Here is a 230,686-nt window from a genome sequence, read left to right as displayed (position 1 = left end):
ATACGGCGTCGCTCGCTCATTTATCCCAATGATTTTACCTGAGCGCGAAGTGCGATTGACTGCTGACCAGACTGTAAATAGCGGGTCAACAGGTGTCACTGTGTCATCAGAGTGATTGGTATATTTAAGTCCCATTCTATCAGCAGTGGCAATCGGGCTTGAAAAGTCGGCACGTTTTTTACCTAAGTTTTTAACGTGTACATCTCCCCAAAAGTAAGTATGGTTGGTAAAGAAGGACGGCAGCATATTGTATTTTTTGAATGCGGCTAGCTGATCAGGTCGGGCAAATTGAGCATGAATGGGCACAGTACGGCGATCTTTATCAGCTGCTTGACCAGTCTTTTTGACGGCATACTCGTGTGCCTTGATGAGCATATCGGTTGCGCCATCACCATTATTATGGATAAAGAGCTGATTGTCACGAGCATAGGCTTTGACAAACATCTCGTTCAGCTCATCTTGGCTGACACTTGGTAGACCGCGGCAGTCTTTTTCACAATCTGGAACTGGTGTGAGATAAGGTTGGCTAAAATAGGCGGTCTTGCCTTGTGGCGAGCCATCTGCAACGATTTTGGTACCCTGTACTTTAAAACCGTTTTGATAGGTTTTCCATACGAAGTTTTTATCAGCCAAATTCTCATCTAGGTCACTCACTCCTGCCAGTGCGACCAAGTCAATTTTGAGCTTACCAGCATCGGCTTGTTTTTGAAAAAACTGAATAGTGTTTCGAGCCGTTGAGCCATTGTGTGCCGTCGTTATGCCATTCTTTGCATAATAATCTTGCGTCTGCTCAAAGAATTTGCCTTGATTCGGCGCTAACACTTCTAGCATATTGCGCACGAACGGATACATCGCCGTTTCTTGTACGAGACCGTTTGGTTCATTAGATCCTTTAATTCGAGCAATATTACCGCCCGCTGGATTTTTACTGTCAGCAGTGATGTTCATCATGGTAAGCGCCTTGCTATTTGCCACGCCCATGTGACCACTTGTGTGTTGTAAATACACTGGGTTGTTTGGCAATACTTTATCAATCTTGCTTTTGGTCGGATGACGCCCCTCGGCGAGCTGAGTTTCATCATAACCCCAACCAAATATCCAGTCGCCATCAGCAATGTTATTGTCCACTTTATAATCTTTTAGCGTTTGCATCATTTTGGGAATACTATCGACTTGACCGATGGGCGGCGGGTTGAGATTGACCTGACCCATGGTGTTCGACACCATGTCAAAATGACTGTGCGGATCGATAAAGCTGGGTAATAAGGTTTTATCTTGTAGATTAATCTGCGCGGCATTTTTATATTTCGATTGCGCCTCTTGTAAATTGCCCACATAAGCAATCTTGCCCGCTTGGGTGACTAAGGCTTCAGCCATTTGTGGCTGATCGCCCTCCATCGTGATGATGTTGCCATTGTAATAGACAGTTGCTGAGTTGCTCATATCCTTGGGCGCGGTCTGCATGGTGGTGCAACCTATGACACTCATTAATCCAATGCTCAGTACAGTTGGTTTTAGTAATGTGCTCATATTCATTACGTTATCCTTAAAAGTGATTTGATGCTTACATCCGTGTGTCATAAGCATTGGTACGTGGTGGGCTTTCTATATTTTAAAAGTATTTATATTTTATCAGTGCATGTTGTTTTAAAAGATATGAATGTTGCAACCAATTTAGCGATAAAGCCTTGTGCGGTCAATGCTATTTAAGAGTTTTGCACTGACAACTGTGGCATTGCCAATTGGATGAGAAGGTCGATCTATAAAGCTGCTGAATATAATATCTTAAAAGCCAAATTGAAAAGTGCTGTATGACATCCTACGAAACGTCATGCTCATTTGGCATAAAAGGTGAAAATCACGCTATTAGTTGTCAATATTGTTTCACAATCAGGTATGATTAATTAGATAAATCGTAAAGTGACAAGGCTGGAAATGAGATGATAATTTTATGAAATAATCATAAAAAGCAATTGCTTGCGTGTGAATTTGTCTTTTTTAACCTTTTATTTTTGCGTCATCCTTTTTGCTTTAGAGGTGCTACTAACGGGGTTTTATACCATTATGAAATCAACTATCGAATTACTCGAGCACACGGATTTCCCAGCGCTCAAACGTCGTGAGTTAACCACGCTACAGGTCAATATGGGTTACTTATGCAATATGTCTTGTGTGCATTGTCATGTGGCTGCCAGTCCTTACCGCACAGAGATGATGTCGCGTGAGCTTGTTGAGTTGATTCTAGAAGTCTTACAAGCAAAAAATATAGAGACGCTCGATTTAACGGGCGGTGCGCCTGAGATGCATGAAGACTTTAAGTATTTGGTCACAGCCGCACGTGCCTTGGGTGTAACAGTAATTGATCGCTGTAATCTGACTATCCTGATGGAAGACGGGTATGAGGACATGGCGCAGTTTTTGGCAGACAATGAGGTCGAAGTGGTGGCTTCAATGCCCTGTTATTCATTAGAAAATGTCGATAAGCAGCGCGGAAAGGGCGCATTTGATGGCAGTATATTGGGATTGCATAAGCTCAACGCCTTAGGTTATGGCAAAGTGGGTTCAAACTTAACGCTCAACCTCGTTTATAACCCGCAAGGTGCCACGCTGCCGCCCAATCAACAGCAGCTTGAAGCGGATTATAAGCGCGAGTTAAAAGCGCATTTTGATATCGAATTTCATCAGTTATTTGCCTTGACCAATATGCCCATTCAGCGTTTTGGTGCGGTGCTATTGGCTAAAAACCAATTCCATCCCTATATGGATTTGCTCAAAGCCAATTATGTGGCCGCCAATTTAACCGAAGTCATGTGCCGATCGACCATCAGCGTTAATTGGTTAGGAGAGTTGTTTGATTGTGACTTTAACCAGCAATTAGAGATTCCAGTGCCCAACAAGTCCCGTCGGCATCTAAGCGATTTATTAACGCAAAATCCTGCTGGCGATGACATTGCCATTGCAGACCATTGCTATGGCTGTACGGCAGGGCAAGGAAGTAGCTGCGGTGGTGCGCTAGAAGAAGAGACAACAGATCGGACGATAGAAGAAATATCCTCGATTTAACCGGAGTCAATCATGTCAGTATTGAATAGCCGAAGACTTAATAGTAAAAGCCTTTTTTTAAGCAGTGGTTTATTAATCAAAGCGGCAGTGACCACTTCTATCCTGTTATCCAGTATGGCAAGTTATGCGGATTTTAATCACAGCACTTGGGATAGCTTACTTAATAAAAACGTCACCATGACCAATGGTGGCAAAGCCTCAGTCGTTAATTACAACGGTATGAAAGCGGATCAAAGCAAACTTGATAGCTACATGGCGGCGACCGGTAAAATCAGCCAGTCGGAATTTAACGCTTGGAGTAAAGATGAGCAATTGGCATTTTTGATCAACGTCTATAATGCTGGAACGGTAGAGCTGGTTTTGACCAAGTATCCTAACATCAAGTCGATTAAAGATATTGGCGGAATATTTGGTTCGCCATGGAAACAGGATTTCGTCACGCTATTAGGCAAAAAGCGCTCGCTTGATGACATCGAGCACAATCTAATCCGTGGCTCTAAACGCTACAACGAACCGCGTATTCACTTTGCAGTGAACTGTGCGAGCATCGGCTGTCCTGCGCTATTAAATGATGCTTTTACAGGGCGTAAATTAGATAAACAATTAGAGCAAGTGACGAGTAAATTCCTCGCGGATAGTAGTCGTAATCGTCTCAAAGGTAATACGTTAGAGATATCGCCAATTTTTAAATGGTATAAAGAAGACTTTGAAACCAACTGGCGTGGTACTAATGATTTAGAAGGGTTTTTGGCTCGTTACAGCTCGTCTTTAGGGCTTAATAAGTCGCAAACGGCTGAGCTAAAAGCAGGAAAAGTGAAGATTGGTTATACCGATTATAATTGGAGCCTTAATAAGAAATAATGGTAACAACAAGTAAGAGTACTGCTAACTATGACGGCTATGGCAACGGTTTCTATCATTATTCCAGTACTCAATGAGGTAGATAATTTGCCTTTATTGTTTGATAATATCAATAGGCTAAATCCAAACCCGCAGCAAGTGATACTGGTCGATGGTGGTTCAAACGATGATTCTATTGGCATAATCCAAAGTTTTATTAATGAGTTAAAGCCTGATAATGATCGTAAAATTGATCGTAAAATTGATTGGCAAATGACTGAGTCTAAAGCAGGGCGCGCGCTGCAAATGAATACAGGCGCAGCGTTAGCAACTAGCGATGTATTACTATTTTTGCATGCCGATACGCAATTGCCAATGAACGCTATAGAGAGTGTTTCTGAAGCGATGAAACGGGCAGAGTGGGGACGTTTTGATGTGCAAATAGCCAGTCGTCAACCGACACTGCGATTGGTCAGTCAAATGATTAATTGGCGCTCACGGTTGAGCGGAATCGCGACAGGCGACCAAGCTATTTTTATTAGCCAGTCTTTATTTAAGCAAATCGGTGGCTATCCTAACCAAGCGTTGATGGAAGATGTTGAGCTTTGCAAACAGTTAAAAGGTATTGCTAAACCTGCTTGTTTAAAAAGTAAAGTCATCACATCAGCAAGACGCTGGCAACAGCATGGCACTTGGCGGACGATTATTTTGATGTGGCATCTACGTTTTGATTATTGGCGCGGCGTATCAGCTGATAATATCAAAGCGCGTTATTATAAATAAAAGAATAAGCTCTTACCATGAATAAGCTCTTACCATGAATCAAAACCAACAAACTTGTATTATCCTCTTTGCCAAATTCCCCGCACAGGGCATGGCAAAAACGCGCTTGCAGCCAGCTCTTGGTATTGAAGGTGCCGTGCAAATGGCGCATAAACTACTATTGCATAGCATTGAACAAGCCGTCGCTACTGGCTTTACGGTTGAGTTATGTGTCAGTCCTGCGCCGACAGATCCATGCTGGCAAGCGCTTAATTTACTTGACTCGCTGCGATGGTCAGCACAAGCAGAGGGTGATTTGGGTTTACGTATGTTAACCGCCAGTCAGCAAGCATTAGCATGTTTCGAGCACGTTATCTTGATAGGTACGGACTGTCCGAGTCTTACAACCATTCGTATTCGACAGGCTGCCCAGCAGTTAGAAACACAAGTTAGCGTGATGATTCCCGCTTTTGATGGTGGTTATGTACTGTTTGGCTTTAAGCAAGTTGATGCTCGCTTATTTAGCACTATCGAATGGAGTACAGCGAGCGTAGCAAAGATTACTCAACAGCGCTTGGCAGAATTGAGCTGGTCTGTAAAGTTGCTAGCGCCTTTGCCTGATATCGATGAGCCTGAAGATTTACCGTATTTACCTGAAGGTTGGCTTGATGATTGCAAGTTTATTGAGAACTAATAACTGAGAACGTCTTATCATTTGAAATTTTTAGGTATTAAAAAGCCATCGAGCTATTTTGTTGACCCTATTAGGTTGATTATAGTTCGATAGCTTTTTGGTAATCATAAACTGATATGGCTAAGGCAATATTGCTGAAAGTCTGGTTTTAGTCTCTTCACTCATCGTCTCTACTGGCGTGACTAACGCTTGAGCTAAAGCTGTATGGGCAATAGAGTCAGGCTGTTCTGCTGCTAGTAGGGTGACCGCCTGCTTAATCACTGCTTGAGCATTTTCAGCATTTTTCATTAGGTTTTTTATGGCATAGTCTGCACTAACGGCTTCTTCGGTAGGGTGCCAACTATCAAAGTCTGTGACCAATGCTAGCGTTGCGTAAGCCATACTTGCTTCACGAGCAAGCTTAGCCTCTGGCATATTGGTCATACCGATGATGTCCGCTTGCATCTGCCGATACCAGTGTGACTCTGCACGAGTGGAAAACTGCGGCCCTTCGATACAGATATACGTGGCTTTTGCATGACATTGACCTTCGGCTATCTGCGCCTGAGTATAAGCACGCGTTAGAATATCCGCGACTTTAGGACATAAAGGATCAGCCATCGCGACGTGTGCCACTGCACCTTCCCCAAAGAAACTGCTGTTTCGATACTTAGTCATATCGATCATTTGATCGGGAATGACCATATCTAAGGGCTTAAGCGCGTCTCTTAGTGATCCCACCGCCGATACCGAAATGACGTAGCGTACCCCCAAGGTTTTTAGCGCATAAATATTAGCTCGATAAGGCACTTCGGAAGGGGTGAGTTTGTGACCTTGACCATGACGAGTTAGAAAAGCGACCTTTACGCCATTCAATTCACCTAAGACAATATCATCAGAGGGTTTGCCGTAAGGCGTCGATATGCTGACACTGCGTTTATTGGTTAAATCTTGCATCTGATAAAGACCACTACCACCAATGATGGCGATATCGGCAGATACTGCCGCTGACTTTTCTACACTAGATATTGTCATAAAGGTTTTCCATATTTTTAGAGTAACAGATAACGTTGCCAAGATATGTGGTGACGAATTTGCAAATTTAGATGGGATCTACTTTAAGTAAGCTGCCTTATGAGACAACTGCTTAGGGTTTATATATAAAATATAATATAATAAATCCTACAGTATGATGAAAATGCATTAAGAACGACCATTTAGTCATTTTATATCAGTATTTTTTGGTCAAATAACCTCGTTTGTATTTAGATGATTATAAAGGTTTACAATAGACACAGACTTTGTTTAAATGAATTGTCTAATGAAACATTGTTCCGCATAGCAAAACTATATTTGGCTATTGATTCATTACAAGAACTGCTGCGCCTTCACTTAAATAGCTTCGCATATAAAGTGTGAGTGTAGAGGGAATCTGGATGGCAGTTTATTTATAGCAAGAATTGCTATATTATTACAGGTCTGTAACGCATCACTATTGATATATTGATATATTGATGTCGTTAAGTGTATTAACTCGATTATTTCAAGGATGAATTCAATGCTCAACTCTCTAAAATCCCCGTTACTTTTATCAGCAATGTTAAGCGCCACTTTAGGTCTAACGGCATGCTCATCACCAAGTTCAGAAAGTACTGACAGTACGGCAACAGATAGCGCTACTACTGACACTGCCGCCGACAAGCTTGACACCAAGTTTCTTACCATCGCCACTGGCGGAGCATCTGGCCCTTATAACATCATCGGCACTTCATTATCAGAGGTCTATGTCAAAACCTTTGGGGTCAACTCAAAAACGCAAACCACTGGCGCTTCAGTCGAAAACGTCAATCTATTGACCCAAGGAAAGGTTGACATGGTGTTGGCGCTTAGTGATGTGGTCACCGATGCGATCGAAGGCAAAAATAACTTTGATAAGCCGATAACCAACATCCAACAGATTGCAGTCTTGTACCCTAATGTGGTGCAAATTGTCACCACCAAAAAATCTGGCATCAAAAATATTGAAGACCTACGTGGTAAGCGCATCGCTGTGGGCGATCAAGGCTCTGGCACAGAAGTAAATGCTCGGACGCTATTAGAAGGGTTTGGTATCACATATGATGATGTGACCGTTGACTATTTAGGCTTTGCGGAAGCAGCGGACGGTATGAAAGCGGGTAAAATTGAAGCGGCTTTCTTTAGTAGTGGTCTGCCAAACTCTTCATTGATGGAGCTAGAGCAGGGTCTAGACTTACAGTTGATCACCATCAATCAAGACAAGCTAAAAGAAATCATTGCGACTAAGCCTTACTTTAAGACTTTTGAGATTCCTGCTGGCACTTATGGCAATGACGCCGCGATTCCAACCGCAGCAATCATGAATGCTCTATTGGTGAGCTCAGAGTTGTCTGAAGCAGATGGTTACAAGCTGACCAAAGCGTTATTTGACAATTTAGACGGTCTAAAAACAGCGCACCAAGCGGCCAATGATATTAGTTTAGCAACCGCGCGTGAAGGTATGGTCGCACCTATCCATCCTGGCGCTAAAAAGTACTATGATGAGCAAGCAGCTAAATAAGCGTTTAGGGTTATTGATTGGCGTGGCAGGCATTGCCGCGCTGGTTTTTTTTACGCTATGGCATCTCTTTGTCCGTCAGCCTGTGGTGGAAGTGCGTGTCGCAGGCGTTGATGGTGCTAATGATAAAGTGTGCTACTTCGTCGAGCCAAATTTTCAACTGCGCTGGATACACTCTGTAGAAAAACAATGGTGGGAAGAGCAATACCAACGTATAGACGGCAGCAGTACAGAAGACGCTGAATTGCTGCTGACCACCACTTATTTTGAAGCTTTTGGGGCGGGCACACCCTCAACCGAAGCGCTTGCTCCGATACAAAAACCTGGCTATCTGGGTTATCAAATCAATGAGAAATTGCCTAAGCTCAATTGGGTGGTCTCACGGCTTACCAAAGGTGAGATTGACTATGGTAACTACCAGATGCTCATTCATCGCTGGGTGCCAGACTATTCTGAAGTAACGATCATGCCGAAAACGTATGGTTTCATTGATAGATTTAACAAGGATTTGTGTCATGAACTCCCAAGTGATGGATCACAATAATGTGACAACGATGTCAGATAACCATATCAATAACGACTTGCCTATACATTCCAACACGGATGCTGATACTCAGGTCGACGCTGAACTCGAGGCGCAAGCCCACAATAAAGCCATATTAGAGAAGTATGATAGAGAATCCATCACAAGGCACATCACTCAAGGACCAGTGAAGTATTTTATCGTTGGACTTTGCATTTTATATTCACTGTTTCATTTATATATCACCTTTAATCCCATGCCAGCGCTGCTACAGCGCTCTGTACACGTGGGCATTGGTTTTGCCTTAATTTTCTTAATTTTCCCCGCAAGTAAAAAAAGCAGCCGTCAGCGCGTTGCATGGTATGACTGGATTTGGTTTGCCCTGTCTTTATCTGGAATGGCTTATCTGATATATGAATATCAAGATATCGTGACCTCACGTGGCGGTATGGCCAATCAGATGGATGTGATATTTTCGCTGATTACGGTGGTCTGCGTATTAGAAGGCAGTCGCCGTATCACAGGTTGGATTTTACCGATATTGGCAGGGATATTTTTGGCGTATCCGTTTGTTAGCCATTTAGACTTTATGCCTGATAGGCTGCTGACGCGTCCTTATGACATGGGTGATATCTTTGGTCAATTATTCCTAAAAACCGAAGGCTTATACTCTGTTGCGATTGGTGCATCGGTCACTTTTATCTTTTTATTCATTCTTTTTGGTGCATTCTTAGCGCGCTCGGGAATGGGGCAGCTGTTTAATGATTTGGCATTGGCAATTGCGGGTCATAAAAAAGGCGGGCCTGCAAAAGTGGCGGTCATCTCTAGTGGTTTTATGGGCAGTATTAATGGCTCTGCTTTGTCAAACGTGGTCAGTACTGGTGCCTTTACCATTCCGCTCATGAAAAAGGTTGGTTACCACAAAGATTTTGCAGGTGCCGTTGAGGCGAGTGCCTCTGTTGGCGGGCAAATATTACCGCCGATTATGGGCGCGAGTGCCTTTATCATGGCGGAGACAACAGGCTTGCCGTATAGCACAATTGCGTTGGCGGCCTTATTGCCAGCGATATTGTATTATCTGGGCGTCATTGCGCAGGTGCATTTTCGCGCTGGTCGTCGTGATCTAAAAGGTATCGCTAAAGAAAGCTTACCAGCTGTCAAAGAAGTGTTAAAAGCCCGCGGTCATATGCTGCTACCGATCGTATTTTTGATTTTCTTATTAATCAGAAATGTGCCCGTCGGATATGCAGCGGCTTATACCATTGGTTTTACTGTCGTAGTTAGTATGCTGCGAAAAGAGACTAGAATGGGTTTCTCTGACATTTTGGGTGCATTAGAAGATGGCGCACGCCAGTCGCTCGCGGTAATGGCTGCTTGTGCAGTCGTCGGTATTATCATCGGAGTCGTGAGTCTAACCAGCTTTGGAACGGTGATGACCTCATCAATTGTCACACTTGGTGCAGGGTCGTTATTTTTCACGCTCATTTTGACCATGCTTGCCTCGATGGTATTGGGCATGGGACTACCGTCTATTCCTGCCTATATTATTACAGCAACGATGGCAGCACCAGCCTTAGCTGGTTTTGATATTCCAATTTTATCAGCGCATATGTTTGTTTTTTACTTTGGTATCTTTGCCAATATTACACCGCCTGTGTGTCTAGCCGCCTTTGCTGGTGCGGGCATATCTGGTGGCGATCCGATGAAGACAGGGTTCTTATCTCTCAAATTGGCACTCGCCGGATTTATCGTGCCGTTTATGTTTATCTATAGTCCAGCGATGTTAATGATTGATCCTACTGGGCTTGCGGTAACTGCTAAGGACTTCCCGCTACCACCTATTATCGATATTATCACGGTAGTATTGACGTCAATTACGGGTGTTATCGCACTTAGTGCAGCATTAGAGGGTTATTTTAAAAGCGATATGAGCCCAGTAACACGCGTTATTTTGGCAATCGGAGCTTTGCTGTTAATCTATCCTGGAGTAATGACTGGTCTAGTGGGTGGCGTGATCGTTATTGCTATCGCCATCCTTAATACTAGAAACAGTGGCGAGCCAACGCCAACTTTAACCATTTAAGACGTTGCGGTTAAAGGTTTTAATAATTCATTAAAGTCATAAAAAAGGGTGAATAACATAAAATGTTATTCACCCTTTTTACATGCTCAACTTAATTTTTAAGTATTAGCTCATTAAACCCCGACACTTAGCAGCCAAGTTTGCCTTCTGCTGCCAATGCTTTTTTACTACGGATTGGCGCTGGGCAGTCTTCGCCGTAGTACTGACGATCGGCAAAATAGCTTGAGCGTACCATTGGGCCTGCCCAAATGTTAAAGAAGCCAATTTTTTTACCATAATCCATATAACGCTGGAACTCGTCTGGATGGACATAACGATCGACAGGCGCGTGGTTTTTACTGGGTTGCAGATACTGACCAACCGTAATCATATCCACATTATGCGCTTTTAGGTCATCAAGCAGCGCATAAATCTCTTCTTCAGTCTCACCAAGACCGACCATAAAGCCGCACTTGGTCGCGATATCAGGGCGACGCTCTTTATAGAGTTTGAGCAAATCTAACGAATGCTGATAGTCAGAACCTGGGCGGAAGGCTTTATATAAACGAGGCACGGTTTCGATGTTATGGTTAAAGACATCTGGCGGTGTTTCAGTTAACAAGTCTAGCGCGATATCCATACGACCACGGAAATCAGGCACCAATATTTCAATGAGGCAATTCGGGCTAAGTGCGCGAGATTCATTGAGCACTTCAACGAAATGCATCGCGCCGCCATCTTTTAGATCGTCACGATCCACAGAGGTGATTACCGCATACTTAAGCTGCAAACCTAAAATAGTCTCGGCAGTGTGACGCGGCTCATCTGCATCTAGCTCATTAGGACGACCATGACCGACGTCACAGAACGGACAGCGACGGGTACAGATATCACCCATAATCATAAAGGTCGCCGTACCATCAGCGAAGCACTGCGGTAGGTTAGGGCAGGCCGCTTCCTCACAGACGGTATAGAGCTTTTGCTCACGCAAGGTGGCTTTGATACGAGCTACTTCAGCGGGCGAGGACATTTTAACCCGAATCCAATCTGGCTTTTTCTTTGCCTCGATGGTCGGAATCACTTTAATTGGGATACGGGCAACTTTATCGTAGCCACGTAGCTTTTCGCCTTGAATGGCTTTTTTAGGTTTGACCTTGGCAGCAGGCACATGTGTTTGTACGGCAGTTGTCATAATAAAGTATCTCTTAACCCTTTATAGTATAAGGGTTTATGGAATTATTAGAATGTGTTGTGAGTGAGGACATTATAGCAGAAACTTAGGGGCTAATTTTCAATGAATAATGTTTAACTGATCATTTTGAGGTGGATCATTAAGGCTACTATGGTTTGTCTCGCAACCATAGTTTTAAATATCTATATCAATATCCAACTCATTCAGGATTTCTATGGCAGCACGAAACGCTTCTTGAGTGGCAGGTGCCCCGCAATAAGGCAAGCTGTGCATTAATACTTCTCGAATCTCAGCGACACTTGCGCCATTATTGATGGCACCTCGAATGTGCCCTTTTAGCTCAGTGGGGCTTTTTTGCGCAATTAAAAAAGCGATGGTGATTAATGAGCGATATTTGCGTGGCAATACTGAGTCATCTTGCCATGTGCTGCCCCAAGCGTGCTCAATAATCCAGTCTTGTAATGGTTGGGTAAATCCAGTCGTGCTGTCAAGCGAGCGTTTGACATGCGCTTCACCCATCACGTCAGTGCGAACTTTGAGACCGTTTTGATAATTAGCGTTGCTCTTTATATGGCTGTTTTCCATATCGCTGTTTTCCCTATTTTTGTTTTCCATTGCACCACTATCCATATCATTATCCTTAATGTTTATTCATTTAATATATGGTTAATAAAAGCTGTTTTTTCAAGCGCTATTTTTCTAAGTGATATTTTCTCTAAGCTATCGTATCAAGATGATATTTTATCAAATAATATCCTACAAAGCGTCTAGCAGTCACAGCGTATTTATTTACTCATAAATCGAGGGGTGCTTGACTAAAATGACAAGCTGTATATCGATTGTGCAAGGCTGCTCAATCATATTGTTGATGGTACTATTTATATAATAAATGTTCAATATGAGCCCTTTATAACCGCTTTATGAGCCTTTTAAAGGCTGAGCCATTAACATTTAGGGCGTTTTAAGCTATGATTGCACCAATAATTATTTCATCTAGTATATAGACGCAGGCGGTCATGCTGACTACCCACGTAATGTACTAATACTCCCAACTGACGAGGACGACTATTGTGTTAGAAGCTTATCGTAAACATGTCGAAGAACGTGCTGAGCTAGGAACGGTTCCGCTACCACTGAATGAAAAACAAGTAGCAGAGTTGGTCGAACTACTAAAGAATCCACCAGCAGGCGAAGACGCGTTCTTGATGAACCTGCTAGAAAACCGTATTCCTGCTGGCGTTGACCAAGCGGCTTACGTTAAAGCGGCGTTTTTAGCAGCGATCCTTAAGGGTGAAACCTCTTCACCACTTATTAGCAAGCAAAAAGCCGTTCAAATCCTAGGCACGATGCAAGGTGGCTATAACGTTCAACCATTGGTTGCGGCACTGGATGACGCGGAAGTGGCACAAGATGCTGCTGAAGCGTTAAAAAAGACGTTGCTGGTGTTTGACGCATTCAATGACGTGACTGAAAAAGCAGAAGCGGGCAATGCTATCGCTAAAGAAGTGGTTCAATCTTGGGCTGACGCTGAATGGTTCTTGAACCGTGATGCTGTACCAGAAAAAACCACTTACACGACGTTTAAAGTGACTGGCGAAACCAACACCGATGACTTGTCGCCTGCGCAAGATGCGTGGAGCCGCCCTGATATCCCATTGCATTCATTGGCTATGCACAAAAACTCTCGCGACGGCATCACTGCTGACGAAGAGGGCGTTGTCGGTCCAATGAAGCAAATCGAAGCGTTAAAAGAAAAAGGCCATCCACTCGCTTATGTTGGTGACGTGGTAGGTACAGGCTCTAGCCGTAAGTCTGCGACCAACTCAGTATTGTGGCTGATGGGCGATGATATCCCTAACGTGCCGAACAAACGTGGTGGCGGTTTAGTACTTGGTAACAATATTGCACCTATCTTCTTTAACACCATGGAAGATTCTGGCGCATTGCCCATCGAAAAAGTAGCCGTTGATAACTTAAACATGGGTGATGTGTTTGACATCTATCCGTATGAAGGCAAAATCACTAAGCATGATTCAGATGAAGTGCTGTCTACGTTCAAATTGAACTCACCAACATTGCTTGATGAAGTTCGTGCTGGCGGTCGTATTCCATTGATCGTTGGTCGTGGTTTGACCAATCGTGCTCGCGCGTACATGGGTCTTGGACATTCAGATATCTTTGCTAAGCCAGAAGAGCCAGTTGATACGGGTAAAGGCTTTACCCTAGCGCAAAAAATGGTCGGTAAAGCTTGTGGTCTAGAGGGCGTACGTCCGGGCATGTACTGTGAGCCTAAAATGACGACTGTAGGATCGCAGGATACGACTGGTCCGATGACTCGTGATGAGCTAAAAGATTTGGCTTGCCTAGGTTTCCAGGCAGATCTAGTAATGCAGTCATTCTGTCACACTGCCGCTTATCCAAAGCCAGTTGACGTTGAAACTCAGCACACACTACCTGACTTTATCATGAACCGTGGCGGCGTAAGCTTACGTCCTGGTGATGGTATCATTCATAGCTGGTTGAACCGTATGCTACTTCCAGATACCGTTGGTACTGGTGGTGACTCGCATACGCGTTTCCCAATGGGTATCTCATTCCCAGCAGGTTCTGGTCTAGTAGCATTCGCAGCAGCAACTGGTGTGATGCCACTTGATATGCCTGAATCTGTCCGTGTACGCTTCGTTGGCGAACGTCAGGCTGGTATCACGCTACGTGACCTAGTACATGCGATTCCTTATCAAGCGATTAAAGAAGGTCTATTGACCGTTGATAAGAAAGGCAAAATCAACGAGTTCAATGGTCGTATCTTAGAGATCGAAGGTCTAGAAGATTTGACCGCTGAGCAAGCGTTTGAATTGTCTGATGCCTCAGCTGAGCGTAGTGCTGCTGGTTGTACTATCACTTTGTCTGAAGCGTCGGTGACTGAGTACTTAAACTCAAACATCACGCTACTTAAGTGGATGATCTCAGAAGGCTATGGCGATGCACGTACTATCAGCCGTCGTATCGAGCAGATGCAAGAATGGCTAGCAAACCCAAGCCTATTGCGTGCTGATGCTGATGCAGAATACGCCATCGATATGACTATCGATATGAGCACTATCAAAGAGCCTATCCTTTGCTGCCCGAACGATCCAGACGATGCAAAAACATTGGCTGATGTCGCTGGCGATACCATTGATGAAGTGTTCATTGGTTCATGTATGACCAACATCGGTCACTTCCGCGCTGCGGGTAAACTGCTACAAGACGTACCAGCAGGTAGTTTGAAAACTCGTCTATGGATTGCGCCGCCGACTAAGATGGATGCGCGTCAGTTGATGGAAGAGGGTTACTACAACATCTACGCTCAAGCCGGCGCTCGTACTGAGATGCCAGGTTGTTCACTATGTATGGGTAACCAAGCACGTATCGCACCGAAATCTACTGCGGTATCGACGTCAACTCGTAACTTCCCGAACCGTTTGGGTCAAGGCGCTAACGTATATCTAGCTTCTGCAGAGCTTGCAGCGGTCGCAGCGGTACTTGGTAAATTGCCAACCAACGAAGAATATCAGCAGTACGCTGGTATGCTTGATAGTATGGGCGAGGAAGTGTATCAGTACATGAACTTCGATCGTATGGATTCTTATACTGAAGAAGCCGACAAAATTAACGTTGCTCAATTGACCTAGTTTTGGTTTGAAAATTTAGATTATTTAAAACGAACCTCGTGTCTTATGATGCGAGGTTTTTTGTTAAGGATAAAAGTTCAAAAATATCAATAAGTCTTTGCAAACTTTTATTGAGTAATTATAATGCAAGCTGCTCATTAATTCTTAATCAGCGACTTTCACCTTTAGAGGCTAAAAATGACAAATCCGATAGAAAGTAGAAGTATGCTTGATAAAGCGACGCCGCCACCTTTGAACAACTCTGTAATGGCTAATAATCATAGCGCTGAAGCAAACTATGGCATCATCGACTGGTTCAAGAAAGGCTTGAGAAATTATACCAATTTCTCTGGGCGCGCTCGCCGTAAAGAGTACTGGTATTTCTTGCTTATACAAACAGGGTTAATGATTATTGCTATGATCCTAGATACGATCATCTTTGATACGGGCGTAGGGTTGTTTTATATACTAGTTGCACTCGGTTTGTTCATACCAAACTTAGCGGTTACTATACGTAGATTGCACGATACCAATCGCTCAGGATGGTGGATTTTAATATCACTTATTCCATTATTAGGTATTTTATTGATTATATTTCTTGCAAGCGACACTAAGCATGAAACAAATCAATGGGGTCAACCAGCAAAATAAGCGATTTCTGATGTCTGATTTTGACATAAGCACTAACTGATTTTCCCGGTTATATTAGGTATAATATAGCAGCAGGCGGAAACCGTGGCTCTGTAATGAATCTATCTTTTCTATCTCGGGACGGACCGATACTTTGATAGGCACTTTTTGTTTACGCTCAAGTGCTTTGGAGTCTTGGTTGATTACTTTATCCCCACTCAAACGTCGTATCGTCTATGTGACTATTTTCGAGCTTATCGCTATCATTTCTTCTACTTTCGTATTGATGAAGCTGAGCGGTAGCGACGCGGCAGAATCATTACCAGTTGCTGTGATGGTGTCATTGGCAGCAGTGATTTGGAACTTCTTATACAATACAGCTTTTGAAGCGTGGGAACGTCGCAAGCATGTGGCAAAGCGTACCTTACTCATTCGCAGTGCGCATGCTTTAGGATTTGAAGGCGGATTGGTATTGATTTGCTTACCACTTTATATGATTTGGTATGACGTTGGCTTAATCAAAGCTTTTATGATGGAAGCGGCGTTACTGCTATTTTTTTTGGTTTATACCTTTATCTTTACCTTGGGTTTTGACAAGATATTTACCTTACCGCATCACTATAAGATAGCCTCTGATTCTTAAGAGTTAAAAGTGTCACTTAAAGATATGTTTAATACGGAATTTTCTTGATATCGTATGACCTAAAAAAAGGCTGCCATTAGGCAGCCTTTTTGATGATAGCGCAAAACAGAGTGTGATCAGGTTATTATTTACCTTGATAAACCGGCTTACGTTTTTCCATAAAGGCGGTAATACCTTCTTTAAAATCATCCGTTTTAGCAAGCATGGTCTGTTGATCCACTTCCATATCGAGCGCTTCATTGAGACCCATATAAGCGTGCGTATTAATCATATGCTTCATTGATGCCAATGCTTTTCCGGGCAGATTGCTCAGGCGCGTTGCCAATGCCAATACGCTAGCATCCAGCTCGTCGCTACTGACCACATCATTAACCAAGTTTAAGCGTGCCATATCTTCCGCTTTGAGTTTATCGCCAAGCATGACCATCTCAGTGGTTTTTGCCACACCGATCAATTGATTCAGTAAATAAATGCCGCCAGCATCTGGTATTAAACCGATATTGACAAAGGCTTGCACGAATTTGGCATTATCAGCGGCTATGCGAAAATCACAAGTCAGTGCCAAGTTCATGCCAGCACCTGCCACTGCACCTTCTAATTTGGCGATAATAGGCTTATGAATATTACGCAGCTTTAAGCTAATCTCAGCGACTTCGCCAACCATAAAGTTTAGCTTATTCGACAGCGCCTCGCTTTCCATGCCGTTTTCTAACATCTCACCGATATGACCGCCACTTGAAAAGTTATTGCCTGCGCCTTGCAGGATGATGACTCTGACGTCTTTGTCTTCGTCTGCATTCGTTAGTGCGTTCATCATGGCATCTTTTAGCACTGTGCTAAAGGCATTCAGTGTTTTGGGATCGTTCATCGTGATGGTTGCGATATGATTTTCTACTTGATATTCGACGAGAGGGTGTGACATGGTTGATATCCTTAATTGAGTTTTCTGTAAAACATTTTTGGTAACAATAGCTATTGGCAGTAAATGTGACAAATAATGCAATGCCAAATACTATAGCAGTTTGAGCTTATTATAAAAGCAGGATCTGTGCGCGCTTAAGACATGATTCAGGTATGGTGTTTTTTGCTGCTATCATATTGCTAAAGCTATTAAACCTACCATTCAAAAATAAGGCTACTATCTGTAGAAAGGTTGAATTATGCTAGGGTATGTCCTCAATTCAATCGAGCATTCTCTACATGGGCTAAAAATGGCTAAATTTTGCCAAACTGCGTCAAATAGCTGATGAATATCACGATATTATTTGTGCTGTTTTCCTTGTTTGGCGGCAATTTTTCTCATTTTCACCATTTTCAAAATGAAGAAACGCCCTAGAAGGCAGGTTTTAAAAGACTGATTTTTTATTTCTTAAACCAACAAGGAAGTGGTTATGCCAATTATTAATGTCAATAATGTTGAACTTTATTATGAAGACAGCGCGCCAAACGATAAGCAAAAACCCGTCATGGTATTTGCCCACGGTCTGCTGTGGAATACGCACCTATTTGACAAGCAAGTTGAGTATTTTAAAGCCGGTTATCGCTGTATTACGTTTGATTTTCGAGGACAAGGTCAGTCTGAAATAACGAAGTCTGGCTATGATATGGAAACCTTAACCGAGGATACATTGGCATTATTAGAGGCACTAGATATTCATAAGTGCCATTTGTTAGGGTTGTCGATGGGTGGGTTTGTCGCCCAGCGTGTCGCACTCAAACGCCCTGAGCTATTGCTTTCGCTTACCCTGTTAGAGACTTCTGCTGATCCTGAAGATCCCAAAAACGTGCCGCAGTATCGTAAGCTGGTCAAAGCCATTCGTTGGCTGGGTCTCAAACGCGTGAGTAACAAGGTCATGCCTATTATGTTTGGCAATACTTTTTTGACAGATAAGTTGCGTAACTCTGATCGTAAGCAGTGGTTAACGATGCTACAAGGCAATCGCAAAGGCGGAGTCATTAAGGCAACGATGGGCGTCATTGAGCGGTCAGGCACCTACGATCAGCTAGGAAGTATTATGCTGCCGACATTAATCGTGGTCGGCGATGAGGATACAGCAACCCCTTATTCAAAGGCTGAACGTATGCATTTTGCGATAGCAGGGTCCAAATTGGCAGTGATCAAGGGCGCTGGTCATACCGCCACCGTAGAAGAGCCTCAGCAGGTAAATCGAGTGATTAACACCTTTTTAGCGGACTGTGTCTAGTTTTGAGTTGGTCTTAAAAAATCCTTAAATAAGGCATTGTTTTAATAGTAATAGAGTGATGGAACCTTTGTGCTAAAAAAGCCGTTATCTTGAATGTGATAACGGCTTTTTTATTGAGCGCATGTAAAAGAGTGCATTTAAAATATTGATTTGAAACTTAGGCGCTTCCGTTCAGATTGAGGACATGCCTTATTAACCTTAAGATTTTTATTTATAACCGTGCCGTATAGTCATTATTACCGTCATCAAGAGTGCCACATGCCTCGGCACGATTGACGATTTCTGTTGCCCAAGCGCGATGGGTAGCAGGCTCTAGCATGGTATTATTATATTTAAACACCGCTTTCGCCTCGCTATGCAAGATTGCTTGCGCTTCATCTAAAATGCTCAATGGTACGCAATAGGCTTGTTGCACCAGCGCAATTTGGCTTGGATGAATGACCGTTTTGCCGACCAATCCTAAGCTAACATCGCGGGTTAGCTCTTGCATAAATAGCGTTGGCTGATCCAAATATTCAAAGACAGGCGCTGTTAAATAAAAGCCATGCGGCACAAAGCAGCCGAGCAGCTGATAGGCAAGGGTGCCGATAGGAGTATCATAAACAATGCTGTTTTTGGGACGGCGCAAACGCAATGCTGCAAACAAATCATTGCCACCGATACGCAAGGCAAATACAGGCTGGCTAAAAGCTTCTTTAAAACCAATGGCCAATTCCTGATTATGATGCGGATTAAATAGCGCTGCGGTTTCAAGCGTCGGCATCAATAGTTGCTCAGTGCTCAGATTTTGACAGGCCATACGCCAATTAGACAGACTATACATATCGACTTTTGGCATGACAAAGCCATCAATCAAATCGATATGGGCAAAACCTGATAGCTGCTCTAACATCGCTGGATGACGCGGGCGTATAAATACCAGCGGGCGTGTTGGTTGCTCAATCTGAATGTCGGCATGTTTTGATGGGTCATTGATGCTATCGACATGCGTCGCCCATGTATGCAGCAACGTTTGCAAGCGCTCAAGTGCCAGCTCAACATCATTATGGCTAACCGCATCTTCTAAACAGATGATAATGCTATTAATCGTTGGTAATTTATCACGCTTAATGACTTGCCAAATATCTTGGCGAGTTGCTGGCATGTATAGGCTAGCCCCCAACTGATACGGGTGATGCGCATGTGGTTTGAGCATCGCATGACGCTCAGTAATAAGGTGAGCGTAAGACTGGGTGTTTTGATAAAGAGTAGACTCGTTGTTTTGCATATCTGACATAATTGGCATCATCAATAGTGATAAGTGAATGGGTATAAAATCTAAGAAGTATCATCAAGTGGTATGGCTTAGCAGCAATGACCGCAAACCCAAAAATACGTTTGGTAATGTCAAATTCGTTTAGCCGACAAGAAGGAGTAGTTTTACCTTTTTCTTTCGCTGCTTTGAGTTTGAGACGGGTCTGGTTTATAAAAACCGCGAGTGTAGCAATGATTAATGGTCTTCGCTACGTTGCTTGATAAGCGTGATGGCTTGATAGGGATGTATTTTATCACCTAATACACTAACAATGATATTTCGCTGGGCACATAAATGTCTTAGCAGTATGGTATCAGGATGATCAGCGCTGGCTAATAGTATGCGTTCAGGGTCACGGCGCAATATCGCCCGTGTTGCCTCTGCAATCGTTGGCTTAATGCGGTTACGATTGGCGATATCGTAGTCTGCTGCCAGCTTGTCGATTAAAGCAGCTGTCTGATAGCGCGGCTGCTGAAACGTCGGCAAACATTGCAAAGATGGGGCTAATGCACGGCGCGCTGCATCGATATGAGCGATGAAAGCTAAGCTATGGTCGACCTCAATTAAGTTATCATAAAACACGCTGCGGTGTAGCCCCAATGCTGGCTCGGTATATAAGCTACGTGATATAAGCCCCGACACCGTACTATTTAATAGCCCTGAAGGAATTAGCCAGTCATCGATACTAGCTGCAAGCCAAGCAACGCCAGCTGGATCAGCCAGCGTTAATAAGGGAATAACATCTGCCCCTTGATGAAAGATATTGGGAAAGTTTGCATGACTAGGATCGCTAAATTTTTCTAAACTATGAGCAAGCTCTTGATAAATCGCGCCTTTGCCTGTCCAGCCGTCAACAAATACGATAGGACTGTCTGGATGAGCATTCAATATCATCTGTAACGCAACTGGATCAAGTCCGCGGTCGCGAATGATGCTGATACCATAATGCATGCTCGGCAAAGCAGAGCTGCTATTAACGTCTGCTAACGCACGCTGCAACAAAACGCCAACTGGCAAACCTGCGCGCACCAAACTGACTAAGACTAGCGGGCGCTCATTACTAACGGTATGTTCATTTCGAGATTTTTGAAAAATATGATGTAGCGTATAAGCCAAATTAGCAATATCAGTGGAAGTCCTCTCAGCTCCTTGCTCTAATGCTTGCGTGTATAGGTGCTCATGCATAGCAGTAGGCGCTTGCTCCAAGGTCAACATATCAGAATAATGACGTTGCCCACTTTGAATAAGTGCTTCTTTTTGACTGACTGGCACATCGGCGACCGCGTTTTTAGCGACTATATCGAGCAGTACGGTCACATCACTGGCAAGATAGCTGCCTGAGCCATATGCTTCTAATTTTTGAACATTAGGGTTCGTTATATGATGGGTCATAAAATAATTTCTACTTCTATAAACGGCGGCGATTATTGTTTTTATTTAGGAGAGATTAAGGGTTTAGAATGATTGAGCGCTAAGTCGTTCATGTAACTGACCATGATTGGGCATACCATACCAGTCAAGCAGCTGTAAAAATGGTAAATCAGCCAGACTGTCACCAAAGCCAAAGCTTGGTCGTTGACTGTCTAAATGATGGTCTAGCAGAAATTGTACCGCATGGCGCTTATGAACTGCGTGCGGCAATATCGCTAGATTATTCGCATTCACGTGCACATAAAAATCCTGCTCAAAGTCTCGTATTAACGTTGGCAGTTTTGCAGCGAGATCTACTAATGCTTGATGGTCTTTTTGCGCATGTTTGATAGCCAGATAAATGGTTAATTCTCTATTATCAGCGCCCTTACTAAAGCTATCGATATGCGGTGTAAAGACCAGCTGGCTACTGTCATTTTTGCTGTGATTCGCGAATAGCTGGCTCAGCTGCTGTAATTTTTCCTGCAATGGCGCAAGCTTATTATACATATACTGTTGCCACTGGGCTTGTAACATACCTTCTTTGTCAAGAATAATCGCGCCATGAGTCAAAATTTGCCAGCTATCAAAAGGCAGTTTAACACGCTGGATTTCACTGCGGTCGCGTGCCGTCACTACGATTAGATCAGTGCTAGCAAGTAGCCAATTAAACAATGTGGCTTGGCGCTGATTCATAAAACTTAATGGCTCGCCTTGTTTGTTAACGGTTGCGCAAATCAAGTTTTCAGCTTCAGTAGTGGGTAATTTCCACGCATCAATTTTACGCTGAGTTTGAAAGAGCGTATCGTCCAAATCCATCAGTGCGTAAGGCTTAACGATATGAGGATTGGCTTGAAAAAATGGGCTGGTCATAAAGGTGTCCATAAAAGTTGAATGTGAAAAGCAGAGCTGGATTTAGAGGATAGTGGTAAGAGCACAGTTCTTATAAAATAATTTACAGCGTCGGACTCACCACCAATACATTCTCCAAACCTTTCCACATAGTATCAACGCTATCAGCGGACGTTTCTACACACAAGACAATCAAATCCCAATCGCTAGGTGTAACGTTATACGCAAAGTTGGTCATACCAAGCCCATAATTATCATTAAAACTTAACATCGAGGTAATTGCGCCACCAAGCGCAATCGGTGAGCGGGTTAACGCACTAAAATTAACCGTATGCTTACTATTCTCTACATGCGTATTTTGCGCAAGCCATTCCGCCAATAAAAACGGTAACCAAACAAACTCATTACTGCCCAATACTAAGATACGCTGTGGCAACTGTTCTTTATCAAACGGCTCTTTCTCAGGTTGAGTTTGCTTGTTAAAAACGTTAAAGGCAGTTTGAAACCTCAAAAGATAATGATCAAACCCATCGGTGCTATCTAGGGTTGGGAAACGTCCCCAATTACCAGTATTACCTAGAGACTGACTGCCTGCTTCAGTTGTATCAACCGATGGCATCGTTATCGGTTCGGGATTGGGCGCATCCGTCCAAGTCCATGCACCAGACAGTAGATGATGGCGTTGAAAGTGGATATTGGGCAGGCGTTTTGCGATTTGGTCATATACAGCTTCATTGGCATCGGCTGCCTTCTGCTTCTGGTTTAAAGACCAATCAACCAAAGTGGTAAGATGTACTTGCTCTAGTTGGTCAAGTCCTGCGTTACGAAGGGCAGTGACGACATTGACGCAAGTATTGCCCGTCGATGCTTCATCATCCACCATAATCAAGGTCTTGCTCGCTAGTAATTGCGCTTGGGTCACTGTATCTGCACTTTGATAAATGAGATGCTGGCTGGCATGACTGTGGTCTTCGCTGAAAGTGGTTAATAAAGAGTCGCTGCTACTGTCCTTATTGTCATCATGTTGCGCATGACGCGTAGAGTTCAATAGTAAGGCATTGGGATAACGCGTTTGCAGCGCTTGGTGCACACCGGCCGATAAGCCAACCGCCGTCTCTGCCATACCGATGACTAAAATCGGCTCAGGCAAATCGCTAGGAACCAAATTCGCCAAGTCAGTAAAAGCATGACGCATGGTACTAGGAGCCACTGGAATATGACGACCTAATACTTTTGAGACAAACAAAAAGGCACGTTTTGGGTTAATGCGTTGTGCAAAGCCAAGTAAGTCTTCTAATTGATAATCGTTACTTGGTTCTGCCCCATTTCTCGTAGTGGCTGAATTGGTTTGATAGGTTAAATCAAGATTGCCGCGTGGTAGGGTAATGGTGCAGACATAGCTTTTGTTCATGGAAATACTGTTTGTAGTCATATAAAGGTTTCAACGTTATTGAGTGCTAAAATCGTAGTGTTTCTTTTGCAAGGTTTAGTTCTTGAGCTTTTTCTTGAAGTACCAGTTTCACAGATTCAGGTAAGTGAGTGTATTTGTCAGGATGAAAGTCTTTGATCTTTAACCTATAAGCTCTACGCATTTCTTCGATAGTAGCTCCTTCTAACAAACCAAGAATCTTTAATGCTTTTAGATTATCAGAAGCTTCTGTAGGTTTGTCTTGGTTTTTAAGGGTTTCAAAACCAGAGTAAACATCCTCTAATATTTCATTGCTAATGCCCATTAATTTGCTCAGATTTTTAATCTCTGCTAGACCTTTTTCTATATGCAACCATTTTCCTGACTCTAGGTTATTGATTATTATCCGAGCGGATGCATAGAAAACAGTATTCTTGTCATTAGTAGTATTTGCTCTATTATTGAAATCCTTAACACATTCTCTCAAATCTATTGAAGTACCTGATAAGATTTTCATTTGATTTTTTAAAAAATCTCGTTCTTCTGGATTGCTTTCTATGTGATTTGAAAAAACATTTTTGATAACTTTAATGTTGTCTTTGGACCAAGATTTTGAATCATTGGAGTCACCTTTTTTTATGGAGTAGTAAGCCAAAATTTTTATTGTAGGAATGAACCATTCCATAAGTAAAAAAGAGCTAGAGCTTATACGAATTTCCTCTTGAGATTTGAGTTTATCGAGAATAACGCCATCCTTTAAAAGCGTAATATTAAAATCTAAGGTGATGTCTTTATTTCTAGGCAAAATTAAAGCATTGATAGGTACACTTATTGAGTAAAGATCATTATTATCGTTATTGCGAGCACCAGTTATAAAGTTGCCTTCTTCATCATTAAAAATATCATAATAACTTTTTACATTTTGACCCTGATAAGCAAGTTCAAGAATAACAACTTCTGTTCCATAAGGAATAGTATCCATACTTAAATGTAGATACTTGCCCTCTAGCTTCGTAGTGTAGGAATAGTTTCTAGTGGCAGTATTATCTGAAACACTTTCATCGTCATTTGACAAAGCACCTATTATGAAAAAAACAGCAACTAAAATTATTATATAAATCATATCTATTTTCTTACTTTAGTTATTAATTTTTATTGGAATTTTTTATTACATTTGTACTAAAATTTTTGCTTTGTATATATAGTTTGAAATAAAAAAAGGTGCAAGTATTATCACATGCTACTAGAATTGATACTCTGTGCTTGCTGGACCTACGCAGATAGAAATTGCTAAAAACTCATTTGAGTAGCAGTGTATGCTTTTAAAAGTTGGGTAACTATAACTTTCTAATTATTTAGGTTAGATTTTATCAAGGTTAAAATCTTAAAAATATAGTGTAGCTCAACACTTGTTATTTCTAAGCCGGGTTATTATGATAGCGCGTATCGAAATAATCAACTACTAAATAAATCAAGTGTTTAGATGTATTTATTTAAGGTTTGTCGACACTATAGTGAATCATTAACCCTGACAACCTACCAACCACAAAGCACCGCGGCTTTGTTTGCTTAATTGCGGCGTAGTCAGCGGCGCAGCTGTCGTGCGTGACATGCCATATGAGCCAGATGAATTATCTAAACTGATTCCGGCGCTCGCGAGTAGGGCGGATAATAACTGAAATTTCACCGCATAGTTCATATTTTGTGCATGCTCATGGACGAGGCTGGACGTTACCATGCCGATAACTTCGCCAGTCGGCAGTAATAAAGGGCTGCCACTAGAGCCTGGCTGAATAGGCGCAGTAAATTGCAGATAGCGAATATCATCGCCAAACCCTGTCAGTCCTGAGATGCAGCCTTGCGTTACTTGTAATTGGCTACTCAATCCTGATAACGGAAATCCCAAGGTGGTGATGGTTTCACCTAAATTATCAGTACAACGCTGTGCTAAGGGTAAATAACTTGGCAGTGGCTCACTTACTCTAATAATGGCTGAATCACTACCAATATCGCTGAGCACCACTTGCGCTTCACGATCAGGCTGCCCTTGCTGACGCACACCAATCATCGCCGCCGATTCAATGACATGATAGCAAGTCAGTAAATGATAGGGATCGATAGCAAACGCTGTCCCTGTCCAAGTTTCACCAGATTGAACTTGTCTGGGCGGACGTGCGTCACTGTTAGGATAACCTTGCTGCTGTGCACGCTGGGCATCTTGGATAAGGGCATGCGTATCTGGCGGACGCACATCAAGGCTAACTTGTACATGATGCTCAAGACTTGCCAGTCCTTGCGTGGAGCTTTCACCAAGGGCACGGCATTTAAATTGTCCATTGCGTCGGTATATCTCTAATATGATCGCCGCTTTAACATGGCGTTCACTTGCGGTAAATTCATAACGAATATCGCCCTCATTGAGTGTTAAGCTTACCTTGCTCAATTCAACGGCAGGTAAGTTTAGGCTTGGCTCATGATAAACATAAGCAATCAGTTGTAAAAAGCTTGCACCTTGTTTATCAAACAATGCAGGCAAATCCAATTGCCATGCATTTGGATCATCTTTGCTATTGAGCTGCGCCCATTCCTTCTGTTCATGAAGATAAGCAGGACTACAAGCGGCTTTTCGATGCTCATCCAAAGGCAGCCATAGTAGCCCAAGCTGCTCGCCAAACTTTGACTGATCTGTCGTTGCAAAGGCGACCGAACAATTCGATGTCGCGATGACCGTATTTGCCCCTAACACTAACGTGGTTTGTGCTGTCATCGTTTGCCTCTTATTGAATATATTCGGTTGTGATTGATTTATTATTGTCGATTCATTGCCGTCAGCTTTTTATATTATTATTTTGACTTATTCAGTGATGTCTTCTTCAACCTTTACACCGACCATAATAGAGCGTACTTGGCAGGGGGTTATTTGTTGCGCGATATCAGCCAGTATCGGTTTATCGGTTAAGCCTAGCCAATAAGCAAATCCAACTTGGGTCAAATCCACACCGCTATGGGTGGTGTAATCAATGCCACCAGAAGGGCGACTATTAATCTCAAGCACACGGTGATAACCGTCATCATCAGCTTTGGTTTGGACACTGACGATGCCATCGCAGCCAAAGGCTTTTATGAGTGGAATGACGACATCCATGACCGCTTGCTCGTAGCCGATATGCTGAATTTTCCCCGTTTTATAACGGGTGACAGCAGCCAGCACTTCGCCATATTCACAGACGACATCGATAGAGTACTCTTGCCCTGACAAGTAAGGCATTAGCAGCATGGGAATTGGGCGCTCACGCACCATGACACTGTTTGCATAGGCATTGATAAATTGCGTGGTATTGATTTTTTTCTCTTCGGTAAAGTATAAATGCTCAAAGCTATCGTATTGTTCACCTACTTCTTTGCCCATCTCTTTAACTTTGCCTAAACGCCAAAACCCTTGTGCAAAAATACCCGTAACCGGTTTGACGCATAATGGTTGGTGACCGTACGTAGCAAGTAATGCTTCAAGCTCTGCGACATTATCAAAGCGCCACGCCTCGGCAACGGGAATATCATGCTCATGACACTGCTGCATAAAGGCAAACTTATCATCTATCACTTCTAATGCTGCCACACTCGCTGCACCCGTCAATAAACGAATACCCGCTGCGACAAACGCCTCACGCTGGGCTTCGTAATCAATACCATTGCGTCCAGTGAGCAATACTTTTACGTTGTTTTTCTGCGCTTGTTCTAACACAAACTGCCAACGCGGCATCAATGGTTCAGCAGATTCGAGCACTGCTTGCTCATCGTTATCTGCGGTGCTTATAGAAGGCTCGCGGTAAACGCTGTCAGCAAATTCAAAAATCTCAGGTCTATTGTGGCGATGTGAAGCGATAATGTTGAACGAAGTATCAGCGTGATTTTTTAGGGTTTGCAGGCTGGCTAACATATCACGCTGGCTTGACTGACCTTCAGCTAACCAAACGGCAGGTGACGCGGCAGTTGATGTTGTATGATCGTTATCGTTAGCAGGGATTTTCATAGTTCTCTCAGCATTATCGTAGGTTTTAGATATAATTGAATAATTCAGTATCGTCATCGCAACACCATCAGGAATATAAGCAAGCCGTAATATTGCTAATAGTAGGGGCTATTATATACAAATGCTAAGCGTTATAAATGCTGCTGACAAAATAGCATGAAGGATTTGTAAAAATATTTTTTAGGGTCATTGGCACGCTATTGAACGGTCGTACGCTTTAAAAGTCAGCGGCCATCCATGCTACTATATGACAATTATTAGCATAACAAACACACGCACATAATAAATAATTCAAAGGATGTATGATGAGCCAAATCCAACCTCAACAACTGATTGCTGGTGCCAATGCGCCACTACCAACAGATAATATTAGCATTCGTATTTTAAGCCAAAACGCCATTGATTGTGCCGCTTATCGCCTGACAGCTGACGGTAAAGTACGCGGCGATGGCGACATGATATTTTATGGGCAGACACGTAGCGATGATGGCAGTGTGAGTTTCCGTGGTCATGATAGCGATGGATTTTTTGATATCAATTTACCTGCGCAGCCTGCAAATATCGAGAAGATAGCATTAGCTTTTTCTAGCGCGCAGACGCTTGCGCAAGTTGGCGATGTCGATATTCAGGTATTGCAAGGCAGCCAAGTGCTGATGACTTGCCAACTAAGTGCAGCCGGACGTAATGAAAAAGCCATTATTTTAGCGGAATGTTATCGCCGCCAAGGTAGCTGGAAGTTTCGTTTTATTGCCCAAGGTTTCGAAGGAGGGCTGAAGCCTTTGTCTGAGCATTTTGGTGTAGAGATTGCTGATGAAGCGCCCGCTCAAAGCCCTGTACAAGACCAGTCACAAGGTCAAGCTCAGCCCATCAATACGCAGCGCCCAATCAATACGCAGAAAGCAGGTAGTGCGCCTCAAACAAGCGCGCCGCCGCCAATTCCTACAGCTTCTCCAAATCCGTCAATTAACCTAAGCAAAATCACTTTAACCAAAAATCAGTCTAGCATCAACCTAAAGAAACGTGATGACTTTGGTAAAATCTCTGTTAACTTAAACTGGAATCAAAATCCGACTGCCAATCAGCAAGCACCCAAAAAAGGCTTGTTAGGCGATCTTTTCAAACAACATAAAGCGGGCGGTATTGACCTTGATGTTGGGGCGATGATTCATCTGAAAAATGGTGAAAAAACCTTGATTCAAGCCTTGGGCAATCGCTTTGGTAGCTTAACATCAGCCCCTTACGTTTGTTTGCGTGCTGATGATAGAACTGGACAAGTCAGCGGCGGTGAGTGGCTAGATATTAATGGTCAGCAGTGGTCGCAGATAGAGGAGGTGTTTATTTTCGCCTTTATCTATGAAGGTGCACCAAATTGGGCGCAAACCGATGGCGTGGTGACCATTCATGTGCCCGATCAGCCACCGATTGAAACCCGTTTAACGGAAGGGACAGGTAATTTGCCAATGTGTGCGATTGCGCGTCTGGTCAATCAACAAGGTAGTATCAACGTTGAACGTATCAATCAATACTTCAAAGGGCATCAAGAGATGGATAAAGCCTTTAATTGGGGCTTTAGTTGGAAGCGTGGTAGTAAGTAAGTGCTTTAAAAATATTCTTTAGCACACGTAAAAAAAACAGCCGATCTAATTATAGATGGGCTGTTTTTTATCAATAACGTTGCTTCAATGGCTCATTTTAACGGATGAACGCTAATCCAATTAAAGCTTTGAATCCTTTACGCATGCGGCGTGATGGCAGGCATCAAATCATGAAAGGTGCGACCAGAAGCCGTTTCACCAATCGCATGCATTTTCCACTCATTATTATGACGATATACTTTTGCCATAATCATCGCGGTATGCCCACCTTGCGCTGATAAATTGTAGCGCGCGACTTCCTGATTGTTATTGGCATTGACGATACGACAAAATGCATTTTCTACCGTTTCAAAGGTTTGACCAGTGAAACTATTGACCGTAAATACTAGAGAGACGACATTGGCAGGGATTTTTGAAAGATCGACATTGATAACTTCGTCATCACCATCGCCGTCGCCAGTGCGGTTATCACCAGTATGGACGATACTGCCATCTTTTGATTTCAGCTGACTGAACCAAATCGCATCGATGGCTTGTTTATTGGTATCAAACATGATGCACGAGGCATCTAAGTCAATTGAGTCGCCGCCGCTACCACCACCGAATAACTTGCCCAAGAACCCACCTTTTTTATCTTGAGGGTTTTGAGCAACGTCCCAGCCTAGACCCAGTTTTACTTGGGTAAGCTCGCCGCCCGCTTCTTTGCTTAGGGAGATTTTCTGACCTTTTTGTAAACTAACTGCCATGTGATATTCCTTATACTACAGTGTTATAGTAATTGTGAGTAGAGGGTTAAATAAAGTCTATGATAACGAGGAGTCGTTGTAACATACAGCTTTAAAAACATAATAATAGCTATAAGATATTGCCAAGCAAACTGTTACTGCCACCTCGACCGCCTGAGCTAGTCCCTAAGACGCTTTGTAGCCAGCCTTGGTAACTATCACGATTACGAGAGCAGATAATGACTTTGCCTGAGCCTGAGAAGTTTAAAACCATACCTTCGCCACTGGTGACCGAATTGATAATATTGCCCATGAAGCCTTTTTTCTTACTGGTGGCGACTGACAGTTTGTATTCCAAACGTGAGTCCCAACAGACCACATGACCGTTATCAATGATGACGTCTTTACCAGGTTCAACATCAATCTCAAACAATGAGCCAAAACCCGATACCACTACCTGACCTTGACCTTGCGTCTGCATCACCATAAAGCCGCCAGTATCACCAAAGACGGCGCCACCTAGATTACGTTGAATCTTAGCCTTTACATCGACACCCGTTTGCGCCGCGACAAATGCGCCATCGCTTAAAGTATATTGCTGTGCACCGCAATCAATGATTTGCATATCACCGTCGAGCGTTGGCGCAAGTAAACAATCGCCTTCACCGTTCACAGCTTCAATCTGTTGCTGAAACAAAGATTCATCATTGGCAAAACGGCGCATAAGTGATTGCATCAGACCGCCTTGCAGCTTACCTTTTAGCTCAAGGTTTGATTCCATCATCACCATTGCATTGGCTTCACAATAGATGGAGTCGCCTTTTTTGAGGTTACAATGAAGAAATGGTTCAATGGTACCGATCAAGCTAAACGTGGCGGTCATAGGGTGCGAATCCTTATATCAGTATTCTATATGTTTGTAAGTCATCTCTGTAAGTCGGCTTAACCATAGATTTTCGCTAGCCTATTACTTTTAAAGCCATCAAATGCGATAGTAGGGCACACTTGATGGCTTTTCGGGCTTATATTATTAGCGCTAAATGTTAGTCAGCTCTTAAACATTAACACCATAAGAAGCCGCTAATGGTCCAAGACCACCGCTGAAGCCTTGACCGACGGCACGGAATTTCCAGTCACCACTATGGCGATATAATTCACCAAAAATCATCGCGGTTTCGGTGCTACCGTCTTCTGATAAGTCATAACGTGCGATTTCAGCATCGCCATTGTCGTTAACGACACGGATGTAAGCGTCACCCACTTGACCAAAGTTTTGATTGCGGCTTTGACCTTCATAAATAATCGCACAGATAGCGACTTTGCTCACGTCAGCTGGAATGCTAGCAAGATTGATTTTGATTTTTTCATCATCGCCGTCGCCTTCACCAGTACGGTTATCGCCAGTGTGCTCAACCGCGCCATTGTCTGACTTTAAGTTGTTAAAAAAGATGAAATCTTGGTCATTACGTACTTTACCTGCTTCATTGACCAAAAAGCCAATCGCATCTAAGTCAAACTCTTGACCGTCAGTAGCACGTGGATCCCAGCCAAGACCGACTGTAATATTGGTTAAACCCGGCGCTTCTTTTGATAAGTTTACGTTGCCGCCTTTTGTTAAGCTAATAGCCATATAAATATCCTTTTGATTAATAATTGAGTGGATTGAATAATAAAAAAAATAAACTAAAATAGTGCAGTGGTCGATATATAAATGCAAACAATGAATAAATTTACTCGTATGCCACGCCCTGCATATCATTACGATTTACTATACTAAGCGATTGCTTACTAAGCAAGGCGTATTTTGTGTGATTACGATATGATTACTAAGGGAAATATCAATGCTGCAAGTCTGATACTTTTTAACCGTCCGAGCAACAGTCGTTAAGGTGTTGTTATCAAAAAGTAAATTAGATCGTCAGGCAGTGCAACATAAAAAAGCACTTATTCAACGGGTGTCAAATAAGTGCTTTAAAGCAAAAACGGGTCATACCAACTGCTTTGGTACAACCCGTCTATTTTTAAACTAACTTTATCTATCCACTTTATACTGTTTGATATTAAAAATTTTTGCTTGGGTTTTTAACATCGAACGAGCATCAAGTAATTGATTTGGCTTCTCGCTTACGATAATTGAGTGAAGCGACAAACGCCCAACCAATAAAGGTAATACCAATCAGACCAGTGATAAGCTCTGGTACATGGAATTTCACTGATAGCAGCATGATGATAGCTAAAGCACCGATAGCATAATGCGCGCCATGCTCAAGATAGACATATTCATCAAGCGTGCCTTTATCGACCAAGAAGATAGTCATCGAACGTACAAACATCGCACCAATAGCCAGACCTAGCATGATGACGATTACGTCATTGGTAATCGCAAATGCGCCAATCACACCGTCGAAACTGAATGAGGCATCAAGGACTTCTAGATATAAGAAACCGATAATACCACCTTTCATAATCGCGCTAGTTGCAGCACCAGTACTATTACCTTGAGCATCTAGTTCTTCTTCAAGATCACCCTCTAACATACCAGAAACCACTTGTACGCCAAGGTAAACTAAGATGCCCCATACGCCAGCGATTAGGACCGCAGCTGATTGCTCAGGCTTGGCAAATGATACGGCAATCATCAAGACGATAAGCGCGACAAACACGCTCATGGCATCGACTTTGCCTAATTTTGCCAGACGGCTCTCAAGCCAATCGAACCAGTGTACTTCTTTTTCATCAAAGATGAAGTTTAAGAAGACGAGCAACAAGAAAATACCACCAAATGCTGAGATTTCGGCATGATGCGCCAATAATCTGGCTGAGTATTCTTTAGGATCGTTCAACGCCAAATCTATAACTTGCATCATACCAAGATCAGCGGTAACCGCGACGATGACAATAGGGAATACCAAACGCATACCAAAGACGGCGATTAAAATACCCACCGTTAAAAATATCTTTTTCCAAAACTCGTCCCAGCCCTTAAGGACTGAGGCGTTGACCACCGCATTATCAAACGATAATGAAATCTCCATGACGGCCAAAATAGCGGTAATAGATAGGGTGGTTATCATACCGCCCATACCGCCATGTGAATATCCCCACCATGCCGCGACCGCTAGGGCGATGGCGGTGAAAATAAAGTCTAAATAAAAATGTCTCATGACACATCCTGTCTGGTTGCATAAAGCTAAGGTCGGCCTACTATAGGCACAAACCACAAAAAAAGCGGTTATCGCTAACCACTTTTTTTGCATAATTCTAAACGAAACATAAAGCATTACTAGTCATTTAGCTATGAATAATTGTGACTATTTTGCAACCATATTTTACAGCCATTATCATTGCTAATGGTGAGTAAAAATAGAGGGCTAATACCTGCGTTATATTTTGAGTTTAATTGTCATATAGTAGTCTAAGCATGAATAAGTTATCAAATTAGATAACAACGCCATACTGTTGACACATGGCTTGCAAGCCGCCTGAATAGCCTTGACCAACGGCACGGAATTTCCATTCACCGTTGTGACGATAGACTTCGCCAAATACCATTGCCGTTTCAACAGAGTAATCTTCTGCCAAATCAAAACGTACCACTTCAGTGCCTGTCTCTTCATTCACGACACGAATAAAGGCATTGGCAACTTGACCAAAGTTTTGACTACGAGCCGCTGCATCATGAATAGTGACAGTGACGACAATTTTATCCACATCAGCTGGGACTTGAGTCAGATTTACTTTGACGACTTCATCATCTCCATCACCTTCGCCAGTGCGGTTATCACCAGTATGCTCAACCGCGCCATTATCAGACTTAAGTTGGTTATAGAAAATGAAGTCATGGTCGCCGCGTACTTTACCTGCCGTATTCAGTAAAAACACACTGGCATCAAGATCAAACTCAGCACCAGAAGTTGCGCGTTCATCCCAACCAAGACCAATCAGTAACTTGGTTAAATTTGGGTCAGTCTTGGTGAGCGATAAGTTACCGCCTTTATTAAGTGATAATGCCATGGGATTGTCCTTATTATTAAAGTAAAAGGTTATTAGAGTAGGGAGAGGGGCAATATTAAAGCAATAGCAATGCAAGCTATCAAACGTAAGCTAAAGTAGCAAAATCGATAGTGGGATTGAACTGGTCGAAAAATTATATAGTCAAGGAATTTTAGAATCGCTACAAGGCTATCGACCGAAGATAGCACACTGAGTACATCTAGGGCGGGTAACACCGTAGCGGTTTAAAAGTGCTCTGACTATAGCTGCAAAACTATTGCTTAATGACGCTCTATCATAACAACAAAAAATGACCCAATCAAAGCCGATTGGGTCATTGTTATGTGTATGACAAGATTGACTATAAAAGATGGCGTCTAAATGCGGTGGTCAACCTTTATATCCATCCATAAACTTAAATTATCAGCCCTGACGATGACGAATCTCAAAACTTTGATGAATGGGCTTTTTAATATCAAAATCAAAACCAATGGTTTTTTGCGTGATATCGACAATATCATAACGCTCGGTTAACTGCTCATCGAGCTCAAAGCGGGTAAAGTTATTTGAAAAATATAAAGTCCCGTCAGAGGTCAAGCGGTTCATCGCACGATTAATGAGGGCAGAGTGGTCGCGCTGCACATCAAAGGTACCTTGGAACTTTTTCGAATTTGAAAAAGTCGGTGGATCGATAAAGATGACATCAAATTGTTCAGTATTGTCTTTAATCCATTCAAAGATATCGGCTGCGACGAATTGATATTTATTGCGGCTAACGTCCAGACCATTTAATACAAAGTTTTGCTTACCCCAGTCTAGATAGTTCTGTGATAAGTCAACGCTAGTGACTTTTTTCGCGCCAGCCAATGCCGCATGGACACTTGCGGTACAGGTATAAGCAAATAAGTTCAGTACGGATTTATTACGACTGTTGTCTTTGATACGGGCACGCATATTACGGTGATCAATGAACAAACCCGTATCCAAATAGTCCGTAAAGTTGACGTAAAAATAAGCACCATCTTCACGTGCAACATGAAATTTACCACGCTTTTCTGTGGTGTTCTGTTTGCTATATTGGTCATTACCAGACTGGCGTGCACGGGTCTTGATAAATATTTGTTCACGGTTAATACCAAAAACTTCACGAATACCCATTAGTGCCAAGTTGAAGCGTTTTTTAGCCGTCTCAGGTGGAATGGTTTTTGGTGGCGCATATTCTTGCACGTGCACATAGTCGCCATATAAATCGACGGCGACTTTGAAGTCGGGCAAGTCAGCATTGTAAACGCGCAAATTACTAACCTTATCTTTTTTAGCCAATTTCTTCAGCTTGGACAGGTTTTTTTGCAAGCGGTTGATAAAGTCTTGTCCCTCTTCCACTTCAATCTCACGTTTTTCGAAGCGACTAACGATATTGCCCGTTTGTCCCGCAATCAACGTGCCATAGCGGAAATAAACGGTGATAGCACCATTATGACAGCGTAAGGTTTTTGGTTCTTTGATAGGTAAGATATCAACTTGCTCAACATTAGATGCCAATATGCCAAGCATTGGATCGATGCCGCTACCAGCAAAGCTGTCTTGCAAAATAAGTCCAATCGCCTGATATAACGGCTTAATCATCTCTTCGTCACCCAAACGCTCACCATAAGGTGGGTTAGTGATGATTAGAGGATTGCTCAATCGACCGTCATCGACCAATGGCTTCAAAATAGTGCTCAGCTGGTCAAGCGCACGCGTCTCAAGATCAAGTAGTGGTAGTAAATCTTGCAAACCTGCGGCAATCAAGTTTTTCTCTGTTGCTAAAATCGCGCCGCTATCGGCATCAAAACCCAAAATCAGCGGTAATGTATCTGGTTGCTCATTAGCAATTGCTAAGGCTTCGCGGAAACGTGTCTGGGCATCATCGATCATCTGTTGCCATAAGGCATCGTCATGATGCTGCCATTGGTAAAAACCAAATTGATTGGCGGCTTTATCGATACCCACAGCATAATCGCAATGCATGAGTAGTGCTTCAATAATAAAGGTGCCAGACCCACACATTGGGTCAATTAGCGCATTATAAAAAGGTGCATTGCCAGCTTCATTTTTCTTGTGCCAGCCTGCACTATAAAGTAGGGCCGCTGCCAAGTTTTCTTTGAGTGGTGCTTCAGTCATTGCCACACGATACCCACGGCGATGCAAACTGGTACCTGATAAATCTAAATACAGCTCAGCTTGCTTATCATTCACGGTTGCAAATATAGAAAAGTCTGGATTTTTACTATCGACGTTAGGACGGCTGTCATAAACTTCATTGAACGTATCTGCAATCGCATCTTTGATACGTAGCATCGCAAACTGTTGACTGACGGCGACACGCTTGTCGACCGACAGACGAATGGCAAAAGTTTGCTCTAAACTAAACTGCTCAATCCAATTGACCGATTTTGCCAAGCCATAAAGTTGCTCAGCCACATCGTATTCAGCATTGATGTTTTTGCGTTTAATGAGCATTAATACCCGCGAGGCGACACGTGACCACAAACAAATGCTATATAAGTCACGCAAAGTACCAGTAACTGCCAGACGGCCTGTACTTTTGATTTCACTTGCAATACCAAAACTTGTCAGCTCAGTTTGGAGTGGTGCCTCAAGCCCATCGGCACAGGTGATAATAAGGTCAAGCGACAATTCTGGTGAAGCTGCTGTTAGAGGTGCGGGCGCGGTTGTTTCGGTCATACGGATACCTGTGGGCTAAATTGATAAGTAATGCACATCATAAAATAAGATGTTTAACCGCCAATTTTACCATAATTCAAGGCAGGATGGTTTAAAGTGGTGGTGTTTATCAAAGAGAGATTCAGCAGCGCTACCTTTCACAAAATCATGCTTATCATACTGAGGATGAAAACCTTGAGCCTAAAAATTGTGGGGTAAATTGTCCAAAGGATAAATAATATAATGAGCTTATTTATCCGCTTTGCTCAGTGGTGGTGTTTCTGACACGACCTGCGTTGTAGTTGCAAAAGGTTTAGTGGCAATAGGATAATCCACATCCTTTGGCATAAGCAGACGCATATGAGGATAAGGAGTAGAAATATTAGCGGCATCAAAGGCACGCTTGATATCTTCTTTTAAACCTTCTTTAATTTTGGGCATGCGCGCGACAGCGGCAGGCTTGACCCAAAAACGCACAATAAAAAACACTCCATACTCACCAATTTCATCCACGGTGGCCGAGGTTTCAGGACGGCTGAGTACCACATCGGTATCAGTAAGCACCTGCAAAATTTCCTTGCGAGCAGTATCAACATCATCTTCAAAGGCGATACGCACACGAATATCGAAACGTATGAAGTTCTTGGAGGTTAAATTGGTCACCTCAGAGGAGGCAACGTTAGAGTTGGGAATAATGACGGTGATGTTGTCTCGCGTCAAAATATGGGTGGTGCGTAACGCAATGAGTACGACGCGACCCTCGTTGTCATTGATATGAATCCAGTCCCCAACCTGAAAAGATTGTTCGAGTAAAATGGTAATACCTGCAATGAAATTAGCAAGCGTTGACTGGGCAGCAAAACCGACTGCCAAGCCCACAATCCCTAAACCTGCGACCAATGAGACGATATCGAAACCAAATTGCGCCATGACGCTGGCAAGTCCGAGTACCAATAGCAGCACTGACAAGATGTTTTGAAGCAGCTGCTCTATAGAAGCATTAAGACCATAATGCTGTAACACCCTATGGATAATCTGTCCAGATGACGCCCAAAGTACATAATAAATACCCGCCCATGTACTGGCTTTTGCAGTAGCTTTGATAGTCTCAGGCTCAAAGTAAATCTGGCTCATAATGGCAATCAGGCTGGCAACTATCCAGATATAACGCAAGACCGAACGGACAATCTTAGTACGGCGCTCATTCAGGCGGATTTTTGTCCTACTTTGCTTAAGGATGTAAATGGCAAGCCAATAAAAAAATCCCAACACTGCCAGCAGTATTAGGATTTTGATGGCAGTACTAGCGAGCTCTACCGCTTGAGACGACCAATCAAGCGACTCTTCATCGACAGAGCCGCCAAGCGCAAGGTAGAGGCTAGTATGCAGGTCACGAACAATCTCTTTAAAAAAATCAGTAATACTAGCGATTGCCATTTTTTGGTCCATGCAGAGTTTTTTAAAGTATCTCAAGTCGTCAGTGCTACCAAACACAACATGAGTGATGATTAATACGAGACATCCTTGTTTTGGAAGTGTAGCTGAGCTGATGCTTAAAAGCTATCTTCCTGTGTGTCTTGGTACTGATAAGGTATTGCCATTTTGTGTTGAACATCGCGTAACGCGGTACGTAAGCCTTCTAATATCGTAGGATGATAAAAAGGCGTATCGAGCATGGCCTTAACACTCAAATCATTGGTAATCGCTGCCGCTAAAATGTGTCCAATATACTCGGCATCAGGACCCACCATACTAGCGCCTAAGATTCTATCAGTTTTTTTACAGCCATAGATATGTAGCAGGCCACAGTTGACGCCCATCACGCGACTACGTCCTTGATTATCGAAGCTGACACTACCGATGACATATTCTAAGCTTGTATCCTGCTGAATGTCTGGTAGAGACATGCCGACGTTAACGATTTGCGGTGAGCAAAACACAATAGAGAAGGGCGTGGCGGGCGGGCGAATATGAGCGGCGTCTTCATTCTCGCAGACCATACTTCCAGCGCTATAGCCTTCATCACTGGCCACATGCAATAGTGGGAGATTGGCGTTGGCATCACCAACGATATAGACATCTAAATCACCAATCTGACCTGTTTTTTTATTCAAGTGCTTTGGACGATCCTTGTCGTCAAGTTCAACGCCTAAGTGTTCGACTCCCAGCGGTTTGATATTATTGCGGCGACCAGTGGCAACCAGTACATACTCACCTTGCCATTGTTGCGACTCTCCAGCACTGTCTTCATAATCAATGAACGCGGCTGAATGGTCATTATCCGTGGCTGTTTGCACGCCGACATCGTTGATTTTGCTGCCCAAATGCATGGTCAATTCGCGGCTTAAGCAATCGATAGCTTTGTTATTGATATCATCGTCTTTGAGACCTGCAACACGTTTGACACGATTAAACAAAGTTACTTCTACGCCTAAGCGGTTAAAGGCTTGCGCTAGCTCTAATCCGATAGCACCTGTACCGACGACGGCCATTGTTTTGGGTAAATTTGTGAGTTCAAAGATCGTATCAGAGGTGAGCATGGCGTCACCAAGCTTATCTGCCCAGCCATCTGGGATAAATGGAGAGCTGCCCGTGGCGATAATGATTTTGTCAGCGGCAATCAGCGCATCATTGACTTCAATGAATCCTTGGTTATTGATATGAGCGCGTCCTGAGATTTTTTTGTGATCAGGCCAGCTATCTACTTGAGCTTTGACGTAGCTAGCAAAATGAGCACGCTCGTCCCGAACGCGTTGCATGACTTGCTTGCCATCTATCTGGACAGTGGCATGGACGCCAAATTCAGCAGAGAGATTGGCTTCATACGCGCGATGAGCGGCGGCAATCAATAGTTTGCTTGGCATACAGCCGACCGCAATACAAGTGGTCGTCCAGAATCCGTCATTAATAATAACAACATCATCATGGGTTTTACTGGCTTGACGAAAAGCATTTTGCCCAGCAGTACCTGCACCGATAACGGCAACAGATACTTGGCGAGTAGCTTTGGATGCTGTGTTATCCGCTGCAGTATCGGATTGTCTATTCATATGATTCTCAAGTTATAAGATGTTTATTATTCAGGGCTGTTTTTTAGATGATTTTTTTAAGAGATTCCTCTGATAAGAGATTGCTCTAAAAAATTATTAAAAAACGACTTTCAGCCTCTGATATCCAGCGTTTATCCTAATGATTATTAGCGTCTATTTTAAAATGCTTTTTTATGATTCTTGGCTTTATTGGTTAAGGTGCTAAGGTTTCAAGCAAACGTTCAGTGTAGCCTTTGGCACGTAAATTTCGCTGAGCATGAGTCAGCTCGCTATCTTTGTTAAAGACAAACGCTGAGCGGACCAGCCCTAAGCTGATTTTTCCATACATATTTTTTTCTTTAATAACGTCAAAGTATTGGCATAGTTTTTCATCAGTATCGCTGATAAGGGCAATGTTTAAATCATATTTGGTGATGAATTTCTCATGAGATTCAACACTATCACGTGAGACGCCGATAATGTCATAGCCTAAATCATCAAACTCATGGAGATGAGCAGTAAATTCGGTGGCTTGAGTGGTACAGCCTGGCGTACTGTCTTTTGGATAAAAGTACAGAATAAGCCCTTTATCAGTATTGGCAATCATCTCTTGGAGATTGATTTCATCATGGATAAAGTTGCCGGCAAGCTTTCGTACTATCGTCACTGGAAAGTCAGGTAAGGTTAGGTTTTCTGTGGTTGGTTTTGCCATTATAAAATCCTTATTCGTTTTTGTTTATGTCAGTACTTATATCAGTGCTTATGTCGATTGATAATCTATGCTGTGTGCTTATTATAAGCAGATTAGCAGCGATTCATAATCAGTTTTACACTTTGCGCCTGTATTGACAACAAAAAAGACTGGCAATAGCCAGTCTTTTGTATATCAAACGAGATGTGTATTATGCTGGTTTTTGTGGCTGTTTTAAATCTAAGCCAACGGTGCATTGCTGCAAATCTTTTTGCATTTTTTTGACGTAAGGCAGTCCAGACGGATCTTTTTTGTCTTGGGCATAGCTCTCAATTTCCCACATCTGACCGATGGTCATGTTGCTACGCACGCCAATAGTGCAATTGCATAGTTTGGTCGCATCGCCTTTGTCAGCGACTTTATATTTGACCGCACCATTAACGCAGGTATTGATGTTATTTTGCTTAATATCGGCAGCGTTTGCTTGTGGCATCACAAAAATGGCAGCTAAAGCTAGGGGTAATAATGGCAACAACTTCATAAATATCCTCTTACGGGTAGCATCAATTTTCTAAATTTTGTACTCAAAGTAAAGCAAAAGTACTCATAGTTCGTTGACTAATGTGGTTACTTATATCTTGTGATAAATGCAATCGCTCATACCATAACAAGTATGTGAGTTAAAATACAACGGCGGCGTGCTGTGTTAATGCAAGCGAATGTTTCGCTAATGTTGATTGCTATCACGCTTTCATGCAAGTGCAATCTCATCATTCATTAAGATTGATAATGGGTTGGGTCAGTGATGCCCGCCTGAGCAAACCCTTGACGGCGTAGGGCACAGCTGTCACATACACCGCAAGCAAGACCTTGTGCATCGGCTTGGTAGCAAGATATGGTTTGCCCATAATCGACGCCCAATGACAATCCAAGCTCAATGGTTTTTGCTTTTGACAGTTGCTGTAAGGGCGTTTGAATGGATAAGTGATGACCGGTAACGCCCGCTTTGGTGGCAAGATTGGCCATATGCTCGAAGGCGGCAATATACTCTGGACGACAGTCAGGGTAGCCTGAGTAATCGACTGAGCTGACGCCAATGACGATATGATTGGCATCGGTCACTTCAGCAACGGCTAGCGCATAAGACAAAAATATCGTATTACGCGCAGGCACATAGGTGTTGGGAATAGCGTCGTTATCGATCTCATCACGCTTTTTATTGGGGAACTTATCCGTATCGCCATCAGGAACAATCATACTGTGATCTGTCAGCGAAGAGCCACCAAGCTGAGCGATATCAATATCAATGATTCTATGATTGACCTCGGCAGTCTCAGCGATGGCTTTTGCCGCGACCAGCTCACTATTGTGGCGTTGACCATAATTAAAACTGACCGCAGTCACCGACGCATAACGTGCCTTGGCCCAATACAAACAAGTCACCGAATCAAGCCCGCCTGACAGCAGCACAACGGCATTTTGGCTTTTATGCAGAGCATTTAAGTCAGTATCGAAGGCTTGATTATTAGAGGTACTTTGCGAAGTAACATTAGTCATAGTGGTATCTATTATTGGTTTGCGAAATGGGTTTGCGAAAAACGCCTATTTTAGCAAAAATACGCTCATTACAGAACCACGAAGCCATTATAAATACGATATGAAACCTTAATCAGCTCAAAAGAGAAATTTGTTTATAAAAGTGTGGAGCTATTAGCAGTGCTATGGTCGCATGTTCAGCATGCCTTAAGCTAAGCCATAAAAAAGACTGAATATTTAATCTGATAGTTTAATCTCATCTTTTCAATCTGTTAGCAAATTTTGTTATAATCGCTGCTTTTAGAGCCACTGTGCTATTATTTTCTTGCTAAAGGCTTTATTCTTCCATTTTTTAGCAAAATTCCCTTGTAAAGATATTGAGTAACTTATGACCGCAGCAACCTTGTTTACGCCACAAATTACGCCTGAAATCGATGATATGTCAGCTGATAAAGGTTTGGATAATCATGCTTGGGACACTGATGGTGATAGTATGGAATATGAGGATGTTGCTGCCGATCATCCAAATGAAGACAGTATCGCTGCTGCACCGTCAACGTCTACTGAATCAGCAGAGTTCCGTAAACTACAAAAGAAGCTGCGTAGACAAGTCTCTTGGGCGATTCGTGATTTTAATATGATCGAAGACGGCGATGTAGTCATGGTCTGTGTTTCAGGTGGTAAAGACAGCTATACCTTGCTGGATATTTTACTATTACTCAAGCGTATCGCCCCGATTAACTTTGATGTCGTCGCGGTCAATCTCGATCAAAAGCAGCCCGGTTACCCTGAAGATATTTTGCCAGCGTATTTGAACGAGCAGGGCATTGCTCACTATATTTTAGAAAAAGACACTTATAGTATCGTTAAGAGCGTGGTGCCAGAAGGCAAAACTTATTGCTCGGCGTGTTCACGTCTGCGCCGCGGCTCGTTATACGGTTTTGCTAAGCAGATTGGCGCAACCAAAATTGCGCTGGGTCATCATCGCGATGATATGTTGGCGACTTTCTTTTTGAATTTATTTCATGGCGGCACTCTTAAATCGATGCCACCGAAATTGCTCAGTGATGACAAGCAAAACCTACTTATTCGCCCATTGGCTTATGTCGAAGAAAAAGACATCATCGAATATGCTCGCTTAAAAGAATTTCCAATTATTCCGTGCAATTTATGTGGCAGCCAAACCAACTTACAAAGAGCCATTATCAACGATATGTTGCGGGAATGGGATAATGCTCATCCGCAGCGTTTGGCCTCTATTTTTAAAGCCATGCAAAACGTCGCACCGTCGCAACTAGCAGACCGTGAGCTATTCGATTTTGAGCAGTTAAGTCTTGATCGTGATGATAATGAGCGTTTGTTTGAAGGGGATAACATCCAAGCTGGGCAGACCGAGAGCTTGGCTGAAATTGGCTTACCTGTATCGCCAAAAACTCAAGCGTTCAATCCGAAGTTCGATAGTAAGCTGCTTTCGACAGAGTCTGATAATTCAGCAGAAAACAAGCATACGAATCAGAAGATTCCAACAATAAATCCTGTTATTTAACGATTCGCTTATTCGATATTGTTAAATGACATTTATAAAAAATAGCATAAACCGTTAGTATAAAAAACCAGCTCATTATTGATAAATGGCTGGTTTTTTTATGTGTTAATAAATCAATTATTAATCATGCTTATAATAGCAAGATTGGTAAAATCAACTTTCTGCAAAAACAGGTAATGGGTCAAAGCTAACTTTTGAACGTGGTAATTTCGCCACATCTTGCATACGCCAGTCATCTTTACCATCACTACTTACTTGTAGATAATATTTTGCTTTTAAAGGATCTATATCTACCTGCGCACTGTATTTATTGCCCTCGACATGTTGCAGTACGACATCGTGATCTTTTTTGATATCGGTTGCATGCGAGATAGACAGATCTAGTTTTTCAGGATAAGCCAGAGGACTACCATTCAGCAGTTTACCTGATTGCAGACTCTGTTCAGGATAATTTAGATAGAATACAACATCACCATTATCTGCAAACTGCATTTCGCCGTGCAAATCTAAGTCATAAGTCAGTTTGTCACGTGACACATCATGATAAAGCGTCTTACCATCCATATACCAGTCGTCACGTACCACGCTATCCCGAATTTGATAAGAGTAATAAACAAAAAAGATACAGGCCACTACGACAAATGCTGGCATGCCAATAACAAAAATAACCACCATGTAATTCTTATACCATGGCTGAGTATCTTGATGCTTAAAATTTGATGCTGGAGTAGACATAAAATACCTATTAATCAGATATCTGTTTATCAGATATCTATAAACTGTATCAATGGATAAGCTGACAGCGAAACAGCTGCCAGTTTAATGATAAATCGTCCACCTGCTAGCCACTGACTCACAGGTGAAATATAGAATTATATACTAGGGCGTGTCTTCAATCTGAAAGAAAGCACCTAAATAGATTAAAAATGGTTAAATTTTGCCAAACAGCTGGTTAATATGCCGATATTATCTGCACTATTGCCCTAGTTTGGCTGCCATTTATTGCATTTCTATTACCACTTTTAAAATGAGGACCCGCCCTCGCTAAGCTATTAATTGCTTATAAAAATCTACTGCCCTTGAGTAGTAAATACGTTTTGTTTACTGACTTTATACTGACCATCTTCACTGGTCACATTTAGGGTCACTGATGTTTGTTCAAAATCGATAACCTTAGGATCGCCATAAATACTCACAGGCATATCAAAGCTTTCACCTGCTTCTAATGGTACATCATTGAATCGCAGCGCCAAGCTCAAACCTTCTTGTGGAGCAAGGGTTATTGTATAGGTATGCGGCTCTTGTGTTTTATTAGTCAGCTTGACGATATAGCTGTTTTCAATCATGCCTTGATTATTCACTGAGGACAACTGGTTACGGTCACGGCGAATATCAATCTCTAAGGGTACACGGTCCGTCAACGCATAAATAACGCCACCACATAAAATAGTAATAACGGCTAAATAAGCAAATAGACGTGGACTGATGACGCGGGTATTTTCTTTTTCTGACAACTGTCGTTCTGTTGTATAACGAATGAGTCCACGTGGATACCCGACTTTATCCATAATTTCATTACAAGCGTCAACACAAGCCGCGCACTGTATGCAAGCGACTTGCAAGCCATCTCGAATATCGATACCAGTCGGACATACCTGCACGCACATGGTGCATTCAATACAGTCGCCTAAATGTTCAGGATGCGTGCCTTTTTTGCGTGCCCCGCGAGGCTCACCGCGCTCATAATCATAAGATACGACCAAGGTATCTTTATCAAACATGACGCTTTGAAAACGACCGTATGGGCAGATTTGGATACACATCTGCTCACGCATATAACCTGCATTGACGTAGGTAGCAAAGGTAAAAATAAACATCGACACCCATACCCATGTTGGCCAATCAGGAATAGGGATAAAACCAATGGTTTGCCAGCTTTGATATAAGTAATCTGTTCCAGCGACATAACTGACAAAGGTTGCCGCGGTAATCACTGAAAATATCAACCAAATAAAATATACCAAAGAACGTTTAAAGGCTTTTTTGGCGCTCATCGGTTCTTTGTCAAACTTGATACGCTTGTTGCGATCGCCAATCACCCATTTTTCAACATATTGATAAAGATGTGTCCAAATCGTCTGAGGGCAGGCATAACCACACCATACACGCCCCGCATACACAGTCACCATGAATAAAGTGAATGCGGCAATAATCGCAAAGGCGGCAATGAAGTAAAAATCTTGGGTCAAAAAAGTCATGCCAAAAATATAGTAATGCTGCGAGGGAACATCAAGCCATATTGCTTGCCTACCATTATAACGTAACCATGGCAACAGCAGAAAAGCGGCTAAAAGCGCATACATCGTGACGACACGAATGTTTTGATAAAAACCGGTGACAAACCTAGGGTGAACTCGATGCTTGGTTGCATCAAGGTCAATTTGCTGTACAGGGATTTTATTGGGTTGTGGTGCTGACATAAACGTGCCTCTTTTAAAAAAGAATCAGTTTGCTGGCATGATGAACAAACATCTTTAATCATCAGATGTATGAGTGTGTGATGTTATCAATGTCAGTAAGTAGCGGATAAAATTTTGAACAGAAAAATATTTTAACCCATCTACCAAATGATCGATTGCAAATAGCTTAATGAGAATGGATGACTATCTTCTAAATTCGCCACTAATCAGTGGTTTTTAGATACTGTCATTTTAGCATTCTCCCTATTATAAATGGGGTAATAATCTTAAAAACCAATCAATATATCAGCATAATGATCGATATATTGATCGTGCTATATGCAGTATTAAACCGTATTTCATTTACCACTCAAATTTTGATAATGCGGCAGCAGTTTATAAACTCTCATCAAAGAATTTATAAAAAAAGGAGAACTGCAATAACAGTTCTCCCTTTGTCAAATCTTATCCACTGATGCTATGACAACCATCTTTAAATATTAGTTAGCCGTCGTTTCTACAGTGGTTGCTACTTGAGTAGCGGTTGGTACTTTAGCAGCAGGTTGAGGGGTTTTATCTGATAATGAGTAAACATAAGCTGCAAGCAGCATAATACGCTCATTACCCAGTTTGGTTTCCCACTCAGGCATCACACCAGCACGACCATAACGTAAGGTTTCGCGGATGGTCTCACGATCACCACCATATAACCAAATGTTATCTGTCAAGTTTGGCGCGCCAGTAGAAGTCATACCTTTGGCATCTGCACCATGACAAAGTACACAGTTAGTCGGCTCATTAAAGATTGCCTCACCTTGAGCGACTTGAGCTTTATCAAGCTCGTAACCAGGTTGGTTGCCAGATATTGACAGCACGTATTCAGATACCGCACGTACCCCATCTTCACCGATTTGATCACGCCATGCAGCCATACCACCAACTCGACCTTTATGTAGCGTGGTCAAAATGTTTGACGCTTCTCCGCCATATAACCAGTCATTGTCAGTTAGATTTGGATAGCCTACCGCGCCTTTGGCGTTAGAGCCATGACAGACCGCACAGTTCTGTAAGAACAAACGACTACCAACTTTTAAAGCATTCGGGTTTTCTGAAAGCTTTTCTACATAAGGGGATAGTTCTGCAGTTTTCTCATCAATTTGAGCTTGCAGATCTGCTGGTGGTGTTTCACTGCGGCGCATCGTTGCCTGTAACTCAGCAAGTGCCGCTAAGGTCTCTGTCGCACCACTAGCATCCGCTTTTGCTAAAATGTTTTTCTCAAAGTTATCCGTAAATACTTTGTTATTACTCTCAAGCTCGCTATATAGCTCGTTCTTAGAGGTCCACGGTACAATTTCGCCATCGACTTCTACAGTGGCAATACCTTCCCATTTTGATGGGAAAATACCTGGGAAAAATACCCAATAGGCAACACCCCAAGCGATAGAGCCAAAAAATATTACGAGCCACCATTTAGGTAATGGCTTGTCGTACTCTTTGATACCATCATAAGCGTGGCCTGTCGTACCGTCATCTTCTAGTTCTGGCTTGTACTTCAATACCATTAGTAAGACACCGAGGATAGCAGCCCAACACATGATACTTAGTATGGTAATCCAAGAACTCCAAAAAAATGTCATCGTTTATCCTTATTGCGCTGCTCTTCAGACAGAGATTTTATATCCTCGTCATCAAGCGCAAGTTGTGCATCTTCTTCGAAGCGTTTTTTGTTTTTTGGCGAATACGCCCACCATGCAACACCTACGAAGGCAACAAAGGCAGAAACGGTCGCAATTGTTTGTAATTCACCAATACCCATTAGCGCTGTCCTTCCATCGCGGTGCCCAGTTGCTGTAGATAAGCAACCAAAGCATCAAGTTCAGTGGCACCAAGTACAGCATCTGGTGCTCCTTCGATATCCTCTTCAGTGTAAGGTACACCAAAGCGATCACGGAATAGACGCATTTTAGTTTGAACGTTTTCACCATTCACTTCGTTGGTAGCAAGCCACGGGAAGCCAGGCATTACTGATTCAGGTACTAGTGAACGTGGCGCAATCAAATGCTGCTTTTGCCAGTCTTCAGAATAACGACCGCCAACACGTGCTAGATCAGGTCCAGTACGTTTTGAACCCCAAAGAAAAGGGTGATCCCACGTAGATTCAGCAGCACGTGAGTAAGGTCCATAACGTTCAACTTCAGCACGTAGTGGACGAATCATCTGAGTATGACATACGTGACAACCTTCACGAATATAGATGTCACGACCCTCAAATTCTAGTGCAGTCCATGGCTCCATAGAGGGCAGGGGAGCATTCACCCCACCTTCTTCAGGACCCTTGTTGTCATATATCAATGGTACGATTTCAACTAGCGTTGCAAAGCTAATAGCAATAACGATACCGATAACCAACAAGCCTGTATTTTTTTCAATAATTTCATGCGGTGTACCAGACATGATCGCTCCTTATACGTTAGCTGCTGAAGGTTTATCAACACTAGGTTCATGATCAGTAGGATCTGCGATATTGACAGGCTTACCTTCTGGCATTTTAAGTGTTTTATAAACGTTATATGCCATCACAAACATACCCGATACATACAATAGGCCACCAAAAGCACGACCAATATATGGGAAATGTGAGAACTCAACTGTATCAACGAAGCTATATACCAATGTACCGTCTGGATTAGTAGCCAGCCACATCATGCCTTGGCCAATACCTGAAATCCACATAGATACGATATAGAAAATAGTACCCGCTGTCGCTAACCAAAAATGAGTGGTGATTAAGCTGATAGAATACATCTTAGGTTTGTTATAGATACGTGGTAACAGTACATATAGCGAACCAATGGTAATCATACCTACCCAACCAAGTGCACCTGAGTGTACGTGACCGACTGTCCAATCCGTGTTATGCGATAACGCATTCACTGTCTTAATTGACATCATTGGACCTTCAAAGGTCGACATCGCATAGAACGACAACGCAACAATCATAAAGCGAATGATCGGATCGGTACGTAACTTATCCCAACTACCTGATAGTGTTAGCACGCCGTTAATCATACCACCCCAAGATGGCGCAAACAGGATGATTGAGAATACCATTGCTAGAGACTGCGTCCAATCTGGAAGCGCTGAATAATGCAAATGGTGACCACCAGCCCACATATATGACGCAATAAGTGCCCAAAAGTGAACGATAGACAAACGGTAAGAATAAATAGGACGACCAATCTGTACTGGAACGAAGTAATACATCATTCCTAAGAAAGCTGCCGTTAGATAAAAACCTACCGCGTTATGTCCGTACCACCACTGCACCATCGCATCAGTCGCACCGCCAAATAACGAGTAAGACTTAAATGCGCTAACAGGAATCGCCATGCTGTTTACGATATGCAGTAATGCAATCGTAATAATAAAGGCTGCAAAGAACCAGTTAGCCACATAAATATGTGAGGTTTTACGTTTGATGAGCGTACCGAAGAAAACAATGGCATAAGAGATCCATACCAAGGCAATCAAAATATCGATTGGCCACTCAAGCTCAGCGTATTCCTTGGTCGATGTTAAACCTAAAGGTAGGGTAATAACCGCTGATACGATAACGGCTTGCCAACCCCAAAAGGTAAACCAAGCTAAATAAGGCGCAAATAACCTTGTCTTACAGGTACGCTGAACAATATAGTAAGACGTTGCGAACAGGGCAGAGCCACCGAACGCAAAAATGACCGCATTGGTATGTAGCGGTCTTAAACGACTAAATGTCAGCCATGGAATGTCAAAGTTAAGTGATGGCCATGCTAACTGTGAAGCAATGAACACACCAATACTCATGCCGACGATGCCCCATACCACGGCCATTATCGTAAAGAATCTTACGATAGTAATTTCGTACTCACGGTCAACTGGGGCGACTGCTGTGTTTTGTAAACTCATTGGATGATTCCTTTACAGCCCGAATTATCAACAGAATTAACTAACTCTCCGCGCTATCTGCATCATAAAAGTAATAGTCAGATAAAAATAGAATCGCGGCACATGCTGTTTTTTGGCTCGCTTATCACCATAATATTATTAATTATCAATCTAAGCTTTCGCTTTATATCAGCTGGTATTGAGGCATAAAGGCGTTTTAAACGCACGACACTCACAGCTGGTCGATAGTAGGATTGTTAATAAATCATTAAGGTGAATAAGAAGGTGCGCCGTTTTTGAGCATCAAACATCTAAAGAGGTGAAGTATTTATCTTAATTATTACCAAAAATGCTGTACTAATGAAGATAGATACCAATATCCATAGGGCCATAAAAAGGTACTGACCATAGACGTATGCTAGCGGCGGCTGACAAAAAAACATGATTGCGTAATGTTTAGTTAAAACTCCCGACTCTGTTTAAGGGTATTGTAACGCAATCCTAATCAAATATCATCAGAACTATGCGGCAAAATACAAACTCTTTGGTAAAAATCTTAGCAAGCAACTTATTATAGCTATGCAATTTGTCTATTTTATACCCAATTTTATCACGATTCTAGGAATACATTTTGGTGATAGATGGACAGTAATTACTGCGCTTAGATATCATGACCAGCAGCATTTTTGTAACAATGGCCGCATGAGCACTCTAAATAAGTTTTACTTATCAGCAAGTCGACCCTTATAATGAGGCTAAATATAAGTGATGATAGCAGTTTTCATACTGCTATTATGAGCAACTATTTTATCACTTGATATCCAGTCAGGCGAGTGAGCCAAACAACGGTAGCCTGAAATAACATCAATTAAGGACAATAATATGGCAGTTTTTTTGACAGATGAGTGGTTTGAGCAAGTTGAGCAAATGGGTAATGAGGCAGGCGAGCTAAATTTGCCGCCAGCACTGGCGAATATGATCGTCAATCTAAAAGTATCTGACACTGAGCAAGACATCGAAGCGAACTTTGCAAACGGTTTATTGCATCGCGGCTTGAACGATGCCGCGACAACTACCTTGTTGCTTGACCGCAGTATCTTGCAATCAATTATCACTGATTTCGATACCAATGAAATTATGGGTGCCTTTATGGGTGGTAAAATTCGCGTTGAAGGCGATATGTCACAACTGATGGCAGTACAAACGGCACGCCCAAGTGCTGAACAAAAAGAGCTATATACTCGTATCAAATCAATGACGACCATGGCTTAATTTCATATTTTCAGGGTTTTATCCCGACGATTGTAAGAAGACAAAAAGCCCCTAATGCTTATTAGGGGCTTTTTATTTGATGATACATTTAATGGTCATTATTAAAAGTAGCGGATGACTCGTAAAGTAGTTAACTGGCTTTTGATTGCTGCGCCGCACTTTGCTGGTTTTCTTTATAGATGGCAGCTTGTAGCCAGACGTTCGCTTGTACGTAGTCATGCACTTTAATAGAAGCCGTCTCTGGCGTGTTGAGCGCACCGATACGAATCACGAAAGGATCGGCATCTTGTTCGCGTAGTATCACGACATCAAACAGAATAATGGATTTATCATTAAATGTTGTTTCTTGCTTGCCGAGCACCTGACCTTGGCACCATGCTTCATCTTCTTGTCCCAAAGTATCACCAAATAGATAGGCACACATATGACCTAAGTTGATCTCAACTGGCGCCATTTGCGCTTTGGTCTCTGGTTTCCATTCTTTGATTTGCTCTTGCAGATCATCGGGTATTTTTCCATCATTGGCGGCAACGATGTCGTTAAATGCACGGTGGTAGCGGATCGCTTCTTGATCTTCAACCATGATGACTTCGTTTTGCTCACTTAGCTTAATCTCATGTGCCCAAGCGCTAAAGTTCACAAAGTAAGACGTGTCTCGCTGATATAAATGGCGATTGGTGGTGTAGAGCTGGTCAAAGGCGTAAATAATACTGCCATCAGCGGTACGCAAGCGTAATACAGCATCGTGTGAATTGTCATTGGCAATGATGCGCTCAATCTTACAATTGAGTCCATACGGGCTATCGACACAAGGATAAGCATTGATAAAGCATTCAGGCTTGCCATTTTTCATGGCTAATACTTGATTGATATGACAAGGCTGATTTTCAGACAGCAATAGGCAGCTGTCTTGAGCGCTGACATTGCTATTGAGGCCTTTAGGCATGGCCGCCTTTTCGATCATTTTTTGTAGCCATTCTGGCACGTCATGACTCATGTCATCGGTCAGAATACTCCAATGATCGGCGTGACCTGCAGATTGCTCATCAGTCATGGTGATTTTGGTGGGAGATTGGACGTTTTTATATTGATAATTAATGGTCATGAAGATACTCAAAATTAGTCAGCGTGAGGTTTGGACCTGAAACGGCTATTGCTGGCTATCATAAGGCTCTATTTAACACGATAGATTTATGATAGTTGGCAACGTTGTCATCAGTAAAGGGTCAACAAACAACAATGAAATGAATGGTTAATGACAATTGTCCTTAGCATACAATATATAGGTATTGACGCAAGTAATAGCAAGCCCCTCATAAAAAATAGTAACAAAAGCCAGTTTTTTATTAAAAAATACGCCCAGTTTTTGCTAATGACTGGCACATATCAGCCAAATTGTGTCAAACTAGCTCCCTTTTGACGGCTGTCTTTGGCTCGTCTGAAACCCTGTTTTTGTGTTCGATTTATATGTGACTATGGCAAGTGCAGGTGTGAGATGCATTTGCTGTTGCTCGTTTTATAGTATATATAAAGTCGCACGTAGATAAGATAAAGAGTTTGAATATGTTTCGTCCTTTAGCGTTGTTTATCGGCTTACGATACACCCGAGCAGAGCGTAGTAATGGTTTTATCTCCTTTATCTCGCTTATCTCGATGATTGGTTTGACTCTTGGGGTTGCCGTATTGATCACGGTGCTATCAGTCATGAATGGTTTTGATCGGGAGTTAAAAACCCGTATTTTGGGTATGGTCCCGCAAGCAACGGTCGTTTCCACCGAAATTATCAGTGATTGGAAGCAATTGGCTGATAAAATTAAAGAAGATCCTGAAGTGGCAGCTGTAGCGCCCTTTATTCAACTGCAAGGGATGTTGACGTCAAACGGTCAGGTTGCAGGGATTATGGTCACTGGTGTCGATCCTGAATACGAAAAAGATGTCTCTATTATCAATGAACATATGGTTCAAGGCAGTATTGATACTTTACAAAGTGGTGAGTTCAATATTGTGCTGGGTGAAGAGATGGTACAGTCTCTAGGTCTGCAACTGGGTGATAAAGTGACGCTAGTGCTGCCAGAGGCATCGCCTTCACCAGCTGGCGTGATACCACGATTTAAGCGCTTTACCTTGACAGGTATTTTTACCATCAGTCCAGAAGTGGATAGCCTCATGGCATTTATCCCGATGGGTGATGCGGCAAAACTGTTGCGTCTGCCAGATGGCGCGCAGGGTGTGCGTATGAAGCTCAATGACATCTTTACCGCTCCGATGGCAGCAGAAAAAGCCGCCGCTATTGCCCCTCAGCAATTGTATCCTAATGATTGGACACAAACGCATGGCAACCTATTTGGTGCGATTCAAATGGAAAAAGCCATGGTCGGCTTGCTGCTATTTTTAATTATCTTAGTAGCAGCTTTTAATATTGTCTCCAGCCTAGTGATGCTCGTTACCGACAAAAAAGCGGATATTGCGATTCTAAAAACTTTTGGTGCATCTCCTCGTTTGATTACCCAAGTGTTTATGGTGCAAGGCGTGGTCATCGGTGTGATTGGTACGATTGCTGGCACGATACTGGGCGTGATATTTGCGCTTACAGTGAGTGATATTTTAGGCTTTATTAATCAAGTCTTTAATTTGAACTTGTTTGATGCGTATTTTGTTAATTATTTACCATCAGAGTTGCGTGTACTAGATGTGGTATTGATTACAGGTGCGTCTTTCGTACTGAGCTTTTTGGCAACTATTTATCCAGCACGCCGAGCGGCTAAGATTCAGCCAGCACAGACGTTGCGTTATGAATAAATGATTTTATATGCCGCTTAAGTTTTTATATACAGTTTAAGTTATTAACAATGCTTGTTAGTTAAAATTAATTTTAATGCAAGTTTAGGCTGATAAATTGTTTGTAGCGCTGAATAAAGCATCAATACCAGTATAAATAGAATAAAGGAAAAGCCATGTCTGCCATTTTAGAGGCGAAAAATATCAACAAGATATATGATGAAGGGGCGGTTAGTACGCAAGTACTGACTGGCTTGGGTTTGACCGTCCATGCTGGCGAGCGCATCGCCATCGTTGGCACCAGTGGTTCAGGCAAGAGCACTTTGCTACACTTGCTTGGTGGTCTTGATACGCCAACCAGCGGCGAGGTCTGGCTACATGGTCAATTGTTAAATAGTATGAATGAAACTGAGCGCGGTGCCATGCGTAACAAGCATTTGGGATTTATTTATCAGTTTCATCATTTGTTAGCCGAATTTACTGCCATTGAAAACGTTGCAATGCCGTTATTGATGCGACCAGAGGTCTCAACGACTTCAGCAAGAGAGCAAGCAATTGCGATACTAGAAAGTGTCGGACTTGAGCATCGTCTGGCGCATAGACCTGGTGAGCTATCGGGGGGCGAGCGCCAGCGTGTGGCTATTGCCCGTGCTTTGGTTACGAAGCCGTCGCTTATTTTGGCAGATGAGCCAACTGGTAATTTGGACTATGACAATGCGCAAAGCGTGTTTGGATTATTATCAGAGCTGCAAAATACCATGCAAACCGCACTATTAATGGTGACACATGATCGCAATCTCGCGGCGTTGGCGGATCGTCAGTTATTGCTACGCAACGGTCATTGGGAGCAGTATTAACTGTTTTTTAACGCTGCATTTTTTAACGCTTTATTTTTAATAGCGTAAATGGTTATTGTTATTAAGTAGTAGGGTGTGTCCTGATTTAAGTCAATTGATATCTACATGGGCTAAAATTTGTCAAACGTTGTTGAACTGAACCGCTGATTAATATCACTATGATCTGTGTTGTTTCTCTTGTTTAACGGCAATTTGTCTTGCTTTTATCATCATTATTAAATGAGGATATATTCTAGAACGACAAGATTATGTTCAACAGACACTAAGTTTTTAATAAAAATAAACGCAAAATGGGGCTGCAAAATGCCGCCAATTTATTGAAGAAGGACTGTTATTATGGATAGAGATGACGACCCAATCGCTGCTTTTGGCAGTGCCGAAGAAGGCAATGAACCTTTAAAACCCTATATGGATGTGACGTTATTCGAGACAATTGATAAACAGGCACAAATAGATCTATTAACACCCGTTTTTGATGCCATTACTTTGGCTGGCGTTGATTATGATCTAAAAGCTCAAGACAGTGCAACGGGCAAACGCTATACATTGCTTAAAGATGAAAAAGTGGTTGAAGTTTTCGTGATGAACACTAGCCTTACGGACAACATCCTTGCGGCCATAGAAAAGAATAAAGAAGCAGAGTGACTGGTATCAACAAAGAAAATGGCTTTTTTTTAAGTCATAGCCAGCTTAAGGTGATATCGAGACATAGCATAGAATAATCGAGGATAGATGGTAATCTAGATTGCTGGCGTTAGCGAATGGTTAGCTAAAAGGTGGTTCGCTACGTTATGGTTACCATGACTTGAGAACAGCAGCATATATTAGATTTTAGGCGGTTTATCAGAAGGTTCTTGCTGACGTTTTTGCCAGCTCACGACAGTTTTGTAGCGCCAGACCGCCTTAAATGCCAGTCCACAAACGATGCTGGTCACAATCGCTAATATCGTCAAGCCTATGCAAAAAGCAGCAATCGATACCGTGCCGCGATAGGTAATGAATGGATTTGCACCATCTGACAGTGCCCATAAGCTAAAATCAGCAATCATCCTGCCGATAAGCCGCAGACTAATCATCGGTACGTCAAGGATTTTGGCACCGATATAATAGCCTGCATAAAAGATGGGCAAGCTCGTGAGTGGATTGGTAATCCAAGTCAAACCGAGTGCCATGGGAACATTGGCACGGAAAATTAATGAGCCAACTAGAGCCAGTAGCATCTGCCCTGGCAATGGGAAAAATGCACTAAGCACACCAATATAGACTGCTTTATTTAAGCTATGTCGATTAAAGTGCCATAATCGTGGATCAGCCAAATGCGGTGCGAACAGTTTTAAGGTGCGACTTTCTAAGATTTTCTCTGGCGTAGGAAGCAGGTCTTTCAGACGTTTTTGGGGCACAGGATCGCCTTTTGTAATCGTTAGCTACAGTCCGCTCAATCGCATTGATGGTCTGCTATAAAGTAATATTATTCATAAAGTGTACGGCTGAGAATATATAGGATAATGATATCAGATTATTATCATCGCAATATGTCAGTCAGTATAGGGTAATAGTTATATAAATGCTATTGCATGACGTATCAGTTGTTGTTGCTGGTTTAAGTATCAATCTGTGTTTTGGTGTTTTGGTGTTTTGGTGTTTTGGTGTTTCGGTACATTTTCGTCATATTAAGTGGCTATTTATCATAACAAATGGCTTTATTTAGGCAAAAACTAATATTCACCTCATCAAGCGAGGAGCGCTGGTGTACTGGTTGATTGGTAGCTTGATTATTATCGCCATGATGGGCGTTTTGGCAGTCGCAGATAGTATGGCGATACCCACTGGTTCATCATTAATGGATATATTGAATACTCCTATCTTATCTTTGTCGCTCATTATTTTTGCTATTATACTGATTGTTATTGCCCAGTTTAATGTACCTTTTGCAAAACCCAGCCATTTATCGCAACATAATGCTGGTCTCTCTTCACGTAATCCTTCATATAATACTTCACATAAATCTAAACTCTTCTTTCGTATTTCGAATCATGTTTTAGTTGCTGTATTGGCAATTGGATTAATCATTGGAAGTGCGCTGCAAGCCCTGATTAGCCATCAACAAACAGAATTAACAGAAATCACTGAGCCAATGCGTGTGCAAGCATTAGTCACCATCGAAGGGATAAGTGACAGCGTTTATGACGTCGCCACGGACAGTGGCTATCGACAAGTTGCTGTCATTAGTGATATATCACCCTTGGTGTCGGCGTTGGCGGTTGAAGATTTAGATGCCATGACCAGTAACTTTCTAATAGATGAAAAAAATAGCCTAAGCAATAACAACCTATATAAAAATAACTCAAATAACAATAACGGCAAAAATGTCACGTACCGTGTATTGCTCAATGGTTATCCAAAAAAACCATCAAAACAATCATCCAAGAAAAATTTGGATAATAATCCGTTTGATCGCTTAAATTACTTACAACCTGGCGATCAGCTGTTTATGAGTTTAGCCCTTGCACCACTGGCGACCTCCGAGCAAGCGTTGAGCAATCCATCTGGTTTTGACAGTTATCGCTGGCTGCGAGGTCGTCATATTGATGGAGTCGCTAATATATTGACCGTTGGCACATCAAATGTCACCAATACTGAGGTATCAAAGCCAGCGTTTGCCTCTTCTTCATATCTGCAGCGTTTTCAGACTTATATCAACCAAGGACGTTGGCAATTACGCCAGCATTTTTATCAAGATTGGTCGACACAGACCACAGCAGCGCAACAGGCAAAAGCGGTCACTTTAAGTTTGCTCACAGGTGATCGCAGTTTAATCAATCGCGAGACCAAAGATCTATATCAGCTGGCTGGTATTTCACATTTGCTGGCTATCTCTGGCACTCATGTATTGTTTTTAGCGATTATGCTGGCGGGTGCGGCGGTGTTGCTTTTTGATCGGTTATGGCCAAGGATTTATCGTTATGTATCGCGTTGGCAAGTGCGCTGGTGGGTGATGATCGCTGCTGCTTTTATTTATGCGTTATTTACTGGTTTTGATGTACCTGCTGCTCGTACCGCATGGATGTTATTCGCGATAGGTTTGGTACGTTTAACATTATTGCCGGTTAGTACGATGCGGGTGTTGTTTGCCTTGGCAGTGTTGATGGCATGGCTTGATCCCTATGTATTATGGCAGGCAGGGTACTGGCTATCTTTTATCGCAGTGGCATTACTCCTTAAATATGATGATACGTCATATACGCAATCAGCTGTCATATCAAAAACGGCATCTGCTCATAGTGCCAGTGTAGTAGAGACTGCGTTCAAGCGTGTTTGGATAATAGTCAAACGTGTATTCAAATTACAATTTTGGCTATTTATTACTTTATTACCTATTACATTGTTATTATTTGGCAAGGCGTCGCTGTGGGGTCTTGTCATCAATCTGTTTGCTATCGGCTTATTTGGTTGGGTGATTGTGCCGCTTAATCTATTGGCAGGGCTTTGCTATCTTTTATCACCTGCTATTGCTGATAGTATTTGGCTGCTCGTTAGCACCATTGTCGCGAAATTGCATGAACTGATAACGTGGTTAACTTCATTACCAGCATTGTCAGAAGCGTGGCTTTATACCCCTGTGAATGTCGCCATATTGCTGATGGTACTACTAAGTATGTTGCCATGGCTACTACCACGAGGATTTATCAGTCGTTGGCTGGCACTGCCGCCGCTAACCTTATTAATGATGACGGTATATGCCAATCAGCAATCACTAACGACGATACCGACCTTGTATATCTTACCAACGGGTGATCCCTATATAAGCGCTGCTTTGTTGCAGTATCCTGTTACCAATAATAAGCAGTCATCCACAACAGATACGCATAAGAAAAACATCAGCTGGCTATTTTTATCTGACCACAGACCCAATGCCGCACGAACGATGCCAAGTAATCTAACGGCGAATAAGCTGTCGATGACATTGGCGCAGCAGCTGGGTAGCTTGTCAGTTGATACACTAGAGGGTATGGTTGTGCAGAGTAGTAGTGCTGGATTGACGGATACGCTTGCTACTGATAAGAAGTATTTAGCTTCTAATGCTAATGCTTCTGAGCTGTTACCTTTGACGGTTTTTCAGCTTAATCAGCGTTTACCTATTAGTCAGTATTGGCAAGCAGGACGCTCTGATCGTTGGTCTGCATTTGAGCAAGCCTATAAAGTCACTAGCCAATCCAAGGACATGACGAATATCAGTGTGCAACGCTGTGAACAAGGCAAAACGTGGCAGTTGGGCAATGGTGATTTGTCCATACAAGCATTGACAGGGTGGAGCAAAATAGACAGTCCCAGTATTTGGGATTGTACGGTGGCTATAGATGCCAGCTTGCCCATAAGGGTATTAAAATATAATGCGGCTGATCCACTCAAATCAACACCTGCCACTGCGCAAACACTCACATCAAGTAGCCAGCCACCGACTCATCAAGCCAATATGCCTCAGGCACGTCTGATATTAAATGCAGGTACTCATCAGCGCATTTGGCAAATGTGGACATTATTATGTCCAGTTGAACCACCTGAGCAACCACGTACTTTTCGTAATGTGACATGGCTAGGACATAGCACATCACAGATAACTGCTGAGGTGATAAGTCGTCAAACAATCACTGAAATGATCACTTATGATGACAAAATGCCAGAAGCAACGTTGTTTCTCAATGCGGCAGTAGATACGACCAATATGACGCCATAAAAATATCGCTTATCTAATCAATGTTACAATATAGTGATATTTCCCAGTTATACTATTGAACCATGATTGAAATACCACCATACTTAGCAGCCTATGAATATAGATGACTGTGATCGTATTTGGAGTGACAAGCAGCTCCTTATTACTGACTGTATTTCTATCTTCTCTTTTTATTGCTTTAGACTGTTTCTGACTTAGGAAGTTATATGCCCAACTGGCCACCAGACCCTAACAAACGTCCTGACAATTCGGCAAATCAGCCAGTACCGATGTCGCCGCCAAGCCAGCCGAGTGGACAAGAATGGCGATTGCTTGAAAACACTTTATTGGCTAGTGTGGTCGAGCAACGCCGCGCCCGTCGCTGGAGTATCTTTTTTAAACTATTGACCTTTGGTTATATTTTACTGATATTTCTGACGCTTGGTCGTAGTTGCAGCAGCAGCGCGCCAACGGGTTTAGATGGTGTTGACACGAGCAAGCCGCATTTAGCTGTGGTTGAGCTACAAGGTGTCATTAGTAGTGGCGATGTGGCCAACGCTTATGGTGTCAATGAGGCATTGACCCGTGCTTTTGAAAATAGCAATTCAAAGGCGGTAGCATTGGATATCAATTCACCTGGTGGCTCACCAGTACAGTCTGATGAAATTTGGCAGACTATGATGGATTTGCGTAAAGAATATCCAGACAAAAAACTCTATGCGGTGATTGGTGATATGGGTGCTTCTGGCGCGTATTATATTGCTTCTGCGGCGGATGAGATTTATGTGAACCCATCAAGTTTGGTTGGCTCTATCGGCGTGATTATGCCAAGCTATAACATCAAAGGTTTGATGGATAAAGTCGGCGTAGAAGATCGTACGATTACTGCTGGTGAATACAAAGACATCTTAAGTTTGTCACGTCCGTTAACGGACTATGAAGAAAAACATGTCGAAAAAGTATTGGACAACACCCACAAGCATTTCATTAATGCAGTGAACGAAGGGCGCGGTGATCGTCTCAAAAATCCTGAACAAAATAAGCTGTTCTCAGGATTATTCTGGACAGGCGAGCAGTCGATTGAGCTTGGCTTAGCCGATAAGAAAGGCAGCATCGCTAGCTTAGAAAAGCAGTTAGAGCTGGATAATGTCATCAATTATAGCCCAACAGATCCGTTCCAATTATTCATGGACCGCTTTGCTGTTAAATTGGGTGCGGGCATTGGCTCTAGTGTCAGCCTTGACGTTTTACCGCAAGAAGAAGGTAATGCGCAGATGCGTTAAGCGTTTTATGTTTGAGATTTACTGTGTATGATTGTTGAGGCTGAGCGTATGATTATGCTCAGCCTTAATTGTATATGAGATTCAATGATTATAAAAAATATCCTAAATAGCGACTTAAATCGAAGAGAGCTTGTCATGAGTGATGAAATTAATTTGCCAACTTTTACTGCTTTACCTGTCTCTACAATAACCAACAAACCTGTCCTGCATTTTGCTCATGCTAATGGGATGCCAAGTGCGGTTTATCAGCCATTTTTTGAGAAGTTAGCAGAATTTTTTACCATTGAATATATTGCTATGCTGGGTGCAACGCCTGATTATCCAGTCGATGATCATTGGCGTAGTCTTACACAGCAGATTATTGATAGTGTCAAAAATACCTGTGAGAAGCATGGTGTGTCGCAAGTAGTGGCAGTGGGCCATTCGCTGGGTGCGATGTGTACCTTGCAGGCATTGTATCGTGCGCCGCAGTACTTTGCCCAAGCGGTACTCATGGATCCACCTTGGATTTATGGCAAAGTGAGCTTGCTATGGCATTTGGCAAAGACGGCGGATAGATTGCCGATGATGAATAACCGCCTGATGGATAAATTGTCACCAGCTGGCGTGTCTAAGCATCGCCGTGATGTCTGGGATAGCCGCGCAGATGCGTATGATAAGATGCGGCACAAAGGCTTTTTCAAAAACTTTGATGAACGTAGTTTTCAAGGCTATATCGAACATGGGCTACACGAACGTGCGGATGGCAAAGTGACATTGGCGATTCCGAAAGCCAGTGAGGTTGCTGTCTTTCGCACCAATCCATCTTGGTATTGGCTGGCACCAAATCATGGACCAAAGCCGCCTGTTACTTTGATTATCGGTCAAGACAGTATCTTTTTAAAACGCCGATTTCCGCAACAAATAAAGTCGCGTTTGGATATTCCTTATGAGACCCATGTCGGTGGTCATATGTTCCCACTTGAGTATCCAGAGTCGGTATCTCAGCAAGTATTATCATTGATTGAGCAGCAATTACCAACATAATCGCTGATGACTATTTATGCTCATTATTGCTTATGCTAGGGCGTGTCCTCATTTTAAAAATGGTCATAAAAATGAGATAAATTGCCGTCAAACAAGGAAAGTAGCGCAAATAATATCGAGATATCGAGATATTGATAAGCTATTTAACGATGTTTGGCAAAATTTAGCCATTTTTAACTCATTTAGAGGATAATCGATTGAATTGAGGACACGCCCTAGATGCGAACTAACAAAATATCCGTTTGAGTAATGACTTTATGCTAAAAAATGCTACTGGTTCGCACAATCTTAATACGCCGCCTAAGCGCACGCCGCTATTTTCAAGGTTGGGTGTCTTTCTACTGACTGTTGGTATGCTGATGGCATTTTTTATCAGTCAGCTGCTAGGCGTGTATATCGCTGGCAAGCTAGTCTTACCGGCTTCTAAAAATTCAACCATGGCTGATATCTTCTTTTTTGGTAGTAACGATGGCACCGTGGTCAGCCTCTCTATTATCATAGGCTGCGTGCTATTAATTGCTATTAGCCTTTTGGTGATCCGTGTAAGAGGCGGCGATAGTCGGCAGTATTTAGCGCTAAAGCCGTTCTCATTTGCGGTGGGTATGGGATTGCTTGGGCTGCTATTGATATTTATGATTGGCAGTCAGGCATTGACTTATTTGCTTGATAAATCGCCACTGCTCTTCGTCGACCCTTTATATCAGTCTGTCAGCTCAGTATGGCTGTTGATATTTGCAATGGTCATTGTCGCGCCAATCTACGAAGAGCTGATATTTCGTGGTCTATTATGGTCAGCGATCGCAGAGCAATTTACCTTGTCAACTTATTCAAGGCATCGAGGGGAAATCGTAGCAAGCGTCGTGACCAGCTTGATATTTGCGGTGATCCATGTGCAGTATGGTATTTATGAAATCAGTACCATTGTGGTACTGGCATTGATATTTTGCTACGCGCGTATCAAGTCAGACTCGCTGTTGCTGCCGATATTATTACATATCGTGAATAATGGGGCGGCGATGTGGCAATATATTGCGCAAACCGCCTAAATAAATAATGGCTATTTCGGCGTTATTATTACACTTTTATAGCTGTCATAATGATGAATTTTCTTAAGCATCAGGATTTAGTAGTAATACCTCATCCGCTGCCCGTTTGATATCGTCGATTGTTAGCTGAGGTTTACCACTTAACGCCTGTCGCCATTTGCGCGCACCCGTCAGTCCTTGAAACAATCCTAAATAATGTCTTGTCATCGTTGGCAGTGCTTCACCTTTAGCAATCTGCGCCTCCATATACGGATACAGCTGCGCTAGAATATCTGAGCGCTTAGGTGCTGGTTCGTTCCATAGGCTATTGGTTTCTGCTAATAGGTAAGGGTTGTGATAAAACGCGCGACCAATCATCACGCCATCCACATGCTGCAAATGTGTTTCGATGTCTTTAACGGTATCGATGCCGCCATTAATCTCGATATCAAGCTGTGGAAAATCTTGTTTGAGACGATAGACATCCTCATAACGTAGCGGTGGTATCTCGCGATTTTGCTTGGGGCTAAGCCCTTGTAGCCATGCAGTACGTGCATGGACAATAAAGCGTGTACAACCCGCTGCTGCCACTTTTTCTACAAAATCTACCATAAACTCATAACTGTCAAAATCATCAATACCAATACGATGCTTGACGGTTACTGGGATATCGACCGCCGCTTGCATGTGCTTAACCAAATCGGCAACCGTGTGCGGCTCTGCCATGAGGCAAGCACCAATCTTATTATGCTGTACGCGATCAGAGGGACAACCAACATTGATATTGACCTCACTATAACCATGCTGCTGCGCAAATTCAGCACATTGCGTCATCTCGCTAATATCTGCGCCGCCCAGCTGTAGTACCAGCGGATGCTCAAGCGTATCAAAGCGCAGATGCCGTGCTCGATTGCCATGTATCAGCGCGCCCGTACTGATCATCTCGGTGTATAAATAAACATGCGGATTAAAAAGCCGAGCAAAATAACGATAATCCGTCGTTGTCCAGTCGATCATGGGTGCAACGGAAAGACGTTTGTTGGTCATATCAACCATAGTGGTTAAGCCTTAATATTTTATAATATTGGTGTCTCAAATAAATGAACAAGGTGCAATGTATGAGACATACGATCGCACCTTAATTTTTAATTTCAATCGTTAAGCAGATAATAGGCAGCTACTAGCTAAATAATGTGGTCGATTTTTTTAAATTCAGGCAAATTATAAAAATAAATACCCATTATTATGCCGATAAAACCGATAAATGCAATGTAGAGCGCTGGTGAGAAACTCACATACAAAGTGGCATAACCCAGTCCAAAAGGCACAAGCACTCCAACAATACCGTAGGCGATATTATAACAAAAAGCCATTCCTGTTAGTCGTACATTGGTCGGAAATAACTGTACAAGGATGGCAGGTATCATCCCAACGATGCCAGCACAAAAGCCTAAAAGCGCATACATAATGAGGATGTAGTCACCGCTGGCTTGCAGATGGTAAAAAAAGGCAAACATCTGAGCGATTAAAAGAATAGAGCCAACCGTCAGAATCTTACCGAAGTTTTGGTGGTTGGATATTATCCCATAAAAAATACAACCAAAAACCATGAACACAATACCCAGACTGTGTGAGAATCCAAATAAATCGCTGTCTAAGGTAAAACGTAATTCAATCAAATCGGGTAGCAATAGCACAACAACGGTCGTGATGCTAGAAACAATAAGCGTGAGAACCATGCCGATAAATAGCGAATGCTTGCAATGCTTAAAGAGTAAATTGAAGGGTTTGGCAATATAATCGCTTGGTTTTGAGTTTTTCATTTCCAGAAAAAAGGGTGACTCATCTATCCATCGCCACGCCAGTAATGGTAATAAACTCAGAATAGCCGCGATGAAAAATGGCAGGCGCCAGCCGTAATTAGCCAATTGCTCAGTCGTCATAGAATTGGTTAACCAAAGAAAAAAGGCATTAGAAAACAGCACGCCTACATAAAAACTGGCGGTGACATAGCTACAAGATACTGACGAATATTGGCGCGGTACATGCTCTGCCACAAAAACCCAAGCGAGTGGCACATAAAGACCAAATGCCATGCCTTGTATCAGCCTCAAGACTATAAATAAGGTTGGTGCAATCAGCCCCCATTGCCCATAGGTCGGTAAGCATGCCATCGCCAACAAGCTGACCGCCGTCACTAATATACTGATCAATAGTATGGGTTTTCGGCCTTTGATATCACCATAACGACCAAAGATGATACCGCCAAGTGGGCGTGCCAAATAGCCAATTGCAAATAGACCAAGCCCTTGCACCTTTGTAATAGCTGGGTCGATATTAGCAGGGAAAAAAGCGGTCGCCATGATATCTGCTAGATATAAATAAATCAAAAAATCAAAAAACGCGACTGCGCTGCTAAAGCAGATAAACAGTACGGTGTTTCTGTCTTTAGAGGACATCATTGCATATTGAGAACGAGAAGGCATAATAGGTCGCGCATCCACATATAATAGTATTCGTTAAGCCGATTATTATCTGGATAACCGGCTATAATAAAAAACGACAAATCAATATGAAAAATAATGATTTGCCGAAAAAATAAAGACGTTTGAGCTAAAAGTTATTGAGCAACAAGCCTCGGAGTTAAAAGCACTTGAATGAATAGTGCTTAAATGAAAAGCACCCAAATTAAAAAGTGCTCAAACTAAAAAAATTGGGTCAAAGAATCACTCAATAGCGCTGTTATTATGTAAATATGACCAAGTTTTAGAGTGTTTTTGATGATGGCAGCTATAGCAACCAATCAATAGGTAGCCATGACATGATAGTCAGCCAGACATGATCGCTGATATCGACGCGTGGCTCTGAATCGTAAACCACTTTTTTATCGTCTTCCATAGTATGCCACTGTAGCTTACCATTATCTGATAGTTTGACTTCATAAGCTTGGTTTAGCAGGTCATCGCTCAGCGCACCATGCAATTGTTTGGCCAGCTCATCATCATTGATGATCACACCCATCTCTGTATTGATATTGGCAGAGCGAGGGTCGACATTATAGGAGCCAATGAATACTTGATAGTCATCAACGGCAAACGTTTTTGCATGTAAACTGGTTGAGGATTGACTACGAGCTTTCCAAAGCTTGTTTTCGCGTTTTTCCTCAGAGGCGGTGGATTTTAGCTCGTATATTTTGACACCAGCGCGCAGCAAGTTAGGTCGCCATTGACTATAGCCAGAATGCACAGCAGTCACGTCGGTCGCATCAAATGAGTTGGTCAAAATCTTAATCTCGATACCAGCTTCAGCCAATTGCACTAAAGTATTGACACCATCTTTGGTGGGTACAAAGTAAGAGGAGATGATGGTTAGCTTTTTGGTTGGGCTGCCTAATAAGGTACGCAATTGATGCACCAAATTGGTATCCGCTGGTACCGTTTTGGTCAGCTTGCCCACATCATCACTCAAAAACTGCATGTCTGTCCAGCGAAAAGGCACGCGTTTATTGACCAAATCACTGTCTATCGTTGACTCTTCTAGCGCTTCTTTATACACCGTCAAATGATTGTCGCTACCTTTTTCATCCTGACCGAGCTTGTCCAGTGCCGCTAGGAAATCAGGCGCTGTATTGTTGTCAGGCTTCACTAGCGTTTCGATGTCAAATGACAAAGGCGACGACCAATAGCTTGAAAAACTGTTGTCAATATCTGCGACGACTTTACCGATGAGTAAAACATCCAAATCCGCAAATTGACTATTTTGGTCATTGCTTAAATATTCATTGCCAATATTACGTCCCCCAATGATGGTAATCTGCTTATCAAAAGTCATGCTTTTATTGTGCATGCGGCGATTGATACGTGGCAGACCTGTGACGTAGTTTAATGTTTGAAACTTACGGTGCATCAGCGGATTGATGATTCGTACTGCAATATTTGGGTGACTGGAAAAACGTAATAAATGCTGATCGAAGGTGGCATCATTATTAAAATCATCTAATAATAAGCGTACAATGATGCCGCGTTCAGCCGCTTCCCACAGATCTTTCAATAGTAGCTGACCAGCTTGGTCATTATGCCAAATATAATACTGCGCATCGATATTACGTGTGGACATGTCCGTTAAGATACTACGAGAAGCAAAAGCATTGGCACCAGTTACAATGGGGTGATAGCCGGATAAATCTGGGTGAATATCATTCTGTTCACTAATCGATGCTACCAGATCAACGTCATTGGTTGCTACTGTGTCACTTTGTCCAGTTTCTTGATTGTCTTCTTGTTGATATAAATCATGTACTCGTGCTGATAATGCTTGGCTCTCAGGTAAGTGTGGCTGTTTTGGCAAAACCTGACATCCACTAAGACCTAAGGTTAGTCCGAGTGTTAGACTCAACGATAAGTTGCTTGGTTCTATACTGAACATCGACATAAATGAATTACCTTAGTGTGCCTTACATAAAGAAGTATTTGTTAAAAAGTAAGCGAGAGAGCACGTCCTTATTTTTAGCCCATTAAAAAGACTATCAATTGAATGAAGGACATGCGCTAGTGCATCGTTTATTTTACCGATGATAGCACTGATTACGAAGCGTATAACAATATCGCCCAAGGCAAAAATTAAATCGCCGCTAAGCTTATCAGCTGTCGTCATCTATGCCTATTATAAATACGTTATTTTTGTTAGATTCAGCGACTTATTCAGTCATTATTTACTTATCGTCTCTCTTTCATCTGTTGTTGAGAAAGAGATAGATGTGTATTCAAAAATAATATTTAGCCATCGCTTGAAACCAGCTGTGTGGAATAAGTTGACATGATATGATAACGCTGATGCATTCGGTCGATAATCAGAAGAATAAGCAGTCATTTTATATCAATGAAAATACCAATCAAAGCAACGGAATATTTATGAGTCAGTCGCAAGCCCATGATGATAAAAATGTAGATAAATTAGATCCAAACTGGCGCAGTGACGCGCTCAATTTAGCTCTCGATTATGGTATGCAAACCATTGCTGTACGGGCAGGGCAACATCGTACCGATGAGGGTGAGCACTCAGAGGCTATTTTTACCACCAGCTCATACGTTTATACCTCAGCGGCAGATGCCGCGGCACATTTTAATGGAGACAAGACGGGCAACGTGTACTCACGCCATACCAATCCGAGTGTGCGTACCTTTGAGCGTCGTTTGGCAGCGCTTGAAAACGGTGAGCGCGCAGTGGCGACAGCCTCTGGCATGGGGGCGATTTTGACTATGTGCTTGGCATATCTGAAAGCGGGCGATCATTTGCTTGCTGCCAATCAATTATTTGGCTCATCGATTGGTCTATTTAATAATTATATGGCAAAGTTCGGTGTGGAAGTCAGCTACGTTGATTGCTTCGATAATGAGGCGTGGGCAAACGCCGTTCAACCAAATACCAAAGTCATTTATTGCGAAAGCCCTAGCAATCCATTGGCACAGATTTGTGATATCGGCTTTTTAAGCCAGCTGTGTAAAGCTAATGATATCCTACTCGTTGTGGATAATTGCTTTGCTACCCCAGCTTTGCAGCGTCCGCTTGATTTGGGTGCCGATGTGGTGATTCATTCTGCAACTAAGTATCTAGACGGTCAGGGTCGAGTACTCGGCGGCGCATTGGTCGGCAGTGATAAGCTCATGCAAGAGGCGTTTACCGTGGTACGCTCGGGCGGTATCAGTATGAGTCCATTTAACGCATGGGTATTTACCAAAGGGTTAGAGACGCTGAAACTGCGTATGCAAGCGCATTGTCAAAATGCCAATCAAGTGGCAGAGTTTTTGGTTAATCATCCCAATGTTAGTGCCGTACATTTCTCAGGTTTGAGTGATCATCCCGCTCATGAGCTTGCGACGCGTCAACATCATATGACAGATGGCTATGGTGCTATCATGGGTTTTGAAGTAAAGGCTTCTGACAGCACTGATTCAAATAGTCGTGATTCGAAATCTGCCGCTTGGCATGTTATTGATTCCACTCAAATGGTTTCTATTACTAATAATTTAGGTGATGCTAAAACCACCATTACCCATCCTGCAACAACGACCCATTTTCGCTTGAGTGCAAAAGAGCGCGCAGAAGCGGGCGTCAAAGATGGTCTTATTCGTTTGTCAGTAGGCTTAGAAGATGTAGAAGATATCATCAAAGATTTGGCGCGTGGTTTAGACAGTTTGTAAAGATAACGGTATAATCGCGGTTAGCACTTTATATTAGGGCGTGTCCTTATTTCAAAAATGGTGATAAAAATGAGATAAATTGCCGTCAAACGAGGAAAATAGCGCAGATAATATCGGGATATTAACCAGCTATTTAACGATGTTTGGCAAAATTTAGCCATTTTTAGCCCGTTTAGATATGATCAATTGAATTGAGGACACGCCCTAGTAAAATATCAATCATTTATGATTAAAAAACAAAAGAGGCAACTATGAATATTCAAGCATTAATGCAACAAGCACAAACGATGCAAAAGAAAGTCGAAGCAAACGTTGAAAACGCTAAAAAAGAGCTTGCGAATAAAGAAGTACAAGCTGAAGCGGGCAGTGGTCTGGTAAAAGTTACCATGACGGGTCGCCATGTGGTTAAGCGTTTAACCATCGATCCAAGCTTGCTTGAAGATGAGCCAGATATGATCGAAGATCTTATCGCTGCTGCTATCAATGACGCTGTTCGTCAAGCAGATGCGCTATACGAAGAAACCATGGCTGGCGCGACCTCAGGTATGGGTCTACCACCTGGTATGCAAGGTATGTTCTAAGCATTAAATACTTCATACTGAAGGCAAAAATGGGGTTGTTATCGACACGATACGACCCCATTTTTATAGCTACGATTTATAAATTAAGTTAAATAAAGGAAGATGCTTTGCTGACAGCCAAATTTGATCAGCTGGTTAAACAGCTGCGTATTTTGCCGGGTGTGGGTCAAAAAAGTGCCCAACGTATGGCGCTGCATTTGCTCACCAAAAAACGTCCACAAGGCATGGCACTTGCCCAAGCGCTTGATGAGGCGATGCGCGATATCGTCGAATGCCAACGCTGCCACAGCTTCAGTGATGATCAAATCTGTCCGCTGTGCCAAGATCCGCGCCGTGATGATGCCTTGCTATGTGTGGTTGAGACCGCAGCAGACGTGATGGCTATCGAACAAACCGCAGGCTACCGTGGCCGCTACTTTGTGTTAGGTGGTCATTTATCACCGATTGATGGCATTAGCGCTGATGATCTGAATATTGAACAACTGGTCTGGCGGGTCAAGCAAGAGCCTGTTGAAGAGTTGATATTGGCGACTGGTACGACTGTCGAAGGGCAGACCACCGCGCACTTTATCAGTGCAGCGGTTAGTCGTCATGTTAATAAGGTCACACGTTTGGCACAAGGTGTGCCAATGGGCGGCGAGCTTGAATATCTTGATAGCATGACCCTTGGACAAGCGATGCAAAATCGTTCATTTTTATAGCATCTTTTTATAAGGACCAAGTCTTTTCCATTTTATTTTATGAAATTGTTATAATTGATTCACTAGGGCGTGTCCTCAATTCAATCGATAGTTATCTAAATGGGTTAAAAATGGCTAAATCTTGCTAAACGGCGTCAAATAGCTGACTAATATCTCGATATTATCTGCGCTATTTTCCTTGTTTAACTGCAATTTATCTCATTTTTATCACCATTTTTAAAATGAGGACACGCCCTAGTATTTTATTATTTACTTTTATTAAGACGCCCTTTAGCGTTTTATTTTCTCCTATTTATGCAGGTATCTGCCCGTGTCCAACCATGCTCCAACAGCTTCAACTGCTGCCATCCAATCAAACCTTGCAGACAACATTACCATTGCTGCTTCTGATGATTTATTAGAATCATCAATTAATTCTACAATAGAGTCAGCAGATCTGCCGTCAGAGCCAGATATTGATGCGCTGCTAGATAGTGCCGACGAAGCTGCTGTCACGTGGGTGCGTGAGCAAAATGGTTTGGCTGAAGTTATCGATGCATTGGCAACTTGTGGTCGGGTGGCGTTAGATACTGAGTTTATCAAACGTGATACTTACTATCCGCGCTTAGCATTGATTCAGCTGAATACTGGCAATCATATTTATTTATTAGATGCCCCTCAGTTGCAACTGACCGAATTGTGGCAGGCACTGGCCAAAGTTGATGTGGCGATTTGGCATGCCTGTGGTGAGGATTTAGGGATTTTTTATCTACTCTCTGGTTGTCCGCCATTGACCAATATATTTGATACGCAAATTGCGTTGTCTTACTTAACCGGTCAATTGCAAATGGGCTATCAGCAAGCGCTTGACGACCAGCTAGACATGCACATTGATAAAGAACAAAGCCAGTCGGACTGGCTGCAACGTCCATTATCAGACGAGCAAGAGCAGTATGCGATTGATGACGTACGCTTTTTGCCAGCACTCTATTTAAGTCTTGAATATGCGTTAAAAAAGCAAGGTTTGTACGATTATGTATGGGCAGATTGCCAGCTTTATGCCAGTGATTTGTATGATGCTCAGCATGTTGAAGACAACGCAATGTACCTAACAATGGCAGATTATCGTTATACTTCACAGCAGATGGCGATACTGCAGGCGGTTGCGACGTGGCGCGAGGAGCTGGCGCGTTCGACCAATCAGCCACGTACGTTTGTGATTAAAAAACAAGCAGTACGTGAGATCATCACTGAAAGACCAAGTAATATGCGAGAGCTTGCGCACAAAACCACGATGCATCGCAGTATGTTACGCTTATACGGCGAAGAGCTGCTAAAAGTGATAAATCAAGCAAAAAACCTGCACCCTGCTGAATTTCCTGATTGCCTATTACCGCCGTATCGCTCAAAAAATAAAGTACTGTCAAAAGCAGTGCAGCAAGCGATTGATGAGCATGCACGTACTATCGGCGTTCCTGCTAGTGTATTGATGCGTAAAAAATGGCTAGGGCAGTTATATGAAGTCATTGCCTTTGATAAGGAATTAAGTGAATTGCCAGAGGGCTTAAAAGGTTGGCGGAATGACTGGGTCATGAACACCCTGATTCCAGTCATCAAAAAACATAAAACTGAGTTGCAGCAGGGTATGGGGATCAATGTTCGATAAGCCATAAGATTCTATCATTGATAAAAGATGATGCTTTTCTCAAGACGTAAGCTTGTTATGCTCGAATTGTCCATGTTGTAAAAAGTACTTGGTTTGCGCGGCCACGGTTTTATCGACCAGCATCCCAGTATGCGACACTGGTAATACGATATGATCCGTGGCTGCTTCTATTTTGGTTTCTGCTACATATACGGTGCCATCATGTAGCAGATGTTCTACTGATGGCATATTATCTGCTCGACGCAATTTTCGATTATGATACTGTAAAAACAGCTGACCCAAACCGTAGGGGCGATTACCCGCAATCACACCTAAGGTAATATGCTCCGGTAAGGGTGCGACCGTTCCATCTAGCGCATCGATGTAGGAGCGCCCCACCACAGCTGGGGTCAAGCGCCAAATGTAGTCAGCACATACACTGCCTACATGCGGTGTTCCAAGCGTTACGCAGCGTCCGATTTGCCACTGCGGATATGCAGTGACAAAATCACGAATAATCAGACCGCCCAAACTATGACCGACCAAATCTATCGGTTGGTCAGGGTGATGATGGTTTTCTAGCCAGCTATTTAGGCGGGCACTATTGGTTTTGATACCGTCACGCATACTACGATAACCGAATTGATGAGTATCAAATCCTTTTGCTTGCAAGCGTTTGGCCAGTGGTCGCATGATCCAAGCGGTTTGGTGCAGACCATGGATGAGAATGACAAGATTGTTTTTCTGCATAGTTAATTCTAACCAAGTAAATAATGTGAATAGATTGATAGTCATTTTATTATAGCGCTAAATATTAGCCGCAAAATAAAAACCTCCAAATCAGCTGCTGACTTGGAGGTTTATTTTTATATTAACTGTACATACTTATTTGAAAACTACATGTAGTTTTCGATACTTGGGCAAGAACACATGAGGTTCTTATCACCATAAGCGTCATCGACACGTGCTACGCTTGGCCAGAACTTATGGGCGCGGATATAAGGCAGTGGGAATGCTGCTGTGTCACGGCTGTATGGGTGCGTCCATTCGCTGTTGGTGACCATCGCAGCGGTATGCGGTGCGTTGACCAGTGGGTTGTCTTCTAACGTCCAACCCTCTTCGCCAGCTTTGGCTTTCATTGCTTCGGCTTTGATAGATTTTAGGGCACTGATGAAACGATCTAATTCTTCTTTAGATTCAGACTCAGTTGGTTCAATCATCAAGGTACCCGCAACTGGGAAGCTCATCGTTGGTGAGTGGAAACCATAATCCATCAAGCGCTTGGCGATATCGCTTTCACTGATGCCAGTCTCTTCTTTTAGCGGACGAATATCGATGATACATTCGTGAGCCACACGGCCGTTTTTGCCCGTATAAAGGACAGGGTAGTGGTCTTTTAATTGAGCAGCGACATAGTTAGCATTTAATAGCGCAAGCTCAGTGGCTTTTAGCAGACCATCACGACCCATCATGGCAATGTACATCCATGAAATTGGTAAAATACTTGCTGAACCATAAGGGGCTGCCGATACGGCCGAGCAGTCTTTTTGCGCATTATGCACAGGGCTCAATGTATGATTGGCCATAAAGGGTGCTAAATGCGACTTCATGCCGATAGGGCCCATGCCTGGACCGCCGCCGCCATGCGGGATGCAGAAGGTTTTATGCAAGTTCATGTGTAGTACATCAGCGCCAACGTCGGCAGGCTGCATCATGCCAACCTGTGCATTCATATTGGCACCATCCATATAAACTTGACCGCCATGTTTATGGATAAGGTCACAGATTTTACGGATGCCTTCTTCAAACACGCCATGCGTCGATGGATAAGTAATCATCAATGCACCTAGATTGGCACTGTTTTCTTCACACTTAGCAGTTAGATCATCGATATCAACGTTACCATTGTCATCAGTTTTAACCACGATTACTTTCATACCCATCATCATAGCTGTCGCAGGGTTGGTACCGTGCGCTGACTGAGGGATTAAACAAACATCACGGTCAGTTTCACCCAATGATTCGTGATAACGGCGAATCGCTAGCAGACCAGCATATTCACCTGAAGCGCCAGAGTTTGGCTGCATAGACACATCATCAAAACCAGTAATGGCTTTCAGCTGGTCTTGCAAGCTATCAATCATGGCAACGTAGCCTGTGACTTGGTCACGTGGTGCAAAAGGATGCACATTAGCAAATTCGGGCCACGTAATCGGTAGCATCTCACTGGTGGCATTCAGTTTCATGGTACAACTACCCAATGAAATCATGCTGCGGTTCATTGCTAAATCTTTGTCTTCAAGCGATTTTAAATAACGCAGCATTTCATGTTCGGTATGATGCGAGTTAAATACTGGATGCGTCAAGATAGCGTCAGTACGCAAGTGCGTACTATCAAGAGAAACGCGAGCGTCTTCTGGTAGGTCATGTGCTTTACTAACAAACAGTTGAGTTAATACGCTAAAGTCTTGTTGATCGCTGGTTTCACTAAACGCGACGCTTAATTTGGTTTCACCAAGACGCCATAAATTATAGCCTACATTGTCGGCGTTTTCGAAAATTTGAGTAGCCAATTTTTCTGAGCCACAATCAACGACGACGCTGTCAAAGAACTGATCATGTACCACGTTTAAATTGCTGTCATTAGCATTTTTGATGACATCAGCAAAGGCAGTCGCAAACGCATGGATACGAGTAGCGATACGCTTCACGCCACCTGGACCATGATAAACGGCATACATACCGGCTAGGTTGGCAAGCAATACTTGTGAGGTACAGATGTTTGAGTTGGCTTTTTCGCGGCGGATATGCTGCTCACGAGTTTGTAGTGCCATACGTAGGGCGGTATTGCCTTGCGAATCTTTAGAGACGCCGATGATACGACCAGGAGCTGAGCGTTTGGCTTTATCAGAGAAGGCAAAGTAAGCAGCATGTGGACCGCCAAAGCCCATTGGAATACCAAAACGCTGCGTGCTACCTAAAGCGACGTCTGCGCCCATATCTGCTGGTGATTTCAATAGCACCAAACTCATGATGTCACTGACGACACTCACATAAGTTTTGTTTTTCTTCACCGCAGCGATGACGTCGGTTAAATCTTTAACATCGCCTTCAACACCGACGTACTGGAAGAGAGCACCGAAATAATCGCCTGATTTAGCCAGTTCAAAATCACCAACCACCACTTCCCAACCAAAGTACTTGGCACGGGTATTAATAACATCTAAGGTTTGTGGATAGATACGGTCATCAACAAAAAACTGCGTCGATTTGCTTTTGCTGACACGCTTTGACATTGCCATGGCTTCTGCGGCTGCGGTTGCTTCATCAAGCAATGACGCGCCAGCGAGCTCAAGACCAGTCAAATCAATACATACTTGTTGGAAGTTAAGCAAGGCTTCTAAGCGACCTTGGGCAATCTCTGCCTGATAAGGTGTGTAAGCTGTGTACCAGCCTGGATTTTCAAGGACATTACGTTGGATGACCGCTGGCATACGTACTGGCGAATAGCCTTGTCCGATATAGCTCTTATTAACAGTGATGTCATCTGCCATGGTACGCAATTTGGCAAGCGCGGCATGTTCACTCATCGCCACTGGCAAATCTAGCTCTTTATGCAAGCGCACTGGCTCAGGCACGGTATCATTGATGAAGCTCGCCATGTCTTGATAGCCAACAGCACTAAGTAGGTCAGCTTGCTTGGTCTCATTAGAGCCTAGATGACGATAGACAAATTCAGCTTCGTTGAATAAACCTTTAAAGGTATCAAACGTTGGGTTTTGAGAGATAGTCATGACAATCCTTGGTTAAGGGAGTAATAAAGGGATGGCTAAAATAAAAAAAGGTTGACGATTTTATACGTAATGGACAAATTGCTTTTGGTCAAAGCGGAACTGGCTGTTGTAAACGCCATTATCAGCGCGTTCGCCAGCACCAATCATCATGATAATGTGCTGATTATCGCTTAAATTTAATAAGCGCTTCATGGCAGGCTCATCAAAGCCGCCCATCGGACAGCTATCAAAGCCATGCGCGCGTAGTGCAAGCATTAGGTTTTCAGCAGCAAGGGCGGTATTGTTGGTCGCCCAGTTTTTGGTGTCTTCAAAAGTATAGTAAGGTGATTTAATCGGACCTTTTACCCGTCTGACCACTTGAGTCGCACCCCATTTAGCCGCTGATACCACGTTGGCAGGTCCTCGTAAGAAGTCCATGGCAACGACTTTGGTATAATAGTCTTTGACTTTTTTTGGTACTGGCTTATCAGGGTATTCGCGCAATATTTGCTTGGCATGGTCATGCCACACATCGGTGCGAGCAACGACTGCGATTAAACGAGCGGCGGTTTTCGCTGCATTTTGATTCATGCAATTTTTCACCGCGCGTTTGCGCTTATCCGCATCATCAATCACATAAAATTCCCACGGCTGTAGATTGCTAGAGTTTGGTGCAAGCATGGCCAAACGCAAACAGTCTGCTAACACATCATCAGGTATCGGTGTGTCGGTAAAGCGGCGCACTGAACGACGTGATTCAACCACTTCGCGAAACGCTTGCAGCTGCGGTGTATTATCAGGCGTGGCAAATTTTTCTTGAGAACTTGCTTGAGCGTTTGCTTGATTATCAGTGTCAGGGGTCATATGAGAATCCATGCTGGAGATTAAGTGATCAACTTGGGGCAGTATTGAGTACGTCTCTTTAATAGCGCCTGACAAGTAATTGATATGAATAAATCAGATAGCGATTGGAAGCAATAAATTGAGCGATAAACATTCTAAGAAAAAGCGTACAGATATCAGCTGACGCCAATATCTGTCATAACAAGTTGTGTTTTTTAAGGTTATAAGTAGCGGCATTTAAATAAAATACCGCTTTTAAGCGAGAGAGTGAAGTTGCTATTACAGCTCGTTTTCGTACTCATCAGCGGTTAGCAATGCTTCGTAGTCAGCGATGTTGTCAGGCTTCATTCTAAAGAACCAACCTTCGCCATATGGGTCAGAGTTGATGATTTCTGGATCGTCTTCTAGGGCTTCGTTGATCGCAACGACTTCACCTGAGATAGGTGCATAAACGTCAGAAGCGGCTTTTACTGATTCAACAACAGAGATTTCGTCATCAACAGCGATGATGTCGCCCACGTCTGGCAATTCAACAAACACCACGTCACCCAATAGGTCTTGAGCATGGTCAGTGATACCAACAGTGATAGTACCGTCGTCTTCTAAGCGTAACCACTCGTGGCTGGCGATGTATTTTAGTTCTGCTGGGATATTGCTCATGGTCTCTCTCCTAAATGATAGAGGATGGTTAACAAAAATAGTGGACGTTAATAATAGGGTTTATAATGCCTACGAGTCAAACTGCTGTTTGCCATTACGGACAAACGGTAGCTTAAGAACACGCACATCAACCAACTTACCTTTGCCGCGTAGATCGACCTGAACGCTATCATCATCTGATACGCTGGCAGGCACACGGGCAATCGCAATCGAGTTTTTTAGACTAGGGGAGAAGGTGCCACTGGTGATAATGCCAGTTTGCTCATTGTCCGTGCCTTGATTGATTGTGACTGTCATGCCTTCACGCAATACGCCGCGCGTCGTTAGCAATAAGCCAACTTGCTTCATGGCAGAGCTATCGTCTTTTGACTGTTGACGCTTGCTGACCAAAGCGTCACGACCGACAAAATCACGATCGTCTTTTAACGCAAGTGTCCAGCCCATGTTGCACTCGTAAGGACTGACGTTGTCGTCCATGTCATGACCATAAAGGTTCATGCCAGCTTCCATACGCAAGGTATCACGCGCGCCAAGACCGGCAGGTTTAATGCCATTGGCTTTCAATTGCTCAAAAAATGCTGGTGCATCATCACCATGCATAATGACTTCGACGCCATCTTCACCGGTATAGCCAGTCCGAGCGACGAACCAATCTTTGCCTTCGATGTCTGTTAAATCAGCACCAACGAAAGGCTTAAGACCAGCTAAAGTATCTGCCCAGCTAGGTTTGGTTTGCGCGAGTTTTTCAACAGCGTTTGGTCCTTGCACGGCTATCATCGCAAGCTCTGGACGCTCAGTGATGCTGATGTCAAAACCTTCGGCGACTTTGTCAAATTGTGCCATGTCTTTATCACGAGTAGCAGCGTTTGAGACGATACGATATTCAGTAGCGTCTTCATTCATCAGGTAAACGATTAAGTCATCGATGACGCCACCTTGCTCGTTGAGCATGCCAGAATATAACGCTTTACCGACGGTTTTGAGTTTATCGACATCATTGGCCAGTAGCTTTTGTAGCCATGCTTTGGTATCGCTACCTTTAACATCAGCGACGACCATATGTGAGACATCAAACATACCAGCATCAGTACGCACCGCTTCGTGCTCTTCGATTTGCGAACCATAATGGATTGGTAATTCCCAACCAGAAAAATCCACCAGCTTGCCGTCACTATCAACGTGAGACTGATAAAGAGGTGTGCGTTTAGGGGCTGAAGTGTTGGCGCTTTGAGCAGTATTATCTTGAGTAGTGGTCATAACAAATCCTTATGTGGACATCAGCTGCATTCGATAACCAGTCGTAAAAACAAGTATCAAAGTATGAGGGCTGATATGCCTTATCATAGTAGCGAGAAGCAATATTGCAAGGTGCAAACATTGCAACCAAGGGTAGCACAGAAAAATAGCGCAATCCGCCAAACAGACGCTGAACGTCGGTTTAAGCAAAAGCCCTATCTGTCCTGTAACCTGAGATTTTCAACACGAACCATCATTGCATGTTTTTAAAAGCACCAGCCTTAAAAAACCAAATTAAATGATGTCGCATTTTCTCCCCTTCGGTGGGTAAGGCGTCGTCCGTCCTTACCGCTCTCCAGATTTGTTATGCCTTATGTTTGGGTGTGCTACGCAATTGACGGTAGACAGCGAAACAGTCGTGGCATGTGTTTTTCAGTCCTTTTACCTGAGCGATTGGCAGGGTAGATGCGCCTTCGGTGGTCAAGTAGCAATTATCAGCGCCAGCTCATTAATATGAACGCACCTGATATTGTGCTCAAGACTCTCTCCTGAAAAACGCTTTTATTATGAAAGGTTCAAGGCGCTTTTACAAGTCATCTACGCGATTAAAGTGAATAATTTTGGCAAAAATGATTTTTTGTGAGAATAATCAATACCGTATCGATAAGTAAAGCGTTTTACGTTTGGTAGGCAGTAGTCAATTTAGCACGAATGCCCATCGTAAAACGTAAAGCGACTACTGATATTCACCCAAAATATGCTAATCTATGGCGATAGTTTCTGATAGGTCATTATTATGCATTGTGATATTTATAAATTCCCCAAACATAACGATATGTATGTCTATATTGCCCGTCCTGATTATCCTGACGATACCGACGAGCTTAAAGATTGGCTTGGCGTATTACCAAAAGATTTCCGTGCCAGTTTAGGGCGCAGTAAATTTGTGATGCACTTGGACTTAGCCAATACGCCGACGCTTGCGCGCGTTGACAAAGAAGAGGTACTGGCAAAATTACAGTCGCAAGGGTATTTTGTACAAATGCCTCCGCAAGATGTGATGCGCCGCCAAGCGGAATTACGTGCGCGTGAAGCACAAGACAATATTTATGATTAATGGCTATTTTTGAAGCGAGTTTTTAATCAGCCTCTATTGGCTATGTTACATGACAGCCAGCAAGAAAAAGTTTACGACACATTTGCGCTCATGCATTTTGGTAGAAAGTCGTGATAAACTAGCAGGCTATATGAGTGACAAGACAAAATGAGTGACAAGACAAAAAATACGTGGCGAGGCAAAAGGTCGTGTTTCAAGTGCTTATGTCTTAAGGGCTTTTGAAGATAATGTATTCGATATTATGGTTCGTTGAAACAGCACATTGTCTATCGTTAAGCGCGTAAACGCGCTGCACAATTTATAAACGCAGGTAACTACACACGCATGGACTGGTTAAAAGGTATTATAAACAGCTTACCGCTGGAAGCCATTAGTGATATTCTCGGCGAAATTGCTATTTGGTGGGGACAGCTGGTAAAAGACGTGCCACCCGCAGACTTACCGATGTACGCGTATCTGGGTGGTGTCGTTATTGTGTTGGTATTGTGGTTGCTGGTCGCTCGTATGCTGCCGCGGCCGTTGGGCGGTATGAGTTGGATGATATTGTTTGCTGTGTTATTGGCACCAGGTACTGCCCTTGGCGATCCAAGTGTGATTGCCCCCGCTAGTATCGCCGTGGTTTATGCGATTATGATGAAGGACACGGCTGGCGCGATTACCAATATGCTGCCGATACTCGTGGTGTTAGTGGTCGGCTTGTTTGTGGGCTTCGTTTGGCAGCTTATTCGCGGTGCTTTTGAGTCAAGTCTAGACAAAGCGCGCAGTCGTACTGCAGAAGATACACAAGCGACCATGCAGCTGACGACTGGCAATTATTTGACAGAAGGCACGACTTTAACCGATCAAGCCACTGTTGCTGAACCGTCTAATAAAACGCCTTTAGCGGCTAACCCTAAAGCAGACGTTAGCTTAAAAAAAGACAGCAGTTTAGCTAAAAATCCTAATATGGAAAAGCTCGATAAGTAGTAAAGCAACATCAATAAAGTGCCATCAGTAAAGTGACGTCAGTAAAGTGATATTAAATTTTTGCTAGCGATGACTGGCTCTGTGCTTTAGGTTTATGGTGGCTACATAAAAGACGCTATCAATAAAAATACTGTGAATGAAAAGCACCATAAAAAAGACACCATGCGTGTCTTTTTTTATGAAAAAACGTTTTATAACTGTGCCGACCAACCGTCAATAGGCGTTCAAGGTATCTATTATTTTTCAACAACTGCGAACGCATGAGTATTTTGGCAATCAATCATGCTGTGCTAATCTAAATGATTATTTATTTGCCATCGATTGCTTTTAGCCCCTTTATGGCTCTTGATAGCCTTAATCTATAACAATAACTGAGATTTGATTATGACCACGACTGATAAGACAAAAAAAAGCTTTACTGGTACGCAAAACTATATAGCCACTGACGACTTGCAATTAGCGGTTAACGCAGCAATGACGTTACAAAAGCCGCTTCTGATCAAAGGCGAGCCGGGTACAGGTAAGACGCTATTGGCGGAAGAAGTGGCTGAAAGTTTGGGTATGCCGCTGATTACGTGGCATATCAAGTCAACCACGAAAGCCGAGCAAGGGTTGTATGAGTACGATGCAGTATCGCGCTTGCGTGATTCGCAATTGGGTGATGATAAGGTTTATGAGATTGGTAATTATATCAAACCCGGTAAGCTATGGGAGGCATTTACCAGTAAAGAGCGCAGTGTGCTATTGATTGATGAAATTGATAAAGCTGATATCGAATTCCCGAATGACTTGCTTCATGAGCTCGATAAAATGTCTTTTTATGTTTATGAGACAGGTGAGACCATTACCGCGGCACAGCGTCCAGTGGTTATCATCACCTCGAACAATGAAAAAGAGCTGCCAGATGCCTTTTTGCGTCGTTGTTTTTTCCATTATATTGACTTCCCAGAAGAAGAAACCATGCGTCAAATCATTGACGTGCATTTCCCTGATATTCAAGAAAAGCTGGTCAACGATGCGCTCGATATTTTTTATAAGCTGCGCAATGTTCAAGGGCTTAAAAAGCCACCATCAACGTCTGAGCTGGTTGATTGGTTAACGCTCCTACTGGCTGATGATATGGCACAAGCAGAGCTGGAAGAAAATTTGCGTGGTGAAAAATCCATTCCACCGTTATATGGCGCACTGCTCAAAAATGAAGCTGATGTGAGCTTGTTGCAGCGCTTTGCCAATATGATGCGTCGTTAATCCAAATATTGAGTTAAATTTTTAGCTGATGAGTCAACAATGAAGACGTACTTTGAAACTAAGTTTGAAGCCCTAGTTATCGATTTTGGCTATGAAGAGGCATTGGCAAAGATAATCGATATTTTATTATTTCAAAGTAGTACTCCTTCAATACTTAAAAACAAAGTGAATAAATTCACTGACTTTTGGTCTTCAGATTTTATTGTGATACTTCCTAAAAGACATTTGAGTAATGAGAATTTTGTATTTGCTTTGGGTCAATATATACGGTTATCACCTTCATCTATAGACGCTTGTACGTTGAAAGCCCTTCTTAAAATTGACGAAGAGAGTGTCATTAATGCAATACGCCTATCGGGTACTATTGCAAACCCTAATCATCATTCGTGGCATATTTTAAATGAAATAGCGAATCAAGTTGAGTCGTCAAGGTTTGATGGGTTTTTGGATACAGTAAGATATATTCAAACTCAATATCAAGAGCGCATTAATGCATATAAAGATATTAAGAAGCAATTGCAGCTCGATCAAATCACAGCAATGGTATTTAGTAGCTTCTATGCTTATGAATATCTGATGAGTGATACTGATTGTGTAAAAATACCGTATCAAATGGATACTAATGACAACGTTTCTGTTCAAGATATTTGGTCTGTTTTTCATGAAATTATAACAAGCTCAAATATAGAGAAAAATAAGCTAACAGAGAAGAAGTTAGGTCAGACGTTAAAAGCTAAAATGTCTCCTTTCCTATTTAGTGAAAATCTCAATCATTCTCTTATGAAACAATATGAGGATTTTAAACGACTAGTCGCTCATAAAATAGAAATTAATTTATATGAAGATCAAGTCATCAGTGCTTACTGTTATAAGTTGTCAACAAATTACTATTTAGAGAATGGTCAACTGAAATTAGAAACTGAAGCACATGATTCAGATTTTTTCAAAGAGAAGTTTGGAGTTTTATCAGCATATTGGCAGTGGCGCGGCGTTAATACCTTAACAGACAACCCTCATTTTGAACGGTTGGATAGAGGGGAAAATTTAGAATCTAACGCGCTGGCATTAGCTAAAACACAAGGTATTATTTTACAGTTATATGAAGTATACGGCATCGAAAAAGCAGTTTTTGAACAAGATTATGACTTATGTGCTTTAGTTTTTACGATGTTACTGTCGCAGGCGCACTATGTTCATGATTTTCTTGAAACGTTTAAAAAACTAAGAGACAGTAATAACCAACACGCATTTTCTACCTTAGCGAAACTGATGATAGATGGTGTCTTAATTGGTCAAAATAGAATGCCTATTACTTTCGCTACTCAAAAAGAGAAAGCAATCAAGATGTCAGACTGGATAATTGAGGGTAGTGGCAACCAAAAAGTAAAAGATATGAGTCGAATTCTTGATTTTTGGTCAAAGGATTTACGTGATGGTAGCGATGCGTTCTATACTGAAAAATCCTTCTATAAAATTGATGACTATCTGTTTGCTCTGCCATGGATGTCAGCTCAAAAAAACTTCAGTACTGCTACCATAAATACTTTTAGAAAAATGTATAAAAATAGAGCCAGTTTGAAGTCTGAAACCGATTTGATGGAAAATAACTTAGCTGGATTGTTAGCTAAATCCAAAGGCAGAGTCTATAGTCAGTATGAGCCTTCGGAATCTGGAGTAGGTGAGATAGATGCCATTGTGGTAACAGATGATAAGGTTTTAATCATTGAGCTTAAATCTAGCTACATCAAAAGTAATGTCAAAGAAATATATGAGTATAGGAACTTTGTTCTCAAAAAAGCAGCTTATCAGCTAGCACGTAAAACCACATATGTTAGAGATATTTTCTTGCCTAGTTTAGGGCTTGATAGTGCTAAATTTAGTATTCATTCGTGGATTGTAGATACTACGTTAGAATTTGACCATGGATATATTGATGGTTTTTTAAAGATTTCTTTTGAAGAGTTATTGATAGTATTGGATAAACATGAAATGTTTATTACAGATATGTTGACTGAAGATATTGCTGTCAAAAACAATCTAGATTTAGCTACGCTCATTCAAAATATTGAGAGTGATAATTTTTGGAAAACGAATTTAGCACTTATTGACCCTAACTCGGATTTTAGCCAAACATTTATGATGAAGAATTAATTATGTTTATCAAATTGTTCTATACCTTACGTACTTATGGTGTGCCCGTCAGTACGCGTGAGCTGCTTGACCTAAATGCCGCGTTAGATCAAGGGCTGATGATGCAGCCAATTGTCTCATCAAAGCAGGAAGATCCAGAGCTGTCTACCTTTGCCAGTCGTGAGGATATGTACCGGCTAATTCGGCTTTGCATGGTCAAAGACGAGCGCCATTTTGATAAATTTGACCGCGCTATGGCAGATTATTTTGAGGGTGTCGACAGCCTGGATATGGATGAGCTATTGGCTAAATTGACGGATATTCCTAAAGAGTGGCTAGATTTAAAGCTCGACCCAAAAAATCTAACCGAAGAGCAGCGCCGACTGCTGAAAAAATACGGCTCGTTAGAGGAGCTGATGAAAGCGCTTGAAGAGCGTCTAAAAGAGCAAAAAGAGCGTCATCAAGGCGGTAGTAAGTGGGTTGGTACAGGCGGTACATCGCCATTTGGTGCCTATGGTGACCATCCAGAAGGCGTGCGCGTTGGCGGTGAGTCGCGTAAACGTAGCGCCGCTAAAGTCTGGGAGCAGCGTAAATACCGCAACCTTGATGATGACAGTCAGCTTGGTACCCGTCAAATTCAAATGGCACTACGAAACTTGCGCCAGTTTGCCCGTACCGGTAGCGCCGATGAGTTAGACATTCATGAGACTATTAAACGCACGGCAAAAAAAGGCGTGCTCGACATCCATATGCAAGCTGAGCGCCGTAATCGCGTCAAAGTATTGATGCTGTTTGATGTGGGCGGCAGTATGGATGTCCATGTTGAAGCCTTAGAAAAGCTATTTTCAGCGGCTAGAAATGAATTTAAAACCTTAGAGTTTTTTTACTTTCATAACTGTTTGTATGACTATGTTTGGAAGGACAATAATCGTCGCCATAGTGCGCCGATGCCAACGTATGAGCTGCTCAATAAATACGGTCGTGAATATCGCGTTATCTTCGTCGGCGATGCGTCAATGTCGCCATATGAGCTGATGACAGTTGGTGGCAGCGTTGAATATATGAACAATGAGGCGGGTATTGTTTGGTTAAAAAGGGTATTGGCGCATTTTGATAAAGTCGCTTGGCTCAATCCTGAAGATCCAGCGTACTGGCAATATACCCAAACCATCGTTGAAATTAAGAAACTATTCGACAATAAAATGTATCCGATGACCTTACATGGGGTAGAAGAGATGACCAATTATCTAGCGCGTTAATTTTAACGTGTGGATAAAGATACGCCCTAACTTAGAAAACCTGTTAATCCCCATATTTTTTGATAAAAGCAGCCGTTATGACAGCATAGCGGCTGCTTTTTTGTCAAAAATAATCAGTTTTGCAGTCATACGGCATTGGTATAAGCAGCAAAATATGATAACATTCATTTTAAATGAATGTTATAAAAGCGTTTTGACTGGTTCGGCGAAAAATTTGATGACAAGAATTTGATAATCGTTTGTAAAAATCAGTCGTCGTTGCTTATTTAAGCACTTCATTTTTCATATGTTAATCAACCAATCAATGTAATGAACTTATGCCATTTTCAATCATTTTAGTAGCAAAAAGCGCGTGCAAGTACTACATTCAGTAGACTACACGAGTTTGACATCGCTCCTCATACTTTTTGGAATTGGTACTAATAAGAGAGACAGTATGGCTTCACCAAAGACTTTAGAAATCGTCACCGCAACTGTTCCCGTCCTTGAAGAGCATGGAACGGCAATCACCACGGTGTTTTATAAAAACATGTTTGAAGAGCATCCTGAGCTGTTGGACATATTTAACGAAACCAATCAAAAATTGGGTCGTCAACAGACGGCTCTAGCAACGACCGTGTTAGCCGCTGCTAAACACTTAGATAAATTGGCGACGTTATTACCACAAGTCACGCAAATCAGCCACAAGCATCGTGCTTTACAGATTTTGCCTGAGCATTATCCTATCGTTGGTAAGCATTTAATCGGTGCAATAAAGGAAGTACTGGGCGAGGCTGCCAATGACGATATTATCAATGCTTGGACTGAAGCTTATGATGAGATTGCCTCAGTATTTATCCAGATTGAACATGGCATGTATGAGGAGGCGATGTGGCAGGGTTTTGCGCCTTTTGTAGTGACTAAAAAGGTAGCAGCTGCTACGGATATTGCTGCCTTTACAGTTGTACCAGCCAAAGATAATGCAGAAAGTCATCAACAGATTGACCTGAGCAAATTGACTTTAACCGCAGGTCAGTACATCACAGTGAAAACAGATCCAAAAGACAGTGACCATGTTGCGCTACGTCATTACTCTTTGTACTCTGCTAGTACCGATGCAGGCATTCAGTTTGCGGTCAGACGTGACAATCGCAATGAGCATCATGGTTTGGTCTCTAACTATATGCACGACCAATTAGAAGTGGGTGACACGGTTTTATTATCGGCACCAGCAGGTGACTTTGCGCTCAATCAAGACTTGGTACAGCAAAATGAGATTCCGCTAGTATTGATAAGTGCTGGTGTTGGGGTAACTCCTGTGTTATCTATGTTGGAGGCACAAGTATTAGCCAATCCAAAACGACCTATTATCTGGGTTTATGCTTGCCAAAATGATGCGCATCACGCTTTCAATACTGAAGTGGAGACGCTGTTAGAAAAGGCTGAGACTGTAGAAAAGCATATTTTCTATTTTGAGTCTGGACAACAATTAGATGAGGCGTGGCTTGCTCAATTACCTAAGCCTGCTGATATTTATGTCTGTGGCTCGATGCCATTTATGGAAAGCATGATCGATGGGCTAGTGACGCTAGATCACGGTGTTGATAGCGTTCATTATGAACCGTTTGGTCCCAAGATGAGTTTGGGCGGTTAATTTTAGCTATTGTTAGCCATTAACTGTTGCTATTAATAAAAAAAGCACTTGGATGACAAAATCGTCTCAAGTGCTTTTTATTCAATGCAATTTATCTTATTTTTATCACTATTTTAAAAATAAATACATCGCCTAATCTTTATTTTCAACCAATCCAACCATCACGCCCATCTCTTTTTTATCGTGCTTATCAATGCTGGGCGCATATAATGCCGAAGCAATCCCGCCATCTAAAAACAGAGCATTCGGACAGTTTAAGTCATTCTTAAATAACGATGCAAATTGATAAAATGTCACAGGCTCATCGCTATTGACAAATTTTATGTGGCCGTCATTGCAAACACCTGCGCCATTACGAATTTTGAGTGAAGTGCTATCAGGATTAAACTGTGGATGTATCTTATTATTGATAACCAATATAGGACCTGATTGGGTGGCATACCAAGGCTTAGCTTCGCCGCTGTTAAGCTGCTCGTTTAAGGCGTTGCTTTCTGTGATTTGCACGTTGCCCAATTTATCCCACCACATCACGCCGTTGGGTAATAAGTGAAAATTGCCACCGCCTTCTTTGAGATTTAGCGATTTGATCTCTTCACCATCAATGATGGTATAACCAATCGGTGCATAGTTCTCATTGTACATACCTGCATTCATAGCAAAGCTCAGCGCTTGATTTGAGGGCAATGTGGCTAATAACGTATCAAAGGTTAGCAACGATTTCGTACTATCAGGCTGCTGCCAAAACAATTTCAATGAATAGCGGCCATCCGTCAAAGCTTCAGCATCAATGCTACAAACACTATAAGAAAATGGTGCATCTTGAGTCTGACACGAACATTTTTGTATCTCGCTGTCAGCAGCATCAGTGCTTATCGGTTGGCAAGCACTAACACTTAGCAAGAGTAGGGCGACTGCTCCTAAAGGTAAGGGAAGAGCGAAATTTGGCATCAATGATATATCTTTTATAGTATGGAGTGAGATATAAATAGTCAGGGCTCACGGATTTTTAATCGCTATTTCTTAATCACTGCTAGGCGGAAATTCGCGAAAAGTATTGTTGACGTTACCGATTAACTGCCCACCGCCTGTGATACTTGCAAAGTTGCCAAGGCTCTGTTCCACCGATGTGGTGGTTTCTCTGCCTTTATCCCGTGAGTCTTTATTATAAGCAATGAGGGCGTCATCATTGGCTAAAAAGCTATCTGGGTTCGCCATGACCCACATCTGATTAAACACATCTGCGCGGGCGCTATTATTGAGTAGCGCTCCCTTATCTGTAAAATAAAAGAACTTCGATAATAGTTTTATCTGCCCATCATCGAGGCGGCGCGCGATATGATAAGGTTGTAATTGGCTTGGGTGTTGTAAGCCGACCGCACCAACGATACTGGCTAGGGATTTCAGAGTGTTTTTATGGAAGCTTGCGACACGCTCAGCTTTGCTTGGTACATCCAGCGCCTTTTGACGATACGGGTCTTGGGTGGCAACGCCTGTCGGGCAAGTGTTGGTATGGCATGAACGTGATTGAATACAGCCAACGGCAAACATAAAGCCGCGCGCTGAATTACACCAGTCTGCGCCCAAGGCAATCATACGGGCAATATCGAAACCAGAGACGATTTTACCGCTCACACCAAGTTTGATTTTATCGCGAATGCCTGCGCCGACTAAAGTATTGTGTATTAATAAAAATCCTTCAACCATTGGCATACCGACGTTGTCCATGAATTCGACAGGAGCCGCGCCAGTACCGCCTTCTGCGCCATCGATGACGATAAAATCAGGGTAATTATCGGTTTCGATCATGGCTTTCACAATGGCCATAAACTGCCAAGGCTGACCAACACAAAGTTTGAAGCCCACAGGTTTGCCGCCTGATAACTCGCGCAGTTGTTGCCAAAAAGCGACCAATTCTCGCGGGGTACTAAAGGCGGTATGCGACGAGGGCGACACACAATCTTGACCTGTCGGTACTTGACGGGTATCAGCGATTTCTTGGGTGATTTTCTCCGCGGGTAGCACGCCACCTTTACCAGGTTTTGCCCCTTGGGATAATTTAATTTCAATCATTTTTACTTGTGGATCAACCGCTTTTTCGGCAAAAGACTGCGGGTCAAAATTGCCACTATCATCACGGCAACCAAAATACCCTGTACCTAGCTCCCAAATTAAATCACCACCGAACTTGCGATGATAAGGGCTGATAGCTCCTTCACCCGTATCATGAGTAAAGCCGCCCATTTTTGCGCCTTGATTGAGCGCCATAATCGCGTTAGCCGATAAGCTGCCAAAGCTCATCGCCGAGATATTAAATACCGACATATCATGCGGCTGCTGACAACGCTCACCGCCGACCATAATACGAAAATCTTTGTTTTCTAGAGGTTGGCTAATCGCTGATTGTAAAAACCATTCTTTACCATTGGTGTATAAATTATCTAGCGTACCAAAGGCGTTGGTGTCACTAACATTCTTAGCACGTTGGTAAATTAGCGCCCGCTGCTGGCGTGAAAACGGTACTTGCTCTTTGTCATTTTCTAGTAAATATTGACGAATTTCAGGACGAAAGTCTTCAAGTACATAACGAATATGTCCGGCAACGGGATAGTTTTTCAAAATAGCATGCTTTGATTGTATGACGTCATAAATCCCCAAGCATACCCCAAACCCACCGAGAATAATTAACCACCAATTTAGCAGTAGTAGACCTGCTAAAAATATCAAGATGGCAGCGCCAAAGGTGCTATAACGCAGCAATAAGCCGACCAAATACGGAGAGTTGGTTTTAGGTTCAGGATTTAGATTGGTACGAGATTGGGGCATGGCTACACTCAACAGTAATACATAAATATTAAAAAGGTGACAATGATTCAAAGAGAGAGTAGGGCAAAAACTACCCTCTTAGGACCATTATTGTTAGACACTGACAAAGCACTCAGATTTATCGCCTACATCATACACATATGATATCACTGCATAGCAGTAATTGGGTAACAGAGTGCTACTGTTGATGTTGCTAGTGGCGTGATTTTAACAGACAACTTGTACCAAAGTTTTCTGCTCGTCGATCACTTTAAGCTTAATCTCAACGGGCAAAAATTGCTGAATGAGCCATGCTTGGGTTTCAGCGTGCTTACTAACGACACGCGCGGTAAACTCGCCACCGCCTGCTAATGCCAACGGTAAGAGTAATTGGTCGGTTAAGTATTCATCGACCAGTGAGTCGGTGTTAAATACATAACGTTTGACTAAGCCTGATAAACGACAACCTATCTTTTCTGCTGAGCTGCGTTTTTCTCCTAATAAAGTAAACACCTCGGAGTGATGTTCTTTATGATTTTGGGTGTCAGAAATCTTATGAATGACTTGTGCATAGCAGCTATTGCCTTCACCGATACCTTGTAATTTAAAGCTTTTAGTAGTAATTAGTGTCTTATCAATACCTGCTTCAACCAATGATGCTTGAGTACTGGCAAGCTCGCGTTTGCAAATATCGTACTCTAGATTGAGCACGCTCGCGACCAGCTCTATACCGTTAAGCTTACCGCGTTTAGTCAGGTTAAATTGTGAAGCGCCTGCATGGCGCATAAATGGCGTTATCGTCGCTTTAATCATGCCGCCACCAATAGGCGCAAACCCTGCTTGCACGCATTCGATACCCACGTGCATACCCAATTTCGCTAATGCAGGGACGAACGCTTGCTGTAGGAAGTCCGTGGTTGGCGCGAGTGGATTGTGCGTGCCGCCTTTTATTGTTACGGTTGATACCGTTTGTGTGTTGGTATTGGCAAAAAGTAGGGCAGGGAGTAGCGTTTGTAGCACGAGACTTGTACTGCCAGCTGAACCAATATCAAAATGGTAATCACCAGATTGAATCGCATTAGGTGCAAAGCGAAACGATGAGCTAACCAACGCTGCACCTGCCACGGTAGCGTCTGATATTTGCTGCGAGGCTTGTACGCACATCAAGTGCTGACGCATCAATCCAGATTTAGCTCTTCCAGCACGAATATTGGTGATCTCGATTGGTGTGCCTGTGAGCATCGATAATGATAGGGCAGTGCGAATGATTTGCCCGCCACCTTCGCCTGTACTGCCGTCGATTTTTAGGGTTTTGGGCTTTGTTTTAGTCATGAGTATTTATTATCTTTATTGGCAAATGAGTAGGGCCTCTGCGAGCTTCATTTTGGTACTCTCTTATTCTTCATTTTCTAAGTATATTTTTTTTGTTCAAGAAACTTATTTTGAATTAAAATATCAGGGATATTGTTAAGAGCTTCCCTCTCGGCTTTGATCCTAACTGCAAAGACGAAGGAAAAAATGGCTGAACGTGTCAATTGCAGGACATGCTCGGCGCTCTCAACAAATTCGGACTCTGAAATAAAAACTGGTTCTTCATAATAGGCTAATGAGGTTTCAATATCTTCAGGTTTTTCATTCTCATAAACAAATACAAAACTATGCTCCAAGGCATTTCGCCACTGCTTGTAAAAACTAAGCTCACCTTCTAGCTTGTGATTTAAATCACAAGCTATGCTATATAAACCAATCAAACCTTCATTATCATAAGCTTCGAACTTTTGACGTCTGTCTTCGTTTTCAAGTTCCCAAAAGGTATGAAAGTATGAGGGCCTGACTTTACCTTTATTGGTTTTAAGTTGTAAATCAAACAACAAAGCAATGGCATTACCTATCTTATCTAGTATACCAAAGCAAATTCGAAAAGCAGTACGAAGCTTTTCGATGTTTGTTCCTAGCAGCTCGTTGTCATATAGCTCCGCATAGCAAGCATCATCGTCAATATCGTTATCTTTCTTATCAGATTGATGTTCATACAACATTAATCTGGCAAGACCAAATTCGGATTTAAGCCTATTTAGTACCTTCTCCATCGGTAATATAAAATCTCCAGCAACTGCTCTAGTGGGCACTGGGATATTCAAGTTATCACGCGCACTTCCATGACACTTACAATATAAACCATGTTCACTAAGGCTTAAAAAATTATCTAAACACCATCTACGATATTCTGACAAAGATTGATATTCCTGTTCGTCTAAATGTTTGTCATCTTCTATATCTATACCCAAATCCAAACAATAATCTTCGATCTCTTTTTTCGTGTGTTTAGCCTTATTGAAAAAGTTATTTTGCCAGTCATAAGGAAATTCACTCGAAACACTAGCATGATAATAGCCTTGAGCTACCTCTTTATATTGTTGGATCGAGAATACTTCTGTAATCTGATTTAATAGTGCTAAACATTCACTGCGATTTACCCAAGATTCTGGAATGTCTAATCCCATACAATTGACCTTGTCAAACAAACTTAATGCTTCTGAAAATCTATACTGCAGATATAGATTTATTCCCATATTAACCATAACCTGTGGCGACAAAACATCTTTATTTTTTCTACGAATCATAGTTGCTTTGAGAAGTAATGACCCTACTTCTGAAAATCTTTCTATCTTACTGACATCAGTTTTACAGTAGTTATTGGAATCACTTTGAGTCAAATTACCTTTAGCGTTTGCTAAGCAGTAGTAATAACTATCACGAGTTAAACAGTGTTCAAAGCTATTAGACTCCATTATTTCCAATCCGATTTGAGAAGACTCTAGGTTGGAATCCCTATTACCTAAATCAACAAATAGTCCAGCAAGTCTAAAAAATGCGTAGGAAAAACTAGGGTCACTGAGATCATGGACTTTTTCTAGAAGCTCCTTTAAATATAAGCATAACTTATAGCTTTGTTCAAACTGCCCTTTATTAATCATTTCAGATGCATTATCTAACTGCAAGTTTGTATATATAAGCTTAGACTGGATGGAATCTTCCATAATTTTATCCTTGTGATATTAGAAAATAATAGTTCCTACCTATCCTTTAACACAAACCACCTGACGCAGCGTATGCACCACTTCTACCAAGTCACTTTGTGCTTTCATGACGTCATCGATATTTTTGTATGCTGCTGGAATCTCATCAATTACATCCGCGTCCTTTCGGCATTCTACGCCCTCAGTCTGCGCGATTTGATCGGCGACCGTAAATACCTTTTTCGCCTCGGTACGTGACATGATACGACCTGCGCCATGCGAGCAAGAGCAAAACGATTCTTCGTTGCCTTTACCGCGTACGATGAATGATTTGGCACCCATCGACCCTGGGATAATTCCGTACTCGCCAACGCGGGCACGGACAGCGCCTTTGCGAGTGACGAATACTTCCTCGCCATAATGCTCTTCTTTTGCCACATAGTTATGATGACAGTTCACCGCTTTTACGGCTGCATCAAAAGGCTTAGGTATGATTTGGCGTAGGGCTTTGATGGCTTTTTCCATCATGATTTCACGGTTTTTAAAGGCAAAACGCTGCGCCCAACCAACTGCAAACCAATAATCATCGAAATGCTCTGTACCCTCGGCAAAGTAGGCCAAATCTTTATCGGGCAAGTTGATAAACCACTTGCGCATGTCCTCACGTGCCAGCTCAATAAAGTATCGTCCGATGGCATTACCCACACCGCGTGAGCCTGAGTGCAGCATGATCCAAACTTGGTTGGTTTCATCAAGGCACACCTCGACAAAATGATTCCCTGTACCCAGCGTACCCAAATGGTTAAGGTTATTAGTATTTTTAAGTTTAGGGTGCTTTTGGGTTATATAATTAAAGTCATCAACCAGAGTTCCCCAACCGTTCATTACGGTGTCATCAGGGTTTGCCCACGCGCCAACATCACGGCGTGACCCGCGACCACGCGTTTTACTACGACCATGTGGAATGGCTTTTTCTAGTTCGGTACGCAGACCAAGCAAACTATCTGGCAAATCGTTCGCGGTTAGGGTGGTTTGTACTGCCATCATTCCGCAGCCAATATCGACGCCAACGGCAGCCGGAATAATCGCTTCTTTGGTGGGCAATACCGTACCGATAGTCGCGCCAATACCGACATGCACATCGGGCATCACCGCAAGCCATTTATATACAAACGGCATTTTTGAGGCTTTGATCAATTGATCGTGTGCTTTTGGGTCAACAGGCACGCCTTTGGTCCAAAGTCTAATCGGCGTTCCACCGTCTTGAATAATATTATGAGTAGTTGGTTGCATGGTGTGTCCCTTAGCGTTGCAAAGTTTGTTTATTATGAAAGATGATTCTTACTTCATATAATGCTAAGGGCGTGCCAAGTTTTTAAGATATTCAGTATTTAATCATAAGTAATTGATAGTAAATGGTTTAATTTTTGTATTTTTTTCGAATAAAAATATTTATTTAACCATGGGCTAAAAATATATAGAAATATATCTAACTAGATAGAAAATAATATACTATTTATTAATGATAATCAGTGATAAGTAATATTATGAACAGTGATTCGAACAACAAAACTGCCGTCATCGGCTTCCTCGGCACTACTTTAGACAATGGTTTTAACGATAAGCGTTGGCAGCGTTGGCGACCAACCGTCAGTTTAGGCCTGCATGATGAGTTGCTCGTCGATGAGCTGCATATCTTATATAGCAAGCGCGATAAGCGGCTGTTTAAAATTATTAAAGATGACATGGCGAAAGTCAGTCCGAACACTACCGTTATTGGTCATCATGTGGCTTTGATTAGCCCGTGGGATTTTGCCGATGTTTATGCTGAGCTGTATGATTTTGCCGCAGGGTTTGATTTTCAGGATAGTACCGATTACTTATTACATTTGACCACAGGTACGCACGTGGCACAGATTTGCTGGTTTTTATTGGTAGAAGCAGGATTTATCCCAGCTGATTTGATTCAGACTTCCCCTTGTCCAAGACCTGACCAAGCCGATCCGCAAGGTCGCTATCAAGTAATAGATCTAGATGTCTCACGATATGATGGCTTACGTGAACGATTTGAAGCAGAAAAACAGCAACATTGGCAAACCTTACAAGCCAATCTAGTTACCCAAAATGCCGCTTATCAAAAGCTCATCTCCGATATCGAAAAGGTAGCAATCCGCTCGACTGCACCCATACTGCTAATGGGCGCAACAGGGGCGGGCAAGTCGCAACTGGCAGGCCAAATCTACGCGCTCAAAAAAGCCAAAGCTAACAGTACGCAAGGCAAAAACACGCTTGAACAATTCGTCGAGGTCAACTGCGCCACGCTACGTGGTGACACTGCCATGAGTGTGCTATTCGGTCATGTTAAAGGTGCATTTACGGGAGCTGCGACGAGCCGTGATGGGCTGCTAAAATCAGCCGATGGTGGTTTATTATTTTTAGATGAAATCGGTGAGTTGGGGCTTGATGAGCAAGCGATGCTATTGACCGCACTGGAAGAGCAGCGCTTTTATCCGCTTGGCAGTGATACGCCGATTAGCGTGTCATTTCAGCTGATGGCAGGCACTAACAAAGACTTGCGCCAAGCAGTCGCTAATGGCGAGTTTCGGGCAGATCTATTTGCGCGTCTCAATACATGGACGTTTTCTTTGCCATCACTCAAAGACAGGTTGGAAGATTTACCTGCCAATATCGATTATGAATTGGCGCGCTTGGGTAGCGAGCAACAGCAGCAGTATCGATTTGCCCCAGAAGCACGGCAGCTGTATGAAAGCTTTGCCATGAGTGCGGATGCGACATGGCAGGGGAACTTTCGTGATTTGACGGCCAGTATAATTCGTTTGACTACACTTGCTGAGAGTAAAGTGATTCGCAATGATGATGTGCAAGCGGAGATTGAACGCTTGACGCATCTTTGGGAGCTGCCTGACAGTTTGAGTGGCTCGAATAGTTTAGGTAACAATAATCAGGGTAATAACGCGAACAAAAATAGCCTAAGTAATAATAGCCCCAATGCTACTTTAAACAGCGAAACCGTTGAGCAGGGTAGCCATAATATTTTAAGAAAATGTCTCGATGAAGAGATTCTGACAACTATTGATCCGTTTGATGCAGTGCAATTGGCATATGTGATTGAGGTTTGTATCAACCATAAAAACCAAGCGGCGGCTGGGCGCTATCTGTACGCCAACTCCAGAACTCAGCTGAAAAGCAATAACGACAGCGACCGACTGCGTAAGTATCTGCTAAAGTTTGGGCTGAGGTTTGATGGGTTAAAACGATAATATTAAAAAGGATAAGACATGAACAACACAGGATTTGTGGCAGGGACTTTGATTCTTACAGACAAAAGTTTAGTGCCAATCCAAGATATCAAAGTGGGTGACTTAGTTTTATCAAAGCCTGTACTCTCCAAGCCTGAAGATGGTAGCGGTGACATAGAGTATAAGCCTGTGGTCAAGACTGAGCTATGCTGAAGAAACCGTAGAGATAAACTTGGTAAACTAAGCGTATTAATCGGAGTTTACCATGACCAAGAAAATAAGAACCTACAGTAACGAATTTAAAGCCGAAGCTGTTAAAAAGATCACAGACAACAACGGCAATATTTCAGCAACTGCAAAGCAGCTTGGCATCGCCATGCAAACCTTATCGAATTGGAACAACAAAGCTAATCAAGGCAAGCTTGTAGGCACTGAGCAGTATGATCCACAGCTTATAGCTGTTCTAGAAGATAACAAGCGCCTCAAACGACAGCTTAAAGTTGCCGAAGAGGAGCGAGAGATATTAAAAAAGGCGACGGCGTACTTCGCCAAGCACAGCTAGTCAGGTACGCCTTTATTAAAGACAATCAGCAGATATTTAGCATCACCACTATGTGCTATGTGTTAAGCGTCAAACCATCAAGTTATTACGACTGGAGTAGTCGCGATATCAGCGAGCAGCAGATACACCGCAACCATTGTGAGCTACTAGTTAAAGCCGCTCACAGTGAAAGTAAAGAACGTTATGGTTATGAGCGTTTGCATGCAACGCTCACCGAGCAAGGCCATGACATTAGCCTATACATGGTTAGAAGCATTAAAGAGGAACATGGCATCAAATGCCGTCGCCACAAGCGCTTTAAAATTACGACAGACTCTAATCACAATAAGCTGGTCTATCCAAACGTACTGGATCAGAAGTTTCATGCCAGTCGCCCTAACCAAGCGTGGGTCAGTGACATCACCTATATCTGGACAAATGAGGGCTGGCTGTACTTGGCAGGCGTTAAAGACTTATACACCAAAGAGCTGGTCGGCTATGCCATTAACAAACGTATGACCGCTGATCTAGTATGCCGTGCACTCAATATGGCAATCAAAAATAAACGTCCAAGCCAAGGATTGATTGTGCACTCTGACAGAGGCAGCCAGTATTGCAGTCATGCCTATCACAAAATCATCAATCAGCATCTTTAAAGGCTCAATGAGTGGTAAAGGTAATTGCTTTGACAACGCTCCGATAGAAAGCTTCTGGGGCACATTAAAGAATGAGCTGGTGTATCACCAAGACTATAAAACAAGGTTTGTAGCGATCAGCGATATCATTGGCTATATTGAGTTGTATTATAATCAGACTAGGATTCAAAAGGGCTTGGGCTATAAAACGCCAAGACAGGTGTGGTTTGACTTTTATTGTCAGGCTGCGTAATTAAAATCTCCCAAGTTTAACTGTACGGATTTGACGGCAGGGGTCAAGACCTTTGTGCATGAAGACAAAGAGATGTGGATCGTACGTTTAGAGAAAAATAATACTTCGCCTTATAGATTAAAACCAGGTGATGAAAACTTTGATATTCAAAATTATCTGCTTGTCGATGAAAAAATTCAAGCAGCTAGCCGCTTTAGTAGTTTTCTAGCGACGCCCAATCACCCTGTTTGGGTAGTTGGTGCTATGGAAAATCCACAGGCGGACATTGAGTTCTATGATCAGCCTCACTTTAAACGTGTGGACGAACTACAACAGTATGAGATTGCTGTGAATGCCGATGGCGTAATGTATACCGTTGAGCGTGTGCAACCTACCTATCAAATCGCTCATGAAGATTTGGAGAGTAATCCAAACTATTTTTGGTATCAAAAGCATTATCATGAAGACTACTACGATGATTACGTACAAGATGCCGAAGCGCACATGCTCGACTATAGTAAGGCAGAATATAAAGGTATAGGCTATGTTAAAGATCTTAGTTTTTACCAGCAAAATGGTTACTTGAATAAAGGGGTTTTAAACAAAGAAGGTGGGCTACGAACACTAAATTATTTAAAAGACCATCAAGATAAGCCTATTCCTTATACGACAACCGTCTACAACTTTGAGGTGGCAGACAATCATACTTGTTTTATTGATCAAGCAGGACTATGGGTACATGATGCCAGTTCAAATAACTAATTGCATCAATAATAAAAACAGTAAAAGGAAAGCTAATGAATAACAAAGGATTTGTTGCAGGAACGCTCGTTCATACAGATAAAGGATTAGTACCTATTCAGGAGTTAAAAATCGGTGATAAAGTACTGTCTAAGGATGAAAGTGGTGAAGGAGAACTGGTCTATAAGCCTGTGATAAGAACCATCAAGTCTGCTACTAAACAAAAGATTATAACGCCTGTTGAGGGTATTTACTGTACTGATAATCATCCATTCTGGACGCATGTCAGTGATGAGGAAAAACCAAGATGGGTAGCTGCAAAGTTCATTACATCTAACGATATTGTTAATTATATTTTTCCAGAAAGAGGCCATCAAGGTGAAATACTTGACATATCTGGTAGATATCACGAAGAGGTGTATGATCCTTATCAAATTGGAGGAAAGTATGTCATAGCAACTAGCGATCCAAAGGTTGGGTTGTATATGCACAGCTGTCAAGATAAGCATGCAGATCCAGGTGAAATTGATATAGGGGTGATTGACTTTAGGAATGGTGAAGCTGTAGAGGTGTTTACTAATGATGACAATAGTCTTTTAGGTAGGGACTTACATTCGGAGGATGGTTCTGAACCTTATGCGAAGTTTCATAAGTTTTTAGACAAAGACAATCCTGAGAATCGTGTCGAGATAGAGTACTATAGTAAGTTAGTTGCAGCCTACAGAGTGCCAGATTGGGAGAATGACTCCAGCCAATGCCTTCACTGATTATGTCTATAACATTGAAGTCGCCGATACTCATACTTATTTTGTAGGAAAAAAAGGCATTTGGGTGTATGACGGTGAATTTTATAATAAATAATCTCAGTGAGTTGATAATATGAATAAAAACGTTCCAGGATTTGTCGCAGGTACATTGGTACATACGGATAAGGGTCTAGTGCCAATCCAAGATATCAAAGTGGGCGACTTAATTTTATCAAAGCCTGTACTCTTCAAGCCTGAAGATGGTAGCGGTGATATAGAGTATAAGCCTGTCATAAGTACGTTTACATCCCCGAAAAAGGAAAGAATCTTTAAAGTTGAATACTTTAACGAAACGGTAGCCAAGCAAGGTGAGAAGGGTAGAAACTATATCTTATGTACCAGCAACCACCCATTTTGGGTAACTCGGCAGCCTGAAGATTTAGAGGGTGAGTGGTTATCGGCGGAGCGTTTACCAGCTGGATATCTAACGTCTGCTCATGGTGATACGATTGCACTTGATGATTACTCGTTTATCCCTGTACGCACCTTACCTAACTTCCCTGAAGGTACAGCGTATACTCAAAGTATTGAGGAACATGACTTATGGGAGACAGATGGTCTGGTTCAGTTTGTGAAATTTACGGATGATGGCTACCAGTTTGTCAGTTTAGCCAATACAGAAGAAGCGTTCAAAGAAGAAATCAAAACTGTCAATCTGCAAACTTCTGATGCCAAGTTGCTCATCAATGAAAAGGCACCCTTTATTATAGACCCTGATCTTTATAAAACATTGAATGTAAGATTACGTCAAGACATAGCGCCTAAGACACATAGTGCAGAAAGGTTTGTAAGAGAGATGCACTCACCTCTAATCTTTGAGGGAAAAATAATCAAAGAAAATAGAATTGGTGATGAAGGTTTATTCAAAAAAGCTTTAGCCAGTATCAAAAAGTATGGCGATTCAATGGGATTAACAGAAGAAAGTATCCATGAGCAGATGCGACGCTATAACGATGTCTGCCCCAATCCTTATGAGGACCATGTCTACAATATAGAAGTGGTAGATCATCATACGTATTTTGTCGGGCATGATGCGGTGTGGGTACTGGACGCTAAAGAGCCAGCCAATTAACCAGCTCTTTAGTTTATATCAATAGAAAAATTATGACTGGCTAAAAGGCTTATATCTTAGTCATATTACTATTCTAAACCCCACTACCAATCCGCTCCGCCAACGCTTGCAATTTTGGCACAATCATCGCTGCATATTCTTCTGATTCCCAGTTGGCACTTGGTACACTGGCATTTAGCGAATAGGCATATTGTCCAGTCGCAACATCAAAAACCCCAACCGCTACTGCCAATATATCAGTAGAAAACTCCCCATCTGATACCGTATAGCCATGTGCTGCATAGTGCGCTGCAGCGCTGGCTAGGGCGGTTTGCGCATGGTTATAATCCTCGGTAGATAACTGTTCTTGTAGATTACTCATGATGACAGCCTGTCTCGCTGGCGAGCTAGCCGCATAAAAAGCGCGCCCAATAGCAGTACGGGCGACGGGCACTGCTGAGCCAACTTGCAAATTGACTGATAAGCGAGCAGGGCTACGACAACAAGCGTGATAGCGCATTTCTCCTTCGACTTCGGTTGCCAAGTTTACTGATACTTCATTCTCACTAGCGAACTGCCGCAGTAATGGCTCAGCCGCTGAGATCATATCGTGGCGACTCCATGCGGTAGCACTTAGACGTACAGCACTACTGCCTAGTTGATACTGTCCGTGCTCAGTTACACGTAAAAATCCAAGTGTCATCAAGGTATGGATAAGGCGAGTAATAGTTGCCTTTGGCAGATCTGTCATCTGACACAATTGCTGATGGGTGAGTCGATCATCATGTTCAAATGCTGCGAGTAAAGACAGACCGCGACCCAGTGCCGTAACGAACTGACGATTATTATCGTCCTTACTTTGTTCAAGAATGGTCGTCATTCGATCGAGTAGCGGAGTAGCTGTTGATATGTTTTTTGTCATTTTATGCTCATTTTTTTGGATAAAGGTTTACAGCGACCCGAAACTTTGTTTTAATGAATTTAAATTATGAAACTAAGTTTCGCACAGCGGAATTAGTAAGTCAATAAACTATTAAGTTAATTTATTCATTAATTACTAATCGTCGGTCAGGATGACTGATATCAAGGAGATCCACATGGCAACATCTACGCGTCCAAGTTTCGATTGGGAAGATCCGTTTTTATTACGCGACCAGTTGACTGATGAAGAGCGCATGGTCACGGACAGCGCCCGCCAGTTTTTTCAAAACGAGCTGATGCCTGGCATTGTTGAAGCCAATCGTAACGAGAATTTTGACCGTAATATCATGCGTCAAATGGGTGAAATGGGTCTGCTTGGTGTCACGATTGAAGGTTATGGCTGTGCCGGTTTATCTAGTGTTGCTTACGGTCTGATTGCCAAGGAAGTGGAAGCAGTTGACTCGGGTTATCGTTCAGCGATGAGTGTGCAGTCAAGCTTAGTGATGCATCCTATTTGGGCGTACGGTACCGAAGAGCAAAGAGAGCGTTATTTGCCTAAGCTTGCTACTGGTGAATATGTCGGCTGCTTTGGTCTGACCGAGCCGGATTCAGGTTCTGACCCCTCATCAATGTCGACGCGTGCGCGCGCGGTTGACGGCGGTTATGAGCTGACGGGTAATAAAATGTGGATTACCAATAGCCCTATCGCTGATGTGTTTGTCGTTTGGGCAAAAGATGATGCTGGTGAAATTCGCGGATTTATTTTAGACAAAGGCATGAAAGGCTTGTCAGCGCCGAAAATTGAAGGCAAGTTTTCACTGCGTGCCTCAGTCACCGGTGAAATCGTTATGGACAAGGTATTTGTCCCTGAGGCCAATGCTTTCCCAGACATCCGTGGTCTAAAAGGACCGTTTGGTTGCTTAAATAAAGCCCGTTATGGTATCGCATGGGGCGCGATGGGCGCGGCTGAATTCTGCTGGAAAGCTGCCCGTCAGTACACGCTAGATCGTAAGCAATTTGGTCGTCCGCTCGCCGCAACGCAGCTCGTACAATTGAAGCTTGCCAATATGCAGACTGAGATTACCTTAGGTCTACAAGCGGCGCTACGTGTTGGTCGTCTGATGGATGAAGACAATGCTGCGCCTGAGATGATTTCACTCATTAAGCGTAATAATTGTGGTAAGGCGCTCGATATCGCACGTATTGCTCGTGATATGCATGGCGGTAACGGTATTTCGGATGAGTTCCACATTATTCGTCATGTGATGAACTTAGAAGCGGTTAATACCTATGAAGGTACGCACGATATTCATGCGCTCATCTTAGGTCGTGCGCAGACAGGCATTCAAGCGTTTTACTAATTGTTGTTAATTAATAAGTATTAGCTAATGAATGCTAGCTAGTTTCTACACCATAAACGTACGTTACTATTTGGCTTTTTAATAAGCTGTTATAGACAGTAGCGTGCGTTTCTGATTTTCATACATCGTTTTTATGAATTGTTGTTATTCATCATTTATTTATCATTGTCTATTATTTAAAGCAGTAAAGGTATTATTACATGCATTAAAAGATAAATGATGTATAGCAATTTTTTATTAAAGAATATGCCACACAATAAGGGAATATTATGACGGATATGGCTAATATACCAGAGGGCGCGTTACATGGTATCAAAGTACTTGATTTGTCGAGAGTATTAGCAGGTCCTTCTTGTACTCAAATACTCGCTGATCTGGGCGCAGAAGTTATCAAGGTTGAGCGTCCACATATTGGTGATGAAACGCGTCATTGGGCGCCGCCCATATTTAGTGACAACACCTCCGCTTATTACGCCACGATTAATCGCAACAAAAAGTCACTCACGGTCGATATCACCACTGATGCAGGGCAGGCCATCATTAAGAAACTGGCCATTGATAGTGATATCTTGGTAGAAAATTTCAAAGTAGGCGGTTTAAAAAAATACGGCTTAGATTATGACAGTCTAAAACACGATAATCCACGTCTGATTTATGCGTCATTGACAGGGTTTGGTCAGACAGGGCCAGATGCCGCGCGCCCCGGTTACGATTATATTATTCAAGGGTTGTCAGGACTGATGAGTATCACGGGTCCGAGTGATGGTGAACCGCATAAAGTTGGCGTCGCAGTGGTCGATTTGTTTGCCGGGTTGCAGCTGACGATTGGTATTCAAGCGGCTTTGATTGCTCGTGAGTCTACTGGGTTAGGGCAACAGGTAGACGTAGCGCTATTAGACAGTGCGCTGGCAATGCTAGCCAATGTGGGTATGAACCATTTGGCATCAGGTAAAATCCCGCCCAGATTGGGCAATCAGCATCCAAACATTGTGCCTTATCAAGTGTTTGCTGGTCAGGGGAAGGCGCACTTTATCTTAGCGTGTGGGAATGATAGTCAGTTTGCCAAACTTTGTGATGTGCTTGCAGTTGATTGGCATATGGATGAGCGTTTTACGACCAATCCAGCTCGTGTGGCTCAGCGTGAGCTGCTGTGTGGTGAATTGAGTAAGAAATTTTCCGAGCAATCACGTACTTATTGGTTAGAGGTGTTGGATAAAGCGGGTATTCCTTGTGGGGCGATTCATAATGTCGCTGAAGCCTTGGCAATGCCACAAGCGCTGGCACGTGAGATGGTAATTGATTTTGCCAAACAAGGCAGCCCTGTTCGAGCACTTGGCAATCCGATTAAATTATCCGCCTCACCCGTCACTTATCGGTCACCGCCACCGAAGTTGAGCGAGCATACTGACAGCACGCTTACTGCTTTAGGCTATGACAGTGACATGATAGCCAAGCTTAAAGCCGATGGGATTGTTTAGTTAGGCATCAAGAAAAGCGCCATTGGAAAAAATGTTAAACAAAGGAATGTTAAGCATGAAGATATACAGCCATGAAAACCTAAGCCTGCACAGACCACTAACTTATTTCTCTTATGGAAAGATGCATGAGCCGTTAGAGATACCAGAGCGTATGGTTGAGTTCTTAAAAGCACCAGCAGCGTTAGGGTTAGAGGTGACGACCGCTACCGATATTGGCATTGGCCCTATATTAGCGGTTCACGACTTCGGTTATGTCGAGTTTCTTAAGCATGGCTATGATGAATGGATGGCAGTTGAAGAAGATCTAGGCGCGCAGGTACAGACGGGAATTTTTGTACCGTATGACAATCCCGGTATCGGTATCATGGCAAAAGCGGCAAAGTATCAAGCCGATGACAGTGCGCCCATTAGCGAGCACTCTTGGACCTCTATCTATTGGTCTGCGCAAACAGCATTAAATGCTGCTGAAGCTTTATTAAATAAAGAGGCATCAAACGTTAAGTGCACTCAAAATAATATACAGCTTTGCTTCTCACGGCCGCCTGGTCATCATGCTCGCAAAAGCGCCGCTGGCGGATTTTGCTATCTAAATAATGCAGCCATCATCGCCGAACATCTGCGGCAAAAATATGCAAAAATCGCCATCATAGACACCGACATGCATCACGGACAGGGTATCCAAGAGATATTTTATGATCGCAGCGATGTTCTTTATACCTCGGTTCACGGTGACCCCGTTAACTTCTATCCCGCAGTGACAGGGCATGCGTTTGAAAGAGGCGTGGGCGAGGGTGAAGGCTATAACATTAACTTCCCGATGCCACATGGCACCGATGAAGCTGGGTTTTTTGAGTATGTTGATAAATCTATTGAAGCGATGACGCTATTTGACCCTGATGTCATTGTTCATGTCTTAGGCTTTGATGTTTATGAAAATGACCCAGAAGCCAGATGTGCGGTCAGTACAGAAGGGTTTAAGGTGTTGGCACAAAAGATGAAAGCGCTAAATAAACCACTGATTGTTTTAGTCGAGGGCGGTTATTACTTGCAAAAGCTCAATGACAATTTGCAAGCATTTTTATCAGGGCTTATTTCAGAAGATTAACAGTTATCACCAAAATAACTGAAAGAGTGTGAAGTAAGCAAGAAACTAGCAGCGTTTTAACTTTATTTATTATCGATAAAACCCAAACGCTGCTCAATTTGCTGCGCCAATTCAATCAATACCGCGCTGACCTCAGCACGCTTGGACTCATATTCGCCTTGCAAAAAGCTAACCGCCATACCCGCAACGGCATTGCCTGACGCATTGCGAATATAAGTACCCAAACAATACATCCCTTCGCGAAGTTGCCCATCATCGAGTGAGATGCGACTGTTTTGAATGGCGGTCAACTCGGTGGACAAATCGCTAAAGTTATCAACACCGTGTTGGGTAATAGGTGCGGGGAAACCGGTAGCGTAGATAGATTTTATATTGTCCATAGAAAAGGTTGAGAGCATGGCTTTGCCCGTGGCAGAGAATACCGCTGGTACGCGAACACCAGCGCGAAAGGTAAAGCCAAGCGGGGCAGGCGCTTCATGACAGGCTAAAAACACCACTTCACCTAAATCAAGTTTAGATAAAGTAACTGTATGTTGAAGAAGAATCGGATACTGGACAATGAGGTCTTTAAATAACTGGATGACGCCTTGCTGCTGCTCATACTTACCCGCCCAATACATCAAATAAGAGCCTAAATGAAAGCGGCTATCGCTGTCTTTATAGATGACATGCTTGGTCAAAAGACTTTGCAGAATATTGTGGGTTGAGCTACGTGGTAGATTGAGCTCTTTCGCAATATGAGCTGCCGTTAAAGGCTGCGCACTGTCAGTAATTAAATCTAAAATCTGAAAGGTTTTGTCCAAGGCAGGAACGGCAGTTGAGCTCATAAGGAACCTATAAAAGTCAGTAAAATTGGGAAAATATAAAAATAACGCGATAAATCATCATTAAAATGAGAATAGGGGTTGCAAATGGCTGGCTATCATTCTTATAATGATGTCTCATATATAGAATAGATGTTCAGTATATTGAACACTTAACAAGTTATCAATAATTATTTAAATCATAACCTTCTATTTATTATTATTCACTTATCGCTATAAATCTGCGAATCCTATTTGCAAACCTCAATTGACAAGGAGCGTCACAATGTCACAACTGTCACAGTCTACGCTACAGCTATCGAACCCAGATCTACTTAAACAGCAGTGTTTCATCAAAGATGGCTGGCATGCCGCTAGTGATGAATCGACTATTGATGTGAGCAATCCTTTCAACGGCGATATCATCGGTACGGTACCAAGCCTGACAACCGACGATGTCAACGATTCGGTTGTGGCTTCTCATGAAGCCCAAATCACGTGGGCGGCCAAAACCCCAAAAGAGCGCGCTGAACTGCTACAAAAGTGGGCAGACCTTATCGATGCCAATAAAGAAGATTTGGCTATCATTATGACCGCTGAGCAAGGTAAACCTCTAACCGAGTCACGCGGTGAAGTGGGCTATGCCAATAGCTTTATCCGCTGGTTTGCCGAAGAAGGCAAGCGTGTTTATGGCGATGTTATCCCTGCCAATCAGTCACAACTGCGTCATGTGGTACTCAAGCAGCCCGTTGGTGTCTGTGCGGCGATCACGCCTTGGAATTTCCCAGCAGCGATGATTACCCGTAAAGCCGCACCAGCATTGGCAGCAGGCTGTACCATGATTATTAAACCTGCGACTGAAACGCCATTTTCTGCATTAGCACTTGCTGCACTGGCTGAGCAAGCAGGTATTCCAGCAGGCGTTATCCAAGTAGTGACGGGCAAATCATCAACTATCGGCGATATCCTAACGGGCGATGCACGTATTCATAAGCTTTCATTCACAGGCTCTACCGAAGTCGGTCGTACCTTGATGGCTCAATGTGCGACAACCATCAAAAAACTGTCATTAGAGCTGGGCGGTAATGCGCCATTTATCGTCTTTGATGACGCTGATCTGGAAAAAGCGGCTGAAGGCTTAATTGCTTCTAAATATCGTAACGCTGGTCAAACTTGTGTTTGTGCCAACCGTGTCTATGTGCAAGATAGCATTAAAGATGAATTCCTAGATGTGTTTGTGAAAAAAGTCGCTGAATTAAATGTTGGCAACGGCATGGATGAAGGCGTGGATATTGGTCCTTTGATTAATCAAAAGGCGCTAGAAAAAGTGCAAGCGCTACTTAAAGATGCTTTAGACAAAGGCGCGACGCTTATCGCTGGCGGCAGCACCAATGACGCCTCAGAGCTGACTTACAATCCAACGGTCATTACCGATATCAGTGCTGAGATGGATATCGCGCACGAAGAAATCTTTGGCCCTATTGCGACGATCTTTACCTTTAAAGATGAAGCAGACGTTATTCGTCAGGCCAACGACACGATTTATGGCTTGGCTGCCTATTTCTACAGTGGCAGTTATGCACGCTCATGGCGCGTTACCGAAGGTCTTGAGTATGGCATTATTGGTCATAATACTGGGCTTATTTCTACTGAAGTCGCCCCATTTGGCGGTGTTAAGCAGTCTGGCTTTGGCCGCGAAGGCTCAAAATACGGCATCGAAGAATATGTCGTGACCAAATACTGGTGTTCTGACGTCAGCTAATCGTTTAGCGACATGCGCTCTCTTTTAAGGTTTTAATTGTCACACCGTATCGAACGGGATTCAGCACCATGAATCCCCTCTATAGCTAGCAACTAATAATTGTTAACTATTAGATAAACCATTCCTCAAAACCGCCATTCAATCATTGGCACTTATGTTAAAAATAAAGAAAAGGACATTCCCATGACGACTACCAATAAATCACTACTTGAGCGCCGTAAAGCTGTGTTACCAACAGGACTTGGCGTTGCCTATCCCATCTTTGCAGAAAAAGCCAAAAACTCAGAAGTTTGGGATGTTGAAGGCAATCGTTATATTGACTTCGTTGGTGGTATCTCAGTACTGAATACTGGTCACAGCCATCCAAAAATCACCCAGCGCGTGCATGAGCAACTTGACAAGTTTACCCATACTGCGGCGCAAATGATCAACTACGAATGCTATGTGGATCTTGCCGAAAAACTTTGTGAAAAAGCCCCTATCAGCGGTGAGAAAAAAGCCTTCTTTTTAACGACTGGTGCAGAAGCCGTCGAAAACTGTATCAAGATTGCTCGTGCGAAAACTGGTCGCCCAGGTATCATCTCTTTCGTTGGTGGTTGGCACGGTCGTACTTTAATGTGCATGAGTTTGACAGGTAAAGTGCTGCCGTACAAAAAGAACTTTGGTCCAATGCCAGGCCCTGTATTCCATGCGCTATTCCCAGCTGAAGAGTTGAATGTCACAGAAGCACAAGCGCTGCATAGCCTTGAGATGATTTTCCAAGCGGATATCGATCCTAGCGAAGTGGCGGCGATGATTATCGAGCCAGTACAAGGCGAGGGCGGTTTCCATCAAGTCACCCCATCATTTGCCAAATCTCTACGCGATATCTGCGACGAACATGGCATTGTCTTGATTTTTGATGAAGTGCAGTGTGGTTTTGCCCGTACGGGTACGTTGTTTGCCACCGAGCAGTTGGGTGTTGAGCCTGACTTAATGACCAGTGCCAAGAGCTTGGCGGGTGGTTATCCTATCTCTGCGGTTATCGGTCGCGCTGATATCATGGATGCGCCGCAAGTCGGCGGTTTGGGCGGTACATACTCTGGTAACCCACTGGCTTGTGTGGCTGCACTCGCTGTCATGGAAGTCATCGAAGAAGAAAACCTACTTGAGCGCAGTATTGAGATTGGCGACAAAATCGAAGCTTTCTTAAAGGGCTTAAACTTAAGCAGTATCGGTCATATTCGCCATAAAGGCGCCATGCTCGCGTTTGAATTAATCGATAGTGATGGCAAGCCTGATGTGGAAGCAACTACTAACCTAAAAGCAAAGTCATTTGAGCAAGGTTTATTATTAGCGTCTTGCGGTATGTATGGCAATGCCATTCGCGTGATGGTGCCATTGACGGTTGAAGATGAAGTGCTCCAAGAAGGTCTAGATATTATCAAAGGTATCCTAACCGCTTAATAAGTATTCAATATTTATTTATAGTGAAATACATCACTTTTAATCAAGCCTCGATCTTGGTTAAAAGGCTATCTCTAATAGCACAGCAAGATTGCCCATATGGCACTCGCTTTGAGTACATTTTTTACAACGGCGCCTTGCAAGTCAAGACGCCGTTGCTGTTTGTACTATTTGAATATGAAACAGGTAGTGCCTAACAGCTTGGATCAAAAGGTATATATGATAATTATGATGGGTACTATCCCACTAAACAAAAAATAGTGTGACCGTCAAGGGTTAACACGGATGACACACAGACAAGGAGCAGGTTATGTCTGAATTAAAGAAATCGTTAGGGACGCTAGATATTATCGCCTTAGCATTCGGTGCTATGGTTGGTTGGGGCTGGGTAGTCTTGGCTGGTGGTTGGATTTTATCTGCGGGGACGTGGGGCGCAATGCTGGCGTTCTTGATAGGCGGCTTGGCAGTGATACTGATTGGTGTGACTTATGCCGAGCTTGCCGCATCGATGCCGATTACGGGCGGTGAGCATACCTATACGCATAGAGCACTGGGGGTAAATGTCTCCTTTATCTGCTCATGGAGTATTTTATTTGGGTATTTTTCGGTGGTCGCGTTTGAGGCGGTTGCCTTGCCGACAGTCGTAGAGTATTTTATCCCCAATTACAATCAAGGGTATCTCTGGACCATCGCTGGTTGGGATGTTTACGCCACTTGGGTGGGCGTTGGGATGCTGGGCTCAGTCATCGTCACTTGGCTAAATATCCGCGGTATGGAAGTCAGTGCGTGGTTCCAAAAGACGGCCGTATTGGGCATCTTATTTGTGGGTACGTTGCTGTTCATTGGCGCAGTCATGTTTAATCCTGAAGGCTCAAACTCAGTACAAGCGCCTGCATTCATCGGTGGTATTGGCGGTATGATGGCCGTTATTGTCATGGTGCCGTTTATGTTTGTCGGCTTTGATGTTATTCCGCAAGCGGCAGAAGAAATTGATCTGACTCGTCCTAATATTGGTAAGTTTTTGATTTTATCGATTGTCGTTGCGGTAATGTGGTACGTGGGTATCGCTTGGAGTGTTGGCACGACCTTGCCACTCTTACAAGCCGAAAACTCAACGCTCGCCACTGCGGATGCGATGACCAATGCTTGGCATGGCAAGTGGGCAGGTATTTTATTAGTCATTGGTGGGGTACTGGGTATTTTATCAAGTTGGAATGCCTTCTTGATTGGTGGTAGCCGACTACTTTATGCCATGTCAAAAGCACGTATGTTGCCCGCATTTTTAAGCAAGCTGCACCCAAAGTATAAGACGCCGTCGAATGCCATTTTATTGATCGGTGGCTTGGCGACACTAGCACCTTTGTTTGGTCGTAAAATGCTGGTTTGGATTGTCGATGCTGGTGGCTTTGGTATCGTTATTGCTTATACCTGTGTCGCTATCTCATTCTTAGTACTTCGCTACCGCGAGCCTGATATGGTACGCCCATTTAGAATACCAGCAGGTAAGCTCGTTGGCATGGTCACGATTGCGCTAAGTTTTGGAATACTCATGCTGTATATGCCAGGTATGCCATCCGCACTAACCTCTATCGAGTGGTGGATTTTCTTTGGCTGGACAGTCTTAGGTATTGCGTTATATGGCTATGCAAGGGTGAAGTATCCAGGTATTAGCGAGTCAATTATGGCAGAAGAGTTACGTGAATTAAAAATCGTCAATCAGTTGTGGTTAAAAGATAATCCACCTAAGCAATAGTTTTTTCGATGGATTATTTTTAATAAAATTGTCCTACAAAAAAAGCCTAACAGTCAATGTTAGGCTTTTTATTTTTCTAAAAATGACTCTATCGATTACGACTTATCACGAATCAATTTATAATTTAAAAACTCAGTGATACCAAGGGTGCCAAGCTCGCGACCAAATCCTGAGCGTTTGACGCCGCCAAACGGGGTATTGGCTTCGCTACCAGAAGGCGCATTGATAGTGACCATACCGACTTCTAATTTGTCAGCAATCTCAGCGGCTAGCGCAGCATCTTGCGTTTGAATAGAAGCGCCCAGTCCGAAAGGCACATCATTAGCTATCTTGATGGCATGATCGATATCACAAGCTTTGTAGACGACTGCCACAGGACCAAATAGCTCCTCACGATAAACATCCATGGACTCAGTTACATCTGTCAATACCGCAGGCTTAAACCACGCACCCGGCTTGTCTTTGACCATGCCGCCTTCGACCAATACGGTTGCGCCTGCTTGAATGGCGCTATCGAGCTGTTCTTGCAAGTTAAATGCGGCTGCCTTTGAAGACATTGGACCAATGAAGGTATCTTCATCAAGTGGATTAGCAAGTGTCATGTTACTGACGGCATTAGTAAACCCTTCAACGAATTTATCATAAACAGATTCGACGACGATAAGGCGTTTGGCAGCATTACACGCTTGTCCTGTATTGCCAAAACGACCAGAAACAGCCCCTTTTATAGCTTGTTCGATATCCGCATCAGCTGCAACGATAAAGGCGTCTGAACCGCCAAGCTCTAGCACGACTTTTTTCAGCGCGCCGCCTGCTATTTTAGCAACTGCTTGCCCAGCTCGCTCTGAACCTGTTAGCGAAACGCCTTGTACGCGGTTGTCTTCGATGATTGTTGCCGCTTGCTCATTGGTAGCAAACACATTGTTATAGACACCCTCAGGTAAGCCGGCATCTTTTAGGATATCAGCGATGGCTTCTGCAGTCTTAGGACATTGCGGTGCATGCTTTAGAATAACGGTATTGCCCGCCATAAAGTTTGGCGCGACAAAACGTGCCACTTGATAGTGCGGGTAGTTCCACGGCATGATACCTAATAGAGCGCCCACAGGACGTTTTTCTATCGAAGCTGACCCTGAGTCAACATCAATGGTACTGGGTGCTAGTAGCTGCTCAGCGTTGTCTGCATAGTAGCGATAGATATCGGCAACTAGACCGATTTCACCTTTTGCTTGTGCAACGGGCTTGCCCATCTCATTGGCGACGATTCGAGCCAACTCGTCTTGACGTTCAAGATAGATATCGGCAATTTTATGAAGTATGGCACTGCGTTCATCCAATGAAACCTGACGCCAATCTTGATAAGCGGTATCGGCTTGTGCAATAGCGTTCTGGATGTCCTGCTCAGTTGCCGTAGGGTAGGTGGCTTCTACTTCGCCAGTGGCTGGGTTATTAACTTGATAATCGCTCATAGCTATGTCCTTTTTTAAAATATTATTGGGTTCAAAATCCATTTGGGTCTATATTTTTATGCGGGTGTTTTTAATTGATGATTTTAGTTAATGCTTTTAATTGATGATTTTGGCTGCTGCTGAGTAACACAGTGAATATTACCACCGCCAAAGACAATCTCCTTTGTGCGTACTCCCACTACTTGATGCTGAGGAAATACTTTTTCAAGCTGCTCGATGGCTAATGAATCATTTTCATCATCATATTGCGGTACGATGATAGCCTCATTACAAATTAAAAAATTGGCATACGAGGCGATACAAACATCACCAGTCTGACGCGCCTTGGCATCATCAGATTGTTCAATATCATAGTTCTCAGGTAAAGTAACAGGTTGCTCAGTACAGCAAAGCTTATGGACTTTTAGGCGGCGACCTTTTGCATCCGTCATATTTGAGAGCTGCTCATAGGCCTTTTGCGTTGCTTCATAAAACGGATGCTCAGAATCATCAGTGTATAAACAAACCACTTCACCAGGGCGCACAAAGCAGGCAATATCATCAATATGACCAGTGGTTTCGTCAGGATCGATACCGTCATCAATCCACAGTACTTTTTGCACATTGAGATAGGCTTTTAACGTGTCTTCAATTTGATCTTTGGTTAGGTGCGGGTTACGTCCAGGACTGAGCAAACACATACGTGTGGTCAGAACCGTGCCTTCACCATCGACATGAAATGCACCGCCTTCCATCACAAAGTCATCCGTTCGATAGCGTTTGATATCTAGATGGTCACACAAGCGTTTAGCCAGCTTATCATCGTCATCCCACGGCGAGTATAGCCCGTCATAGTCGCCGCCCCATGCATTGAATGTCCAATCACAAGCGCGTAGCTCACCTTTATCATGGATTAAAAATGTCGGCACAGTATCACGCGCCCACGCATCGTTACTTGGCATTGATATGACGTCGATATCATCGGGTAAGCTGTCACGGCATGATTGATAATTATCAGGATTGACCAGTACACCAACCTCACAAAATCTGTTGATTGCCAATGCGACATCAGCATAAGCTTTCTGAGCAGGAGCGGCTTGTTGTCGCCAGTTATCAGCACGGTATGGCCATACCATCCATATTTTTTGTATAGGCTCAAATTCTGCTGGCATATAAAAGCCGTCTTGTTGTGGTGTTGAGCCAGTGATTGATTGGTTCGGTAATAATGACATATAGAGCACCTTATTTGACGATAGCGCGAGTGAGCTTGCTTGTTAACAAACTTTATCCATGAGTCAGCAACGTGCCATACATCGATGGACGACGATCACGGAAAACGCCCCATTGCTGACGTTCGATAGCCAGTTGATCTAAGTCAAAAGTCGTACTAAGTATCTCTCCTTTGTCTTTAGATGCTTCTTGGATGATCTCACCGCGGCCATCCGTGATAAACGAGCCACCATAAAACTGCATGGTACTGTCGCTGCCATTTTGGCTGATGGTTTCAGTGCCAATACGATTGGCTGCTACGACTGGCATGAGATTAGCGGCAGCATGACCTTGCATACAGCGCTGCCAATGACCTTTTGAGTCGATGTCCAATATTGGCTCATCACCAATCGCAGTCGGATAAAACAGTATTTCTGCACCCATTAATGCCATGCTACGAGCACACTCAGGGAACCATTGATCCCAGCAAATACCGACACCGATTTTGGCATACTTTGTTTGCCAAACCTTGAATCCTGTGTCGCCGGGGGTAAAGTAGAATTTTTCGGCATAAGGAATGCCATCTGGTATGTGCGTTTTACGATAAGTGCCAAGTATCTCGCCATCGGCATCAATCACGGTCACGCTATTAAAAAAGGTATTGCCTGATTTTTCATAAAAGCTAATCGGTAATACCACTTCTAAGTCTTTAGCCAACTGTTTGAAGTGATTGATGGCCGCATTATCCTCAACTGCGGTCGCAAGGGTAAAGTAATCAAAGTCATGAACTTGGCAGAAGTAAGGCGTCTCAAACAACTCTTGTAGCAAAATGATATTGGCACCCGCTTTGGCGGCTTTGGTGACCAAGTCAGTAGCAGTGGCAATATTTTGTTGTATATCCCAACCACATGCCATTTGAGTCGTAGCAACGGTAACATTGCGCATGATCTAAATCCTTATCGTATTTATTAGTGAGTACCACATAAAAAGGCTGTTTTTATTGATTAACGAACCATCTCTCATTGCCCGTTAGTCAATGATTACAATAATAATGTTAAGGTTGGCTTAAGCCATCATATAACCCAATCCTAAGAAGGTGACGACGGATAAGCCCGCACCGAGCATGGCATAGGGGAACTGGGTAAAGGCATGCTGCATAGGGGAGCAGCCAGCACCTTGCGCGGCAAGTAGCGATGAATCACTAAAGAAGCAAGCATGGCTACCAAATGAAGAAGCCGATAACAATGCGCCAATCATAAGGGGAGTGCTAACGCCTAGTGCAATAGAAATTGGAAAGACAATCGGCATGGCAAGGACATACAAACCCCAGCTTGAGGATGTGGCAAAAGTTAAAAAAGCCATGACGGCAAAAATGACGGCAGGGAAAATAATAATGGTCATATAAGGCGTGATAGCTTCAATCACATATGAGGTCATACCAAGCTCATCATTGATGGCTTTTAAGAAAAAACCACCGATGACGGTTGAGAGCGGATAAAGCATGACTTTAAAGCCTTTAAAGATGGCTTCAACTTGCGTCTCAAAACTTAAAATGCCTTGCATCCAATAGACAACGACGGTCACAAAACAGGTCAATAATGCACCGCGTAATAGATCGATTTCGAAGTAAACCGTCGAGACAATTAACAAAATCATTGGGAAAGCAAAGTTTGCGATATTGGCTTTGAACGATAGTTTACGTTTGGCTTGGACGTTTGAGATCAGTTGCTCTTCGACAAAGGCTTCAGGAACAGGATTACCCGCTTTGGCGCGTGCCTCGGCTTTTTTCATCGGACCCCAGTCACCCAAAATGCCATACGCGACCAAAAATACAATCAAAAGTGCAAACCAAGCATATGCCATATAAGGAATCGCGCTGATATAAAGCCCAATACCTTCACCATCGCCAGCCACGCCATTTTCTTCTAAAAGACCGGCAAAGTAGACCGCCCAAGTAGAAATAGGCACGATAATACACATCGGTGCGGCGGTTGAATCGACAATATAAGCAAGCTTCTCACGAGAAACGTTATAGACGTCAGTGAGTTTTTTGACGGAGGTTGATACGGCTAGACAGTTCAAATAGTCATCAATGAAAACCACCACGCCCAAAGCAAAGGTGGCCAACAATGACTGACGGCGCGACTTAATGATTTTTTGTAGCCATTCACTAAAGCCATCTAGACACCCACTAATCTCAAGCAGTTGAATGAGACCACCCATCAGACCGCAGACCAGAACAATCCAAATAATGGTCTCATTACCCAGCACCATCGACATGTTGTCTGCAAAAGGGGAGACCAAATCAAAAGGGTTGAGCATCACAAGGCCAGCGACACAGCCTGCGATCATGGATTCAAATGGTCGCCTAGAGACAATGGCAGTGACTAATACTAGTAATGTTGGTAGTAAAGATAAGGCGCCCCAAGATTGGTCTGGGGCACGGCTGGTAGATAGCCAAGCAAAAGCCAGATAGATGACGACGGCTACTATGACGGTGAGAAATACTCGCTTATTATGATACTGTCCTTCGACAGCATCATTGAGCTTCATGTTCATATTTACGCTCCCTGTAAAACCTCATTGTTTTTTTAAACAAGCTCTATTCTATGGTTGACGCGCGACAGACAGTAGCGAATCAACTGTCTATCGCGCCCTATCACAACAATCCGTTGCTATGATAGGTGACTGTAACGACCGCTTTTAAAATAAAAATACTTTATTAAATGTTTATTATTCAAAGCTTTTATGCGTTTACATGCCAGTGGTATCTTTTAGCGCATACCACCATGAGCCCATGACAGAGTAAGGCACACGTAGGGCTCGACCACCTGGGAACGGAATCCAAGGAATTTGTGCAAAAGCATCGAACTCTTTGGTTTTACCATTGATGGCATCGGCTAATATTTGTCCAAATAGATGCGAGCCTGTCACGCCATGACCACTATAGCCATGGGCGAAGTATACTCGCTCATGTAGTTTGCCCATTTGTGGTACGCGGGAAAAAGACAACGCAAAGTTACCACTCCACGCATAGTCGATTTTGACGTCACGTAGCTCTGGGAATATCCTATTCATATTTGGTCGGATTTTAGCTGTGATATCAGCGGGGTCTTGACCACCGTAGACCGTACCGCCACCAAATAACATGCGCTTATCTGCTGACAGGCGATAGTAATCAAGAATATAGCGTACGTCCTCAACACAGACGTCGGTTGGGAGGAGCTGATCTGCTAAATCACCTAATGGCTCGGTGGCGATAATCTGAGTCGATACGGGCATGACACGGTCAGTCAGTTTTGGGATGACTTTATTGAGATAGGCATTGCCGCACAGCACCGCCTGCTTACAAGTTACGGTGCCAAACTCTGTGATGACTTTGATAGCATCGTCAGCATACTCAATATCAACCACTAAGGTGTTTTCATAAATGGTGCCGCCGCCTTGCTCAATGGCAGATGCTTCACCTAGGGCAAGATTTAGTGGATGAAAGTGTCCACCAGAGTGATCGATGACTCCGCCCACATAGGCATCTGATTTTATATGCTCTTGGATACCGCGCTTATCGAGCATTTCTCGATCATGCATACCATGGCTCTCCCACAGTGCATGCGTTTCTTGCAAGTCTTTTAGCTGTCCATTATTTAATGCCGCAAAGATGTTTTTTTCTTTAAGATCACAGTTGATATCGTAATCTCTAATAAAACGACGAATGATTTTGCCACCGCGGGTCACGAGTTGACCGACGAAGTTTGCATTTTCTTGACCATAAGACTTTTTGATTTTTTGTAGGCTGGCATTTAGACCATTGACGATTTGACCGCCATTACGCCCTGATGCGCCCCAACCAATTTGCGCGCCTTCTAAAACCACGACTTCATGATCGGTTTCAATGAGATGCAGGGCAGTGGATAAACCGCTATAGCCGCCACCAACCACACATATTTCCACTTGGATATCATTCTTTAGCGTTGGTCTATCCGGCTTAGGATTACGACTGGCTGCATAATAGCTATCAGGATATTGCCCTTTGTCTGAATAATGCGGGATATTGCGCGTGTTATTCGAGGATAGGTTTTGGTTCGTTCCTGCATTGCCGTTTAAATTGCTACTTGAGTTGCTATTTGACATATCAAACATCCTGTAAATAGGTGAGGTATTCAAGGTTGGTCACTTGCTGAGCAAAGCGTTTGGCTTCTTGCTTTTTGACCGCGATCAACAGCTCAATCATCTCGCTTGGGAACAGCGAATCAATCACATCACTGCTTTCAAATTTGCGGATGGCTGAGAGCCAGTCTAGTGGCAAGGTCTTAAGCTCTGCTTCGTCGTAAGTAATACTATTAATGGGTTCTGGCGCTTCTAGCTTGTTTTCGATGCCATACAGCATACCTGCCAGTACCGCACTACAGACCAGATAAGGATTGGCGTCAGCGCCAGAGACACGGTGCTCGATACGGCGTGCTTTTGAGTCACCACCAGGGATACGTACTGCCGCCGTGCGGTTTTCATAACCCCATGACACATTGTTTGGCGCTAGCGTACCGGGTGTAAAGCGGCGATAAGAATTCACATGTGGGGCAAATAGCAACGTGCAATCTGACATGGTCTTTAACAAGCCGGCGACTGCATGGCGCAAGATATCTGAGCCTTCATCTGACCCATCATCAAAGACATTATTACCGTCTTTATCTAATAAGCTGCAATGCACATGAAAACCATTACCCGACTGCAGACCAAAAGGTTTTGCCATGAATGTCGCGGTGAGTTTACGGCGAGCAGCGACGGCTTTGACGACCTGTTTGAACAAAATCGCATCGTCAGCGGCTTTCAGTGGATCGTCTACGTGTAATAAATTAATCTCAAACTGACCACAGCCATTCTCTGCCAAAGCGGCATCTGCTGGGATATCGAGCTTTTTGCACTGTGCATAAACTTCGTCTAAAAATTCATCGAATTGTAATAGATCATTGATACTCAAAATTGAGGTTTTATTCAGTCTTAGCCCGCTTTTGGGGCGGATAGGTGGTCTTGGCGTTTCGCCTTCAGTATAGTCAACCAAATAAAATTCCAGCTCAGTGGCCATCACTGGAGTCAAACCAAGCGCTTTGAATTTTTTGCTAATGTAATCCAAAACGTGTCTGGCATCACCGTAATAAGGTTCGTTATTTTCTGTATAAAGCCAAACGGGCAATAGCGATGAAGGCGCACTGGTATTGAGAAGTGGATAGGCGGCACGACCAGTAGGACGGGCAATGGCATCTATATCGCCATTACATTGAGAAGACTCGATGACATCAGCACCCCAAATATCAACGCCTAAGATAGATAAAGGCAATCGTATCGCACCGTTTTCTGCTTTTTCCATTTGATTGAAAGGGATGCGCTTACCACGAAGTAAGCCATTAATATCACCTGCCGCAACATAAACGTATTCGGTGTTGTTTGCAGATTCGACCATTCCATTGGTTGTCATCATGTCTATTCTTCCTATGAATTTTTAGAATTACTGGGATTATTGTCAATACGGATACTGCTGGCGCATCGTCTTTTAGTGATATTTCTAACCAGTGCTTGGTAAAACAGCGATTGATTACGTCTTATTTAAACAGTCTTTATGTGTCTCTTTAGGTTTCTCAAAACAGATTTTATTAATAATATGAATTCTTTATATTTCGCTGTTCTTAGCCCTTAACATCGAGATATAAACGTCAACCCTTGTTTAATGTCTCGCTGATGACTTCCAATATAGGTGTGAAAAATATAGTTGTCAATTTTTATTTAAAATTATCTCAAATTAATGCATTTATTCGATTTTATTATTATTATCGGCGATATTGAAATTTATAGTTTACATTTTATGAGATGCTGTGTTAAGTTTTAGCTAAATAAAGGATTGAACAATATAGACGATGAGGTCTATTTGTTATAACTAGGGAAGACGGTATGAAAAATTCTAGACCTATTATTGCTATTGTTTCTTGTCATAAGATGGTTGATGGGCAGCCAGCACAAGCGGTGTATCAAAAATATATCGATGCCGTGAATTTTTATGGTGGCAATCCCATACTGCTGCCAAATACTGCTGCCGATAGCGAAAACTTTGAGGCGCTACTGAATATCGCAGATGGGATTTTGTTAACGGGCAGTTATAGTAACGTGGCACCAACGCGTTATGGCGCGACGCATATCGAAGCGAAACAAGACTTAGGTCGTGATGAGCTGAGCTTTAAATTGTTGGATTATGCAGACAAGACTGGCACTCCATTACTAGCGGTTTGCCGAGGTTTGCAAGAGATGAATGTGCATTTTGGTGGCACGCTACATCCTGATTGGCGGGAAGTAGAGGGGTTTTATGAGCCACATTTAGAGGACAATACTCAGCCACTTGAAGTGCAGTATCAGCCAGTTCATGACGTGATTATTCAACCAAATGGCAGGCTTGCCGCCTTTGGTGAAAAATGGCACGTTAACTCGCTACATAAACAAGCAATCAATAAAGTGGGCGCGCGTTTATTGGTTGAGGCTCTAGCGCCTGATGGTTTGGTCGAAGCCATCAGCTTGTTGCAACATCCATTTATGATTGGTGTACAATGGCATCCTGAGTTAAATTATGCACAAGACGACTTGTCCAAATTTCTATTCGCGGAATTCATTCACTATGCCAGCAAACCCCAAACTGAATAGCACTACTGAAGGCAATGTAGACAATGCCAGCACTGACATTGATATTAATAGCAGCATTGACGCTGATGTTGCCAGCGATAAGGCTGATATCGATACAGATGACGGCATCAGTGGTGATGATGAAGATGAGCTGACAGACTCTGAGGCAGCGATGTCAGCCGAAAATGATGAGTCGCCAGAAGAGGATATCGGTAAAAAGATCAATCAGCTGCGTCTCGCAAAAGGCTACTCGCAACGTAAGCTTGCGAAATTGTCAGGATTAACCAATACTTCTATTAGCTCCATTGAGCGCAATAAAGTCAGTCCAGCAGTGAATACGCTAAAGGCAATTTTGGCGGTATTGGGTTCTGATTTGACCACGTTTTTTAGCGATGAATGGAAGGAACCAAAGGCGAGAGTCGTAGTAACGCCAAAGGATTTGTTGGAGTTGAGCGAACCGAGTAGCAGAGTGTCGCTAAGACAGGTATATAACTGTAGTACCACCAAGAATTTGGGTTTTTTGATTGAGGTGTATCAACCGAACAGCTCAACGGAAGAAAAAATCGCCCACGAAGGTGAAGAGATTGGCACCGTTATTGAAGGCAAAATTCTTATCCGTATCGATGAGACGACGTATCTCTTAAACCAAGGGGATAGCTACGTGATTGATACCATTCGCCCGCATACTTTTATCAATCCTACTGATGGCGTGACTCGCATTGTTAGTGCGCACACCCCGACGACTTATTAGGTGAGCATTTTAATAGCCATTTAAGTTGATGTTTAAATAACCATAGTGATTTCCCGCGCTGCTTCTAAAAGTAGAAGCCGCGTTTTTTTGTATGAAATAATTCATTGTGAAAACACGCCCTAGCAGGCTGTTAGATATTAGCCTAAGTAACAAAGTAATAGGCTTACAGGTCTTTATGATTTTGAAGCGTTTCTGCGTCAGTAGGCGAATTTGAGGGACTCATCGCTTTAGGTTTTTCTTTGATAAGCTTTACTTTAGTTTGTTTATCGGCTGGTGCAAGCGCGACATAAGCAGACTCAGGCTTCTTACTAGTGGGTTTAGAGGATTTTTTTAGCGTCTTGTTAATTCTTTTGACAGCAGCGGCATCGCTCGCAGCTTGTTCCTCTGCGAGCGAGTCGTCGTATAAACCTTGGTAGACAGCGAGGGTTTCTTCAATCATCTCACGCATGGTGAATTTATTGGTCATTTCAGGGCGTGTGATGCTTTCTAATTGATTTCTCACGGCTTTACATAGCGCATTGGCATTGTATTTTTTGACCAGCCCTTGAGGATATAGCGGTTGTAAAATCTCACTAAATGCGGCCTGATCCCAACCAATAACGGGCGTGCCTAAATGAATCGCTTGTAAGGCGTTGATGCCGATTGATTCAGGCTCATTAGCAAGTGCCATGACGATATTGGCGGCTGAGAGCCATTCACGCATGTCATTACGTTTGCTACCTACATACGTAATGCGATCAGCCAACCCTAGTGTATTGGTGCGTTGGCGGAAATCTTCATGCGCGACGTCACCATCTCTATAATCATCATCCATGATAATGACGTGGATGTTAGGGAACTGTTCTTGCAAGTTGCCCAAAATATCAATCAGCCATTCCTGACCATATTCGTTACCAATAATGGTTGGAAATACCAGCCACTTTTTATGCTCAAGCTCAGGATATTCAGCAAAAGTATGCCGTAACCAATAAACAGACGGATTATGACGATAAGGATAGCGGCGCGTATCGATACCACGGTAGATGCGTTTGATGACTTTGGGGTCGGCATCTTCTCGGCGCAGGCCTTTTTTTAGATAATTGGTCACACTATCGGAGACGGTAATGATGGTATCGACATCAAGTAGGGCTTGAGAGTACTTATTGATCGGATAAAAACCATACATGGTTGACACTAGCTTTGGTATCCGTTTGACACGGGCGCGGCGCAATGCCAAATGCAGTATCCATGCAGGTGTGCGTGAGTGCACATGGATCACGTCAGGATCGTACTCTTCAATTAAACGCCGCAGCGCCGTGACTTGTAGTAACGACAGCCAAGACTTTTTATTCATATGCAGCTGATGGTAGTTATTACCATCACGCTTGAGGCGTTTGACCAGATCATTATCTTCATCGGCGCTAGAGACGATGATGGAGGTATGGCCATTTTTGACCAATGCGCGTCCAAGATGAAAAATACCGCGCTCGGATTCATCATGCTTTAAAGACGATAATAAGCGCATAACTTTCATAATGGCATTGGTGACCAGTTGATAATAACAAGTGGCTATTGTCAGTTAAAAGCTGCCAAAACTCAACCATCAAGATAAAAAGATAAGGTTATATGGTCGAGTTTTTAAGAGAGAGACGCATAAAGGCTTGAATCGAAGGATAAGAGTCATTAACGACGTTTCTGTAAATGCTCAGCATTGGGCAGTACTTGTTTTTCGCTTAAGTATTTCCAATAGCGCTGCGGCAAGTATTGCTTATGCAAACGTGGGTTTTTACGCTCTTTGATGTTGACGTTGGTAAAGTAACCTTGCCAAAATTTTTGATAGCGCTGCTCATCCTCGCTATGAATACTGGCAGGATTGCGCAGCACGGTATCATCTAAATCAGTGATGGTTTGCAGGGCAGCGGGGCGTTTAGGCGTGCTTTGGCTCTTGTCATAATAAATGCCATAGCCACGGGATAAATCATAAATCGCCCAGTGTTGGTCTTGGTAGCGCTGACGAAAATGCTCGCCAATCAAAGGCAAGACATTAAAATCCGGCTCCACTCGCGCAAAATAGATATCGTCAGTGGTATGCTCAAAACGTACAAAGGCTTCCATACGATGTTTCTCACGACCGACCGATTTGACAGTTTGCACCAGCTCTAAGACATTGAGATTACCCAAGTCTTCCATAATATGGCGGCTAGGGTAGTCAATGGCATATTTGACCACTTGAAATAGAGTCGTACCGATATTGTCTTTTTCGGATAAAAATCCCCAGAGAATATTGCGCATACCTGAACGACCTAAGAGCTTATTCAGCTTTATCAGTACGCGTTCGGCATTGTCTTCATCGGTAGTAACGCTAGTCGCTTGTGCGATTAATGAAGGTACATAGCAGTCTTGAGCGATTAACTGTAGAGAATCATCGTTTTGCAATTTATTGGCATAGACATAAAATACCGCACTTAGCCAACCCTCAAAACTTGGCTCATAAAGCACAATGTTGGGCGTTAAGTGACCGACAGGATAGTCGTGGCTTTGCAGCAGTTGTGACATCTACACTCCTATTTATAATAGTAATTACTGAAACAATGCTAATTACAACAGTGCTATTTAAAACAGCGCTAGTTGACCGTTGCGTTGATCTTTATATTTGGTCTGCGTCTGTGCCAATATATATTGCCGGAAGTTATTACGCGTTAAATGCGCTAAATGTTCGTTCTTACCTGTCGTCGCGATAAAGTATTTGGCGCGATTGACCGCCGCGCCCATCTTTTTCAGATGATAAAGCGTCAACTGATTAAACTTGCGCGCCTTCACTATTTTTTTAGCCGTCTTAGTACCAATGCCCGGGATACGCACAATCATCTCATAGCTTGCGGTTTGAATATTGACCGGAAAATGCTCACGGTGGCGGATTGCCCAAGCAAGCTTTGGGTCGCAGTCTAAATCTAAAAATGGCGAGTCTGGTTCAACGATTTCATGGGCGCCAAAGCCATAAAAACGCATCAGCCAATCCGCTTGATACAGACGGTTTTCACGTATCATCGGCACTGGCGTTCCAATGGCTGGCAGGCGACTGTCGGACAACATCGGTACATAGCCAGAATAGTAAACGCGCTTAAGATCGTACTGTTTATAAAAATGACTCGATAACTGAATTACTTGCAAGTCAGTCTCGTTACTCGCGCCAACAATCATCTGACTGGTTTGACCTGCTGGCACAAATTTCGGTGCTTTCTTATGGGTTTTACGGCTCTCTTTGATCGTAATAATTTCAGTTTTAACCATTTCCATTGGCGCTTTTAATTCATCATGTGATTTTTCTGGGGCGAGCAGTGCTAGACCTGATTTGGTCGGAATCTCGATATTAACGCTTAAGCGGTCAGCGTATAATCCCGCTTCTAATAGCAGTTCTTTTGATGCACCGGGAATGGTCTTTAAATGGATATAGCCATTAAAGCGTTCACGTGTCCGCAATATCTTAGCGACCTCAACCAGTCGTTCCATCGTATAATCGCCACTTTTAAAAATACCTGAGCTAAGAAACAGCCCTTCGATATAGTTACGGCGATAAAACTGCATGGTTAAATCAACGACTTCCTCGACGCTAAAAGCAGCGCGTGGGGTGTCATTGCTTTTACGTGAGGTGCAATAAGCGCAGTCGTAAATACAATGATTGGTTAAGAGGATTTTTAACAAGCTGACGCAGCGACCATCTTCAGTGTAGCTGTGACAAATACCAGTTGCAGAAGCATCGCCCAGACCACCGCCTTGGTTTTTGCGCGTACCAGCGGAGGATGAGCAAGAAACATCATATTTAGCAGCATCCGCTAAAATATTGAGCTTGCCTTGTAGTCGTTCATAATTGATGGTGGCCATAATTGCGATTTACCAATTCATTCATAGGTTGTTATTTTAGCAAATAAGCTTGTAAGTCACTGGAATTATTGAAGAAATATTGATTTCATGCGACAACTATTGTCGTGCTATTTATGAGATTTTTTTAATTATGAGAGCAGGGATTAGGCAACGTTTGAACCACTTCTTCTGAGAAGTATTCTTTGACAATGAGACGTCCTTTTTTATCAAACTCGACGTTGTACTTGGGGTAAGCTGCAAAAGCGTCTGGGTCATAGGTCGAAGGAAAATCGATTTCTTTATCTGAAAAAAAACGGCTAGCCGTCCATAATTGTTTATCATTATTATATCTAACGCTACACCGACTGTTTAGGTCAAAGGTGAAATAACGGCCAAAGTATTGCTCCTTGCCGCCACGACCAAATAGCATGTTAGCACCGCACGGATTGCCACAGCCGATATAGACATGATAAGTATCTTTATCGATTTTTTTAAGCGAAGTATGGTTCCAGCCGTAATGACCTATTCCATCCATAAGCACAGTTTCTATTACTTCGCCATTATTTAACGTTTCGCTTTTAAGGATATAACCATCATCGCAAAATTCATTATCGTTCTTAGTTATATATGCAGTACAAATTTTCGACATATAAAAGATAGCGTCAAATTTTGGTTCGGCAGCTTCAGCCCAAGATATAGAACTAAAAATACAGCCATAAATAATAAAAGCCAATGAATAGAGAGGAGTAAATTTATACATGCAGATAATGACCGGATATTTGTTTTGAGTTAAGAGCACTATAGCAAAAGGTTGGTTGTTAAGGAATAAGGTACACTCATCAAAAAGGTCTTGCTGACTAGGAAATTAGCCGGCAAGACCTTTTATTAATTTTAAGATTTATTAAATAACAATATTTTCAAATCTAAACTTTAAAATCTAATTTTCACTGAACTTTCGCACGTATTACAACCGTTTGCGGTGCGTTAGCAGGAAGATCTACCAAGTTCCATTTGAGTCCAGAGTAATTTTCTGTGATAACTACAGTATTGCCAACTTGTTGGATAGTCTGATAACTGTCGCCGCCTGTTGTCGCAAGCGTTGGTAGTGGGCTATTCAATGATACCAATTGCACGCCATTTGGCAGTGACACCATGGCATTGATGTCAGTGACGGGTTGTGCCGTGGTATTGGTATAAGTGGTGTGGTATTCGATGATGTCGCCAGGTGCGATATGGTTCGCAGGTACAGCCACTTCGCGACCATCTTTATTTTTTAATATTTTCATCACTTTGGTTTGTGCATTCACCACGTCAGGCGTACTAAAGGTCGGGGTCAGTTGCAGAGCATCTAAAGACGTAGATACTATTTGCGTCGTTGCAGGTTGGTTCGTCACTACGGTTGTCGTTGGCGTATTGATGACTGGCAATTGGGTAGCCGTCGTCACAGGCAATACTTGTGTCACGCTAGTCGTCGGCACGGCTATGACATCAACTTTGCTTGTTTGATTGGTGACTTGGTTGGTCACAGGTACGCTTGTAACCGTGGTGCTGCCTTGGGTGACGACCGTATTGCTCGCACCATTACTGGCTACTTGGCGAACCGTATAGCGTGGAACGTTAGTTACTTGAGTCACAGCATAAGGCATGCCGTCTTGCATAGTGATGCCGTGTGGTGTCGCTGTAATGGTCGCGGTTTTACCGTCAGAATACTGCTCAACGACGGTAGTGCTACTACCAGCAGATGAAGTGATGGCGATTTCAGGCGCAGCATGTGCGGTAGATACCGTCAATAAAGCGCCTGCTAAGATTGTTGGAATAGCAGTGCTTATCACGCTTTTTTTGATGAGGCTGTGCTGGGTAAACGCCCTCTTATTTATAGTTAGTAACGCTGGCATATCGATGTGTATGGTCATAATAGATTCCTTTAAGATAACAGTAAATAAAGCCGCTAATGTAGTAGCAGAAAGCAAAGCGTAAAAAATAACGCTTAGAAAACAACACCTAGAAAAGAAAAACCCCCGTCAAATGAGCATGTAAACCATGTCAAATAACGAGGGTAAAGATACTAATGATAGCCAACGTTCGCTATCTCTCCATCATTATTTTAGTCAGTTGTTAAGCACTGATGTCTAATGCTTATCATGAAACACTTGTAATCAGCACAAGGCTCAGCATCTATACTCGAGCAATTATGCGCTAAAACAAACAGACTAAAAAAGCAGCGTTGTGTAACTTCTGCTGTATGAATAATGAGGTTGTGTACTATTTTCTACGCTTATCAGCTAAGCAAGCTGCTGGCTTATTCGCGTTAAAATACTGCTGTCATCAAAAGCTTTTTATCAAAGAATTACTATCAAAGGCTTTCTATCCAGATATTTATCAAATAAGAAAAATTAATCGTAAATCACTTTCATGATTTCGTATTCGACCACGCCTTTTGGCGTTTCAATACGTGCTTCATCGCCTTCAGACTTACCAATCAAACCACGTGCGATCGGTGAATTGACTGAGATTTTACCCGCTTTAAAGTCTGCTTCGTCATCACCAACGATTTTGTATTGTTTTTCTTCTCCGGTGTCCATGTTTTCGATAACGACGCTCACGCCGAATATCACACGACCATCTTTTGGTAATGTTGCAGGATCAATCACTTGCGCGCCGCCAAGTTTGGCTTCGATATCACGGATACGCGCTTCACAAAAACCTTGCTGTTCGCGAGCAGCATGATATTCAGCATTTTCTTTCAAATCGCCGTGTTCACGGGCTTCAGCGATAGAAGCAGTGATGCGTGGGCGGTCGATACTTTTTAACTGTTTTAATTCGGCTTCTAGAGCCGCATGTCCTTGCGGAGTCATGGGATAACGTTGCATGTTTTTTCCTTAAACCAATAACACCACACCATCTCCTACTCTTAGTGAATAGTGAGATGGTGTCAGTGTTGTTGCAATGAGTATGTGAAGATATAAAAAGAATGAGGTTTAGACTGCGTAACAACTAAACACGCGCTTATCTGTGAGCATGGATACACTGACAAACAAGGCACTTTAACCTTACGTAATAAAAAGCATAGTCGCAGTTTAGCCACTATGCTTTTTAGGTCTATCTTTTTAAAACTTTATTTTTTTAAAGTACTGCTTTTTTAAGCCGTACGTTTTTTCAAAGCCCTATTGTTATATGAAAATCGATAACAAGTTTTGCATCCGCTGTTAAACGAGCGTTGCCGTTATGCTTAATCTACTGAAATTATGCTGCTAAGTCAATAGAGCTAAGCAATAGTCTTTGCTTGTTCGTGCAAATCTTGTAGCTTATAGACCTCAAACGGTAGGTCAATGGCATAAGATTTACAAACCGCGTCTGCCGCCCCTAAAGTCGTCACATAAAATACTTTACCTTGCAGGGCGCTACGGCGGATAGAGAATGAATCCTCTTGTGCCTGTTTGCCTTCAGTGGTATTGATAATAAGGTCGATTTTACCATTTTTCAAGGCATCGACGATATGCGGGCGACCTTCGGTAACTTTATTGATTTGCTTGCACTCAATACCGGCGTCGCTCAATATTTTTTGCGTACCAGTGGTTGATACAATGTTAAAACCAAAGTCGACAAGCTGGCGAGCGATAGGGGCGATTTGTGCTTTGTCACTATCACGTACTGAGATAAAGACAGTTTTGGTTTCGCCTTCGGTCGGTAGACCTGGCAGACGCTCATTACTACCGATAATGGCTTTATAAAATGCTTCGCCAAAGGTTTTACCAACGCCCATCACTTCACCGGTTGATTTCATCTCAGGGCTCAAGATTGGATCAACGCCAGGGAACTTCGCAAACGGGAATACCGCTTCTTTGACCGCGAAAAATGCCGGAACGATTTCAGTGGTAAAGCCTTGGTCTTTCAATGAGGTGCCAGCCATACAGCGCGCCGCGATTTGCGCTAAAGAAGTACCGATGCATTTAGAGACAAACGGCACGGTACGGGCAGCGCGAGGGTTCACTTCTAAGATATAAATCGTTTCACCTTTTACGGCAAACTGTACGTTCATTAAGCCGACAACACCAAGCTCTTTTGCCATGGCGACCGTTTGCGCGCGCATCACATCGCACAGCTCATCAGACAATGAGTAAGGTGGCAATGAACAGGCTGAGTCACCAGAGTGCACGCCTGCTTGTTCGATATGCTGCATGATACCGCCAATCACGACGTCTGTACCGTCGCTAACGCAGTCTACATCGACTTCGATTGCATCGTCTAAGAAGCGATCTAGTAGGACGGGCGCTTCGTTCGATGCTTGAACCGCCGTACGTAGGTAATGTCTTAACTCGTCTTCGTTATAGACAATTTCCATCGCGCGACCACCAAGTACATATGATGGGCGTACGACCAACGGATAGCCAACGTCTTTTGCCTTGACCAAACCATCTTCTAAGCTCGTCGCTAAAGCATTGGTTGGTTGGATAAGATTCAGCTGTTGAATCATATGCTGGAAGCGTTCGCGGTCTTCAGCGCGGTCAATCGCATCTGGGCTAGTACCGATGATTTTAACACCAGCAGCTTCAAGGGCGCGCGCCAGTTTCAATGGCGTTTGACCACCAAACTGTACAATCACACCATCAGGATTTTCGATACGGACGATTTCTAACACGTCCTCTAACGTGATTGGCTCAAAGTAGAGACGGTCAGAAGTGTCATAATCGGTTGAAACCGTTTCAGGGTTACAGTTGACCATGATGGTCTCGTAGCCGTCTTCGCGCATAGCAAGGGCTGCGTGTACACAGCAATAGTCAAACTCGATACCTTGACCGATACGGTTAGGACCGCCACCGATAACCATAATTTTCTTGTTATTTGTTGGGTTGGCTTCGCATTCGCTATCGTAGGTTGAGTACATATAAGCGGTGCTGGTGGCAAATTCTGCTGCACAGGTATCGACGCGTTTATAGACTGGATAGACGTTTAAGTCCCAGCGCTTTTTACGTAGTTGCTTTTGTGAGACACCAAGGAGTTTTGCTAAACGCAAATCTGATAAACCTTTACGTTTAAAGCTGCGTAAGTTCTTCTCAGTTAAACCACCAAAACCTAACGCTTTAACTTGTGCTTCAGTTTTCACGATATCTTCGATTTGTACCAAGAACCATGGATCGATTTTGGTTAAGTTGAATACTTCATCGACGCTCATACCGATACGGAAAGCATCCGCAATATAATAAATACGTTCAGGCGTTGGAATGGTTAAGCGATTATGAATCTCGCTACGGGCTTTGTCAGTACTAAGGCTACCGTCTTTGATAGCAGCAAAGTCAATTTGCTCATCAAAACCATCATTGCCAGTTTCCATGCCGCGTAATGCTTTTTGCATCGACTCTTGGAAGTTACGACCAATCGCCATCACTTCACCAACCGATTTCATTTGGGTTGATAAAACACTATCGGCTTGTGGGAATTTTTCAAAGTTAAAACGTGGAATTTTTGTGACCACATAATCAAGCGCAGGCTCAAAGCTGGCTGGCGTTTTGCCACCCGTGATGTCGTTTTGCAATTCATCTAGTGTATAACCAACGGCCAATTTAGCCGCGATTTTGGCAATCGGGAAGCCAGTAGCTTTTGATGCCAATGCTGATGAACGTGACACGCGTGGGTTCATCTCGATGACGACCATGCGACCCGTGTCAGGATTAATACCGAACTGGACGTTTGAGCCGCCCGTTTCCACACCAATCTCACGCAGTACGGCTAATGACGCATTACGCATGATTTGGTATTCTTTGTCTGTCAGCGTTTGTGCTGGTGCAACCGTAATAGAGTCGCCTGTATGCACACCCATTGGGTCAAAGTTCTCAATCGCACAGATGATGATGCAGTTGTCGTTTTTGTCACGAACCACTTCCATCTCATATTCTTTCCAACCGATAAGTGACTCATCGATCAGTAATTGATGGTTTGGTGATAAGTCAAAACCGCGCTCACAAATCTCGATAAACTCATCGCGGTTATAAGCGATACCGCCACCTGAACCACCCATCGTAAATGAGGGACGAATGATACATGGATAGCCCATTTTTTCTTGGGTTGCAAAGGCTTCTTCCATGGTCTCAGCCGTTTCAGCGCGTGGACACTCAAGACCGATACGTTTCATGGCTTTATCAAACAAGTTGCGGTCTTCTGCCATCTCGATAGAGTCTTTGGTCGCGCCAATTAGCTCGCAATTGTATTTGGTCAATACGCCGTGCTTATCTAATTCTAGGGCACAGTTTAGTGCAGTCTGTCCGCCCATCGTTGGCAAGATGGCATCAGGACGTTCTTTGGCAATGATTTGCTCAACCGTCTGCCAAGTAATTGGCTCGATATACGTCGCATCCGCCATGGTAGGATCGGTCATGATGGTCGCAGGGTTTGAGTTGACCAAAATGACGCGGTAGCCTTCTTCTTTTAGCGCTTTACACGCCTGCGCGCCTGAATAGTCAAACTCACACGCTTGACCGATGACGATAGGGCCTGCGCCAATGATAAGAATGCTTTTTATGTCGATACGTTTTGGCATAGTTAGGGCTACCTTCGTTAGTATGATATTTTAATTGATTTATATTCGGCTAAACTCGTATTTGAACAGTGCTATATTTTAATAAAACAACACTTTAATAAAACGATATTTTGCGTGGCTCAGCTTAAACCATCATGGGTGATCTAAGCTGTATAACGAATACTTACTGTGTGCTAATGACTGATACTTAAAAGCTGATTAACTGCTTAAGCTTTAGCCTTTGCCATCATATCTGCAAACTTATCAAACAGTGGCGCGCAGTCATGTGGACCTGGGCTGGCTTCTGGATGACCTTGGAAGCTAAAGACTGGCTTGTTGGTCAGCTCGATACCTTGGTTGGTACCGTCAAATAATGAGCGATGGGTAGATTTAACGTTATCAGGCAGCGTGTCTTCATTAACCGCAAAACCATGGTTTTGACTGGTAATCATAACTGTGCCAGTCGATAAATCTTGAACTGGATGGTTGGCGCCGTGATGACCGGTTTTCATTTTAATGGTGTTTGCACCGCTAGCTAGACCAATCAACTGATGACCTAAACAGATACCAAAGGTTGGCACATCAGTTTTTTCAATGATATGACGTACGGCATCGATAGCATAGTCGCAGGCTGCAGGGTCGCCAGGACCGTTTGATAAAAAGATACCATCTGGGTTCATCGCCAGTACATCTGCGATAGGCGTTTGTGCAGGAACGACGGTTACATGACAGCCGCGGTCAACCAGCATACGCAGGATATTGGTTTTGCTACCGAAGTCGTAGGCGACGACATTGTATTTAGAATCGATGTGAGTGCCGAGTTGCTTAAAGAAGCCGCCTGTACCGCTATCATGGCTGCCAATGGCATCACGGTTAAGTAAGGTATCTGATAAATCCCACGTACCTGCTGTCCATTCGAACGTCTCTTTAGTACAGCATTCTTTTGCCAAGTCCATGCCTTCTAGGCCTGCAAACCCTTGTGCCAGCTCAATCGCTTTTTGCTCATCGTCAGTGCTGATGGTCTCGCCATTTGATGCGGTCATAATACAGCCATTTTGTGCGCCTTTATCACGTAATAGGCGGGTCAATTGGCGCGTATCAATTTCAGCGATAGCGACAGTATCATGGCTCTGTAGATAGTCAGTTAATGATTGAGAGTTACGGAAGTTTGAGGTAACCATTGTAGCATCACGGATGATAAGACCGTCGGCCCATACCTGATGACCATTGCCAGACTCAGTGTCCTCGCTATTGGTACCGGTATTACCAATGTGCGGATAGGTTAGGGTGACCATCTGGCGCGCATAACTTGGGTCGGTTAGGATTTCTTGGTACCCTGTCATGGCTGTATTAAACACCACCTCACCGACACGATGACCGAGACTGCCGATACTCACACCGCGAAAAATCGTACCGTCTGCTAATGCCAAAATTGCTTGTATTTCTGCCGATGAATTCAAGGTTTGCCTCCGCTGTTATTAGTGAGTGCCATGATTTTCATGATTAAATGTTAGATTAGAAATGGCTTTTTGTATCGCAAAAATTGCTATTAATGGATACTAAAAAACACCTAAACCCAAAATTTTTCCACAAAAAAGCGAGAAGACATTATTGATGGAAACTACAAAACCCACTAGATAGTGAATAGGTAACTTGCATCATGTCCGCTCGCTTAGGCACAGATTTTGCGCATTATATACAATATGCCCGTAGATAGCCAGCCGATTTTTAGATTGAAAAGTATGCCTTTAATTATTAGCCGTTAATAGCGCTGGATTTTCCCTTTTGGCTTTGCCACAATGGACAGCAAATCGAGATATCTGGTTTTTATGATTGACCTATTTCATTACTATATATAACAAGGAGCCGTTATGATTTATCAATATTTAGACAAGGTACCCGAATTCGCGGTACCTTTTAATGGTTGGGTCGCAGACTCAGCACGAGTGATAGGCGATGTCTATTTGGGTCATCAAGCTAACGTGTGGTTTGGGGCAGTGATTCGCGGTGACAATGAACGCATTCATATCGGCGATTATAGTAATGTGCAAGAAAACAGTGTCATTCATACTGATGCAGGCATTGAGGTCAAAATCGGCAATTATGTCACCATTGGTCATTTAGCGATGCTGCACGGCTGCGAAGTCGGTGATAACAGTTTGGTTGGTATTGGGGCAGTGGTATTGAATAATGCAAAAATTGGTAAAAATTGCATTATTGGTGCTAAGGCATTGGTCACTGAAGGCAAAGAGATTCCAGACAATTCACTCGTCATGGGTGCCCCTGCAAAGGTGGTCAAAACCTTAACGGACGAGCAAGCAGCGATGTTGAAATTATCAGCGATGCATTATGCGGAGCGTTGTCAAAAATTTAAAACGGGCTTAACAGAAGTAGCCATGCCTGATTAAGCAGAAATTTATAAAGCATCCGCGAACTGTCTGATATTGATCTATTGTCTTTATATAAATGACGCAAACGTTTTTTACATAGAGGCTCTTTATGTTATCAGTTTAAGCCATGAGCATCATGACCAGCCAAATAATGGCAAAAATGATAATACCAATAATCAGTCCACGAAAAATATCATGGCGGATAGAGTAGTCATTAAGGTAAGCATTATGATTGGCCGTTTCGTTGATGTTAAGCGCATTGACGCTCTCAGCGCCAGCATTTTTACCAACGATAAAACCCATGATTGCGCCTACGACCAACATAAATGGGGTGAATAACCAAAAAACGTCGCCATTACCTATACCAGCTATTGAGCGAATAACCACGATAGCAAGATCGATCAGTAAACCGCCAACGCCGTACATCACACCATTTAAGAGCGCATACAGTATACGGTCGAAAGGTGATTGATAGCTTTTACCCAGCTGACGTTGTCTGATTTCTTTGATTGAACGGGCAGGGCGACGCGTTTTACTTGGCAAAACAGTTTTGACATCAGGCGCTTCCATGCGATTCTCTATTTTTATGATGGAGTAAGCAAAACAGATACTAGGGCGTATCACCATTTTTAGCCCATTTAGGCGCTTTCGTTCAGATTGAGGACACACCCTAACCACAAGTTATATAAATAAAGTTACCATAATTTTGTTTGGTAAACAGTAGCATTCACGAAAAATTATTGAGAAATTTTTCATATAAATATCTATCTCCAAAGCGGAAGTTATTAAAAACCAGTTGTATTTCTGTCCTTTAACAAACAATAATAAGGTCTCATTATGCAGGCAACACAAGCACAACTTTCTCCAAAAGAGCTGGCACTTTTTGATTTAGATCATACTTTGCTCGACGTCGATAGCGACTATTTATGGGGCGAGTATATCGTCAAGCACGACCTCGTCGATGAAGCGCAATACCGCACGGCCAATCAAAAGTTTTACCAAGACTATATCGAAGGTACGCTTGATGCGACGGAATATAATGAATTTGTGGCACAGTTTTTAAGTAGCTTGCCGATGGATAGATTGCATGAGCTACGAGAAGACTATATTAAAAGTGAAATTGAGCCGCACATACGCCCAAAAGCGATGGAAGTGCTCTGTCAGCATGTTGAAAAAGGTCATGAGGTGGTGATTATTTCTGCGACCAATGATTTTGTGGTTTCGGCTATCGCCAAGCGTTTTGGTATCGAAGGTGCCAATGTGCTATCAACGCCGCTTGAAATAAAAAACGAGCGCTATACGGGCAAACTTACTGATAAACCAAACTTTAAAGAGGGTAAGATTTATCATCTGAATAAATGGCTAGAGAAGCAGCAATCAGCGGGCACAACTTTTGATAAAACTTATGCTTATTCAGATTCCAAAAATGACATTCCATTGCTTGAGTGGGCGGATGTGGCTATTTGTGTGTCACCCGACGATGCGCTACATGCTCATGCATTGTCGCATCGCTGGGCAGTAGAGGATTGGTCAATTTAGGCTGTTTAACGTTATTTAATATAAAGCCAGTCATAATTAGCCAACTATTTATCGTTAATCTCATTTAAAATAGCGCCATATCAGTGAGATATTTATTTAAAAAGACAGGAAACTTTATGGAAATCAATCCGTATCAAGAACGAATCAAAGATTTATCAGAGCGTGGGCAGGACTTGCGGAGGTATCTTTGACTTCGATGGTAAGCAAGAACGCTTAGAAGAAGTTAATTTAGAGTTAGAAAACCCCGAGCTATGGAATGATCCAGAGCGTGCGACTAAAATTAATAAAGAAAAAAGCCAGCTTGATGGCGTCATCGATGTTGTGGTGTCGCTTGAGAGCACATTGGAAGATGCGTCTGCCATGCTGGAGCTGGCGGTAGAAGCAGAGGATGAATCCTTGCTGGCGGATGTGCAAGCAGAGCTCGACAATGCGGAGAAACGCGTCGCGGATTTAGAGTTCCGCCGGATGTTTAGCGGTGAGATGGATCCTAATAACTGCTACTTGGATATCCAGTCGGGTAGTGGTGGCACCGAAGCGCAAGATTGGGCAGAGATGCTGTTGCGTATGTATACCCGCTGGGCGGAATCGCATGGCTTCAAAGTTGAAGTTATTGAAGTGTCTTCTGGTAGCGTGGCCGGTATTAAATCAGCAACGATTGAGATTAAAGGGGATTACGCTTTTGGTTGGTTACGTACCGAAATCGGCGTGCATCGCTTAGTCCGTAAATCACCATTTGATAGCAATAACGGTCGTCATACCTCGTTTGCTGCCGTTTTTGTGTCGCCTGAAATTGATGATAATATCGAGATTGATATCAATCCAGCAGATTTGCGTATCGATACTTATCGTTCATCTGGCGCAGGTGGTCAGCATGTGAACACGACTGATTCTGCGGTACGTATCACCCACGAGCCAAGTGGCGTGGTGGTCACTTGTCAGAATGAGCGTAGCCAGCATGGGAACAAAGCGACGGCGATGAAGTTGCTGCGTGCCAAGCTTTATGAGCTTGAGATGCAAAAACGCATGGAATCTCAGCAAGCGGTCGAGGATGGCAAGTCAGACGTCGGTTGGGGCAGTCAAATTCGCTCTTATGTACTCGATGATTCACGTATCAAAGACTTGCGTACTGGCGTTGAAACCTTTAATACTGGCGCGGTACTCGATGGCGACCTCGATCAATTTATCGAAGCGAGCTTAAAAGCCGGATTGTAAAATAAAATAGTAATTAATATTTAATTAAGGAAAATTATGCCAAGCGTTAACAGTTATTTTGATAATAAAGTCACTTCTATTGCCTTTCAAACGGCAACTAAGCCTGCAACAGTTGGCGTGATGGAAATTGGCGAGTACGAGTTTGGTACCAGCGAATTTGAAACCATGAGCGTGGTCAGTGGTGCATTGACGGTCAAGCTACCAGAGAGTGATGAGTGGCAAACCTTTAATGCAGGTGAGCAATTTACTGTTGAAGCCAATCAGAAGTTTCAAGTAAAAGTAGCAGTAGAAACGGCTTATTTATGTGTTTATGGTAAATAAGCATTTTTAGAGTAGTAGTCAACAGATTAACGCCAAGTGTTTAACGCTTGGCGTTTTTTTATGGTTGCATTTTGAGATAAATTTGAGTCATAAAGTATTGGACAACCATTATAAGTTCTTACGATATTGCACCATGTCTGTTTGAGTGGCGATTGCGTCATAGAGTTTGCGCGCCGTGGTGTTGCCCTCTTGTGTCGTCCAATACACACGGTTGCAGTTTTTACTACGAGCGAACTCATATACCTTTTCAATTAGTGCGCGTCCCACGCCTTGCCCGCGCACAGACTCACTAACATAAAGATCCTCTAAGTAACAGCATTCAGTGATATTCCAAGTATTGGGATGTAGCACCACATGGGTGATACCTACCAACTTGTCGTTCTGCCAAGCACCAAAACCATAAATCGGTACATCGCTATCCAGCAAACTGTGCCACGTGTTTTGGGTGGTACTTGATGGCAGTTGAGTGTCATAAAACATCAGGTAGCTTTGCCACAAATGTAACCAAAATTCGTAATCGGCTTTAGATAATGCTGCTATCTTTATAGAGGTATTTTTCATTGTGTTTTATTCAAATTAAATTGTGATTGTTATCAAATTATGGCTCATAATCTCATTATTTAGAACCTTTTTTAGCGTGTTTTTTTACACATCAATTACACTTTGCTCTTGGCAAATAAACAGCAAAAATAATCGTAATTCATTATGCTAAAACGACTGTTTTATCAATCGAGTATATATTATGGCGACGCTAAATGACCAGACAACCACGCAAGACATACGCCATGATTATGAAAAACTCGCTCGCCTTGCTAATCTGCGCTATGTCAGTGATGATGAGCTTGGGTTTGCGCGTAGGCGTTGGGGGCGCGGGTTTACTTATAAAGATGCCACAGGCAAAACGGTCAAAGACAAAGCCTTGCGACAGCGTTTTGATGCGCTAGTGATACCACCGATGTGGTCAGAGGTTTGGATATGCCAAGATGATAAAGGGCACTTGCAATCGACGGGGCGTGATGACAAAGCACGAAAACAGTATCTGTATCACCCTGAGTGGGATCGCGTACGTGACCAAGCCAAGTTCGATGCCATGATAGGCTTCGCTAGAGCATTGCCGAATCTACGTGCACAAGTCGAAAAGGACTTGAAAGCCAAATCATTATCCCGTGAAAATGTCTTATCAGCAGTGGTCAAACTATTAGAAACGACCTTGATTCGTATCGGTAACAGCCGCTATGCCAAGCTCAATAAGAGCTATGGTTTGAGTACTCTACGCAGTAAGCACGTGAGCGAAACTGATAACGGACTGGCGTTTGATTTTGTCGGTAAAAGTGCCAAAGAGCATCATATTGAATTGCAAGATGAGCGCTTGATTGAGATTGTACAGGCATGTTCTGAGCTACCTGGTTATCAGATTTTTAAATATTTGGATGACAAGGGTCATAAGCAAGGCGTCGACAGTAGCGATATCAACGACTATCTACGCACGCATACTAGCGGTCATAGTCATAGTCGTGACAGTGAGATGTATAGCGGTAATTTATATAGCGCAAAGGACTTTCGTACTTGGATGGCCAGTGTGCTGGCAGCAAGCTACCTTTATGATGAGCTACAAACCAAGTCTGGCAAAGCAATTTTATCCAGTGAACCCGATAGCAAAGAACGTCAGCAACTGGTGACTGATATGGTAAGAAGCGTCGCTGATGAGCTGGGCAATACCCCTGCTGTCTGCCGATCTTCTTATATTAATCCCATTATTATAGAGCGCTTTTTGGCGGGGCAGTTCTTTGAACCTTATAAACAAGCGCGCCGTGGTCGTACTAAACAGCATCAAAGTTATGAAGAAAAGGCGCTGCTAGGATTTTTAAGTGGCTGCTGAGTGCTTTGAAATAAAGTTCCATCAAGAGTTTGTGATTGAATTATAAAAATGATACGTTATGTATTGAAATAAATATTAAAATGCGTTACTAATAGAGTCTATGCACATTTATAGTTTATGCAAATTGATATGTGCGAACAAGCAGAAAAAACAGTTGCTAGGATATGCCTGCTTTTCTGCTGACAATTCTCTTATTTCGCCCGTTACCTGCTATTGCTAAAGGATTAGCTTATGAACACCTCTGCTTCAGACCCATCAGTTGTAAATAACACTTCAAATCATACTGCACACCCGTCAATGAGCTATAGCGATTACTATCATAACTTTGATATGAACGCGCTATTAACAGAGATATTTGGCGAGCATTTAGACGATCGCTTGAATGCTTATATGGCATGCTGTGGTCGTCATGTGCGTGATGGTCGCGGTGGTAATATTGCACTGGTGCACGAAGATACAGCGGGTAATGTGACGCGCATGAGCTTTGCTGAGCTTGATAAGGCAAGCGCACAAGTCGCCAATTTATTGTTGTCTTATGGCGTAAAAGCTGGTGACCAAGTAGCGACCATGCTACCTCGCACTCCTGAGCTGCTCACCATTGTACTCGCGACTTGGCGGATCGGTGCGGTTTATCAACCGTTATTTACCGCCTTTGGCTATGATTCGATTAAGTATCGGATGGACAAAGCCAATACCAAAGTGGTTTTTACCAATCAAGAAAATCGTGGCAAGTTTGACGACTTAGCGAAGCAAACCAAAATGGTGCTGGTTGGTAGCAAGGTAGATGCGCAAAGCTGGGGTGATGATAGCTACGCTGAAAAGGTCGCAACGCAGTCGCAAACGGTAGACGCGGTTTCATTAGACACCGATGCACCCTTTCTGCAAATGTTTACCTCGGGTACGGTTGGCAAATCAAAAGGCGTTAGTGTGCCGCTAAGTGCGCTCTCAGCGTTTTATCTCTACATGCGCTATGCGATTGACTTGCGAGCGGATGATAATTACTGGAACATGGCAGATCCAGGCTGGGCATACGGTCTTTATTATGCGATTACAGGACCTTTGTTATTAGGGGTAACAACGTATTTTAATGAAGCGGGCTTTGATGCTGCCAGTACCCGCGACTTTATGGTACGTCATAAAATTAGCAATTTAGCGTCCTCACCGACAGCATTTCGTATGATGAAATCGAGTGGCGTGTTTGAAGCTGCTCACAATGACAATAATAACGATAGTGAGGCTAAATTATCACTGCGCTGTGCCAATTCAGCAGGCGAGACCTTAAATACCGAAGTGGTCAATTGGGTTGAAACCTATTTAAACTGTAAAGTCTGCGATCAGTATGGGCAAACCGAGACTGGAATGACTTGCTGTGAGCACCATGCATTAGCACATGAATGTCCGGTTGGCTCGATGGGCATGGCGCTACCGGGGCACACATTGGTAGTGTTAGATGATGATATGAGTATATTAGCTGATGGCGAACAAGGACAGCTTGCCGTAGTGGTCAGTCAATCGCCCGCGTTTTATTTCCGTGGTTATAGCTGGAATGAAAAAGACGCCTTCGCTGATGATTACTATTTAACAGGTGATGTGGTTGAGCGTCACAGTGATGGCAGCTATTGGTTTTCAGGGCGTGATGACGACATTATCATTACCGCAGGTTACCGCGTTGGACCAACCGATGTCGAAAACACCGTGCTGGAGCATGAGGCAGTCGCAGAGTCAGCGGCAGTTGGCGTGCCAGACGAAGTGCGTGGTCATACCATTAAGTCGTATGTGGTGCTAAAAGACGGTATCGAAGGCACAGACGAGATTGCCAAAGAAATTCAAGACTTAGTCCGCAGACGTCTATCAACTCACGCTTATCCGCGCGAAGTTGAGTTTGTGAAAGAGTTGCCCAAAACCCCAAGTGGTAAAATTCAGCGCTTTTTGCTGCGCAGTTTATCTGCGGCTTAATAAAGCGCAATGCATTCATATTGTCAGGTTAAGATAGAAATCGATGACTGATAAAAATAACAGTAAAAACATTAATGAAAGGAATAATTATGCACATTGAACAACGGAGCTTTTTGGTCACAGGCGGTGCATCAGGTTTGGGAGAGGCAGTGGTTCGTGCTATTGTCAATCAAGGCGGTAACGTCGTCATCGCAGATCTTAATGAATCAGCAGGGCAAGCACTGGTAGACGAGCTAGGTGACAATGCGCGTTTTACACGCTGTGATGTGACCAGTAGTGATGAGGTACAAGCGGCTGTGGATACGGCTGAAAAAGAATTTGGCGGCTTACAGGGGTCTATCAACTGTGCGGGCATCGCTGTGGTACAAAAGCTGCTGGACCGTGATAATAACCCAGCAGATCTCGATGCTTTTAGTCGCGGTGTCAATATTAATCTTGTCGGTTCCTTTAATGTCGCGCGTTTGGTCGCAGCCAGTATTGCAAAGCGTGTAGCAAATGCCAATAACGCAGACAGCTCCATAGAGAAGAACGCTGATAATGGCGTCATTATTAATACGGCTTCTATCGCAGCTTTTGATGGACAAGTAGGGCAAGCAAGCTATTCATCGTCAAAAGCAGGTGTCGTCGGTCTGACCTTGCCACTAGCACGTGAGCTGGCACGTCATGGTATTCGCGTGATGACCGTCGCGCCGGGCGTCTTTGCCACACCGATGATGGAGACTATCCCTGAAAAAGCGCGCGAACAACTAGAGGCAGGCGTACCTTATCCTAAGCGTCTGGGTAATCCCAATGAGTTTGCCAAGTTGGTCATGCATATCATTGATAATGCCTATCTCAATGGAGAAGTCATTCGCTTAGATGGCGCAATTCGTATGGTGTAATGGTATTAACGAAGTTTTTATGTTCAAAAGACCCTAATGTTATCCATGAAATTTTCACAAAAACTGGCATGGTGCTTTGGTAAGTTAATAGCGTGGTATGTTGCCATTTCACTCTTTAACGCCAAACGGAGTTATTAAAGCCTATGTCATTTTTTCCTCTGAGCTTCAGCAAAAAGCCGCGTCGATTGTTTGTCGTGATAGGACTGGGACTGACCACCATTATGAGCACCAGTGCGATAGGGTATGTCAAAACAGCCTCCTCGGATGCAAAAAGTACAGGCAATAATGGTCAGCCTATTTCTAGTACGGTGGTTATCGATAAAGTTTTTGTCGATAAATCCGACCGTATTTTGCAGCTATTGAGTGGTGATAAAGTCATTAAGTCCTATCGTATTGCGCTAGGAGATAGTCCGGTTGGTCATAAACAGCAGCAAGGCGATGAGCGCACACCCGTGGGGGCGTACATCTTAGATTATAAGAATGAGAACTCTATTGCCCATCGCTCCATCCATATAAGCTACCCCAATGCTGCGGACAAAGCTCGGGCACGATCACGCGGCGTCCATCCTGGTGGCGATATTATGATTCATGGGCAGATGAACGGCTTCGGTCACCTAGCGTGGATTAACCAACAACGTGATTGGACCGATGGTTGCATTGCGGTCACTGATAATGAGATGGATGAGATTATGGCGACAGTTAAGGTTGGTACATCGATAGAAATTGTAGAATGAGTGTTATGTTAATGCTGACTATCGTGTAGTAAATTTCTAGCAGCTACAGCGCATTAGTATCTCTGCTATAGCTGTCTCTTGCTTGCCTTTCATTGTTGAGCAAGCCTCTCTTTTAATTGTTTTTTTATTTATCCTCTTGAAATACTCTCTTAGTGTGCCTATTGATAGTTTGTGATAATATCATTGCTATGGGTAAGGTTTTTACCTATATAAAATCTTACTATTTTTCAGTATTTACTAATAAGTCATAGATATTTATTGACAACTTGCATAAGTAGGTTGAAATCTTGTATGTTATACCCTATATATATAACAACTAACGGTGATTGAGACACGATAAAACTAACGATAAGCGCTATGTTTTAAATGCTGCGCGTTCGGTATTTTACGTTGCATCCACTGACTGATAATACTAATTATAAAAGGATACAATTATGAGGTTCGAAAAATTTACCCAGAAATTACAATCAGCCATTCAAGAAGCACAGAGCCTAGCATTGGGACGTGACCATACAGGTATTGATCCCGTGCATCTGCTTGCAGTATTGCTACAGGATGAGTCTAATTTATCTATCTGCCAACAAGCAGGCGCGTCTATCCCTGCGCTAAAGAATGGTGTGGCAAAGGCGCTCGACAATCAAGCAACGATTAGTGAGCCAACCGGCGATGTGAATTTAAACCCAAATTCGGTTAAAATTTTGAACTTGGCAGACCGTCAAGCGCAAAAAGAAGGCGATGATTTTATCGCCACTGAATGGGTGATGTTGGCGCTCGCTGAGCAAGGCGAAACCAAAAAGATATTTGAGAGTGCGGGCGTAACAGCGAGTAAATTAAAAACAGTCATTGAGCAGTTGCGAGGTGATGATACCGTGAATAATCAAAATGCTGAAGATCAGCGTGATGCGCTGAATAAATATACCATTAACTTAACTGAGCAGGCGGAACTTGGTAAGCTTGACCCTGTGATTGGTCGCGATGAAGAGATTCGTCGTACCATTCAAGTACTGTCGCGCCGTACCAAAAATAACCCCGTACTGATTGGTGAGCCAGGTGTTGGTAAAACGGCTATCATTGAAGGTTTGGCACAAAAAATCATCAATGGTGACGTACCAGAAGGACTACGCCGCAAAGAAGTGTTGTCGTTAGATTTGGGCTCATTGATTGCGGGTGCAAAATTCCGTGGTGAGTTTGAAGAGCGACTCAAAGCGGTGCTCAGCGACTTATCAAAGCAAGAAGGCAATGTCATCTTATTTATCGATGAGTTGCATACTTTAGTAGGTGCTGGTAAAGCCGATGGTGCGATGGATGCCGGTAATATGCTAAAGCCTGTGCTTGCGCGTGGTGAGCTACACTGTGTCGGTGCGACAACTCTTGATGAGTATCGCCAGTACATCGAAAAAGATGCGGCGCTTGAGCGTCGTTTTCAAAAGGTACTGGTCGATGAGCCAACGGTCGAAGACACCATTGCGATTTTGCGTGGTCTAAAAGAGCGTTATGAGCTGCATCACGGTGTTGATATCCAAGACAGCGCGATTATTGCTGCTGCGCGGATGAGCCATCGTTATATTACCGATCGCAAGCTGCCAGATAAAGCGATTGACTTGATTGATGAAGCGGCCAGTCGTTTACGTATGGAGATGGACAGCAAGCCTGAAGCCTTAGGTAAGCTTGATAGTCGCTTGATTCAGTTGAAAATGCAGCGCGAAGTGCTCAAAAATGAAGAAGACGCTGGTGCGCAAGCCGAGCGTAAAGTGCTTGATGCACAAATTGAAGAGCTAGAAAAAGAGTACGCTGACCTTAATGAGATTTGGCAAGCAGAAAAAGCCTTGGTCAAAGGCAGTCAGCAGCTAAAAGACGAGTTGGATAAAGCGCGTATCGCCTATGACAAAGCCAGTCGTGAAGGTGATTACGAGACTATGAGTAAGCTGCAGTATGAAACGATTCCGCAGCTTGAGCGCCGCATTACTGAGTCTGACTTGGCAGAACAAAAAGAGCAGACAGGCGAAGGTAGTGGTGTAAAACTACTACGTAACAAAGTCACGGATAATGAAATTGCCGAAGTCGTAGCGGCAGCGACAGGTATTCCTGTGAGTAAAATGATGCAAGGCGAGCGTGACAAGATGATAGCGATGGAAGAAAAGCTCCATGAACGCGTCATCGGTCAAGATGAAGCAGTCGAAGCGGTAGCCAATGCGGTACGCCGTAGCCGTGCTGGTTTGTCTGATCCGAATCGCCCTTCAGGTTCGTTCTTATTCTTAGGACCAACGGGTGTCGGTAAGACTGAGTTAACCAAGTCACTAGCGAACTTCTTATTCGATAGTGAGGATGCGATTGTTCGTATCGACATGAGTGAGTATATGGAGAAGCACAGTGTCAGTCGTTTGGTGGGTGCGCCTCCAGGTTATGTGGGCTACGAAGAAGGTGGTGCATTAACGGAAGCGGTACGCCGTAAGCCTTATAGTGTGATTTTGTTTGATGAAGTTGAAAAAGCGCACCCTGATGTGTTCAATATCTTGCTACAAGTATTGGACGATGGTCGCTTAACGGACTCACAGGGTCGCGTGGTGGACTTCAAAAACACGGTCATCATTATGACCAGTAACTTGGGTTCGCATAAAATCCAAGAGATGGTCGGTGAAAGTTACGAAGACATCAAAGCTGAGGTGATGGAATCAGTTGGGCAGCATTTCCGCCCAGAGTTTGTCAACCGTATCGACGAGATTGTGGTATTCCATCCGCTCGGTATGTCGCAGATGTCAGGTATTGCTGCGATTCAGTTGGATCGCTTACGTCAGCGCTTGCATGAGCGTGAGATGGATATTGAGTTATCAGCTGATGCGATGAACAAACTGGTTGCGATTGGTTATGATCCTGTCTATGGCGCACGCCCACTAAAACGTGCGATCCAACAGGAGATTGAAAACCCATTGTCATTGAAGCTATTGGCTGGTGATTTTGGCGCAGGAGATATCATCAAAGTCGATGTCGGCGCAGATGATAAGTTGGTGTTTGAGAAACGTAGCATGAATTAATATCTAACTCTAACTGACCGTGGTTTAAAACCAACCTCTTACTTGCCTATTTTTTCTACAGGCAGGTAAGGGGTTTTTTTGTGCGCTATTATTATTTACGGTTTGAGTGCTTTGACTATGTTATAAATAAACTAAGCACTAAAAACTAAGCAATAGGAATAAGACATTAACAGTTACGGAGACGACAAAATGACGATCATCAGTATGCAGCACCTAAGCACGCCATTAATGTTACCGATAATGATCAGCGCACTGCTGTTTAGTGCTCCTGCTTGCTCCAATCAAACTGCCGTCAATACCCATGAAGACCTAACAGACTATAAAGAAGGGCAAGCTTCTGCTAGTGAATCGCTAGCAAGTACCGAAAAACCCGCCTTTATCACCAAGAAAATTGTCACGTTTGATGAGCCTTGGGCAATGACAGCATTACCTACCGTTAATAATGAATCCCCTAAATTACTTGTCACCCAAAAGACAGGCGAGTTATTCATTGTTGATACGGCAACAGGTGCCAAGACAACCATCAGTGGTATACCGAAAGTGGCTTATGGTGGGCAAGGCGGTCTTGGCGATATCGTTCTTGCACCAGATTTTGCTACTACTAATCATGTCTATATGAGCTACGTTGAAGCAGGGAACGGCACTGATAATAATAAATTTGGTGCTAAAGTTATCAAAGCGACATTGATAGGGTTGGATACAGCCAAGCCTCGTTTGCAGAATCTTACGCCCATTTGGGAGCAAACACCGAAAGTAAAAGGGCAGGGGCATTATAGTCATCGCTTGCTTTTTTCACCTGACGGAAAATATTTATATATCAGTTCAGGCGAGCGCCAAGAAAAAACACCAGCACAGGATATGAGCGTCAATTTGGGCAAAATTATTAGGTTAAATCTTGATGGCTCAGTGCCAGCAGACAATCCTTTTGTAGATAATAGCAATGACATTGCCGCACAGTTTTGGAGTATAGGACATCCTAATGTATTGGGTATGGAATTCGATGAAAAAGGTAGGCTTTGGGCGCATGAGATGGGACCACGGGGCGGTGATGAATTTAATCTCATTGAAAAAGGTCATAACTACGGCTGGCCAATCGTCTCAAATGGGCGTAACTATACAGGCACGGATATTCCTGACCATGAGACGCGTCCTGAGTTTACGCCGCCCAAAATTAGTTGGACGCCAGTGATATCACCGTCATCGATGAGTATTTATAACGTTGGACAATATAATGATTTCCCAGCGTGGCAAGGTAATGCGCTCATTAGTGGCTTATCATCTAAAGCACTGATAGTCGTCGATTTTGATGAAAATAGTCACGCGACTGAGCGCTATCGCTATGATATGGGCGAGCGTATTCGTAGTGTATTAAATGTAGATGGACAAGTTTGGGTATTAGAAGATGGCGATAATAGTGGATTATTAAAATTGATTCCGCAGTAATGATTAGTAGCCATTGCTCTTCGACTTTCCAAGCGTTTGCACTATTGTAGGTTAGGCTGCTAAATGGTTTTGGTCTATTTCTGTCAATAAGAAAAACGTAAATAGCTAATTAGATTTGATAGTTGAGAGGTATCTTGTTAAGGTATTCTTCCTAAAAACTAAGGCTAACAAACAAATGGATCATGTAAAAGTTGGCAGGTTAGGCCCTTTTCCACGGGTAAGTAAACCTGTGTTTATTACTTCAGCGCTACTTATTATTGGATTTATTATCTTTGGTGCTTTCTTTACTGAAACCGCTGGTGTGTTATTTAGCTTTTTGCAGAACTTTATTACGGATAAGTTCGGCTGGTTATTTATTATTTTAGTAAATTTAGCATTGTTGCTTTGTATTTATCTCGCGATGAGCCGTTATGGCGATATTCGTCTAGGTGCACAAACTGAGACGCCACAGTACAGTTTGTTCTCATGGATAGGGATGTTGTTCTCTGCTGGTATTGGTATTGGACTGGTATATTGGGGAACGGCTGAGCCCTTGTATCACTTTATGGCACCACCACTCGGAGAAGCGGAAACGATAGAAGCCGCTAAGCAAGCCATAAATTTTACATTCTTGCATTGGGGATTACATGCATGGGCGCTATACGCGATTGTTGCATTGTCTTTGGCTTATTTTCACTTTCGCCGTGGCTTGCCGTTATCGATTCGCTCAACGCTTTATCCTCTATTGGGCAAAAAAATCTATGGCTCGTGGGGACACGCCGTTGATATCTTAGCGGTATTTGGTACGATGTTTGGTGTGGTAACGTCGCTTGGTCTTGGCGTTATGCAGATTAATTCAGGACTTGAGCGATTATTTGGTGTTCCTAATAATCTAACGATACAGATCGGTCTGATTGTTTTCGTTACTATTTTAGCTGCTTTTTCCGTCATGATGGGCTTAGACAAAGGTATTAAGCGCTTGAGCGATATTAATATCGGACTGACGGCAATCCTACTCGGGTTTATGGTCATCTTAGGGCCGACGCTTTTTATCTTTGATAGCTATCTTGAAAATGTTGGCAATTATCTGTCGGTAGTTGTACCGCTAGGTCTGTGGGGTGAATCGTATGAAGGTCAAGAAAATTGGCAGTCATCATGGACGATATTTTATTGGGCATGGTGGGTAAGTTGGGCACCGTTCGTTGGCGTATTTATCGCGCGTATCAGTCGTGGTCGTACCATTCGTGAGTTCGTATTGGGTGTATTATTGATTCCAATGCTGATTTTGTTTTTCTGGTTCACCACTTTCGGTGGCGTTGCTATTCATATGGAGCTCTTAGCGGCGCTTGATCCCGCTATGGCCAGCCCAGGATTGGTAGAAGCCGTGCAAACGGATTTTGGTAGTGCAATTTTTAAATTGGTTGAATTTTATCCATTGGCACAACCAGTCACCTTAATGATTGTCGTTATGATTGTCCTTTGGTTTGTGACTTCATCCGATTCAGCAAGCTTTGTGATTGATATGTTGACCGCAGGTGGTGATACCAACCCACCAAAAATCCAGCGTTTATTCTGGGCAAGTACGGAAGGTATCATTGCTGCTGTTTTGCTTGCTGCTGGTGGACTAAGTGCATTACAAGCAGCGGCTATCGTTGCAGGACTGCCATTTGTTTTAGTAGTATTTGCGATGATGTATGCGTTACTTCGTGGTTTGAGCCGAGATCGTTTGATACTGTATCGCGCACAGCAGCACTTTATCACCGAAGAATCCGCAGATCACAACTCAGCCAATGAGTTTGCTGATGAGCACTTGTTAAAAGGACCGCCTAAAATCGTGAAAGGTGATTAGCAGATTCTATATATCAGCTTTAATACTGTTTTTATGAAATGAATCAGGCAGTTAGCTTCTTCTTTTTTTACGTAAAAACACAATATAACAATTGTGATTTGAAATCCTAAGATGCATCGTTATCTTAGGATTTTTTTATTTGTTGACCAATAGCAAGGTTATAAAGTGTCTGATTCGATTTGATAGTTGTGCAGTATCTTGTTAAGGTGAGCCCCTTCAAAAATTGAGATGACTAAATGGATCATGTAAAAGTTGGCCGCTTAGGCCCTTTTCCGCGGGTAAGTAAACCTGTGTTTTTAACTTCAGCGTTATTAATTCTTGTGTTCATTATTTTTGGTGCTCTTTTTAATGAGCAAGCAGAATTGTTGTTTGGTCATGCCAAAGCATTCGTGTCTTTGCGTTTTGGCTGGTTCTTTATTGTGGTGGTCAACTTAACGTTGGTGATGAGTATTTACATGATATTTAGTCGTTATGGCGATATCAGGCTTGGTCATCAAAATGAGAAACCAGAGTATAATATAGTCTCTTGGATTGGCATGCTATTTTCCGCGGGTATCGGTATTGGCCTGCTTTACTGGGGTACGGCTGAACCCTTGTATCATTTTATGGCGCCGCCGCTAGGAGAAGCTGAAACAGTGGCTGCCGCCAAGCAAGCGATGAATATCTCGTTCTTGCACTATGGTTTACATGTGTGGGCGCTCTATGGCATGGTCGCGTTGTCATTGGCTTATTTCCATTACCGAGTGGGCTTACCGCTGGCCATCCGTTCGACACTATATCCTATATTGGGCAAAAAGATTTATGGTGGCTGGGGTCATACGGTCGATACACTAGCGGTATTTGGTACGATGTTTGGAGTAGTGACCACTTTAGGTCTTGGGGTGTTGCAAATTAACTCAGGTCTTGAGACATTATTTGGCATACCCAATAATATTACAGTGCAAATTATTTTGATTGCCTTAATCACTATGTTGGCAGGTCTGTCTCTATTTATGGGGCTAGATAAAGGGATTAAGCGCTTAAGTGATACCAATATATTATTTACTGTGATATTGCTCAGCTTTGTGATTATTTTAGGCCCGACCCAGTTTATCTTTAATAGCTTTGTAGAAAATATTGGCAATTATTTGCATCAAATTGTGCCATTAGGTCTTTGGACAGAATCGTATGATGGTCAAGAAAACTGGCAGGCATCATGGACGATTTTCTATTGGGCATGGTGGATAAGCTGGTCGCCTTTCGTTGGTGTGTTCGTGGCTCGTATCTCTCGTGGTCGAACCATTCGTGAGTTTATCTTAGGGGTGTTATTAATTCCTATTACTATTTTGTTCTTATGGTTCACCGCTTTCGGTGGTTCAGCCGTTAATATGGAATTAATGGCAGCCGCTGATCCCAACCTCATTAGTCCTGGCTTGATTGAGGCTGTCCAAGCAGATACTGGCAGTGCCATCTTTAAGCTGATGGAATCTTATCCATTTACGTCAGCTTTGAACTTGCTTATCGTAGTGATGATTGTGCTTTGGTTTGTCACGTCATCAGATTCTGCCAGTTTTGTCATTGATATGTTGACCTCAGGTGGCGATGCCAATCCACCGAAAATTCAACGCCTATTTTGGGCGGGTACCGAAGGTATCATCGCTGCCGTACTATTAGCAGCAGGTGGCTTGAGTGCACTACAAGCGGCTTCAATTGTGTCAGGTTTCCCTTTTGCGATTGTGATAGTCGTTATGATGTACTCCTTATTACGCGGCTTGAGTCGAGATCGTTTGATACTGTATCGCAACCAGCAATGGTTTGTCACTGAAGAGTCAGCAGAGCATAATTCAGCCAATGAATTTCGTGATGAAGATTTGCTGACAGGTCCACCTGATATTGAAAAACCTGAAGGTTAGATTTTATCGCTCTAAAAGATCATAAAAAAGCACCCGCCTATGATTAAGCGGGTGCTTTTTTATATGATTTAATTGTCTTTTTTAGTTTGATATAAAGTATTTACACAAAGTTATGAAGCAAGGTTATGAAGCAAGGTTATGAGCACTGTCCTTTAACATAACCTACTGCTGCCGTTGTGCCACATGCCGAACATGAGTTGCCCGCAGTGCGATAACTAAATCCTGAGCTGGTTTTTACTTTGACACACACAGGATCATATTGCGCGGTACACATCGTTTGCTCAGGGTTGTAAGGTGGGCACTTGATGAAAGGGTTGTCGCTGTTCTGTTGGCTGTGCCCAGTGCTATGAATAGGGGCGGTGTCAGGCGTATCGATGCTTTGGATGTTATTACAGCCAGCTAAGGCAATAGTGACTGATAACCCTAATAATGACAGGCATAATCGCCATGATTTGAATAAGTGGTTCATAATCATATGTCCTTATAAATAGTGTTCGGTAAATCCCTATTATCGATAGCTGGTTGCAACCATGTGATGAACAAGGTGGTTTTAATTGATAGTAGCCTATTTATCAGCAGTCATCTACCAAATCATGATTAATAAAAAACCCAAGCCTATGATTAAGCTTGGGTTTGAGCATCACTATAGTCATTCCACTATAAAAATATTACTGCGTTAACCTCGCTTGAAGTATTAAATATACATCTACACTCGGTTGCCTTGTACTACTTTTAAATTGAACCGACTATACCAGCCGTTTTATAAATGCCAGCTAAAGGCTATAGAACTATTTGGCTGCTTTGTCATCTTGATTAAGCTGAACATATTTATCAAAGTTCTGCGCATAATCAGTCAGGTTGTCGCTCAGCATTTGGCGATACTGTTTGACATAAAATTCAACGATATCATCTTTTTCTTTGGCAAAATCATCGCCTTTGACAAAGCCAATAGAGGCGACAGATGCGCTATAACGTGCGGCTGCATAAAGTAGTGATGCACCTACTTGTCCTGAATGTGCTTCAGAACCCAACTGACTGTTTGCGATACCAATGATGGCATCAGCACGTTGATAAAATGCCTGCATTTCAGGGGTAATCTCAATGTTAGCGTCAACATTGCTTTCTTGAATGTTGCTGTTTTGCATATTGTCTTGAGACATAAGCGACTCCTAATAAGTGTCGGTAATTTTAAATTTATAAAGAAGGTTTGTAAGGGGTGCAACGTGATATTTTTACAAACCAGCGTCTGCTTTTAATATCTCAGCTTTGTCTGTTTTTTCCCACGTAAAAGCAGTTTCAGAGCCAGGACGACCAAAATGACCAAAAGTCGCCGTTTGCTGATACATTGGTTGTAATAAATTTAGCATACGGGTAATGCCATAAGGGCGCAGGTCAAAATGGGTACGAATCAGACGGATGATTTCATCATTGCTGATTTTATTCGTACCAAAAGTATTGACCGAGATAGAGGTTGGTTCAGCGACACCAATGGCATAACTAACCTGTATTTCACAGCGCTCAGCAAGTCCTGCCGCGACGATATTCTTAGCTACATAACGCACGGCGTACGCAGCACTGCGATCGACTTTCGATGGATCTTTACCACTGAATGCACCGCCGCCATGACGCGCCATACCGCCATAAGTATCAACAATGATTTTACGACCTGTCAATCCAGCATCACCTACAGGACCGCCAATCACAAACTTACCCGTTGGATTGATATGATAGCGCGTGCCAGCATGCAATAATTCAGCAGGCAATACTTGTTTGATGATAGATTCCATGATCGCTTCTTGCAGGTCTTTTTGCGAGATACTTGGATCGTGTTGCGTTGATAGCACCACGGCATCAATGGCAACAGGCTTGCTACCATCATATCTTAAGGTCACTTGTGCTTTGGCATCTGGACGCAACCACGGCAACTCGCCTGCGCGGCGCAGCTCAGATTGGCGTTCCATCAAGCGGTGAGCAAATTCGATAGGGGCTGGCATCAAGACATCAGTTTCATTACTGGCATAGCCAAACATAAGACCTTGGTCACCTGCGCCTTGCTCTTCAGGGTCGCTACGATCGACACCTTGAGCGATTTCAGGAGATTGTTTGCCGAGCATATTGATGACCGCGCATGTTTCGCCATCAAAGCCTAAGTCTGAATGGTGGTAACCAATACCGTTTACGGTATCACGCACGATACGCTCAACATCGATATTTGCCGTCGTGGTGACTTCGCCTGCTAGTATCACAGCACCTGTCTTAACCAAGGTTTCGCATGCCACGCGTGCATGCAAATCTTCACGTAAGATAGCGTCAAGGATGGCATCTGATATTTGGTCAGCCATTTTATCAGGATGACCTTCGCTCACAGATTCTGAGGTAAATAAGTTGTATTCACGCATAATGGGATCGCTTAATTGCAGGGACTGTAGTCTATGAACTCAGTCATTATTAAATGTATATAAAAATAAAAGGCGAAAACGAATAAAAAAATTAGCACATTTTACCGTGTATCGAGGTAAAACTCTAGCGATGGATAATACTAAGCGGTAACTAGACATGGATTAACCGTGGTAAAAGTCATCAATCTCGCTATTTTCTTGCCAGCGATATTCAGTATAGTTAGCGATATGACGTGCCGTATCGATGTCATGTCTGTCAGCGATAAAGCCAAGCGCCATGTCCATACCTGCACTGACACCTGAGGATGTATAAAACTTGCCATCGACAACCCAGCGTGCTTGCTCAGCCCAATGGACTTTGTCAGATTGTGCTATCACCCACTGCCATGACAGTTTATTAGACGTTGCACGCTTGCCATCTAAGACGCCAGCCTTAGCCAACAATGCGCTACCTGTACAAACGCTAAGTACCCAATTAGCATGGCCAGCCAAGGTTGTCAGCGTCTGCAAAAATGATCTGTGATTGATTTGCTGGCGAGTACCCATGCCGCCAACCATCAACAAGATATCAGTCTGATGATCCAACTCGCTGACAGCGATTGTTTGCATTGCAACGCCATGCTTACTATGAATGATTCCACCGCTTAAAGAGGCAAATTGCAGACGATAATGCTCAGGTAAGCAACCAAACATCTCGATAGGTCCAAATAGATCTAAAGTCTCAAAATTATCGAATAATAGCGCGGTCAGCGTATGCATCTGGCTTCCTGATTTTTAAAATAACGTTTACAAAGGTAAGAGGGCGTCTATTGCATCTAAAGTAGATCTATAAAGTCTTTTATAAATAGAGTGGTTATAGTTCTAAAAACTATAGCTCCAAGAACTTGGCTTTGTCTTTAAACATACATTCGTCATAAACAGGACAAGCACCGCATTTGGGCGTACGAGCTTGGCAGGTATAGCGCCCGTGCAAGATAAGATAATGATGCGCCTCCACGATAAAATCTTCTGGGATACGCTCGACCAGCTTGTTTTCAACGATCAAGACATTTTTTCCAGTGGCCAGTCCCGTACGATTGCCTACCCGAAAGATATGAGTGTCAACTGCCATGGTTGGCTGACCAAAGGCGGTATTTAAGACCACATTGGCGGTTTTACGCCCAACGCCAGCGAGAGACTCTAAGTCTTTGCGGTTATCAGGGACGGTGCTGTCAAATTTCTCAATCAGATCTCGGCAAGTTTTGATGACATTTTTGGCTTTGGCATTATATAGGCCAATATTTTTGATATAAGATTTTAGACCGTCTTCACCCAATGCCAAGATTGCTTCGGGCGTATTTGCTACGGGATATAGTTGCTGGGTGGCGATATTGACGCTCACATCCGTCGCCTGCGCAGACAAGATGACCGCGATCAGTAGCTCAAAATTACTTTTATAATTCAATTCCGTAACCGGCTCATCAATCGTCGCTGCCAGTTTTTCAAAAAATGGACGCACGTCACGATTGGGCATTCGTCTCGATGGCGGGGTATCGGCAGTTTTGTGTTTGACGGTTTTACTCATAGTATTCTTACTATTTTTTGGCTATTGATAGTTAATAACTGATACAAGATATCGGGATAAATTTATTTTAGCGATGTTGGGTAGACTGTCTAACAAATGATAATTATGCTATTAAAGCTGACTTAACTCCACTTGCAATGCGTCAAGCTCTACTTGTTTGCTCTCATTTGGACGGACACTTAGCTGCTTTTCTAGCTTTTTAATTTTACTACGAAGCTTCGCTGCGGCAATGGTGTTTTTTGCCTGCGCTTCGCTGATATTCAACGATTGACTAGCGGCATTGTTCAGTTTTGCTTCAACCATGCTGACCACAGGTCTACTATTGCTACTATCAGCCAGCTGCTCGGTGACGCGTCTTAAATGAGTATGATAGCGCTGTCTTAAATCTTCTTGCTCTGTGGTACGTTCAGAGCTAGACAGCTCCCGTTCAACAGTGACCAAATCGATGCAGTCGACTGGACAAGGAGCGATGCAAAGCTCGCAGCCGGTGCATAAATCCGTAAAGATAGTATGCATGTGCTTACCAGTACCCACAATAGCATCGACTGGGCAGGCAGGTATACATTTGGTGCAGCCGATACAATCATCTTCACGAATCACCGCACGTACCTCAGTCGGACGTTCAGAGGTCGCATCTATTGGCCACTGAGAAGGCGCAGCGCTAAGTATCGCTTCATGACTATCTATATTAATGATTTGAGCAATGGCATTGGTAACGGGTTGACCACCGGGTACACATTTATTGTATGGCTCATTGTCTAGCACGATAGCGGCGGCATAGGGCAAGCAGCCGTCTGGATGCTCGCAAAGTCCACATTGTGTTTGCGGTAAACAAGCATCAATATATGAAATTTTCGCTTGTATGTCCGCAGGTAAGCGCTCTATATCCAAAGTGTCGAACAAGATTGGCAAATTGGTGAGACGGATATGGGTGCTATTTTTACTAGTGGTGCTTTGCATATGCTTTAAAACCTTAATATCAGTGCTAAGTGTGCTCTGAGTGCTGACATTAGAATAATAGGATAATAACGATATTGATAAATGCTGCATTGATATTATAGATTAAAGCAAAATACCTTGCTCATTGGCAATTTGTGCAATCAGCTCGTAAGCAATGCTACCTTTTGAGGGTATTTTTGGCAAATTTGACAGATCAAAAAAATCGGCGTGCGACAGCTCATCTTCTTGGATAACAATTTCGCCAGCTGCATAAGAAGCGCGAAAGCCTAGCATTAAATTAGACGGAAATGGCCATGGCTGACTGCTGACGTAACGAATATCTGATAGGCTGATATTTACCTCTTCTGCCACTTCACGCACCACCGCGTGTTCTAGGCTTTCACCCACTTCTACAAAGCCTGCAATCAAACCGTATAGTAACGGTTGTGGCGACTGTAATAAATGAGGCGCTGTTTTTTGCTGTCCATAACGATGATGATGGGCTAACAAAATCTGCATTTCACCAGTTTGCGGATTCGGGCGAGTAATAGCCGTGATGACACAGGGTTGTACACGTGGGTATTGGCGCAATCGGCACACTGGACAGACCATGGCACGCTCATCTCGTTTGGCATGAATGGTTGGGGCAGCACAGCGACTACAAAACTGTGTATCTGTTTGCCAGCGCAATAACTGTATCGCTTGGCTAAGCTGATCGGACAAAGCCACGGGCAACTGAGTAATCAGCTGGCGGTAAGGAACAAACGCATTGCCACTGCCCTCAGCGATGATAGGCAATGCAATATGATGTGCAATTGCATAGTCATAAGTAATGGCGCTAGCCGCTTGCGCAGTAAAGGTGTGGGGAGTATTAATCGAACTGTCGGCACTTTCTAGAATATCGGCACTTTCTAGAATATCGGAACTTTCTAGAATATCGGCATACTTCAGAGTATCTACACTCGCGCTAGTAGGATTGACATCAGGCGACCAGTGACGCGGTGCTAGGCTTTCGAGTAGCGTGACATGACCAACTTGATAAGCAAGCTGGGTCTCCTCGTCTGAATGTGTAGCGGATGGGGGTAATTCAAGCTGCACCGGCCACCATCCATTAGGTCGCTGGTGGCATAAAACAGTATCATCACTAAATACAAAAGCGCTGGTCATAGGTAAAATTCCAAACCGGTTACGGTCAGTACGCATCAGTGTTGATACAGACTTTTTTTAATTGAATTAAAGTCAATCCTATATCATTCGGATACGGTGTCAGGCTCGCTTAGCACTACTATTTGTAGTGCTAAGCGCATCTTGCTTGTATCCAGATTATATGGGATCGATTATATATAAATGAAGGGCTATGGCAGAAAATCCGCCATTTAAATATCATTTTAGTGCTTAAGCATGATAGAAATTAGGCTGCCAGTAGATGAATCAAGCTCTGCTGTCCCACATCTAATGCTTGTTTGCTGACCGGACGATTGTGTTCAAAACCATCTAGATGATGATCGACGGCCATAATGACATCAGCGATACAGGCAAGCGTACTGTCTTCAATACGTTGTCCACCTTCGATACGCTGCTGAAGATAATTGGCCAATTGACTGAGCATGCTGGCAGGTGTTGGCAGCTGTAAGAAGCGCACAGCCCCTGCCACTTGGCGCATCATCTCAGGTATGTTCTGAATATTGAGCATATCGCGCTCTGGCTCAGCCAAATAATCGTTAATGGCTTGTTCTGCACTGGCAATAGCGGAACGACTTTCTTGTATCAAAGTATCATTAGCCGTATTGAGCTGATGTAAAGAGATATGCGGGTTATTCAGTGGCAAATAGATGGCCCCTGGTGTGTGCATTTCTGCCATTGCAATGGTGGCGTTTTCCGCATGCATTAATGCCAACAGCAAGTGATCAAAATCGTCAGGCGAGGGCGTTTGCCAATGACTAACAGCTTCTGCTGCTACGCTGAGACTATTGGCTGCATTTGATAAACCAAGCAAGAGTAACGCTGAGCTCAATTCTGTTAGCTCTTCGATAATCTGTGCGGTTTGCATATCGACAGGGTTCAATGAATCACCACGTGCGTAGCTATCCACATTTTCTTTGATGGTATTAATTTGGGTCTGAATGATGGTGTTCAGCGTATCGGTCAGGGCGCGATTAGGACCGAATAAGAAACGTTTCATTTGCTCAAGTTGTGCGCTTTCCAAGTGGTTGCTGGCGTATTGCTCACGCAGTCGTTGCGCCGCATCACTGTCACGCTGGCAAGCAAAACTGACCAAATCCGCAAACCGTTTGTCCATCACAGGCAAGTAGCTTTGGAATTGCTGCTCTAAATAAATCAGTGTGTGTTTTTGACTCAGATTTAGCGGTAATATCGTGGCAATGTCCGTGACAGCTGCGGTGGCCGCTTGCCAAAATAGACTGCTGGTGTTTGATGCTATCAAAGCACACGCTGCACTCATGGCGTCAAGTTTCTGCTGATCGTCTGAGCTAACGTTGCCATCTTGATTGAGCAGAGCGACTCCAAGACCACTACGATAAGCATAAGTTAGTAGTTCAGTGTCTAGGTTAAGCTCGTCAAGTGGTTGGAAGTTTTGTTCAGGGTTGGCAATGATGACACTACTGCTACCAAAGGCTGCAAAATAGTCTGCTGTGATAGGGGTTTCTTGCCCGTGAGCATTGAGTTTATTGATAACAGGCAGTAACAAGGTTGGCTCTACCGACTCTGTCAAAAGTACAAACTCGATATAGCGATCCAGTGTCATAATGGCTTCTGATAAGTCCATAATCAAGCTGGTATCGTTATTATCACCATTATCATAGAGGCGCTGTAAACCATTGACAATAGCGGTATTCAAAGCCTCGGCACCAACCAAAGATATCAGCTCAAAGATGCAAGACAGCTGCTTTAGCACAGTGATAGAATCTAATAATAAAGGGGCTTGACTATTATCATCATTAAATTCACTCAGATGAATCTCAGTATCTTTTAAGGTTACGATGATCTCATCATGCAACAAATGTAGCGATGGTAGATTGAAATCAGTAACACTAAGCGTTGGGGCCGTTAACTTCATTTGCGCAGACTGGTTCATAGGTGTTTTTCCATAATGTACTGATGAGAATGGCGATGGTTTAAATGATGATCGAAAAAGCACTTGCTGCTGATGTTTTAATGCTTAATATAACAATAGTCAAGCCTATATTATACAAATGTTATTGCTCAAAGATTGATATCATCAACTTATACGGCAACTACATATTGGCTTTTAGCTCAGGATACGCTTCTGCGAGCGCGGCATACCACTGTTGGTTGGTATTTTCATCCGTAGATGACTCTAGCAACAATGACGCTAAATTGGCAAAACTGGCGTGTGCTGTCTGCCCACCATCTGTTTGCGTGTCTTCTTCGATGGCGAGTGTAACCTGCCCACCTGTCATCGCCAGATAAACTTCTGCTAAAATCTCTGAATCAAGTAAGGCGCCGTGAAAAGTACGATCTTGCTTCCCCACATTTAGGCGACGCACTAAAGCATCTAGGGTGTTTTTTTGCCCAGGATATTGCTGCTTTGCCATGACCAGCGAGTCAGTCACTTGTACGCGCTCGGCAAAGTCGTTCATACCAACTTTGGCAAACTCCATGTTTAAGAAGTTCATATCAAAGGTGGCGTTATGAGCGATGATTTCTGCGCCGTCCATAAAATCATAGAGCGACTGAGCAACTTGATCGAAGGTAGGCTTGTCGGTCAAAAATGCCTCAGAAATACCATGGATACGAATGACTTCATCATCCATGCCGCGCTGTGGATTGATATAAACGTGGAGCTTTTCACCCGTAAATTTACGCCCGATCATCTCCACGATACCGACTTCGATAATACGGTCGCCTTTTAACGGATCAAGACCTGTGGTTTCAGTATCCATAATGAGCTGGCGATCAGACTCATGACGATGGATAGGTTTGGGCAGCAGCGGTATGAAATACGGATTGGCACGGCTGGTGTCGCCGTCGAATTTTGGTGTATCAGCTTCTTCTATGCGAGTAACGCTAGCGGGCACATGATCATTTATCGTCGCATCAGTCATAGACGTTTGGGTTTCCGGCATCTCTATTTTACTCATTGGTTTGCTAACATTATGCTGATAGCGATCGGTTTCTATTACAGCATCTTTACTCATCATATCATCGGCAGGGTTTGTATCGTTATCAGTGTCTATGACATCTTCGTCAAGCTCATCATCTGTCATATCCAGACCCAGTGGATCGAAACTTAGCCAGTCATTGTGAGCAGCATTTTGCGCTGTATTAGGCATTATTTGCCCTTTTTTTTTAGCTGTGGCTTGCGGCTCTATGCTCGATAATTCTTCACTGCTGGACGTCACGCCTAAGTTTGCCAGCTCGTCCGCTTTTTCATTGCCTGCATGTCCTGCGTGACCTTTTACCCAATGCCAGTCAACATCGCGCTGCTGGCATAGCTTATCTAATTGCTGCCAAAGGTCTTGATTGGCGACGGGTTTGTTACTTGCCGTTTTCCAGCCTCTTTTTTTCCAACCCTCTATCCATTCGGTGATGCCTTTTTTGACATAGCTTGAGTCTGTCCAAATCTCGAGGTTGTGCTCATGCGGGCTATGGGTCAATGCTTGTATCGCGCCCATCAACTCCATGCGATTATTGGTCGTCTCTTTATCACCGCCGTACAAATCTTGTGTACGTCCATCACTAAAAATGAGATGTGCGCCCCAGCCACCAGCGCCCGGATTGCCTTTACAGGCACCATCCGTATAGGCCACGGTGGTGTTTGATTTGGCGGCCAACGGATTCATCGCGTTACTGGTGTTGAATGGCTGCGCTGAGGTGCGATTGTCTGACATAAAAAATTATTGACCTAAAAATTGATAAACATAGGGAGGGTTGGAGGGATTTTGCTAGCGTTGTTTTTACACCAGCGCTTCCGTTATATTTTGGGAATGAGTATAACAAATCTATCGTTGATGTGGGCAATCGTAATGCACAAAGTCGCCAAAAGCACAGATCATAATAGTAACCTTGCTATTTTCTGTTAAAATGAGCTGTGTTGCGACACAGTATCAAACGGTATTGACTCCGCAGCAGAAAAAACAGCAGTTTGCTGGCGTCAATTAGTAGCGCAAATCATTCGACAGTGCCAATAGTTGATGAAAACATGCCCTAGAAAATCACGTTAATAGCAAGATTGTCATCATCACTGTTTAAAGGTAGTTTTTTTAAAGACAATTTTCATAAAAGTTTAATGCATGAATGCAGGATAACCCTATTATGTCCTTACGCTCAAACATTTTTTATAAAAGGCTGATGCGCTTACCAGTCGGCATAGCGGTGAGCAGCGCGCTATTTTTAAGTGCTTGTAACGATAGCAACACTCAAGCTGATACTGGACTGGTTGAAGCGGCGACAGACTTATCGGTTTTTGAAGGTTGTTACACGGTTAGTCATGACGAGCCTGCCCAAATAAAAATCAGTCAACAGGATGGCTCGTGGGTGATGCAGATGAAAGAGCCGGCAAGTGCGAAGCGCGTTTGGGATGACGCTGAGCCGCTAGAAGTGATTGAAAATAGCGACATTCCGCAGTTTTTCTCTATTGACCCTGACAATGTCGATGCGGTCATTGGGCGTCCTGATCGAGTGCTAGTACTGGCTCATGTGAAGCCTGCCTATGCCAATATCGATCCACTCTTAGATAGTGAATACTTATCCTATATTTATCGCGGTGCCAATACCATCTATCGTGTCGAGTGTGATGATGTTAATACCGATATTTTAGCCAATCCACATGCTAATATTGTGATTGATAATGTTAATGAGAGCCTTTAAGCAAGCACGGCTCATAAACAGAATTTATGATCGATAGTGTTATTTTAAACAGTGTTTTGCTATAAACCATATGTCATTAGAGTTAAGCAATATGAATTTTTTTAGTTACGTGGTATTGGGCGGATTTTCTTATGCGGCTGGTTGGGCAATCAGAACCTATGTACTTGATAAGAAGCCTGAACCTAAGCAGACTTATAATTTAAAGCATCCTGCAATTTTGGCGTACTTAGGCGGTTTCTTTATTATTATGCTGATTGTTTCGTGGCTGATTGGTCGCTATGCGCTTGGGCATGCTGCTATCGATTTGCCGTTTATTATTATCAATAGCCTCGTTGCAACCTTTGTCTATTCGTTCGGTCTCAATCCAGAAAAAGCGCGTTATGATGTTCCAGATTAACTCACATAAATAATTGCTATTAATGAATAAAAAAGCCACGGCTGATACATTGATTGTCAGTCGTGGTTTTTTATAACGATTATTTTTTATAATGATCATTTCAGGATGATAGCTTGTACAAAGTTACCTGTTTTTCTTTAAGTCAGTAGCGGTTTGTTTTTTCTTCCAAGTTTGATATTTTTGCAAATCTTTTTCGACCAACTTCAAGCAAAAGGTGAGGACTAGCGCATCGTCAATATGACCGATAAAGGGTATGAAATCTGGAATGATATCGATTGGGTTGAGAGTATAGAGCAGTCCAACCACACCTGCTGAAATGGTCTTGTAAGGAATATCGCGATAGTTTCCTTGATAATAGTCTTTAATCAAGCTCATGAATAGCATCAAATCTTTGGCAAAACGCTCAAGATGGCTACTGTCTTTTAGCTTTTCTTGCAGTTTTTCTTCTTCGTTGATGAGGTACTCTAAATCAGTATCCAATATGTCCTCTTTTTTCTGTTTATCAGTCGTTTTCTCAGCCATTATTATTATCCTTATTTAACCGAAATCGGTATTCTCATACTACAACAAAGTCGCGGAATGTGCCAATAGGGCTAGGTTTTTGGTATGTCTCATGGCTAGCATGGCGAAAAATTAAATAGTGGCAAGGGTTGGGCAACTATCATAGCCAAAAAAGCGTTTACAATATGCTGCTGTGTGGTTTAAGCAAGTAGACTGCAAAAATAAATATGATGCAAAAGTATATCAAAATAAAAATGATAAGGTGGCAGAGAGAGATGGTTTTCAAGAGTCAGTTATTAACAGATGATAGAAACAACAATGAGCATACAGCGATTGAAGCGGCAGCCGGCTTGAATCGTCGGCAGTTTTTACGTCGAGTAGGTCTCAGTGCGGGTACTGCTGCATTGGCGACGCAAGGTGTTTCTCAGGTATTTGCCGCCAGCCCTATCGACCCTAATAGTAGTCCGCAGCTCACCAAGGATGATCTGCCGTCTGCGCTTATGGATGATGGCTCATTACCACAAACGTCATTAACGCAGACCAGCTGTATCACGCCTACGATTGAGACGCGCCTTTTTGCCAGCTCCAATGTCGGCGGTAGTAACGAGCGTAATCAATTGGCATTGGAGCGCATGGCTTGTGCCGGTTTTAAGGTAGACAATCCTGCGATTACTCAGCGGCAGTATTTGCGTTTTGCGGGTACGGATTCGCAGCGAGCGAGTGACCTGCATAACCTCGCTACTGGTGCAATAGCCGCCCCAAAATTGTTACTCGGCGTGCGCGGCGGCTATGGTGCAATGCGCATATTACCGATGATTGATTGGTTGACGCTAGGACGTATTATGCAGGAGCGCGGCACGATACTGGCGGGCTTTAGTGATGTGACTGCTATTCAGTGTGCGCTATTGGCAGAAGGTGATATGAGTTCGCTTGCAGCACCGATGCTCTATAGTGAATTTGGAAAAACTGTCCCTGATCAAGTCAGCTGTCGACAGTTTGTTGAAGCACTAACCAATCCCAATCTGGTTATTGATATATCAGACGCGTCTTTAACCAGTCCCAATTTACCCAGTATTCTAACAAGTGCTGAGCCCAAAGCAATAACGGGCACGATTTGGGGCGGTAATCTAAGCGTGGTGTCAGCGCTGGCAGGTAGTGAGTATTTGCCGCGCATGGATGGCGGTATTGTATTCTTAGAAGACGTGGGTGAGCAACCTTATCGTATCGAGCGCATGTTATATGATTTGTATTTGGCTGGTGCGTTTAAAGGTCAGCAAGCGATTGTATTTGGGGCATTGTCAGGTGCAGGTGAGGACAGTTATGACAAGCGTTATGATGTGGCTACGGTGATTCGTCAATTGCATCAGCTGACAAGATTACCGATTTATAGCGGCATGCGTTTTGGTCATATTGGACAAAAACACAGCTTTCCACTAGGCACAAAGTGTCAAATTAGTTCCAATACAGCTGGTGGCTATCAGTTGGCATTTAGCGATTACCCAACCATCAAGGCTGATGCTATCCAAGTAGAAGGGTTATGGCAAACTGCTTAAACGTTAAACATTAAGCACTAATCTCTAACTACTATGCATTGCCATGACTAAATCGCTAACCGCGAAAACTTATCCTGATACTCTTTGGGGGTTAGCTCTGTTGCACGTTTGAATAGGCGTGTGAACGATGAAATATCATCATAGCCCACTTGTTCGGCAAGCGATTTTATGGTCACATTGCCTAACTCTAGTAGGCGTTTTGCCTGCTCAATTCTGACTGCTTGAATATACTCAATCGGGCGCATAGCAACAGCAGACTGAAAGCGTCTGTTTAATGTCCGCGGGGTGATATTGACCATGGCAGCCAACCCACTCACCTGAATAGTCTGATAAAAATTTTCTTCAATGAACTCTTGTACCTGCTTGACCAATTGGTCTGAATGCGGTTTGTGCAACGTTACGTTGGTATAGCTGTTTTGATTGCCTCGTTTACTATCGATGATTTGGGTTTTGGCTACTTGAGTAGAAATCTCACGTCCGCAGTAACGCTCTATTAATAACAATCCCAAATCATAAAATGCACTACCGCCCGCCGCACAAAATATATTACCCGACTGGCTATCTGACTTGCTCCTTGAGTGAGTGACAAACTGGTCTTCTTGTAAATCAACGAGCGGAAAATCCGCTTTGAATTTACTGGCGTAACCCCAGTGCGTGGTGGCGATTCTATTATCTAATAATCCTGCTTTTGCCAAAAAGAAAGCACCGCTACAGTTGCTGGCTATATCTGACTTGGTGTCTGCCAACCGCGTTAGATGGGGTATCAAATCTGCATTTTGGCTCAGTGCCTTATCAATTGAATCACCAATCGTCGGAATCAATAGCAAGTCGCACTCGGCCACGTCCTGAATATCGCAGTGCGCTTGCATGATTAAGCGGTTGCTACATCTGATATCTACGCCACCAACGCTTGCTATCTGCACATTGAACCGTGGCTCTACTGGCTCATCTAAAAATCGCTGCCAACTGACACCCGTAAATGAAAACAAATCTAACGCACCTGTCAATGCGCTACCGAGCACACCATCGAATCCGATAATGATGACTTTAAAGGGTTTGAAATAAGGCATAGATGTTTATTTCCCTTTCGCTGTGGCTGACCAAAATTTAATTTTCTAACCAAAAGTATCGATTTTTTATCTGAATTCTCGAAATATAAACGCTATTTATGTCGTATTTGACCATAATTATGTCATAAATGACAATACGGTAAGGCGTTAAATTAGATTAATATCGATTGATAACCAAATTTAATCAGTTAACGAGAATACTATGGCAGCAGATACGCTAATCAATGACTTTGAGTTACCGTTCCAATTATATGATGTATTGGGCACTAAAAATTTAACCGAGCATGTTAAGTTTGCAGAGCATAGCCGCGAAACGTTTGACGCAGTATTGGATACGGCCAATAAAATTGCGACCCAATTGTTTTTGCCGCATAACCATGTAGCAGACAAGAACGAGCCACAGTTCGATGGCAAAAAAGTCAGCATGATAAGTGATGTAAAAGTCGCTTTTGATGCGTTTCGTGAGTCAGGATTTATCGCTGGTCGTTATAGTTTTGAAGACGGCGGTATGCAGTTACCTGAAACAGTGATGACAGCCGTGGCAGGTTATTTTATGGCTGCCAATCCATCAACGATTGCCTATCCATTTTTGACCACTGCTGCAATCAACGTCATCTCGCATTTTGCCAGTGATGAGATTAAAGCCGCCTTTATGCCGCGCATGCTGACAGGTGAGTTCACCGGAACCATGGCATTAACAGAGCCACATGCAGGTTCCTCACTTGCTGACATCAAAACCACTGCAGTAAAACAAGATGATGGCTCATACCGCGTCAAAGGCAGCAAGATTTATATCTCAGGCGGCGATCACGAACTGTCTGACAATATCGTCCATCTCGTATTGGCCAAAGTGCCAGGTGGTCCAGGTGGGGTCAAAGGTATCTCTTTATTCGCCGTGCCTAAGTATCGCTTAAACGAGGATGCATCGGTGGGCGAGCGCAATGACGTACATTTAACAGGACTCATTCATAAACTAGGCTATAGAGGCACAACGTCGACGGCTCTGAGCTTCGGTGACGAAGGCGCATGCCATGGTTATCTGATCGGTGAAGAGCATTTTGGCCTGCGCTATATGTTCAAAATGATGAATGAGGCGCGTATCGCTGTTGGTTTTGGTGCAGCGATGATTGGCTATCGTGGCTATCAGTATTCGCTAGATTACGCCAAAGACAGAACGCAAGGCAGAATCGCCCCGAACAACAAGCCTGAAGATGCGGCAACGGCTATTATTCAGCATGGTGACGTAAAGCGCATGCTACTGGCGCAAAAAACGTACTCTGAAGGCGGCATTTCATTATGTCTATATGGCTCAAACCTGATTGACCGTATCAACACTTGTGAAGACAAAACTTTAAAAAATGAGCTAACAGAATTATTAGACCTGCTCACGCCAGTATTAAAAGCATGGCCATCTGAGTATGGGCCAAAAGCCAATGATTTGGGTATCCAAGTATTGGGCGGTGCAGGCTATACGCGTGAGTATCAGGCTGAGCAGTTCTGGCGTGACAATCGCCTAAATCCTATTCATGAAGGCACGAATGGCGTGCAGGCATTGGATTTGTCATTTCGTAAGTTGTGGCAAAAAGGTGGGTTAGGCATCCAAATCCTCAAACGTGAAATCACAAAAGATCTAGAAAATATCACTACAACTGAGAGCGCCCAACTTGCAGGTAAGCTGATGCCTTACATGGGTCATCTACATGAAGTGTTGGTGCATCTCAGCAAAGTGCTACAAACCGAAGAAGCAGTCACGTTGACGGGCAACGCGCAAGCACTGATGAATATTTTTGCTTCAATTGTGTTGAGCTGGATTTGGATTCGTCAAGCAAGTAAGGCTGAGCAGCTATTAAGCACCACACAAGATACTGAGCAACAGAACTTCTACAAAGGAAAGATACAAGCGGCTAAATATTTTATCGATTGGGAACTACCATTAGTTAAACGAGACATCGAATTATTAACCAACACCAACTCGGTTTGCACTGATATGCAAACAGAATGGTTCTAAGGACAACTCTAAGGAAAGAGACATGACGAAAATGAATAAACAGTGGCGATTAAAAGCAAGACCAGTAGGCGAGCCTAGTGCCGAGACTTGGGATTATACCGAGACAGAAATCCCGACGATCACCGATGGTCAGCTACTGATTAAGGTTGAATATATCTCTATCGATCCGGCGATGCGTGGTTGGTTGAACGATGCCAAATCTTATATCGCGCCGGTTCAGATTGGTGATGTTATGCGCGCCGGCACTGTGGGCGAAGTGATTGAAAGCAAGCATGAGAAGTTTGCGGTTGGTGACTATGTCGCAGGTCACGATGGCGTGCAGTCTTATGCCGTCAGTGATGGTGCTAATCTGTATAAAGTTGATCCAAAACTGGCACCATTGTCTTATTACTTGGGCGTGCTCGGTATGCCAGGGATGACAGGATATTTTGGTCTGCTAAAAACAGGTCAGCCAAAAGCGGGTGAGACCGTGGTCGTCTCTGGTGCAGCTGGTGCTGTTGGTAGCTTGGTTGGTCAAATTGCCAAAATCAAAGGCTGCCGTGTTGTCGGTATCGCGGGCGGCGCTGAGAAATGTAAATTCTTAGTCGATGAGCTTGGGTTCGATGCGACGATTGACTATAAAAACGGAGATGTGAAAAAAGCACTAAAGAAAACCTGCCCAGATGGTGTGGATGTGTATTTTGACAACGTAGGCGGTGATATCTTGAATGACGTGCTCACACAAATAAATCTGCATGCGCGTATCGTTATTTGCGGTGCGATTAGTCAGTATAACAACACCACAGAAGTCAAAGGCCCATCGAACTATTTATCATTACTGGTCAATCGTGCCCGTATGGAAGGTATCGTGGTATTCGATAATATCAAGGAATATCCAGTCGCCATGAAAGATATCGCTGGCTGGATTCAGTCAGGTGATATGAAAGTGAAAGACCACATCGTTGAGGGTATCGAGACATTCCCTGATACTCTGATGATGCTCTTTAACGGTGAAAACTTCGGCAAACTAGTACTTAAGGTAGAGGGATAGATCATGACACTGAATACAAATGGAATTGCATCAGATGTAGCTGGCAAACGAATTTTGATCACGGGCGGTGCATCAGGCATCGGGGCAGCAAGTGCATTATTACTAGCCAGTCGCGGCGCAAAAGTCGTCATTGGTGATATGGCAGAAGAAATGGGCGAAGCAGTTGCCAAACAAGGCCAAGATGCTGGCAACAGTATCGTCTTCAAAAAAGTAGACGTGACCAGTGGTGATGAAGTACGTGCGTTGTTTGACTTTGCAGTAGAAACGCTTGGTGGCCTAGATGTTGTGGTAAACAACGCTGGTATCGACCACAAGCCTTCACCAATGCATGAGCTAAGTGATGATGATTTTGATCGCAATATCGCAGTGAATTTAAAAGGTGTTTGGCACTGTATGCGTGCCGCCGTCAACTGTATGCTGCCTAATGGTGGTGGTCATGTGATTAACGTCGCCTCTATTGCTGGTCTTCGTTCAGCGCCTATGATTTCAGCCTATAGTGCAGCTAAACATGGGGTTATGGGTCTGACTAAATCTGCTGCCCATGAGTATGCCCGTGCCAATATCCGTTTTAACGCGGTATGCCCAAGCTTCATTGATACGCCAATGGTTCGCAATACTATGGCAACGATGGATGAGCGTACGCAGCAAGCAACGGTTAAGGCCAGTCCAATGCGCCGTTTGGGAGACGTTAACGAAGTGTCATGCGCGATTGCTTGGCTGGCTAGTGATGAAAGCAGTTTTATGAATGGTCATGCGTTTACCCTTGATGGTGGTATGTTAGCGTAACTGCGACTGTTGAGCGCTCATTATTAACTCGTTAGTGCTCGATAATCGCTGTTAGATATGACAGCGATTATCTGCGTTTAGTTATCCAATTTTAGACGTCTGTTTTGGATACCTATTTGGGATACATGAATTCAGCGCTCAAGAATGATTGAAAATATAACGTTTATAAAAATATAAGGAATCATGATGAAAGATTTATTTGATTTAACCGGTAAAGTTGCTTTGGTTACTGGCGCTAGCCGCGGCATTGGCGAAGCTATTGCTCGTTTATTGGCATCCAGAGGCGCGCATGTGATCGTCTCTAGTCGTAAGATTGATGCTTGCCAAGCAGTCGCTGATAGCATCGTCGCTGACGGTCACAAAGCCAGTGCCTTTGCTTGTCACGTGGGCGAGATGGCGCAAATTGATGCGATTTTTGAGCATATCAAAAGCGAGTTTGGCCAAATTGATATCTTGGTCAATAATGCCGCAGCCAACCCATATTATGGTCATATCTTAGATACAGATTTAGCGGCTTTTGATAAGACCGTTGAAGTCAATATCCGTGGTTACTTCTTTATGTCGACAGCCGCTGGCAAAATGATGAAAGAGCAAGGTGGCGGCGTCATCTTGAATACTGCATCGGTGAATGGTTTGGTAGCGGGCGACAAGCAAGGCATCTACTCAATCACCAAAGCAGCGGTCATTAGCATGACTAAAGCTTTTGCCAAAGAGTGTGGGCCACTCAGTATCCGTGTCAATGCGCTACTGCCAGGTTTGACCGATACCAAGTTTGCTTCTGCCTTGACGACCAATGATAAAGTGTTAAAAATGGCACTACATGCTATTCCACTAGGACGTGTTGCGGATCCTGACGAGATGGCTGGCACGGTATTATATCTAGTGTCTGATGCATCAAGTTATACCACGGGCGCGACTATCGTTGTCGATGGTGGTATGTTGGCTTAGCCAGTTAGAAGACTTAGAGTACAAGTTAAAAAACAATTTACTATTAAGAACTGCATGAGATTTATTTTCAGGCAGTTTTTTTGATTTTATTTTTGATCGAGTATCTAAATACTCTAAGTGTCATTGCATCGATAGATTATTAATTTAAAGTAAAAATAGGCTGTGTAATGGCATAATAAAGGTACTAATAGCTACTTTAATAATATAGGAATCAAGCATGGATTCAGTGACCAATCATAAAAAAAATATAATCTCTCAAAATAAAAAATGGCTATTCGTGCCAGCGACTCGTATCGATAGAGTAGCGAAGGCTTTTGCTAGTGGTGCAGATGTGGTTATTGTCGATTTGGAAGATGCCGTTGCGCCAGAAGATAAAGCAGATGCCCGCAAAGCATTACAACAATATCATGACAGTGCAGATTATCAGCCGATTTGGGTGCGTATCAATAAGGCAGGTAGCGAAGAATTTTTCAAAGATATAGTGCTCTGTAAAAAAATGCCAAATTTAGCTGGCGTGTTACTAGCTAAAGCTGAGCAAGTCGCAGACATAGAGAGTGTACATCAGCTTATCAATTTACCTGTGATTGCACTGATTGAGAGTGCTGTTGGATTATATCAAGTCAATAATATGGCAAAAGCAGTCGGATTGGCTGCGTTTAGTTATGGTTTTTTAGATCTGTGCAATGATTTGCACGTGCAAGTAGGTACGCCTGCTGCTGATATCGTCGCCAATCAAATCCGCTATCAATTAATACTGACTTCAAAAGTGCACCAATTGTCCCCACCGATTGATACTGTCTATCCTGATTTTAATGATGAGATAGGACTAAGCGCCCGAGTAAGTTTATGGTCACAGATAGGTATGTCAGGAATGCTGTGTATTCATCCCAAACAAGTAGCTGTTGTGCAGCGCGCCCTTAAGCCGACAGAGAGTGAGCTATCATTTGCTCAGCGTGTGGTCGAAGAGTATGAGCGCAGTGGACAGGCAGTGTTTGAGATAGATGGTCAAATGGTAGATGCGCCAGTGATTGCGCGCTGTCGCCAGCTATTAGATTAGTTATTGACGAAGTAGCAGGGAAGCAAATAATGGTTTATTATTCATCATACTTATTTATGATTTAAAAAGAGCTCTATGATTTTCATTAGCAATACCATTAGCCTTAATGACAATGAAGTAGAAATTAGCGCGATACGTGCGCAAGGCGCTGGCGGGCAAAACGTCAATAAAGTCTCATCTGCGATTCATCTGCGTTTTGATATCCATACCTCAAGCCTGAGTGATGTGCATAAGCAGCGTTTATTAGACAGTAAAGACAGCCGAATCACCAAAGAAGGCGTACTAATTATTAAGGCGCAGCAATTTCGTACGCAAGAGCGGAATAAGATAGATGCCTTTGAGCGGCTGCAAAGCTTTATTATAAAAGCCACTCATGTCAATCAAACCAGAAAGCCGACTAAACCTAGCAGAAATGCTAAGCGCAAACGGGTGGATCAAAAGACCCAGCGCGGCAAAACAAAAGCCTTGCGCGGTAAAGTGGATTTCTAATGGGTGGCTTATTTCCTATTTTTAAATGAACGAGAAAGCAAAATGCCAGCCTATTTAAGAGGCTGGCATTTTTTATAGTCTTATTTACTATCAGGTCTTTAGCTATCTCAGTCTTTTGCTTAACCAAGTCTTCTACTTAACTCGGGAAAGCGCTTTATCATAAATAACATCAATAGCAGTGCCACACTGGCGATAGCGGCGCCGACATAGCCGACGCTTGATATTGAAATATGCGTTACTGCATAACCACCAAACAGCGCACCTGCACCAATGCCTAAGTTGATAATCCCTGAGAACATTGACATCAGCATGTCTTGGGCTGTGACATCAACCATGATGACTTTGGCTTGCATGGAGATAATCAGCAGCATCAGCGCCGCGCCCCACAGTAATGCAATGAAACTCAGTGCCCAGATATAGGCTACGGTAAACAATAGCACCAGCATAGATATTAGCATGAGTATCGTCGATATCAGCATCAATCTGGTATTAAAACGATCACCCCAGCGGCTGAATATCACACTGCCTGCAATCCCAGCGACACCAAACAGTAGCAGTATAAAAGTAGCCGAATTTTCACTAATAGCACCGACCTGTCGCATAAAAGGTTCGATATAAGAATAAGCGGTATAGTGCGCGATAAAGACCAGTAAAATCAGTAGATACAAACAGATCAATAAGGGGTTTTTGAGCAATTCTGGAATTTTTCTAAACGAGCCTTCAAACATACTTGGCAGCGTTGGCAATAGCCTTGCTTGCAAAATAAACACGATAAAAGCAATCACCCCAATACCGCCAAAGGTTGCCCGCCAGCCAAACCATTGACCGACCAAGCGTCCTAGTGGCACGCCAAGCACCATCGCCAATGAAGTACCGGTCGCAAGCACACTAAGCGCCAGTGCTTTTTTGCCTTCTGGTGCTACGCGTATCGCAATCGCCGCTGTGATTGACCAAAATATCGCATGCGATAGCGCAATACCCACTCGGCTAATCAGCAATACATCAAAGCTCCAAGCAAATACGGACAATACATGGCTGGCAATAAAAACCACAAACAAGCCTAAGAGTAAGCTTTTACGCTCAAATCGGCTGGTAAGTAGCATCAATGGCAATGACATCGCCGCGACAATCCACGCATATAGCGTCAACATCCAGCCAGTTTCTGCTGTAGTGATGGAAAAATCTTGGGCAATGTCACTTAATAGGGCAACGGGGACAAATTCGGTGGTATTCATAATAAAGGCGCTGACGCCCATTAAGAATACTTGGAAATACTGAGTTCGGCGAGCATTTGCGCTCACCTCAAGGTTATGTTTCATATGATCCAATACAAATAAAGAAGGCGCTAATAGTGCAAATTAGCTCAAAAATAATTCATGAGTTTAAGAATAACGGCGGCATAGGTCGTAATGATGAAAAAGAGGAGGGCAAGATAGCAAATCAGTTGCGGTATGTCAGAGCTTATCATCAGACTCTACTATTTTATCAGGAATCGACGGTGTTTTTTGTAAGAGAGTCTTTAAAATTAGTGACCGAATAATTGGTTGAATGCTTAAGTAAATCCGATAATGACATCAGTGTCAGTTACATAGTGCTTATAGTGAGGTATCGCTATTTACGCTTGAATATAGGTATGATGACGCCATAGGCTAGGAATGCCTGATAACGTGATTTTAAATAATCATTGATATTTTACTAGGGCGTGTCTTCATTTCAAAAATGGCGATAAAAATGAGATAAATTGCCGTCAAACAAGAAAAATAGCGTAGATAATATCGGGATATTAATAAGCTATTTGACGATGTTTGGCAAGATTTAGCCATTTTTAACCCATTTAGATGACTATCGAGTGAATTGAGGACACGCCCTAATATGGGATAAAAGAAAAACAATCTATGAAAACCGACACCAATAAACCATTAGCCTTTAGAAGATACCCTTCAACGACGGCGCTGCAATGTTTTGAGACCGCTGCTCGTCATTTGAGTTTTACCAATGCCGCGCAAGAGATGCACATGACCCAAAGCGCCATCAGTAAGCAAGTGGCGCAGTTAGAGGAGATGCTAAACCTGTCTTTGTTTTATCGGACACCGCACCGGATTTCATTGACCCCTGCTGGCAAGTCATATTATCTTGAAGTATTAGAGATTTTAAAACATATCGAGGTGGCGACCACCAATTTGATGTCGCATAGCAGTAATACTGAGCTGCTAAAAATCGTCTCGCATCCGACATTTTGTGCTCGTTGGTTGATTCCAGCACTCAGTGGCTTTAGTCAAGAATACCCGCTTATCAACCTAGATATCAAAGAATTAGTAGGTCCATTTTTTTCTGAAGACCAAAATGTCGATATTGCATTTTTATATGGTGATGGGATGTGGAGCAATATGGAGGCCATAAAATTATTCGATGAATATTGTGTTGCTGTTTGTCAGCCGCAGTATTTGCAAGATAAGACGCTGAGTACCGAGTGTTTAAATGACTATGTGCTATTGCAAATAAGCTCGCGCTTAAGTGCGTGGTATGAGTATTTTAAGCAGCAAGATATCAGTGTTGATGGCACCTTTGTGGGTCCACGTTTTGAGACTTTTCATGCTTGCATTTCTGCCGCCTTACTGGGCTATGGTATAGCCTTGGTGCCGTTACGCTTGGTTGAGCCTGAGCTACAATCAGGCGCTTTAGTGATGGCGTGGGATTATGCGGCAAAGGGTCGCGGCAGCTATTATGTGACTTATCCTGTCTCTTCAGGGCAATCGCATAAGGTCAAAGCGGTTTTAGAATGGATTACGGCTTATTTAGCAATCTCAGATGAGCGTGAAAAGGCGTTAGGGCTTGCTTTATAATTTATATCTTATTGTTTTATTTTACAAAGTTATCTGCTGTGAGAATTTAACAAGCTAAACCTAAAAAACTGCCTTAATACGCAGTTTTTTTGTTTTTAAAGGATTCGTTTAGGAAGTTGATTCACTGGTAATGACAAAAAGGAATGCCACCACAACTATTATTCGTTTGCTGCCGGAATGATGTTTTGTTGAAATGAGTCTAACTCAAGGAAGAGATAGAGATTCATCATGGACAAGTTTTATAACGTGACCGATGCCTTTACGATGGTGCATCCGCTCACGCTCGTCAAAGGCAAAAATGCCAGAGTTTGGGACGATAATGAGCGCAGCTATATCGATTTTGTTGGCGGAATTGGTGTTTTAAACTTTGGTCATTGCCACCCCCGCATCGTGAAAGCCATCATCCAGCAAGCCCAGTCGCTGATTCACTATGCCTACAATGCGGCAGCACATCAGCCGTACCAAACCTTTATGCCGCGATTGTGTGAGCTTGTGCCTATTAGCGGTGAGCTGGCAGGGATGCTCACCAACTGCGGTGCAGAAGCAACTGAAAACGCTATAAAGATAGCACGCATGAAGACGGGTCGCACAGGCGTCATTGCGTTTGATGGTGGCTTTCATGGGCGCACACTGGCTGCGGTCAATCTCAATGGTAAGGTCGCGCCTTATAAGCGCGGGCTTGGTGCATTAGGGAGCGGCGTTTATCACATACCTTTCCCCAGCCCCGATAACAATATCAGCGACGAGCAAGCGATTGATGCGCTCCAGCGTTTATTTATGGTAGAAACCGATATCGATAATATCGGTGCCATCATCGTCGAACCTGTACAAGGGGAAGGCGGTTTTCAATTGATGTCGCCCACCTTTGCGCAATATCTACGTAAGTTTTGTGATGAGCATGGCATGTTACTTATCATGGACGAAATCCAATCCGGTTATGGTCGTACGGGCACGCCGTTTGCTTTTACCCATTTAGGGATTGAGCCTGACCTTATTTTACTTGGCAAAAGTATCGCGGGCGGCTTGCCATTAGGCGCAGTCATCGGCAAGGCTAGTGTGGTCAATGGTTTGCCTAAAGGCAGTTTGGGCGGCACTTATTCGGGCAATCCAGTTGCTTGCGCCGCTGCCAATGCCACGCTTGACATCATGCAAGCCGATGACGTCTGGCAGTCAGCCAAGCATTATGCCCAGACAATTGAGATGACCATCAGCCAATGGCAACAAGAAGGTATCTCGCCTTGGTTATTTGGACTTACCGGTATCGGTGCCATGCGTGGTATCGAGCTGCGTCATCCTGAGCATGATGTGCATCCGAGTGTGATGGCGCAAGTATTAGTGCAAGCACGCAAGCGTGGATTGCTGCTGATGCCAAGTGGGCAATATCGCCATATCATTCGGTTATTGCCGCCACTAACCATAGAACCTGACACCCTAAAAGAAGGGTTAGCTATTCTAAAAGAGGTGCTTATCGCGCTTCCTGATGGATTGCCTGCCGCTTAATGTTTAGGAGTGCTTAGGATAGATAGCGCATCGTCATAACCAAATGCTCGAAATCAAATATCAATTACTTAAAAATTTATTAACTCTATTACAAGGATGTTTATTTGTGAAAAATAGTAGCGTCAGTCCAGATAAGGATTTTATCTGCAGCGATGATATCCGCCATCATTTTTCTATGGCCATGTCAGCGATGTACCAAGATGAGGTGCCGCTATACGGCGACTTGGTTGATTTGGTCAGTGATGTCAATACCGAAGTATTAACCTCACATCCCGATATTAAATCACAACTGCTACATACGGGTGAGATTGAACGTCTAAGCATGGAGCGCCACGGGGCGATTCGGCTAGGTACCGCAGCAGAGCTGAGCATGATGCGCCGTCTTTTTGCCGTGATGGGTATGCACCCTGTCGGCTACTACGATTTAGCGCCTGCTGGTGTGCCCGTGCATTCAACAGCTTTTCGCGCACTTGACTCGCATTCATTGCATAAAAGCCCCTTTCGCGTTTTTACCTCGTTATTGCGTTTAGATTTGATTGCCGATGACACCTTACAACAAGAAGCCACGGCCACATTGGCGCAGCGTCAGATTTTTACTGCCGGTGTCATTGAGCTTATCGAGATTTTTGAGGTGCAAGGTGGTTTAACTTCTGAGCAAGCACAGCAGTTTGTCCAAGAAGCGCTAGAGACATTTCGCTGGCATGATAAAACGCCGGTGGCAAAAGCGCTCTATCAGCGTTTATTAAATCAGCATCCGCTCGTCGCTGATGTGGTTGGCTTTAAGGGTCCACATATCAATCATTTAACGCCTAGAACCTTGGATATTGATGCCGTACAACAAGGCATGCAAGCTCGCGGTATACCCTCAAAAGCCATCATCGAAGGGCCACCGCGTAGAGCGTGTCCAATCTTATTAAGGCAAACCAGTTTTAAAGCACTACAAGAAGCGGTTGGCTTTAAAGTTGCTGATACCTCAGACCCTAGCAATGGGGATTATGAGCAAGGGCACCATACCGCGCGCTTTGGAGAGATTGAACAACGCGGTGTGGCGTTAACACAAAAGGGCCGCGCGCTTTATGATGAATTATTGGCCGAAGCTCGCCGCCAGCTTGGTGCTACCCCAAATGAGGACAATGCGGCTCAATACAATCAAATTTTAACCAAGGTATTTACCGCTTTTCCTGATGATTATCAAACTCTACACGATGAGGGGCTGGCGTATTTTTATTACCAGTTGACGGATAGCACCCTTGATTCTGAGGACGGTCAAGCGTTGTTAGCCGTCACCTTAACCAATGATGACCTGAATAAAGTGCCTAATGCTAAGCTGAGCGCTCTGATTAATGACGAGGTGCTTCGCATTGAACCTATCGTTTATGAGGACTTTTTGCCTGTCAGTGCCGCTGGTATCTTCCAATCAAATCTGCAGGAGGCGCAGCCAAGCCAATATGATGGTTACTCAAGCCAACAAGAGTTTGAGCGTGATTTGGGCGCCGCCATTTATGATGAGATGGCATTGTATGAAGCGATGCAGGTGCAAAGCCTTGAGCAGTGCCTGTCCACCGTCAGTATTTAGTAAAATTTAGGCTAAAAATAGCCAGCTTATAGCCGACTTATTAGCACGTCATTCCAAAAAGGAATGACTGCAAGAAATTTATTATTTTGCAACTTAGTAGGTAGCAGGGTAATTTTATAAGTCAGTCAAGGACGTAGTAAACCATTATACCAATATGCAAGGGATTGATTATGATTAAGCAATATATGTCTGCAATGGGCGTAGAAGAAGCACACTATCAAAATGGCGACTTTGAAGTCACCACCCCAATTGATGGCTCAGTTATCGGTAAAGTCACATTAGATACAGTCGCCGACGTCGATACTAAAATCCAAAATGCCAAACAAGCTTTTCAAGAATGGCGCGTCGTTCCTGCCCCTAAACGTGGTGAGCTGATTCGTCTGTTGGGTGAAGTTCTGCGTGAGCACAAAGAAGATCTAGGTATCTTAGTATCGCTAGAAGCCGGAAAAATCAAAGAAGAAGGCCTTGGCGAAGTCCAAGAAATGATTGATATTTGTGACTTTGCCGTGGGCGTATCGCGTCAGCTTTATGGTCTAACCATCGCCTCAGAACGCCCAGGTCACCACATGCGTGAGACATGGCATCCACTGGGTGTCATCGGCGTCATCTCTGCCTTCAACTTCCCAGTCGCCGTTTGGTCTTGGAATACGGCATTGGCCATCGTTTGTGGCAACCCTGTCATCTGGAAACCTTCAGAAAAAACCCCCCTTGTCGCCTTAGCTTGCCAAGCGTTATTTGAAAAAGCCTTGGCAAAATTTGGTGAGGCACCAGCACATTTATCGCAAATCATATTGGGTAAAACCGATATCGGTAATGCGCTGGTTGAAAACAAAGACATCGCTTTAGTCAGTGCGACCGGTAGTACACGTATGGGCCGAGAAGTCGGGCCAAAAGTCGCTGAGCGTTTTGGTAAATGCTTGCTAGAGCTTGGCGGTAATAACGCCATGATTTTGGCACCAACGGCGGACTTGGATTTGGCGCTACGTGGCATTCTATTCTCTGCAGTGGGAACGGCAGGTCAGCGTTGCACCACCTTACGTCGTCTGTTCGTTCATGAGTCGGTCAAAGACGATATCTTACCGCGCGTTAAGTCTGCTTACGAGACGGTGAGCATCGGCCATCCGCTTGAAGGCAATTTGGTCGGTCCACTGATTGATGAAGACAGCTTTAATAACATGCAAGCAGCGTTAGAAAAGGCTCGCAATACTGGCGGTAAGGTCACGGGCGGCGAACGGGTGCTGATGGATAAATTCCCCGATGCTTATTATGTGACCCCTGCGATTGTTGAGCTTGATGAGCAAAATGACGTGGCACGTAGTGAGACGTTTGCACCGATTTTATATGTCATGCCTTATAAAGAATTTGACGATGCGCTAGCGATGCAAAACGATGTGCCACAAGGGCTGTCATCTTGTATCTTTACCAATGACTTACGTGAAGCTGAAACTTTCCTCAGCGACCGCGGTAGTGATTGCGGTATCGCCAACGTCAACATCGGCACCAGTGGCGCTGAGATTGGCGGCGCATTTGGCGGCGAAAAAGAAACCGGCGGTGGTCGTGAATCAGGTTCGGACGCATGGAAAGCCTATATGCGTCGTCAAACCAATACAGTCAACTACTCAACCGAGCTACCACTCGCGCAAGGCATCAACTTTGGCTAATAGTAGTTTGATTTGACGTGATGTGATGCTTGTTAAGTAGGCTCAGCGCTTATTTAGCAAGCCAATTATTAGCTATTTTGGTCGCCAATTATTAAGTATTTATTGTTTTAGTATGAAAGCCTGCGGAAGTGATGAATAACTATTCATGATTTCAAAACAGGCTTTTTACTCCCTTTGCCGTAACCTTTTTCGCGCTTTTTTCAGCATTATCAGCAGCCATGGATTGGTTGTTTCCACTACTGTTATATCTATGACAGCAGTATCCACTACTAAGGAAGGTAGGTATCTTATGATGGATGATAAACCTTATGACGAAGCTAAAGAGGGCTACGGTCCGTCTTCTAGTTTTTTATTAGATATTGCACCTCTGGTGTTGACTGCCATTATTCTGATGGTGCAGTTTTTTGTATTCAAAGATTTTACCCCTCACATTCCCTTAGCTTGCGGTATTTTAATCACCGGCTTGTTTATGAAGCTGCGTGGCCGTGACTGGGATGGCATGGAACAACGCTTTTTAAAGGTTGTCAAAATTGGTCTACCGGCCATGATTATCTTGATGGGTGTTGGTATGCTCATCGGCGCTTGGATTATCGCTGGTACCGTTCCTACAATTTTATACTATGGTTTTAGCGTTTTTTCTCCTTCATCATTCCTAGTCTCTGTCTGTATCATCTGTGCCATTATTTCTGTCGCCACAGGCACTTCGTGGGGCACGGTTGGTACGGTCGGTCTTGCCATGATGGGTATTGGACTAGGCTTGGGTATTCCGCCGTCACTAACGGGCGGTGCTATCGTCTCTGGTGCTTTTTTCGGTGACAAGATGTCTCCTTTATCGGACACCACCAACTTAACCCCAGCAGCGGCTGGTGTTGACCTTTGGGAGCACATCCGCGGTATGTTGCCAACCACGGTACCTGCCATGGTAACTGCATTGATTATCTATGCTTGGATTGGTATGGGTTACGGCGCAGAAAATGTCGATTTAACCTCAATTAAAGAAATTCAAACCTCACTAGCGGCCAATTATAACTTGAGCATCATTACGTTATTACCTGCTGTTGTCGTTGTCATTGCAGCGGTGATGAAAATGCCTGCTATTCCAACGGTATTATCTGGTGTGGTGGTCGCAGGATTGGTCGCGTTTTTTATGCAAGGCGTGGGTGTGCATGACATTTTTACGGTCCTACAAAATGGCTTTGTCAGTGAAACGGGCTTTGCTGTCGTGGATCAACTGCTGTCTAAAGGCGGCATTATGTCGATGACGTGGGTCGTGACTTTGACCATCTTTGCTTTAGCCTTCGTCGGCTCAATTGAGCATTACGGTACGCTAAAAGCCATCATGGCAAAAATTAATAAAATGGTGAAATCGAGATTTGGTTTAGTAATGACCACTTATGCCAGTACTCTTGGTGTCGGTACGCTCATCGGTGACGTCTATACCACACTGGTGTTGCCAGGTCGTTTATTAAAAGACAAATATCAAGAAATGGGCTACAAGCGTACCACGCTCACACGCTCTATTGAAGATACCGGAACCCTGTTATCTCCCCTTATTCCTTGGAACATGGGTGGTAGTTTCGTCGCGGCAACATTAGGTATTGCGACACTCACTTATGCACCATTTGCCTTTGCCTGTTGGTTATCACCGCTATTTGGACTGCTATGGGTATTCTTAGATAAATTTATTCCCCGTGAAGAACCTATTGTTAATAACGACACAAGCACGCTCTCCACTGTAGACAACGTGTAATTTAGAAGGAGTATGAGATGTTGCAAGAGCAATGTTTGTGGAATATGACCGCACCTATTATTGATACTTACAGCCAGATGAATAGCGATACTGAAGCGACTATTTGTATCATAGGCGGCGGTTATACAGGGTTGTCGGCGGCGATTCATTTGGCAGAAAAAGGCGTCAAAGTTATCCTCTTAGAGAGCCATACGATAGGCAGTGGCGGCTCTGGTAAAAGCGTAGGGCTCGTCAATGCAGGTACTTGGGCGCGCCCTGATGATTTGAATATTGCGCTAGGTGAAGTAGCAGGTGAGCGCTTGACAGACGCCCTTGGGCAAGCGCCAAGCTTAGTGTTTGATTTAATTAAGCGTTATGATATCGATGCGCAGGCCACGCAAGCCGGTAATATCCATATGGCACATAACGCCAAAGGTGAAGCAGATGTCGATATTAGATACGAGCAACTTAGCCGCCGCGGTGCGAATGTTGAAGTATTAACGGGCAGTAAATGCCATGAATATTGCGGGACGACAAGTATCAATAAAGCATTACTAGATCATCGGGCTGGTACGATAAATCCGCTGGCTTATGTCAGAGGACTTGCAAAAGTCGCTACCAGTCTTGGTGTGACTATCTACGAGCATTCCGCTGTTGAAGCCTTAGAAAAAGTAGACGGTCATTGGTATACAAGAACCGCTAAAGCTCGCGTGAAATCTGAGCGCGTTATTATTGCGACCAACGCTTATACCGAAGGCGAGTGGACAGAAATCACAAAGACATTTTATCTGGTTTATTACTATCAGATTGCATCTGAGCCACTGAGTGGCGAGGCGGCAGATCGTATCTTACCTTACAAAACAGGAGCATGGGATACTCGTTTGGCCTTGTCTAGCTTTCGCCGTGATGACGACGATCGCCTATTATTGGGAACGGTGGGTGGTACACAGCTTAAACCAAAATCCTTTTATCAATCATGGGCCAATGCGGTGCAAAAGAGCTATTATCCAGATTTGCCAGCATTTAAGTGGCAGTATGAGTGGACTGGTAGTTTTGGCTTCACGCAAGATCATATTTTTCGAGTCATGGAGCCCGACGAGGGCTTGCTGACAGCAACGGCCTATAACGGTCGCGGCATTACCACAGGCACGCTAATGGGTAAGTGCTTTGCAGATTATATAATGACAGGTAATAGAGATAGTATTCCCTTACCATTTAAGACCTTAGAAGAGGCAAAAGTTTTTTTTGGCGGGATGAAATCTGGCTTTACTGAGTTGGGACTGACTTTATATCATGCAGGACAATGTCTAAAAATAATTAGATAGCTTTGTTGAGTCATCGTCTGATTTTTTCTACCGTTTTTAAATATAAAGGTATTCAGACTTTGACGGCGATAGAGAGACCGTAACAATCGTGTGATTACCAAAGCGTATTAATATCAGTATTTATTTTCTATTATCTGATATGCTATCATCTTTAAGTCATTATCGTGGGTTTAACAGTTTTGTCATTGCCAGCCATTATCGTTATAAATGGTGGCGTACAAACCTTGCAACTTCCAGCACGATATAAAATAATTCTGGTAAAGCGCATGAGCCTGTACTCCGACATCCTCATTTGTGCCTGATTTTATTTGCCTATTTGGGCGTATTTCAACCTTTTTCGTCGGAGTTACAGGAGTCTAAGGTGTTCAATATCATGAGCCACATTGCTAACCAATCCAAATATACCCGTCATTACCACCCACGTCACCTTCTTGCCCAGTATGCGATCAATCAGATAGCGACACTTGAGCTGCGTTCGCAAGATATTGTTAAAGCCATGGGTTATCCTATCAAGCATACCATCCCTGCTTGTGAGCGACTGCGTCATGTATTATCGAATAAATACCTTGGGCTTGATGGCAGCTATATGGATAAATATTTTACCGCTGAAGAATTTCTAGCCGCGCTATTTGCTGTGCTGGATATCCCTCATACGCCGTTTGCAGAAGACATTGCCCAGATCAAAGATGCTCCTGTACACGCTCAGCATGATAATAAAAGTTCATCCTATGGCAGTGTGAGTAATGGCTATCAACAGATGAGTGAACAAGATTATGAAATGGTTGATAGAGTAGAAGAATATAAGCTAAAAAAATCTAAGGAATGTTAATTTCTAAGCATTATTTTTTAAGCATTAAGTAAAGCCTCACTGCAAAGTGAGGCTTTTTTCGTTGTGATCTTTAATGATGAAATTGAAAATTGGCTGGTATGAATATTTCATAATATTGTATAAATTATTGTATATCGAACTGATTATATATCAGGCTTTGATATGGCTCGCCATAAAATCACGAATAACGCATCAAACTCTGCATTAATGGGTGTATCGGTCTGGCGAATGATATGCATCAAGCCAAGACGACTGATAAAACCCATAAACACATCAAAAAGTATATAAAGGGGCACGGTGTCATTTAGTACCCCGCGGTTTTGACCATCTTCTAATACATTTAAAAATGCCCCAATCAGCTCTTTATTTTCATAAATCGCAATATTACGTATACGCGATGCCGACACTGAAGACAGTACCATCACCGCATCGGGATGTGAGTCTACAAAGTCAAAACAGACCCATAATGTCTTGCGTAGCCGATCTTGCACGCTATCAATGCCTTGCAAATGATCCATGATACGCGCCGCCAATCTGCCCAATACGATATCCATAATGGTATAAAACAGCGTTTGCTTATCGCCAAAATATTTATACAGCGTCTGTAGTGAGACATTGGCAGACTTTGCAATTTGTGCCATGGTTACCTCATTAGAATCAAAACCTGCAAATACTTTACGAACGGCTTTTTCAATTTTTTCTAAAGTAGCAGGGCGCATATCGGATAAGGGTGCCAAAGCTCGGGCTGTATTCATACTAGATATCTGACTCGTAGATTGCATGCTTGATGATTCCTGTGCGGTGAGAATTTTTATACTGTGCTACAGCGTCTTATTTATCGGCTTGATAAGCTAGAGTTGAAATAGGTAATATAAATTACTATTGTTTGTTAATAGGTTGCGCATAGTCTTTTACTGTCCTAGTATAAGTCTTGCATGATATTAAATATAAAGAATACTGAGATTGTATATAACGGTAATTAAAATTACCATAAGTAATATGTTTACACTCAATAGTATTTTATATTAGGGCGTGTCCTCGTTTGAATTGAGGACACGCCCTAGCCATTATCAACTTCCCATCGTCAAGGACAGACAATATGAGTATTGAAAAATTCACCCCGAACTGGATGACCGAAGAGCACCAGATGGTGCATGACAGCGCGCTTAAAATGTTTCAATCGTGGGAGCCAAAAGATGAGCAGTGGCGTAAAAACGGCATGATTGACCGCGCTGCGTGGGAAGAGGCTGGCGCGATGGGATTCTTATGTGCATCGATACCAGAAGAATATGGCGGCGGCGGCGGTGACTTTGGTCATGAAGCGGCGCTTCTTTATGCGCAAGCTGAGGCCAATCAATCTGGATTCGGCGGCATGGTGCATTCAGGTATTGTCGCGCCTTATATCTTGAGTCATGGTACGGAAGCGCAGAAAAAAGAATGGCTACCTAAGATGGCGACGGGTGAGTATGTGGCTGCGATTGCTATGACCGAACCGGGTACAGGCTCAGACTTGCAGAACATCAAAACCTATGCGGTAAAAGATGGCGATGATTACATTATCAATGGTTCAAAAACCTTTATTACCAATGGTCAGCATGCCAACCTGATTTTGCTCGCCTGCAAAACCGATCGTGAAAAAGGGGCGCAAGGTGTTTCGCTTATCGTGGTAGAAACGGACAAAGTAGAAGGGTTTGAGCGTGGTCGTAATCTCGATAAGATTGGTCTGACCTCACAAGATACTTCGGAGTTATTTTTCAGCAATGTACGTGTGCCGCAAAAGAATTTGCTTGGCACAGTAGAGGGCATGGGTTTTATTCAAATGATGCAAGAGCTGCCACGTGAGCGTCTAATTATTGCTTTAACGGGCGTTGGTGCGATGAAGCTCGCGATTAATTTGACCCTAGAGTATGTCAAAGGTCGGGAAGCCTTTGGTAAACCTATTTGGAAGTTTCAAAATACGCGCTTTAAAATGGCAGAATGCTACGCTGATTATCTCGCTGCCAGCACGATGTGTGATGCCGCTGTCGATGCCATGTTAGAAGGCAAGTTGACAGTACCGCAGGCGTCTTTGATTAAATACTGGGTGACGCAAAAGCAGTGTGATGTGATAGACGAATGCGTACAGCTGTTTGGCGGTTATGGCTACATGACAGAATACCCGATTGCTCGTTTGTACGCTGATGCGCGAGTACAAAAAATCTACGGCGGCACCAATGAAATCATGAAAGAGCTGGCGTCACGCTTTATGTAAGCGGCTGATTTGCTTTTTGGTTCTACTTCTTGATTCTAAGACATAGATTATATTGCCATCATCCATCATGGTTATTTATTCAAAAAAGATAAAAAAGGATTTTTATGACTGAGACTGCTTACATTTATGATGCTATCCGTACCCCGCGCGGCAAAGGCAAAAAGGATGGCTCTTTGTATCAGGCATCACCGATTTGGCTTGCCCGTACCTTGTTAAAGGAAATGCAACAGCGCCACCATTTGGATACCAGTTTGGTTGATGATGTGGTGTTTGGTTGCGTGACGCCCATTGGCGAGCAGGGTTCTGATATCGCCCGTATAGCCGTTATTGATGCTGGCTGGGCGCAAAGTGTGGCAGGTGTCACTTTATCTCGGTTCTGTGCCTCAGGTCTGGAGTCTATCAATCTGGCCGCTGCCAAAATTATGTCAGGTATGGAGGACATGGTGGTTGCAGGCGGCGTAGAATCGATGAGCCGCGTGCCGATGGGCTCTGACGGCGGGGCATGGTATATGGATCCACGGGTTAATGAAGCGACGCATTTTGTCCCGCAAGGCGTTGGCGCGGATACCATAGCGACGTTAAAAGGCTTTAGCCGCACCGATGTTGATGCGTTTGCTACCGAGTCACATCGCCGCGCCGCGCATGCTTGGGAGCAGGGCTATTATGATAAATCGGTCGTTCCCGTCACGGATATCAATGGCATGACGTTATTGGATAAAGACGAAACCATTCGTCCTAATACCAATATCGAAACCTTAGCTGGCCTCAATCCTTCTTTTATTATGCCGGGCAAGATGGGCTTTGATAGTGTTATCTTGGACAGATATACCACCATTGAAAAAGTGAATCACGTGCATCATGCAGGCAATTCATCAGGCATTGTCGATGGTGCGGCAATTTGCTTAGTGGGTAGTGCAGCTGCTGGCAAAAAAGCAGGTTTAAAACCACGTGCTAAAATCACTATGGCTGCAGTGATTGGTTCAGAACCCGCTATTATGCTGACAGGGCCAACGCCTGCCTGCCAAAAAGCGCTCAAAAAAGCAGGTATGCAAGCTTCAGATATAGACCTATGGGAAATCAATGAAGCCTTTGCTGCCGTTCCGTTAAATACTGCCGATGACTTCGGACTCTCGCTTGATATCGTCAACGTCAATGGCGGCGCTATCGCGATGGGTCATCCACTTGGCGCAACGGGCGCGATGCTCATGACAACTGTGCTTGACGAGTTAGAACGTCGCGATCTAAAAACTGCGATGATTACGCTCTGTGTCGGTGGTGGTATGGGCATCGCTACTATCATTGAGCGCGTGTAGTGCTGATAGTGCTAATAGATTTTAGTGATTGTCATTAGTTTCTAGTGACTGATATCGACATAGAATAATATAAAAAGGACTTGAAATGAGCATAAACAGCGTAGACGCCATCAATGCATTGAACCACTTTTCTGCCGAATCTGATAATGGCATTATCACCGTTACGATTGACCAAAGTAGTCGCAAAATGAATGTCATCGGCGACGGTTTCACCGATAGTTTTGCAGTGATGACTGACAACTTTATTAACGATGCGTCCGCCAAAGGTTTGATTTTAACCTCTGGCAAAGAGACCTTTGTGGTCGGTGCTGATATTGATCAGTTGGCTAATATTAAAACCGCTGAACAAGCCTTTGAGCTGGTCGAAGACCTGAAAGCCAGTTTACGCAAACTAGAGAAATCTGGTAAACCTGTCGTTGCTGCTATGACTGGAACGGCACTTGGCGGTGGTTTGGAGTTGGCATTGGCCTGTCATTATCGTATCGCGATTGATTCGCCTAAAACCAAACTGGGTCTACCTGAAGTCAAATTGGGCTTGCTGCCGGGCGGCGGAGGTACTCAGCGTTTACCTCGATTGGTTGGCATTCAATCAGCACTCGAGCTGATGACCCAAGGTAAAGAGCTGCGTCCAGCTGCTGCTAAAGACATGGGTTTGATTGATGCTGTTGCTACTGACAAAGCAGATATGTTCAAGCAGGCGAAAGACTGGATTAACGCCAATCCCAGTGCCCAGCAACCATGGGATAAAAAAGGTTTTAAAATTCCCGGCGGTGATAGTAAGCATCCTAGTATTGTGCCGATATTTTCTATCGCGCCTGCCATGGCCAACCAAAAGTCACACGGCAATTATCCAGCCATTACTCACATCATGTCTTGCGTTTTCGAGGGCTGCTTAGTGGATATCGATACGGGACTTGAGCTTGAGTCGCGTTACTTCGCCGCTTGTGTGCTGTCTGCTGAATCTAGAAATATGATTAATACGCTATGGACTCAGCTGAATAGTATTAAAAAAGGTCAATCTCGTCCTGATGGTTTTGAGCGCTATAAAACCAAAAAAGTTGGTATTTTAGGTGCAGGCATGATGGGTGCGGGCATTGCTTATGTCACCGCAAAGGCGGGGATCGACGTTGTACTCCTCGACACTGAAATGGCAGGCGCTGAAAAAGGCAAATCATATTCTGCCACCATTTTGGACAAAGCCATTAGCCGTAAACGCTCCACTGAAGAGAAAAAGCAAGCGTTACTCAATCGCATCAAGCCAACAGTGTTTTATGAGGATTTGGCAGAATGTGATCTGATTATCGAAGCGGTGTTTGAAAATCGTGAGATTAAAGCCAAGTGTACTCAGCAATCTGAGGCGGTGATTCCTAACACGGCTGTCTATGCATCTAATACTTCGACACTTCCTATCACTGGATTGGCAAAAGCCAGCACCCGACCCAATCAATTTATCGGGCTGCATTTCTTCTCGCCAGTCGATAAGATGCCGTTGGTTGAGATTATCATGGGCGAGCAAACGGATGACGCCACTTTAGCAAAAGCCTTTGATTATGTGCTACAAATCGGTAAAACACCTATCGTCGTTAATGACAGTCGGGGGTTTTACACCTCACGGGTATTTGGCACTTACGTGTCAGAAGGGGTTGCGATGTTAGGCGAGGGCGTCCATCCGCGCAGCATCGAAGTTGCTGGCATGAAAACGGGCATGCCCATGCCGCCACTGGCATTGCAAGATGAGGTGTCATTAAGTTTGGCGTTGCATGTGAGCGAACAGCAGCAGCTGGATATGAAGGCTGAAGGTAAACCCATTGCTGTTCGTCCCTCGTACGAGATACTGAAAACGCTGGTCAAAGAACACAATCGCGAGGGCAAAAAAAATGGTAAAGGCTTTTATGAGTATGCCGATAATGGCGACAAATACTTGTGGCCTGAGCTGATGGATTTATACCCAGCAAAAGCAGAGCAGCCATCACAGCAAGATTTAATCGATCGTTTGATGTTTATCCAAGCCAACGAATCTGCTAAGTGTTACCAAGAAAACGTCGTCCGCTCTGTCGCTGATACCAATATTGGCTCCATTTTTGGCTGGGGCTTTGCGCCACATCAAGGCGGTACGCTACAGTTTATCAATTCGATGGGGTTAGAGACGTTCATCACGCGTAGTCGTGAACTTGCGGCTCAATACGGTGAGCGTTTTGAGCCAGCAAAAATTCTGCTAGATATGGTAGATAAAGGCGAGGTATTTTCTGATGAATGAGTTGATGGTTAATTCTACGATTCATTCTGCGATTAATACGAGCACTGGTTCAATGATAGATTTAATGGCAGATTGCTTACAAGGGCTGCGCGTCGTTGATTTGACTCGTAATTTACCGGGACCCTTTGCCACACGTTTGCTTGCAGATTTGGGCGCAGAAATCATTAAGATTGAACCTAAAAATGGTGATCCTGCCAGAGCCTTTGGCGAATTGTTTAAAGCACTAAATCATGGCAAAACCATTGAAAGTCATGACTTTCGTGATACTCAAGGTATTGCTGCTATCAAAGCGCACCTCAAAGATGCTGATGTTATGTTGGATAGCTTTCGCCCTGGCGTCCTAAAAGGCATGGGACTAGATGCTACAACGCTGCATGCGATTAATCCAAAATTGGTCATGGTATCGATTACTGGTTACGGTTTGGCATCTAGCGATTCGAAAATTGATATTAATCATGACTGGGCTGATAAAGCCGGTCATGATATTAACTTTATGGCGATGAGCGGTGTTTTAGACCAATTAAAGACGGCGGACGGCGAGCAGGCGATGCCTAACGTTCAATTTGCAGATTTGGCAGGCGGCAGTGATACCGCTGTGATTGCACTGCTTGCTGCCGTATTCGCCGCCCAGCGGACGGGCAAAGGTCGTCATGTTGCCGTTAGTATGACGCACAGCTTGTATCAGCATATGGTCATGCCAAAGGCAACGGGAACACTGGTGAAAAGCTTTTCAGGGCAACAACCAGCACCGCATCATGATTTTTTGGGTGGATTATTGCCCTGCTATCGCCTATACAAAACCTCAGACGAGCGCTATATGGCCGTTGGTTCGTTAGAGCTGAAATTCTGGCAAGGGCTGTGTGAAGTATTGGATTTGTCTGCGCTCAAAAACAGCCATTGGCAACTTGGGTTTATGCCAAATACCTCTGAAAGCCAAGCGGCGGCTAAGGTGATAAGCGATAAATTTGCCAGTCAAACACTTGAGCATTGGCAGCAAGTTTTTGCGCTCGCTGATGTCTGCGTCACCCCTGTGCTTAGCCTCAGTGAAGCAAAAGCACATCCCTTATTTGCCCATCAAGATGCGTATGATGCAACGTCAGGATGGCAGCAGGTTCAGTAGCTAGGTTTTTTATGAGAAATGCTTCAAAGCCATTGAGTTTTTCATAAGTTGATTACCAAGGAAGGTAAGTTATGGATCAGTTTTGGACGCAGCATTATCCTAAAGGGATAAATGCACAGATAACGCCGCCACATAATACATTGATTGACCTGTTTGATGACAAATTAACAGAATATGCCAGCCAGGAATTTATCACCAACATGGGTGTTACTTATACTTATGGGCAAGTGGATAGCATGTCATTGGCTATTGCGGCTTGGATTCAAAGTCTGGGTCTAGCAAAGGGTTCGGTCATAGGCATCATGATGCCCAATGTCAACCAGTACCTGCCTATTGTCATAGGGATAATTCGCGCTGGTATGGTCACAACGCTCATCAATCCGCTGTATAGTCCTCGTGAATTGAGACATCAATTGGCTGATTCAGATACTGCTGTATTATTTATATTAGAACCATTTTGCAAAACGTTAGAGAAAATCATCAAAGACACGCCTGTCAAAACCGTGGTCATCAGCAAGATTGGCGATATGTTAGGAGTAGTGAAAGGTGCGTTTGTTAATATCGCTGCCAAATATGTCAAAAAAGCCATTCCCCGTTATCAGCTGAAATCCAATTCTCATTATACCGTGACTCGCTATAAAGCCGTTTTAAAATTCGCCAAAAAATTAAGCTATTCTCGTCCTACCATTCACGCGGACGACTTATTAATGCTGCAATATACTGGCGGTACGACAGGTGTTGCCAAAGGTATTTTGATTACCAATCAAAATGTTGTGACCGCCACTTACCAGTTTGTCGAATGGTTCAAGCCAGTCTATGACGCCATGTCTGATAGTACTCAAATAAATACCATTGTCGCTTTACCGCTGTATCATATTTATGCGTTTATCTGCTCAATAGTTGGGTTGAGTGTGGGTCAGCATCTCACACTGGTTACCAATCCACGTGATATTGAAGGGTTTATCAAGATATTGCGCAAGCGTCCTTTTCATCTATTGCCTGGTGTTAATACTTTGTTCCAAGCCCTGCTGATGAACCCAAAATTTAAGGAGCTGGATTTTTCTGCATGCAAATTAACTGTAGTTGGTGGTATGGCAGCGACCCCTGAAACTGCTAAGCGCTGGCGTGAAGTCACAGGTCTGCCTATCCTCGAAGGCTGGGGTATGTCTGAGACGCTAGGCGTGGGTACCGCCAATCCATTTAATGGCACTGAATATAGTGGCAACGTGGGGTTACCTCTGCCTAGTGTCGATATCAGTATCCGTGATGATGATGAAAATATTCTTGCTATAAATGAAGTTGGTGAGATGTGCATCAAAGGTGACAATGTCATTACTCATTATCATAATATTGACAATACGACGTTTTTTACTGCTGATGGTTACTTAAAGACAGGTGATATTGCATCTATGAACGAGCAGGGTGCTATTAAGATATATGACCGTAAAAAAGACATGATTATCGTCAGTGGTTTCAACGTTTATCCTAACGAAGTAGAAAACATCATTGAGGAGCACCCTAAGGTTGCCGAATGTTCAGTGGTGGGTATCGATGATAAGTTGCAGGGTCAGTCGGTCAAAGCCTATGTTGTAAAATCTGATGATAGCTTAAATGAGGATGATATTAGAGCGCTGTGCCAAGCAAATTTGGCCGCCTATAAATGCCCGCGTCATATCGAATTCATAGACGAGTTACCCAAATCAACTGTCGGAAAAATACTGCGTCACAAGCTGAGAAAATTGGCTCATGAAGCGTAACGACTACTCAACAGACTCTCATCAATAACATCTACGTTTAACGCATTTTGTCTGTCATCTATTGGCAGGCTTTCTGTTTTTAGAAGGCCTCATTTAATGGTATTAAATGAGGTCTTCTATTTTGGAAAATGCTCATGGGATTGTTTTCGATACTTTATCTAGGGCGTGTCCTCATTTTAAAAATGGTGATAAAAATGAGATAAATTGCCGTCAAACAAGGAAGATAGCGCCGTTAATATCGAGATATTGATAAGCTATTTGACGATGTTTAACAAAATTTAGCCATGTTTAGCCCATTTAGAGAGTAATTGATTGAATTGAGGACACGCCCTAACGTTGTTTGATGTCATCGTATTGTCATGGCTCTTTAACCAAAATGTCACAACTACTGGCTACACTGCTGACCTAGGCAATACAAATAATAAATGATCAGGTTGGTTGATATGTTAGAGCTTAGAGGCGTGACGAAAAAGTATGAGAATAAAGTTATCTTTGAAGATATTTCCCTCAAAATTAATAAGGGCGAAATTGTCTCAATCTTAGGGCCTTCTGGCTGTGGTAAAACGACTTTATTGCATATTATCTTAGGTTTGACAGGTATCAATGGCGGTCGTCTTGCTTATAACGGCGAAGACATTACACGAGTGCCGATGAAAAAAGAGGCTTCAATATTGTCTTTCAAGACTATGCACTGTTTCCCAATCTAAATGTCAAACAAAACATCGAATACGGTTTACGCAATAATCCCCATATTAGTACGCAAGCAGAAGTCGATGAACTGGTCGACTTACTCGATATCAAAGCCCACCTAAATAAACGCATCAACCAGTTGTCAGGCGGTCAAAAGCAACGCGTGGCACTCGCACGCACTTTGGTGATGAAGCCTAAAATCCTGCTATTAGATGAGCCTTTATCTGCGCTAGATGGTGTCATCAAAGAAACCATCAAAGCACGTATCCGTGAGATTTCCGTTCGCTATCAGTTGACGACTTTAATAGTCACTCATGATCCAGAAGAAGCCATGACGTTATCTGATCGTATTTTACTGCTCTCAGACGGCAAAGTGGCACAGTTCGCGACACCAACGGAAATCATTCGCAACCCAGCCAATGATTTTGTCAAAAACTTCATTCTCAATCAGCTCAATATTAAGCGTCGCAATATCTTAAGTTTATTCGCGGATGATGGCGCAAACATCGACCCTTTAAGCAAATATACCCAGCGCCAACATTATGGTCAGGATGACAGTGTGGTGACTCATCGTTATGACGATATCGATGGTATTGATACTATCGACAATACCGACGATCTTAATGTTATTAAAGACAGTCATCAGCAAAAACGAAAAGATGCCCCCATCAATTAATATTGATTAAAAATAAAAATGCCGTGAATGAACGTATTTGACCATTTGATCGTCTTGGATATTTATGAAATTGAGCAATTCACCCCTCGTAAAAGCAATTTGGCTATTCGTTGCTGTTTTATTCGTCATGTTTATGTTTGTGCCATTAGTCAAACTGCTGGCACTGTCTTTGAATGTCAGTGATGCATTAGGGTTAGAAAACTACACCAGTATTTTGAGCAGTGATGGCTTTTTGCAGACCATGCAAAACAGCTTTTTTGTGGCGACGATGAGTGCGCTTAGCGCGACGTTTTTGGGCTTTATTTTGGCTTATACCGTGCATTGGACCAATTTGCCCAAAGGTTTTAAACAATTTATTAAGCTGGCGGCATTATTTCCTATGTTGTTGCCAACCGTAACCTACGGCTTTGCCATTATTTATACCTTTGGCAAACAAGGTTTGCTTACTCAGATTCTTGGCTTTCAGCTGTTTGAGGACATATACGGCTTTTATGGCATGTGGCTTGGTTATACCATTTATACCTTGCCCATTGCTTTTTTATTATTGAACAATACTTTCCAGTATTTGGACAAAAAGTTCGTCGTTGTATCAGAGTTGATGGGAGACTCTCCTTACCGCCAGTTTGATATGACTGTGGTGCGCCCTCTAATCGGCACCTTTGCAGCAGCGATGATTCAATGTTTCTTTTTAGCCTTTACAGACTTTGGTATTCCAGCGTCGATTGGGGGGCAATATAGGGTCATCGCCACTGAGCTTTATACCCAAATCTTAGGCGCGTCACCGTCATTCGAAAAAGGGGCAGTGGTTGCGCTATTTATGCTGGGGCCATCCATCCTAAGCATCGCCATACTATGGTACGTGGCACGCTTCAATGTGCGCTATGACTCAGTTGAAATGATTGATCTGCCCACCTCAAAAATCAAAGACCGTGTTTTGGCGGTGTTATCGAGTGTGATTTTAGCCTCACTGTTACTGGTATTTGCCGTGATATTCATCATCCCATGGATTAAATCATGGCCTTATCAGATGGTCTTCACCACCGAGATTGTCAGCGAGGCTTTAGAGTCTGCCAATCTGATGCGGGTCTATAAAAACTCATTACTTGTGGCGGTATTAACAGCGGTGTTTGGCACTTTGATTACGTATTTTTCAGCCCTGTTATACGAGCGCTCAAGCCTTTTTAAACTGGGTAAATTCAGTATTGAAAGCTCGGCATTAGTGACCAATACGGTGCCTGGAATGGTCGTAGGTATTGCCTATTTGATGGTGTTTTCGGGGTCGGCGGTCGCCAATACTATTTTTATCATCGTGATTAGCAACATCATTCATTACTTTGCCACGCCTTATTTGATGAGTAAAAACGCACTGTCTAAAATGAATTTGGGCTGGGAGACGACGGCTGGTCTGTTGGGTGACTCATGGTTTACATCGTTACGCCGCATCGTCGTGCCCAATTCATTTTTTACGCTGATTGAAATCGCTTCGTTCTATTTTATCAGCGCCATGGTGACGATTAGCGCGGTTATCTTTATTTCAGGTGCCAAAACCATGGTACTCACCACCAAGATAGTTGAGCTACAGCACTTTGCGCGCTTCGATGAGATTTTTATCTTGTCGCTGATGATATTGCTGACCAATATTGGCGCACTGATGTTGTTTGCTATTGTCCGTCATATTTATAGCAAAAGGCTCTCTGGTACAACGGCAATAAAAACCAAGAAAAAACCTAAGTCAATGGTGGTACCAACGTCTTCTTAGTCTTACTCATCGGTCAAGCGCATTGATAAGACTTATTTTCGTTTTATATTTTAAGCAACACCTTTTTCATTATTAAAACATCAACAAATAATAGGACAAATAATGTTTTTATTTAAAACGTTAGTGGCAAGTTTCGCGTGTGGAATCGTCTTAGCAGGTTGTAGTTCACCTGAGTCGGAAGGAGATGCTTCTAGCAATATCGAAGAAGTGGTCATTTATAGCAATGCCGACGAAGAAGCGGTCGAGGTCATCCAAGAGGTTTTAGACGAAGCAGGCTATGAAGGTCAGTATGTCTTTCAGTCTTTTGGGACAGGGGAGTTGGGTGGGCGTTTGCTGGCAGAAGGCGATAATACAGAGGCTGATATGGTGACGATGAGCTCGTTCTACTTAGAAAGCGCCCAAGCCAAGCATCCTATGTTTAAAGAATTGACCTTTGACGTTGACCCGCAAGTGGCGGTCCCCAATTACTATGCACCAATACTGGGCTTTACGGGCGCTATTATTTTAAACACAAAAGAGATGGCGGCACAAAATCTGCCCAGACCAACCAGTGCCAAGGATTTGGCAAACCCGATCTACAAAAATAAAATTGCGATGGTGGATCCTAATGGCTCATCGACAGGTTGGCTCTTTATTCAAGACGTCACCGCTACTTATGGAATGGGCGCTGAAGGGCAGAAAATTATGAACGATATCCGCACCAATGCGGGTCCAAATTTGGAATTATCAGGCTCAGGTCCGATCAAAAAAGTGATGGCAGGTGAGGTACCGATTGGTTTTGGCTTGCGTCATCAAGCAATCGCAAACAAAGCACAAGGCTTGCCCATTGATTATGTTGACCCAAGTGAAGGAAATTATACGCTAACGGAATCGGTAGCCGTTATTGATAAAGGCGAGAACACCAATCCAAATGCGATAAAAATGGCTGAAATCATTGTTAAAAATGCGCGCCCAAAATTATTGACGATATACCCAAATGTGATTTATGACGGTGAAACAGTCGCTCCTGACAATCAAATCAAAAACAGTAAAACGTACGGCGAGCCACTGACGGCTGAGCTGCTAGACAAGCACAGAGCGTTTTTCCATGGACAAACTGAATCGTAAATGAATCCATAAAAACCGTGATGAGTAGTTATTGTTCAATTGCACTATTTCATTGGCTAGTGAAATCCTTAAAACAAGGATTGAGCCGCTAAAACATAAATTGAGTATCATTTGTAATCAATCATAAAGAAGAAAAAAGCTATGACAGGGACAAGTAAATTATCAGATAAACAGTATGATGTGGTCGTCGTTGGGGGCGGTATCGTTGGTCTTGCCAGCGCTTATGCTGCCGTAAAAAAAGGGCTGAAAGTGGCACTGGTAGAACGAGAAGCACAGAACAAAGATGCCTCGATTCGTAACTTTGGCTTTGTGACGGTTAGTGGTCAGCGTAGCGGTGAGCATTGGCAACGTGCCATGCACTCACGCAATATCTGGGCGGACATCGCGCCAAAAGCCGGTATCAAGGTTGAGCATACCGGTCTGCACATGCTGGTTCAGCGCCCTGAAGCGATGAGCGTTGCCGATGCGTTTTTGAAGACTGAAATGGGCGAGTCCTGTCGCTTATTGAGCCAATCAGAAATACAGGAGCAGACGCCTTATCTTAAAACAGGTTTGGGCGTTTTATATAGCCCGCATGAGCTGAGAGTCGAGTCAAATACCGCGATTGGCAAATTGGCGGACTGGTTAGCACAGGTGCATGGCGTGGATTTTTATAACAAAACCACGGTTCAGGAGGTTGATTTGCCCACTGTTCATACCAGTCGAGGGGCGCTACAGACGGCGCATTGTGTGATCTGTCCTGGGGCGGATTTACATGGCTTATATCCCAGTACTTTAGCGCAGTCTGATGCCAAACTCTGTACCCTCAATATGATGCGCGTGATGCCAAGGCAAGCGTTCAAACTAAATGCTGCTGTCATGTCAGATCTGAGTTTTGCTCGTTATGATGGGTTTGCTCAGCTACCAGAAGCCCGTGCGCTTATCAGCTTACTTGATGACACTCAAGCTGCTGAGCGCAAGGCTGGCGTACATTTAATCGTTGTTCAATCAGCGGATGGCTCACTTATCATTGGTGACAGTCATGATTACTGTGATAAAGAGCTGCCCTTTAGAGACACTTATCAAGATAACTTAATCATCAACGAGTTCAAAAAAGTCATGGACATCGGTGAGGTAGACATCACCCAGCACTGGTTAGGGGTCTATCCAAGTGCCGACAATGTCGTGTTTAAAGCATCACCAGAAGCAGGCGTTGCCATCGGTACCATCACAAGTGGCACAGGCGCATCAACGGGATTTGCCTTTGGTGAAGAGTTAATTAATTTAGTATTGGAGTCAAAATAATGAATACAGATATTCATCGTATCAAAGCGCCATTCGACGCGATCAAACTGTGTGTCTTTGATATGGCAGGCACGACCGTCAATGAAAACAATTTGGTTTATAAGACCGTATGTGATGCGATCAATCACACCTTACAACAGGTTGGTCGAACAGACATTCAGGTTAATCTAGAGGTGTGTTTAGAGTTTGGGGCTGGCAAAGAAAAGCGACAAGCCATTAGCGATATACTCAATGAAGTATGCAAAAATGACAATACCGCGACCGCTGATAGTGAAAAATGGACGGATGCTGCCTTTAATACGTTTAAATCAGCATTGGCATTAGCCTATACCAAGGACACGGTAGCAACCTTCGATGGCATGCTAGATTTTTTCACTCAGTTAAAGCAGTCAGGTAGAAAAGTCGTGCTAAATACGGGCTACGATATTCAGACTGCCAATAAAATATTAACCATTTTAGGATGGTCAGTGGATCGTGATATTGATGCTTTGATTACAGCGGATGATGTGCATAATGGTCGTCCTGCGCCAGATATGATTACCCTTGCTATGGGCAAGTTTGGGATTGAGCATTCGCAACAGGTATTGAAAGCAGGGGATAGCGGCATCGATATCGAAGAAGGCAAAAATGCCCATTGTGGTCTATGTGTTGGGGTGCTGACTGGTGCTCAAACCCATGTGCAACTGGAGAAATATTCACCAGATATCGTGCTTGAGCAGCTCACGGATCTAGCGGCATTGATCTAGAGTATGTCCTCAATTTAATTGAGGCAGCTATATGGGCTAAAAATGGCTAGATTAAGACATGGGGTACTTTAATGGCACATTTCAGAAGGAGAGAAACCATCTAATGATTTCTCTCCTTCTTCTTTGATAGAAGTAACAATAAACATAAGGACAGACAGGCTTATCGATTTTTGAACAGCCTAATATGTGGAATATTTGTCTTAAAATTTTAGCCCGCGCTACTGCTGCTCTAATGCTTTTAGACCCGCTTTGGCGATGTGTACATCTTCGCTACCATGTGCGCCGCCCACCCCGATACCACCAACTACGATACCATCGATATAAATGGGCACGCCGCCGTCTAAGATAAGGATGTTTTCATCCAGATAGCGTAGGTCTTCAGGAATCTTGCCGTCTTTGATGCCTTTGGCGATGACCGCTGTTTCTCTTTTTTGTGAGTTTGCGGTATAGGCTTTTTTATAACTGGCACGCACGGTATGCACGCCTGCGCGGTGATCTCTGAGCACTGCTAAGGTTTGTCCAGAGGCGTCAACGACGGTCACAGATACCATCAAATTGTTGTTTTTGGCCTCTAATGCGGCGGCATTCACGATGTTTTGTGCCATCTCGCCAGTCAATAATGGAATGGTTGCCATCTCTGCTCCTTGGGTTATTACATTTGGTTTAATCGCTTGCGCTTGATACTGTGAGTGCGAAGTGTTGGCACACGCGGAGATGGACAACAGTGAAGTTGCAAGCGCGGCATAGATAACGAGTTTTTTCATAATCAGTCCTTTCATAGTTAATCCTTGAGGTTGTTTTGAATATCGCATGACGTGACTCAATACGCCTGAATCAAAGCTTAGGCAAGTTAATTGCCTGATGATAACTTGCTGGGGCAAACTTGATGGTGACAAACAGCATACCGATAAGGCTGATCAATAGCATCCACCAAACCGCTTGAAAATTGCCAGTCGACTCGCGTAGCACACCTGCGATATAAGGCGCGATGGCGGTAATAATAAAGCCAATGCCTTGGACAAATGCTGCTAGTGCCCCAGCGAGTTTGGGTTTGGACAAATGATCTAACGCGACGGTCAGTGTCAATGAAAAGCAGGCACCAAGACCACAGCCAATCAAAGCAATCCACAAGATGAGCAAAGCTGTCGGCATGGTAATCAAACCTATAAATCCAGCAATTTGTATCCCTACGGCAAAAAACAACCAAGGTCGGCGGTCGAGACGATGGGCGGATAACATTGGAATAACCAGCGCACCAATGACCTGAAAAATCGTCATGATACCGATCAGCTCGCCACTACTTTGCGCGCTCCAGCCCAAAGTCTGCGCATAGCTTGGCAACCATGCAATCATACAAGCATATCCAGCGTTTGCTAGACCAAAATAACTTGCCAGCAGCCAAGCACGGCGATTGCCAAAAAAGTTGATTTTTACCCCATCGTCTCGATTTTCCATCTGCTCAGAGGGTCGCCGCCACCACAGCACGAGGGCAAAAACTGGCACTACCAGCCAGATACCCAAACCGGATTGCCAACTGCCGTAATGTTGAGCGACCACGGGACTCAAGATAGCGGCAACCCCGCCACCAGTCATCAGTGCAGCAGAGTAAACGCCCATAGCAAGTGGTACGCGTGCAGGATACCAACGCTTGACCACACCAGGTGCCATTGCCTGCACGATGGCGATACCCGTGCCGCCTACTAAGGCACTGGCTATCAGCGTCCCTCCAGTATCTAACCACAAGCGCCATAAACCCGCTAAGGCAATTGCAAACAGACCGCCTGTGATCCACGCGCTTTCACTAAATCGTCGCCCAATCCAAGGCAACAGTAGCGGAAATATACCCATACACAGCATCGGCAGCACCACCAATAAAGAGGCGGCTTGCAAACCAATAGCTGTGCTTAGGCGAATTTCTGTTAGCAACGGACCAGTAGAGGTAATCGTTGGGCGCAGCGTCATCGCCAACCCAGCAATCACCAGCATAGGAAATAACAAGGTCAGTATCGACGAACGCGCCGTGGAAGAGATATGATCGGTACTCATGAATAATATAAAATCCGTATTAAGAAAGGCAGTACCAAAAAATCACCGCCTGAGTCGCCAAAAAAGCCGACGTCACTATATGCCGAACGCCGACTTTTTCAATAAGTGCTACTTTTACAAACCGCTGATAAAACTGCTATTTAAAGCGTCATTTAAAAAGGTTTGAACGGTAGGAACTTACCATCTAGAGTAATCACTGCGCGGTCACCACCTTCAGGGTCAGCCACTTTTTTGATATCCATTTTGAAATTAATGGCACTGATGATACCATCACCAAATTGCTCATGAACCAAGGCTTTTAGCGTGGTGCCATATACCTGCATCATCTCATAAAAACGGTAGATTGTCGGGTCAGTAGGAATCTCACTACCAACGCTGCCTCGTGATGGAATGCATTGTAGTAACGCGATGGCGTCCTCATCAAGTCCTAAAGTTTCACCAACTTTTTGGGCGGCATCAGCAGGTAGCGGATGCTGACCTAGCAAAGCGGCAGTGACAAAGACATCACTCAAGCCTGTTCCTGAAGCGATTTGCTCAAATGACAGATTCTTTGCCGTTTTGGCAGCAATGATGGTGTCAGTTAATGTTTGACGTGCGGTGTTGCTTACTTGAGACTGAATCATAATAATACCTTTTGAGGTTGGTGGTGGTTATTGGGCCAATTGATTTTCTGATTATGCATAGTCATTGATAATGACAGTTATGTAACACTAAACGGCGACTGCAAGTGGTGATAGCGGATAAGCACGAACCTCAGTGTGCGTTGCCAATGAGACAAATTCATTGGTCGCGCCGTCTAAGGCATCAATATCACCGGATTCGATATCGTAAACCCAACCATGTAGTGCCAAACGATTTTCTCTTAGCGCCAGACGTATCGAAGGATGGGTTTTGATGTTTTCGATTTGAGCGATGACATTTTCACGAACCATAGAGGCGACTCGCTCGCTATCACTGGCGTGGTCACGGGCTTCATTAACCACCCGTGCTGAGTCAGCGTAACGAAGCCAGCTGCCCACCGCTGGCATATGATCCATGCAGGTGCAGTTAGCAATGGCGGTCATCGCGCCGCAGTCAGAGTGTCCGCAAATCACCACATCCGTGACTTTCAAAGCGGTAACGGCATACTCAACTGACGCTGATACCCCGCCAGGTTCTGAACCATAAGAAGGCACAATATTGCCAGCATTGCGAATCACAAACAGACCGCCGGGTTCGTGTTGAGTAACAAGCTCAGGCACCAAGCGGCTATCTGAACAAGAAATAAACAGCGTGCGTGGGTTTTGTTTGGTCGCTAAGTTTTTGAATAAATCGGCGCGCTTGGGATAGGCGTCACTATGAAATTTTAGAAAACCTTCAATAATATCTTTCATCGCGTTGGTCTCTGTGGAGTCGATAAAAGGAATGATACGCCGCTACTGTTATAAGGTAAAATACTGGTATCTTATGATATGGATAATAAATACTTATAATGAAAATTTGACAGACTCCTAATACACAAGAGATAACCCATGATTCTTCGGCATATTAAGTATTTTTTGGCAGTGGCAGAGCATCAAAGCTTTACCCAAGCAGCAGCGTCTTTGTACGTCTCACAGCCAGCGTTATCACAGCAAATTAAGCAGTTGGAGGAAGGTCTAGGCGCGACGTTATTTGATCGCTCTGGTCGCCGTGTCACATTGACCGATGCTGGTGACGTCTATGCGCGCTATGCTCATAGAGCTTTGCAGGATTTGGAGGAAGGACGGCGCGCCATTCATGATGTGCAAGATCTCAGTCGCGGTGCGCTGCGGATTGCGATTACGCCTACCTTTACGACGTATTTGCTTGGACCTTTAATCAAAGCGTTTCATACTCGTTATCCGAGTATCACGCTGAGCGTGCAGGAGATGTCACAGGAGCAGATGGAAAAGCAAATACTTGATGATGAGTTTGATGTGGGTATTGCTTTTGAAGATGTACAGTCTGCCGATATCGACACACAAACTTTGCTGATAGAGACGCTTGCATTGGTGGTTAGTAAACATAATACCCTTGCTAAGCAAACGGCGATTGATTTGCCAACATTACACGCGCAGTCGCTGGTATTACTGAGTCGTGAATTTGCCACGCGCGAACAGATTGAGCATTATTGTCGCCAGCATGACATTGCGCCAAACGTATTGATGGAGGCAAACTCGCTCAGCGCCGTCATAGAAATTGTTCGCCACACCCAATTGACCACCTTATTGCCCTCCAACATCGCCCATAACTATGATGAGCTGGTGGCGATTACCTTAGCGCCGTCTTTACTCCAGCGTACGGCGGTATTATTACAACGAAAAGGCGCGTATCAGAGTGGAGCGACCAACGCATTTATTGCATTAGCGCATGAAGTTTGTTCAAACACGGTGGAATCCAATGCGCTGTTTTTGAAATAGCATAAATTCAACAAAGGAACGGACACAATGAGATAGGAAAAAGGTCAATGCTTCAAACGCTTATTCACTATTTTTTCCATTTTGGTCTGCCTTTTATCATCGCCTATGTATTTTTTCGCGATGACTATAAAAAGGTTTATCTAATATTGTTAGCCACTATGTTGGTTGATTTGGACCATCTATTAGCAACGCCTAACTTCTCGCCTAATCGCTGTAGTATTAACTTTCACCCGCTGCATAGTTATTATGCGATGGCCGTATATGTGGGTACGTTAATGCTACCTAAGCCTTATAGAATCATCGGTTTGGGCTTAGTCTTGCATATGCTGACGGATCTGAATGACTGCGTCATGACGTACGTTTATTTGCCTGAGGCATTAGATAATGCACCTGCTCGTGAGCTTGTCATAGGGTTGGCAGATAGGTTTAAGTAGCATTTCTTAACTTTTTATCTCATACCTATTAATTCAATAGTTATAGTGGATTATCTTCCCAAAAAGCCTTAATACCTGCTCAGTCCATGGACTTTATATTAAATATAAAGTCAGCATCCAGAAGATAAATATAGACAAAAAAACGCCTCACTTATCAATGGTGAGGCGTTTTTTTGTGAGTGGCTTATTTAGCCATCTATTCGGCAGTAATTATTTAGCAACTGCTTTAAAATTTGCCACTTGGTTCGCATTGGTAATGGTCAATACAGGCATATTTTTGGCATTTTTGCTCATGCTATATTTACCGTTTACTGTTGCTAGTGTGGCGGCATCAAAGTTGGCTTGTGGTGCAGGGCAGGCCATTCTCGTACTTCTGACTGGGCCTATTTTTACCTCACCATTTACCACGCTGTATTGAGCAGCCATATTATTGCAAGTATTCATAAAGCTAACGATATTGTTCCCATTTTCCGTCATAAAATTGAGGGTCAATGGTTTGGTTGAATCAAAAAATAATGGGGCGATGGTTTGACCGCTGCTAGTTTTGGCATCAACAAGTTGCCAGTTATAGGCTTGCAAGCCATTAGAGGTGATAGGCTGGGTAACTGGTGCACTTGGAGTAGAGGTGGTTTGACAACCTGCTGCCAATGTACCTACTGCTAAAACGCTTACCATCATTATCTTGGTCATATTTTTCATATAAAGTCCTTTATTGCTTCAATTATTGTATAGAAATATTTATCTCAAAATTATTGTGCTTGCTGCCCCAATAACTGACATGAGACACTAGCAGATGCAGGCATTATTACAAAGCAATGATAGCGATACAAGCGCCAGTAACCATTCAAATACCAAGTTGTTTTTATGTTGATATAGTCGGTTCAATATAATTTGGATACAAGGAAGGCAAGCGAAAGTACTACAAATAGTAGACTAAGCGAGCCTGACACCGTATCTGATTTATATAGGATTGACTATAAATCTTTAGCACAGCCTATTGCTATTAGGCGATCACATCATTACGTTGAGATAGCAGATGGTTTGCTGGAATAGGAAACACATTGTCATAAATCCAGTTATAAACAAAAGCATGTACCAAGTAAAAGTAGCCATCGTAATATCCATGATAAAGGCTTGCCAGAGGCTGATGCCTAAGTGCCACGCAATTATTGGTAGGAATAATAACAGTAGACCACCTTCAAATAAAAACGCGTGCAACATCCGTAGTGGAACCGTCTTATGTACATTGCCGCGTAGCTTCAGCATGCTGTGGTCAAATAACAGGTTATAAAAATAGTTCCATAACGTCGCGATAATCGAAGCAGCCACGGCGATAAGACCTATCGACTGAATATCAAAGCCAAATAACCAGCTTGCCAACGGTACAAATATAATTAAACCTATTATCTCAAAACCCAAGGTATGACGAATACGATCTTTCACGGTGCGCATGAAGCTTCCTAGTTGAATCAGTTATTTTCGCGCCTATTGTATCTGTTAAACTATTATAACCAAGTTAGAACCTATAGGATTTTTAGATAGATGAGCCTTTCATTAGAGCAACTGCAAGCCTTTGTCACCACGGTAGAGACCGGTTCTTTCTCAGCCGCCGCCCGTTATCTAGGCAAGGCGCAGTCTGCTATTAGCACGGCGGTATCAAATTTAGAAATTGATTTGGACAACAGCTTATTTGTCCGCAGTGGACGCTATCCAGTCCTGACGCCAGCTGGAGAGCGCTTACTGGTAGAGGCGCGAGTGATATTAGAGCGTTGTGAGCATTTTCGCGGGGTGGCCAAAAGTCTGGGCGAAGGAGTAGAGAGTCGATTGGTACTGGCGGTTGATGAGCTGTATCCCGAAGCAACGTTGGGCGGTTTGATGGAAGAGTTTTCGCGCCGATTTCCTAGTGTGGAGCTGGAACTATTGTTTCCGCTGATGGAAGATGTCAGCCGCTTGGTGCTAGAAGATCGCGCCGATTTGGGTATTATGTGGCGTCAAGAGATACTACCTTCAGCGCTGAATTTTCATGGGCTTGGTTGGGTGTCGATGAAAATGGTGTGCGCGCCGAACCATGAGCTAGCTCATCAGCCAGTGGGGTGGGAGGAGTTGAAACGCTATCGGCAATTGATGGTGGCAACACGTAACCATAGCGAAGAAAAAGCACGGTTGCGAATAGCATCTGATGTCTGGTGGGTCGAGAGCCAGTGGGTCATTGTTGAGCTGGTACAGCGCAATTTAGGCTGGGCATTCGTGCCTGAACATGTGGTAGCCAGTGCATTGGATAATGGTTTTTTAGTCGAGCCAATATTGGATTTTAACGATCATGATTGGCCAGTGGCTTTAGAAATTGTATGGCACAAGCATCGGCCTCTAGGTAAAGCGGCTGCTTGGTTGAAGTCGGCTGCGATTGCGCTAAATAAGTGATATTAAGCGGTCAATAACAGCGAGTTTTAAAGGGTCATACATTATTTCGGGTGTACTATCTATAAAATTTATAATTTGCCGATAGATTTTAATAGGCCATAAGTTTGAGTAGGTTATAAATTTGAACGGTTTTTAATACAAACGCTTTAATGGTCAAGCTATACTCTGCTTCAAACCAAATTATGTGTTTAACTTAAGTATTCGATACCGCTGAGCGACAGCAGTTGTCGCCCGCTTTAATTAGACGCTTTATTTTTCTCGATTTTTATATTATAGTTACTGAGTTAGGACGTTATTCAGTCAGGAAAACAGCAACATAGAGTTAACCCTCGAGGCGCAACGCTTCACCCTATAACTTCGCTATTGCTGTTAACTATCAACACTCTGACTGGCATTAATCATTATTTTTCTAATCAACTAAACCCAAGCTACTCATAAATTATGGCTGTCATATTGATGATGGCACAGATTTCATATTGTTAAAAATAAGTTTAAATAACTTCTAAAATCATCAGTGAAACACTCATTTTACTTTTCAACATTGCTCTAAAAGCGGCGGACACGCTCGGCTGACTTAAATTTGCTCTGAGAATCACCCAAAATTAAAAATACTACAAGCTACTGATATTCAAAATAAATTAAAAAATGAGGACCATACTATGACGAACACAACTAACACTTTTGAGCAAAAACGTATCGATAATTTAAATTGGTCAAGTGGATCAAAACTGCCTAAATCCATTCAAAATAAGGTACAAACTAAACCAAAGATACCATTGTTTTATCTGCATAACGAGTCTATCGATAACTATGAAGATGATATCTATTTTGTGAATAATAGTGATGAGACATTGAGCTTTGTTGCTCCTTATGAGCTGATGAAGAGAGATTCAGATTGTCCTGAGGTAGTGGTTGCTGCCGAACCAAGTGAACGTGACATATCCCTCACTTATACTGATGTATTGCCCAAGCAAGGCGTGAGAATTGATCGTCAACATATCATCTATGATAGTGATTATCTCAATCAGATTATTGTCTATACCATGAGTCGTGCTAGCAAGGAGATGTGGGGAATATGGCGTTTGAATGTGTGCGAAAAAGGCATGTTTTCGACATCCTATCCATTGCTCTGGGAGGAGGGTACTAAGCCCTCACACGTTGTGAGTGCAGACAAACGAAATGATCCTAAAGATCGTCCTATTTTACCTTGCGTATTGCCCATACGTCAGCAGTTATACCAGCAATGGGCGGAACATTATGACCACGCGAGTGCAAGCTTAATGAGGTCTATCACCGATATCATCTATCGTTATGACTTTGGTATTGTGGGATGTTATTACAATGATACTTGGGATGAGTACAGCAGTGAGGCGGAGCAGATTGCTAACATGCTGATTAAGGAGGGTGCTGATAGCGCCGATGAGGTTCTCGCGATGATGACTAGGGTCTATGACGTGTCATTTGGTGCTGGATATACGAGGATTCCTATGGATGTCGCTGAGCGCATTTATGGTCTATGGTTGAATTATAAAAGTAATGCTAATAAATAAAAGACACAATGATAAAAGGAAAAGGAAAAGGAAAAAGAAAAAGCCATGATGTTTCCCATTGAAAATAATGACACATTTTTACTATTCTTTCACGGTCTTGATTCAAGCAATGAAACCACTAAATATACTTGTATTAGCCGTGAGCCCAAAACCTGCCAAACCGTCAATTATCGAGATAATTTCAACGAGATTTTCGATATTTATGAGGCGTTAATTTTAGAAAAAATGCGCGAGTATCCTCGAGTCGTCTTGGCAGGGCACTCACTTGGTGGCTGGTTCGCCAATCATTTCGCCCACAAATACAATTTGCGTGCGCTATTAATTGCGCCTTGCATTTATCCCAGTGAGGTTTTAGCAGACCGTATACCAGACGTGGCTAATATGAAACTGTCATTTCCGACCTCGAATACTGAGATGGTAAGAGTCATGGTTGAGGTTGATGATGAATGCTTAGATGTGGCCGTCGCCAGACGCACGTTGGTCAACTTACCTGAGAGCTGGGAAGTAGAGTATTTTGAACGTGGTCATCACCGTATCGCCCGTAGCGAAGATATTTGGTATCACTTGGTTCATCTGTGCGAAGACCCCATTGTCTGGATGGATGACGCGACATATCATGGTGAAGATTAAATACCATCAGCCTTGAAGTAAGGCATTATTAATTACTATTATAAAGAACTAAAAACTATCGTGGGTTTAACGGTTTGCCAAGTTTTTCAATAATCACTTAGCAAACATTGCAACTTCCAGCACGATATAAAACCACTCTGGTAAAGCGCATGAGCCTGTACTCCGACAAGGCTACCCATGCCTGATTTGACTTGCCTATTTGGGCTTATTTTATTTATTGTTGTCGGAGTTCAGGAGTCACTGATGTCTAATATCAATAGCCAAAATCTCACGCCTTTCAAATATACTCATCGTTATACGCCGCGGCATCCTTTGGCAAAAGAGGCGGTTAGCCAAATAGAGAAATGTGAACGACGTTCGCAAGATATTGTCCAAGCCATGGGTTATCCGCCAAAACACATCATATCTGCCTGTAATCGTCTGCGTCATGTATTGTCTAGCGACATACTAGGACTTAATGCGACAGATATTGATAGCTACTTTACTGCTCATGAATTCTTAAAAGCACTATTATCCGTGCTCGATATAAAGTATGACACCTTTGCAGAGGATATTGCGCAAATCCAATATGACTTGGCGCATTATCCTTATCCGCTACCGCAATATCACTTGCGAGCTGTCATCGACTTTACATGGAGTGAGGGCGCTAACTGGATGTCGCGCGGCGTGGCTAGCAGTAAAGCTGTTGCGTATTTACCGCGAAATATTGCCAAAATGAATGTTGCAAAGCGTGAGTTGGTGATTCAACAATGTCTGGCTGCGCATTATGCAGAATATAACGGTCACTTGCCGTATAATGGCGTGATTAACGGTTATCAACTTATCATTGGACAGCGTCATGAGGTGGTTGGTAGCATCGAATATGATCTGCCGTAGTGTGAGTAGGATGTGATACATCACTCATCAATTGGTAGCGTTAACATTTAACACAGCATACCCAAATAAAAAGGCCGTCCCCAATGACCGATACTAATCTTTATAACCCGTATAATTTTGCACCTTTGCAACCAACTGGTAGAAACGAGACCAACACTGCCAATACCTATGCGCCTGAAGATATGATTAAAATATATGAGCAGCAGTTTCTTATTCCAGTACCTGAAGAAAAGCTGACTGAGTTTCTACCCGCGCTAAAAAGTTTCTATGATATTGACGATCATACGTTAGATGTCAGTGCCATTATTTTCGACGCAATCGCAGACGCCTCTATCATTTACAACCATAAAATCAAAGTGGGCGACTATCAAATACTAGGTGGATTGATAGAGGAGGCGATTGAATATGATGAAGACAGTGATGAAAACAATAATGATGACCATGCCACTGAAGACCTATCCGTTGAAGACAAAGACATTCAAGCCTATACACTAGAATGTAAGCGTACTTTTTTCATTAATGAGGTAGAGATACCTTATCATTTCAACTTGTTTATTTATGGTGACGGTTATTCTACTTTAACCAAAAAAGAAACCGTGCTAGAAAAAATGTATTGGTTCGTTAGAGGACGCTTCGAAGAAAATCTATTAGACGACACTGAAGATAATGACAGTTTAGACTCGATCAATGAGCAGCTAGCGAGTTTGGGTATTCGGGAAATGGATTTGACCACCATAGACGAAGTAATAAGCTATGTGGAAGACAGTATCATAGATGATGCCATGGTAGAGGCGCTTAACAAGTTATTAGATGCGGCTGAGTAGGTAGCTATCCGTAAAATTGATGTCAAAACAACACGTTTTAACGTCAATTTTTATAAGAGCCGTTGTAAAAGAATATTTATATAAGACTAGCTATAAAAGACTATTGATATAAGGCACATTGCTATGCAACAAACACAGAATTCTGTGGATCAAAGACAAGATATTGTAGAACACAGACCCGTATTTATGCCGAGAACCAACAGTGACAATCTGGTAAAAACAGACATGGTTAGGTTTGAGCGGCATGTGGGGTTTGCTAGTCGCCAGAAGAAAAAATCCATCAATGATATGCATCAAGTCATTCGCAAAAAATATGGGTTTAATCACGTCTTAGAGTTATCGAGTAAATCTGGCAACAAATTGAGTTTTCCGCTGAGTCCATTGAGCTTAAAGCTAACGAATGAACAAGATGGGCAGCAGTATAGTGTCGAAAATGCCTTTCAAAGCAGTATGGTTTTTGAGGATGGTGGTCCCTATACTGACTTGCTAAGTGCGCCGCCAAGACAAGCCAGAAAGGACGAGCGATTAATGACCTCGGGGAACTGATTGGCTATAATTATTTTGGCATGGAGTGGAGCGTAGAGCCATTGACGACATTTTATGACTGGCTCTATGTCAATGCTCTAAAGCAAAATCCGCACCTGCATGAAGAAGTTATGCAATATCAAGCCTTTACAGATCTTGAATTTAATCCTAAAAAAACGATCCATTGTGCGGCTTATGCGCTGGCGATGTTTGTGGCGCTTAATAAACGCGAGTTGCTTGATAACATTGAAGACCCTGCGGTATTTTTTAATCTATATCATGAATTCAAAATAAGTAATACTGAACAGCTTTTGGAAGAGGGTTGGGTTTGATCGTTAGAGCGGTAATTTATGTAGTAAAAATTATCAAGATAAACTTATGCTAACCAAGTGACTTTATGATATATGAGAATAGCCAAGCTTGTCTTGGCTTTTTCATGCCTAAAAAATCAAGCACCTTAGTCTGGTTGATTTTAGTGTTATATATTTCAACAGAACGCTTATTACTCTTAATTATGTAGATGTGATATAAGCTTACAAATACCAGGGCATGTCCTCATTTTTAACCCATTTAGATAATTATCGATTGAATTGAGGACAGGCCCTAAGTATGACTGTAATTCTGGAAAACTAGACAAAAAAAATCTTCACTTCTTATTTAAGAAGTGAAGATTTTAGTGCTTTTTTAAGCCATATTTGGAGCGGGAAAAGAGATTCGAACTCTCGACCCCAACCTTGGCAAGGACGCCAACCAAAGTAACATTGATGTTCATAAACCTGAAACCTATTATTTTAAAGGGTTTCAGGTTTTTTTATGTGTATAAATATTTATGAATAACAGGTATTACAATAGATTAAATATATTTATGGACACTAGTATATTATGGTAATATGATACCAACCAAAATATATTTTAGCATGCCTGCCCTATCGAAGTTAATTGATTTTTTGGTATATGCCTCTGACATATAGGTTATTGATTATGGCGAAGCGCACTAAGAAGGCAATAAGAAGAAGCGTTAAAACTCTTACCGCAATGGAGATTTAATAGTGCATGAATGCGCTATTAAACCGTATCAGATATTTTGCGAATGGATTGATGCTGAAGTTAATGAGTTCTCTTCAGATAGAACACTATTATTTGAAGTCGTCGAAATCGATGAGCAGTATTGTTTTTTTGAGGGTTTTAGAGAAGTGTCTTTGCTGATGGATGGCACTGAAATATCTATTAGAAGGGTAGATATTTCTAAAGCAGAAGTTGAGCGGCGCGCTTGGTCCTACTTGATAGAAGAGTTGAGAAAGTTGAACCCTATCAATCCTAGAATTTTCGAAGCTATAAAAAATAATATGCCCGTCTCAATACAACGTACTTTACTAGGGAGGGCGCTGACTATTCAGTACATGTTAGATAAAAAAACTCTAGAGCGTCATCATTATGATTATCAAGTGAGGCGCATGCGTAATCAGTGTGCTAGTGAAATACCCTCATTCTCTGAGTTAATTGATGAGGTGCGCTATGCTGATAGTAAGTAATGTGGAAAAGTTAATACCAGCCACTGACGATGTTTATACCGATGATCTTAGTAATTTCTTTTTAACTGTCGCCAATTTAGTCTCAAATGAATTTATGGATATCACCATTGAGGTTGAACAATTAGAGTTTTTGACTTCAGAATGTTTAAAAAAATATACGACTCATACAAAGGTAAGTTGACTAAGCCCAAATTTGACTCGAGCATTTATTGCTAGTACTTATCATCTACCAGAACTTAATGCTAGTAGCCCAAGTAAAGAATGGTTGTGGGTTGCTAAATTGAGCCATTTACTAATCTATTTTGCTCAAAATGACTTGCCTAGACGTATTGGTGAGACTACGGCTGAAGCTAGAAAATGGATGAATCCAGCAAGTGGCAATTACGGTATTTGGAAGCATTGTTATTTAACACTACAAGCTGATACGTTACAGGCTACTTATGAAAGGTTTGAAAGTTATCGAGTCGAACTAGAAAGCAATAATACTCCTACTCTCAAGTCATTTATCAAAATTTATCGAACTATTGACTTCGCATTCAACAACAGGGATAGCATAACGCGCACTTCCTTAGGTAGAAAACAGACTAAACAGAGCAAAATTGATGAGCCAAAAATTGAGTATGTGACGCAAACGGATGTAGATGATGATACAGATGAGCTAGTATTAGTCACAAGTTTTGAGAAAACAGAGAGTGGTAATGATATTAATCGTGAGCGATTAGATGATCCAATTCCTGATTTCAATTATATCGAGCAAAAAACTTTAAAAGAGACCGAGAAGTTCTCAAGTAATCAGATTTATCGAAGAACGCGAGCGAAATTTGCGCATGTAAATAAAAATGAGAGGTTTGTGAGTAGCAATATCCGTCAGTTACCGTTAACTGCTATTAAAAATATAGCATTTAAATTGTGGCAGTGGTTCGATGACTATAATGACAGTGAAGCTGATAGGGACAAAAAACGAGCTATAGCTTATTTGCTGCTTTCTTTATACACGGGTCATTCAGTCGCTAGATTGGCTAATGATATTAATAATAATCATAAAGAAATCATTGATATTAGTGCTCGTAAAGCAAAGTACGAATTTATCATTAATTTAGATATCACGCCGTTACGCATTAGAACGACAGGAATAGAGTCAGTTATTGCTAACCGATTAACGCAGTTTAAACTACCAATACCTGAGCATTGGGCGTCTTTTTAACCTATAAAGGTTATCCGGATTCAGCATTGATTAATGAGGTCATTGCTGATCTACGAGCAACTTTAGCGCTACCACTTATTAGTTTAGGTAGAATTGAAAAGTCGCTGTATACCATTCTCATTTATGAAGTCAGTAGCACTCAACTAGCCACTATCATTACCTCACGTAATAGTAGAAAAAGGGCTGATATTTGGTATAGCTCGCATGATATTAATGAGGTAAAAGAAGTCTATTACGATGCGATTCAAATTCTAACAGACCGCTGCCACAAAAATAAATCCAGCGTCATTGAATATTTATCCAAGGTAGCCCTTAGTGATGATGCTATTGGCAGTCAAAACAGCCCTGACTATCCGATAGTCAGTTTATTCATTAACTATCTGTATCAAAAGGTAGTAACCACCACAAATTATAGAGAAAAATTCAATTTTTATAATTTATGGCTTTGGCATGTGTCCCTTTTACTAACGTCTATTAGAGCCGTAGAAGGCGCACCGGGTTATTTAAACCAAATAAACCTGCAAACAGGTATCGCTTGGATTTCTGATAAAGAGGAAAGGGTAACGGGTAATAGTCAGCGAAGGGTACCTATTTGCTCATTTTTAACAGAAGGCATTCAAAACTTCTTACGTTACCTAGGAAGCTTCGCTAAGCGTTATGGACGCTTAGATCCTAATTTCAGTATTGAAGTTAATAAAATTCTGGCGTCTGAGCGCCCCCTATTAAATTTTATAGATAAAAAAGGGACCTTTCACCCCTTGCGGCCAGCCATTGTTAGTCAAGAATTGGGTGAGAAATTTCGCTTTAAAATAGATTGGACACGACACGTTGGGCAAAGATTTTTACATGAATATGGGTTAGATGAAGCAGTCATCTTAGCGATCTTTGGTCATGAAATGATAGGGCAAGAAGCGTGGAGAAGAAACTCAGCACTGTCTATAGGGCACATATTAGCCGCTAAAAATACTTATCACCAGCTGGCAGTGAGACTTAAGCTACAGCAGGTTATTTTATGACAAAGACACAACAACATACTCTATACGGTCATCTAAGACGGTCAGCAAAATCGCAGGATCAGCGCAAGCAGGCATTACAGCATACTAAAGAGCTGTGTCAAAACGCGTGGGATGCTTTTATTGAGGAAAACCAGTACTCAGATGCGATAACGGATGGGCAAATTTATAATTTATACGAATTGCTCTATAGAGAGATCGAGCAAGCTGTGTCAGCGCATCTACTACCATTTGCGTTATTCGAGCGCATGCGTTTTTTTGATAAAGTTAATGAAGTACGTCAAAAAAGATATCTGCCGTTACTGCCAAAGCCAATCATAGCTGTACGTCCACAGCGCCCTAAAAATATCAATGATTTTGATGAGTTTTTATACTTGTCTAAAGCCCAAAATATTGTCACACAAGCGTTTAATGTATGGCAGAAAAAAAATACCTTTAGCGTACTTGATTGTGTAAGTTGGTTTTTATTTTCACTAGTTAGTTTTGCAGGTTATAACGATGAAAAGATGCTCAAGGCAATATACGAGTATCTCAAAGATAGTAAAACGATATATCAGTTATTTGACGACATGCTTATCATGCCACTCAGGCTATTATCACCTGACTATGGCAACGAAGTTACTCCTATAGAGGGGGAGAGATGAGGTATATCAAACGCGCCTGATAATTATAGATGATATTAGCCGTTTGTGGCTGCTCAAGCTACAACGCCAGCGTCAAGCGCAAAGCGATTTTCCTAAATACCGTCAAATTATTCAAAGGCTAGGTGAATTTGTTGGAGAGAGCTTCACAGTTAAATCAATCCATAAATCTAACTATTTGCAGCATATTTCAATCTACTGGCAAACTCTACCAGACGTGTATTTGGACATTCAACTGGTTCAAGTACTAACAGGTCAGCAAAAGCAAACATCAATATCAACATCGCAACTACTTAGGTATTTTCAGAGCATTAAAACACCCAAGGTGGTTCTGTCTGATGAGCATGTTAGCAAATTAATGATTGGGCCTAGTACTAGTAACAATGGTGATAACATACTTGATGCTGTCAAAGTCGAACGATTTAGGTCTGATGCAGTTAAAGAGATACGCACGATACTTAATAACGATAAAAAACAGGTTCAACCACAGCTAGTAAGTCTACTAACCCAAAACCTATATCCCAATCAACAACGATTGGTTAGATGGATGCTGGACTTATGTATCAATGGTAATAAAATTAACACCTTAAAGCGGTATTTGTCTGAGATCGGCAATGGCTTTATCGCAGGGACACGTACTGCTGATTTTTTGCAATGGTCAAAACATGATTATCACTATGTATATAACGAAATTATTGCAGAGAAAAACCCAAATAAATTAGGGTATACAAAAACAGTTATTTGCTCACTGCATGATTCTTTAAAGAAACATAACAAAGCGCCTGAAATTGATATCAGAGGAGGCGGTGATGCGCAAATAGTATCGAGCTACCTAGTTCCTCAGAAAGTTTATCATACTATTCTTGATTGTATCGCTGAGCAAGAGACGCTGAGTGAATACTATAAACAAGCTCTTAGCATCGTGACAATACTGCTATACCGTACCGGCATGCGTATCAGTGAAATATTAGGGTTGCAGGTTAAAGATATCGAATACGATAATCAAGGTTTTATGGAGTATAACCTCATTGTTCGGTCTAACGCTCATCGTGATTTGAAATCAGATGACGGTACGCGGCGAATTTATTTATCAGTATTGCTTTTGCCAGAAGAGCTAGAAGATTTTAAAAGGTTCTTTCATCTAAAACAGGGTCAGTCTTCTCGCTATTTATTTACTTTAGATTATCAGTCCACCCCATTGTCTCGTTATAGTATTGAGCAGCCACTAAAATGCATGTTAGAAAATACGGCTTATCACGATCTTACCCTACATAGCTTTCGTCATAATGCGATATCGAATATGGCGCTTATAATCAAGTGTCACCCAATATTTGTCATGCAGTTCATGGATTACGATGAGATAAAAATCCATGATATTAAAACTCATTTTTTAGGCAAAGTGCGCAGCGTTTCGACAAATCACTGGGATGCGCTAATGGAGTTTGCAGGTCATGCCAACCTCATCACGACTTTTAGCTCATATATTCATACCGCTGATATTATCGCAAGTCATCAATTGCAGCAGGCTAAATTGACCCTGCCTTTGGATGTTGTGAATAAGTTGATTGGTACTAGTCGTATGGACCTAAAGCAGCACAATAAAGATGCCTTAGATAGTAGAGATGACGCTGTCAATCTCATTAACATTAGACAATACGTGAATCGTAAGGTTGATTGTGAAAAATTAGCCTTTACTCACAAGGTAAAAGCGCCTTATCCAACTAGCCATAATAGCAACACTATCAAAAAACAGTCTTCAGCCGTATTTGGTAGCTATAGCCGTGAAATGATAGAAAAGCTGTTATGCGACATAGAAGATGGGCAAACGCTAGGGGAAGCTAGTAGCTTGAACTTTAGGTATGATGATGCATTGATGATTTATGAGCGCGCATTGAGCTTGATAAAAAAAGACGATGGAACGCTTAATCATAAGCTCATCTCTAAAAGACGTAAACAGCGCTCCGATCATATTTTAATCGCGCCAACACCGCTGCATTATCATGAAGAGCAAGCGCTTGCATATCAATGTTTTGACAATCTTGAGACGCTTTATAAGTCCAAAGCGAGTAGGCATGAAATTAAACCCATGCTTCAATTATTCTACGAAAAAACCAATACCTCAAAAAGTGAGATTCGTTTTACATTTAAACAAAAAAAGGATTTTTATAAATACTTAGATACCATGTGCCAGATTCTACCGAGCAAGCATTGGCGGGTAAATATTAACTGTATTGAATCCGAGTCCTACACCAACGAGAAGAATAAAAAGACGTATCGCCCTGTTGTCAATAAAGCTGCTCAGCTTAGACGTATAGAAGAGTTTAGAAAAAAGCCCCTAGTTTCGAAGGTCAGGTCACTAGCTTAGGTACATACAACGGTTATGCATTAACAGTTATTAGTTCACTTAAGCAGAAGGGTAAATCAAAATTGTCTTCGGCTTTGATGAGTTATGTTTTGCATTTTTTGCTAATTGTTGATGGTTTGACTGATTGATACTTCTTAAGTTTAGTTGTACAGTTTTTCCAGCATAGGTCAGACATTGCAATAATCTTTCTTATGTCACTTATCAATTATTACATAGCCTCAACTTTATGTTGTGTAAGTCCGCCCCCAATCCTGTACTTCCATTACTTATCCTTAAATTTTTTTGTATATATTTAATACTTGATAGTTCGTATCTTAGCTAGCTAAATCATATCGCAAGTTAAATAGTAGATTAGGTGAATCGCTATCCGTTGATGCTTTGATACTATTTATATTTAACTTAGGGTGTTTAGAATCATAATGATTAAGGTTTTTAAGTTATTATTAATGAAGTCTAACTGAACTTGGTTCATTGCAGACAAATACTTTGCAATAGGACTTAATTCCACTAGTTCAAGGCTTTGTGCACTCTTGAGGTAATCATGGGACTCTCTTTTCAAACCTTTAAAATGATAAAACAAGCTTAGCTCTCGACATCTCAACATATCTATATATTGCATGGAGAAACTATTTAATGAAATACCGTTCACTATATCGTTAACTCTCGTTATCAATTCCTTAATATCTGACTTTTCAGAGATAAGCAGTTTTTGATTTAGTACAAATAGAAAGAAGAAGTAGTCAAACTCTTGAACATCTTCATTTCCACTTATATAGTCAATAGCTACATTGATAGCCTCATCTAGTCGATGCTCTTTACTTAGTATTAGTAGTCTCAGGCAGAAAATACGGCTCTTATCAGATTTATGGCTTAGATAGGGTAATATATCTTCAATATAGCTTTGGATTACTTCTGTTTTATCAGAGCTATAATTTAGTGTCATGCAGCGTACTAGGGTGCTTTTAGCACGAATTGCCATACTAGAACGTAAGAAGTCTGACTTCTCCATATCAGGTGAAATTAACTCCCAGATATTGCGATACTCATCTATCATATCCCAATGAGCACGAGCTAAAACTTCAGACTTTTCAAAATCTAAAGAGTTAACGTATATCTCTATTTCTCTAGAGTGAAAATCTAATATTATTGGAAAATTGCTTGGGTCTGATATAATTCCGTTAATTATAGATTTTTGTTTCTGTACTACTTCTTTAGCCTTATCAACGTCACCAATATGGTTCAAGCACAGTAAAGTTAAATTATTTAATTTAAATTGAAAAGAATCAAAATTGCGAATACTTAGTTCTGTATTAGCATCTTCAAGTATACGTAGTAGCTTTATTAAAATATTTGATTTTTGAAAATAACTTTTATAGACTGTCTTATCACGCCATACCCTTTCTAATAGTCCTTCGAAGTATATTTTTGCTCCAGAAGAGCCTGTCCGTGTAAATACCGTCTTGATGAGTCGGTACAAAGTAGATTCATAATCTTTATTTTTAGGATGTTTATCTACTAATTTTAGGCTATCGAACAATGCATTAATATAATTTTGATTACGCTCATGATTCAAGATCCTTCTTAGTTCAGGTGAAGCAAAAGTTTCAAAAGAAAATAATTGCCTATCATCTTTCAAATCGCTCAATATTTTATGGTTTTCTGAAAATCTTTGGTTATAAGTTATATTGCATATGAAGTCTGCACAAATTAGTCCCCATTGATATTTGGCATCTCTCATATGTACTTCTATATTGTTCAATAGGGCAATTTGTCCCGAAGCTACTAAGTCTGACTCTACTGCTTTAGGCAGTGCCTGCAATATTTCCTGATCAATATTAAATTCAGTAGTTTGGCGGACTGTATTAATCGTTCTTGTCGCTATAACTAAGTCTAAATGAGTTATTTCAGAATTGAAAAATTCGTGAACGGCAGTTTCAGCCTGAATAATCAAATCTAAAAGCATCAAGCGGTAGGTACGCTCAAGGTTATGGGCGCTGACTTTAGCTTTATTAATAGTAGTAACGAAGCAAGACGACGTATTAGCAGAATTTAAAGTTTTAAATAAATCTGTGGCAATATGTAAAGCTTTATCATTACCTGAGTTTCTACGTATTTCAGTAAGATGAAAGTCATCTTGACCGTTTAGCTCATATTTTTCGATAAGAGGGTGTATCGCAGCACGTAACTTATCTTCTGAACTCTTGAATGAATCAGCAATGATTAGTCCACCAATCAGCCAAGATTGATTAGGACTTTCGAAGTCACCCGATTCATCAATGTACAAAGTAAAATGACCATTCATGAAACTACATCCCTCAAAATTATACTATAAAAAACTTTCACAATCTGGACAAACTACATTCGAGACTTGTTCAGCTCGAGTTCTATGATAAGCCCATTTCAAACCATTTTTAAAAATGATATTTTTACAGTTAAAACAAACACTTTGAATGGTTAGTTGAGAACATTTATAACATTTCAATGTCCAAATATCATTCTTACCTTGAGTTTGTGAGTAACTTAAATTCAAGCTATTATTTTCTGAGTTACCACATGCTATACAACTCATATTATGAAATACTCGACCTTCAACATAATCTTTCTGGTCGTTTTGCTGCAAAAACATTCCAATCAATCTTTGTAAGTTATCGATTGATTGTGGATGATTAAGACTAGGACTAAGAAAGACGCCCCCGTATCTATGTCTAGCTTTGTTACTCTGACCATAGTCACAAAATCTTCCCCACTTTAATGGACTAGTAGGCGAATCTATTATTCTAGGCTTTGGATGGATAATAAAAACCTGATTATTACCACCTTCAGAGTAATTTTTATTTCTTAAATGACTTGGTTTGTTTTTATCGCTCTCATCTGAAGAATTATATAACTGGTGCACTAAACTGTCATGTGAATTCTGATTGAGGTTTTGAAATTTAGCATCTAAAACTAGACGTTTGGTAACAGTCTTAATGACGTTTATAATATAATTTTTAGAATTTGAGTCATATGAAACACTGTAAATCTCATAAGTTAAATCGATTACGATATCTGGACGCTTACCGCTACTAAGTATTTTTTCATAGGTTATTTCAATCGATTGAGAGGTATTTTCACATTTCATCATCAAACTTATGTTGTACTGCTCGCTTTGTACTGATTTAATTAGTTTACTTTGCCAGTCCTCTTGTAAAACAAAACCATAAATGTTTTTGAGTATTTGAATAGTTTTAATTAAACACCATTTCTCGTATAGATTAGATATATTAACCAAACCTATCTCATCTATTTCTAACATCGCATCAAATAGGCTTTGATCCAAACCATTCACATCCATAATTTGTTTAAAAAATTTCTTACAGCCTGCATACAATGGGTTCTGAATGAACACCATACTATTTGGACTGCTTGCTTGCTTTTTAACGTTATTGGTCTTAAAGAAATTTAAAACTTTCTTCAAGCTTGTAATTTGTGTAGGAAGTTGTGAGGATACTGTACTGATTTGCTGTTCAGCTTGTTTGTAGATTTCAGTTCTGCGATCTAATATTGAAGCTTCTTTTTTAATTCTTGTTTTTCTCTATAAGTAAGTGGTTCCGTCCAGGCTTTTTCCTCAAGCTCAACCTTACGAGCCTCAATTTCTTTAAGTTTATTAGCTAAGTTTGTATATTCATAAATATTATTTATATCAAAATCTATCCAAGTTATTTTATGAAAAATAAATATATCATTCACTTTTGTTTCTACATAATTTCCATTATTATCATATAGTGGTTTTTGAGATCTATTTTGAGTTAAAAATCCAGCAAAATTCAAGTAATATGAAATCTTACTTAAGTCTATAGACGCAAAAGCATTGTCATGAATCTTAAATCTAATAGTATCTGCTCCATATACCTCTTTAAACTTATCTCTGCCTACTCCATTTAATTCATTAATGAAAAATCCATTTTCATTATTTAGTTTTGTACCAGGCCTGATATTAAAATCGAAATGACTTAAATCACGAGTAGTAGGATTTTCATTGGGTTCTATGTATATCTTTAGCTGTTCGAACCTAACTACTATATTCTTTAACTGCTCCTTAATAGTGTCAATTTCACTTTGATATACATCCTTATCAATGATGTTAACTTCCTGATTTAATAACTCATCCTTCCATTCATTTGTATCATCAATTTTCTGTTGATAGCTCTTAACTTGATTATTTGCTAACCGATCAAGGTTTTGCAATAAATATAGTGTCTTAGACACACAATAGTGAATGTATCTGTTTTCTGCAGTATTATAGCTTTCGTAAAAATCTCTGCTGGTGGCGTACTTTCGATTGGGTTTCTGTATTAATTCTCTAAAAGTTCGAGGTATAGGCTTAACTTTCTTAATTGGTAATAAGTTTTGTCTCTCAGATAAAAACATATTAGGATTTCTGATCAAATCTATTGATACATCAATAAAATTTTTGAATACTTCTAATACATCCTCTTGAAATATATTTGGGACTTCTTTACTTATTTTTGCTTTAGCAGGATTATTAGTGTCTAAAATCAGTAGCCATAAATCGTTTTTGAAATCACTCAGATAGTGTTCAAGCTCTTTAACTGTGAATTCTAGATCATTATTTTCTATCTCTAACGATCTGTTTTGAACTACTAAAGATAACTTACCTACTGTACGGTATAGCTCACTGTAATAACGTTTATTCTTCTTGTCCCAACCACTATTTTGAATCCACCAAGTCTTATTATTTTTAGGTGACTTCAAGCAAACTAAATATTCACGCTTCCCATTTGATAGTTCAAAATATGGGGTATGTGAAACCTCACCTTCAAAACTAAAACCAAGATAATGATGCACTTTTGGATAGGTTACTGTTTGAACAGTTCCGCCTCCGTAAATAACATTATCATCAGTTTGTTGTATAGTGAGCTTGTCGTTACTTTCTTCTAGCTTGAAGACCGTTTCTTTATCAGCCCATTGTATCGCTAGGTATTTAATTTCGAGGAATTTAAACATTATCTTGACCAGTAGTTGACAACCCAATCATTTGCTTCAGCATTACCAATAACCTTCAACAACTCAGCTATACTGCTATCGGCATCATCATAAAAACTCAAGCCATTAAGCTCGTTTTGTAGATGCATACTCATTGCTCTTAAGATATCTTCGCGAAGTCTACCTTGGTTATCAATCTTTCTTCCGTCAAATAACAACTTAGGTAAAACTTTGTGTAGAATAATATTATTAAGAATTATCTTGTATTCTGTCTCAAATTTACCTAGTGCTTCAGAATATCCCAAGGCTTGGCGTATCGTACGTAAGCCGAATTCAATGCCTAGTGGATCAAGGTAATCTTTAACTAACGTGATTAAATCTTGTGTTAACTCTGACTCTCTATCAAATTCAGGATACGGTAATCGCTCACCAAGCTCAGACGAAGTAAAATTAATTGGTAAACTCATATCCAAATCAAAATCCTCAACCTCATCTTCGATTAAGCTCCAGTCTGCAAGAAGAGGACTACCGAACTTCATAATATGTGCACGATCTAAGATCTTAGGTGATAAATAATGGGTAGTTTCATCTACGTTTATCGCTCCAATAATACGTACATTTTGAGGCAACTTTATAGAGGACGGCGTATTTAAGAAACTATTTAACATTCTTTTAAGATAGCTATGATACTTCAAGAGAGAATCGCCTTCTTTGAACCCACACACTTCATGAAGCTTGGCATTGAATTCTTCATCTTTCATAATATCTATAAAGCCATTAATATCGCGATTATCTAGTTTTACTGCAGTGTCATTAATAAGCGAAATAAAGTTTCTTAACTCACTAGCTAACACCTCACCTTCAGAAGAGGAAAAAGCTGAATTTCAGGTTGTTCATCACGTTCCTCCAATAAGCTTAAAAAATCAGCAAAATAGTACTCTACACGTGCTAAATTCATTTCATCTAAGCATATTAAGTAGGGAACATGTGGATTCTGCTGGGCTTCTAGTAGCGCATCTAAAAACTTAGTAGACAGATATTTACTCTCTAAAGGATTGTAATATCCTAATAAATCTTCTGCACTTGTCCAGTTGGGCTTAACAGGTACAATAATAGATTTACCACCAATGGCTTTAGCAAATGATTTAACCAAGTTTGTTTTACCAGAACCTGAGTCACCAGCAAGTATAATAAGATCATTTGTTGAGAGTAATGCTAGAAAGTCTTCTAAAACGCTACGTTTATAGACAATATTACGTTGCCATAAGTAAGCTTGTATGTAAGCTACTGCTTGCGTGTAATTAGAATCAAAAACTTCAGAGAACTTATGACCCTCTCTCTTATCTCGTTCTTCTAAGTTAAGCAATAGCTTGTCTAAATCTTCTTCTTCTAACAAGTCGATTTTTTTCAGCATTTCTGCTTTTGTTTTGAGAATATCATTGAGCTTTGCCATGTTGCTATCCAAGTGTTTTATAAAATCTTCATATTCAGTTTCAGCTTCATTTAAAGCCTTTTGAGAAATTAATACATTTTCTTCAACTTGACCTAAAACTTGTAATAAAGCTGTTTTTTGACTCTCAAGTTCGGTTAGTTTGATGTTTAGATGGTCGTTTGAACCTTTGAGGGATTCTTTCTCTATATCTAAATCTTCAGTTATTTTGTCAACTTCTTGTTTTTTTAACTGTAGCTGACTCTCTAGTTCATTTTTTTTTGCTATTAATGCTTGATCAATTTTTTCTACAGCTTTATCAAAGTGTAATTTGTATAAATAGCTTTCCAAGTACTGATCTTCTTCAATCTGAAGAAAATTTAAAGTGGATTTTGTAAAGTCAAACTCTTCATTGATGTTCTCAACAGCAACTAAGAGATCTAGCGCTAAAGCCATCAAATCAAAAGGATTATTATGCTTATCGCGCTCATCTTTGGGTGACAAGGTAACTCTAGCTTTAGCTTTATCCCCTGTTGTGACGTGTTCAATATTAAATCTTGAAAGTCGTCCAATGAACACACCTTGCACAGGCGGTTCATAATTTAAAGGAAATCTTAGTTTTTCATTTCTATGTATATGTTTAATGTCTTCTAAAACATAGAAGGAACGTCCGCTTGATGGAGTGATCTCTTTAAGTGTACCGTATACCTCTAAAGGTTCATTAGCGTCGTAATTCCAAGCATCTTTAAGCTTAATAAAGAGCTCTTCATCAGAATCATTTTGTAGTTCTTCTTGCGTATAAACCAAAATGTCATCCTTATGTAGCAAACGGTTTACTTAAACTATTTATGGTTAAGTAGTTCTCTGATATGTTTAAAGTCACTGGTGGCATAATAGCGCGCACTTTGTTCTTTAACCGTCGTTATCTTCTGTCCATAGTCTTCAGCTTTTGCCTCATAGATACCGACAGCGTCTCTATCTATGAATAGCACATAATCAGCAGGGCCAGTACTAGTTGGGTATTCCCTAACCGCAACTCCTAGACCGGCATTAGGATTATAGTCCTTGAGCTTCTGTACCAACCGGCTTGTTTGAGCTGGCGATCGATATTGTCTCGGGCGACATCTTCAGGGCGCTGATTTTTTGTCATATTCACGCTCAATCTTAATGTTGAATTTAAATAGTCTAATATAGCTGAAAAATGTTGATAAAGCTAAGACCAACAACTGTTGGAATAAATATTATTCCACGCTAAGGGTTAGTGGTACTATGCCAAACATTGCTTTGTAAGCAAATATTGTAGCCATTAAACCCGTGAATAGGAAAAAACGTTTAACTATTCGATAAAAATAAGGTAATAGAATGAATTTTTGGCATATGCAAATGCACCAAAACAATGAAAAATGGGATTGGGCACGTGAAAAGGAGGTTCTCGAAAAGACTGGCTATATTGGTATGGGCGTTTGGGTAGAAGATGACCCATCAAACCCTCAACAAACAGATTTTGAAACCAAGATGCAGATTGGTGACATTGTTGCTGTCAGAAGAGGGAAAGAATTAATAGCTTTAACGCAGGTAATAGGTAGTTACGAGTATACAGAAAAAGTCACGGATCTAGATTGGTTTAAAAGGAGACGTAAGATTAAGATCCTAGACTGGTACAAAAATGAATATAATTATAAAGTTGCATGGCTTGGAACGTTAAAGCGATGCTCTAGTCCAACAGCAGATACTACAATTAACATAAAAAAATGGTATGAAAAAGTTATGAGTGACTCTGATATTAATGAAGTAATAGACCTTCTAAAATACAAGCATCAAGTCATATTACAAGGACCTCCTGGCACCGGTAAAACAAGACTGGCTAAACTGGTTGCTAAACAGTTAACACAGATTGAACGTAAAGGAACACCTCAAGACATAATTGATAGTTTGGTTAAGAGCTTTGATACACAGTCTAATGAAGCGAAGTTATCTAGAACAAAAAATGATAAATTGCTATCTAGGTTCTATGAATCCTTTCCTCAAGATAAATTAAGTAGCCTTGCATTGCCAGAGTATGCCATTGGACATGGAGATCAAGATTCACTCTGCTGGTGGTTAGAAGTAGGATTAGAGAGCTTAGGAAAATTCTCTCCAGGATTTTCGAATAACTATCCAATATACTGGAGCAAAAGTAATAATAAATACATGCTTAACAATAAGGTTGTAGGTGCAGCCGATGCTGAATCAGCAATGGAATTAGTTTCAAATGAACTATCAAAGCTAATCCAAAGAACCGATCTTGATAACTCAATCAAGTTTTTTGGCCCATGTTTTACTCTTAAATTGCTGCATAGTTATTTTCCAGATGAATACTTTCCTATTAACAGTGTAGATGCGCTTAATAATGCTCTGAAGTTATTGGGTAGCTATAATAAACAAATGGGAACCATTGAAAAAAACATAAAGCTCAAGGATATCTACCTCGATAAAAGACAGCTCAATACTGATCTCACTCTCATCGAATTTGCGAGCATCATTTGGGACAACTTTAATTTAAAAGATGGTGAGGAGTTATCTGAGAATGATGAAGTTATGACTCATGGAGAGTTTGAAATCATCCAATTCCATCCTGCCTATACTTATGAAGACTTTGTAAGGGGTATCGTTGCCAAGACTAATGATGCTGGAAATATCAGCTATGAAGTTGAGAATAAGATTCTCGCTGAATTTGCAAAAAAAGCTATTGATAACCCTAATGGTAATTACGTTCTTATAATCGACGAGATTAATCGCGCTAACCTACCATCTGTCCTAGGTGAGCTTATTTATGCGCTCGAATATCGTGGTGAGAGCGTTGAATCTATGTATGAGTATGAAAATACACTAGATATTAAACTCCCTAAAAACCTATATATCATAGGCACAATGAATACGGCTGATCGCTCGGTAGGTCACATTGATTACGCCATTCGTAGACGTTTTGCATTTTATGACGTATTGCCATCAAAAAAAGTAATCACATTTCAAAAAGCTACAAAGCTATTCGAATCTATTGAGAAATTATTCAAAGGTGATAGTGCTCAAATTTCTTCTGACTTTGATGCTGATGACGTTCAGTTGGGTCATAGCTACTTCTTACCATCTCAAAAGGATATATCCGAGGAAGATTTCTATAAAGAGCTTTCTATAAAACTGAAATATGAGATTAAACCCATTCTATACGAGTACATAAAGGACGGTGTTTTATTAGATAGCGCTAGAGAGGTAGTCAAAAACCTTCATGTCTAAGCTAATAATGTCAAACCACTTAGAAACTGTGCGCGAGCACGAGCAGATAGACTTGGCTTGTGAGAGTGTAGAGGTTTCAGATATATTTTTTCAAGACAATAAGAAAAATGAGCGCTGTATTCAGGTTCTTTATGGCAGAGAAAGTCTTTCGCTTAAAATGTCATATTTTATAGGCGCAGACTGGCTTGTTAAGAATCAACAAGCCATTTATGTTGCACCGAAGATTAATAATAGCGTTCAGGAAATTGATTACCTTGGCATGCTTCAATCATGTCTTACGCATGGTAGCATTGCTAAGAATACCAAAGACCTATACTACATTAAGCTAAACGAGCCTTTTATCGAAATTGACCAGCAGATGGATTTATTAACGCCACTACTAATCATGCAGTTTCTTCAAATTCTCAAAAGCTTGGTAAAGAAGGGATTGAAGCAGTCCTATTATAAAGTCGAACGCAATCTTAATAGCAGAATTAAAGGCAAAGTCTTAATTGCTCAGAATATCAAAAAGAATTTAGTTCGAAATAAAGTTACGAACACCTTTTGTAGTTATGAAGAATTTGGCTTTGATAGCATTGAAAATAGAGTTTTAAAGCATACGCTAAGCTTTGTTAGACGTTATTTATCTCAATACCCAGAATACCTTAGATCAATGAAGTATTTAATCGACTATTGCACACCTGCTTTTGAAAATGTCAGTGATGAAGTCAATTTACATGAGCTTAAAGCAGTCAAGCGTAACCCCTTTTATAAAGAGTATCAGGAAGCCTTAAAACTCTCTAAGATCATTCTTAAGCGCTTTGGTTATCATATCAGTGAAATCCAACATAGTACCGTTGAAAAGATATTAGTACCGCCGTTCTGGATTGATATGTCAAAGCTCTTTGAGCTATATGTGTTGGGACTTCTTAAAGACAAATATGGTAATAAAATATTATACCAAGCAGAAGGAACTTACGGAGAGCCAGACTACCTATTAGTTGACGACATAGAGCCGATTATTATCGATGCAAAGTATCGACCTATATATCAAGAAGATAAAAACGTTAATACTTTTATTATTAAGGATATTAGACAGATAAGTGGTTATGCAAGAGATGTGGGTATATTAGATAAGCTAGGCTACCATACGGTAGAGGAGCAATCTTCAAGTGTTGTCAGCTGTGTCGTTATTTACACTGATCAGGATAAGGGCGATAAGCTACCTGATAGTTTAACCGATGGCACATCGATTACAGGCTTTACTAAGTTCTATAAGGTGCCAATCTCTGTTCCTGTCCTTAAAAATCAAACAGCTGAATAAGCTCTGTCAAACGGGATCGTTTACCACAACCAACTTTTCACAATCTTGGTCACAAAATGGTCACCGTTTGGTCACTGAGCACTTGGTCACCGACTTTCAAAAGATAGAGCTCATGCGCAAAAACTTATCATTCATGTATTGTTAAAGAGTAGACCATTTAGTAAAGATGAATAGAGAGAAAGCATCCAGCCCTTGTAAATAAAGAGTTTAAGAGGAAAGTCAGACACAAAAACCCCCCAAACAATCTAATGTTTGAGTCAAAACTTGCTCAGATTTAACATCCGAATTCGTTTTAAATATGGCGCAGCGGACGGGACTCGAACCCGCGACCCCCGGCGTGACAGACCGGTATTCTAAACAACTGAACTACCGCTGCTTAGGTCGTCTTTAGCATCTTTTTCTACTTCGCTAAAAGAATGGTGGGTGATAACGGGTTCGAACCGCCAACATTCTGCGTGTAACGCAGACGTTCTAACAACTAAGCCAATTATATATTATCTAAAATACTGCTTTGAGTAAGAGCAATGATCTAGATTAGCTTGTTACGATATATAAGTTTCACTGAATCATAGGTATTGGGTTTTTAAATGTATTAGTAGTCATTTACTAAGAATATTAATAAATTTTTATCTATAATATCTATTTTTATTATCCAAATATTTGTTTATATTTAAAATTAGGAAGAAAAGGGATGGGTATATTTAGTAAGTCTGTATTTCTATTATTGTTAGTAGCTATGAGCTCACAAACGTATGCAAATGTTAATAAATCGAACAAGTCTATCAAAACAGCTGTAAAAGCTAGTGTTGGTAAACAGGACTTAGTCGGTCTGTTTCAGTTTTTTGAAGATAATTGTGGTTTTGACAATAATTATAATCCGACAAATAAACCTAGTAAAAAACGATTCGAAGATTTTAAAAATACATTCGTAGCTCATTCTGATAGTTATTATGTAAAGCCTCTATCTAATATACCTGCTAAATATCGCAATGTAGTTAAAAGTATTCAGATGGTGCAAGATGATCGTGAGGTCATACATTACTATGTGAATTTTAAAAATGCTACCTATCGCGGCTATGACCTTGATAAGCTTGATGTGTCTTTCATACCTTACTCAGAATATGATTATCATGATCATTTATATTTTAAGGATGCTAGTTTTTTGGCATTGAAGCCGTCATTTAAATTTCCTAGCACAGGCTGGCAGGAGAGTGATGATGGGCAAGGATTTAATCGCGAGAAGCTATCTATCACTTGTGATGGTGTGCCTCACTGATAATCTTGCAATCATAACAAAAACTAAGAATCTTATAGGAATGATTGCGTATGATTCAAAGGGATTTATCTCAAGGTATATATCATGACAGTTAATAGTATTATGAGAATAGCGCTTGCACTTAATTTGATGCTCGTCTCAACATTATCGTTTTCCTCCTCTAATGTTAATTTTAATATCAAACCTATCCCTAAGAATTTTATAGGAAAGTGGGCTGGGATGCACTCGACAAAGAAGAAGCTGACTAAGTCTATTCTGAACGACTTATGCAAAAATGGTGGTGAGCAAGACACCTCTTTTTTTGTAGATTTCAATCCAGATGGACAGAGGCTAACAAGTGTTTCATGGTGGGAAGATCTGGATACTGAATACCCTGTGTCTTATAGCAAATACACAGCAAATCATATTTCAGGCCAGTCTTTATCTATGAGTTTTGAGATGGGAGAGGAAGATACATTAGCAAGTAAAACGTTCTCCAGTTTTGAGTATAAGATTAACAATGGCAAGCTGTATGTAGGTTCAGGAGCTAACGTCATTGAAATGATGCGTTGTGATTAGATCGCCTATCAATACAACTAATAATAAATAATCTGATTTGTTTATAAAGTAAAAAAATAGAGCTCAAAGATATTGGGCTCTAAAGTATTAAAAAACTCTTGTTCTGTGAAAGCATGTCAACTTGGTATAGAAAAATTTTGCAGTACAATTGTCCTTTTTATTATAAATAACTACTGTATTTTGAAAGGACTATCATTGTGCCCTCTGCCGACTTTCAGCTTAACTTTCTAAGACGTATCCAATGGCTACTCGAGTCTAGCTCTTATACCTCAACCTATAAATTTGCCCTATTAATGGCAACGGCTAACCTGGCTATAGAGTCTGGGGTTAGTGATAATAGTGAGTGCAGTATTTCCTATGAAGAGTTAGCTGAGCAGTTTGTTCAGCTTTACTGGACACAAACACTGCCGTTTTCAGATCAAGATGATGATTCTGTATTAAAACAGAGTAATGCAGGGGTCAAGCTAAGGTTATTACTAGCATACTGAAGTTGCAACAAGAGACTCAAACGACCAGCATACGTATAGCTCGGACGCGTGATATTAAAAAGTGGCAGTCAACGATTAAAGAGGTTGCTCAGACCATTAAGAACAATCCTGCAAAGTATTTACAAAGTGCCCAAGATAAGGTCAGTCGCGAATTTTTATACGTTTATAATCCTAAAGCAAACGCCATAGTATTGATGCCTGGAATCGCATATTGCTTTACTCGTTTCAGTCAAATAATTCATAAACTCTGTCAGCAATATTGGACTGATTTTGTGCGTAAGAACCGTCATAATCAATCGTATTTCAGCGATGATATTGACCTGCAACAATTTCTATTTCATCAATCAAGACAAAACTTAAAAATACTAGAGTCCATATTAATTGATACTCAACAAGGGCAATGCTTCTACTGTCATAAAGCTTTAAAAAATAATATTGAAGTGGATCATTTCATTCCCTGGTCGAAATACCCCATTGATACCACTCATAACTTCGTACTCACTGATCATAGTTGCAACAATAGCAAACGGGATTATCTTGCTGAAGAGCTATTTTATGAGAAGTGGTTAGAGCGCAATCAACAACATGGTCATACGATTGAACAAGAAGCAAAAACCATAGGCTTTATAACCAACCAGCAACGCTCAGAGACGATTAGCCAGTGGGCCTATCAAATAGCAATAGAACATGAGGATTTGGTCTGGTCGCCAGAACCAAGTATAAAGCTACGGCCAATTAATCCTGACTTACTGCCACAGCTTAGAGCTTGATAAATAGATATGCCACTTTATGACTAAACAAGCATTCAAAAGCACCCTTAACTATTATGATGAAAATGCCGTTGAGTTTGCTTGTCAAACGGTAAGCATAGATATGCATGATTTATACGAGCGATTTATTAATCAGCTCCCTCTAAAAGACACGCAATGTATTTTAGACGTGGGCTGTGGCTCAGGTAGAGATGCAAATCACTTTGCTGAACAAGGTTATGAGGTAACAGCGATAGATGCCAGCGCCGAGTTAATTCAGTGGGCTCAGAAGCACCATATGTCGAGCAGAATTAGTTGGGTTCACTTAGATTTTAGCAGTATTAAAAATCAGGCTTGGGAAAATAAGTTTACTGGCATTTGGGCTTGTGCCTCATTGCTACACGTACCTTTTCTCGAGCTGCCTTTCGTTATGAAGTCATTATTAGAAACCTTGACTGATGATGGAGTGATGTACTTATCATTTAAATATGGGGAAGGGGAGCGAGTAGATGAGGAGCGCTTCTTTTGTGATATGAATGAATCACGCTGGAAAGCTATTGTTGCTAACATACCGCAAGTGATTGAATACGATATCTGGTTGTCGACTGATAAAAGAGCCGACTGTGAAAATGCATGGTTTAATGTGATGATCAAACGAGAAGATAATCATATTAGAAGTTTTGTAAAATGATGACTAACAACTGACAATAACTGATATAAAACTTGGCAGCTAGGTATGAGTGAGTCAATGGAACTTTTAAGTTTGTTTGAATCAGATGGCCGAATGAATAAATTCCAAAATTTATTTAAACAGATCATCTGTTTTTTGTCAGAAGAAAAATTGAGTATGTGATTATTGGTACAGTGGCATATTCAGAGTACGCACCGCCTCGTGCGACTACTAATATTAATTTCATAATCTCTGAAAGTGACTGC

189 protein-coding genes, 1 tRNA gene, 3 pseudogenes and 2 riboswitches (2 of these 195 running past the window's edge) are annotated in these 230,686 nt (G+C 42.6%); of the genes and pseudogenes, 105 read left to right on the top strand and 88 right to left on the bottom strand.

Going from position 1 to position 230,686, the window contains the following annotated elements:
• Window positions 1-1,530 carry the 5' portion of an amidohydrolase gene (locus JMW85_RS09980; protein WP_201581647.1) on the bottom strand. 204 nt of this gene lie to the left of the window's left edge, so the window shows 1,530 of its 1,734 coding nt (coding positions 1-1,530); it begins with the start codon at window positions 1,528-1,530; its stop codon lies off the left edge, out of view.
• A gap of 534 nt (window positions 1,531-2,064) precedes the next feature.
• Here JMW85_RS09980 and arsS point away from each other — a divergent pair.
• The 4 genes from arsS to JMW85_RS09960 are packed head-to-tail and all read left to right on the top strand — an operon-like array spanning window position 2,065 to window position 5,359.
• Window positions 2,065-3,063, top strand: a complete 999-nt coding sequence (arsS, locus tag JMW85_RS09975; RefSeq protein WP_201581646.1) for an arsenosugar biosynthesis radical SAM (seleno)protein ArsS — start codon at window positions 2,065-2,067, stop codon at window positions 3,061-3,063.
• A gap of 12 nt (window positions 3,064-3,075) precedes the next feature.
• Window positions 3,076-3,924, top strand: a complete 849-nt coding sequence (locus JMW85_RS09970) for a DUF547 domain-containing protein (protein WP_201581645.1) — start codon at window positions 3,076-3,078, stop codon at window positions 3,922-3,924.
• A gap of 39 nt (window positions 3,925-3,963) precedes the next feature.
• On the top strand, window positions 3,964-4,686 hold the full coding sequence (locus JMW85_RS09965; RefSeq protein WP_265090743.1) for a TIGR04283 family arsenosugar biosynthesis glycosyltransferase: 723 nt from the start codon (window positions 3,964-3,966) through the stop codon (window positions 4,684-4,686).
• Window positions 4,687-4,720: 34 nt separating this feature from the next.
• The gene (locus JMW85_RS09960) at window positions 4,721-5,359 is read left to right on the top strand and encodes a TIGR04282 family arsenosugar biosynthesis glycosyltransferase (RefSeq protein ID WP_201581643.1); all 639 of its coding nucleotides are present in this window, start codon (window positions 4,721-4,723) and stop codon (window positions 5,357-5,359) included.
• Between the two features lie 120 nt (window positions 5,360-5,479).
• Here the strand turns inward: JMW85_RS09960 and mtnP are convergent, their stop codons facing one another.
• Window positions 5,480-6,373: an S-methyl-5'-thioadenosine phosphorylase gene (gene mtnP, locus JMW85_RS09955; RefSeq protein WP_055123857.1), complete on the bottom strand. Its 894-nt coding sequence runs from the start codon at window positions 6,371-6,373 to the stop codon at window positions 5,480-5,482.
• 523 nt (window positions 6,374-6,896) lie between these two features.
• Here mtnP and JMW85_RS09950 point away from each other — a divergent pair.
• Genes JMW85_RS09950 through JMW85_RS09940 form a run of 3 tightly spaced genes read left to right on the top strand, consistent with a single transcriptional unit; the run spans window position 6,897 to window position 10,519 of the window.
• Complete coding sequence (locus JMW85_RS09950; RefSeq protein WP_055123858.1) at window positions 6,897-7,916, top strand: TAXI family TRAP transporter solute-binding subunit; 1,020 nt, start codon at window positions 6,897-6,899, stop codon at window positions 7,914-7,916.
• Window positions 7,897-8,457 carry a DUF1850 domain-containing protein gene (locus JMW85_RS09945; RefSeq protein WP_227681784.1) on the top strand — a complete coding sequence of 187 codons (561 nt, stop codon included), beginning with the start codon at window positions 7,897-7,899 and terminating at the stop codon, window positions 8,455-8,457. Before JMW85_RS09950 ends, JMW85_RS09945 begins: the two co-directional genes overlap by 20 nt.
• Window positions 8,429-10,519, top strand: coding sequence for a TRAP transporter permease (locus tag JMW85_RS09940; protein ID WP_201581641.1), 2,091 nt, complete (start codon window positions 8,429-8,431; stop codon window positions 10,517-10,519). The genes JMW85_RS09945 and JMW85_RS09940 overlap by 29 nt, the downstream gene beginning before the upstream one ends.
• Window positions 10,520-10,646: 127 nt before the next feature.
• Here the strand turns inward: JMW85_RS09940 and lipA are convergent, their stop codons facing one another.
• Window positions 10,647-11,690: a lipoyl synthase gene (gene lipA / locus JMW85_RS09935; RefSeq protein WP_055123860.1), complete on the bottom strand. Its 1,044-nt coding sequence runs from the start codon at window positions 11,688-11,690 to the stop codon at window positions 10,647-10,649.
• Between the two features lie 174 nt (window positions 11,691-11,864).
• Window positions 11,865-12,275, bottom strand: a complete 411-nt coding sequence (locus tag JMW85_RS09930; RefSeq protein ID WP_055124038.1) for a carboxymuconolactone decarboxylase family protein — start codon at window positions 12,273-12,275, stop codon at window positions 11,865-11,867.
• 485 nt (window positions 12,276-12,760) lie between these two features.
• On the opposite strand from JMW85_RS09930, the gene acnB reads away from it, so the two are divergent.
• The 3 genes from acnB to JMW85_RS09915 all read left to right on the top strand — a co-directional run bounded on the left by acnB (window position 12,761) and on the right by JMW85_RS09915 (window position 16,616).
• A complete protein-coding gene (gene acnB / locus JMW85_RS09925; protein ID WP_055123861.1) occupies window positions 12,761-15,364 on the top strand; it encodes a bifunctional aconitate hydratase 2/2-methylisocitrate dehydratase in 2,604 nt (867 codons plus the stop codon).
• A gap of 177 nt (window positions 15,365-15,541) precedes the next feature.
• The gene (locus JMW85_RS09920; RefSeq protein ID WP_227681782.1) at window positions 15,542-15,994 is read left to right on the top strand and encodes a DUF805 domain-containing protein; all 453 of its coding nucleotides are present in this window, start codon (window positions 15,542-15,544) and stop codon (window positions 15,992-15,994) included.
• Window positions 15,995-16,172: 178 nt separating this feature from the next.
• On the top strand, window positions 16,173-16,616 hold the full coding sequence (locus JMW85_RS09915; RefSeq protein WP_201581640.1) for a PACE efflux transporter: 444 nt from the start codon (window positions 16,173-16,175) through the stop codon (window positions 16,614-16,616).
• A 124-nt stretch (window positions 16,617-16,740) separates the two neighbouring features.
• Here the strand turns inward: JMW85_RS09915 and JMW85_RS09910 are convergent, their stop codons facing one another.
• The gene (locus JMW85_RS09910) at window positions 16,741-17,538 is read right to left on the bottom strand and encodes an enoyl-CoA hydratase/isomerase family protein (protein WP_055123862.1); all 798 of its coding nucleotides are present in this window, start codon (window positions 17,536-17,538) and stop codon (window positions 16,741-16,743) included.
• A gap of 469 nt (window positions 17,539-18,007) precedes the next feature.
• On the opposite strand from JMW85_RS09910, the gene JMW85_RS09905 reads away from it, so the two are divergent.
• Complete coding sequence (locus JMW85_RS09905; protein ID WP_201581639.1) at window positions 18,008-18,820, top strand: alpha/beta fold hydrolase; 813 nt, start codon at window positions 18,008-18,010, stop codon at window positions 18,818-18,820.
• A 211-nt stretch (window positions 18,821-19,031) separates the two neighbouring features.
• Here the strand turns inward: JMW85_RS09905 and JMW85_RS09900 are convergent, their stop codons facing one another.
• The 7 genes from JMW85_RS09900 to JMW85_RS09870 form a co-directional block, all read right to left on the bottom strand.
• A complete protein-coding gene (locus JMW85_RS09900; RefSeq protein ID WP_083475641.1) occupies window positions 19,032-20,096 on the bottom strand; it encodes an HpcH/HpaI aldolase/citrate lyase family protein in 1,065 nt (354 codons plus the stop codon).
• A gap of 213 nt (window positions 20,097-20,309) precedes the next feature.
• The gene (locus JMW85_RS09895) at window positions 20,310-21,506 is read right to left on the bottom strand and encodes a cysteine protease StiP domain-containing protein (RefSeq protein WP_201581638.1); all 1,197 of its coding nucleotides are present in this window, start codon (window positions 21,504-21,506) and stop codon (window positions 20,310-20,312) included.
• A gap of 63 nt (window positions 21,507-21,569) precedes the next feature.
• The gene (locus tag JMW85_RS09890; protein WP_201581637.1) at window positions 21,570-22,397 is read right to left on the bottom strand and encodes an HAD hydrolase family protein; all 828 of its coding nucleotides are present in this window, start codon (window positions 22,395-22,397) and stop codon (window positions 21,570-21,572) included.
• Window positions 22,398-22,479: 82 nt separating this feature from the next.
• Window positions 22,480-23,787, bottom strand: a complete 1,308-nt coding sequence (locus JMW85_RS09885) for a phosphoribosyltransferase domain-containing protein (protein ID WP_201581636.1) — start codon at window positions 23,785-23,787, stop codon at window positions 22,480-22,482.
• Window positions 23,788-23,833: 46 nt separating this feature from the next.
• Entirely contained in the window at window positions 23,834-24,907 is a 1,074-nt protein-coding gene (locus JMW85_RS09880; protein ID WP_201581635.1) for a J domain-containing protein, read from the bottom strand.
• Between the two features lie 399 nt (window positions 24,908-25,306).
• Window positions 25,307-26,551, bottom strand: coding sequence for a trypsin-like peptidase domain-containing protein (locus tag JMW85_RS09875; protein ID WP_201581634.1), 1,245 nt, complete (start codon window positions 26,549-26,551; stop codon window positions 25,307-25,309).
• 87 nt (window positions 26,552-26,638) lie between these two features.
• A complete protein-coding gene (locus JMW85_RS09870; protein WP_201581633.1) occupies window positions 26,639-27,814 on the bottom strand; it encodes an ATP-grasp domain-containing protein in 1,176 nt (391 codons plus the stop codon).
• 305 nt (window positions 27,815-28,119) lie between these two features.
• Between JMW85_RS09870 and JMW85_RS09865 the strand changes: the two genes are divergently transcribed.
• Window positions 28,120-29,409, top strand: coding sequence for a TerD family protein (locus JMW85_RS09865; RefSeq protein ID WP_201581632.1), 1,290 nt, complete (start codon window positions 28,120-28,122; stop codon window positions 29,407-29,409).
• Window positions 29,410-29,546: 137 nt separating this feature from the next.
• Here JMW85_RS09865 and JMW85_RS09860 read toward each other — a convergent pair whose 3' ends face one another.
• The 11 genes from JMW85_RS09860 to queC form a co-directional block, all read right to left on the bottom strand.
• The gene (locus JMW85_RS09860; protein ID WP_045445366.1) at window positions 29,547-30,155 is read right to left on the bottom strand and encodes a TerD family protein; all 609 of its coding nucleotides are present in this window, start codon (window positions 30,153-30,155) and stop codon (window positions 29,547-29,549) included.
• A 109-nt stretch (window positions 30,156-30,264) separates the two neighbouring features.
• Window positions 30,265-31,017 (bottom strand): TIGR00266 family protein, encoded by a 753-nt coding sequence (locus JMW85_RS09855; protein ID WP_045451333.1) that lies wholly within the window; start codon window positions 31,015-31,017, stop codon window positions 30,265-30,267.
• Window positions 31,018-31,188: 171 nt separating this feature from the next.
• Complete coding sequence (locus JMW85_RS09850) at window positions 31,189-31,764, bottom strand: TerD family protein (RefSeq protein WP_045445372.1); 576 nt, start codon at window positions 31,762-31,764, stop codon at window positions 31,189-31,191.
• 469 nt (window positions 31,765-32,233) lie between these two features.
• Window positions 32,234-33,298 carry a DUF475 domain-containing protein gene (locus JMW85_RS09845; protein WP_045445375.1) on the bottom strand — a complete coding sequence of 355 codons (1,065 nt, stop codon included), beginning with the start codon at window positions 33,296-33,298 and terminating at the stop codon, window positions 32,234-32,236.
• Window positions 33,299-33,572: 274 nt separating this feature from the next.
• Window positions 33,573-34,148 (bottom strand): TerD family protein, encoded by a 576-nt coding sequence (locus JMW85_RS09840; RefSeq protein ID WP_055123872.1) that lies wholly within the window; start codon window positions 34,146-34,148, stop codon window positions 33,573-33,575.
• A gap of 402 nt (window positions 34,149-34,550) precedes the next feature.
• Entirely contained in the window at window positions 34,551-36,854 is a 2,304-nt protein-coding gene (rlmKL, locus tag JMW85_RS09835; RefSeq protein ID WP_201581631.1) for a bifunctional 23S rRNA (guanine(2069)-N(7))-methyltransferase RlmK/23S rRNA (guanine(2445)-N(2))-methyltransferase RlmL, read from the bottom strand.
• A gap of 228 nt (window positions 36,855-37,082) precedes the next feature.
• Window positions 37,083-38,270 carry a mechanosensitive ion channel family protein gene (locus tag JMW85_RS09830; RefSeq protein WP_227681779.1) on the bottom strand — a complete coding sequence of 396 codons (1,188 nt, stop codon included), beginning with the start codon at window positions 38,268-38,270 and terminating at the stop codon, window positions 37,083-37,085.
• A 116-nt stretch (window positions 38,271-38,386) separates the two neighbouring features.
• On the bottom strand, window positions 38,387-39,883 hold the full coding sequence (locus JMW85_RS09825) for a dihydrolipoyl dehydrogenase (protein ID WP_201581629.1): 1,497 nt from the start codon (window positions 39,881-39,883) through the stop codon (window positions 38,387-38,389).
• Between the two features lie 193 nt (window positions 39,884-40,076).
• Window positions 40,077-40,574: a peroxiredoxin gene (locus tag JMW85_RS09820; RefSeq protein ID WP_201581628.1), complete on the bottom strand. Its 498-nt coding sequence runs from the start codon at window positions 40,572-40,574 to the stop codon at window positions 40,077-40,079.
• A 190-nt stretch (window positions 40,575-40,764) separates the two neighbouring features.
• Entirely contained in the window at window positions 40,765-41,094 is a 330-nt protein-coding gene (locus JMW85_RS09815; protein WP_045445384.1) for a hypothetical protein, read from the bottom strand.
• A gap of 236 nt (window positions 41,095-41,330) precedes the next feature.
• Entirely contained in the window at window positions 41,331-42,047 is a 717-nt protein-coding gene (gene queC / locus JMW85_RS09810; protein ID WP_167541684.1) for a 7-cyano-7-deazaguanine synthase QueC, read from the bottom strand.
• Window positions 42,048-42,477: 430 nt separating this feature from the next.
• On the opposite strand from queC, the gene ttcA reads away from it, so the two are divergent.
• On the top strand, window positions 42,478-43,635 hold the full coding sequence (gene ttcA / locus JMW85_RS09805; protein ID WP_201581627.1) for a tRNA 2-thiocytidine(32) synthetase TtcA: 1,158 nt from the start codon (window positions 42,478-42,480) through the stop codon (window positions 43,633-43,635).
• 153 nt (window positions 43,636-43,788) lie between these two features.
• Here the strand turns inward: ttcA and JMW85_RS09800 are convergent, their stop codons facing one another.
• The 6 genes from JMW85_RS09800 to ccoN form a co-directional block, all read right to left on the bottom strand.
• Window positions 43,789-44,370 (bottom strand): FixH family protein, encoded by a 582-nt coding sequence (locus tag JMW85_RS09800; RefSeq protein WP_201581626.1) that lies wholly within the window; start codon window positions 44,368-44,370, stop codon window positions 43,789-43,791.
• A gap of 335 nt (window positions 44,371-44,705) precedes the next feature.
• Window positions 44,706-46,115 carry a cytochrome c oxidase accessory protein CcoG gene (gene ccoG, locus JMW85_RS09795; protein ID WP_201581625.1) on the bottom strand — a complete coding sequence of 470 codons (1,410 nt, stop codon included), beginning with the start codon at window positions 46,113-46,115 and terminating at the stop codon, window positions 44,706-44,708.
• A gap of 479 nt (window positions 46,116-46,594) precedes the next feature.
• Window positions 46,595-47,731, bottom strand: coding sequence for a cytochrome-c oxidase, cbb3-type subunit III (gene ccoP, locus JMW85_RS09790; RefSeq protein ID WP_201581624.1), 1,137 nt, complete (start codon window positions 47,729-47,731; stop codon window positions 46,595-46,597).
• Window positions 47,728-47,910 carry a CcoQ/FixQ family Cbb3-type cytochrome c oxidase assembly chaperone gene (locus JMW85_RS09785; RefSeq protein ID WP_010199605.1) on the bottom strand — a complete coding sequence of 61 codons (183 nt, stop codon included), beginning with the start codon at window positions 47,908-47,910 and terminating at the stop codon, window positions 47,728-47,730. The genes ccoP and JMW85_RS09785 overlap by 4 nt, the downstream gene beginning before the upstream one ends.
• Window positions 47,910-48,548, bottom strand: coding sequence for a cytochrome-c oxidase, cbb3-type subunit II (gene ccoO, locus JMW85_RS09780; protein WP_045445396.1), 639 nt, complete (start codon window positions 48,546-48,548; stop codon window positions 47,910-47,912). The genes JMW85_RS09785 and ccoO overlap by 1 nt, the downstream gene beginning before the upstream one ends.
• A 9-nt stretch (window positions 48,549-48,557) precedes the next feature.
• On the bottom strand, window positions 48,558-50,039 hold the full coding sequence (gene ccoN, locus JMW85_RS09775; protein WP_201581623.1) for a cytochrome-c oxidase, cbb3-type subunit I: 1,482 nt from the start codon (window positions 50,037-50,039) through the stop codon (window positions 48,558-48,560).
• Window positions 50,040-50,900: 861 nt separating this feature from the next.
• Between ccoN and JMW85_RS09770 the strand changes: the two genes are divergently transcribed.
• Complete coding sequence (locus JMW85_RS09770; RefSeq protein ID WP_055123882.1) at window positions 50,901-51,290, top strand: hypothetical protein; 390 nt, start codon at window positions 50,901-50,903, stop codon at window positions 51,288-51,290.
• A 130-nt stretch (window positions 51,291-51,420) separates the two neighbouring features.
• Here JMW85_RS09770 and JMW85_RS09765 read toward each other — a convergent pair whose 3' ends face one another.
• Window positions 51,421-52,395, bottom strand: a complete 975-nt coding sequence (locus tag JMW85_RS09765; protein ID WP_109589131.1) for a hypothetical protein — start codon at window positions 52,393-52,395, stop codon at window positions 51,421-51,423.
• Between the two features lie 458 nt (window positions 52,396-52,853).
• Between JMW85_RS09765 and JMW85_RS09760 the strand changes: the two genes are divergently transcribed.
• The 3 genes from JMW85_RS09760 (at window position 52,854) to JMW85_RS09750 (ending at window position 55,570) form a co-directional block, all read left to right on the top strand.
• Window positions 52,854-54,089, top strand: a complete 1,236-nt coding sequence (locus tag JMW85_RS09760) for a lipoprotein-releasing ABC transporter permease subunit (protein ID WP_055123885.1) — start codon at window positions 52,854-52,856, stop codon at window positions 54,087-54,089.
• 155 nt (window positions 54,090-54,244) lie between these two features.
• Window positions 54,245-54,925 (top strand): lipoprotein-releasing ABC transporter ATP-binding protein LolD, encoded by a 681-nt coding sequence (lolD, locus tag JMW85_RS09755; protein WP_201581622.1) that lies wholly within the window; start codon window positions 54,245-54,247, stop codon window positions 54,923-54,925.
• Between the two features lie 336 nt (window positions 54,926-55,261).
• On the top strand, window positions 55,262-55,570 hold the full coding sequence (locus tag JMW85_RS09750) for a hypothetical protein (RefSeq protein ID WP_201581621.1): 309 nt from the start codon (window positions 55,262-55,264) through the stop codon (window positions 55,568-55,570).
• 179 nt (window positions 55,571-55,749) lie between these two features.
• On the opposite strand, the gene JMW85_RS09745 is transcribed toward JMW85_RS09750, so the two are convergent.
• Complete coding sequence (locus JMW85_RS09745; RefSeq protein WP_045445416.1) at window positions 55,750-56,325, bottom strand: DUF2062 domain-containing protein; 576 nt, start codon at window positions 56,323-56,325, stop codon at window positions 55,750-55,752.
• A gap of 347 nt (window positions 56,326-56,672) precedes the next feature.
• Between JMW85_RS09745 and JMW85_RS09740 the strand changes: the two genes are divergently transcribed.
• From JMW85_RS09740 to JMW85_RS09725, 4 genes are all read left to right on the top strand, one after another.
• Complete coding sequence (locus JMW85_RS09740) at window positions 56,673-59,660, top strand: ComEC/Rec2 family competence protein (RefSeq protein ID WP_201581620.1); 2,988 nt, start codon at window positions 56,673-56,675, stop codon at window positions 59,658-59,660.
• 206 nt (window positions 59,661-59,866) lie between these two features.
• Complete coding sequence (sppA, locus tag JMW85_RS09735) at window positions 59,867-60,922, top strand: signal peptide peptidase SppA (RefSeq protein ID WP_201581619.1); 1,056 nt, start codon at window positions 59,867-59,869, stop codon at window positions 60,920-60,922.
• A 135-nt stretch (window positions 60,923-61,057) separates the two neighbouring features.
• Window positions 61,058-61,948: an alpha/beta hydrolase gene (locus tag JMW85_RS09730; protein WP_201581618.1), complete on the top strand. Its 891-nt coding sequence runs from the start codon at window positions 61,058-61,060 to the stop codon at window positions 61,946-61,948.
• Between the two features lie 257 nt (window positions 61,949-62,205).
• Complete coding sequence (locus tag JMW85_RS09725) at window positions 62,206-62,994, top strand: CPBP family intramembrane glutamic endopeptidase (RefSeq protein ID WP_227681777.1); 789 nt, start codon at window positions 62,206-62,208, stop codon at window positions 62,992-62,994.
• Window positions 62,995-63,057: 63 nt separating this feature from the next.
• On the opposite strand, the gene dusA is transcribed toward JMW85_RS09725, so the two are convergent.
• From dusA to JMW85_RS09710, 3 genes are all read right to left on the bottom strand, one after another.
• Window positions 63,058-64,029 carry a tRNA dihydrouridine(20/20a) synthase DusA gene (gene dusA, locus JMW85_RS09720; protein ID WP_201581617.1) on the bottom strand — a complete coding sequence of 324 codons (972 nt, stop codon included), beginning with the start codon at window positions 64,027-64,029 and terminating at the stop codon, window positions 63,058-63,060.
• Between the two features lie 128 nt (window positions 64,030-64,157).
• Window positions 64,158-65,459 (bottom strand): MFS transporter, encoded by a 1,302-nt coding sequence (locus JMW85_RS09715; RefSeq protein ID WP_201581616.1) that lies wholly within the window; start codon window positions 65,457-65,459, stop codon window positions 64,158-64,160.
• Between the two features lie 304 nt (window positions 65,460-65,763).
• Window positions 65,764-67,404, bottom strand: coding sequence for a phospholipase D family protein (locus JMW85_RS09710; protein WP_060491440.1), 1,641 nt, complete (start codon window positions 67,402-67,404; stop codon window positions 65,764-65,766).
• Between the two features lie 479 nt (window positions 67,405-67,883).
• Here JMW85_RS09710 and JMW85_RS09705 point away from each other — a divergent pair, with 479 nt between their 5' ends.
• The 4 genes from JMW85_RS09705 (at window position 67,884) to JMW85_RS09690 (ending at window position 72,100) form a co-directional block, all read left to right on the top strand.
• The gene (locus JMW85_RS09705) at window positions 67,884-69,173 is read left to right on the top strand and encodes an O-succinylhomoserine sulfhydrylase (protein ID WP_201581823.1); all 1,290 of its coding nucleotides are present in this window, start codon (window positions 67,884-67,886) and stop codon (window positions 69,171-69,173) included.
• Window positions 69,174-69,424: 251 nt separating this feature from the next.
• Entirely contained in the window at window positions 69,425-69,754 is a 330-nt protein-coding gene (locus tag JMW85_RS09700) for a YbaB/EbfC family nucleoid-associated protein (protein ID WP_045445429.1), read from the top strand.
• A gap of 107 nt (window positions 69,755-69,861) precedes the next feature.
• On the top strand, window positions 69,862-70,455 hold the full coding sequence (recR, locus tag JMW85_RS09695) for a recombination mediator RecR (RefSeq protein ID WP_045451374.1): 594 nt from the start codon (window positions 69,862-69,864) through the stop codon (window positions 70,453-70,455).
• Between the two features lie 310 nt (window positions 70,456-70,765).
• Complete coding sequence (locus JMW85_RS09690) at window positions 70,766-72,100, top strand: ribonuclease D (protein ID WP_201581615.1); 1,335 nt, start codon at window positions 70,766-70,768, stop codon at window positions 72,098-72,100.
• A gap of 39 nt (window positions 72,101-72,139) precedes the next feature.
• Here the strand turns inward: JMW85_RS09690 and JMW85_RS09685 are convergent, their stop codons facing one another.
• The 5 genes from JMW85_RS09685 to gcvT all read right to left on the bottom strand — a co-directional run bounded on the left by JMW85_RS09685 (window position 72,140) and on the right by gcvT (window position 78,612).
• Entirely contained in the window at window positions 72,140-72,829 is a 690-nt protein-coding gene (locus JMW85_RS09685) for an esterase/lipase family protein (RefSeq protein ID WP_201581614.1), read from the bottom strand.
• Between the two features lie 146 nt (window positions 72,830-72,975).
• Window positions 72,976-75,873 (bottom strand): aminomethyl-transferring glycine dehydrogenase, encoded by a 2,898-nt coding sequence (gene gcvP / locus JMW85_RS09680; RefSeq protein ID WP_201581613.1) that lies wholly within the window; start codon window positions 75,871-75,873, stop codon window positions 72,976-72,978.
• 60 nt (window positions 75,874-75,933) lie between these two features.
• A complete protein-coding gene (locus JMW85_RS09675) occupies window positions 75,934-76,716 on the bottom strand; it encodes a nitroreductase family protein (protein WP_201581612.1) in 783 nt (260 codons plus the stop codon).
• A gap of 258 nt (window positions 76,717-76,974) precedes the next feature.
• Window positions 76,975-77,355, bottom strand: a complete 381-nt coding sequence (gcvH, locus tag JMW85_RS09670; protein ID WP_011280078.1) for a glycine cleavage system protein GcvH — start codon at window positions 77,353-77,355, stop codon at window positions 76,975-76,977.
• 69 nt (window positions 77,356-77,424) lie between these two features.
• Window positions 77,425-78,612, bottom strand: a complete 1,188-nt coding sequence (gene gcvT, locus JMW85_RS09665; protein ID WP_201581611.1) for a glycine cleavage system aminomethyltransferase GcvT — start codon at window positions 78,610-78,612, stop codon at window positions 77,425-77,427.
• Between the two features lie 188 nt (window positions 78,613-78,800).
• Window positions 78,801-78,960, bottom strand: a riboswitch (glycine riboswitch).
• 54 nt (window positions 78,961-79,014) lie between these two features.
• Window positions 79,015-79,152: riboswitch (glycine riboswitch) on the bottom strand.
• Window positions 79,153-79,387: 235 nt separating this feature from the next.
• Here gcvT and JMW85_RS09660 point away from each other — a divergent pair.
• From JMW85_RS09660 to JMW85_RS09635, 6 genes are all read left to right on the top strand, one after another.
• The gene (locus JMW85_RS09660) at window positions 79,388-79,708 is read left to right on the top strand and encodes a YcgL domain-containing protein (protein ID WP_198330511.1); all 321 of its coding nucleotides are present in this window, start codon (window positions 79,388-79,390) and stop codon (window positions 79,706-79,708) included.
• A 324-nt stretch (window positions 79,709-80,032) separates the two neighbouring features.
• On the top strand, window positions 80,033-80,674 hold the full coding sequence (locus JMW85_RS09655) for a hypothetical protein (RefSeq protein WP_201581610.1): 642 nt from the start codon (window positions 80,033-80,035) through the stop codon (window positions 80,672-80,674).
• A 384-nt stretch (window positions 80,675-81,058) separates the two neighbouring features.
• The gene (locus tag JMW85_RS09650; protein WP_087813734.1) at window positions 81,059-81,922 is read left to right on the top strand and encodes an AAA family ATPase; all 864 of its coding nucleotides are present in this window, start codon (window positions 81,059-81,061) and stop codon (window positions 81,920-81,922) included.
• Between the two features lie 39 nt (window positions 81,923-81,961).
• Complete coding sequence (locus JMW85_RS09645; protein WP_201581609.1) at window positions 81,962-84,073, top strand: hypothetical protein; 2,112 nt, start codon at window positions 81,962-81,964, stop codon at window positions 84,071-84,073.
• A gap of 2 nt (window positions 84,074-84,075) precedes the next feature.
• Window positions 84,076-85,311 (top strand): vWA domain-containing protein, encoded by a 1,236-nt coding sequence (locus tag JMW85_RS09640; RefSeq protein WP_201554210.1) that lies wholly within the window; start codon window positions 84,076-84,078, stop codon window positions 85,309-85,311.
• 436 nt (window positions 85,312-85,747) lie between these two features.
• Window positions 85,748-86,944, top strand: coding sequence for a globin domain-containing protein (locus tag JMW85_RS09635; protein ID WP_201581608.1), 1,197 nt, complete (start codon window positions 85,748-85,750; stop codon window positions 86,942-86,944).
• Between the two features lie 132 nt (window positions 86,945-87,076).
• Here the strand turns inward: JMW85_RS09635 and JMW85_RS09630 are convergent, their stop codons facing one another.
• The 5 genes from JMW85_RS09630 to JMW85_RS09610 all read right to left on the bottom strand — a co-directional run bounded on the left by JMW85_RS09630 (window position 87,077) and on the right by JMW85_RS09610 (window position 94,059).
• Window positions 87,077-87,892 carry a phosphodiester glycosidase family protein gene (locus JMW85_RS09630; protein WP_201581607.1) on the bottom strand — a complete coding sequence of 272 codons (816 nt, stop codon included), beginning with the start codon at window positions 87,890-87,892 and terminating at the stop codon, window positions 87,077-87,079.
• A 72-nt stretch (window positions 87,893-87,964) separates the two neighbouring features.
• Complete coding sequence (locus JMW85_RS09625) at window positions 87,965-89,767, bottom strand: FMN-binding glutamate synthase family protein (protein WP_087813738.1); 1,803 nt, start codon at window positions 89,765-89,767, stop codon at window positions 87,965-87,967.
• Between the two features lie 207 nt (window positions 89,768-89,974).
• Window positions 89,975-91,078, bottom strand: coding sequence for an RNA 3'-terminal phosphate cyclase (gene rtcA / locus JMW85_RS09620; RefSeq protein ID WP_201581606.1), 1,104 nt, complete (start codon window positions 91,076-91,078; stop codon window positions 89,975-89,977).
• Between the two features lie 77 nt (window positions 91,079-91,155).
• Window positions 91,156-92,787, bottom strand: a complete 1,632-nt coding sequence (locus JMW85_RS09615) for an LA2681 family HEPN domain-containing protein (protein WP_201581605.1) — start codon at window positions 92,785-92,787, stop codon at window positions 91,156-91,158.
• Window positions 92,788-92,826: 39 nt separating this feature from the next.
• Window positions 92,827-94,059 carry an RtcB family protein gene (locus JMW85_RS09610; RefSeq protein ID WP_201581604.1) on the bottom strand — a complete coding sequence of 411 codons (1,233 nt, stop codon included), beginning with the start codon at window positions 94,057-94,059 and terminating at the stop codon, window positions 92,827-92,829.
• 254 nt (window positions 94,060-94,313) lie between these two features.
• Here JMW85_RS09610 and rtcR point away from each other — a divergent pair, with 254 nt between their 5' ends.
• From rtcR to JMW85_RS09575, 7 genes and pseudogenes are all read left to right on the top strand, one after another.
• A complete protein-coding gene (rtcR, locus tag JMW85_RS09605; RefSeq protein ID WP_201581603.1) occupies window positions 94,314-96,047 on the top strand; it encodes an RNA repair transcriptional activator RtcR in 1,734 nt (577 codons plus the stop codon).
• Window positions 96,048-96,065: 18 nt separating this feature from the next.
• Window positions 96,066-96,239, top strand: a complete 174-nt coding sequence (locus tag JMW85_RS09600) for a hypothetical protein (RefSeq protein ID WP_201581833.1) — start codon at window positions 96,066-96,068, stop codon at window positions 96,237-96,239.
• Between the two features lie 52 nt (window positions 96,240-96,291).
• Window positions 96,292-97,455: pseudogene (locus tag JMW85_RS09595) on the top strand (IS3 family transposase).
• A gap of 54 nt (window positions 97,456-97,509) precedes the next feature.
• On the top strand, window positions 97,510-98,196 hold the full coding sequence (locus tag JMW85_RS09590; protein WP_201581602.1) for a hypothetical protein: 687 nt from the start codon (window positions 97,510-97,512) through the stop codon (window positions 98,194-98,196).
• A gap of 35 nt (window positions 98,197-98,231) precedes the next feature.
• On the top strand, window positions 98,232-98,942 hold the full coding sequence (locus JMW85_RS09585) for a Hint domain-containing protein (protein ID WP_201581601.1): 711 nt from the start codon (window positions 98,232-98,234) through the stop codon (window positions 98,940-98,942).
• On the top strand, window positions 98,917-99,036 hold the full coding sequence (locus JMW85_RS14575; protein WP_201581600.1) for a hypothetical protein: 120 nt from the start codon (window positions 98,917-98,919) through the stop codon (window positions 99,034-99,036). The genes JMW85_RS09585 and JMW85_RS14575 overlap by 26 nt, the downstream gene beginning before the upstream one ends.
• An 18-nt stretch (window positions 99,037-99,054) precedes the next feature.
• Complete coding sequence (locus JMW85_RS09575) at window positions 99,055-100,053, top strand: hypothetical protein (RefSeq protein ID WP_201581832.1); 999 nt, start codon at window positions 99,055-99,057, stop codon at window positions 100,051-100,053.
• 73 nt (window positions 100,054-100,126) lie between these two features.
• On the opposite strand, the gene JMW85_RS09570 is transcribed toward JMW85_RS09575, so the two are convergent.
• Window positions 100,127-100,954, bottom strand: a complete 828-nt coding sequence (locus tag JMW85_RS09570; RefSeq protein ID WP_201581599.1) for an IclR family transcriptional regulator — start codon at window positions 100,952-100,954, stop codon at window positions 100,127-100,129.
• A 175-nt stretch (window positions 100,955-101,129) separates the two neighbouring features.
• Between JMW85_RS09570 and JMW85_RS09565 the strand changes: the two genes are divergently transcribed.
• The 3 genes from JMW85_RS09565 to JMW85_RS09555 all read left to right on the top strand — a co-directional run bounded on the left by JMW85_RS09565 (window position 101,130) and on the right by JMW85_RS09555 (window position 104,897).
• Window positions 101,130-102,314, top strand: a complete 1,185-nt coding sequence (locus JMW85_RS09565) for an acyl-CoA dehydrogenase (protein ID WP_201581598.1) — start codon at window positions 101,130-101,132, stop codon at window positions 102,312-102,314.
• A 269-nt stretch (window positions 102,315-102,583) separates the two neighbouring features.
• On the top strand, window positions 102,584-103,792 hold the full coding sequence (locus JMW85_RS09560) for a CaiB/BaiF CoA transferase family protein (protein ID WP_201581597.1): 1,209 nt from the start codon (window positions 102,584-102,586) through the stop codon (window positions 103,790-103,792).
• Between the two features lie 55 nt (window positions 103,793-103,847).
• A complete protein-coding gene (locus JMW85_RS09555) occupies window positions 103,848-104,897 on the top strand; it encodes a histone deacetylase family protein (RefSeq protein WP_201581596.1) in 1,050 nt (349 codons plus the stop codon).
• A gap of 62 nt (window positions 104,898-104,959) precedes the next feature.
• On the opposite strand, the gene JMW85_RS09550 is transcribed toward JMW85_RS09555, so the two are convergent.
• The gene (locus JMW85_RS09550) at window positions 104,960-105,724 is read right to left on the bottom strand and encodes an IclR family transcriptional regulator (protein WP_201554193.1); all 765 of its coding nucleotides are present in this window, start codon (window positions 105,722-105,724) and stop codon (window positions 104,960-104,962) included.
• Window positions 105,725-105,986: 262 nt separating this feature from the next.
• Here JMW85_RS09550 and JMW85_RS09545 point away from each other — a divergent pair, with 262 nt between their 5' ends.
• The 3 genes from JMW85_RS09545 to JMW85_RS09535 all read left to right on the top strand — a co-directional run bounded on the left by JMW85_RS09545 (window position 105,987) and on the right by JMW85_RS09535 (window position 110,661).
• Entirely contained in the window at window positions 105,987-107,462 is a 1,476-nt protein-coding gene (locus JMW85_RS09545; RefSeq protein ID WP_201581595.1) for an NAD-dependent succinate-semialdehyde dehydrogenase, read from the top strand.
• Window positions 107,463-107,645: 183 nt separating this feature from the next.
• Window positions 107,646-108,908: a 4-aminobutyrate--2-oxoglutarate transaminase gene (gene gabT / locus JMW85_RS09540; protein WP_193837042.1), complete on the top strand. Its 1,263-nt coding sequence runs from the start codon at window positions 107,646-107,648 to the stop codon at window positions 108,906-108,908.
• 310 nt (window positions 108,909-109,218) lie between these two features.
• Complete coding sequence (locus JMW85_RS09535) at window positions 109,219-110,661, top strand: APC family permease (RefSeq protein WP_201581594.1); 1,443 nt, start codon at window positions 109,219-109,221, stop codon at window positions 110,659-110,661.
• A gap of 95 nt (window positions 110,662-110,756) precedes the next feature.
• Here the strand turns inward: JMW85_RS09535 and JMW85_RS09530 are convergent, their stop codons facing one another.
• From JMW85_RS09530 to JMW85_RS09505, 6 genes are all read right to left on the bottom strand, one after another.
• On the bottom strand, window positions 110,757-112,130 hold the full coding sequence (locus tag JMW85_RS09530) for an NAD-dependent succinate-semialdehyde dehydrogenase (RefSeq protein WP_201581593.1): 1,374 nt from the start codon (window positions 112,128-112,130) through the stop codon (window positions 110,757-110,759).
• A gap of 83 nt (window positions 112,131-112,213) precedes the next feature.
• Window positions 112,214-113,341, bottom strand: a complete 1,128-nt coding sequence (aguA, locus tag JMW85_RS09525) for an agmatine deiminase (RefSeq protein ID WP_201581592.1) — start codon at window positions 113,339-113,341, stop codon at window positions 112,214-112,216.
• Window positions 113,342-113,393: 52 nt separating this feature from the next.
• Window positions 113,394-114,263, bottom strand: a complete 870-nt coding sequence (gene aguB / locus JMW85_RS09520) for an N-carbamoylputrescine amidase (RefSeq protein ID WP_227681775.1) — start codon at window positions 114,261-114,263, stop codon at window positions 113,394-113,396.
• Window positions 114,264-114,383: 120 nt separating this feature from the next.
• Window positions 114,384-115,877, bottom strand: coding sequence for a Na+/H+ antiporter NhaC family protein (locus JMW85_RS09515; protein ID WP_020443104.1), 1,494 nt, complete (start codon window positions 115,875-115,877; stop codon window positions 114,384-114,386).
• 195 nt (window positions 115,878-116,072) lie between these two features.
• Complete coding sequence (locus tag JMW85_RS09510; protein ID WP_227681773.1) at window positions 116,073-117,449, bottom strand: NAD(P)/FAD-dependent oxidoreductase; 1,377 nt, start codon at window positions 117,447-117,449, stop codon at window positions 116,073-116,075.
• 1 nt (window position 117,450) lies between these two features.
• A complete protein-coding gene (locus JMW85_RS09505) occupies window positions 117,451-118,794 on the bottom strand; it encodes a glutamine synthetase family protein (RefSeq protein ID WP_201581591.1) in 1,344 nt (447 codons plus the stop codon).
• Window positions 118,795-119,261: 467 nt separating this feature from the next.
• Here JMW85_RS09505 and JMW85_RS09500 point away from each other — a divergent pair, with 467 nt between their 5' ends.
• Together JMW85_RS09500 and JMW85_RS09495 are read left to right on the top strand one after the other, a co-directional pair.
• Window positions 119,262-120,002 (top strand): gamma-glutamyl-gamma-aminobutyrate hydrolase family protein, encoded by a 741-nt coding sequence (locus tag JMW85_RS09500; RefSeq protein WP_201581590.1) that lies wholly within the window; start codon window positions 119,262-119,264, stop codon window positions 120,000-120,002.
• Complete coding sequence (locus JMW85_RS09495) at window positions 119,977-120,732, top strand: cupin domain-containing protein (RefSeq protein ID WP_201581589.1); 756 nt, start codon at window positions 119,977-119,979, stop codon at window positions 120,730-120,732. Before JMW85_RS09500 ends, JMW85_RS09495 begins: the two co-directional genes overlap by 26 nt.
• A 163-nt stretch (window positions 120,733-120,895) precedes the next feature.
• On the opposite strand, the gene JMW85_RS09490 is transcribed toward JMW85_RS09495, so the two are convergent.
• The 8 genes from JMW85_RS09490 to carA form a co-directional block, all read right to left on the bottom strand.
• Window positions 120,896-122,245, bottom strand: coding sequence for a glycosyltransferase (locus JMW85_RS09490; protein WP_227681771.1), 1,350 nt, complete (start codon window positions 122,243-122,245; stop codon window positions 120,896-120,898).
• Window positions 122,246-122,394: 149 nt separating this feature from the next.
• Entirely contained in the window at window positions 122,395-123,267 is an 873-nt protein-coding gene (locus JMW85_RS09485) for a TIGR03915 family putative DNA repair protein (protein WP_201581588.1), read from the bottom strand.
• Between the two features lie 57 nt (window positions 123,268-123,324).
• Window positions 123,325-124,593: a putative DNA modification/repair radical SAM protein gene (locus tag JMW85_RS09480; RefSeq protein ID WP_201581587.1), complete on the bottom strand. Its 1,269-nt coding sequence runs from the start codon at window positions 124,591-124,593 to the stop codon at window positions 123,325-123,327.
• Window positions 124,594-124,717: 124 nt separating this feature from the next.
• Entirely contained in the window at window positions 124,718-125,332 is a 615-nt protein-coding gene (locus JMW85_RS09475; protein WP_201581586.1) for a hypothetical protein, read from the bottom strand.
• A gap of 184 nt (window positions 125,333-125,516) precedes the next feature.
• Complete coding sequence (locus JMW85_RS09470; protein ID WP_227681769.1) at window positions 125,517-126,485, bottom strand: hypothetical protein; 969 nt, start codon at window positions 126,483-126,485, stop codon at window positions 125,517-125,519.
• Between the two features lie 480 nt (window positions 126,486-126,965).
• Complete coding sequence (gene greA, locus JMW85_RS09465) at window positions 126,966-127,442, bottom strand: transcription elongation factor GreA (protein ID WP_045445504.1); 477 nt, start codon at window positions 127,440-127,442, stop codon at window positions 126,966-126,968.
• Window positions 127,443-127,837: 395 nt separating this feature from the next.
• Window positions 127,838-131,107: a carbamoyl-phosphate synthase large subunit gene (carB, locus tag JMW85_RS09460; protein ID WP_201581585.1), complete on the bottom strand. Its 3,270-nt coding sequence runs from the start codon at window positions 131,105-131,107 to the stop codon at window positions 127,838-127,840.
• Window positions 131,108-131,313: 206 nt separating this feature from the next.
• Window positions 131,314-132,546, bottom strand: a complete 1,233-nt coding sequence (gene carA, locus JMW85_RS09455) for a glutamine-hydrolyzing carbamoyl-phosphate synthase small subunit (RefSeq protein WP_201581584.1) — start codon at window positions 132,544-132,546, stop codon at window positions 131,314-131,316.
• A gap of 411 nt (window positions 132,547-132,957) precedes the next feature.
• Between carA and JMW85_RS09450 the strand changes: the two genes are divergently transcribed.
• Window positions 132,958-133,494 carry a gamma carbonic anhydrase family protein gene (locus JMW85_RS09450; RefSeq protein ID WP_201581583.1) on the top strand — a complete coding sequence of 179 codons (537 nt, stop codon included), beginning with the start codon at window positions 132,958-132,960 and terminating at the stop codon, window positions 133,492-133,494.
• A 102-nt stretch (window positions 133,495-133,596) separates the two neighbouring features.
• On the opposite strand, the gene JMW85_RS09445 is transcribed toward JMW85_RS09450, so the two are convergent.
• Window positions 133,597-134,046, bottom strand: a complete 450-nt coding sequence (locus tag JMW85_RS09445; protein ID WP_201581582.1) for a hypothetical protein — start codon at window positions 134,044-134,046, stop codon at window positions 133,597-133,599.
• A gap of 267 nt (window positions 134,047-134,313) precedes the next feature.
• On the opposite strand from JMW85_RS09445, the gene JMW85_RS09440 reads away from it, so the two are divergent.
• From JMW85_RS09440 to ppnP, 3 genes are all read left to right on the top strand, one after another.
• The gene (locus tag JMW85_RS09440) at window positions 134,314-135,015 is read left to right on the top strand and encodes an HAD family hydrolase (RefSeq protein ID WP_193216880.1); all 702 of its coding nucleotides are present in this window, start codon (window positions 134,314-134,316) and stop codon (window positions 135,013-135,015) included.
• A 116-nt stretch (window positions 135,016-135,131) separates the two neighbouring features.
• Window positions 135,132-136,227, top strand: a protein-coding gene (gene prfB / locus JMW85_RS09435) for a peptide chain release factor 2 (protein WP_157292386.1) whose coding sequence is annotated in 2 segments (ribosomal slippage) — window positions 135,132-135,203 and window positions 135,205-136,227 — 1,095 coding nt in all. Because the reading frame shifts where the segments join, the coding sequence is not laid out codon by codon here.
• Window positions 136,228-136,263: 36 nt separating this feature from the next.
• The gene (gene ppnP, locus JMW85_RS09430) at window positions 136,264-136,548 is read left to right on the top strand and encodes a pyrimidine/purine nucleoside phosphorylase (protein ID WP_045445514.1); all 285 of its coding nucleotides are present in this window, start codon (window positions 136,264-136,266) and stop codon (window positions 136,546-136,548) included.
• A gap of 108 nt (window positions 136,549-136,656) precedes the next feature.
• Here ppnP and JMW85_RS09425 read toward each other — a convergent pair whose 3' ends face one another.
• A complete protein-coding gene (locus JMW85_RS09425; protein ID WP_201581581.1) occupies window positions 136,657-137,109 on the bottom strand; it encodes a GNAT family N-acetyltransferase in 453 nt (150 codons plus the stop codon).
• 181 nt (window positions 137,110-137,290) lie between these two features.
• On the opposite strand from JMW85_RS09425, the gene JMW85_RS09420 reads away from it, so the two are divergent.
• The 8 genes from JMW85_RS09420 (at window position 137,291) to JMW85_RS09385 (ending at window position 150,193) form a co-directional block, all read left to right on the top strand.
• Window positions 137,291-138,427, top strand: a complete 1,137-nt coding sequence (locus JMW85_RS09420) for a DNA topoisomerase IB (RefSeq protein ID WP_201581580.1) — start codon at window positions 137,291-137,293, stop codon at window positions 138,425-138,427.
• 297 nt (window positions 138,428-138,724) lie between these two features.
• Entirely contained in the window at window positions 138,725-140,383 is a 1,659-nt protein-coding gene (locus JMW85_RS09415; RefSeq protein WP_374220457.1) for an AMP-binding protein, read from the top strand.
• 89 nt (window positions 140,384-140,472) lie between these two features.
• Complete coding sequence (locus tag JMW85_RS09410; RefSeq protein ID WP_201581578.1) at window positions 140,473-141,264, top strand: SDR family NAD(P)-dependent oxidoreductase; 792 nt, start codon at window positions 140,473-140,475, stop codon at window positions 141,262-141,264.
• A 143-nt stretch (window positions 141,265-141,407) separates the two neighbouring features.
• Window positions 141,408-141,998, top strand: coding sequence for a L,D-transpeptidase family protein (locus JMW85_RS09405; protein WP_201581577.1), 591 nt, complete (start codon window positions 141,408-141,410; stop codon window positions 141,996-141,998).
• Window positions 141,999-142,432: 434 nt separating this feature from the next.
• On the top strand, window positions 142,433-145,030 hold the full coding sequence (gene clpB / locus JMW85_RS09400; RefSeq protein ID WP_201581576.1) for an ATP-dependent chaperone ClpB: 2,598 nt from the start codon (window positions 142,433-142,435) through the stop codon (window positions 145,028-145,030).
• A 189-nt stretch (window positions 145,031-145,219) separates the two neighbouring features.
• Complete coding sequence (locus JMW85_RS09395) at window positions 145,220-146,473, top strand: PQQ-dependent sugar dehydrogenase (protein WP_201581575.1); 1,254 nt, start codon at window positions 145,220-145,222, stop codon at window positions 146,471-146,473.
• A 175-nt stretch (window positions 146,474-146,648) separates the two neighbouring features.
• Window positions 146,649-148,301, top strand: a complete 1,653-nt coding sequence (locus JMW85_RS09390; protein ID WP_201581574.1) for a BCCT family transporter — start codon at window positions 146,649-146,651, stop codon at window positions 148,299-148,301.
• A 236-nt stretch (window positions 148,302-148,537) separates the two neighbouring features.
• The gene (locus JMW85_RS09385) at window positions 148,538-150,193 is read left to right on the top strand and encodes a BCCT family transporter (RefSeq protein ID WP_201581573.1); all 1,656 of its coding nucleotides are present in this window, start codon (window positions 148,538-148,540) and stop codon (window positions 150,191-150,193) included.
• Between the two features lie 136 nt (window positions 150,194-150,329).
• Here the strand turns inward: JMW85_RS09385 and JMW85_RS09380 are convergent, their stop codons facing one another.
• From JMW85_RS09380 to dnaQ, 9 genes are all read right to left on the bottom strand, one after another.
• Window positions 150,330-150,662, bottom strand: coding sequence for a hypothetical protein (locus JMW85_RS09380; RefSeq protein ID WP_060491391.1), 333 nt, complete (start codon window positions 150,660-150,662; stop codon window positions 150,330-150,332).
• A 319-nt stretch (window positions 150,663-150,981) separates the two neighbouring features.
• Window positions 150,982-151,353: a DUF3144 domain-containing protein gene (locus tag JMW85_RS09375; RefSeq protein ID WP_201581572.1), complete on the bottom strand. Its 372-nt coding sequence runs from the start codon at window positions 151,351-151,353 to the stop codon at window positions 150,982-150,984.
• Window positions 151,354-151,425: 72 nt separating this feature from the next.
• The gene (gene metK / locus JMW85_RS09370) at window positions 151,426-152,592 is read right to left on the bottom strand and encodes a methionine adenosyltransferase (RefSeq protein ID WP_045451444.1); all 1,167 of its coding nucleotides are present in this window, start codon (window positions 152,590-152,592) and stop codon (window positions 151,426-151,428) included.
• Between the two features lie 162 nt (window positions 152,593-152,754).
• Complete coding sequence (locus JMW85_RS09365) at window positions 152,755-153,351, bottom strand: DJ-1/PfpI family protein (RefSeq protein ID WP_201581571.1); 597 nt, start codon at window positions 153,349-153,351, stop codon at window positions 152,755-152,757.
• Between the two features lie 109 nt (window positions 153,352-153,460).
• Window positions 153,461-154,156, bottom strand: a complete 696-nt coding sequence (gene nth / locus JMW85_RS09360; RefSeq protein WP_201581570.1) for an endonuclease III — start codon at window positions 154,154-154,156, stop codon at window positions 153,461-153,463.
• 111 nt (window positions 154,157-154,267) lie between these two features.
• Window positions 154,268-155,116: an RnfABCDGE type electron transport complex subunit B gene (locus JMW85_RS09355; RefSeq protein ID WP_055123943.1), complete on the bottom strand. Its 849-nt coding sequence runs from the start codon at window positions 155,114-155,116 to the stop codon at window positions 154,268-154,270.
• Between the two features lie 102 nt (window positions 155,117-155,218).
• Complete coding sequence (gene nudC, locus JMW85_RS09350) at window positions 155,219-156,262, bottom strand: NAD(+) diphosphatase (RefSeq protein WP_201581569.1); 1,044 nt, start codon at window positions 156,260-156,262, stop codon at window positions 155,219-155,221.
• A 244-nt stretch (window positions 156,263-156,506) separates the two neighbouring features.
• On the bottom strand, window positions 156,507-158,189 hold the full coding sequence (locus JMW85_RS09345; RefSeq protein ID WP_201581568.1) for a hypothetical protein: 1,683 nt from the start codon (window positions 158,187-158,189) through the stop codon (window positions 156,507-156,509).
• 160 nt (window positions 158,190-158,349) lie between these two features.
• A complete protein-coding gene (gene dnaQ, locus JMW85_RS09340; RefSeq protein ID WP_201581567.1) occupies window positions 158,350-159,966 on the bottom strand; it encodes a DNA polymerase III subunit epsilon in 1,617 nt (538 codons plus the stop codon).
• Between the two features lie 424 nt (window positions 159,967-160,390).
• Here dnaQ and JMW85_RS09335 point away from each other — a divergent pair, with 424 nt between their 5' ends.
• On the top strand, window positions 160,391-160,945 hold the full coding sequence (locus tag JMW85_RS09335; protein WP_201581566.1) for a hypothetical protein: 555 nt from the start codon (window positions 160,391-160,393) through the stop codon (window positions 160,943-160,945).
• Window positions 160,946-161,036: 91 nt separating this feature from the next.
• Window positions 161,037-161,342: a hypothetical protein gene (locus tag JMW85_RS09330; protein ID WP_109590789.1), complete on the top strand. Its 306-nt coding sequence runs from the start codon at window positions 161,037-161,039 to the stop codon at window positions 161,340-161,342.
• A gap of 123 nt (window positions 161,343-161,465) precedes the next feature.
• Here the strand turns inward: JMW85_RS09330 and JMW85_RS09325 are convergent, their stop codons facing one another.
• Window positions 161,466-161,864 carry a YkvA family protein gene (locus JMW85_RS09325; RefSeq protein ID WP_087813781.1) on the bottom strand — a complete coding sequence of 133 codons (399 nt, stop codon included), beginning with the start codon at window positions 161,862-161,864 and terminating at the stop codon, window positions 161,466-161,468.
• 254 nt (window positions 161,865-162,118) lie between these two features.
• Here JMW85_RS09325 and JMW85_RS09320 point away from each other — a divergent pair, with 254 nt between their 5' ends.
• Window positions 162,119-163,396 carry an LD-carboxypeptidase gene (locus tag JMW85_RS09320; RefSeq protein ID WP_201581565.1) on the top strand — a complete coding sequence of 426 codons (1,278 nt, stop codon included), beginning with the start codon at window positions 162,119-162,121 and terminating at the stop codon, window positions 163,394-163,396.
• A gap of 47 nt (window positions 163,397-163,443) precedes the next feature.
• Here JMW85_RS09320 and JMW85_RS09315 read toward each other — a convergent pair whose 3' ends face one another.
• Window positions 163,444-164,466: a GlxA family transcriptional regulator gene (locus JMW85_RS09315; protein ID WP_087813783.1), complete on the bottom strand. Its 1,023-nt coding sequence runs from the start codon at window positions 164,464-164,466 to the stop codon at window positions 163,444-163,446.
• Between the two features lie 202 nt (window positions 164,467-164,668).
• Between JMW85_RS09315 and JMW85_RS09310 the strand changes: the two genes are divergently transcribed.
• The 6 genes from JMW85_RS09310 to arfB all read left to right on the top strand — a co-directional run bounded on the left by JMW85_RS09310 (window position 164,669) and on the right by arfB (window position 170,784).
• The gene (locus JMW85_RS09310; RefSeq protein WP_201581564.1) at window positions 164,669-166,474 is read left to right on the top strand and encodes an acyl-CoA dehydrogenase; all 1,806 of its coding nucleotides are present in this window, start codon (window positions 164,669-164,671) and stop codon (window positions 166,472-166,474) included.
• A 22-nt stretch (window positions 166,475-166,496) separates the two neighbouring features.
• The gene (locus tag JMW85_RS09305; RefSeq protein ID WP_201581563.1) at window positions 166,497-167,504 is read left to right on the top strand and encodes an NADP-dependent oxidoreductase; all 1,008 of its coding nucleotides are present in this window, start codon (window positions 166,497-166,499) and stop codon (window positions 167,502-167,504) included.
• 3 nt (window positions 167,505-167,507) lie between these two features.
• Window positions 167,508-168,290 (top strand): SDR family NAD(P)-dependent oxidoreductase, encoded by a 783-nt coding sequence (locus JMW85_RS09300; RefSeq protein WP_201581562.1) that lies wholly within the window; start codon window positions 167,508-167,510, stop codon window positions 168,288-168,290.
• A gap of 183 nt (window positions 168,291-168,473) precedes the next feature.
• Window positions 168,474-169,238 carry an SDR family oxidoreductase gene (locus JMW85_RS09295; RefSeq protein ID WP_265090742.1) on the top strand — a complete coding sequence of 255 codons (765 nt, stop codon included), beginning with the start codon at window positions 168,474-168,476 and terminating at the stop codon, window positions 169,236-169,238.
• A 217-nt stretch (window positions 169,239-169,455) separates the two neighbouring features.
• On the top strand, window positions 169,456-170,295 hold the full coding sequence (locus tag JMW85_RS09290) for an HpcH/HpaI aldolase/citrate lyase family protein (protein ID WP_201581560.1): 840 nt from the start codon (window positions 169,456-169,458) through the stop codon (window positions 170,293-170,295).
• 75 nt (window positions 170,296-170,370) lie between these two features.
• Window positions 170,371-170,784, top strand: a complete 414-nt coding sequence (gene arfB / locus JMW85_RS09285; RefSeq protein WP_201581559.1) for an alternative ribosome rescue aminoacyl-tRNA hydrolase ArfB — start codon at window positions 170,371-170,373, stop codon at window positions 170,782-170,784.
• A 119-nt stretch (window positions 170,785-170,903) separates the two neighbouring features.
• Here the strand turns inward: arfB and JMW85_RS09280 are convergent, their stop codons facing one another.
• Window positions 170,904-172,103, bottom strand: a complete 1,200-nt coding sequence (locus JMW85_RS09280) for a sugar transporter (protein ID WP_201581558.1) — start codon at window positions 172,101-172,103, stop codon at window positions 170,904-170,906.
• Window positions 172,104-172,679: 576 nt separating this feature from the next.
• Between JMW85_RS09280 and JMW85_RS09275 the strand changes: the two genes are divergently transcribed.
• From JMW85_RS09275 to JMW85_RS09245, 7 genes are all read left to right on the top strand, one after another.
• Window positions 172,680-173,627 (top strand): LysR substrate-binding domain-containing protein, encoded by a 948-nt coding sequence (locus tag JMW85_RS09275; protein WP_201581557.1) that lies wholly within the window; start codon window positions 172,680-172,682, stop codon window positions 173,625-173,627.
• Between the two features lie 228 nt (window positions 173,628-173,855).
• The gene (locus tag JMW85_RS09270; RefSeq protein ID WP_201581556.1) at window positions 173,856-175,127 is read left to right on the top strand and encodes a 2-aminoadipate transaminase; all 1,272 of its coding nucleotides are present in this window, start codon (window positions 173,856-173,858) and stop codon (window positions 175,125-175,127) included.
• A 175-nt stretch (window positions 175,128-175,302) separates the two neighbouring features.
• A complete protein-coding gene (gene hglS / locus JMW85_RS09265; protein WP_374220456.1) occupies window positions 175,303-176,703 on the top strand; it encodes a 2-oxoadipate dioxygenase/decarboxylase HglS in 1,401 nt (466 codons plus the stop codon).
• Between the two features lie 170 nt (window positions 176,704-176,873).
• A complete protein-coding gene (amaB, locus tag JMW85_RS09260; RefSeq protein WP_201565327.1) occupies window positions 176,874-178,364 on the top strand; it encodes an L-piperidine-6-carboxylate dehydrogenase in 1,491 nt (496 codons plus the stop codon).
• Between the two features lie 289 nt (window positions 178,365-178,653).
• Window positions 178,654-180,114: a Na+/H+ antiporter NhaC gene (gene nhaC, locus JMW85_RS09255; protein ID WP_201581554.1), complete on the top strand. Its 1,461-nt coding sequence runs from the start codon at window positions 178,654-178,656 to the stop codon at window positions 180,112-180,114.
• Between the two features lie 17 nt (window positions 180,115-180,131).
• Window positions 180,132-181,418 carry an L-pipecolate oxidase gene (gene amaA / locus JMW85_RS09250; protein WP_201581553.1) on the top strand — a complete coding sequence of 429 codons (1,287 nt, stop codon included), beginning with the start codon at window positions 180,132-180,134 and terminating at the stop codon, window positions 181,416-181,418.
• 373 nt (window positions 181,419-181,791) lie between these two features.
• Entirely contained in the window at window positions 181,792-182,247 is a 456-nt protein-coding gene (locus JMW85_RS09245) for a hypothetical protein (protein WP_201581552.1), read from the top strand.
• Window positions 182,248-182,390: 143 nt separating this feature from the next.
• On the opposite strand, the gene JMW85_RS09240 is transcribed toward JMW85_RS09245, so the two are convergent.
• Window positions 182,391-183,029 (bottom strand): TetR/AcrR family transcriptional regulator, encoded by a 639-nt coding sequence (locus tag JMW85_RS09240; protein ID WP_201581551.1) that lies wholly within the window; start codon window positions 183,027-183,029, stop codon window positions 182,391-182,393.
• Window positions 183,030-183,346: 317 nt separating this feature from the next.
• On the opposite strand from JMW85_RS09240, the gene JMW85_RS09235 reads away from it, so the two are divergent.
• From JMW85_RS09235 to JMW85_RS09190, 10 genes and pseudogenes are all read left to right on the top strand, one after another.
• Entirely contained in the window at window positions 183,347-184,498 is a 1,152-nt protein-coding gene (locus JMW85_RS09235) for an acyl-CoA dehydrogenase family protein (protein ID WP_045445571.1), read from the top strand.
• A gap of 104 nt (window positions 184,499-184,602) precedes the next feature.
• Window positions 184,603-185,811, top strand: coding sequence for an acetyl-CoA C-acetyltransferase (locus tag JMW85_RS09230; protein ID WP_201581550.1), 1,209 nt, complete (start codon window positions 184,603-184,605; stop codon window positions 185,809-185,811).
• Between the two features lie 85 nt (window positions 185,812-185,896).
• Window positions 185,897-188,068, top strand: coding sequence for a 3-hydroxyacyl-CoA dehydrogenase NAD-binding domain-containing protein (locus JMW85_RS09225; RefSeq protein WP_201581549.1), 2,172 nt, complete (start codon window positions 185,897-185,899; stop codon window positions 188,066-188,068).
• A 52-nt stretch (window positions 188,069-188,120) separates the two neighbouring features.
• Window positions 188,121-189,188 (top strand): CaiB/BaiF CoA transferase family protein, encoded by a 1,068-nt coding sequence (locus JMW85_RS09220; RefSeq protein ID WP_201581819.1) that lies wholly within the window; start codon window positions 188,121-188,123, stop codon window positions 189,186-189,188.
• Window positions 189,189-189,259: 71 nt separating this feature from the next.
• Window positions 189,260-190,945 (top strand): AMP-binding protein, encoded by a 1,686-nt coding sequence (locus JMW85_RS09215; RefSeq protein WP_201581548.1) that lies wholly within the window; start codon window positions 189,260-189,262, stop codon window positions 190,943-190,945.
• A 425-nt stretch (window positions 190,946-191,370) separates the two neighbouring features.
• Window positions 191,371-192,311 (top strand): annotated as a pseudogene (locus tag JMW85_RS14450) (ABC transporter ATP-binding protein).
• Window positions 192,312-192,375: 64 nt separating this feature from the next.
• Entirely contained in the window at window positions 192,376-194,070 is a 1,695-nt protein-coding gene (locus JMW85_RS09205; protein ID WP_201581547.1) for an iron ABC transporter permease, read from the top strand.
• A 102-nt stretch (window positions 194,071-194,172) separates the two neighbouring features.
• A complete protein-coding gene (locus tag JMW85_RS09200) occupies window positions 194,173-195,177 on the top strand; it encodes an ABC transporter substrate-binding protein (RefSeq protein ID WP_201581546.1) in 1,005 nt (334 codons plus the stop codon).
• A gap of 141 nt (window positions 195,178-195,318) precedes the next feature.
• Window positions 195,319-196,461, top strand: a complete 1,143-nt coding sequence (locus JMW85_RS09195; protein ID WP_201581545.1) for a TIGR03364 family FAD-dependent oxidoreductase — start codon at window positions 195,319-195,321, stop codon at window positions 196,459-196,461.
• Window positions 196,461-197,207: an HAD family hydrolase gene (locus JMW85_RS09190; RefSeq protein ID WP_201581544.1), complete on the top strand. Its 747-nt coding sequence runs from the start codon at window positions 196,461-196,463 to the stop codon at window positions 197,205-197,207. Before JMW85_RS09195 ends, JMW85_RS09190 begins: the two co-directional genes overlap by 1 nt.
• Window positions 197,208-197,425: 218 nt before the next feature.
• Here the strand turns inward: JMW85_RS09190 and JMW85_RS09185 are convergent, their stop codons facing one another.
• The 4 genes from JMW85_RS09185 to JMW85_RS09170 all read right to left on the bottom strand — a co-directional run bounded on the left by JMW85_RS09185 (window position 197,426) and on the right by JMW85_RS09170 (window position 200,626).
• Window positions 197,426-197,986 carry a GlcG/HbpS family heme-binding protein gene (locus tag JMW85_RS09185; protein WP_265090740.1) on the bottom strand — a complete coding sequence of 187 codons (561 nt, stop codon included), beginning with the start codon at window positions 197,984-197,986 and terminating at the stop codon, window positions 197,426-197,428.
• A 55-nt stretch (window positions 197,987-198,041) separates the two neighbouring features.
• Window positions 198,042-199,253, bottom strand: coding sequence for a CynX/NimT family MFS transporter (locus tag JMW85_RS09180; RefSeq protein WP_201581543.1), 1,212 nt, complete (start codon window positions 199,251-199,253; stop codon window positions 198,042-198,044).
• Window positions 199,254-199,405: 152 nt separating this feature from the next.
• On the bottom strand, window positions 199,406-199,876 hold the full coding sequence (gene cynS, locus JMW85_RS09175) for a cyanase (protein ID WP_201581542.1): 471 nt from the start codon (window positions 199,874-199,876) through the stop codon (window positions 199,406-199,408).
• Between the two features lie 87 nt (window positions 199,877-199,963).
• Window positions 199,964-200,626: a carbonic anhydrase gene (locus tag JMW85_RS09170; protein ID WP_201581541.1), complete on the bottom strand. Its 663-nt coding sequence runs from the start codon at window positions 200,624-200,626 to the stop codon at window positions 199,964-199,966.
• A gap of 138 nt (window positions 200,627-200,764) precedes the next feature.
• Here JMW85_RS09170 and cynR point away from each other — a divergent pair, with 138 nt between their 5' ends.
• Both cynR and JMW85_RS09160 read left to right on the top strand, forming a co-directional pair.
• Window positions 200,765-201,673 carry a transcriptional regulator CynR gene (cynR, locus tag JMW85_RS09165; protein WP_201581540.1) on the top strand — a complete coding sequence of 303 codons (909 nt, stop codon included), beginning with the start codon at window positions 200,765-200,767 and terminating at the stop codon, window positions 201,671-201,673.
• Between the two features lie 47 nt (window positions 201,674-201,720).
• A complete protein-coding gene (locus JMW85_RS09160; protein ID WP_201581539.1) occupies window positions 201,721-202,107 on the top strand; it encodes a DUF6122 family protein in 387 nt (128 codons plus the stop codon).
• A 210-nt stretch (window positions 202,108-202,317) separates the two neighbouring features.
• Here the strand turns inward: JMW85_RS09160 and JMW85_RS09155 are convergent, their stop codons facing one another.
• A complete protein-coding gene (locus tag JMW85_RS09155) occupies window positions 202,318-202,806 on the bottom strand; it encodes an META domain-containing protein (RefSeq protein ID WP_201581538.1) in 489 nt (162 codons plus the stop codon).
• 312 nt (window positions 202,807-203,118) lie between these two features.
• Window positions 203,119-203,559 carry a PACE efflux transporter gene (locus JMW85_RS09150; protein WP_201581537.1) on the bottom strand — a complete coding sequence of 147 codons (441 nt, stop codon included), beginning with the start codon at window positions 203,557-203,559 and terminating at the stop codon, window positions 203,119-203,121.
• Window positions 203,560-203,649: 90 nt separating this feature from the next.
• On the opposite strand from JMW85_RS09150, the gene JMW85_RS09145 reads away from it, so the two are divergent.
• The 11 genes and pseudogenes from JMW85_RS09145 (at window position 203,650) to JMW85_RS09095 (ending at window position 215,688) form a co-directional block, all read left to right on the top strand.
• A complete protein-coding gene (locus tag JMW85_RS09145; RefSeq protein ID WP_201581536.1) occupies window positions 203,650-204,528 on the top strand; it encodes a LysR family transcriptional regulator in 879 nt (292 codons plus the stop codon).
• Between the two features lie 659 nt (window positions 204,529-205,187).
• A complete protein-coding gene (locus JMW85_RS09140) occupies window positions 205,188-206,078 on the top strand; it encodes a hypothetical protein (RefSeq protein WP_201581535.1) in 891 nt (296 codons plus the stop codon).
• 45 nt (window positions 206,079-206,123) lie between these two features.
• Window positions 206,124-206,708 carry an alpha/beta hydrolase gene (locus JMW85_RS09135; protein WP_201581534.1) on the top strand — a complete coding sequence of 195 codons (585 nt, stop codon included), beginning with the start codon at window positions 206,124-206,126 and terminating at the stop codon, window positions 206,706-206,708.
• 243 nt (window positions 206,709-206,951) lie between these two features.
• The gene (locus JMW85_RS09130; protein WP_201540324.1) at window positions 206,952-207,584 is read left to right on the top strand and encodes a hypothetical protein; all 633 of its coding nucleotides are present in this window, start codon (window positions 206,952-206,954) and stop codon (window positions 207,582-207,584) included.
• 83 nt (window positions 207,585-207,667) lie between these two features.
• A complete protein-coding gene (locus tag JMW85_RS09125; protein ID WP_201581533.1) occupies window positions 207,668-208,408 on the top strand; it encodes a hypothetical protein in 741 nt (246 codons plus the stop codon).
• Window positions 208,409-208,531: 123 nt separating this feature from the next.
• Window positions 208,532-209,265 (top strand): annotated as a pseudogene (locus JMW85_RS09120) (DarT1-associated NADAR antitoxin family protein).
• 717 nt (window positions 209,266-209,982) lie between these two features.
• Window positions 209,983-210,465 (top strand): hypothetical protein, encoded by a 483-nt coding sequence (locus tag JMW85_RS09115; RefSeq protein WP_201581532.1) that lies wholly within the window; start codon window positions 209,983-209,985, stop codon window positions 210,463-210,465.
• Window positions 210,466-210,658: 193 nt separating this feature from the next.
• Complete coding sequence (locus JMW85_RS09110) at window positions 210,659-211,669, top strand: hypothetical protein (RefSeq protein ID WP_201581531.1); 1,011 nt, start codon at window positions 210,659-210,661, stop codon at window positions 211,667-211,669.
• 26 nt (window positions 211,670-211,695) lie between these two features.
• Window positions 211,696-212,685, top strand: coding sequence for a hypothetical protein (locus JMW85_RS09105; RefSeq protein WP_201581530.1), 990 nt, complete (start codon window positions 211,696-211,698; stop codon window positions 212,683-212,685).
• Window positions 212,682-213,326, top strand: a complete 645-nt coding sequence (locus JMW85_RS09100) for a hypothetical protein (protein ID WP_201581529.1) — start codon at window positions 212,682-212,684, stop codon at window positions 213,324-213,326. The genes JMW85_RS09105 and JMW85_RS09100 overlap by 4 nt, the downstream gene beginning before the upstream one ends.
• Before the next feature lie 43 nt (window positions 213,327-213,369).
• Window positions 213,370-215,688, top strand: a complete 2,319-nt coding sequence (locus JMW85_RS09095; RefSeq protein WP_201581528.1) for a site-specific integrase — start codon at window positions 213,370-213,372, stop codon at window positions 215,686-215,688.
• 394 nt (window positions 215,689-216,082) lie between these two features.
• Here JMW85_RS09095 and JMW85_RS09090 read toward each other — a convergent pair whose 3' ends face one another.
• The 6 genes from JMW85_RS09090 to JMW85_RS09065 all read right to left on the bottom strand — a co-directional run bounded on the left by JMW85_RS09090 (window position 216,083) and on the right by JMW85_RS09065 (window position 223,185).
• Window positions 216,083-217,990, bottom strand: coding sequence for a DUF3800 domain-containing protein (locus tag JMW85_RS09090; RefSeq protein ID WP_201581527.1), 1,908 nt, complete (start codon window positions 217,988-217,990; stop codon window positions 216,083-216,085).
• Window positions 217,991-218,014: 24 nt separating this feature from the next.
• Window positions 218,015-219,079: a nuclease domain-containing protein gene (locus JMW85_RS09085; RefSeq protein WP_201581526.1), complete on the bottom strand. Its 1,065-nt coding sequence runs from the start codon at window positions 219,077-219,079 to the stop codon at window positions 218,015-218,017.
• A gap of 146 nt (window positions 219,080-219,225) precedes the next feature.
• Window positions 219,226-220,695, bottom strand: a complete 1,470-nt coding sequence (locus JMW85_RS09080; protein ID WP_201581525.1) for a DUF2357 domain-containing protein — start codon at window positions 220,693-220,695, stop codon at window positions 219,226-219,228.
• Complete coding sequence (locus JMW85_RS09075) at window positions 220,695-221,528, bottom strand: hypothetical protein (RefSeq protein ID WP_201581524.1); 834 nt, start codon at window positions 221,526-221,528, stop codon at window positions 220,695-220,697. The genes JMW85_RS09080 and JMW85_RS09075 overlap by 1 nt, the downstream gene beginning before the upstream one ends.
• On the bottom strand, window positions 221,522-222,910 hold the full coding sequence (locus JMW85_RS09070; RefSeq protein ID WP_201581523.1) for an AAA family ATPase: 1,389 nt from the start codon (window positions 222,908-222,910) through the stop codon (window positions 221,522-221,524). The genes JMW85_RS09075 and JMW85_RS09070 overlap by 7 nt, the downstream gene beginning before the upstream one ends.
• 35 nt (window positions 222,911-222,945) lie before the next feature.
• Entirely contained in the window at window positions 222,946-223,185 is a 240-nt protein-coding gene (locus tag JMW85_RS09065; protein WP_201581522.1) for a hypothetical protein, read from the bottom strand.
• Between the two features lie 280 nt (window positions 223,186-223,465).
• On the opposite strand from JMW85_RS09065, the gene JMW85_RS09060 reads away from it, so the two are divergent.
• Complete coding sequence (locus JMW85_RS09060; protein WP_201581521.1) at window positions 223,466-225,376, top strand: AAA family ATPase; 1,911 nt, start codon at window positions 223,466-223,468, stop codon at window positions 225,374-225,376.
• 7 nt (window positions 225,377-225,383) lie between these two features.
• The gene (locus tag JMW85_RS09055; protein WP_227681764.1) at window positions 225,384-226,679 is read left to right on the top strand and encodes an McrC family protein; all 1,296 of its coding nucleotides are present in this window, start codon (window positions 225,384-225,386) and stop codon (window positions 226,677-226,679) included.
• Between the two features lie 299 nt (window positions 226,680-226,978).
• Here the strand turns inward: JMW85_RS09055 and JMW85_RS09050 are convergent.
• Window positions 226,979-227,055: transfer RNA gene (locus tag JMW85_RS09050), tRNA-Asp, on the bottom strand.
• A 315-nt stretch (window positions 227,056-227,370) separates the two neighbouring features.
• On the opposite strand from JMW85_RS09050, the gene JMW85_RS09045 reads away from it, so the two are divergent.
• The 6 genes from JMW85_RS09045 to JMW85_RS09025 form a co-directional block, all read left to right on the top strand.
• Window positions 227,371-227,955, top strand: coding sequence for a hypothetical protein (locus JMW85_RS09045; protein ID WP_201581519.1), 585 nt, complete (start codon window positions 227,371-227,373; stop codon window positions 227,953-227,955).
• Window positions 227,956-228,039: 84 nt separating this feature from the next.
• Window positions 228,040-228,513 carry a hypothetical protein gene (locus JMW85_RS09040; protein ID WP_201581518.1) on the top strand — a complete coding sequence of 158 codons (474 nt, stop codon included), beginning with the start codon at window positions 228,040-228,042 and terminating at the stop codon, window positions 228,511-228,513.
• A gap of 197 nt (window positions 228,514-228,710) precedes the next feature.
• Window positions 228,711-229,001: a hypothetical protein gene (locus JMW85_RS14300; RefSeq protein ID WP_227681762.1), complete on the top strand. Its 291-nt coding sequence runs from the start codon at window positions 228,711-228,713 to the stop codon at window positions 228,999-229,001.
• 2 nt (window positions 229,002-229,003) lie between these two features.
• Window positions 229,004-229,771 carry an HNH endonuclease gene (locus JMW85_RS09035; protein ID WP_227681760.1) on the top strand — a complete coding sequence of 256 codons (768 nt, stop codon included), beginning with the start codon at window positions 229,004-229,006 and terminating at the stop codon, window positions 229,769-229,771.
• 19 nt (window positions 229,772-229,790) lie between these two features.
• A complete protein-coding gene (locus tag JMW85_RS09030) occupies window positions 229,791-230,441 on the top strand; it encodes a class I SAM-dependent methyltransferase (RefSeq protein WP_201581517.1) in 651 nt (216 codons plus the stop codon).
• Window positions 230,442-230,599: 158 nt separating this feature from the next.
• Window positions 230,600-230,686, top strand: the beginning of a protein-coding gene (locus tag JMW85_RS09025; RefSeq protein WP_201581516.1) for a hypothetical protein. Its footprint extends 546 nt past the window's final position; only the first 87 of its 633 coding nucleotides appear in the window; its start codon is at window positions 230,600-230,602; its stop codon lies beyond the right edge, outside the window.

It is taken from the genome of Psychrobacter glacincola (genome assembly GCF_904846075.1).
GTDB lineage: Bacteria > Pseudomonadota > Gammaproteobacteria > Pseudomonadales > Moraxellaceae > Psychrobacter > Psychrobacter glacincola_C.
This window is presented reverse-complemented; position numbering and strand designations above follow the sequence as displayed.

Coding starts and splice junctions, on each gene's coding strand:
- JMW85_RS09395 (WP_201581575.1), top strand. CDS start 145,220: ATGACGATCATCAGTATGCAGCACCTAAGCACGCCATTAATGTTACCG.
- JMW85_RS09750 (WP_201581621.1), top strand. CDS start 55,262: ATGGATAGAGATGACGACCCAATCGCTGCTTTTGGCAGTGCCGAAGAA.
- JMW85_RS09560 (WP_201581597.1), top strand. CDS start 102,584: ATGACGGATATGGCTAATATACCAGAGGGCGCGTTACATGGTATCAAA.
- JMW85_RS09825 (WP_201581629.1), bottom strand. CDS start 39,883: ATGAATAGACAATCCGATACTGCAGCGGATAACACAGCATCCAAAGCT.
- JMW85_RS09960 (WP_201581643.1), top strand. CDS start 4,721: ATGAATCAAAACCAACAAACTTGTATTATCCTCTTTGCCAAATTCCCC.
- JMW85_RS09145 (WP_201581536.1), top strand. CDS start 203,650: ATGAGCCTTTCATTAGAGCAACTGCAAGCCTTTGTCACCACGGTAGAG.
- JMW85_RS09140 (WP_201581535.1), top strand. CDS start 205,188: ATGACGAACACAACTAACACTTTTGAGCAAAAACGTATCGATAATTTA.
- JMW85_RS09660 (WP_198330511.1), top strand. CDS start 79,388: ATGCATTGTGATATTTATAAATTCCCCAAACATAACGATATGTATGTC.
- nhaC (WP_201581554.1), top strand. CDS start 178,654: ATGATGGATGATAAACCTTATGACGAAGCTAAAGAGGGCTACGGTCCG.
- JMW85_RS09330 (WP_109590789.1), top strand. CDS start 161,037: ATGAATTTTTTTAGTTACGTGGTATTGGGCGGATTTTCTTATGCGGCT.
- JMW85_RS09900 (WP_083475641.1), bottom strand. CDS start 20,096: ATGTCAGATATGCAAAACAACGAGTCTACTCTTTATCAAAACACCCAG.
- JMW85_RS09275 (WP_201581557.1), top strand. CDS start 172,680: ATGAAAACCGACACCAATAAACCATTAGCCTTTAGAAGATACCCTTCA.
- JMW85_RS09885 (WP_201581636.1), bottom strand. CDS start 23,787: ATGAACAAAAGCTATGTCTGCACCATTACCCTACCACGCGGCAATCTT.
- JMW85_RS09195 (WP_201581545.1), top strand. CDS start 195,319: ATGACAGGGACAAGTAAATTATCAGATAAACAGTATGATGTGGTCGTC.
- JMW85_RS09310 (WP_201581564.1), top strand. CDS start 164,669: ATGGCAGCAGATACGCTAATCAATGACTTTGAGTTACCGTTCCAATTA.
- JMW85_RS09130 (WP_201540324.1), top strand. CDS start 206,952: ATGTCTAATATCAATAGCCAAAATCTCACGCCTTTCAAATATACTCAT.
- JMW85_RS09535 (WP_201581594.1), top strand. CDS start 109,219: ATGTCTGAATTAAAGAAATCGTTAGGGACGCTAGATATTATCGCCTTA.
- lolD (WP_201581622.1), top strand. CDS start 54,245: ATGTCTGCCATTTTAGAGGCGAAAAATATCAACAAGATATATGATGAA.
- arsS (WP_201581646.1), top strand. CDS start 2,065: ATGAAATCAACTATCGAATTACTCGAGCACACGGATTTCCCAGCGCTC.
- rtcR (WP_201581603.1), top strand. CDS start 94,314: ATGAACAGTGATTCGAACAACAAAACTGCCGTCATCGGCTTCCTCGGC.
- JMW85_RS09300 (WP_201581562.1), top strand. CDS start 167,508: ATGACACTGAATACAAATGGAATTGCATCAGATGTAGCTGGCAAACGA.
- hglS (WP_374220456.1), top strand. CDS start 175,303: ATGGCCATGTCAGCGATGTACCAAGATGAGGTGCCGCTATACGGCGAC.
- JMW85_RS09515 (WP_020443104.1), bottom strand. CDS start 115,877: ATGAACATGAAGCTCAATGATGCTGTCGAAGGACAGTATCATAATAAG.
- JMW85_RS09895 (WP_201581638.1), bottom strand. CDS start 21,506: ATGACCCATCATATAACGAACCCTAATGTTCAAAAATTAGAAGCATAT.
- JMW85_RS09550 (WP_201554193.1), bottom strand. CDS start 105,724: ATGAGCTCAACTGCCGTTCCTGCCTTGGACAAAACCTTTCAGATTTTA.
- aguB (WP_227681775.1), bottom strand. CDS start 114,263: ATGCGCAATGTTACCGTTGCTACGACTCAAATGGCATGTGGTTGGGAT.
- clpB (WP_201581576.1), top strand. CDS start 142,433: ATGAGGTTCGAAAAATTTACCCAGAAATTACAATCAGCCATTCAAGAA.
- JMW85_RS09415 (WP_374220457.1), top strand. CDS start 138,725: ATGAGCTATAGCGATTACTATCATAACTTTGATATGAACGCGCTATTA.
- JMW85_RS09155 (WP_201581538.1), bottom strand. CDS start 202,806: ATGAAAAATATGACCAAGATAATGATGGTAAGCGTTTTAGCAGTAGGT.
- JMW85_RS09875 (WP_201581634.1), bottom strand. CDS start 26,551: ATGACAGCACAAACCACGTTAGTGTTAGGGGCAAATACGGTCATCGCG.
- amaA (WP_201581553.1), top strand. CDS start 180,132: ATGTTGCAAGAGCAATGTTTGTGGAATATGACCGCACCTATTATTGAT.
- JMW85_RS09375 (WP_201581572.1), bottom strand. CDS start 151,353: ATGTCTCAAGACAATATGCAAAACAGCAACATTCAAGAAAGCAATGTT.
- ccoN (WP_201581623.1), bottom strand. CDS start 50,039: ATGAGTTTACAAAACACAGCAGTCGCCCCAGTTGACCGTGAGTACGAA.
- JMW85_RS09965 (WP_265090743.1), top strand. CDS start 3,964: ATGGCAACGGTTTCTATCATTATTCCAGTACTCAATGAGGTAGATAAT.
- JMW85_RS09830 (WP_227681779.1), bottom strand. CDS start 38,270: ATGGCAATCGCTAGTATTACTGATTTTTTTAAAGAGATTGTTCGTGAC.
- JMW85_RS09490 (WP_227681771.1), bottom strand. CDS start 122,245: ATGAAAGTTATGCGCTTATTATCGTCTTTAAAGCATGATGAATCCGAG.
- JMW85_RS09485 (WP_201581588.1), bottom strand. CDS start 123,267: ATGTCACAACTGCTGCAAAGCCACGACTATCCTGTCGGTCACTTAACG.
- JMW85_RS09865 (WP_201581632.1), top strand. CDS start 28,120: ATGAGCCAAATCCAACCTCAACAACTGATTGCTGGTGCCAATGCGCCA.
- JMW85_RS09030 (WP_201581517.1), top strand. CDS start 229,791: ATGACTAAACAAGCATTCAAAAGCACCCTTAACTATTATGATGAAAAT.
- JMW85_RS09200 (WP_201581546.1), top strand. CDS start 194,173: ATGTTTTTATTTAAAACGTTAGTGGCAAGTTTCGCGTGTGGAATCGTC.
- JMW85_RS09640 (WP_201554210.1), top strand. CDS start 84,076: ATGTTTATCAAATTGTTCTATACCTTACGTACTTATGGTGTGCCCGTC.
- JMW85_RS09295 (WP_265090742.1), top strand. CDS start 168,474: ATGATGAAAGATTTATTTGATTTAACCGGTAAAGTTGCTTTGGTTACT.
- JMW85_RS09240 (WP_201581551.1), bottom strand. CDS start 183,029: ATGCAATCTACGAGTCAGATATCTAGTATGAATACAGCCCGAGCTTTG.
- JMW85_RS09650 (WP_087813734.1), top strand. CDS start 81,059: ATGACCACGACTGATAAGACAAAAAAAAGCTTTACTGGTACGCAAAAC.
- JMW85_RS09855 (WP_045451333.1), bottom strand. CDS start 31,017: ATGACCGCCACGTTTAGCTTGATCGGTACCATTGAACCATTTCTTCAT.
- JMW85_RS09355 (WP_055123943.1), bottom strand. CDS start 155,116: ATGCAAAGCACCACTAGTAAAAATAGCACCCATATCCGTCTCACCAAT.
- JMW85_RS09920 (WP_227681782.1), top strand. CDS start 15,542: ATGACAAATCCGATAGAAAGTAGAAGTATGCTTGATAAAGCGACGCCG.
- ttcA (WP_201581627.1), top strand. CDS start 42,478: ATGACCGCAGCAACCTTGTTTACGCCACAAATTACGCCTGAAATCGAT.
- JMW85_RS09655 (WP_201581610.1), top strand. CDS start 80,033: ATGGACTGGTTAAAAGGTATTATAAACAGCTTACCGCTGGAAGCCATT.
- JMW85_RS09785 (WP_010199605.1), bottom strand. CDS start 47,910: ATGGGTATTGGTGAATTACAAACAATTGCGACCGTTTCTGCCTTTGTT.
- JMW85_RS09205 (WP_201581547.1), top strand. CDS start 192,376: ATGAAATTGAGCAATTCACCCCTCGTAAAAGCAATTTGGCTATTCGTT.
- JMW85_RS09320 (WP_201581565.1), top strand. CDS start 162,119: ATGGTTTTCAAGAGTCAGTTATTAACAGATGATAGAAACAACAATGAG.
- JMW85_RS09765 (WP_109589131.1), bottom strand. CDS start 52,395: ATGACCATTAATTATCAATATAAAAACGTCCAATCTCCCACCAAAATC.
- JMW85_RS09675 (WP_201581612.1), bottom strand. CDS start 76,716: ATGACCCCTGACACTGATAATCAAGCAAACGCTCAAGCAAGTTCTCAA.
- JMW85_RS09170 (WP_201581541.1), bottom strand. CDS start 200,626: ATGAAAGATATTATTGAAGGTTTTCTAAAATTTCATAGTGACGCCTAT.
- JMW85_RS09280 (WP_201581558.1), bottom strand. CDS start 172,103: ATGAAACATAACCTTGAGGTGAGCGCAAATGCTCGCCGAACTCAGTAT.
- JMW85_RS09380 (WP_060491391.1), bottom strand. CDS start 150,662: ATGAACCACTTATTCAAATCATGGCGATTATGCCTGTCATTATTAGGG.
- JMW85_RS09600 (WP_201581833.1), top strand. CDS start 96,066: ATGAACAACACAGGATTTGTGGCAGGGACTTTGATTCTTACAGACAAA.
- JMW85_RS09950 (WP_055123858.1), top strand. CDS start 6,897: ATGCTCAACTCTCTAAAATCCCCGTTACTTTTATCAGCAATGTTAAGC.
- JMW85_RS09305 (WP_201581563.1), top strand. CDS start 166,497: ATGACGAAAATGAATAAACAGTGGCGATTAAAAGCAAGACCAGTAGGC.
- rtcA (WP_201581606.1), bottom strand. CDS start 91,078: ATGACTAAAACAAAGCCCAAAACCCTAAAAATCGACGGCAGTACAGGC.
- JMW85_RS09425 (WP_201581581.1), bottom strand. CDS start 137,109: ATGAAAAATACCTCTATAAAGATAGCAGCATTATCTAAAGCCGATTAC.
- JMW85_RS09715 (WP_201581616.1), bottom strand. CDS start 65,459: ATGCCTTCTCGTTCTCAATATGCAATGATGTCCTCTAAAGACAGAAAC.
- JMW85_RS09730 (WP_201581618.1), top strand. CDS start 61,058: ATGAGTGATGAAATTAATTTGCCAACTTTTACTGCTTTACCTGTCTCT.
- JMW85_RS09420 (WP_201581580.1), top strand. CDS start 137,291: ATGGCGACGCTAAATGACCAGACAACCACGCAAGACATACGCCATGAT.
- greA (WP_045445504.1), bottom strand. CDS start 127,442: ATGCAACGTTATCCCATGACTCCGCAAGGACATGCGGCTCTAGAAGCC.
- JMW85_RS09610 (WP_201581604.1), bottom strand. CDS start 94,059: ATGCAACCAACTACTCATAATATTATTCAAGACGGTGGAACGCCGATT.
- JMW85_RS09190 (WP_201581544.1), top strand. CDS start 196,461: ATGAATACAGATATTCATCGTATCAAAGCGCCATTCGACGCGATCAAA.
- JMW85_RS09555 (WP_201581596.1), top strand. CDS start 103,848: ATGAAGATATACAGCCATGAAAACCTAAGCCTGCACAGACCACTAACT.
- JMW85_RS09480 (WP_201581587.1), bottom strand. CDS start 124,593: ATGGCCACCATCAATTATGAACGACTACAAGGCAAGCTCAATATTTTA.
- JMW85_RS09475 (WP_201581586.1), bottom strand. CDS start 125,332: ATGTATAAATTTACTCCTCTCTATTCATTGGCTTTTATTATTTATGGC.
- JMW85_RS09080 (WP_201581525.1), bottom strand. CDS start 220,695: ATGTTTAAATTCCTCGAAATTAAATACCTAGCGATACAATGGGCTGAT.
- carB (WP_201581585.1), bottom strand. CDS start 131,107: ATGCCAAAACGTATCGACATAAAAAGCATTCTTATCATTGGCGCAGGC.
- JMW85_RS09135 (WP_201581534.1), top strand. CDS start 206,124: ATGATGTTTCCCATTGAAAATAATGACACATTTTTACTATTCTTTCAC.
- ccoP (WP_201581624.1), bottom strand. CDS start 47,731: ATGACATTTTTTTGGAGTTCTTGGATTACCATACTAAGTATCATGTGT.
- JMW85_RS09040 (WP_201581518.1), top strand. CDS start 228,040: ATGACAGTTAATAGTATTATGAGAATAGCGCTTGCACTTAATTTGATG.
- JMW85_RS09440 (WP_193216880.1), top strand. CDS start 134,314: ATGCAGGCAACACAAGCACAACTTTCTCCAAAAGAGCTGGCACTTTTT.
- JMW85_RS09575 (WP_201581832.1), top strand. CDS start 99,055: ATGAATAAAAACGTTCCAGGATTTGTCGCAGGTACATTGGTACATACG.
- JMW85_RS09725 (WP_227681777.1), top strand. CDS start 62,206: ATGCTAAAAAATGCTACTGGTTCGCACAATCTTAATACGCCGCCTAAG.
- JMW85_RS09505 (WP_201581591.1), bottom strand. CDS start 118,794: ATGATGACAACCAATGGAATGGTCGAATCTGCAAACAACACCGAATAC.
- JMW85_RS09245 (WP_201581552.1), top strand. CDS start 181,792: ATGAGCCACATTGCTAACCAATCCAAATATACCCGTCATTACCACCCA.
- JMW85_RS09510 (WP_227681773.1), bottom strand. CDS start 117,449: ATGTCAAATAGCAACTCAAGTAGCAATTTAAACGGCAATGCAGGAACG.
- JMW85_RS09530 (WP_201581593.1), bottom strand. CDS start 112,130: ATGAGCGATTATCAAGTTAATAACCCAGCCACTGGCGAAGTAGAAGCC.
- JMW85_RS09055 (WP_227681764.1), top strand. CDS start 225,384: ATGTCAAACCACTTAGAAACTGTGCGCGAGCACGAGCAGATAGACTTG.
- JMW85_RS09385 (WP_201581573.1), top strand. CDS start 148,538: ATGGATCATGTAAAAGTTGGCCGCTTAGGCCCTTTTCCGCGGGTAAGT.
- JMW85_RS09685 (WP_201581614.1), bottom strand. CDS start 72,829: ATGCAGAAAAACAATCTTGTCATTCTCATCCATGGTCTGCACCAAACC.
- JMW85_RS09630 (WP_201581607.1), bottom strand. CDS start 87,892: ATGCCAAATTTCGCTCTTCCCTTACCTTTAGGAGCAGTCGCCCTACTC.
- JMW85_RS09910 (WP_055123862.1), bottom strand. CDS start 17,538: ATGTCACACCCTCTCGTCGAATATCAAGTAGAAAATCATATCGCAACC.
- JMW85_RS09890 (WP_201581637.1), bottom strand. CDS start 22,397: ATGACCAGCCCATTTTTTCAAGCCAATCCTCATATCGTTAAGCCTTAC.
- aguA (WP_201581592.1), bottom strand. CDS start 113,341: ATGTCATTATTACCGAACCAATCAATCACTGGCTCAACACCACAACAA.
- JMW85_RS09870 (WP_201581633.1), bottom strand. CDS start 27,814: ATGAAAATCCCTGCTAACGATAACGATCATACAACATCAACTGCCGCG.
- JMW85_RS09500 (WP_201581590.1), top strand. CDS start 119,262: ATGAAAAATTCTAGACCTATTATTGCTATTGTTTCTTGTCATAAGATG.
- JMW85_RS09270 (WP_201581556.1), top strand. CDS start 173,856: ATGGACAAGTTTTATAACGTGACCGATGCCTTTACGATGGTGCATCCG.
- JMW85_RS14575 (WP_201581600.1), top strand. CDS start 98,917: ATGACTCCAGCCAATGCCTTCACTGATTATGTCTATAACATTGAAGTC.
- ppnP (WP_045445514.1), top strand. CDS start 136,264: ATGCCAAGCGTTAACAGTTATTTTGATAATAAAGTCACTTCTATTGCC.
- dusA (WP_201581617.1), bottom strand. CDS start 64,029: ATGGTTGATATGACCAACAAACGTCTTTCCGTTGCACCCATGATCGAC.
- JMW85_RS09710 (WP_060491440.1), bottom strand. CDS start 67,404: ATGTCGATGTTCAGTATAGAACCAAGCAACTTATCGTTGAGTCTAACA.
- rlmKL (WP_201581631.1), bottom strand. CDS start 36,854: ATGACCGAAACAACCGCGCCCGCACCTCTAACAGCAGCTTCACCAGAA.
- JMW85_RS09365 (WP_201581571.1), bottom strand. CDS start 153,351: ATGCATACGCTGACCGCGCTATTATTCGATAATTTTGAGACTTTAGAT.
- JMW85_RS09100 (WP_201581529.1), top strand. CDS start 212,682: ATGACAAAGACACAACAACATACTCTATACGGTCATCTAAGACGGTCA.
- JMW85_RS09150 (WP_201581537.1), bottom strand. CDS start 203,559: ATGCGCACCGTGAAAGATCGTATTCGTCATACCTTGGGTTTTGAGATA.
- JMW85_RS09845 (WP_045445375.1), bottom strand. CDS start 33,298: ATGAGACATTTTTATTTAGACTTTATTTTCACCGCCATCGCCCTAGCG.
- JMW85_RS09940 (WP_201581641.1), top strand. CDS start 8,429: ATGAACTCCCAAGTGATGGATCACAATAATGTGACAACGATGTCAGAT.
- JMW85_RS09820 (WP_201581628.1), bottom strand. CDS start 40,574: ATGGCAAAACCAACCACAGAAAACCTAACCTTACCTGACTTTCCAGTG.
- JMW85_RS09880 (WP_201581635.1), bottom strand. CDS start 24,907: ATGATTTATATAATAATTTTAGTTGCTGTTTTTTTCATAATAGGTGCT.
- JMW85_RS09495 (WP_201581589.1), top strand. CDS start 119,977: ATGCCAGCAAACCCCAAACTGAATAGCACTACTGAAGGCAATGTAGAC.
- nudC (WP_201581569.1), bottom strand. CDS start 156,262: ATGACCAGCGCTTTTGTATTTAGTGATGATACTGTTTTATGCCACCAG.
- JMW85_RS09570 (WP_201581599.1), bottom strand. CDS start 100,954: ATGACAAAAAACATATCAACAGCTACTCCGCTACTCGATCGAATGACG.
- JMW85_RS09290 (WP_201581560.1), top strand. CDS start 169,456: ATGGATTCAGTGACCAATCATAAAAAAAATATAATCTCTCAAAATAAA.
- JMW85_RS09770 (WP_055123882.1), top strand. CDS start 50,901: ATGGCAGTTTTTTTGACAGATGAGTGGTTTGAGCAAGTTGAGCAAATG.
- JMW85_RS09235 (WP_045445571.1), top strand. CDS start 183,347: ATGAGTATTGAAAAATTCACCCCGAACTGGATGACCGAAGAGCACCAG.
- JMW85_RS09705 (WP_201581823.1), top strand. CDS start 67,884: ATGAGTCAGTCGCAAGCCCATGATGATAAAAATGTAGATAAATTAGAT.
- JMW85_RS09335 (WP_201581566.1), top strand. CDS start 160,391: ATGTCCTTACGCTCAAACATTTTTTATAAAAGGCTGATGCGCTTACCA.
- JMW85_RS09970 (WP_201581645.1), top strand. CDS start 3,076: ATGTCAGTATTGAATAGCCGAAGACTTAATAGTAAAAGCCTTTTTTTA.
- JMW85_RS09060 (WP_201581521.1), top strand. CDS start 223,466: ATGAATTTTTGGCATATGCAAATGCACCAAAACAATGAAAAATGGGAT.
- JMW85_RS09760 (WP_055123885.1), top strand. CDS start 52,854: ATGTTTCGTCCTTTAGCGTTGTTTATCGGCTTACGATACACCCGAGCA.
- ccoG (WP_201581625.1), bottom strand. CDS start 46,115: ATGTCAGCACCACAACCCAATAAAATCCCTGTACAGCAAATTGACCTT.
- JMW85_RS09405 (WP_201581577.1), top strand. CDS start 141,408: ATGTCATTTTTTCCTCTGAGCTTCAGCAAAAAGCCGCGTCGATTGTTT.
- JMW85_RS09085 (WP_201581526.1), bottom strand. CDS start 219,079: ATGGTGTTCATTCAGAACCCATTGTATGCAGGCTGTAAGAAATTTTTT.
- gcvH (WP_011280078.1), bottom strand. CDS start 77,355: ATGAGCAATATCCCAGCAGAACTAAAATACATCGCCAGCCACGAGTGG.
- JMW85_RS09565 (WP_201581598.1), top strand. CDS start 101,130: ATGGCAACATCTACGCGTCCAAGTTTCGATTGGGAAGATCCGTTTTTA.
- JMW85_RS09905 (WP_201581639.1), top strand. CDS start 18,008: ATGCCAATTATTAATGTCAATAATGTTGAACTTTATTATGAAGACAGC.
- amaB (WP_201565327.1), top strand. CDS start 176,874: ATGATTAAGCAATATATGTCTGCAATGGGCGTAGAAGAAGCACACTAT.
- JMW85_RS09325 (WP_087813781.1), bottom strand. CDS start 161,864: ATGGCTGAGAAAACGACTGATAAACAGAAAAAAGAGGACATATTGGAT.
- cynS (WP_201581542.1), bottom strand. CDS start 199,876: ATGATTCAGTCTCAAGTAAGCAACACCGCACGTCAAACATTAACTGAC.
- JMW85_RS09930 (WP_055124038.1), bottom strand. CDS start 12,275: ATGGAAAACAGCCATATAAAGAGCAACGCTAATTATCAAAACGGTCTC.
- sppA (WP_201581619.1), top strand. CDS start 59,867: ATGCCCAACTGGCCACCAGACCCTAACAAACGTCCTGACAATTCGGCA.
- JMW85_RS09230 (WP_201581550.1), top strand. CDS start 184,603: ATGACTGAGACTGCTTACATTTATGATGCTATCCGTACCCCGCGCGGC.
- ccoO (WP_045445396.1), bottom strand. CDS start 48,548: ATGTCTGGTACACCGCATGAAATTATTGAAAAAAATACAGGCTTGTTG.
- JMW85_RS09840 (WP_055123872.1), bottom strand. CDS start 34,148: ATGGCATTATCACTTAATAAAGGCGGTAACTTATCGCTCACCAAGACT.
- JMW85_RS09345 (WP_201581568.1), bottom strand. CDS start 158,189: ATGAACCAGTCTGCGCAAATGAAGTTAACGGCCCCAACGCTTAGTGTT.
- JMW85_RS09700 (WP_045445429.1), top strand. CDS start 69,425: ATGAATATTCAAGCATTAATGCAACAAGCACAAACGATGCAAAAGAAA.
- JMW85_RS09800 (WP_201581626.1), bottom strand. CDS start 44,370: ATGTCTACTCCAGCATCAAATTTTAAGCATCAAGATACTCAGCCATGG.
- dnaQ (WP_201581567.1), bottom strand. CDS start 159,966: ATGTCAGACAATCGCACCTCAGCGCAGCCATTCAACACCAGTAACGCG.
- gabT (WP_193837042.1), top strand. CDS start 107,646: ATGACGACTACCAATAAATCACTACTTGAGCGCCGTAAAGCTGTGTTA.
- JMW85_RS09215 (WP_201581548.1), top strand. CDS start 189,260: ATGGATCAGTTTTGGACGCAGCATTATCCTAAAGGGATAAATGCACAG.
- JMW85_RS09225 (WP_201581549.1), top strand. CDS start 185,897: ATGAGCATAAACAGCGTAGACGCCATCAATGCATTGAACCACTTTTCT.
- cynR (WP_201581540.1), top strand. CDS start 200,765: ATGATTCTTCGGCATATTAAGTATTTTTTGGCAGTGGCAGAGCATCAA.
- JMW85_RS09815 (WP_045445384.1), bottom strand. CDS start 41,094: ATGAAGTTGTTGCCATTATTACCCCTAGCTTTAGCTGCCATTTTTGTG.
- JMW85_RS09410 (WP_201581578.1), top strand. CDS start 140,473: ATGCACATTGAACAACGGAGCTTTTTGGTCACAGGCGGTGCATCAGGT.
- arfB (WP_201581559.1), top strand. CDS start 170,371: ATGATTTTCATTAGCAATACCATTAGCCTTAATGACAATGAAGTAGAA.
- JMW85_RS09220 (WP_201581819.1), top strand. CDS start 188,121: ATGATAGATTTAATGGCAGATTGCTTACAAGGGCTGCGCGTCGTTGAT.
- JMW85_RS09545 (WP_201581595.1), top strand. CDS start 105,987: ATGTCACAACTGTCACAGTCTACGCTACAGCTATCGAACCCAGATCTA.
- JMW85_RS09615 (WP_201581605.1), bottom strand. CDS start 92,787: ATGGAAGATTCCATCCAGTCTAAGCTTATATATACAAACTTGCAGTTA.
- lipA (WP_055123860.1), bottom strand. CDS start 11,690: ATGACAACTGCCGTACAAACACATGTGCCTGCTGCCAAGGTCAAACCT.
- JMW85_RS09625 (WP_087813738.1), bottom strand. CDS start 89,767: ATGCCCCAATCTCGTACCAATCTAAATCCTGAACCTAAAACCAACTCT.
- gcvT (WP_201581611.1), bottom strand. CDS start 78,612: ATGACCACTACTCAAGATAATACTGCTCAAAGCGCCAACACTTCAGCC.
- JMW85_RS09645 (WP_201581609.1), top strand. CDS start 81,962: ATGAAGACGTACTTTGAAACTAAGTTTGAAGCCCTAGTTATCGATTTT.
- JMW85_RS09390 (WP_201581574.1), top strand. CDS start 146,649: ATGGATCATGTAAAAGTTGGCAGGTTAGGCCCTTTTCCACGGGTAAGT.
- mtnP (WP_055123857.1), bottom strand. CDS start 6,373: ATGACAATATCTAGTGTAGAAAAGTCAGCGGCAGTATCTGCCGATATC.
- nth (WP_201581570.1), bottom strand. CDS start 154,156: ATGAGTAAAACCGTCAAACACAAAACTGCCGATACCCCGCCATCGAGA.
- JMW85_RS09125 (WP_201581533.1), top strand. CDS start 207,668: ATGACCGATACTAATCTTTATAACCCGTATAATTTTGCACCTTTGCAA.
- JMW85_RS09860 (WP_045445366.1), bottom strand. CDS start 30,155: ATGGCAGTTAGTTTACAAAAAGGTCAGAAAATCTCCCTAAGCAAAGAA.
- gcvP (WP_201581613.1), bottom strand. CDS start 75,873: ATGACTATCTCTCAAAACCCAACGTTTGATACCTTTAAAGGTTTATTC.
- JMW85_RS09585 (WP_201581601.1), top strand. CDS start 98,232: ATGAATAACAAAGGATTTGTTGCAGGAACGCTCGTTCATACAGATAAA.
- JMW85_RS09185 (WP_265090740.1), bottom strand. CDS start 197,986: ATGAAAGGACTGATTATGAAAAAACTCGTTATCTATGCCGCGCTTGCA.
- JMW85_RS09450 (WP_201581583.1), top strand. CDS start 132,958: ATGATTTATCAATATTTAGACAAGGTACCCGAATTCGCGGTACCTTTT.
- metK (WP_045451444.1), bottom strand. CDS start 152,592: ATGCGTGAATACAACTTATTTACCTCAGAATCTGTGAGCGAAGGTCAT.
- JMW85_RS09635 (WP_201581608.1), top strand. CDS start 85,748: ATGGCTTCACCAAAGACTTTAGAAATCGTCACCGCAACTGTTCCCGTC.
- JMW85_RS09090 (WP_201581527.1), bottom strand. CDS start 217,990: ATGAATGGTCATTTTACTTTGTACATTGATGAATCGGGTGACTTCGAA.
- JMW85_RS09315 (WP_087813783.1), bottom strand. CDS start 164,466: ATGCCTTATTTCAAACCCTTTAAAGTCATCATTATCGGATTCGATGGT.
- JMW85_RS09850 (WP_045445372.1), bottom strand. CDS start 31,764: ATGGCTATTAGCTTAACAAAAGGCGGCAACGTAAACTTATCAAAAGAA.
- JMW85_RS09180 (WP_201581543.1), bottom strand. CDS start 199,253: ATGAGTACCGATCATATCTCTTCCACGGCGCGTTCGTCGATACTGACC.
- JMW85_RS09445 (WP_201581582.1), bottom strand. CDS start 134,046: ATGGAAGCGCCTGATGTCAAAACTGTTTTGCCAAGTAAAACGCGTCGC.
- JMW85_RS09045 (WP_201581519.1), top strand. CDS start 227,371: ATGGGTATATTTAGTAAGTCTGTATTTCTATTATTGTTAGTAGCTATG.
- JMW85_RS09470 (WP_227681769.1), bottom strand. CDS start 126,485: ATGACCATACACATCGATATGCCAGCGTTACTAACTATAAATAAGAGG.
- JMW85_RS09945 (WP_227681784.1), top strand. CDS start 7,897: ATGAGCAAGCAGCTAAATAAGCGTTTAGGGTTATTGATTGGCGTGGCA.
- JMW85_RS09160 (WP_201581539.1), top strand. CDS start 201,721: ATGCTTCAAACGCTTATTCACTATTTTTTCCATTTTGGTCTGCCTTTT.